Source organism: Herpetosiphon geysericola, from assembly GCF_001306135.1.
Taxonomy (GTDB): Bacteria; Chloroflexota; Chloroflexia; order Chloroflexales; family Herpetosiphonaceae; genus Herpetosiphon; species Herpetosiphon geysericola.
The window spans coordinates 1-230686 of record NZ_LGKP01000015.1; the positions used below are offsets into that span (position 1 = coordinate 1).

The following is a 230686-nucleotide window of genomic DNA, read 5'->3' on the forward strand; positions in this document are numbered from 1 at the left end:
GTGTACAGGAATGTATGAGAGGCACCGTCGAGACGAGGCGGACAACTGGGGTGCTGTGGAGGCCGTGTGAACGGTAGAGCAGACACCCGCAGAAAGCCAAGCGATCATCGGTTGCCGCGCGTCGGCAGGACGCGGTGTGGCCAGAGGATGGTTGCATGGCAGGCAAGACTGGCATTGATGTGCGCTATGCGAATGAAGAAGTCGTCAGCTATGGGTGATTGGAGCGAGGGCGAACAATTTGGTACGTGTCGAGGTGGTTGTGCCCCACGCTGCTCCATCCCGAACCAGGCCGTGAACGCGACACACACCGAGGCTACTGCAGCACCCGCTGTGGGAACGTAGGGGGATGCGTACCATTCCACGCAACACCGTGAGTAATCCTCACGGTGTTGTTGTTTGTTTAGGTATCAAGCAAAATACCCTTCATGAATATTGCATTCGTGAAGGGTATTTATAGTTTCTAGGTTATTGCTTCAATGCTTGTTGCCTACGGGTAGTTGATTGCATTAATTTCATAACTATGGTTGATAGAAAACACTGTAACTTTGATTATTGCTTTGACGTTGCCAGCCATCGCTGGTTAGTGTCGTATCAAGCGGACTATTGTTTTCTACAATGGCACAACTGATACTATATTTGCTAAAAAGGGCTTGATACTCACCTGTCTGTTCCATGGTTACGTTTGCTTGCATAAAATCCTTGGGATACGGGTCAAAACGATTATCAATAAAAACTGGCTTTTGTGGTGCAAACCAAATTAGCTCGCCACCAATATTGTAGCTATTGTACATATTGCCTGGGCATTGCTCTAAAGCAGCAATAATTGGCTCAGAAAGTAATGGCTCGCGTTGATTCCACACAAAAAGAGCTAATATCAGCGCAATGACACTGCTAATACCAACTAAGATTAATTGCATTGGCTCGGCTTTCGTGGCTTTATTCGTTAGCTGCTGCTTCGGTGCGAGCATTTGGGCCAGAAACAGAACCGCTAAACCGTCGAAAAAGATGCTTTGACGCACTGAACGAAATGCCATAAAACCGAATAATAGCGTTGCCAACATTAAAAACCAATCGTAGCTGGTGCTCGGTTTATAGCGTTTTTTATACCAAACCAGCCCAACCACGCCAACTAATACAAAGAATGGATAGCTAGTTAAATTACTCAGGCTTTGGTTGCGCCATTCTTCAATAAAGCTATAGGTGCTGCTATCGAGTGAATTCAGCGTGAAAAGCCATAATTTATAGCCATGAGGATTAATCATGGTTGCGCTTACTGCTGCAATGCCAATCATCAGCCAGTGTACAATTGCTTCACGTTTGATAATTGCTGCAATTCCAACTAAACCAAGTAAGACGATGCCAATCACAAAACCTGCATGTAAATTGGCCCAAATCAGCATATACGGCACAATCCACCAGTGCAATTTTGGCTGGCGAATCAACATAATCAAACTAATAAATAATAAAAATGAAATAATTTGTGGCCGAATACTCCACGCACTAATGTTATCAATAATGCCTAAAGTGATCAGCAATAGGGTTACTTTGCTGCTACTAGGACTTAATCGATAAATAATTAGCCATGTGAGGGTAACAATCAATGCAAATGCAATCACAACTAATCCAAGCCCGCCGATTGCATAGATTAGGTACATCAGCACTTGGGTTAGCCATTCATGATTTGGCCAATAGGCATTGAGATTTGTCCAACTGTAAAGATCGGTGGTAATAATGCTTTTCTGCTGAAAAATATCTTGACCTGTACGCAAGAGCCACCATGTATCACTGCTAAAGTTCATACAGGCACTCATTGCGAAAATCAATATAAAAGCAATCAGGGTGAGATAATCTTGTTGGAGCAACCAATTTCTGAGTGGTTTGAACATTATAATCCTCGCTATCGGTTGGGGCTGAATACGAGGATTATACTGGATTTGCTGGTTAAAACCGAAAACTGCCTACTCAAGCATTGTGATGCGAGTAGGCAGTTTTGCTCGTTTAATTGCTGATCACCGAAAGTACCCGGCGCAGGACATCGTTGATCGAATGTTTGGTGGTATCAAGATAAATATCGGCAGCCGCACGTGCTTCTTGCAAGCGTTGTTGCTGCTGATTGTGTAACCAAGCAGGGAATGTGGGTCGGCCACGTTCATGGACAGCTGGTAAATCGACATCAAGATAAATCACATAATTTGCTTGATGTTTGCGCCAAAGCCCACGAATCCCAGAATGCTCTTGGGCAATCACCCGTGCTTGAATTCCATGGGTTTCCAAGCCTTGGCGTAAGGTTGTTTTACCGGCGGCACATGGCCCCACAATTACCACTGTTTCAGCTTGATCACTCATCGGCGGTTCCTTTCAGCGTATCTGCTGACCGCCAGCTTTGCCTCGATGAAGCCTGTGAATTAGGCTCGTTCTACTGGAAAACAAACGGTCATGCGGCGAACTTTATTTTCCGACTCCATCGGTAAGGCGGCCATCACGATCACGCTCATATCGTCGTTCGGTCGATTTTGATCGAGTTCCACTGCACGTCCTAATACATCATCGGTAACTTCTTGGGCTGTTCGTCCTTGGCGAACGTTAAAATTGCCAAGATAGTTTTCGAGCTCAATACTTTCGTTGTAACGTCGGCCCGCATGCAAAATACCATCGGTAAACACCACAACATACACATACGGACGTAAGCTAATTTTGGTGATCACCGGCTTGGTCATCGAATACAGGCCAATCGGCGTTGACGGCTCGTTGTAGGTCGTCATTCCTTGTTCATCGATTACATAAAATGGACAAGGATTATTTCTTGATACTAACACACTTCGGGCTGAAAGATCTACTGAAAGTATATTAAGTGTTGCTGAGACTTGGCCATGGCGATAAGCATACAGATAATCGTGAACTGCCCGCGCAACAGCACCATCGCGTGCGCCATCTTTGAGCATGGAAATTGCCCTGGTTGTAACCAGGTTACTCAGCGTTTTGGCTCCGCGCCCACTGCCTTGGCCATCGGCCAATACAAACGAAAAGCCGCCATGCGGTCGCTCGATCATCTCAAGGGTGTCGCCGCTTTCTGGGGTGGCATACTTGCCAACTTTTGCAACACCAACTTGCAGTTCCAACATAACAATCCTCAGATTTCTAGTATTGATGGTGCGATTGCCTTTGTTCATCATACCACGAGACAGCGCGCTTTGGGTGCGGTACAATTGGCCTTAGTAGTATAAGGAGGCCGCTGTGGAGCAGCGCGTTTTACGCTTTGAAACCCAAGCTGGTGTACGCATCTACAGCTTGCCTGTAGAGGTTTTTTCGCAGTTTTATGCGAATGTCTATCTGGTGGTCGCCGATAGTACAATCTGTTTGATCGATACTGGCTCAGGCCACGGCAATTCCAACCGCGATCTGCTGACTGGCTTCGCTGCGCTTCAGGATCAATGGGGCGAAAAACTAAGCTTGGCCGAGGTTAATCAGATTATTCTGACCCACGCTCATATCGATCATTTTGGCGGCTTGCCATTTGTGCGCCAATTTACCCAAGCGCAAACCGCTATCCACATTGCTGATCGGCGGGTGATTACCAATTACGATGGGCGGTTGCGCTTCGCATCGAAGGCATTAAGCCGCTTTTTGCGCCACGCTGGGGTTTCTGCCGCGCAACATCAGCATTTGATGGGCATGTATTTGCAAAATAAAGAGGCTTTTCAAACCGCGCCAATCGAGCAAACCTTCGAAGATGGCGATCGGCTGTGCGATTTATTCGATGTGGTGTATACGCCTGGCCATTGCCCAGGCCAAGTTTGTTTGCGTTTGGATGAAGTGTTGTTCAGTGCTGACCATATTTTGGCTCGCACCGCGCCGCATCTTGCCCCCGAAATGATTACCCCAGGCACTGGTTTAGAGCACTATATTTGGGGCTTGCAACAAGTCGCTCGGCTTGATGGCATTGCGTTGACCTTGGGTGGCCACGAGCAGCCAATCGAAAACTTGCCCAAGCGTTTGGAGCAAATTTTTGCCTCGAATCAGCGCAAAATCGAGCGCATTAGCGATTTGCTCAAGGCTCAGCCGCAAACTGTGGCGCAGCTGAGTGCTTCGATGTATCGCGGTTTGCAGGGCTACGACGAGCTATTGGGCATCGAGAAAGTTGGTGCATTTGTCGAATATTTGTATCTGCGCGGCTATGTGCGGCCTGTCAATATCGCTCCCGACGACGATGACCGCGACCCGATTAATGTGGTGTATGAGTTGTTTTAAGTAGCCAAGTTCCCTCAAGCCAACCTCTCTCCCGTGGTGCCGTCGAAGGGTTTTAATTATTTGTTCCCCCTCGCCCGCAGTTAATGGGCGAGGGAGTGAGCAAACGATCTTATTCGCCAGTGAAGAAATTTTGAATATCGTATTGAACGTTGTTGGCCCATTTGCTAATTGGGTTATCGAGCGCAATATCATTCAATGTGCTCATTTGGCCTGTCACTAGCAAAATCCCAACCGCAATCAACAAGATGCCGCTGATGACGCTGGTGGAGTGCAAAATAATTGTGCGCTTGCCGATGTTAAACTCCAAAGCGCGCCCGCGCAGAATCTTCCAACCCTTTGACCCTTGGCCAAGTTTGTTGAAAAAGGTCGCGACGATCATCAAGGGCAGGGCTAGGCCAAGCACATAGATGAAGGTTAATGTTGCCCCAGCGATAATCGAAGCTCCAGTTGAGATCAGCAAGGTCAAAATTGCACCCAAAATTGGGCCGATACACGCTGTCCAGCCGAGCGCAAAGGTCAGGCCATAGAGATAGGCACTGCCAACGGTGGCGCTTGAGCTGCGTTTGATATTCGCTCCGGTGAAGCCAATGCCAAAGATGCTCATTACGCCCATCACGATGATAATAACGCCGCCAATTTGGGCAAATAAATCTTTGTTGGATGAAATGCCGCGGATGGCTTGACTGGTTGCCGTAATCGCCATGCCCAGCACAACCATCGTGGTTGCCAAGCCTGCAAAGAAAGCCAACGACGAGATAATTGTGCGCTGGCGTTTTTGGGCGACGCTCTCCTCGCCAGCACTATTGATGCCGAATGTCCACGCAAAATAGGCTGGTAGCACTGGCAAGGTACATGGCGAGAGAAACGATAAAACGCCCGCCATAAAAGCCGGAACCGCCAAGGTAATCACATTTTGGCCACCTTGAGCGACCCCAATCAGCAAAATTGCTGCTACCACAAACACGGCTAGCCCAATCATAGCCATGGTAAACAGTCGGGAGGGTTGGCGCTGAGTTTGCGCTTGTTGCATATTTTATCCTTCGTGACGAACTAAGGCATCGGTCATTCGACAAACATCGACCATCGCAGCAACATCATGAACGCGCACGATATCGGCTCCTGCCTGAATTGCATAGGCAACGGTGGCGGCTGTGCCCCACAAGCGCTGCTCAACTGGTCGGTTTAATGTTATCCCAATCATGGATTTTCGGCTAGTGCCGACCAATAATGGGTAGCCCAAGCTGGCGATTGTGCGTAGTTGCCGTAATACCTGGAGGTTTTGCTCAGGGCTTTTGCCAAAACCAATGCCTGGGTCGAGCAAAATCAAATCGTTGGCGATGCCAGCTTGCAAGGCAAAATCGATGCTTTGGCGTAATTCAGCACAGACTTCGCCAATAATATCGCCATAGTCGCTGGCGGCGTAATTTGTGCCATGGGCAAATTGTTCAACTGTGCTGACCCGATTGTGCATCAAAATGATTGGCACTTGAGCCTGGGCCACAACCTGTGCCAAAGCTGTATTCCAACTGCCATCAGCCTGCCGCAAGCCCCAAATATCGTTAACAACGTTCGCGCCAGCAGCCAGCGCCGCCGCCACAACCTGGGCTTTGTAGCTATCAATCGAAATTGGCAGCGGGCACACTTGGCGAATCGCCTGAATTGCTGGCACAACCCGCGCAATTTCTTGCTCAATGTTGACTGTGCTGGCTCCAGGCCGCGTCGATTCGCCGCCAATATCCAAAATATCGGCTCCAGCATCAGCAAAATCAAGTGCTTGCTGCTGAATCTGGCTTTGGCCTGCCTCAAGCAACCCATCATTCGAGAACGAATCGGGTGTGACATTGACAATACCCATCACCAAGGTTTTTTTGCCCCAATGCCACTGGGTTGAGCCAAGTTTGAGGCTACCACGGGCTTGATTATGCACAAGCAAAGCGCCAATTTGTTGGGCCAAGGCTTGCAAGGCAGGCAACGGAATCGCTTGTAATTTGGCGCATAAGGCCCGCCACGAACGCTCATTCGCCCACGCCAGCAGCTTGGTTGGGTTGCTGCTTTGGCCTAAATAGACGTGTGGGCTAACCAAGGCATCGCCATCGAGTGCTAATAGCTCTTGTTTCACAATCATCGCCGTATGCGGATCAACCTGATCGCAATGCAGCATAATCAGGTTGGCCTTGGTCAACACCCGTTCGGCGGCGTTGGGGTAAGTTTCAATTTGAGCGATCACATGGAGCAATTCAGCGCGTTGTTGGGGGTAATATTGACGAATGTTATAGGCAAATTCAGGCATAATCCAATCTTTCGTGCTAAGCCATGGCTATTCTAGCCGATATGTCGCAGTTTGCGACTCGGTTCAATAGCTGATTTTAAATGTGTATTGTACTTGGAGATACCAAGATTGCTTTTGATCCACGAAGAGCACGAAGAGCACGAAGAGCACGAAGCATGGAAACCACGAAGGATACGAAGCACCGAAACCACGAAGGACGATTATTTTTTGGCCACGAATTGCACGAATTCCACGAAGGATAATTATTGTTTAGCCACAGATTGCACAGATTGTTTTGATTATTGTTCCAATAGCCCAAAGCCTATAGCCTTTCAACTCGCTTTTGACTTTTGATTTTTGCCTTCTGCCTTTCGATTGTTCTATGTTCTATGCTCTTTTCTGACTTTTGACTTCTGCCTTCTGACTTCATCCCTCATCCTTTCGCCCATCTCCCCCACATGTGTGACGGCTATGCTATAATCTGCGCTTGGATTGAGTTTTTGAAGCTGTCTGCTGAACAGGAGCCGCATTGTGCTACCTCGAACGTTTGGCAACTATACGATTGAGCGCGAATTAGATCGAGGCGGAGTTGCGGCAGTTTTTCTCGGCCAACATCGAGCCTTGCCGCGCCAAGTGGCGATTAAAGTCTTGCTCAATCATACCGAAGAGTTGGTTGAGCGTTTTCAGCGCGAAGCCGAAATTACCAGTAAACTGCGCCATCCGCAGATCATCGAAATTTATGATCATGGCATGCAAGGCCCGTTTGCCTATACGGTGATGGCGGCACTCATGGGCGGCTCGTTAAAGCGCATGCTCGAAACTGCGCCTCAGCAGCATCTAACGCCCGAGCTTGCGCTCAACGTTTTTTACCAAATTGGCGAGGCTTTGGATTTTGCCCATAGCCAAGGGATTGTCCATCGCGATGTTTCGCCTGGCAATATTCTGTTTGATCACGATCTGCAACGGGTTGTGCTGTGCGATTTTGGGATTGCCCGTTGGGAACAGGCCCATAGCAACACGACCAACCGCGTGGTGATGGGCACGCCTGGCTATTTCTCGCCTGAGCATCTGCGCGGCGCACGCGAAGTCAACGCTCAATCCGATATTTTTGGGCTTGGTTTGGTCTTATATGCGATGTTGGCTGGCCGTCTGCCGTGGGCCGAACCGCTTGATTATGCCGACCCTCAGAATGTTCAACCGTATCCACCCATATCGACGTTAGTTGGTCTTTCGCCTGACATCGACCCAATTATTGCCAAATTGCTGGCGGTCGATCCTGCTCAACGCTATCAAACAGTAGCCGAGGCAAGCGCAGCACTACGTCGGATTTTTTCGGAGCATCCTGCCTTGACTACCAGTGAAGGGAGCGTCTCTGTGCAGCGCCACTCGATCTATCTCGCCCCATCCTTCCGCGCGGAAGGTCTCGAACCCAATGCCGTCGAAGAATACCTTGGCCCGCAGCTTAAATCGGAACCTATTAAGCGTGCGCATCGGCGTGCCGCTATTTTGAGCCAGCCAGAGCATTTGGTTAATTTGCTCGAAGCTTGGAGCATGGGCGAGCGCTTCCGGCGGCGCAATCTTGGTCGTCTCGCCACCTTCTATCGCATCCAAAGCCAAAATATCTATTACTACAAGCTCGATGTGCTATATGAACATCGTGGCGAAGCCTTCATCAAACAAGAGGCCGACCGCGAACGCCAGCCGATGAGTGGCGAGATGGAATTGGGCGTGTGGGATGTGAAGCTGCCAGAATTTAGCGATTTTGTAGCTTCCGAAGGCTTGGTCGATCGGATCAAAGGCTCAGAACAGGTCAGCCAATGTGGCCGTTGTTCGACCAAGGGCAATATCTTATGCCAAAAATGTAAAGGCAATGGCCGCGTCACCATCACCAAAACCGTTGAAAAGATGGTTGATGTCACCGATGCCAATGGCAATAAGGTCCAAACCCCAACCCAAGTGGTCGAAAACGAAGTCCAAACCTGTAGCGATTGTAAGGGCAAAGGCTATTTGGTCTGTCCCGATTGCCAAGGCATTGGCATGATCGTTAAGCGCAAGGCCTTCAACTGGCAGCGTATCCCGCTCAATTGGAGCATTCACGACGATTTGCCCGAGGTTGATGAAGGTTTATTGCAGGCCGAAGCCGTCGAAGTTTGCAATTATATGCTGACCAACATTCCCAAAGAATGGGCGCTGATTCCTAAGCTCGATAGCTTGGTCGAAAAAGCTATGGCCGAAGTCAGCAAAGATAAGCGGATTGTGCTGGCGCGCTTGATCGTGCATATGGTGCCAGTTACGAAGTTGCAATTTGCGCTTGGCCAGCAGCTTGATGATGGCGATGTGGTCAAGCTCTATGATACCGATAACGATGCTGATACGCCCAGCGTGCCAGTGATTGTCGAGGAGCCAGGCGAATTGCCACGCGATTTGTTTACCTTGCACTTGCTAGGCTTCAAAAATACGATTAGCGAAGAAGAAGCGCGGGTTTTCCGCGATTGGGCGCGCATTATCAGCTGGCTTGGGGTTGCTGCACTCGCCGCTGCCTTGCTGATTACGCTGATCTTCGTTATTTTTATTTACTAGCTCGAATAGTTGGCACAAAAATAGCGCTGGCGTTACAAGCAACGCCAGCGCTGTTGGTTTTTTAGAAGTAGCGGCTGAGGTTTTCGAAGATTTTATCAATATCGCCAGTGCTGCCCTCGACCAATTCGGTGCGTGAGAAATCGGCAATTTGTTGCAAAATGCTTTTTTCTGCATCAGCGCCGTAGGCAATTGGGAAAATTTGAATGCTTGATTCGCCAAAATTTCCCAACATCTGATCGATTGAGATTTGGCTGGCGGTATCAGCGCCATCGCTCAAGACCACAATCGCGTTGATTCGGTCGGGCTGTTTGAGCGCTTCCAGCTCTTGGCGAGCGAGATCAACCGCATCGTAAAGCGACGTATTGCCATCGGGCACCAGCCCTTGAGTTTGCATTTGCAACTTGGACATATTTTCGCTGCGGGTGGCGAGCGGCACCAACACGCTTGGACTCGACGAGAAGCCAATCATGCCGACGTTATCTTTGCTGGGCAAGCGACTGAGAAAGACTTCTACGCCAAGTTTGGCTTGATCCATCTTATCGTCGTCGCGCATCGAGCCAGAGCTATCGACAACCAACATAATATTGGCTGGCTTACGGTTATTGGCCCAAGCGTTTTTGGCGGCCACAATCACATCTGCTGGTGGCGTTGCCAACGAATTGCGTGGCTGATTGGGGTCTACGCCGAATTGCGGGGTTAATGGCGAGGCCAACGCAACATCAACATTCGCTGGCCGAAAGCCTTGCTGCATCGCAAAATTTTGGCTGTCGGGAGTAAGCAAGAAATTGTAGAAGACGCTAGCCGCAGCTTTTTCATCGGCGTTGGCATCGCTCATCACAATAAATGGGTTATCGTGAATAAACGTACCTTCTTTAGGATAAATTGCCACCAACGGCACATTTGGCGCTTGTTTATTGAAGTCAATCAGGGTAATTTCTTCCATTGGGAAGGCCGAGATATAGGCCATGCCATATTTTTGCATGTTTTGGCTAAACACCAAGGTATTCGAGCCATAGTGCTTGATGCCTTGTGCCAAATCGCGCAAAAATTGTTGGCTTTTTTCTTGGTTAATGTCTTCGACCGTGAGATCGCTAGTTTTGCTGTTGGCTGCATACAACTCGGCCAACACCGTTGAAAGCGCAGTTGTGCTAATGTCGGGGTCGGTGTGGCCCCACGAGAAGCGGCCCCAATCTTGTTGGCCAAATTTGCCCCAGCCCTCTGCATCTTGAATCAAGGCCAGCATATCCGACCAGCCAACCTCTTTGTCGGGGTAGCCCATGGCTTCGGCCATTGGTTTCCACATCGAAATAACCACTGGCGTTAACACCAACGATTGTGGATCTGGCTCAGCAATGTTGGGGTTATTGCTTTCTTTCTTCAAGACTTCGAGCCAGGTTGAGGCTGAAGGTGTCCAGATGGTGGTTTTCAGTTGACCAGCGCGCAGTTGGGTGCGGGCCGTGCCTGAGGAAAGCTCAGTGCCTTGGACGACAATTCGTTTGCCATTTGATTGCACATTTTGGTTGTTGAAGTTGGCGATTCGTTCTTCAAGCCATTTGGTTTTTTCAGGGCTATAGGTGATGCTAATCAGCAGATCATTTGCCCCTACAACTGGGCCACTGGTTTGGCTCGTTCTCGTAGGTACTTGGGCTTCCTCGCCACAGGCGGCAAGGATGAGCATAATGAGGATGAGAAAACTCCGGAAGAAGCGTTGCATAAGCTTAATCTCCTTAAACTGACAAGCTCTATTGTAGCGCTTTGCAAGGCGTTAAGAAAGGTTCGTTGCTGGTACGCGTGTTGGATGGTTGAGGTTACGCGTGGTTGCGCAGCACGGTGCGAATGCCTTGTTGCAAGGTGGGGTAGGTTTGGAGATCATCGAGATTGCCGCCAACGCTGATTAATGCTTGGGCCACATCTGGCTGAACGCCAGTTAAAATGAGGTTTGCACCGAGCAAGCGAATGCCTTGGGCTGCCCGCAACAAGCGGCTGGCAACTTCGCGATCAACGTTTGGCACGCCAGTCATATCGAGCAAGGCAACCCGCGCACGTTGGCTTGATATGCCATCAAGCAGATTATTGGTAATTTGTTGCAAACGCTCGCCATCGAGCGCCCCGACCAGTGGCATAACCATCACTGTATCGCTCAAGGGAATTAATGGTGCGCTCAAGCGCGCTAGCATCGCCGTATGGCCGCGAATCATTTCAGCTTGCAGTTGATTGCGCTCTTGCTCGGTACGGCGACGAATCTGAATATCGCGCAGGAAGGCGATCCAAAGTTGGTGCTCGTCAGTTTGCATGGTGCCGAGCACCATTTCAACAGGTTGAGTTTCGCCATTGGGCAAGCGCACATCAAACTCAGCGGCTCCCGTTTGCTGCTGAAGGCTTGCCAATTCGACCCCCAGCACCTCAGCGATGTTTAATTGATCGACGTTACGGCCTAAAATGCGTTCGGCAGCCCGATTGGCCGAGCGAATAATGCCCTGTTGATCGTAGGTAATAATCGCTTCGGCAGCGTGATCGACAATTGCTTGGCGTTGGCTGCTTGATTCGACCATGGCGCTGGCGATTGAATTGAACGAGGTCGCAACTTGGCCTAATTCATCGCGAGTATCAATTGTTACATTGCTCAGCGTATTCGAGGTGAGCATACTGCCAGCGGCCTGTTGAAAAGCCCGCACCGTATCCATAACCGCGCGGTAGAAGCCAAGAAAGAGATAGATTGCCAACAAAATCAACGAGGCAATGAGGCCAATAAAGAATGCGCGCCTCGTTTGCGCTTGGCTAATCCGCTGATTGAGCAGGGCATTAAGCTGGGTTGAGGTAGCATCCCAAAGCTTAAAACTACTGTTGAGGGTAAACTCGGTTTCTTGGCGAAAGGTTGTGGAATCGATGGTTGGCGTTTCAACCCGAATCACTTGGAGCAGAATTTGAAAACTAAGCTCTTCGGTGGCTTGAATGAAGCTGCGCACCGATTCTTCCATCAGCGGGCGTAAAGCCTCGTTATTGCTAAATACCACACCCAAACTATAGTTAATTTCGGTGTTCGTTTCTTGCAATTGGCTATTGACGACTGTGAGCGTATTGCGCTCTTCTGGGCTGATCGTGCCGCGATCGATTGCATTGCCGCCGGCGCTGGCCACGCTCGCAGTTGCCGCTTGATGGGCTGGCAGGGTTTCGATTAGCGCATTCATGAGGTAATAACTATCGATATTGGGATCGAGAATTAAGCCCGATTGATCGCCGATGCGTTGCATACAGGCGCGCACCGCTTGGAGCACTCGATTGTGGGCGGCATTGCTATCCGCCACACTGCGCAAGGTCAATTGCGCTTGGAGCCGTTCCCATTCATTAAAAAGCACGGTTACTTGGGTTTGGGTATCAAAGCGACCTTTATATTGACTATCGAAGGCTTTAAATGCTTCAAGTTGGTTGCTAATTGTCTCGTTTTTGAGCAAGAGTGGGCTTAATGAGGCTTGGTCGCCACCGAGATAGCGTTCAGCCAATAATTGTTGCTCAACAATTGATTGCATGAGGCCACGCAGCGGTTGCAAATAGGTCGTGCCCTCTAATTCGCTGCGGGTATAATTTATTTCACGTTGTAGATCAGTTAATAGTGCACTCAGCAAAAAGGTTAATGGAATGGCAAAAACCAAACTCAATAACCCGAATTTTTGGGGATACGTTAGGCGTTTCATCAGCCATGTGGCTGGAGTAAAGAATGCACGCATGGTTCGTATACCTAATGGCTGAGGTGTGGTTGGCCCTTATGATAGCACACCTAGGCCCTTTTGTGCAGTAGCTCTTGCGCGCTGCTGCTACCTAAACCTCAGGCTTTGTCGTAGCGCGCTGAGGTTGATCTTGGGGCGGCAGCAAGGCTTGCTCGATAAATTGCAACAACGTTGGCTCGTAGTTGCTAACATCGCTTTCGCCGCGCAGCATCGCCATGGTCACGACCCATTCAATTAAGCCTGCCAAAATTTCGGCCAAGGCCAGCGGTTGATAGCTGTACATGCTGCCTTGCTGCATGCGTTGGGCCAAGGCTTCGGCCAAAATAGCATGCAAACGTAAGCGGGCTGGTTGTTGTTGCTCGACCTCAAGGTTTAAGCCTGCTTCCAGCCCCAACAAGCGAAATAAATCAGTGTGTTGCAATGAATAGCGAATTGCGGTTTGAACGCATTCACGAATCATGGTTTGGGTTGATTCGAGCGCTAAAATGGGCAGAATAACTTCAGTCAAGCCCTCTAAAACTGAATCGGCCAGCGCCATCGCCAAGGTTTGCTTCGAATCAAAATACAGATAGAGCGTTCCCGTGGCCATTTCAGCGCGTGCAGCGATATCGAGCATGCGGGCTTTAGTGTAGCCCTGCTGCATAAATACTTCACGGGCGGCACTGAGAATAGCTTGGCGGCGATGAGGGTCGGCGGTACGTGCCAATGGATAGCTCCTTTGTGGCTTGAACAATGTGGCAAGTGTTGCTTGATTATAGCAAAAATCGCTGTTTGCAGAACCAGCCAATTGGGCAGTTGAACAGGCTTTTTAGCCCATTCTAAAGGCTTAAACATGCCTGAAAAAGAGGCTTGCCATGCATTTTTGCTGTGCTATACTTGGCCGCAAGTGAATGTTTTGGGCGCGACCTCAAATGGAGCTTTGCTGCCCCACTCGCAATCGGCTTTCGCGCTTGAGTTTTACGTTGACCCAAACCCTTTCACCCCGAAAATCGGTCTTACCTTTTGGAAGGAATCCTATGAGTTTCACCGACAAAACCCTCGTCTGTGTCGATTGCGGGAATGACTTCGTTTTTACTGCTGGTGAACAAGAGTTTTACGCCCAAAAAGGCTTTACCAACGAACCACGGCGTTGCACCCAATGTCGGCAAAGCAAAAAACAACAACGTAGCGAGCCAAGTGGTCGCTCAAGCTATGATCGAGATAGTGGTTTTGGTGGTCGTGAACGCAGCCGCGAATATGGCGGGCGCGATAGTTTTGGTGGTGGCCGTTCTGGCTTTGGCGGTGGCAATCGCCGCGATGCTGCTGGCCAAGCTCCCCGTGAGATGTACGATACCGTCTGCGCTGAATGTGGTCGCACGACAACTGTACCATTCAAGCCGACTCAGGGCCGTCCGGTCTATTGCCGCGACTGTTTTCAAAAGCAACGAACCTCTTCGCGTTGGTAAATTGGCTCGGTTAAGCTAAATTTGGTGGGGCAGTCGTTCAGTCGCCAATTGGGGCGGCTGAATTGTTTTTTAGCTGCTTAATCAAGCCATAGCTATTGCTCCTTTGTTATGGCTTATGTCCAAGGTGGCTGAGGCAATATTCTGCTTGGATAGCATTTTGCATAAAGGTTTAGTATGATCGTTGCATACTAGCTGTTTTTTGGAGGTAGACAATGGCGTTATTGGCCGAAAAAGTGGCATTAATTACTGGGGCTGGCCGTGGGATTGGCGCAGCTGCTGCTCGTTTATTCAGCCAGCATGGCGCCCATGTAGTGCTCTGCGATTTGGATGCTGCTCCGGTTGAGCAATTGGCAGCAGCATTAAACGCTGCTGGTGGCAAAGCCTTGGCGTTTGCAGGCGATGTGACCAGCGCCGAATTTGCGCCGCAAGCGATTGCTGCTACGTTGGAGCATTTTGGGGGCCTCGATATTTTGGTCAACAATGCTGGCTACACCTGGGATGGCGTGTTGCACACGATGGATGATGCGCAATGGCAAGCGATGCTCGATGTGCATTTATCAGCACCATTCCGCCTGATTCGGGCGGCAGCTCCCTACTTGCGCGATACAGCCAAAGCTGAAATCAAGGCTAACGGTGCCGCCAAACCACGCAAAATTATCAATGTTTCTTCGGTTTCGGGGGTGTATGGCAATGCTGGTCAAGCCAATTATGCTGCTGCCAAATCTGGTGTGGTTGGCTTAACCAAAACCTTGGCTAAAGAATGGGGTCGCTTTAATGTTCAGACCAATGCAGTGTGCTATGGCTTTATCGAAACCCGTTTGACCGCTGCCAAGGAGCAAGGTGAAACGATTCAGCGCGGCGAACAGGAAATTAAGCTTGGGGTGCCCGAAAATCTGATGGCTGGAATTACCATGTTTCACCCGATGGGGCGGGCTGGTACGCCAGAAGAAGCTGCTGGGCCAATGGTCTTTTTGGCATCGAGTTTAGCCAATTATGTGAATGGCGAAATCTTGGAAGTAACTGGCGGCATGGGGATTTAAGCAAGCTCTTATTTCTCCTCCCTTCCGTCCCTCCGCTGGAGGGAGACGCAGGGGGTTTTCAGCCCCCTGCACCCCCAAATATTTATTTTGAGGAATGTTCCGATTTGTTCTCATCCTCGGCTTCGTGCTCTTCGTGCTCTTCGTGGATCAACCAACTAGCCTGCTGCTTGCTCTTTGCTGTTGCTCGATTCAATGATGCCGCGATCAAGCAATTCTTGCAAGCCTTTGGCAACTGCTTCGACCGTAAAGTCAATGTGCTCAATTGTGTGAGCACTGGTCAGGAAGTTAACATCGCGGCGCAAAATCACGCCATGTTTGGCAATTGCGCCCAACAATGCTTCCATCAAACGGGCATGAGTTGGCATGTCGGGGGCAAACGAGAAGAACGGAATTGCATCGTAGCCACAAACCCGCAACGCCACCCCAAGCGCCTCGGTTTTGGCGTTCACGCCTTCGCGCAAGCGCTGGCCAAGCTTGGCAACATGCGCAAAGTAATTGGTGTTGCGATAGACGTTGATCACTGCGTAACAGACCTCCAAGGAAAGCATTTCGCCGCCAAAGGTGGTTGAAACTTGCAAATCTGATAAGCGTTCGAGATACTTTTTGGGGCCAGCAATCGCTGAAAGTGGCATGCCTGCGGCGATCCCCTTTGAGAGACAGACGAAATCGGCATCAACGCCATAGAATTCTTGCGCGCCACCAAGCGCCAAGCGGAAGCCCGTCACCACTTCGTCGAGCACAAATAATGCGCCAACTGCATGACACGCTGCCTTGACTTCGTTCAAATACTCAGCATCCAAGCAGTGTTTGTAGGGCATTGAGAGCAAAACGGCGGCCAATTGCTCGCCATGCTTGTTGATCGCAGCAATCAAGTTGGGCTTTTCGTGGGGAGCCATCAACGATACTTGCTCGGTATATTGGCTCAGGCCTGCGGGCACGCCTGGCGTGTAATACATAAAATGATCGTGCCAACCGTTGTAGCCAACCGTGATAATTCGTTCGCGCTTGGTAACGTGGCGGGCCAAGCGCACCGCTGCTGAGGTGGCATCAGCGCCGGTTTTGAAGAAACGCGCCATTTCGGCGTTGGGAATGATATCGAGCAAGGCTTGGGTTGCGCGAACCTCAACTTCGGTGGGCAGCGAATGAATCAGCCCTTTATCCAAATTCTTGCGAATCGTTTCGACAACTGCTGGGTGATTGTGGCCTAAGGTGGTTGCGCCCAAACCACAAATATAGTCGATATATTGGTTGCCATCAACGTCGGTGACTAATGCGCCATCGCCATGATCAATAAAGACTGGAAACGAACCATAGGCAAATTGTTCGGGCCGTTTCATTAACGATTGAGTTGTGCCAGGAACAATTGCTTCTGCTTGGGCCAATAATTCCATCGATTTGCTGAGATTGAGGGCTTCGCCGCTGACCTTTGGCAGTTGTGCTGCGCTCATGCTGCTCGATCCTTCCATATATGCCTAGGCTGATGTGTAATTATGTAGAATAAAATCTATTTAGTCGGATTAAATAGATTTTATTTGAGCGCTAGTATACGGAAGGGGCTTTGGTTTGTCAAAAATAGCTTAATCAGCCTTGATATGCTTCTCTATTTTTGATTAGATTAATAAAGTTGCTTGGATTCTCCTCCCTTCCGTCCCTCCGCTGGAGGGAAACGCAGGGGGGGGCAGCCCCCTGCACCCCCAAATATTTGTCTATTGAATTGTTATTATTGTTTCAGTTCTCCATCTTCGCGTACTTCACGGTTACAAGATTATGGCGTGATTAATTCTTGGGTTTGGTCAGCCCACTCAACGCTAATTGGACGATTGGGATAGACAAGTTGCTCTAGTTCAATTCGTAATGGCTGTTGGGGCTTGAGATCAAGCGTGCCTTGCCAAAAGAGTTTGCCTTCGCTCATAATTTTGATTGGCGTGGCGGCGAACGCTTGGCTTGGTTGAATTGCGACCACCAAATGGCCAGTGCTGCTGCGATCCATCCCAACTGCGCCAGCGTGATTGCCAGCACTGAGATCTCCAAGGTCATGTAAGGGCAGCCAATGGGCTTCGAACGATCGGCTTTGGCCTGCTGGTAAGGCTGGATAATCCCAGAACGTGCGTTGGGCGCCATGCCATAGTTCGGCGTAATCGCTGCCATCGGTGGTATACAGGCTACGATCAAACTGATCATCAAAGGCAAAGGTTTTAATCCCAGGCAAATTTGGGTCAAGATCAACCAGCATGAGACCTTGGTTGAGCGCCGGATCATACACTCCAGCCCAGCTGCCGCTCAAGTTGTCGGCAGCAAAAAGGCCAATGTAGCCGTTCCATGTTGCATAGCGGCTAAGATCGCGATTGTTGAACGTGGGCCAGCTAATGGTTTGTTGCGGTGCTGGCAAGGCCGTATCTTGGGTGGCATGGACAATCATCTGCTTGGTTGGCACAACGAAATGGAGGCTTGGTTGCAAATGGTTGATCCCACCAGGTGCAATCATCGCATTCATCCAAAATTGGAATGGCTGTGGGCTGGAGGTTGGGTTGCGATAAACGCCACGCATATTCACGATTTGGCTATCGTTGGTTAGCTCAACTGTGATTTCAATCTGCACTCCGGTGTGGCGTTCGGTGGTTGAAGCAATCACCCGCGCTGCATCGTTGGTTTGCTCCAAACGATAATCCCAAGGCTCAGATTCTAGGTAGCCATGTTCCTCGGTTGGTGCTGCCCATTCGATGCCGCCAGCCGCTAGCCACCAACCGCGTTGGCCCAAATGGCTGGCTTTGATCACCGGATTTTGATAGAGCAGGTTTTGGCCAGTGGCTTTGTTGGTCAATTGATAGACGCGGCCACCAAGTTCTGGCAGCATCGTCAGCGTGACATAACGATTCTCAAGCTTGAGCAAGCGATAATTTTTTGCTTGATAGGCAGTGATTTTGCTGCGATCAATCCGTTTGTAGGGGAAAATCGGATCGTTTGGCTGGCTATCGACGAGTGCGCCTTGATAGCCTTCGGTGTTCAAGGCGATTGTTCCTGCCTCGGAAACGCTGGCTTTGCTTTCGCTCGCCTGAAAATAATGCATTGGCGTGGCATAGCGCCAGCGATAATAATGGCTGCCCACATTGCCCATTTCAACTTGCCAATTGGCCGAATTATTGGGATTGTAGGTCAATACGCGCCGCTCGAAGGCTTGGAAAAGCACCCGCTGATTTTGGCCGCCGATTCTGGTATCGATCCAATAGGCCTCGGTGATCGGATAGCCAAATGTGCCCAACACGTTGGTTACATCGCCCAGCGCTTGCTGAAAATCGACAAATACTTTGGGTACATTGTGGCCAGTTACGGTTTCATAATGGGCAATTGTGGTATTGGGCATTGCTAGATTTGGCTCATCGCTAATTTGCCCATTAGCTGCCAACACGCTGCTAATGCGTTGGCCTTGGCGATTTTCGCTGCGATTATAACCATTAGTCGTGGCGATTGGCCCAAGGCTGGCGTAGGTTGGGCTAGTGCTATCGGGGTCGCCTGCAATTGGCACATTGGCTGCGGTGCGTGGCTCGAAGCGCTGATCGCCGGTTTGCATCTGGCCGCTAATCATCTCGACCACCAACAAACCGTTGGTTGCAAACCACTCGCTATTGCGGTCGGCAGCTGGTTGAGTAATTTCCATGCGAGCTTTATCAAAATATTGGGTTAGGCGATTGTTCTGCGGCGATTGTTGATAGCGCTCAAAACTGCGTGGCCCAATTTGCTGGCCCCAAACCCATGAGCGGCTGGTTTGGCCATCGGCAACCGCTTGATCGGCGCGTTGCCAGCGTTGGCGAAAGGCCGAATCTGCAAAGCCATCAGCAAATGCAGCATAACTTGGCCGTTGCTGAACTAAGCTGAGACTGACAATTAAGAGGCAAAAAACCAAACTTGTACGTCGCATCATCCGTTCCTCCAAAACCAAACATCTGTTGCGAGTATAGCGCTGGAGGCTGGCAAAAACTATAGCATCTCGCTGAAGTTGGCCTGAGAAACCTGAAAATCGCCAAAGCTTGGCCGAATATGCTCTATAGTATTGGCAGTGTGTATGGTCGAAAGGGGTTGCCACAATGAATGATTTGCAAATTGCCGAACAACTGCAAGCAAGCTATGGTCTTTTTGCGCCAATTCGTACCCATTTTCGCGGGCCTGGCGTTGAACGCGGTGGTTGCCCACGCCACGGCATGCATGCAGTCTATGCCAAAAAATATGGCGAGCATCTGGCAACCATTTATCCAGGCATTAGCTCAATTGGGGTTGAATCGTCGTTCGAGTCCAGCCAATTGCCAGCGATTATGGCGGCCTTGGCGGCCTTGCGCGAGGTATTGCTGGCAAATTTGGCCCATCGGATTGTTGAATATGCCCAAGCGAGCAAGCCCTACATTTTGCCCGCCTATTTGCGTAGTATTGAGCTGGCGCTTGAGCATTTTGCCAAACGCTACCCGGAACAGCTGGCGGCGCTTGATGCGATTTTTTGTGTTGCTGGCGGCGAGGGCTTTCGCGATTTAATTGTGTTTCATGGTGGGCATTTGTTGGAGCAAGCCAAGGCCGGCGCACTCTGGACGAATATCGATATGTATTCGTTGGTTGATCTACACGACCGCGAAACGGCTGAAGGCCTGCAAAAATTTGAAGTTTGGTGCCTTGGCGGCGATTTGGCCAAAGCGGTTTTGGCCGAATTTCAAAAAGCCGCTTTGATGCTCGCAACCCAAGGTTGGCAACCACAGCCCCTCACCAAAGAATTAGCCTTATTGCCAGTCGATCTGAATCGCCATTTTGGCCAGATGGTGCGCAATCTGTTGCATACTGCGCTATCTCAATATGTTTTGGGCTAAAAACCAATGGTCGCGCATCATGTGACGCGCGACCATGATTTAGCTTAACCCTGAGGGAATTCGAATTTAATGGCGCATACGTGATTGAATCGTTTGGCTGATAATATGCGCCAAATCTGGGCGCTGAATATCGGCGTGGGTAAAGGTCAGCTTGGCATAACGCTCATTGAGATCGAAATCGGCAAACAACTTGGCAAAGCCATGCAAGCGTTTGTCGATTTCCAAATAGACATCAACTCCATAATCTTGCAGATCAAGCACAACCTCTAATTCTTCGATGTGGAAACTTTGGTGGCCATAGGGCTTAAACTCAAGCTCTTGCACAAATGGATATGGGCCGCGCCAGCGCGAATTGTATTCATTGTGCACGGTGTAGAGTTGGAAGCCAATTTGTTGGATGGCCTGAATAATCGTTGCCTGCGATGGATGCGGCTGAATGTTCAGCTGATCAACATCGCTGGCATCGACCCCACCGCTAATCGATAAGCCAGTGCGAATAAAGACAGGCTGATGGCCCATGGTTAACGGCGTATCGAGCGGCAAATTGATGCTAAATGGAATCCGTTGTTGCGCCCCTGGTTGGAGCACAAAACGCTGGGTCAGCGGATATTGACCAATTGTATGATCTTGGGTCATTTTGCTATCGTCGTATTCGCGGGTATAGCGCGTGACCAAAAACAGATACAGTGCTTCAATATCTTGTTCGACATCGCCGCCGATAATATGCACTTCGCCGGCAATTGTGCCACCAGGCGTAGTTGTATTGTTGTGGAGATGAGTTTCGATACGAGCATTGCCAATACCAACACTGGCGAGCAATTTACGGAACATGCACATCCTCCTAGGTTATCGAATTATTATCGCCTTATACGTAGACATAGTATCAAAAGGTTTCACTTAATCTTGGCAATGTTGTAACACACAATGCACACAGGTTTCAAGCGTGGCGCAACGGCAACGCAGCCCGCGCTGCAACAACTGCTGCACATGGCTGGCCTGTTCGAGCAATTGGCTAAGATCGGCCAATTTTTGCTTGGCTAATTGCCGCCATAAGCCAGCCAATGGCGCTTGCTGTTGTTCATGTTGAAACAACAATTGAATTTCATGCAGGCTAAAGCCAAGGCGCTGGGTGGTGCGAATAAACGCTAAACGCTCGAAAATCTGCTGATCGTAATAGCGCCGCCCATTCTCACGGGCAGCAGGCGGCAATAGATTAATTTCTTCGTAATAGCGAATGGTTGAGGCCTTGATACCAGCCTGTTTGGCGACCATACTGATGCTGAGTTGTTGCATATGCCGACCCCTGAAATTGCTGCTTGACTTCCAGTTAACTTGAACTTGTAGACTCCTAACAAGCTAGGGTAATCATGCAATAGCTGTCAAGTGGAGGAACAGATTCATGCCAACCGTGATCGATCAACCAGTTCATATTACTGATGCCAGCTTTGAAGCCGACGTTTTGCAATCGGCAGCGCCAGTGATTGTCGATTTTTGGGCGCCATGGTGTGTGCATTGCCGCGTAATTGCGCCGATTTTGGCCAAACTGGCCCAACGCTATGCTGGTGAAATTGTGGTGGCCAAAATCAATACCGATGAGGATGTGCAATATGCCAGCCGTTTGGGCGTGCGCGGTTTGCCAACGATGGTGGTATTTCAGCATGGCCAAGAGGTTGACCGTTGGATTGGAGCAATGAGCGAAGCAGCGTTTGAGCAACGAGTGCAACGCTTGCTTGGCCGTTAAAATATAATAGGCAGGCTGCTTCTCACGGCGGCCTGCCTAGTTTATTCTTCCTCAGTACAGGGTCTAAGCTCCCACAAGCGGACTATTGGCGTTCCTCCAACCTACTCCATTGTTCTTCTCTCCCACAAGCGTTAATGATAGACTGATGGTAGCTGATGTAACATTGTTACAGTGGCTACTGTGGGTTTGCAATGGGTGGCAATGTAGCCCTCTACAGCTACAGAGCGCACGGCTGGCGACCATGAGACCTCCTAGGGGTGACCGATTGAGCGCGACGACGCTTGAATTTGGCTGCTTGCCTAGCACATGCTGTTCGTTGAAAACCAATCGTCGGCTATAATGATGCTCAGCAATGCCCTATTCGCACTGGTTCGGTTGGTTATTAAGTTATGGATTGCGTTAGCAGTCGATAGTGCTACGATAACATACAATCAAGCGCTGCAAATGCAGCTTTGCTCTTGAATCTCTCTAGAGTTTTGCTGGAGAACCTTGGAGAAATTACGAATCCGTAACTGATTGTTGCGGTTCGTTCGGGGTTGATGCTGATTGAGAAAGATAGCGATCAAGCTCGGCGGCAGTTGTATACCAATAGCGATCAAGTTTGATGCCACGGATTTTACCTTTATTAAGGTAAACGCGCAAACTGCCTTCGGTTAGCGACTGCGCTGGGTAATATTCACGGGTATAGGCCGCCGCCTGCTGCAAGGAGAGCAGTTGGCTGGCTGGTGGGTCGTAGGTTAGACCAGAGGGCTGTTCCATGCCACATCCTTGGCCAAATAAAATGCTTCGCCAATTACTCCGCGGCGAGATATTATCACAATCGTTGCAGCAATGGGTTGATAATCATGGTGGTCGGCAGGTGGTTATGCAAACGTTGCGCGATGGCATGAGCCACGATGTTGATGCACTTGCCTTCTTTGAACAGCAGGTCAATCGTTATACCACAGAAAGTCAAAAAGCTGCAAATCTTAATATGGCCGATAGCACCTACTATGCCAAACGTGGTCGTTTTTACGAGCAATTACGCCATTTGCTCGATCATCTGCCCAGCTTGCGGCCGACCACGATCATCGGTCTGCCCATTCCGCTGACTCCGCTGGTTGGCCGTCAAGCTGTGCTGCACGAGTTGCTTGAGCTTTGCCGCGATTATCGGCTTGTGACCTTGCATGGCATCGGTGGCATTGGCAAAACTCGGCTGGCAATTGCCTTGGCCAGCTATATCGCCGATGCTGGCTTTGCCCAAGAAGTGGTTTTTGTTGATTTGCGCAATGAATATACGGTGCACGATAGCTGGCATGCCTTGCTCAATCGCTGGCTGGGCGACCCCAAGGCCGATTTCGCTAGTTATATTCAGCAATCCAATCGCCGCACGGTGCTAATTATTGATAATTGCGAACATATTCGCTCAATTGCTGAAATGTTATTGCCGCTGTTGAATTTTGGCAATGTTTCAATTATCACCACCACCCAAATTGCCCTGAGTATCAACGGCGAACGGCGGTTTCCGGTGCCCGCCTTGAGCCTAGAGGAAGGAATTTTGCTGTTTGAGCAACGTGCTCGCGATTTGAATCGTCAGGTTGAGCGGCGCCAAACCGAGCAAATTGTCCAGCGTTTGGCTGGGCATCCATTGGCCATTGAAATTGCTGCCTCGCAATTATTATTAGTCTCGGCCAGCGATATTTTGGCTATGACCAACGTTGAAATGCTCGAAATTGAATCGTTGGCCAATGGCTCAGCGCCACATCGCACCTTGCGCCAAATGGTCGAATATAGCTTTTCGTTATTAAGTGATGATGTTCAGGCTGCTTGTTTGCGCTTGGCGCTGTTTGAACATCATTTTAGCCTAGCCCAAGCCACCAAAGCCTTTAAAGTCAATTGGCGGGTGGCTAGTAGCTTGGTCGATGCTTCGTGCTTAGAAGGCAGCGTCGATAGTCGTGGCGAAACGCGGTTTAGTATGCCGCTAGTCACCCGCTTATATGCGCGCCAAGTTGCGCTCGAACGCGATGTTTATCATCAGTTGATGCTCGAATTCAGCCAATATTGGGCCAGCGAGATCAAGCAGGTATTGCAACAGTGGGAACAAACCATTGAACGGGCCAAAGATCATGGCGAATTGCTCACCCCAATGAATGATCTTTCGCTCTTGCGGGATAGTTATACGACGATTCGGGGCTGTTTGCAGTGGACGTCGATTTATGCCCATGATCAATTATTGGAGCTTATCGCTGGTTTGTGGAAGTTTTGGCTGCACTATGAAAGCCCAGAGGGCAAATTGTGGCTGCGTTCGGCGATGAGTATGGTTAGCGAGCAACAGCGGGCCGAGTTGCAGCCGATTCTGCTGCTATTTAGCTGAAAATTGACGTTGGGATGTCGCTTAGCCAACTTTGCTCCCAAACTGGTTCACCAGCCAGCAAACGGGCAATTTGTTGGGGAAAATAGGCTGGACGAATCGGCTTACCCAAAAAGCCAAAAAAGCCAAGCGCTTTGGCCCGTTCAACAATGCTCATATCGCTAAATCCTGTCAGGGCGATGCAGGGAGCAATTGGCCGCAGCGAGCCAATTAAATCAAAGCCCGATTGATCTGGCAACTGAACATCCAGCAAAATGAGAGCTGGATGCACGGCCTGCACTGCTTGGGCGGTGGCAATGCGCCCATTGGGGAAGAAATGCAGTTGATGGCCTTGTTGATGCAAGGTACTGCGAATAATTAAGAGCGTATCTGGTTGATCTTCGATGACAACAAGTGTAGCGATACAAGCCTCCTTTGATTCAGTGGTTGGTTGAATTGTACCGCGAAAGCTGTGCACTGGGCAATAGGGTTACAGCCCCTCGTCCATTCAATGTGGGCGAGGGGCTGTAGATTTCATGGAAGCTAGAGCATAGAATTTTAGCCGCCGCTTGAACGAGCAACCGACTTCTGCAATTGCTTCGAGCTACGCCAAATCAACAATGGAATCAGCACCAACCAAAGCAGCAGCGAAATCAGCCATGGCTGCAAAATCACGCCGCCACCTAACGCACCTTGGAGATCTAAAGTCCAGGTGGTGGCTTGGCCTTCGCTAATGCTTTGAATCCACATCACGAGGCTGAAAAACGGGCTAAACGATAAGATAACCACGCCCAAGTTACGAATAAAACCATTGTTCATAATCGACTTAAACAGCGCTTCATCGTTCGAAAGGATTCCCACGACCAAAAGTGCTAGCAATGGCAAGCCAACGGCCATAATCAGTGCTAAGCCTAAGGTGGCCAGCATTGCGCCGCGGCTAGTTTTGGCCCACGAGGCACCCCAAATGCCGACCGTGCCATAGCCCAAAACCGTCACAACCTGAATTGTCAAGGCAATCAGCAAATCACGAATTTCAATCCCGCCAATCAGCAAGGCCATTGCCCCAATCGGCAAACTGGCCAAACTGAGCAGAAACAGAAATAAACATGGTGCAATCAGCTTGCCCAAAATAATCTGGTAGCGGCGCACAGGCGTGACCATCAATACATCGATGGTTTGGCGATCGCGTTCGCTGCCCAACGACGAAGCATTGAGCGACGGGGCAAAAAACGTTAGCTGAAATATGGCGACCACTGCCGAAGTCACATACAGCGCTAGCCCAATATCACTGCGGTCGCTAAATCCGCCGTCATTAAAGCCTGCATAAATGAGGACACACAAACCACTTAAAATGAATAAATAGATGCTAAGCATGGTAAAGGCGCGATTGCCGCGCAGATACGAGCGAAATTCCTTTTGCAAAATTGCCTTCATGCCACCACTCCTTGCGTCACATGCAAAAAGACTTCTTCAAGGTCGGATTGGCGTTCGGCAAAGTGATTGACCCGAAAGCCTTGGCCAATCAGGTTGCTCAAAATGCTGCTGCTCTCGTCGCTGGTACCGCTAAAGTTAATGGCCAATTTGCCACCTGCTTGATCATCGGCAAGCTCGTTGATTAAATTGACATCGTTGATTGTTGGGAGTTGTTTGAGCAGCTGTAATGCTGCCATTGCCCGCTCAACAACTTGAATTTCAATGAGCTTGTGGGGCCGTAAGTCGTGCATAATTTCGTTAACTGGGCCACTTGCCAAGAGCGTACCGCGCTCGATAATGCCAATATGGCTACACATTTCGGCTAGCTCCGACAAAATATGTGAGCTTACCATAATTGTTTTGCCCATACGGCTTAATTCGCGTAGCAATTCGCGGAGCTCAATGCGTGCCCGAGGATCAAGCCCGCTGGCCGGTTCATCGAGGATTAACAAACTTGGGTCGTGGGCCATAGTGCGAGCCAAACTCAAGCGTTGTTTCATACCACGGCTCAAATTCATCACATAGCTATCGTGTTTTTCGGTCAAATCGACCAATTGCAAGAGTTCCTGAATCAAGCTCGTGCGGCGCGGCTGTTTGATGCCATACACATGAGCGAAGAAATCAAGATATTCCCAGACCCGCATGCTATCGTAGACCCCAAAATAATCGGGCATAAAGCCAATTAATTTGCGCACTGCATCGGGGTTTTGGCGCACCGAAATGCCATTAACCAAGGCTTCGCCAGCAGTTGGTTGGAGCAAGGTGGTCAAAATGCGCATGGTTGTGGTTTTGCCGGCGCCGTTTGGCCCGATAAAACCATAGACCGCGCCTTTGGGAATACTCAGATTGACCTGATTGAGCGCGACATGCGTGCCAAAACGCTGGGTTAAATTGTGAGTTTCAACGATCAATTCCATCAGCGTTGCTCCAAATCAACATACAAATTGTAGATAGTGCTACTCTTTTGCGGAGCGGCTAGGCCATCGACCATAATTTCGTGCAAAACCTCAGTATCGAGCACTGTGATATGCGGCGCGGTATAGAGCGAATTTTTAGGCAAGCCATTGTAATTGGTGCGCTCATTGCCTGCGCTCCAAATCAATTGTAGGGCCTGGCTAAGTTGATCGTTACTGAGCAATGGGCTACTTTGATTTGCTCGATTGCGCAGACTATTATCGATCGTAACTGATTGGCCTGGGGCCAGCGTTGGGAGCACAATGCTATCTTCGCCAGCGTAGACAACTGCATTCTCAACCGTGCGTTGGCTGCGGTTGGTGATGGTCGCACCTTCCCACGAGTTGGGCTTGGCGACGTTAACTTCAAAATTATAGGGCACAGTAACTGCGCCAATAGCCGCGAGGGTTTGCATATCGCCAATGTTGCTTTGCCAGTTTGGCAGGAGCGTTTGGCCATCGCTGGTTTGCTCGATCGTTCCTGAGCCATCATCACCGAAGGCTTGCGACGATTGGTTGCCAGCAGTCAAGCTCGAATTGATACTGCCGTTCCATGCGCCGCGGCGCCCAGCATTGAACCCATAGTTAACACTGACCCGGCCTTGCTGCGAGCCAAGTTGGCTATCGACAACATTGATTGTTGTGACGCTGATATTGCCAGTGCGCAAATCGCCCCCAGCAACATACATAATCCCCACGAAGCCTAGCACGATTAATGGAATCGTAAACCAAGCCCATTCACGCCGATCCAAACGCCGCAAAACAAAGTAGTTGATTGGCCCAATCAGCAAAATGTAGCCAAACAAAATGCCCATAAAGCCTAAAACAGAAGGCAAGTTTTGGTCGCTACCTCTTATTTGCATCGACCATGGCGAGAGCGCCACGTTCCAATCGCGGTAGAGTTGCGGTTGGAGAATTACTGGCCAAACCCGCCGATCATTCACTTCTGCTGGTAAATCGCTTGGATTGAACGCTGTGAGCAGCACATGGCCCATGCCAAGTTTGCGACTGACCAACAACGGCTCGTTATTCGCGCCAAGGCCTAAAGTTGTTGCCTCGGTATTTGGCGTAAGTTGGTTTACCTTCAGTTCGACTTGGGCAAATTGGGGGACTGTCTGTTTATTGAGGCTGGTCAGAACAGCTGACGTATTGCTGCTGTTGCTGCTGCCAGGTAAAAGTGCGGTTAATGCTTTGGGCAATTCGGCGGTGTTTGGGCCGCCGCTGACGATCAAGGTGCCGCCAGTTGCAACCCAGCGTTCCAATGCGGCTGCTTGCTCGGCGCTTGGCTGCACATCTTGCAAGACAATTGCGCCAAAATTAAACAGCTCGCCATCGTTGCTTGGTAGTTGGGCCGGATCGAGTAGCATAATCGTGGTTAGGCGGCCTGGCACGGCGGCTCCAGCCAAACTTGAGGCAGGCCCGCCAAACACCCCAACCAACACCTCTTGGCTATCGTGAACCCGTACATTGCTACGATTGAGGGCAAGTTGATTACCTCGTTGATCGAGCACTTTAATGGTTACGACGGTTTGATTAAGATTGGCGCGCAGCAACAAGCGCACTTGTTTGCGTGCACCACCAGGCAAATCGATCGTTTGGCGCACATCTGCTTGGCCAAAGCCAGTTTCAACTACCACGTGAGCTTGAATATCGGCCCCAGTATTTTCGATGGTTGTGATAACCGGATACCACCCATTATTGAGCACATGCCCTTGGGCATCGAAGCCAACTTGATCGATACTAATGCTAATCGGGGTGGCATTTTGGGCATAACTTGAGCTTGGCCACAGCAGATAGGCTAGGACCAAGCCAAGCCAAATCCACCCACGCCATCGGGCTGAATGCGCCATGAAAACTCCTTCGCACAACAGATTCTGACTCCCACTGCGTTGATCTTAGTTTCCGGTTTCCAATTGCTCAGGGGGTGGCAATTTGGATTCGATGTGGGTTCGATGATCATCAAACAACACTTGTAGCTCCTCACGTTGGAGCTTGTGATAATGCTGCAACAGCATCAAGGTACTATCAAAATCGCGGTCGCGGGCACGTTGCTCAAATTGATCGCGATAATCGGAAATGACCGCCAGCACGCTATCGGGCGCTGCTACCCCGCGAAAGGTGAAATTCTCGTTTTGGCCAGCGGTAAACAGCTCGACATCGCCGTACTTCAAAATTCGTGCCCATAAATTTTCTTGATTGAGCGAAACATTTTGGATTTTATCCCAGGTTGTTTCACGTTTGGTTTCGCGGCCCAACGGCTTGCGCTCAATATCGATAATATTAATTGGGGTAACAATATATTCATCATTGCGCCAATCGATGACCTCGTAAATCAGCCAGGCAATACAAAACAAGTCGAGCACAGCCAGAATCAGCAACGAACCACCAGAACGAATAAAATCGTTGCCAATTAACAGCGACCACGACAAATTCAAAATCAAAAACAGCAAAATTGGATTGGCAGCTTCGACAAATAAAAACAGCCAATGTTTGCGCCAGATAATCGAATTGCCGCGCACTTCGGGGCTTGGTGGAATAATGCCCAAAAGTGTACGGCCAGTTTGTTCTGGTGGAATAAAATCGCTTAATGGTGGTAGGCTGGGCATGACGCCTTGTTTGAGCACCCTTGCTCTGACAATTTGCTCAACCCGCCCAACTTGTTCTTCTTCTTTAACTGGCTCAACGAATTCGAGAATCGTATCGCGAACCAATGTAGGATTGACGATCCCAAGGAAGGCAATGTTGCGCAAACGGCTGGCAGTTTGGACCTCAATTTCGCCATAATCAAAATAGCGGGAAAATATCGATTCGGTGACGGTTTTGACGTCTTCGATTTCGCGCACATACAACTCGTTGCGTTGGACGCTAATCAAAAAGCGTGAGTTGTAGGAAATAACGCGCTGGTTGGTTACGACGAGGGCATCGTTGCGCCAATCGAAATAGCTATAAATCATGGCGGCAAAGAAGATCGTGCCAGCGCCAAACAGCACAGTATTCAAGCTATCGATGCCAACGATCGAGACCCGCCACAAGAAAATGACGGTACAGATAAACCAAAATGTGAACCAAATTGAAAGGTTGCGCGCCAAAACCAGCCAATGGCGATAGGCGATCAGCTTGACGCGTTCATCAGATTGCAGATTGATATTGAAGCTGATTTGAGGCACGGTGGTTGGCATAACATCCCATCCTATTCATAGCTGAGTTGGCTGACATTCGGGCTGCCATCGGCTTGCGCTCAGAAGGCCGCCCCGTGGGCCATTGTTTGCTCAGCCAAATAATCGCGCTTTGGTGAATGGCAGAGAGGTTTTGGTGAGTGCTGTTTGGACTCAAGCCTAGTGCTATAGTATTTTGTTTATCAGCCAATCGTCAAGCGCCAATTGCTGCGGCTGGGCGCGTGGAACAATGTTTAAACAAAAACGGCGTGGATGCAACTCCACGCCGTTGGTGTACTGCATTAAGCTTGCGCTTCAACGCCCATGAGATTGACGATTGCTTGAAAGACATCTTCCGGCGAGCGGCCATCGGTGCTGATGGTGATTGCATCGGCGGCTAAGAAGGTGTTAGCTGCATCGATTGCATCGCGGCGGGTCAAATCGGCCAAGACTTCGTTATAGCTAATTGCGCGGCCACGGGCATTGAGTTCTTGGGCGCGGCGTTGGGCACGTTCTTCAACCGAGGCATCAAGATAGATTTTTAATTGAGCATCGGGCATAATCACCGCCCCAATATCGCGGCCTGCCATCACGACATGGCCAGCTTTGCCGATTTGGCGTTGGGTATCGCGCAGGGCTTCGCGCACAGCAGGATGGGCGGCAACTTGCGAGACATTGCGTTCGACATTGGCCGCGCGCAATGGCCATGTGATGTCGTTGCCATTGGCCAGCACCGTGTATTGGCGACCATCGGCGATGCTTGGTGCGAGCACGTCAAAATTGGTAGTTTGGGCGAGTTTGGCGAGAGCGGCGGCGTTCGCGAGATCAACAGCTTGTTCAAGGGCCACATAGGTCAAAGCTCGATAGAGCACCCCTGTATCAAAATAGATATAGCCAAAGTGGTCTGCTAACAACTTACCGAGCGTACTTTTCCCCGACGCTGCCGGGCCATCAATTGCAATTGTATGTGGTGTAGTCATAGTCAAAAACACAGATATTCCTTGCTGGATACCTCCAAACAGGCAATATTTGAGCGCATGCTGAAAGGTGAAGGGTACACATCGCAACCACTCTCCTGTTGAGTACCCAGCGTATGCAATACCCCACTTGTGGAAGTGAGGAGACAATAAATCATGAAAAGGCTGGAAAAGCCATGGTTCTATTGTAGCATAATGAGCTAATTTTGCAGGGATTATGGCAACGACCCAGACGATCTGCTATAATCGCACGCCGAACCATGATCATAGTTGGAGGTTGCGATGCGCTCTGGCATCTGGCGAAGTTGTTGTTTATTGCTCTTAGTCGTGTTAACAGGTTGTGGCAGCCTGACAATTTACGATCTTACCGGGAATCCGGCAAATTATAACGGTCAAGATGTGACGGTCGAGGGTGTATACCTGTGGAAGCCGGGCAATCCTGGCCTCTCGGTGTTGGCGAAGGGGGTTTCAACCCGCAATGATGGCACTGATGCCCAGCCAGTCGATACCTTGGTCTGGCTTGAGAATTTTCCTGCTGAGGCCAGCGCCAATTTACACCGCCCAATCGATAGCATTTATGGCGCAGTGCGGGTCAAGGGCAAGTTTGAAACTGGCTCGTTTGGTCCAGATGGCAGCTATACCAGCCGCTTGGTCGTGCAATCTGCTGAAGCGATTGAGCAAGTCGAGCGGGTTGAATATCCAGCGCCGAGCGAAGCGCAGCCCAATCAGGTTTCAATCTATGAGCTTGAGAAAAATCCAGCTGCTTACAACGGCCAAACCGTTACTACTCGCGGCATGTATTATTGGACTCAAGCCAGTTCTGGGTTGTTGGTAACTGGGGTGCGCACCGAAAAGCCGCTTGGGGCTGATATTGCCAGCGGGGTTAATCCGCAGCCAATGGGCACGCCAATTTCGATGGAAGGATTTCCACCGGATCTTTCGAGCCAACTCAATGTCGGGCCAGGCAATGGCTTTGTTTGGGGCTTGGTCGAAGTAACTGGAACCTTTCAAACTGGCGGTCAATTTGGCTTGGAAGGCCGTCATGGCTCGCAATTAATTCTCGACCCAGCATCAGTGAAAGCAATTAAATAAGCATTCATCAGCATAGAAGGCTGCAATGTACTACTTCCTAAAGGCTATGCACGAGGATGATATTCCGCGTGTGCAAGAAATTGAGCGCCAAAGTTTTTCTGCGCCATGGTCGGCCAATACCTATCGCCGCGAATTAAGCTCGCCAGCGACCAGCCGCTATATTGTGGCGCGCTCTAGCCCAACGTTGCCGCCCGATGAGCCAATTATGCCCTATGTGCCGAGGCGATCGTTGCTTCAGACCTTGCTGCCGTCGGTGTTTACCAAGCCGCAGCCTGTTAGCCCCTATCCCTTGGTTGGCTATGCAGGCTTGTGGTTGATGGTCGACGAAGGCCATATCACGACGATTGCGGTAACGCCCTCGCAGCGCGGCCAAGGCCTCGGCGAACTTTTGCTGAATGGCTTGATCGACCAAGGCATGGACATGGGCGCAACCCGCTTGACCTTAGAAGTGCGGATCTCGAATGAATCGGCCCAACGCTTGTATTTGAAATATGGCTTCGAGCCAAGTGGCACGCGGGTACGCTACTACACTGATAACGGCGAAGATGCCCTGATTATGTGGACTGATGTCATTACTGAGCCAAGCTATCAACAACGCTTGGGTGACTTACGCGAACGCTTGGCGCTACGCCTTCAGCGTCAGGCAGGAATGGTCGAATAGTCCTGTTGCACAAATGCTGCATGTTGGCTATGATGCATAAATTCATGGCTGATAATCGGTTGTCCGGTGCGGCGAGGGCGCGCAGTCAGCAATGAGGATGATGGTTGATTGTTCGCTGGTTAACATGGGACGGTGCCGTTTGTGATTAATGGTTGGGGTCGCTTCCACCGTCGAAGCGGCCTACTGAAGGAGCTTGCATGAAGATCGTCGTTGCAGGAACAGGCTTTGTGGGCTTACCCCACGCTGCGGTCTGCTCAGAATATGGTCACGAAGTCTATGCCTATGATATTGATACCAAGCGGATTGCTGCCTACAAAACCGCCAAGCGCGAAGAAATTGAAAAATATGTTAATGAGCCAGGCTTGGCCAGTATTATCGAAGAAAATATCGACCGTTCTCTGCATTTTATTGATGATCTTGAGCCAGTAATCGAAGGGGTCGATGCCTTTTTCTTGTGTTTGCCAACCCCGCCCAATCGCGATGGTTCCTCGAATTTGAGCTACTACTTCGATGCGGTCAACCATTTGGCCAAGCTGTTGGCCAAACGTGAAGATCAACGCCGCGTGGTGATTATCAACAAGAGCACCGTACCAGTTGGCACTGGGCGCCAACTTGAGCAAGTGTTGAAAAGCCATAATGTGCCAAACGTGGGCATTGCCTCCAACCCCGAATTCTTGCCCGAAGGCAACGCAGTTGAAAAATCGCGCCATCCTGATCGGGTGGTGGTTGGGGCCGATACCGAGGAAGATTTCCGGATTTTGCGCCGTATTTACTCGCAGTTTATCAACCATGTGCGGATTGCCTTTATTGAAACCACGCCCGAAACTGCCGAATCGATTAAGTATGTTGCCAACACCTTGTTGCTGACCTACATTTCGTTCTGGAACGGGGTTGGTGGCCGCTTGGCCGAATCGGTGCCAAACGTGCGAATGGAAGACCTCAAGCGTGGCGTGACCGCCGACACTCGGATTAGCAAATGGGGTTCGTTTGTTTCCAACGGTGCTGGTGGCTCGTGCTTTGGCAAAGATATTCAATCATTGATCTATCAACTCAAGAGCCGCAACCAAAGCACTGATTTGCTCGAATCGGTCTATGAAATCAACGAATATCAAAAGACCTATTTGATCGATCGGGCTGCTGCAGAAGCTGGCGTGAAGTTTAACAACAAAGTTGTGGCGTTATTGGGCTTGGCCTTCAAGCAACGTACCAACGACATGCGCGATGCTTCGGCCTTGAAGGTCGTCGAAAGCTTGCTTGGCCGTGGGGTCAAGGAAATTCGCGCCTACGACCCAATGGCCGAAGAAGAAGCCAAACGCTTCTTCAACGCCGAACACAACCACTTGTTCGAACGCATCACCTATCACTCGTCGGCCAAAGCAGCCCTCGAAGGTAGCGATATTCTGTTTATCTCGACCGACTGGGAAGAATTTCGCGGGCTTTCGAGCACAATTGAAAGCACTGTGCCAGCGCCATATTTGATCATCGATGGCCGCCGGATGATTCCTGATTACGATGAATTGGTCGAACGCGGCTACAGCTATTTAGCGGTTGGCTCACCCTACTTGAACAAATAGCGATTATTGTTGCTTCAGCCGCCCTTGATTGGTTAAGATCAAGGGCGGTTGGTTGTTTTAGTGGCCCACGCTGCGTTGCTGATAGTGCTGAGCTAATTGCAAGACCTCGCTCAGCGACCATTGATCGTAGCCATGCACTCCATATTTGCAGGCCACAATGGTGCCATCGGGAGCAATCAGAAAGTCGGCGGGCAGGCCCAGCGGGTTTTGGCCTTTTTCGGGCGTGCCTGCTCCATGCTTGAACAGGCCTTTGAGTGCTGGCAGCCACGATTTCGGGTGCAGCACCGCCCAAATTGAGCTATCGACGCCAAAAGCTGCATACAGTTTTTTGGTTGGGTCGGCAATGAGGGCAAATGGAGCCGTTGCATGGCTGGCAAACATAGCAGTTTTCGAGGAATGAAAGACCGCAACTTCTTGAATTCCAGCTTCAGCGAGCGCCGCGTGGCCCTGAATAAATGCCCGAATATGCAGATTGCACATCGGGCAGCCTGCAAAACGTCGAAATTGCAGATGAGTCAATTGCTGCTGGTGGGGAATGCTAATGGCTTGATCAGCGATGCTCATCAAATGCCGTGGATCGATCGTTTGGCCTGCTTGATAACGTGGCATCAGCTTGCTCCTTACTCCGAAATTCGTTATACTAATTATGTAGTGGATATTACAGAATAGTATAATAGCAATAAATACTCAACGCAAGGGGATGTGATGGCAGAGCAAGAATTTTCAAATACGAGTACCCAACGGCGTGGCCGCCCACGCGAATTTGATCGCACCAATGCCTTGGAGTGTGCAATGCGCCAATTTTGGCAACACGGCTACGAAACACTCTCGATGGCTGATTTGACGAGCTGTTTGGGGATTAACCCGCCGAGTTTATATGCAGCATTTGGCAGCAAGCAGGCCTTTTTCCTTGAGGCGATTGACCATTATTTGGCCACGCGCGGCGCCTATGTCTACGCCATCCCAAGCGATCAACGCTCGCCCAGAGCAATGCTGAGCCACCTGTTGCAACGGGCAGCTGAAGCCTTCAGCGATGCAGCCTATCCAGCTGGCTGTTTTGTGCTAGCGAGTATTTCAGCAACCTACGATTCGTATGAAATTGAGCAAGCAATTGTGCAGCGCTGCCAGCAACGGATGAGCAAAATCGACGAATTAGTGGCTTTGGGCGTGCAAATGGGCGAGCTACCAGCTACGACCAATGCTGAAGAATTAGCCCAATTTTTCGTTTGTGTGTTGCAAGGCATGTCGTTGCAAGCGCGCTTGGGAGCGAGCACCAGCCAACTGCAAGCAATTGTGGCGAATGCGCTGCAAGTATGGCCACAAGCAGCGCGTTTGCGCTAGGCTAGTTTCTGGTACAATGCCTCTCCGGAGGTTCAACTGTGGAACGCACAACGCTTGCAAGTGCTCAAACCACAACGTCATCACCGTTTCCTTGGACGGTGAGCATTGTGATTCCAGCCTTTAATGAAGCCGCAACAATTGGCGGGGTGGTGCGCGAGGTTCGCACACGCTACCCTGAACTTGAAATTATCGTGGTTGATGATCATTCGAACGATGCCACGGTGGAAATTGCCACCGAGGCTGGCGCACGGGTGATCACCCGTCCTTATAACATTGGCAACGGCGCTGGGGTCAAAACTGGGGTTCGCGCCGCAACTGGCGAAATCGTGATTATTATGGATGGCGATGGCCAGCACAACCCTGCCGACATCGAACGCCTGCTGAGCTATATCGGCGCTTACGATATGGTGATTGGCGCTCGTTCGCGGGCAGGCCAAGAAAATTGGCTACGTTGGTTGGGCAATAGCGCCTTGAATGGCTTAGGCTCGTATCTGACTGGCATGGAAATGCAGGATTTAACCTCGGGCTTTCGGGCCTTTCGACGTTCAATTTTGCTTGATTATATTCACCTCTTACCAAACCAATTTTCGTGGCCAACCACTAGTGCCTTAGCCTTTGCCAAAGCTGGCTATCATGTGCGCTTTGAGCCAATCGCCATGCAACGCCGCCAAGGTGGTCGCTCCAAGCAAAAGCTGCTGAAGAATGGCTTTAAATTTACGATCATTATTTTGCGGATTATCAGCCTGTTTAATCCAATTCGGGTGTTTATGCCAGTTAGTGGCTTTTTCTTTGTGCTATGTATTATTTCGTATGTGCTTGGCGCGCTGAACGATAATAACTGGTTGCATTTACCGCCGACGGCGTTGTTTTGCTTGATTGCAACCATGTTTTTCTTTTGTTTTGGCTTGCTGGCCGAAACAATTGCGGCCCTGCGCTTTGAACGGATTCGCCAATGAAAAAAAGAATTATCAATGGGCTTTTGACGGCGTTGGGGCCAGCAATTTTGATTTGGTTTCTGGCAACCAACGATCTGACGAGTATTTGGAATGTGATTCGGACGACCGATCCATTGCTGTTTGGGGCTTCGGTTGTGCTGGTGTTTCCCTTTCTCTATTCCAAGGGTTGGCGCTGGCGCTTGATTTTGCAAGGCTGGAATATCAACATTAGCCCATGGTTTGCCTCGTTGCTGTATACCTTGGGGATTTTTGTTGGCTCGGTCACGCCTGGGCAGGGCGGCGATGCAGTGAAGGCATGGTATTTGCGCCGCGAGGGCCATCCCTTGGGGCCAAGCTTGCTTTCAATTGTGGTTGATCGCTTCTTCGATGTAGCGATTATGGGAATTATTGCTGGCTCAGGCTTGTATTTTTATCGCACCTTTTTGCCAGGCAATGTGCAACTGTTGATTATCGCCTCGCTGTTGGGTGTGGTGGTTGGGGTGGCGATTTTGGCTAGTGCTGGTTTGCGGCGCTGGTTTAGCACCAAAGTCTTGCCCGTGGTCGTGCCTGCCAAATTGCGCCAACTTGCGGTCAAGGCTGGCTTGAAAGATCGCGTGTTGCATATGCCGTTGAGCCGCATCGTGACTTTGGTTTTGTTTTCATTCCTGACCTTGGGCTGGACATTTGTGCGGCTCTATTTGTTGTTTCTGGCAACTGGGGTCAAGATTGATATTGGCCCGTATATGGCCATGATTGCGATTATCTCGTTGGTCAGCGTCATTTCGATAGCTGGGATTGGGATTCGCGATGTAGTGATGATTTTGATTATGACCAATTTGGCCCAGACTGGCCAGATGGTGCCAGTTGCTGGCGGTAGCTTTAGCAGCGAGCAAGCTACTAGCCTAGCGCTTGGCATCTCAACTCTCTTTTTGGTGTTAAATGTGATTAATGTGGTGCTGGGCTTCTTGGTTTCGTTGCGCTACCCGTTGGGCGATGCCTTGCTCAAAACCGATTTAGCAACTGCCGAAGAGTAGGTTTGCAAAGGATGAGGGATGAAGGATGAAGGGGAATTGGCTAGTTACGGGAACCACGAAGGACACGAAGCGCACGAAGGGGAATGGGCTATTGGCTCTTGGGGATTCATTGCAAATGCCAATATGGGTTCCGCTAGCTCAAAGCCTTCAGCCCATAGTTCTCAACCCTTTGCGCCTCTGGGTTAAATATTGAGCCACAGATTGCACAGATTCGTTGGATTGTAGATTTGGAACTACGAAAGAGCACGAATAACCCATAATTGTTTTTAAGCATAAAATCCAATCTTTGTGGCCTTCGCGCTCTTCGCGGTTTCAACAACTCCCACCCCCGGATCCCTAAGATTAAATTTGCCAAATGAATAAGGCGAGGGTTGCCAAGCTTACAGCGATGATTTTGCGCGCGGTTAATTGCTCGCGGAACAATGGCACGGCGATAATCGCGGTAATTGGGGTTTTGAGGTTGATTGCTAGCAGCACAAATGGCAAGGTTGCCGCATCGGACAACGCTTGGGCATGCATCATTGCTATAAAGCCGCCAAAGGTTACCAAGCCAACCACTGCGCCCCAACCCCACTCGTGACGCCGCACTTGGGGCGTAAGGTGTAGCCCAGGAATTACGCCAGCAGCAAAATCAACAAACATCAACAAGCCAATTTGAGCACCGAAATTGCGGGCATAGGTGACGGCGGCAAAGCTCGAAATGACTAACAAACCCAAACAAACGTAGGTCGCTTTGCTCAGGGTTTCGCTGCCCTTAACTTGCGCGCCAATCAACACGGCGATTGCAGTTAAGATACAGGCCAATACATTGCCAATAGTTGGGTTGCCAGCCTGCGAAGGCAAATTGATTGTGACCGAGCCAAATTGCAGCGCATTCCAGGCTGCGGGCAAGAGCAAAATCACCACCCCAGCAATCACTAAATCCAAATTGCTGATTGCAAAAACCAACGAGGCTGGCGAATGTTCGAGCGCTTTGGCGCGGGCAATTGTGGCGAAATAAAAGGTTACGCCTGCCAGAAAGGCCAAAATTGCCGCAGGCCACGACCACGATTCGCCGCTAGCGATAAAATAAATTAGCCCACAGATCGTTGCGATCACGCTTGAGGCATAAACCATTTGGGCCGGACGCGTCCGACTGGCGAGGGCCTTGAACAGCAGCGACAATCCAGAATAGGCCACTACTGCTAAAGCGGTTAATCCAAAAACCATCGTGTTCCACCTTGGTGTGTCACTAAAAAGCTCGATGCTGGTTGGAACAGAGACACCAAAAAAGCGCGGGAAGACCCGCGCCTTAAGACTCATCAGCGAGGCTACTCTGTAATGGTTTCGCCTGCCGCCGTCCAGGGCGGCTCAACGATACATAAAAACTCTAAGCGTTGCTCGCCATCATTGCGCAGCCATTGTGAACAACGGGGCGGAATATAATAGTACGAGCCAGCTTCGACTGCATGGGCTTGACCATCAAGCACCATCGTTCCACGACCAGCGATAATGTAGTATACCTCAGATTGTTCAAGCACATGATCGGCAGTTCGACCACCAGCTTCAACATAGGCATGGGCTAAACTATAGCCAAGCGCGACTGGATGGCGCTCTGGGTGCAGCAGTTCGCGTAGGTGGCAGCCATCGCCAGCAACAAACTCGGTTTGATCGCGGAGCTGGGCCACATAAGGTTGTTCGCTCATTCCATCCCCAAGTAGGCCTTTTGCACGTCTTCGTCTTCGCGCAAGGTGGCCGCATCGCCAGCTTTTACAATGACGCCAGTTTGCAGCACATAAGCGCGATGGGCGATACCCAAGGCCATCAAGGCGTTTTGCTCGACCACCAAAATGGTGGTGCCTTGGTTATTGATATTTTGAATAATTTCAAAAATCAGGTCAACCAACACTGGAGCCAAGCCCATCGATGGCTCATCGAGCAAGAGCAAGCGAGGTCGCGACATAAGTGCTCGGCCAATCGCCAACATTTGCTGTTCGCCGCCAGAGAGCGTGCCGCCACGTTGAGCAACCCGCTCTTTCAAGCGTGGAAATAGCTCAAACACCCGATCCATATCGCTGGCAATTTCGGCCTTATCGTTGCGGGTAAAGGCTCCCATTTCTAAGTTTTCGCGCACTGTCAGGTTGGCGAAAATCCGCCGCCCTTCTGGCGATTGCGAAATGCCCTGCGAAACAATTTTATGCGCCGGAACACTATTCAGGGTCTTGCCTTCAAACAGCACTTGGCCAGTTCGCGGCGGCGTAATGCCAGAAATAGTGCGCAAGGTTGTGCTTTTGCCTGCACCATTCGAGCCAATCAGGGTTACAATTTCGCCTTGATTAATTTCCAGCGAAATCCCCTTGAGCGCATGAATGTTGCCATAATAGGTATGTACATTTTGCAGTTGCAACATCGCGAATGTCCTTATAGTTGAAAGAACATAGAACATAGAACATAGAGCATAGGGTTCAGGGGCCAAGTGGGAGTCAGAGAAATTAGTTATCAAGTTCCTTGCCCAGAACCTTAGCGTTCTTCATATCCTTTGTGGTTCCAAACTCGATCCCCAACCCCTAACAACCGATCCCCAAGCCTACGCTTTATCAAATACCGGAGCGCCGCCGCCTTTGCCCTTGGCCGCGTGGCCAGTGCCAAGATAGGCTTCGACCACCTTGGGATCGGTTTGGACTTCGCGTGGCAAGCCTTCGGAAATTTTAATCCCGCGATCAAGCACGGTTACCCGTTCAGAAATGCCCATGACCACTTTCATATCGTGTTCGATCAGCAGCACAGTCAGATCGCGCTCATCACGTACCCGATAGATCAACTCGGTCAAGGCATCGGTTTCTTTGGGGTTCATGCCAGCGGTTGGCTCATCGAGCAACAACAATTTGGGATCGGTTGCCAATGCCCGCGCCACTTCCAAACGGCGTTGATCGCCATAGGGCAGATTTTTGGCCATTTCATCGGCGCTATTGCGGCCCAAACCAACATATTCGAGTAACGCAAAGGCTTTTTGACGAGCGGCTTTTTCTTCGGCGCGCATGCTGGGTGTGCGAAACAGCGTGCCTAGCAAGCCAGTATGCATGCGGCAATGCTGGCCAACCAACACATTTTCCAACGCCGTCATATGCGCAAACAAGCGAATATTTTGGAAGGTGCGACCAATCCCAAGTTTGGTCACTTCGCTGGGCTTAGTGCCATTGATCCGTTGACCATTGAAAATCATATCGCCATCGCTGGGTGTATACAAACCAGTGATCATATTGAAGAAGGTAGTTTTGCCAGCGCCGTTGGGGCCAATCAGCCCAACAATCGAACCTTTTTCAATTTCAAATGAAACATCGCTCACGGCGGTTAGGCCACCAAATCGCTTGGTAATGCCGCGAGCTTGCAGCAAGGGTGCCATAGCAGGTCTCCTACGCCGCCAACGACGGATCAGCTTCCGCCTCGGCTGCAACACTATTGCTATTGATCGTATCGTCATCGGGATGCAGTTCGGCTTTACGGCGTTCGTTGGGCAAGAGGCCCTCAGGGCGGACGAGCATCATCACCACCAACACAATCCCAAACAGCAACAAGCGTTGTTGAGTTAGATCTTGCAGCGCTGAAACTCCAACCGTACTCGTGTCCTCGGCTCGTGCCTTGGTTTCAGCAATCCGCCGAAACAACTCAGCGCCTTTGGGAATAAACATCTTATCGGCGCCCTGAATCAACAAGCCCCCAACAATCACCCCAGTCATATTGCCCAAGCCGCCAAGAATCACCATACACAACAAGATGATCGAGACGCTAAAGTCGAACGAGCTTGGGAAGATTGCCCCGATGAATGCGCCATAGAACGCGCCACCAAAGCCCGAGAACATTGCACCCATTGAGAAGGCCAGCAATTTGGTTCGTACTACGTTGATGCCCATTGCATCGGCGGCCAATTCATCTTCGCGCATGGCCATCCAAGCGCGGCCTTGGCGTGAATCACGCAGGCGATTGATAAAGAAAATCGCCAAGCCCATGATCACAATGAGCAGGTAATACCATGGAATTTTGTTCGATGGCTCGAAATCGCCAATCAAGGGCAAATGGGGCGGCGAGATTGGGTTAATCCCTTTATTACCACCAGTTAAGTCAACTTGCTCAATCCCAATTGGCATCCCAAAGAAGCGCAAGGTTAAGGTGCCACCAGGCGGGCCGCCACCAAGGCTCCGAAACAGAATTGGCACAATTTCACCGAAGCCAAGCGTCACAATCGCCAAATAGTCGCCGCGTAAGGGCAACGTCGGCGCCCCCAAGGTTAAGCCTGCGATCGCTGCCACCGCCGCTGCCACCCAAATCACCAACCAAAAACTTAGGTTGATCCCAAGGTGCGGCGATGAGAGCATCGCTGTGGTGTAGGCGCCAATCGCGAAGAAGGCTGCATAGCCTAAGTCGAGCAAGCCAGCATAACCCACCACAATATTCAAGCCCAAGGCCAAGAGAATAAAGATATAAATTGGAATCAAGGCATCGAGCAAGAGCAAATTGCCAGCCCGATCGATCAGCGGAATCAAGAGCACTGGTAGGGCGATAACCGCCAATAATGGAATATTCGGGCGCAATGGCAAACTGCGGGCAGCACAAGCAGCGGCCCCCAAGAGTGCGCCGGTCAGGGTCGAAAAGCCAAAGGCAAACAGCAAAATCAGAATATCGCTGCCTAAGCCTAGCGTATCGGCCAAAATCACCGTTTCGGATAAATGCTCAGCAAAATCGCCAGCACTAATCCCAGCAGCGGGCGCAATCACAAAGGCCATAACAAACAGGGCTAAGCCTGTCCAAGCCCCGGCAATTGCCCCTGCCTCCGCCCCTAAGATTGCTGCTTTCTTGGGATTGGCTTGTGGGCTACGTTGAAAGGCCAACAAGCCTGCTCCCAACCCACTGAGCATCCCAGCAATAATCGCCACCCCAGGTTTATGCGTGCCATAAACAATCGTCATGACCGCGCCGAACATCCCAGCAATCAAGCCAGCTTTAATCATATCGGGCAATGGCGCACTGTAGAGCAAACAGAGTGCGGCAATCACCAAACCACCAAGCAGTGCTGCGCCAAGCCCAAGGTTGGGATAATTCCATAAGAAGAATGTCCCGACCGCAAAGCCAACCCCGCCAGTTGTTAAATAGCGCTTTGTATTTGGCATACAATCCTCGTTTCTAGGCTTTTTGGCCACCTTCTTGCCCGAGCAACCCAGTTGGTCGGAAGAGCAAAATCAAGACAAGAATGGCGAAAATCACCGCATTCGACCAGCGTGTCCCAATGTATTGATCGCTCAAAGCGAGGATCAAGCCAATCAGCAAACCACCCAAAGCCGAACCAAGGATATTGCCAATGCCACCAAGCACTGCTGCGGTAAACGAGAGCAAGCCAGCGGTAAAACCCATACTAAATAAAGCAGTCCCGTTGTAGAGACCAACGATCATACCGGCAGCACCGCCCAACGCGCCACCAATAAGGAAGGTTACGGAGATGGTGCGGTCGGCGTTGATGCCCATCAAACGTGCTGCGTCACGGTCTTGTGCGGTTGCCCGAATCGCCTTACCAAGCTTGGTAAAACGTACAAACGAATACAATCCCGCTAGCAACCCAAGGCTTACAACGGCTACCAGCAAATCTTTATAGGTATATTTCAAACTATCGGGAATAAAAAAGACTTGGCCGTTAGGCAACAAGTCGGGAATGTTCTTGGGGGCAACTGATTGAGTACCCATCGCATCGGCAACCCGCCCAATTGCATCTGAGCCAAGCCCATCTGCAATTTTATCCCAGATCAGGCCATCGCCAAGGAAGATCCCAACATTTTGCAGCACAAACGACATCCCAATTGCTGAAATCAAGGGCGCCAAACGCGGAGCATTGCGCAATGGCCGATAGGCAAAGCGCTCAATTCCTGCATTCAAGAAGGCGGTGCAGAGCATCACCAAGCCCAAAATCCCAAGCAGCGAGAAAAAAATCGTAATGCCTGAGCTGGTTTTGGGGTCTAAGCCAAACAAACTAATAAAGATCAACGACAGAAATGCGCCGATCATAAACAAATCGCCGTGGGCGAAGTTGATCAACTCCAAAATCCCATATACCAAGGTATAGCCAAGCGCAATTACCGCAATGTAGGTGCCTTTGGTCAAGCCAATGACGATCTGCTGGGTCAGCTGTCGCGGGCTATCCCACATCTCAAGTAAAATCGTTTGGTAAATGGGTATGGCAAAGAATCCGAGGAAAATAATCAGGCCGACAATCGAAAATGCCCGTCGCTTGGTCAGAAATGGCTCTCGTGGTACAAGCGGAGCCGCCTGCGGCGACGATGGAGTTTGAGATGCTGCCATAGCGCGTTATTCCTATGTACCCAGCAAGGGGCTGGTGACGATAATCCACACAGGGGAAAGGGACGATCGATTGATCGTCCCTTGGAAACGGTATGCAAACTTATTTGAGGACTTGAATAAATTCGAATGCGCCATTCTTGATTTGTTGGCCGCTCATTTGGGTCAATGTCGTGTCGCCACTAGCATCGAAGCCCCATTTGCCCAACACGCCATCGAAATCTTTGGTTGCGAAGACGTTCTTCAAGATGGTTTCGCGGTTGATGCTATCGCATGATTTGTTGATTGCAGCCAAGGCAACGTTGGTTGAATCGTAGCCATAAGCAGCGTAGGCTTCTGGCTCGGCGTTGAATTTGGCTTTGTAGGCGTTGTACCATTCGGCACCCTTGCCTTCAAGCTTCGATGGTGGAACCCCACCGAAGGTTGCGTAGACGCCTTCAGCGTTATCAGCGCCAGCTGCATCAATAAAGGCTTGTTCGTAGATGCCGTCTGGACCCATGAACTTGACTTTATCAGCGGTCATGCCAGCAGCGCGCATATCTTTGACCAATTGGCCTGCGTTGCTTTGGGTAATCCCGCCGAAGTAGATCATATCGGGGTTGGTGGCGGCGATTTTCGACATCAAGGCTTTGTAGTCGCTGGCTTTTGAATCGATGCTATCGCGGCCTGCGATTTTGATGCCGTTTGCTTCTGCGGTAGCAGCGAATACGTCAGCAATCCCTTTGCCATACAACTCGGTATCATCCAAGATGTAAACATTGGTTACGCCCAATTCTTTGGCCCAATTGCCTGCGGCTGCACCTTGCAAGTCGTCTGCTGGCACAACCCGGGTGTAGTTGCGGGTGCCTTTTGGATAGTAGACTGCTGGTTCGCCTTCAGCGCCTTTGCCTTCCTTGGTCAAGCCAGGGTAGGTGTTGGCTGGGCTGATCATCACAATGCCTGCGTTGTTCAAGATTGGAATCGCAATCTTGGCTGCACCTGAGTTGAAAGTCCCAATGTAAACCATCACATCTTTGTTTGAGGCAGCAGCATTGGCGTTTTCTGCTTCTTTGGTTTCGTCCCAAGCACCTTTGGCTGCGGTTGCATCATCAAGATCTTCATACTTGATTTCAACATTACCATTGCACGCGGCATATTTGTCTTCTTCTAAACGCATCTTAATGGCGTTTACGATGGTATCTGTTTGTCCTTTTGAGGAACCGGTGCGAGGTAAGCTGCTAACAATCGTGACGGTGGTTTTGGCTGTTCCGCCAGTTTCAGTACCACATGCGGCCAAAATTACCATGATCATGGTCAAGACGAGCGAGAATGAAAGAAAACGTTTCATAATTCCAGTTGCTCCTTGTTTAAACCCGAGGAAAGCCTAAAACTGGCTAGCCCAAAGCCATACATGGTTTTAGTGATGAGGCATGAACCTCCTTAAAAGCCACATTGAACTCTAAGGTGCAATCATTGAACGACGAGCTACCTGCAATGGTAGCGGGTTGGATTGGGAGAAAGTAGAGGGACTTATAGGGCGGTAGTGTACACAACGACCATGGTTTTGTCAAACAATCGAGGTAGGACAATCAAAGGATGAAGGATGAGGGATGAAGGATGAAATACCAAATCAAAAGGCAAAAGTCAGAAGTCAAAAGAACAGAGAACAGAGCGTAAAGTCAAAAGCCCATAGCCACTAGCCCAAATCCCATAGCCTCATCTTCGTATTCTTCGTGGATCAGCATTTAACGCAGCGGCGCAGAGAATGAGAGAATGTGGGTTATGGGCTTTATGCTATGTGCTAGTGGAGCATAATCCTCATAATCTGTGCAATCTGTGGCCAACGGCAAGGATGAAGGATGAGGGATGAAGGATGAAGGGCTATGCTCTCCACATGGAGCTTGACGTTCTTCGCGATCTTCGCGTCCTTCGCGGTTTCGGCCTTCGTGTTGCTTCGTGATCTTCGTGGATCATACCAAACGGACTCCTAAATCTCCATTTTGCTTGTACAATAAGAACACCTGAGTCGCAGTGGACGAAAGGAGCAAACATGCGACGGATTCTTCTCCTGCTGGGCTTGATCCTAAGCCTAACCATCATTCCCTCCAACTCGCCCGCAACCAGTGCTGCCGAGCCTTCGCGCCCGGTTTTTGCCTACTATTATGGCTGGTGGGGTAGCCAAACGTGGTATCTCGATAAGATTCGCGATCGCCCACTCGAACTTTACGAAAGCGACCGCGATAGCACCATGCTCAACCAGATTCGCCAAGCCAAAAATGCTGGCATCGATGGCTTTATTTGTACGTGGCGCTATACCTGTGCGCGTTTGCTGCAACTCGCTGAGCAAGAAGGCAATTTCAACATCGCCTTCAGCGTTGATCCGGTGGCCGATGGCACGCTTGGCTCAACTCAAGCAATTGTCGATAATATGCGCGAAATGGCTGACCTTGCCAAAAGTAGTGCCTACTGGCATTGGGATGGCAAGCCAGTCTTCATCTTCTGGAACGATACGATTTTGCCCGGTGGCCGTGGCTCATTGAATGATTGGACTGATTTGCGCAATCGCGTTGATCCCAATCGTAATCAATTTTGGCTCGGCGGTGGGGTCAATTTCAATCTCTTGGATGTCTTCGATGCGCTCCACTTTTTCGATATTACCTGGGAACGCAAACAAGGCGATGCCATGAGTTCCTATAGCCGCAATTTGCGCGACTATAACACGCGCCGCAATAGTAACAAACCATTTGTGGCAACTGTTATGCCTGGTTATGATGATTTGCTCTATCGCAACGGCCACTTGCGCGACCGCGAGAACGGCAACTACTACCGCGCTGGCTGGGATACGGCCATGAATTATCAGGCGCGGGCGGTGATTCTGACCAGCTGGAATGAATGGTATGAAGGCAGCCAGCTTGAGCCAAGCCAAAGCTATGGCAACCTCTACCTTGATATTTCGCGCGAAAAAATCAATGCCTTCAAAAATAATGTGCCGACGATTCCTGATGGCTTTGCAGATGCCAACTTTGAGAAAACTTGGCAACGCACCGATAAGCCAGTCCAAGATGCGCGTAGCAACCGCTCATGGGTTTGGGGGCCAGCAATCGCCAAAGGCCAATACGAGCCATACGGTGGCAGTACGCGCTTGGTTCAATACTTCGACAAATCGCGCATGGAAGTTAATAATCCCAATGGCGACCGTAGCCAGCCGTGGTTTGTAACCAACGGCTTGTTGGTAGTCGAAATGATTCGCGGCCAAGTGCAAATTGGCGATAGCTCGTTCGAGCAACGCATTCCCGCCGATGAAGCATTGGGCGGCGACCCACGGGCGATTAACGATGTTGCGCCAGGCTATAGCTCGCTGCGTGATGTTTTGGGTGCTCAGCCTGACAAAACTGGCCAAACCATCGCTACCCAACTCAAACGCGATGCAACCACCAGCGCGATTGATGCGCCAAGCGTGGTAACCAACGCCAAGTTTGTCAGCCAAACCAGTCATAATATTCCCGATGTTTTCTGGAATTTTATGAATCAACGTGGGACGGTCTATGAAAATGGCCGCTTCGTTGAAGGCCAAGTTATCGATTGGGTCTTTGCTTTCGGCTATCCGCTGAGCGATGCCTATTGGATGCGGGCCAAACTTGGTGGCAGCGAAACCTGGATGTTGGTGCAAGCCTTCGAACGCCGGATTTTGACCTATACCCCAACCAACTCTGCTGCCTTTCAAGTAGAGATGGGCAACGTTGGCCAACACTATCGCCGTTGGCGCTACGGCAACTAAGCAATAGCATTAAATTACAACGCGCCCGCTTCACATAACGAAGTGGGCGCGGCTTGATTTAACCAAGTTTATTGAGGGCAGCGCATGTTGACACATTCGGGGCCTTTGAGAATATACTCATCAAAGAAGGCTCGAATTGCAGTTTCATCAACGCTATCCAACAATTGGCGATGGTTCCAAGCAGTCAAGGCAATTTTGGTATCCATATTTTCGCGGCTAACCAAAATAGTGCGATATTGTTCGGCGCTCAAGGCGGTAAACAATTTGACCAATTGCTCGTTTTCGGCAGCACTGGTGACGCTTGGCTTGAACCAAATAATCACCCCGCCATGCTCCATGTTGTGCACAATCCGCTCATCTTCTGGTGGATTGGTTTGGTAAAGCCCCCATTGAGCAGGGCCAGCCCAGTGGCTGCCAGAGGTTGGTGGGTTTTGTTTGTATTCGACTTTCGTGCCATCGGCAACGTGTTGTTGGCCTTCATCGGGTAATTCTTGAACAACCCCAGTCGTTGAGGGCGCTGTCGTTCCTTCAGCAACCGTCACCTTTTCAATTTCATTGCCATTTCCCCGATTCAGGAATATAACACCAACCACCACAAGCACCAAGATTACAGCACCGATGCCGAAAACTAACGGCAACTGCGATTTTTGGCTCACTTGGCGACGACCACGACGAGGTTGAGACATGCGAAGAACTCCTTGAAATAGATTAAACTGATTGGAACAAAGCAACTGCTACTTGAGCAGCAATTTGAGCATTATTATTAAGTAACGCGGTGTTGGTGGCGATGCTTTCGCCTTCGGTTTCGCGCGCCATGGCGCTGAGCAAGAATGGGGTAACTGCTGCGCCCCGAATGCCTGCTGCGTCGGCCTGCGCAATTGCCCGCCCAATGGCTGCTTCAACAAATTGGGGATCAAGCGCTTTTTCGACTGGTGGTGGCACTGCCAAAACCATGCCGCTGCCGCCGCCATAGACCCGATGCGCGGCCCAGGTTGCTGCTGCTTGGGCTGCATCATCAACCTTGCGGCCCAAGTGTAAACCGCTATGAGCGCTATAGAAGGCTGGCAACTCTTCGGTGGTATAGCCAACCACGGGCACGCCATAAGTTTCGAGCACTTCTAAACTTGCTGGCAAATCGAGAATCGATTTTGCGCCTGCGCAAACCACTAAAACTGGGGTTTTGCCCAATTCGCCAAGGTCAGCAGAAACATCCCAGCTTTCGCGCGCACCCCGATGCACGCCGCCAATGCCGCCAGTTGCAAATACCTGAATGCCAGCCAAGCCAGCAATGGCCATGGTTGCGGCGACGGTTGTTGCGCCATCGCGGCCATTCGCCACTGCATAGCCAATATCGCGGCGGCTTAGTTTCAGCACATCCTTTGCGGTTGCGAAATGCTCAATTTGCTCGTTGGTTAGCCCAACATGGACTGCCCCCTGAATTACGGCAATCGTGGCTGGCACAGCTCCTGCCGCACGCACGGTTGCTTCAAGTTGCAAGGCAATTTCGCGATTATGCGGGTAGGGCAGGCCATGGCTAATAACTGTTGATTCCAAGGCCACCACTGGTTGGCCATTGGCAAAAGCTGCTTGCACCTCAGGTGCGAGAATTAAGTTGGTCACAATCTATTCCTTCTGTGGCGGTTAAATAAGTAGTCAGCCTCGATCACCTCAATCGAAACAAAACTATACCATAACTACATCTTCTCCATGCGTGCCAATAGTCCTAAATTAATATTCTAACGCAAGTTACTCAAGAACGAGAAAGCGCAAATCAAAAGGCCAAAAGGAACGAGGCTATGGGCGATAGGCTCTTGGCTAGCGGAACATGGTTCGGGGAATTCGGGCAATTCGTGGCAAAAAAAACTATTCATGGATTAATAGTTTAACGCAGAGGCGCAGAGAAATGATGGCTTTTGGCTAGAGGCTTTGGGCTGGCACGATCATAATCCTAAAAATCTGTGCCAATCTGTGGCTAAAATAAAAGGATGAGGAATGAAAAGTCAAAAGGTAAGTCAACAGCCAAAAGCCCATAGCCCCATCTTCGTGTCCTTCGCGATCTTCGCGGTTTCGGCGCTTCGTGGCCCTTCGTGTCCTTCGTGGCCAAAAATAATCATCATTCGTGTTCTTCGCATCATTCGTGGTTTTGGTTCTTCGTGGTTTCTTAGCAATGATCCCTGATCCATAACAACTGATCCCTCAACAGTATTTCTCCTCCCTTCCGTCCCTCCGCTGGAGGGAAACGCCGGGGGTTTTCATCCCCCAGCACCCCCTAATGTTTCTTCGTGGACTGTTCTGCTGTTTCTTTTCCTCTTTTTCGATTGGTGATCTTCGTGATCTTCGCGGTTTCGGCTCTTCGTGTTGCTTCGTGCCCTTCGTGGATCAAAACCAATTCCCAATTTGTTCTCTGTTCTTTGCCCTTGATACCCTACCACTAGACTATGATTTTATGGCATAATAGGGCTACTCCACGTTTGAGCAACGTCCTCGCATCGATCAGAACGGCATTTCCCCCACGCTTGTGGAAAGGCTACCAACCAGTGCATCTCTACCTGTCCAGCAACATCAGAATAGGGGGTTCCCATGGCCTCAATTGGACGAATTGATCGGAATGTTTCGAGTTTGCCACGCCCAGATGAGTATCCACCATCGAGTATCACCTTTGATTTCATGTCAATGGTTTTTGCTGCATGGTGGTTGGTTGGTTTGTTCGCTGATGGTGCAGCCCATGCTCGGAATGCAGTTGATACCTTCTTTACGCCTTGGCATCTTATTCTCTACTCTGGCTTTTTGGCAGTAGCGTTATGGATTGGCGGGTTGCAGCTCCGCAATATGTACAAAGGCTACAGCATTTGGCGGGCCTTGCCCCGCGGCTACTTGCTGGCCTTGGTTGGCATTATTTTGTTTGCGATTGCCGCGCCGCTCGATTTTATTTGGCACGACGTTTTTGGCTTTGAGCTGCGGCTTGATGCCTTGCTTAGTCCGCCGCACTTGATGCTAATTACGGGCGCAATGCTGTTTGGAACCGCTCCTTTGCGCACAGCGTGGATTCGCTTGCAACAAGGCGAGAAACTGGTTGGTTGGCGCGGTGGACTAGCGCCGATGGTCTTGTCGCTGTTTTTCTTTATGGTTACAACCGCCTTTATGACCCAATATGCCCATCCCTTGGCTTCACCCAGATGGCTTTCGGCACCTTATAGCGTTGAAATTGAGATGTATCGGACTGACCTGTGGGGGATTGCTTCAGCCCATATCAGCACCTTTGTCTTGATTAGTATTTTGTTGCTTTCGCTACGCTTCTGGCCCTTGCCATTTGGCTCAATTACGCTCTTGGTCGGCGGTAGTATGTTTATGCTTTGGGTTATGCGCGCATCAAGAGTCATGGATTATTGGCCGGTTTTGGTCTGGGCAGTGGTCATTGGTTTGGCTGCTGATTGCGCCATGCACTATTGGAAGATCGATCGCCACAACCGTTTGGGTATTCGCTTGCTGTGTAGCTTGTTGCCTGCTGGCTTCTTTTTGGGCTACTACCTGATTATTATGGCTGGTCCTGGCCTGACCTGGATCACCCATATGTGGACAGGGATGGTTTTTGAAGTAGCAATTGTTGGCTTGATGTTGAGTTTCTTGGTGGCTCCACCCTACGAAAAGCTCGATAAAGCACGCTAAAATTCCAGTTTCGCCGCTTGCAATCGCACCTCATGGCCAATGAGGTGCGATTGGTTTTTAAGAAGTGTAGGGAAACTAGGCTGCATAGCACCTTTTGGTGTGCTAAGTATTTACCTTTTGGCTATCGTCGTCGCTTGAATCTATGCTACTATGGGCGTACTTATGACAAGGCGGTCGAGCTATTCTTGCTTAGCACTCCATCCTACTTGCTCTTTATCGCCATAGATCTATTCCACGCAAGGAGGCCAAGCATGGCAACGGTCGGCCCAACCAAAACTACCGCAGCACGGCTGAATCCTGCGCCTGTAGGCTATCCAGCATTCAGCAAGCGGCTCGATGCGTTGTGTATTTTCTTTAGCATTTGGTTGATCATTGGGCTTTTTATTGATGGTTTGGCGCATGCCGAGCAACGAATTGATACATTTTTCTCGCCGTGGCATGCAGTGCTCTATTCAGGCTTTTTAGGTATTACCTGTGTCATTGGCACCGTGCAGCTCCGCAATATGTACCGCCACTATCCCCTGACTAAAGCTTTGCCTCGCGGCTATTTCCCTGCCTTGTTGGGCATTCTGCTGTTTTCGTTTGCTGCCCCGCTTGATTTGCTGTGGCACGAATGGTTTGGCTTTGAATTGCGCCTCGATGCTTTATTTAGCCCACCCCACTTGATGATTATCAGCGGGGCGATGTTGTTTGGTACTGCACCATTACGCACCGCGTGGATTCAAACTCAAGCTGGAGCGCGCTTGCAGGGCTGGCGTGATTTAGGCTCAATGGTGATGTCGCTGTTTTTTCTGATGGCGGCTGTGAGCTTTTTTACCCAATATGCTAGCCCAATTGTCAATGCGCCATTTCTCTCAGAGCCATATATTGAAGCAACCATGTCGAATATCGACCTGCGCGGGATTAGCACAGGCATCATCACGACGCTGGTATTGATTGGGGTTTTGCTGCTCTCGCTACGCTTCTGGCCCTTGCCATTTGGCGCGATGACTCTGTTAATTGGTGGCAGCACCGGCTTGATTTGGTTTGTGCACAATAAAAGTTCGCAAGCCTATTGGCCAGTCGTGATTTGGGCTGCAAGCGTGGGCTTGCTTGCTGATCTCGCCATGCATGGCTTCAAAATCAATCAACAACGCCCATTGCGCGTTCGGCTGCTGTGTAGTTTGCTGCCTGCTGGCTTCTTTCTTGGCTACTATCTGATAATCATGGCGAGTAGCGGCCTCAATTGGATTACCCATATGTGGACTGGTATGGTTTTTGAAGTAGCGATTTTGGGCTTTTGCCTCAGCTTAATTGCCATTCCACCCTATGCAAGGAATAGTGAAGCGAGTACGGATCAGGAGCGTTGATCCACGAAGGACACGAAGGGCACGAAGATATGGATTTGTACCCTATTCAGACATTCAACGAATCTATCCTTGGCGTTCTTCGTGTCCTTCGCGATTCCGTTACCTAATTCCTGGCCCCTAATCCCTGAACCCTCCTGTGCTCTGCGCCGCTGCGTTAAATTTGCCCATTTTTGCCTTTCGAAATTTGACTTCTGAAGTTCTATCCAATTGCCTGACCCCTGACAACTAGCCCCAGATCCCCAACCCCCAGCAACCGATACCCAATCCCGGTATATGTTCTATGCTCTTTGGTTAGCCTTTACGCCCAAATTGGCGTTCGATTTGGCCTTGGGTAATTTGAAGCATAGTTGGGCGGCCATGGGGGCAGGTGCGTGGCATTTCGCAGCGTTCTAGTTGTTGCAGCAGCTGACGCATTTCTTCATGGGTCAGGGTTTTGCCTGCCCGAATTGAGCTATGGCAAGCGATTGTGGTCAACATTTTTTCGCGTCGATCGTCGCTAGTAGCACCACCTTCGTAGCTTAGATGATCGGCTATTTCCATTAATGCAGTTGCAATTTGACCAACATGCAGATTACTTGGCACCGCCCGCAACATCAAGGTGCCTTCGCCAAATTCCTCTGCTTCAAAGCCCCATTGCTCCAAATCGGCCAAATGCGCGCTTAGCAAGCGGGTTACTGCTGGTGGCAATTCAATTGGCTGGGCTAGCATCAGGGTTTGGCGCTCAATCGGCACATCTTGGTGCTCAGCCATCAATCGCTCATAAACCACTCGTTCGTGGGCAGCATGTTGATCGACCAAGTACATGCCATCGCTGCTTTCAGCGACGATGTAGGTTTCGTTTACTTGGCCAACCACCCGTAGCATTGGCAATTTGGCTTCGCCTGGAGCGGGCATGCTTGGAGCATACGTCGGATCGAAGGCTTGTTGTTGGGCTGGCAAAAAGGCGCTTGGCTGGTTTTGGCTGGTTGGAGGCGTGTCAAAGCGCGCTTGGCTGGCGCTTGGCGGCAAGGCTACGGTCGAATCAAAATCATCATCTGGATACGTATTGACCTGCGGGCGCGGCGCGATTGGTGCATCATCAAACAAGGGCGCATCGTTGCTGGCACCACGCCGTTCACCATTTGGCGAGCGCAATTCAACCCGTCGATTGACACTTTCATTAGCCCCAAAGCCAGTCCAAGCGCGAATGGTGCTTTGCGCTGCTAAGGCTTCGCGCACTGCCTTGGTCAACGCGCCATAGACATGCGATTGATTGCGGAACTTGACCTCGCTTTTGGTTGGATGCACATTCACATCAACCGCTTCTGGCTCAAGCTCAATATTCAGGGCCACAATTGGGTGGCGGCCTTTCATCAATAAGGTATGATAGGCCTCCTCGATCATATAAACCAAGTTGCCTTGGGGCTTAATCCAGCGTTGATTGACGAATAAATGCATGTAGGAGCGAGCGGCGCGGAAGGTTGAGGGCTGACTAACAAAGCCATGCACCCGCACTGTTTCATCTTCTGCTTCCGAGGTGCGATCAACGCTAATCATCTCGCGGCCAACGTCAATCCCATACAATTCGATTAAAGCATCGAGCAAGCGGCCATTGCCTGGCGTTTGTAGCGCAAGCTTGCCATCAAGCAACAATGTCCAGCGAATATTGGGGTAGGCCAAGGCATATTGGGTTACGATGGTGCTAATCTGGCTCATTTCGGTGGCATCAGAGCGCATAAATTTGAGCCGCGCTGGGGTGTTATAAAACAAATTGCGAATCGTGAAGGTTGTGCCAACCGAGCAGCCACGGGGAGTTTTAGCCTGAATCTCGCCGCCAGCAATTCGTAATTCTGTGCCAACCTCGTCAGCAGCGGTGCGCGTGAGGCAAGTTACTTGGGCCACCGAGGCGATTGAGGGCAAGGCCTCGCCGCGAAAGCCAAGCGTGCGAATCGAGAATAAATCCTCAATTTCGGTAACTTTGCTGGTTGCATGGCGCAAAAATGCCGTTTCAACCTCGTCACTCGGAATCCCAGAGCCATTATCTTGGATGCGCAACTCGCGTTTGCCGCCCTCGCGTGCTTCGACCCGAATCTCGGTAGCGCCAGCATCAACCGAATTTTCAATTAATTCTTTGACCACCGAAGCAGGGCGTTCCACCACCTCGCCAGCGGCGATTTGGGCAGCTAAAGTTGGGTCTAAAACACGAATTGGCATTGCTCTGGCTCCTCGTAGATGCACATTTTTACCCTGCCATTGTAGCATAATTTGGGCTTTTTAGCATAAATGAGCTAGTTTGGAGTTGGGGATAGGAATGAGGGGTCAGGATTTAGGGATGAGGGATCAGGGGTCAGCGAAACGAAACCACGAAGATCACGAAGGATAATTATTTTTAGCCACAGATTGACACAGATGTTTAGGATTAGGTTGTTGCCAGCCCAAAGCCAATAGCCAATAGCGTTATCCCTCTGCACCTCTGCGTTAGCATTGATTCACGAAGGCACACTAACGCAATTGGGGTTTAGAAGCAATTAAACAATCCACAACATAAACATTTGGGGGTGCAGGGGGCTGAAAACCCCCTGCGTTTCCCGCTGGCGGGACGGAAGGGTGGCAAACATTTACATGCGCTCAGCGACGCGGGCGAGCACAAATTTGAGGTAGCGTCCCTCGTTGAAATGCGCAGGCACCGGATGATCAAGCGCTTGGCCAGCTTCATGAATAATTCGCAGTTGTTGGTCGGTTTGGGCCGCCGCCTCGCCAAGCATCAAGCGAAAATTAGCAGGCGATAATTGGCTGGTGCAGCTGGCCGAAGCCAAAAGCCCTCCAGTTGCCACACACTGAATCGCCAAGGCGTTGAGTTTGACATAAGCACGGGTCGCGGCATGAATGTTCTTCTTTGAACGGGCAAACGATGGTGGATCGAGAATCACCAAATCGTAGGTTTCGCCGCGCTGAATTGTGCGATGCAGAAAATCAAAGCAATCGCGGGCTAAGAACGTATGGTGCTCGCCCATCAAATCGTTGAGCACAAAATTCTGCTCTGCATCGCGGGCCGCTGCTGGCGCAATATCAACGCTGGTGGTTGCGCTGGCACCGCCTCGGGCTGCATATAACGAAAATGCTCCGGTGTAGGAGAAACAATTGAGCACCGTTTTGCCTTTGCTCCATTGCTCGATCGTGTGGCGGTTTTCACGATGATCGAGAAATAAGCCAGTTTTCTGGCCCTCAAACAGATTGGCAATCAACTTGAGGCCATGCTCTTGCACCACCAAGTTGGCTGGCGGTAATTCGCCCCACAACAGCTCAATTTTGCCAGTTTCATCGTCGTTTTCGCTATCGTCGCGGCGGCGGCGCACCACACCACGCAGTTGTGGCACGCTTGCTTGCAAGGCCTTGACCACATCAGCAATCAAAACCTCGACACAATCTGCGTAGGTTGCAATCACCGCGTATTGGTTATAGAGATCGATGGTGATGCCTGGCATGCCATCGCCTTCGCCAAACAGCAAGCGATAGGCGGTGGTGGCAGTTTGGCGCAATGGTTCGCGGGCTTGCCATGCCTGCTGAACCATGGTTTTGATCCAGTTGGCATCTGGTTGCATGCGACTTGAGAAGATGCGCAGCGCAATCGGCGAGCGCGCATCCCACAAACCAAAGCCTTGCCAATTGCCACAATGCAGTCGAACCCATGTGCCGCTCGCTAAGCGAGTACTAGGCGGCACATGGTCGCGATAAACCCATGGATGGCCTGCCTGCAAATGGGCCTTGAGCTGCGTTGGCAAATTGATAGTTGGCATTGAACGGGCGGCCACACACGACTCCTCTTAGACTGCAGATGGCACGTAACCACGCACCATTTGCAATAAATCTTGAACATCAAACGGCTTGGAAATGTAGTTGGTATAGCCAGCACTAAAGGCGCGTTGGCGATCTTCCTCGGCTGCATGGGCTGTGATCGCAATCACTGGAATATGCGCCAAATCAGGCTGCATGCGAATTTCGCGAATCAGCGTCCAGCCATCTTTAACTGGAAGTCCTACATCGAGTAGTACAAGCGCTGGGCGATGTTGGCGCATATATTCAATTAATTGCAGCCCGCCATTCAGGGTGCGCACGCTATAGCCATAGCGGGTCAACATGCGCATAACAAGGTCGGCAAGGGCTGGTGTATCATCAACAACTACTATATGGTGCATAATTTGCAAACCCCCGTAATGTAGATCGATATAAAACCTCGCAAAGGTCACGCTTACTTCATTCAACTGGCAATCGTTGGTCGCAACCGTGGTCACTACCAAGACTGCCGCGTCGTAATGATTCAATGGAGGACTTTAGTCCTAGCTTACGAGGGTGACTTTACTTCTAAGCTTACCAAATTGCGCAATAAATCACAATTCGATTGAGCCAAGCTGCGGTTGGGTGATCGTTGGCAGCACTAAACTAGGTTGATCTCCGTCGCTGGTGTGTTGGCTGCCGCGCTCAAGCGGATTCGTGACAAAGGCAATTGGTAAAACTTCATCCATATGTTCAACTGCAATCACGGTTATTTGGCGGCGCACGTTATTTGGCACTTCTTCAAGATCACGCAGATTCTTTTTGGGAATCAGCATGGTTGTGATGCCCGCCCGAAATGCGCCCAAGATTTTGTCGCGCAAGCCGCCGATTGGTAGCACCCGCCCGCGCAAGGTAATTTCGCCAGTCATGGCCACATCGCGGCGCAATGGCCGATGGGTCAAGGCCGAAATAACCGAACAGGCTAAGGTAATGCCAGCCGATGGCCCATCCTTGGGCACACCGCCTTCTGGGACGTGAATATGAATATCGATTTTTTCGAAGCGCTTGCCATCAATCCCCAAGCGGCGCGAGGATGCCCGCGCATACGAAAGCGCTGCTTGCGCCGATTCCTGCATCACATCGCCAAGCTGGCCGGTTAAGGTTGTTGTGCCTTTGCCATCGACGATAGCCGTTTCGATGGCGACCACATCGCCACCATTGCTCGACCAAACCATGCCCGTTGCGACCCCAATTTCATCGCGGTCGTTGGCACGGCTATAGTCGAACGGTGGCTGACCAAGAAAATCACTAAGCATGGTTGGCGTGATTCGCCGTGGATAGCGCTTTTTCTCGGCCACGCGGCGGGCGATTTTGCGACAGATGCCGCCAATCTCGCGCTCAAGGTTGCGCACGCCTGCTTCCCAGGTATAGGTGCGAATGATTTGGCGCAACGCTTCATCGCTAATGCTGATGGGATGTTGCTTCAAGCCATTCGCTTCAATTTGCTTGGGAATCAAGAATTTGCGCGCAATTTGGACTTTTTCTTCTTCAATATAGCCAGGCAGCTCAACAATCTCCATCCGATCAAGCAATGGCTCGTCGATCGGGTCAAGCATGTTGGCGGTGGTAATAAACATAATCTTCGAAAGATCATACGGCAAATCAAGGTAATGATCGGCAAATGTATTGTTTTGCTCAGGATCAAGCACCTCTAACAAGGCCGCCGCTGGATCGCCACGAAAATCGTTGCCCAGCTTGTCGATCTCATCGAGCATAAAGACAGGATTGATTGTGCCAGCATCTTTCATGGTTTGGATAATGCGGCCTGGCATTGCCCCAATATAGGTGCGGCGATGGCCGCGAATTTCGGCCTCGTCGTGCACGCCGCCAAGCGAAAGCCGCACAAACTCGCGGCCTAAAGCTTCGGCAACTGAACGGCCAAGGCTGGTTTTGCCAACGCCTGGTGGGCCAACAAAGCACAAAATTGGCGATTTGGTGCTATCGCCAGCAAGCATACGCACCGCAATAAATTCTAAAATTCGCTCTTTAACTTTTTTCAAGCCATAGTGGTTGTTATCGAGCACTTGGGCTGCAACCTGAAGGTCGTTAACATCGGCGCTGGTTTTCGACCAAGGCAGATCCAACAGCCAATCCAAATAGGTTCGAATAACGCTATATTCGGGCGCTGCTGGCGGCATCATCTCCAAGCGGCCAAGCTCTTCGAGGGCTTTGGCTTGGGCTTTGGCAGGCAGATCAGCGGCCACAATCCGATCATGCAATTCGTTCAATTCGCGAGTCAGCGGATCTTCTTGGCCTAACTCAGTTTGGATCGCCTTGAGTTGTTCGCGCAGGAAGAAATCGCGTTGCGATTTATCGACTTCTTTTTGGACTTGATTTTGAATGTGATGCTCTAGTTCAAGCACATCAAGCTCTTGCGAAAGCACAACGCTCAAGCGGCGCAAGCGTTCCTCGACCTCAAACAGTTCGAGCAATTGCTGGCGGCGGCCAATATCAAGTGGCAAGGTTGAGGCGATGAGGTCGGCGAGGGCGCTGCCATCCTCAAGATTAAGTGCGGCAACATAGGCATCATCGGGCATGGTGCGGCTGAGTTTAACCACTTTTTCATACGAGGCCAACACGCCACGCATCATGGCTTCGACCGCCAAACTTGATTCTTGGTCGGGTTCGATAATCTGCACTTCGGCGTTGATATAGGGTTCGGTTGCTAGCCAATCGACAATTTGCACCCGCTGTTGGCCTTGAACCAAAACCGAGGTTGTGCCATCGGGCAATTTCAGCACCCGTTCGATATGGGCGATGACCCCGACCTGATACAGTTGGCTGGTATCGTGCTCCTCGATTTCAATTGCACGCTGGGCTACGGCAACAATCCGCCGATCAGCGCTCATTGCTGCTTCAATTGCGGCCATCGATAGATCACGGGCTACAAAGAGCGGGGTGACCATTGTCGGGAAAAGCACGGTATTAATCAGCGGGAGCACAGGTAATTCAACCCTGGCTGCTACCTTCACATCATCCACCAACTGTCCATCATCTGCCATGGGTTATCACCTTTTGTCTCAAGTCCAGATTGAGTTGCTTGCAGAAACATACGGGGCATTATAGCACAGCCTTCTTGCGATGAACGGTTGCTGGCCCGCTGCGCGCCCATCCAGACCAACCTAGCTGGGCTGCGTGAAGAAATTGTTCCATTTGGTAAGCAAAATCGCACTTTAGCGCTTGAGCTTGGCTGATTAAACTTGAAGCACCACAAAGGAGGATGCTATGGCCAAGCAACGGCAACAGGCTCTGAAGGTCTGGGGGAGGCTGCGATGATTAGTGCAACAATGCGAGTTGGAGAATTACTGGGGCGTTATCCAGAGCTAGAAGATTGGCTGATGTTGAATGTGCCAAGGCTGGCTCGGCTTTCGAATCCCCATTTGCGGCGGATGTTAAGCCGCTGGCTGACCTTGAGCCAGCTAGCCCAAATGCTGCACGTAGACGTTGATCAGTTGCTGATGGCGGTTAATCAAGCTTTAAATGTGACCAAACAACCAGTTACGCCCCCAATTGAACCCCCTGCTTGGCTGCAAGAACGCCCAATTTATCAAACAATCTACGTTGATCAGATGAGCAATGAAGTTGATGACCCTGTGCAATTGATTTTGCGCAGCGCCAAAACTGTTCCAGCAGGCACAGTCTTATTGCTGGTTAATGCGTTTGATCTCACTCAGCTTTGCGCCAGCTTAGAGCATCAGGGCTTTGTTAGTTGGCAACGCCCGAATCAAGCCCATTGGGATTGTTATCTGTATCGCAAACTCCCTGGCGAAGAGCAATGGTTTGCTGCCCGCCCTGAGCAGAAGCAATACACAGTGATCGATAATCGTGGCCTTAAAACGCCGTTGCCCTTAGTCAATATCTTGGCAGCCTTGAGCAACTTGGAGCCAGGTCAACAATTGTTGAGTTTGACCGATCTCCAGCCAACCTACTTGTTCCCAATGCTCGACGAACGGGGGTTTATCTATAGCACCAGTCGCGCAATCGATTATGGCTATATCACCACAATTAGTCGGCCTTTGATTTCGGTTAATTGAATAGATCATTATCGCAACTCTACATCCTCAAAAGGGTTTTTAATGAATAATTGAATTGGTCACCATCATTTATGCAATTGGTTGTCACCACCCTTCCGTCCCGCCTCAAGGCGGGCAACGCAGGGGCTTTAATCCCCCTGCGCCCGCTCAAGAGCAATGTGTGGCAGACAGACAGCATTTGATGAACCTGCCATGGTGTGGTTCGCAGCGTCGCAATCTAGGGCTTTACATTTGGCCAAAGCTGGGTTATCATATCGGATATTACCGAAATGAAGGTTGGTTATGACATCGGCGCTACCCCATGAAATTCAGGCTTTTTTGCGGGCTTTGGGCAACGAAACCCGCCAAACGATCTTGTTTTTGTTTGCCAGCCACCAGCAACTGACGGTTGGCGAAATTGCCGAACTGGCCCAGATTGGTCAATCGACCGCTTCAGAACACTTGACCATGCTCAAACGCGCAGGCTTGTTGACGTCAACCCGCCAAGGTAAAGAGGTCATCTATCAAGCTGATAACCAACAAATGGTGGCCTATGCAGAGGAATTATTAACCTACTTAAAAACCTGTACTTACGAATAATATTTTTTTATTCAACATATCGTTATATTCCGAAATGACGATATGTTATTTTAGGGAGCAACTCAATGCAAGCAATTGTGATTTTAGGTGGCTACGGGGTGGTTGGTTCGCAAATTGCCCAAATCTTACGCCAGAGCCATAGCGATTTGCCTTTGATTTTGGCGGGTCGCAATCCCGATCAAGCCCAAGCCTTGCTGGCAGAGTTGGGTGCACACACCAGCGTAGCGGCAGTTGATGTGCTCAAACCGAAGCCGTTGGCCGGCTTGCAACCACGCGCGATCATCAATGCAGTTAACGATCCGCATGATTATGTGTTGCAGGAAGCCGTGGCGCGGGGGATTCCGCTGGTCGATATTACGCGCTGGACATCACGCTTACAACATACCTTGAATGGGCTTGATCGGGCTGCGCTCAAGGCTCCGTTGGTCTTTGCCTCGCATTGGATGGCGGGCTTGGCAAGTGTGGTGGCGGTTGCAGCAACGCAGCAATTAGCCCACACCGAACAGCTTGATTTGCATGTGCTGTTTTCGCTTAAAGATAAAGCTGGGCCAAATTCGATTGAATATATGCAGCATCTTACGACGCCGTTTACGATCACTGAAAAGTATCAGCAGCGTGAGGTTTATCCCTATACAGAGCCACAAACCGTTACCTTTCCCAATGGCTACCGTGCTAAAACCTATCGCTTTGATACGCCCGATCAATGGACGTTGCCGCAAAGCACCAGCGCTGCAAGTGTTTCAGCGCGGATCACCTTTGATGATCGTTTGACGATGGGGTTGTTGTTGAGCTTGGCCCGCTCGGGCGTGTGGAAATTGTTGATGCATCGGCGCTTTGATCGCTTGCGGCATGCGTTGCTCTATAATCCAGGCAAGGGTGCGGCCCATGAATTGGTGTGGCAGATTAGCGGGCGCGATGCTGCTGGCAACCCACAGCAACTGACCAAAACAATTGTTGATCCGCAAGGCCAAACCCATTTGACCGCTGTGGGCGCGGTGATTCAGCTTGAAACGATGTTAGGGTTGGATGGCAGTCCCGCTTTGGATGCAGGCATCTACTTTCCTGAAACTGCGCCAAAGTTGGCCTATGCCTTGCAGCGCATGCAGCAGCTTGGGGTGGAATTGAATTAATTGAAGAAGCAGCGGCTTGCGAAATAGCAAGGCGCTGCTTCTTTGCTTAGATTTATTGTGCCATCGCGAAGGCACCATACAGAATCAGAAAATTAATCATAACGATTGCAGCATGCACGATTAAGCCGTTGCGTAATGTGGGTTGCGAGCCAAGATCAACCGCGTTATTAAATGGCACAAAAAGCCCGTGTTCGGCAGTTTGGGCATGCGTGTGCACGCGCAACCGCAACAGATCACTGGTTCGATATGGCCCTTCGGTGTAGGCATTGCGCAGCATGGGCACATATTTTCGGCCTATGATTAACCCAATTATGCCAACAATGATTAATTCAGGAAAGGGTAGCGGTAATGCTCCGCGCTGAATCAAATAGCAAAATAGCCCAAAATATTGGCCAATGCTTAGCCAACGTAAACTATGCAGCAAAAACCAGCGAATCGTTGTTTTGAAAAATGCATAGCCATAACACAAGCTGATCCAGCCAATTAATCCTATTCCGAGTAGAAAGAGATAGAAGAGCATAAAAACCTCGCACTTAAGCGTAAATGTTGCTTGGCAGTCAACTATTTTCTGTACAACATACTAAATCATAGGGTTATGGATCTAGGAATAAACACCACGCTTGTTGAGCATGTTGATCGACTGAAGCGTGCTGAAATTAAGTGCAGGCAGAATGATGAGGCTTGGTGGTTGGTTGGCATGGAGCGACTCTTAATCTCGACGAGGAGCATAGCAAAGCCAATTTGGCTTGTCAATAGCCCATTAACCCACAGCACCCGCTCGCACGGGGCAGAGAAGGTGCTGTGGAATGTAAGCTATGCGCGAAATTAATCGCGGCGCAGCTTGCGATAGGTGATGCGATGGGGATGATCGGCGGCGCTGCCTAAGCGTTTGCGGCGGTCGGCCTCATATTCGCTGTAGGTGCCTGGATACCAAACCACTTGGCTGTCGCCTTCAAAGGCCAGCATGTGGGTGGCAACCCGATCGAGGAACCAGCGATCGTGGGAAATGATCACTGCACAGCCGCCGAAATTTTCCAAGGCTTCTTCCAAGGCGCGCAAGGTATGCACGTCTAAGTCGTTGGTTGGTTCGTCGAGCAGGATGACGTTGGCGCCCGATTTGAGCATTTTGGCTAAATGGACGCGGTTGCGCTCGCCGCCTGAGAGGCTACCGACCTTCTTTTGTTGGTCTGAACCAGAGAAGTTGAAACGGGCGACATAGGCGCGCGAATTGACCGTGCGTGGCCCTAACTGAATTTGTTCAGCGCCCTCGGAAATTTCTTCCCACACGGTTTTTTCTGGGTCGAGCGTTTCGCGGCTTTGGTCGACATACGCCAACTTGACGGTTGAGCCAACCTCAAACACCCCACTATCTGGCTGTTCTTGGCTGGTGATCATACGGAACAAGGTGGTTTTACCAGCGCCGTTTGGCCCAATAATGCCCACAATCCCGCCCGCAGGTAAATCGAGGGTCAGGTTGTCATAAAGTAACTTGTCGCCAAATGATTTGCTCACATCGTTGGCGCGAATCACAATATCGCCCAACCGTGGCCCTGGTGGAATGAAAATTTCCAATTCGCCTTGGGCTTTTTCAGTATTTTGGCTAAGCAATTGCTCGTAAGCGTTAATCCGCGCTTTGCTCTTGGTTTGGCGGGCTTTGGGCGCCATATTAATCCAATCCAACTCGCGTTGGAGGGTTTTTTGGCGTTGTGATTCGGCTTTTTCTTCGTTGGCAAGGCGATTTTGCTTTTGCTCAAGCCACGATGAATAATTGCCCTTCCATGGAATCCCTTGGCCACGATCCAGTTCCAAAATCCAGCCAGCCACATTATTTAAGAAGTGGCGGTCGTGGGTTACGGCGATAACCGTGCCGGGGTATTCTTGCAAGTGCTTTTCGAGCCAAGCCACCGATTCAGCATCGAGGTGGTTGGTTGGTTCGTCGAGCAGCAAAATGCTCGGTTCTTCGAGCAACAAGCGACAGAGCGCAACCCGACGACGTTCACCCCCAGAAAGCACCTCGACTGGTGTATCTGATGGTGGGCAGCGCAATGCATCCATGGCGAAATCGAGGCGGCTATCCAAATCCCAGGCATTCATTTGATCAAGTTTATCTTGAACTTCGCCTTGGCGTTGGATCAGCGCATCCATTTCGTCGTCGCTCATTGATTCGCCGAATTTGGCGTTAATTTCGTCGTATTCACGTAGCGCATCGACGACTGGTTTAACCGCTTCTTCAACGATTTGGCGCACAGTTTTGCCTGCGGCTAATTGTGGTTCTTGCTCAAGGTAGCCAATGGTATAGCCTGGCGCGAGCACCGTTTCGCCTTGAAACTCTTGGTCAACGCCCGCCAAAATGCGCAATAGGCTTGATTTACCGGAACCGTTTGTCCCAAGCACGCCAATTTTTGCGCCCAAAAAATAGGATAATGAAATATCCTTCAATACTTGCTTATTGGGCGGATGAATTTTGCTCACCCGAACCATCGAGTAGATAACTTTGTTATCCACAAACACCTCACATCTAGACCAGATTTCATTCGGCCTTATTGTACTTGAATTTGGGGGGAGTAGAACATAGAGCAAAGAACATAGAACATTAGGATTTAAGGAGAGGGGTTTGATCCATGAAGTTTTTTGAGCCACAAATTACACGAATTACACGAACTCTCCTATTAAACGTAATGGTTATTGCCAATTACTCCATCCCTTATGTTCTATGCTCTATGTTCTATGCTCTTTACTCGGTTTGGCTCAAGGCGCGGACGTGGGCGGCATGATCGGGGGCGAGCACAATCGATTCGCCGACGAGAATTGCATCAACGCCCCATGCGCGCAGGGTTGGCAGCACGTCAGGGCCATGAATGCCGCTTTCGGCCACCAACACAGGCCGTTGTGGGTCGCCGATGGCTGGCAAGCTGGCGCCAACTCGCTGGGTTGTGGCAATATCGACGCTAAAACTATGCAAGTCGCGGTTGTTGATGCCAATAATTTGAGCTTGCAGCGCTTGGGCACGGGCCATTTCAGCTTCAGTATGCACTTCGACCAAGGCTTCCATACCCAATCCATAGGTCAATGCATACAACTCCTGCAACGTTTGATCATCGAGCATGCCGACGATTAACAAAATTGCATCAGCGCCATAGACCCGTGCTTCGTAAATTTGGTAGGGATCGTAGATGAAATCTTTGCGCAACAACGGCGTAGCATAGCCTAATTTGTCGAGATGTTCATGAATGGTGCGCAAATAGATCAGGCTGCCTTGAAAAAACCGCACATCAGTTAACACCGAAATGGCTGCCGCCCCGTTGCGTGCATAGGTTTCTGCAAGCTCGGTAGGGTTGAAATGCTCCAAAAAGACCCCTTTGGATGGACTGGCCTTTTTGACTTCGGCGATCAAACTAATTCGATCTGGTTGACGCAATGCTTGGCGCAAACTACGTGGGGCTGGCGAGGTTCCCAATTGCTGGTCAAGCTTGGCTTGGGGAACCTTCAATTTTTGGCGTTCGACCTCGGTGCGTTTATGGGCAAAAATCTGATCTAAAATTGTCGCATTCATTGGGAAACCTCGTGGGCTAGAAACAGCAGTGCATGGCGCTAGAGTAGCATATGGTTTAGTGCTATGCCAATTGGCTTTATTGTTGGGAGGCAACAATTCGTGAGTGCGATCTATGGGCGTTTTGATTTTGCCGATGCGACTGGTCAACCCCAAGCGTTGGAGTTTCGCCAACCATTGGCGGTCTATCGGGCGACAACCAGCGCCGAAGTGCTTCCGACGATTCAAGCTGCGCAGGCTGCGGCCCAAACTGGGGCGTATGTGATTGGTTATTTGAGCTACGAGGCGGCAGCGGCGTTTGATCCTGCTTTGGCTTGCCATGCTCCGGCGAGCTTGCCGTTGGTCTGGTTTGCAGCTTTTGCGGCACCGCAGGTTGTGGAGCCAACAACTCAACACTATCAAATCTCGGCGTGGCAACCAAGCATGGGCCTTGAGCAATATCGACAGGCAATTAGCGCAATTCATGCGGCGATTGCGCGCGGTGAAACCTACCAAGTTAACTATACTTTGCGCTTGCGTGCCGATTTCAGCGGCGATCCATTGGCGTTCTACCACGATTTACGGGCTGCCCAAGCGGCCAATTATTGTGCCTACCTCGATCTCGGCGAGTATCAAATTCTTTCTGCTTCGCCTGAACTCTTTTTCGATTGGCGCGAGCAGCGGCTGACCACCAAGCCAATGAAAGGCACTGCGCCACGTGGACGTTGGCTCGAAGAGGATGAACGCTTGGCCCGTCAATTACAGACCTCGGAGAAAAATCGGGCCGAAAATCTGATGATTGTTGATCTGTTGCGCAACGATTTGGGGCGGGTTGCTGCGATTGGCAGCGTTGGCGTACCCCGTTTGTTTGAGCTAGAGCGCTATCGCACGCTGTGGCAACTGACCTCGACGGTTGCCGCCAAAACCAAGCCCAACACCAGTTTGCTCGATATTCTGCAAGCGCTGTTTCCGTGTGGCTCGATTACTGGCGCGCCTAAAGTCAAAACGATGGAATTAATTCGCCAGCTTGAGGCTGAGCCGCGGGCGGTCTATTGTGGCGCGCTTGGCATGCTCCGGCCTGATGGCAGCACAACCTTTAATGTGGCAATTCGCACCGTTTGGATCGATCAGCGCCAGCAGCAGGCAGAATATGGCGTTGGCGGCGGCATAACCTGGGATTCGCAGGCTGATGACGAATATGCAGAGGCTCAGCTTAAAGCCCAATTATTGACCGAGCGCTGGCCCGAATTCGACTTAATCGAAACCTTGCGCTGGGATGGTCAAGCCTACTGGTTGTTGGAGCAGCACTTGCAGCGCTTGCAGGCTTCGGCGGCCTATTTTGGCTTTGCGTATGATCGAACGGCGCTGATTGCTGCGCTCAACCAGCATAGCCAAGCTTGCCCAACGCCTTTACGGGTGCGTTTGAACCTCACCCCTGCGGGTGAGATCGCAATTGCCAGCACGCCAGTAACGCCGACCGCCGATGGCCAAAAGGTGATTCTGGCTCCCACAGCGGTTAACTCGCACCATCGCTTTCTCTACCACAAAACAACTAACCGTAGGGTGTATGAAGAATTCACCCAACTCTCCCCCACCTATTTTGATGTCTTGCTCTGGAATGAGCATGGTCAGTTGACCGAATTTACCAGAGGCAATGTTGTGCTTGAGCTTAATGGCCAGCGTTGGACTCCCCCAGTTAGCGCAGGATTATTAGCTGGCACATATCGCGCCGAATTGTTGCAACAACACGCTATCCACGAGCGTACTTTAGTCCTAGCCGATCTGCAAGCGGCAAGCCGAATTTGGCTGATTAACAGTATCCGAGGTTGGGTCTTAGTTGAGCTGAATACTACAGACGTTACCAATTCTTGCTAATACCGCTAGCGGTACTAGGACTAAAGGTATAGCAAAAAGTGGTATAACGCCCGATGTTATACCACTTTATATTCATATAATTATGATATACGCGCGCATTTGCATAGCTAACTAGCTATTAACTGATTCACCTTTAGCGGTGATCAAAGAGAGGACTAAAGAATGCGCTTTGGGTGATAGACATAGGCTTGTTGGATAGATTAAGGTAGTACTCAGGTAATTAGCTTAATCGCCATGTGTTGCCCTGAGAAAGCACAGATGGTCGTCCGGGTAGAACGTGTAGATGAGGTATGTTATGCCAACCACAACACACCTACAACCGTCAGCGAGAACGGTTCCAGTGCCAATTCCCAAGCTGGAAGCGTCGGTTGCTGAACTGGATTCGCTCGATCCAGTTTGGCAAACCACAACTATCGTAGCTCCGAAACTGATTGTATTGAGTCAAACAGCCCCCAAGACGCGGCTTAATGCACAAGCTATGCAAACTCAACGAAACAATTGGCGTATGGCAAATCAGCAAGCATTCAACGATCAATTGGCATGCGCAGGCAACCCTGTTGCTCGGGCCAATTGGCGAGTGCTGCCTGAAAAGTAGAGATGAATTATTTGCTTGAGAAGCAACCAACACAGAGTTAGGTTTGTCAAGCATTTAGGAGATTGACTCAATGCCAACCCGTACTACATTGCATTACTTAGCGACGCTTATGCCCCGCGATCTTCCTGTGCTCTATTGTCCATTTCCGGCAGCTATTCATCCCGATGCGCTTGCGATTCAAGCCTCAACCCAAGCTTGGGCTGATAGCTTTGGCTTGCTTGACGATTTGGAAACTCGGATCTCATTCAACCAACGTGGCTATGGCACGTTGATGGCCCGCGCCTATCCCAATGCCTTGGCCGAGCGTATGCCAACCATTGCCGATTGGAGCACCAGCCTCTTTCTGCTTGATGATCAACTCGATCGTTTTGGCCGCGATCACGATGCCAGCGCCATGGCGATCCTCTTGCAACGCTTGATGAAAGTGCTCAAAGGTTCGCCAGCCAAACGTCACGATTTGCCCATTGTTCAAGCTATGGGCGATGTGACCAACCGCTTGGTGCAGGGTTCGCCAGAAGCATGGCAACATTTCTTCTTCGATTCGTTGCGCAAATCGTTTGCTGCGGTGCAATGGGAAGCCAACAACCGTGCTCAGGGCTATATTCCAACCCAAAAAACCTATGCTATGCAACGTTTGTATACGAGTGGCACGTATTTGTGCTTAGCCTTGATTGAATTCGGCAATAACGAATTTTTGCATCCTCAAGTGCGGTTGCATCCAATGGTGCGGCGTTTGTGCGAGTATGTCAATCGGGTGGTGTTCTACTCGAATGATATTATTTCGTTGCGCAAAGAATTATTAGCTGGCGATTGGCAGAATTTGGTCTATTTGATTCACGCCCAACATCAATTGCCGATTGGCGAAGCATTAAATTACGTTGCTCGTTTGCATAACGATACGATTAATCAATTTACCCGCGAGCGAATGATGCTTGATAAGCTGGCACCGGAAATTTGCTCGCCAACGCTCTATCGTTTTGTCGATGGCTTGGCAACCTGGATGCGGGCCAATCACGATTGGTCAACCATGACCTCGCGCTATCAAACCTCAACCGAAGGCTTGCATGGCTCGCAATATTGTGCGTAGCACTTGATTGGTTGTTGAAGTAGTGTGTTGGATGAAGGAACTGTGTTGTGAGATATACAGTTCTTTTCTTTTTAAGCTGCTAGAATTGTTGGGCATGTCCAGCGTGCAGTGGCTGTCAATTCTAGCGCTCAGTCGAATGATGAAGCTCGGTTTCCCTCTTGCGATGGATTGCAAGCGGGTTTTTTGTGGTTAAATAGCCATACCGCCGAGCTGAATTTAGAGGGAGCTTCGTATGGTGATGACGTTATCTACAACCCACACGCCCGCCACCGATTTGGGTTTTATTTTACATAAGCATCCTGATCGGGTGCAGCAATTTGAATTGCCATTTGGCACAGCCCATGTTTTTTATCCAGCAGCCAGCCCTGAATATTGTCGCGTGGCCTTGCTGCTTGAGGTTGATCCGGTGGCCTTGGTGCGTGGCAATCCTGGCGGCCAAGGTATGCTCAGCCAATATGTAAACGATCGCCCGTATGTGGCATCGTCGTTGCTGAGCGTTGCGTTGGGCGCGGTGTTTTCGAGCGCAATTGCTGGAGTTTGTAACAAACGGCCAGAATTGGTCGAGCAACGTATGCCGTTAACCGTTGAGCTGCCAGTTGTAGCAGTGCGGGCCAAAGCTGGTTTGGGCTTGGTGCAACGGTTGTTTGAACCATTGGGATATAGCGTAGAAGCAACGCCAATTGAGCTTGATCCCAGCCAAACTGCGAGCCACCATGCGTATCTATCCCTTAAATTAAGTGCCAATCTCACGGTAAAACAATTGCTCACGCACATATATGTGCTCATCCCTGTGTTGGATAATAGCAAGCACTATTGGATTGGCCAAGATGAGGTGAGCAAATTGTTACGCAAAGGTGATGGTTGGTTGGCGCAACACCCTGAATGTGAATTAATTACAATGCGCTATTTGTGCTATCAAAAAAGCCTTGCCAACACTGCGCTTGAGCAGCTGTTGCAAGCGACCGCGCCAGAAACGGTTGAGCAAACTGAAGCTGTTGATGATGAAACAGCAACGCCCGAAGTTCGCCAACCAAGTCTACATACCCAGCGCCACACCGTGATTGTGCAGCGTTTGAAGGCAGCAGGCGCCCAACGGATCTTGGATTTGGGCTGTGGCGAGGGCAAACTCCTGCGTGAGTTGCTCAAAGATGCGCAATTTAGTACGGTGGTTGGCATGGAGTTGAGCACACGCTCGTTGGCGATTTTGCAGCAACGAGCTGAACGCTTGCCTGCGCATCAACGCCAACGCCTCAGCTTATTACACGGCTCGTTGCTCTATCGTGATCAACGATTAAAGGGCTTCGACGCGGCGGCGATTGTCGAAGTGCTGGAGCACCTTGAGCTTGGCCATTTGGCTTCCTTCGAGCAAACAGTGTTTGGCTTTGCGCACCCGAAATTGGTGCTAGTAACAACCCCAAACCGTGAGTACAACCAATTGTTTCCGAGCTTGCCGACTGATCAGTTGCGCCACAGCGACCATCGTTTTGAGTGGACGCGAGCCGAGTTTGCCGCTTGGGCCGAGCGCGTTGCCGCAAGCTACAACTATCGCGTGACAATCGAGCCATTAGGCCCAGAAGATGCTAACCATGGCGCGCCTTCGCAATTGGGGGTGTTTGAAGATGCAAGCTAAACTTCATTTGGCGCTCGGAACCCATGTGGTTTTGTTGCGCTCAATCGAAAACCAAACCAAGCATAGCGTAGCCCAAGTAGTTGCAACGCCTTGCGAGCATAGCGAGCGCTACACGGTGCGTTGTGTCGATGGCACGCTCTTGCAATTAACCCGCCAAGATTTTGGCTTGCGTAAACAATTCAACGACCCACTCGTGGCCTTGGAGCAATCAAATTTGGCCGAACAGCGCGACTGGATTCACTATCGCTGCGTGATTGGCTCGCGAGCCTATGGCCTCGATACGCCCGAATCGGATACAGATTGGCGCGGCTTTTTTGTGCCGCCAGCAGAGGTGCATTGGGGGCTGGCTGGCATTCCTGAGCAATATGAATTGAGCGAAACCCAGGAGCATTATTGGGAAGTGCAAAAATTCTTGAATTTGCTGTTGCGGGCCAATCCAAGTGCCTTGGAATGTTTGTATAGCGATTTGGTTGAGCATGCCTCGCCATTGGCGTTGGAGCTACGGGCAATACGCCATCGCCTGCTGACCAGCCGCATTTATCAAAGCCACAATAGCTATGTGCTGGCCCAATTTCGCCTGCTCGAACGCGATTTGCGCACCAACGGCAGCCTGCGCTGGAAACATGTGATGCATCTAATTCGACTGTTGCTCAGTGGGATTCATGGCTTGCGCCATGGCGAATTACGCTTGCACCATGTTGAATATCGCGAGCAACTTATGGCGATTCGCGCTGGCGAAATGCAATGGGAAGCGATTAACCGCTGGCGGATCGCCCTGCATGCTGAGTTTGAACAAGCCTATGCCACCACCAAATTGCCAATTTTGCCCGATCTCGCGGCGGCAAATGCTTGGCTCTTAGCTGTGCGCCGCGCTCAAGTGGCCTAAGGAGAGATATTGATGGAACTAGGAATACCCGAATTTTGTTTAGTGGTTTTGATTGGCGCTTCTGGGGCTGGTAAATCGACCTTTGCCCAGCGCCATTTCAAGCCAACCGAAATTATTTCTTCCGATACCTGCCGCGCCATGCTCTGCGATGATGAAACTGATCAAGCGGTTTCGGCAGATGCCTTCGATTTGGTGTATACGATTGCTGCCAAACGACTGGCTTTGGGCCGTTTGACCGTTATTGACGCAACCAATGTCCAAGCGGCAGCGCGCCAACCATTGATGGCCTTGGCGCGCCATTATCATGTTTGGCCAGTGGCGATTGTGCTGCAAACGCCTGAAAAGGTTTGTTTGGAGCGCAACGTAGGCCGCGCCAACCGCAACTTTGGCGATTTTGTGGTCAAGCGTCAAGTCGATAATTTACGCCGTTCGCTGCGCACCCTGCGCGATGAAGGGTTTCGGGTTGTGTATACCATTACGCCAGAGCAGGTTGATGCCATTGAAATTGTGCGCCAACGAGCGTGGAGCAACCGCAAAACCGAGCATGGCCCGTTCGATATTATTGGCGATGTCCATGGTTGTTACCCTGAACTAGAGCGTTTGTTGTTGGAATTGGGCTACAGCATTAACCTCACGCCAGGCCATAATTATGGCTTTACGGTCACGCCACCTGCTGGCCGTCGCGCTGTGTTCGTTGGCGATTTAGTTGATCGTGGGCCGGATTCGGTGGGCGTGTTGCGGCTGGTGATGAGCATGGTTGAAACGGGCGCTGCCTTGTGTGTGCCCGGCAATCACGACGATAAATTAGCCCGCGCCTTGGCTGGGCGCAACGTGAAGCAAACCCATGGCTTGGCCGAAACTATGCAAGCCTTGGTCGAAACCGACGAAACTTTTCGCCAAGCAGTGCGCCGGTTTATTGAAGCCATGGTCAGCCACCTGATTTTTGACGATGGTAAATTGGTTGTGGCCCATGCTGGCATGAAGCAAGAATTGCAAGGGCGCATGTCGAAGCAGGTGCGCGAATTTGCCTTGTATGGCGAAACGACCGGAGAAACCGATGAATTTGGCTTGCCCGTGCGCTACCCATGGGCCAAGGAATATCGCGGCGAAGGCTTGGTGGTCTATGGCCACACGCCAATTCCGCAGCCTGAATGGCTCAATAATACGGTGGATATTGATACTGGGTGTGCCTTTGGCGGAGCCTTAACTGCCTTGCGCTACCCTGAGCGCGAGTTTGTGCAGGTGCCAGCATTTGCCCAATATGCAATTCCAAAACGACCCTTGGAATACAACGCAACGCAACTTGCGGCGCAGCAGGAAAATGACCAAGTGCTTAATTTGAGTGATTTTCAAGGCAAGCTCAAATTGAGCACCAGCCTGATGAGCCAAATCACTTTGCGCGAAGAACAAACCGCCGCCGCCTTGGAAGTGATGAGTCGCTTTGCCATCGAGCCGCAATGGCTGATGTATCTGCCGCCAACTATGTCGCCCTCGGAAACCAGTCAACTTGATGGTTTCTTGGAGCATCCCGCCGAAGCGCTCGATTACTATCGGCGGGCGGGAGTTAACGAGGTTGTCTGCGAAGCCAAACATATGGGTTCGCGCGCCATCGTGATTATTTGCCGCGACAGTGCTGTGGCCCAAGCTCGGTTTGGCGTGGTTGGCGAGCAAATCGGGGTTTGTTATACCCGCACTGGGCGGCGTTTCTTTAACGATCCTGAGCTAGAGACCGCCTTTTTGCAACGGGTGCAGCAGGCAATTAGCAAGCTGAATTGGTGGGAAAGCTTTGATTCGGGCTGGTTTGCTTTGGATTGCGAGCTGTTGCCATGGTCGGCCAAAGCCCAAGATTTGATTCGTCATCAATATGCACCAGTTGGCGCTGCTGCGACCGCCAGCATAAGCGCGGCCCAAACAGCCTTGCAACAAACTGTCACTCGTTTGCCCGAATCGGTTGAATTGCAAGCCCTGATTGCCCATACCCAACTGCGCCAACAGGCAGTCCAAGGCTATGTTGATGTCTATCAGCACTATTGCTGGCCAGTACAAAGCCTTGATGATTTGCGGCTTGCTCCCTTTCATCTCTTGGCCTGCGAGCAACGCCCATTCTACGACCGTGATCACGAATGGCATATGCAAACTTTGGCTACGTTGGCTGAAGCCGAGCCGCGTTTGTTTATTGCCACCGAGTATCGCGTGGTCGATTTGCACGATCAAGCCAAGGTTGAGCAAGCAATCGAATGGTGGCAAAGCCTGACCGCAGCTGGTGGCGAAGGCATGGTCGTCAAGCCCAAGCAATGGGTTGTCCAGAATGCGCGCGGCCTTGTGCAGCCTGCAATCAAATGTCGCGGCCCTGAATATCTGCGGATTATCTATGGACCCGAATACGATTTGCCCGAAAATCTCGCCCGTTTGCGCAAACGTGGCCTGAGTGGCAAGCGTTCGCTGGCCTTGCGCGAATTGGCCTTGGGCCTCGAAGCCCTTGATCGTTTTGTTAATCGCGAGCCATTGCGGCGGGTGCATGAATGTGTTTTTGGTGTGCTTGCCCTCGAAAGCGAGCCAGTTGACCCGCGTTTGTAGGGATTGGGGATCGGTTGTTAGGGGTCGGGGATCAGGTTTGATCCACGAAGGGCACGAAAATGGGCTATAGGATTTTGGCGAGCGGAATTATGTGGTTTTCCATCAGTTGTTCCGCTCGCCGGAAGCTTTCAATTTCCGATCCACGAAGCGCACGAAGGATACGAAGAATGGGAACCGCGAAGGACGCGAAGAGCGCGAAGGTTGGGTTTTTGCCACAGATTGGCACAGATTTTTGGGATTATGTTTCGATAGCCTATAGCCATCATTGCTCTGCGCCGCTGCGTTAAAATCAACTTTCTGACTTTTGCCTTCTGCCTTACAATCTATAGCCTATAGTCACATTCCTCTGCGTTAACCCAGTTTTTTCAGCTTTCTGACTTTTCTTGCCATCCCCACTCTTTGAGCAATTGGCGGTCTTTTTTGGAGAGCGTGGCGTGGCGCAGCATATCGGGGCGGCGCTCCAGCGTGCGACGCAGGCGTTGCTCATGGCGCCATTTGGCAATATTCGCGTGATGCCCGCTGAGCAAAATCGGCGGTACTGCGACGCCATTCCAATCGGCTGGTTTGGTATAGTGCGGATACTCCAAAAGCCCATCATCGTGGCTTTCGTGGGCCAGCGATTCAGGGTCGAGCACTTCGGGCACGAGCCGCCCAACTGCATCAACAATCGTCATCGCCGCTAGCTCTCCACCGGTTAACACAAAATCGCCAAGCGACACTTGATCGGTCACATAGCGCTCGATATAGCGTTCGTCGATGCCTTCATAATGGCCACAAACCAACACCAAGCGTGGCAATTTGGCCCATTCGCGAGCCATAGTTTGGTTAAATACCCGTCCACTGGGAGTCATCAACACCACCGGAGCAGGATTTGGATCGGCGGCCAAAACCGCTTCGGTGCAGAGCGCCAACGGGCCTGGCTTCATCACCATGCCTGCGCCGCCGCCGGTTGGCGAATCGTCAACCATCTTGTGTTTGTCGGTGGCGTAATCGCGAATATCGTGCAGCTGAAATTGCAATAATTCTGCTTGGGCTGCTCGTTTTAAAATGCTTTCAGTTAGCGGGCCAGTAAACATGGCCGGAAACAAGGTCAAAATATCAAAGCGCATTGTAAAAATCCTATCGTGCCAATTGCGAGGCTTCATTGAGGAGTGTTGGTTCTCTAACTATGATACTCGATGGCTTGGGGCTGATGCAAAATAGTGGGTAAATTGGCATGAATCTGATCTTCCATGCAGGCAATGGAATTGGTACAATGCCAGCAACACTTTACCATAATGATTATCAATCCTCAATTGGCGATCACTACTGAAAGGGCGTTTATTGGCAGCGTGATCGGGAAATAACCAGCAGTAACATCTCGTCAATAGCTTAAAGTGATATACGTATGCTCAATCAGCAACCTTTTAACCGAGAGATTGAGCAATCCACCCTAAAGACCAAGCGCCTGATTGTCGGTTGCTGATTCGGCGCTATTGAACCTCGCGAACCAACCAGAGACCGTTGCTAGTGTAGCAGAGTGTGGACTACAACGGGAGGTATGAATAATGAGCCGACGTGCTGGAATTTTAATTATTGCAATTATTAGTTTGGCGATGATGCTGGGCTTAACCGCTTATGCGCTGGCGGTGCGGCCAGTAGTTGACCAATTAGCACCAAGCTCGCCAACCCTTTTTACCCAACTTCAATACCCATTTAATGCAAGTCTGATTCCGGTTGGCGAAGTGCTCACGGTGCATTCGCGATCTTGGGGCAGCGAGCCAATCGAGAATGTGGAATTGTGGGCTGATGGCCAGCCGTGGGATCTGCAAGCTGCCAATAATGCGACCCTCTACGAAGGGTTTTTTGCTTGGCAATCGCGCAGTTTAGGCGACCATAGTTTGGTGGCGCGCACCAACGATGCAACCAAAATTCCCTCAACCTCGGCAATTGTGCGCCTGAATGCGGTGTTGCCCTACGAACCAGTTGCGACCTTCCAAGTGCAACAAGCAGCTGGAGAAAGCATCGAAAGCCTTGGCAAAGCCTTCGGCATTGAACCACAAACGCTCTTGAAGCTCAATCCACAACTTGGCGATCTGCCTGTTAATCAGCCCTTGGGCCGTGACCAGTTGATCACGGTTCAGCTTGCTGGCCAGTTTACGCCAATTAGTAATACAACTGGTTTAAGCCCCAACCAAGCCAGTTTGCCAGCAAATTTGGCGAGCCTGCCGCTTGCCACGCCCTATGATCCCAATACAATCTGGTTTGATTTGCAGCGGCGTTTTGGCACTGCTAGCTTGCCCTTAGCGCCTGAGGTCTTGGTTGGCAGCAGCAATTGTACAACCGAACTGGTCTTTACGCCCAAATCCGACGCTGCCGATGGCTTTTTTATCTATCGTGCAGGGCCAGATCAAAGCCAATTTAATCTGGTGGCGACGGTTGCTGCTAATGGTGCTGGCCCTCAGCGTTGGCAAGAGCCAGCAGCGTTTGGCCAAACGCTCTATTATGTGGTGGCTTTTAATCCAGCGGGCGCTGCAACCAGCCCAGTCGTGGCCTTGAATAATGCTGATCCTGCTTGCTCAAGTTTGCAAGTGCCGCATTTTGCGAGCCTTATTCTTATCCCTACAACGGCGGTCAACGAGGTTTATTGCTATAGTTCGTTAGCCAATGGCCCATGGCAACGCGTGCCCGACCAAGGTTTTTTAGCGCCGCTTGCTGGCGGCTACGATTTAGCCAGTGCCTTGCCATTGAGCGCAAGCAGCGCCAGCCAAAGCTGGAATTTGGAATGTTGGGGCTGGAATGGCAGCCAACCGCAGTTATTGGGCGCTACTAGCACAACGTTAAATTTGGGCCAAACCCAAGCCATCGCGCTTGATGCTGATTTATTCAGCGTGCAAGGCCAATTGCAAACAGCAACCACAACGCAGCAACTGCCGACCCTGAGTTCAATTGCCCCGCCAACCAACCTACGTCTAACCACCACGCTTGATGAATGTCTGCAAGCAGCACCCCAAGCTGATGATTTTTGGCGTACTGCGTGCAGCACTAATCTGGCGGCGGGGGCAACGGTATTAATTTGGGACTGGAACGAGCAAGCCTGTTTTCCAACTGCTGAGGGTCAAGATTGTAGCGCCAACGCCAATCTTGAAGGCTTTCAAGTGAGCGATCGTTTGGCTGGAACGCCGCTCGAATTAACCAGGGTTGCTGCTGCTCAACGCTTGCTGTTTTTGGCTCCGCGCACCGCGCCAAGCGCAACCGACGAATGTTTGAGCGTGCGCGCCTATCGTGGGTTGGCAATTTCGCTGGCTAGTGAAGTGGTTTGTTTGCCAGCATTCAAATTGGCCGCTGGGAGCTATCAACTGCTGCCAAGCCAATTTCAATTTGGCGCTGGCCTTGCCCAAGCAACGGTTGGTGGTGATTGCCCTGCGTTGCCGATTAATCAAAGCCAACAAACCACCCAACCCTATCCTTATGCCAGCAGTTTGTTGTTGCTGCAACGCTATAGTGTGGCTGAAACGAGCTGTCGCCGCTACACTGCTAGCTGGTTTGATGGCGCTGTGAGCTTTGTTTTGCCGCGGCTTGATCAAACAGTGACGAGCTTAGAATTAACCTTTAATCGCACCAGTGAGCGTGAACCAAACGAGGCTGAACCGTGCAACGCCAATGCCAGCTTGCAAATTGGCAGCGCAACCCAAACCATTACTTGGCAAAGCTTGCCAGCGAATGGTGAGATTAAACTCATAGTTGATCAGGCTTTGCTTGCGCAACTTGGCCAAGCCAACGCCCCGAAATTGAGTTTTATGCTGCAAGCTGAGCGCCAACTTGCCAACCTCAACCAACGGTGTAGCAGCGAGCTTAGCGATTTTTCACTGAAACTAACGGTGCAACCATGAAACGATTGCTTGGAATAGTGCTGATTGGCATCTTGGCCGCGTGCCAGCAACAAGCGCCTGCGCCAAGTCCAGCCCAAATTGTGCCCCAAGTTTGGATTGACGCGCCCTTAGCGGGAAGCTCGCTGGAGCTTGGCCCAATTCAGGTGCTGGCTCATGGCTATCATCCATTGGGCTTGAGCGTAATCGAATTAAGCGTTAATGGCGCAGTTGTGGGCAGTCAACAGCCAACGATGCGTGGCTCGCAATTTGGCTATGCAAGCTTCAACTGGCAAGCAAGCGAAGCCACTGCCTATCGTTTGGCGGTTCGCACCCAAAGTAGCCAAGGCCAATGGAGCGATGTGGCAATTGCTGAGGTTGCGGTTAGCCAAAATAATACACTGAGTATCGCCGCCTTGCCGAGTGCAACCAGCCTGCCAACCGCCACAATTACGCCCACCGCAACGCCAACCAGTTCGCCAACCTTGACTGCTATCCCGACACGCCCAGTTGCGAGCGCCACAATCCAGCCATCGCCAACGCGGGTGCGTCCTTCAAATACGCCAGTGCGGCCAACCAATCTGCCTGCCATTCCACCAACCGACACGCCGATTCCTCCAACTGACACACCTATCCCGCCAACTGACACGCCAGTGCCGCCCACCGCAACTGACACGCCAGCACCGCCAACGGCAACTGACACACCAGTGCCGATCTTGCCGCCAGTGTTTGGTGAACCATCAGCCTCGACCAATGAATTTACCAATGTTGCTGGTTGCGCGTATCCCGATAGCGTCTCAATTAGCGTCTCGGTCGCGAACTTTCCCGCTGGTGATGTGAGTTTGTACTACCACGCTGGCCCAAGTCGTTGGCAATCGACGGTGATGCAACCTGATGGCCGTGGCAACTGGAACCGCACAATTCGCGGGGCGCGTGAGATGTCGGGCCAACGTTACGGTGGCTTTGAATATTACATTTTGGCCCAGGGCAGCGATGGTCAATCGGCCCAAACCCAAATCTATGGCGGCATCGAGTTTCTGCCATGTAAACCATAGTTAAGGATGAATTATGAATTATGAGGACAAAAGTCGGAAGGCAAAAGTCAAAATAAGAACAGAGAGCAAAGAACTTAAGGATGAAGGATGAAGGATGAAGGATGAAGGATGAAGGATGAAGGATGAAGGATGAAGGATGAAGGATGAAGGATGAAGGATGAAGGATGAAGGATGAAGGATGAAGGATGAAATACCCCTCGCTGATGTTCCGTAAGCGAGAGGTTGGGTTTCAAGTCTAGGTCGTAGTGCTAATGCTCCGAACCACGCTATTCTTGGCTCAGCGCTGCTTGCTTTCCAAATAAATGTCATTTTAGGGGGTGCAGGGGGATGAAAACCTCCCTGCGTCTCCCGCCTTGAGGCAGGAAGGGTGGGTGAATTCCAATTAATGAGAGCTGTTAAATCTATTCATGTGCGCCAGTATATTGGGCTGAATAAGCTTCTGAGGCTGGAATATTCGTAATCACATCAATCAGCACCCCATTGGGATCGGCAGTAATAAAATGGCGTTGGCCCCATTCCTCGCTGCGTAGATCAAGCAGCACTGGCAGGCCTGCTTCCGTGATCAAGCGTGTATACAGCGCATCAACATGCTCGACCTCGAAATTAAGCAGCAACCCAGTTGTTGGGCGTTGGCCAGCTACTGGCACACTGACATGGCTATAGTCGAGCACTGCAAGCTCGTGGTGCTGGGCAGTAGCGTGGCGCAAACTAACATACCAATCCGATTCAAACGTTGCGTTAAAGCCAAAGTGCTGAATATAGAAAGCTGCTGTTTCGGCAATTCGATCAGTCATAATCACTGGGTACATGCTGCTAAGTTGCATACTCACTCCTAATCCACTATACTTTACAGAAAACATACAGATTGTATGTTTATTTTTAAGTACTATACATACATGCTGTATGTTTGTCAATAGCAGGAGCTTGCTAATGCCGACCAAGCAGGAACAACGAGCAGCCACGATGGCAAAACTAATTGCAGTTGCGCGGGCGCAATTTGCCGAACATGGCTATGCCCATGCCGCAACCGAGCAAATTGTGCAGTTGGCTGGCGTAACCAGAGGCGCGCTGTATCACTATTTTGATTCCAAAGAGGGCTTGTTTCGCGCAGTAGTAGCCGAAATTCAACGTGATTTGGCTCAACGAATTATCAGCGCTACCGAGTCAATCAGCGATCCATGGCAGCAGCTGTTGGTTGGCTGTCGCGCATTTTTGAGCGCCAGCCTTGATCGCGATATTCAACGGATTGGCTTACTTGACGGCCCGGCAATTCTTGGCTGGGAAGCCTGGCGCAAGCTTGATGCAGAAAACTCAATGCGCCTACTGGAGTCGTCAATTCAGCAATTGGCTGATAGCGGCATCATTGCGCCTGCTTCGGTAGTTGCTGCTACGCATTTACTTTCGGGGGCAATGAACGAGGCAGTGTTGTGGATTGCCCAGGCAGCAGAACCACAACAGGCCCTCGATGCAACGATCGCTGTGCTTGAACAATTGCTCAGCGGCTTGCGCCAAAATTAATACTTTTTTGACATTTTTATTAAGATCATTTAATATATTTTTTATCCACCCCAAACCATCAAGCGACACCACTCCCTCGTGACAACACCTGTGTCGAATTAGTGGCGTTCAGACACTATCGAGCGAACAAGCTTGTTCGTGTGGTTGGTTCAATCCCTATCTCTAGGAGGGTTCATGAAGCCGTCACGCATCGTTCGGTTGGTTGGTTCACTCGCTTTAACGGTAGGTCTAATGGCTCCGCTCAGTGCTTTAGGCCAAACGCGGCAGCCAGTTCAGCAAACGGAGCCGCTTGATCAGGCACGCGCTTATCATCTTGAAGGCGTTACCACCCGCGAAGATCGCAATGCGATTGCCGCAACTGGTGCTTCAATTGATGCAGTTCATGGCAAGGTGTTGGATATTACGGCGAACGCAGAAGAAGCTGCTGCAATTGAGCGTTTGGGTTTTAAGTTGGTCGAATTGCCTGAATTAACAGATTTCCCAGGGGCCGATTCAGCCTACCACAACTATGCTGAAATGACCGCCAACGTTGCAGCGGTGGTTGCCAGCAAACCGAACATTGTGAGCCGCTTCAGCATTGGTCGCTCGTATGAAAATCGCGATTTGATTGCAGTTAAAATTAGCGATAATGTTGGCACCGACGAGAACGAGCCAGAAGCCTTGTTCATTGGTCAACACCATGCCCGCGAGCACCTGACCGTCGAAATGACCTTGTATCTGTTGCACTTGTTGGTCGATAACTATGGCCTCGACAATCGCATTACCAACATCGTCAATAATCGCGAAATTTACATCGTGTTCAGCTTGAATCCTGATGGTAGCGAATACGATGTGGCAACTGGCAGCTATCGTAGCTGGCGCAAAAATCGCCAACCAAACAGTGGCTCATCATACGTAGGTATCGACCTCAACCGCAACTATAGCTACAAATGGGGCTGCTGTGGCGGCTCTAGTGGCTCAACCTCGAGCGATACCTATCGCGGGGCTAGTGCGTTTTCTGCACCTGAAACTCAAGCTATTCGCAACTTTGTGGCAAGTCGGGTGGTTGGTGGCAAGCAACAAATCAAAACCTCGATTTCATTTCACACCTATAGCGAGTTGGTGTTGTGGCCCTATGGCTACACCTACGATTCATATCCTAGCGATATGGTACGCGATGATTATGATGCGATGGCCGCGCTTGGCCGCACCATGGCTTCGAGCAATGGCTACACGCCGCAACAAGCAAGCGATTTGTACGTAGCCGATGGCACCTATGAAGATTGGGCTTATGGTGTGCATCGGATTTTTGCTTATACCTTTGAAATGTATCCAACCAGCGCCAGCCCAGGCTTCTACCCACCTGATGAAGTGATTACCCGTGAAACCAGCCGCAACCGCGAATCGGTCTTGTATCTGTTGGAACAAACCGATTGTCCGTATCGTGCGATTGGCAAAGAAGCCCAATATTGTGGTGGTGGCACGCCAACCCCAACCCCCGGCCCAACCGCAACACCTGGCCCAACCGCAACCCCAAGCCCAGTTGTTACTGTGTTCAGCGACGATTTTGAAACCAACAAAGGTTGGACGGTTAACCCCAACAGCACCGACACCGCGACAACTGGCGCATGGGAACGTGGCGACCCAGAAGCAACCGATAGCAACGGAGCTAAACAACTTGGCACAACCGTCAATGGCAGCAACGACTTGGTAACTGGGCGCTTGGCTGGTAGCTCAGCAGGAGTCTACGACCTTGATGGTGGTTCCTCGTCAGTCCGTTCGCCAGCCTTTACCTTGCCAAGTTCTGGTAATTTAAGCCTGAGCTTCAGCTACTACTTGGCTCATGGCTCGAACGCCAGCAGCGCCGATTACTTCCGCGTCTCGGTTGTAACCAGCTCTGGCACGGTCAAAGTCTTTGAAAAATTAGCCAGCGCCAGCGATGTTGATGCAGGTTGGACGATTGCCAATGTAAGCTTGAATAGCTATGCTGGTCAATCAGTACGGCTTGTGTTCGAGGCTTCCGATGCAAGTAGCGCGAGCTTGGTAGAAGCCGCCGTGGATAACATTAGCGTTACCCAACGCTAAGCTTTAGCAAATCGGATTTTCAGCATGATCCCGTCTGCGCTCTTTGGGTGCAGACGGGATTGATTTAACTCGTCATAATGTGATAGGGCGTTTGACGCGACTGGGTATCGCGCCTATAATGCGCTGTTGCGATGGGAGTTTCTTTAGGTATCTCTGGGTGGGCTGTATTCCTCGCCACGCCCATCCCTCACCAAACACGGAGGCAGCGTTCGTTGTGCGTAAGCAAGTAATTAGTGCCCTCGTCGTGACGATTGTGGTAGTTGCTTTGGCATCTTGGATTGTTTTCTTTCCCAAGTCGTTTCAAAGCTTGACCGGTCGCGATGTATCAACCCACCTAGGTCTCGACCTACAAGGCGGCTCGCAAATCTTTTTACGTCCCGCCGACCCCAACGAAGCAGATTTGACCGCTAAACTCGAAAATGCCGCTGGCGTAATTGAACGCCGTGTCAATGGGCTTGGCGTGAGCGAATCAGTTGTTCAAGTTGTGAACGGCGATAGCATTGTCGTCGAATTGCCGGGGGTCAAAGATCCTGCGGCAGCTTCGGAAGCACTCAAAGGTGCTGGTAACCTCGAGTTTATTGATCCTCAAGGTCAATATTTGCCTGAAGGTACCGAAGTATGTACCACGGCTACGCCCCGCTATCCAATCACGGTGCAGTTGCCAAGCAGCATAACTGGCACCAGTGGCGTAACCACCACCGATAGCTTGAGCAACACCAATCCGTTGTCGCCAACCAGCAATTTGACGACGACGACCCCAACGACGCCAACTGAGCGACCTTGTGATACGCCATACACGACAATTGCTCGTGGGACGGATCTCGACACCAGCCAAGTTGCTTTGACGACTGATCAAGCTGGCCGTCCAGCGGTGTTCTTCCGTTTCCAAACCAACTCGGACTCGGCCAACCAAATCGCGAGCTTTACCAGCCAAAATGTTGGTCGGCCAATGTCGATTGTGGTCGATAACCGGGTTATTTCTAGCCCTCAAGTCAATGGTTCCTTGCCTGGCGAAGGGATTATTACGATGGGCTCGACGGGCACAACCGTTGCTGAGCAAAATTCGCAAGCCCAAGCGCTGCAAAACCAACTCAAATATGGTGCCTTGCCAGTAACCTTGATCGAAGATAGTAACCGCAGCATTAGCGCAACCCTTGGCAACGATTCAATCGAAGCCAGTAAAGTTGCTGGCGCGGTTGGCTTGATCGCGGTTATGTTGTTTATGCTGATGTACTATCGATTGCCTGGCTTGATCGCCAACATCGCGCTCCTTATCTACACTGTGCTCTCATTTGCGGTCTATAACTTGGTTCCGGTCACCTTGACCTTGCCAGGGATCGCCGGTTTTATTTTGTCGATCAGCTTAGCTGTTGACGCAAACGTGTTGATTTTCGCACGGATCAAAGAAGAACTGCATCGTGGCCGCTCATTGGAACGAGCAGTTGAAGATGGCTTCAACCATGCATGGCCATCAATCCGCGACTCCAACGCCTCAACCTTGATTACAAGCTTTATCTTGTATGTTTTGGGTAACGGGCTGGGTGTAAGTATCATTCAAGGCTTTGCATTAACCTTGGCCTTGGGGATTATCATCAGCTTGTTTACGGCAATCACGGTTTCGCGCATGTTGTTGCGCTTAACCATTGATCTTGGGGTTTCGAATGCACGTTGGTTCGGGGTCAACCCCGAAGAAGATGCTGCCGAAGTTGCAGCCTTGTCGTCAGAGCAAGCTTAATAGTTGATTTTCAGCTATATCATCGATAAAGGATTGGGCTATGTTAGATTTAGTGCGTCGGCGCTATTTATGGTTTGCGATTTCGATCCTAACCATTATTCCAGGCTTGATTAGCATTCTGGTATTTGGCATGAACCTTGGGGTTGACTTCTCTGGCGGCGCGCGCTGGGAAATTCATATTCCAAGCATTAGCCAAACCCGTGATGGCTTGGAAAACGAGATTAATGACGTTTTCACCAATAGCGGCATCGAGGGTGCGCGCACCCAATTGTCACAAGGCACAACCAACAACCAACAATTTGTGATTGCCTTTGTGCGTTCCAAGTTGGTGCAGAGCGATTCAGCTGAACGCAAAGCAGTTGAAACTGGCTTGATCAGCAAGTTCGGCGCTGATACCCGGATCGAAACCTTGCAAACCGTTGGTGAAACGGTGCGTGGCCGTTCGATTCGTAATGCGATTGTGGCGATCTTTATTGCCTCGTTGGCGATTATGGGCTATTTGTGGGCCGCCTTCCGTGGCACACCCAACCCACTTCGCTACGGCGTTTGCGCCATCATCGCGATGTTGCACGACGTCTTGGTCGTTATCGGCATGGCTTCAATTTTGGGTTGGTTAATTGGCCTCGAAGTTGATGCGCTGTTTATGACCGCCGTTTTGACCGTGATTAGCTTCTCGGTTCACGATACAATTGTGGTGTTCGACCGCGTGCGCGAAAACTTGCGCCGCTCAAGCGACGATTACGAACGGGTGGTCAATCGCTCGATTGTTCAAACCTTGACCCGCTCGATCAACACCCAATTTACCTCGTTCTTTACCTTGACAGCCTTGTTGCTGTTTGGTGGCGAAAGCATTCGCTCGTTTGTTTTGATTCTGTTGCTTGGTTTGATCAGCGGTACCTATTCATCGATCTTCAACGCTGCCCAATTGTTGGTGGTATGGGAAAATCGCGAATGGCGCAACTGGTTTGGCCGTGGCAAAGATAAAGCCAAACCAGCCGCTGCCTAATTGATCCTGCCCATCGCAGATCCAAAAATGCCCCGCTCGTTGCTACGAGCGGGGTTTTCTGTTTCTCCTCACAAAAGGATGTTAATCTGCTGACTTCACCAACTGCTCGAAATAGGCAGTAATTCGCCCTCCCACATAGTCGTTGAAGCGCGGGCGCTTGCGGCGATAATAACAATCCCAGTAGCTGACAATCCGCTGCTTGGTTTTGAAATAATATTCAGGGTTCGCCAGCAGAAAATTGCGATACACAGCTTTGTTCAAATATGGCAGTTGATCATCGATCAGCAGCAGAATATTTTCAACATATTCAGCTGCAAGCTGCACCACAAACGGCACAACCCATTCAATATCCGCCGCATTTGATGCAAAAAGCATGCGCAGAGCCGCCTCACGCTGATAGCCGTTGTGATGGCGGGTATATAAACAGGCATTCAGCATGCGTTGAATAAATGGCAATTGGGCTGTGTCAGCGTCGCGCTCAAAAAAATGTTGGATTCGTTGCAGCGGCGATAGCTGCAATCCAGCAAAATCGCGCTCAAAATAAACCCGTTGAGGAAGTTTAACCTGTTCAACACCAACGTTGATCTCTGTCGAAGCATGGGGTTCGATCGCTGCACTGAAATCTTTGCTGTGCAGCAAATGTTCAAGATCGTTGGCAAGGGAGGAAGGAAACGCTTGACGTAATAATTGATCATGGCGTGACATGGGCAATCCTCCAAAATTTCTTCTCTCACCGAAATTAAGCAGGCAACGGGGTTGAGGAAACTCAAGCAATTGGAATAGTCAGCAGGAAGAGTGCGCCTGGGCCATCATCATTCGCAACCCAAATCCGCCCGCCGTGGGTTTCGACCGCCAAACGGCAGTAGGTCAAACCAAGCCCTGTGCCTTTGATGCCAGTTTGCTTAACTTGGGCAAATTTTTCAAAAACTCGTTCGCGGTATTGGGCTGGAATGCCAGGCCCAGCGTCGCGCACGCCCAACAAAATCCATTGGCCATGAGGATGATCGTTGGGCAATTGGCCAGCTTGGGCTTTGTGTACATCAATGGTGATGGTTGATGAAGCTGGGCTGAACTTAATTGCATTATCGAGCAGGTTTTGCACAACCCGCTCCAGCGTTTGCACATCAACCGAGGCTTTGGGGGTATTCTCGGCAATATTCAAGGCCACATGAACTTTGCGTTCGTTGAGTAATGGCTCATAATTTTGCATTACAGAACGAATCACATCATCGACCGCCACCGTGATTGGCGTAATCGGCATTTGGCCTGCTTCCAACTTGCTAATATCCATCAACAAATTGACCATATCCAGCAGGCGTGCGCTGCTGCGGAGCGCAATTTTGACAATCTTATCTTGGCCTTCGCTGAGGTCGCCAACCATCTTTTTGGCCAGCATATCCAGTGAGGTCATGACTGAACTTAGTGGCCCGCGCAAGTCGTGAATCATCATATAGGTCAAGTCGTGGCGCAGGTTTTCGGCTTCAATCTCGGTCGTAATATCACGCAGCACAATAATAATGGGGTGTGGGCTTTGATTGGCGGCACTTTGCACCGGCAGGGTTGTCCATTCTAGCCATTGGCTGCGCAAGCCGCCCAATTCCAATTGGCCGCGACCTTCAGCCAAGCGCCCACGGCTGACCTTGTAAATCGCCAAGGTCAATTCGCTCCACGCTTCCTCAGATTTGTTCCATTGCGCGCACCAATGCGTAAGCAGCAAATCGACTGGCTCGCCCAGCAATTCGGCAACTTCGCTGCTGCCGATCATGGTTTGAGCAGCAGCATTAACTTCGACCACCTTTAGCTCGGAGCTAAGCAAAATAATGCCTTCTTCAGTCGAGGCCAAAATTGAGGCTAAACGGTCGCGGCCATTGCTGACTTCTTCGGCCAACCGCCTGGTTTCGACCGCCACTGCTGCTTGGCCAACAAACAACGAAAGCAAATCTTGGGCTTCGCGGTTGGGCAAAGTTTCGGGATACCACAAGTAAATCACGCCCAAGGTTTGGTGGGTCGCCAACAAGGGCAACATCACCAAGGCTTGGCCGCCCAACTCGCGCAGCACGCTCGGCAATTGCGCGCTATCGCCAAGCAACAAGGGCTTGTCGCGTTCGAGCACTTTATGGGCAAATTGAATAATCGCCTCATCAGGTATGTGCTCAATCCCCAAGCCATCAATTGGTTGCAAGGTTGTAGGATCGTTGGGATCGCTGAGCAACACGCCTGCTCCCAGCGCTCCCGTCCAATCGACCATCCCGCCGACGGTAAATTGCCAAATCGCTTGGGCATCGCTGAAGGTGCTGTTAATCGCCATGCCCAGTGCGCTCAAGGCGGTCAGGCCTTCGACTGTTTGGCGCTGGCGGTCGTAAAGCCGATTGTTTTCGAGCGCAACCGCCAATTGCGTAGCAAAAATCTCCAGCATCTGAATTTGATCGGTGGTTGGTTGCAGCCCATTTTTAGGTGCATAGACCGTCAACAAGCCCAAGAGATCGCCATTGGTGCTGCGTAAGACCGCAAACAAGCTATCGTTGGGATGCCACATACCAGTGCGCAACTCGGGCACTTCGACCGCATTTGGTGGGTCGGGCCACAAACGGGCATCGCCATTGCGCCGATGATCGATGTAGTAGGTCGATTCGCCGCGCCGATATTGGGGTTTGAGTAAGGCCTCGACCCGCGCAGGCTCAATTGTAATGCTTGCTTGGGCGGCAAAAATTTGGCTATCGATACCAGCGCTGGCAACGCGTTTGATAATTGGTTTGTGGCCAGGCGTGGTTTGGACCAAGCTGATCGTTACTTGATTAAACCCAGTTGCGCTTTGGACTGCTTGGGCCAAATCAGGCAGAACTGCGCCGAGATTTGATGCCGCTTTGAGCGCATTGCCAATTTGCACAATCTCTTGGAACTGCTTATTGCGTTGGTCAAGCTCGCTAATGCGGCGGGTCAAAGCTTGATCGGTTTGGGTGTAGAGATTGGCGTTTTCAATCGCGATGACTGCTTGGTCGGCCACGGCTTCGAGCAAGGCGCGGTCGGCGGCGGTAAAAGGCAAGCCACTGCGATGATTGAGAATTTCAATCACGCCCTTGACTCCACCAGCCCCCAACAAAGGCACACACAGCAAATCGCGGGTTTCGTGGCCCACCAACATATCAATGCCCGTATAAAACGCTGGATGATCGCCAGCGCGATTGGCAATTAATGATTCGCCAGTGCGCAGCACCAGGCCTGCGATGCCAACATTCGAAGGAATGCGATTGCCAAGCAATTGCTGGCCAACCGGACTCAAGCTATAGCGAAACACCAGTTCGTTGGTGGCTTCGTCGAGCAACAGCAACGAACCTTCTTCAACATTCAACAGCTCTTGCACCCGACCCATAATCAACGATGGCACGGCCTCAAAATCGAGGGTTGAGGTGATAGTGCGGCCAAGTTCATTCAGCAATTCAAGTTGGCGGGCTTGGCGGGTTGTACGTTCATAGAGTCGAGCTTGCTCAAAATTATCAGCAGCGCGGTGCGCCAACATCTCCAATTTACGCAAGGTGTCGGCGTTGTAGCGCACCTCTGGTTCGCGGGTATAAATCACCAACGTGCCCAAAACCCGCTCGCCAAAACGCAATGGCACGCCAGCCCAAAACAGCGGCGGCGTATCATCATCAATAAACAATGGCGTAACGTGATAGTGGGCACAGGTTTCGAGATAGCGATCGGTGATAATTGGCTCGTTGCGTCGAATAATCACCCCAGTTAAGCCATGCGCCACCGTCCATTGCGAATTTGGGGTAGTGCTGTGGCCATCGGCGTAGAAATGGGCCGCCACTTGAAACAACTGCGAATCGGTATCATACAAGGTCACAAACAGATTTTGTGGCCCAAACATCTGTTGAATGCCGCGATTGACCGCCTCGATCAACGGCCCAAGTTCAAGCGAGCTATTCAAGCGTTGGCTAATCAAGTTAAACTGGGTCAATTCGCGCAGTTCGGCGACCAATTGTTGGTGATGGTGCACATGCTGGCAGCCGCTTGGAACGCCAACGCTAACAGCTGTTGATCGCTTGGTTGGGCTTCGGGCAAGGCCAGCCAACCGCGTAAGGTAACGTGTAAGAGTGGCAGCATCGTCCAGCGCAGCTTATCGGCAGTTGTGATCGTCAGAATAATGCCTTGCTCAAGCTGCTCTTGTTGGCTGCTTGAAAGCATTAAATCCAAGGGAATTTCAGGCTGCGTTTCGGCTAAATCAAGCCAAACCAGATGATAATGTGGATTGTGGCGAAATTGCTTGAGGGCGGCGCTTAACGTCGTGTGCAACCCATTGATGGTGGTGGCAGTAGCCAAACGGGGAAGCCACTCAATCATTAAGCGTGCAGGTGAATCTTCAAATGCCTGTTCTTGGGGTTGCATACACATCACGCCTCACATGTGACTGGCCTATCTTACCAAATCTTAGGCTTTTTGACAAAGCTTGTGAAGCGATTTTCGGTTATGAGAATTGGCAGAATGAACAAAAATATGGAAAGCATGAAGAATTTGTAGGTGAGGATGTGGAAGAAGCAGAATATTCCACCACATAAATATTTTGGAGGGCTGAAAACCCCTGCGTTTCCCGCCGGTGGCGGGACGGAAGGGTGGCGAATCAGATCGCATTAAAAATGGCTAGCTTTGGCTTGGTTGCTGGCATAAGCAGTGCTACAATAACAGTATTGTGCAAGAAGGAGCTACTCAATGTTCGATGCCTTCAAAAAGAAGTTTGATGCCACTCCCGAAGGAATGGAAGAACGCGTGCCACCAGGCCAGTACGTAACCCAAAAATTTCCAGTCTTGCACTACGGCGAGACTCCGGTTTATAAAGAGCTTGAACAAACCTGGGATTTACGGGTTTTTGGCGAGCTTGAGGCCCCAAAAACCTTTTCATATAGCGAATTTCGTGCTTTGCCAACCGTCACCATCGAAAATATCGATATTCACTGCGTGACTCGCTGGAGCAAATTAGCCACCACCTGGACAGGCGTGCGCTTCCGTGACTTTATCCAGCATATTCCTGCGCTCAAGCCAAGCGCCAAGTATGTGCTGGCCCACTCCGAGGGCGGCTATACTGCCAATATGCCCTTGGAAATTATGTACGATGACGATGTGTTGCTGGCCTATTTGTACGAAGGCGAGGAGCTAGCGCCTGACCATGGCTTTCCATTGCGCTTGTTTGTGCCCAAAAAATACTTTTGGAAGAGTGCTAAATGGCTGCGCGGCATCGAATTTATGAGCGCCGATCGCTTAGGCTTTTGGGAACGCTATGGCTACCATAACAACGCCGACCCATGGCAAGAAGAACGGCACGCCGAGTAATTAACTTTAACTAAAAAGAACGCTGGTGCTCCTTTGAATTCAGTAGCGCCAGCGTTCTTTGTTTAATGTTATGGAGTGATGGTTTGGGTTGGATTGACCAATTCGCTGACATCGACCAACGGTGTTGCGCCCTCGCCGCTAAAGACTGGCAATTTACCATCCCAGCGCAAGGCCATTTGATAGCGAATCAAGGCATCGGTGACGCTTTCGGCCAGCAGGCGGTTGGCATCTGCTTGGGCTTCAGCCCGAATCAAAATCGAGTCTGCATCGCCTTTTGCGGTAGCACGTTGGGCTTCGGCGCGGCCTTGGGCCTCAACTTTATCTTGCTCGGCCTTGATTTGGGCTTGTTCAAGCTCGTATTTTTGGCGTTCGGCAGCTTGTTGAGCAGTGATTTTGTTTTCCAAGGCTTGCTTCAAATTATCGGGCAAGTGCACTTCGCGAATCACAAAATCTTCCAAAATCAAGTGCCGACGTTCAAATTCAATAATCAGCTGTTCCTTAACTTTATCAGCCAGTTCAGCCCGTTTGTCGCCACTGATGCTTTCCCAGGTGTACAGACCAGCAATCGTGGTCAAAATCGAACGGCTTTGTTGGCGTACAACTTGAAGTTCAATCACATCAAGATCTTGGCCGCCCCAATCGGTGTAAAGTGCCGCAGCTTCTTCTTTTTTAACCCGATATTGCACTGCAATGTCGAGGTTTAGTTGCTGAGCTTCGCTCGATTGCACTTTGACTGAATCGTCGCCACCGGTGCGACCTTCATCGCTACTTTGCACCATAATATAGGTTTGCAGCGTGAATGGGTATTCTTGAATCGCCGTGGTAAACGGATTAATCAAGGTCCAGCCTGGTTCGATTGTGGTTGTAACATTATTATTGGCTTTGTTGAAAGCAATCCCAACATAGCCTGGTGGAATCGTCTTCCATGATGCCGTTAACAGCACCAAGCCAATCACGGCGACAACGATCGCAATGGCAATCGTGCCAATGCGACGGCCCGATGGGCGCTTGCTAGCGTTGCTCATGGTCATTCCTTTCAATATCATCTTGGCCAGCGGAGCGTAACCCGCGCCACCAATCCATAATCATGGGAGCTAATTCAAGCCCTAAACGGTAGCATAAGACGAGGACAACGATAGCAATAGCGAGCTCGCCTAATGTTCTACTCATAACAGCCTCCTGTGAGGTATTAGCACTCACAGCATCTACTACGTGGCTCATGCGCCAGAGTTGCAATTAAATTAGCCGATTTTGTGCTCAGCAAGCAACACTTTGTAGCGTTGATCGCCTGCTAGTTCGCGCACGTTGCCCAAATCAGCTTCGAGCAATGGCTCATAGCGTAAAAAACGATTGGCCACAATCACCAATTGGCCGTTTGGAGCAAGCACTTGAGCTGCTTGTTTCAAGAGATTTTCGGCCAATTGCGGGCTTTGCACCCGCCCAACGTGAAATGGTGGATTCGACACAATCAAATCAAATTGCTCGCCACTGACTGCCTGCGTGCCATCAGAGGCTAGCACACGTCCGCTAAGTTGGTTAGTTTGCAAATTGCGTTTGGTTGCTTCGATTGCTACCATGGTACTATCGATATAGGTTAAATCAAGCGTTGCTTCGCGTCTTTGCAGAACCATGCCCAAAATGCCTGCACCGCAGCCAAGATCAAGCACCCGCTGATTGGGTTGTACGTGGACTGCATCGAGCACCATGGCGCTCGCAGGATCAAGCTGGCCTTGGGCAAACACGCCTGCTGTTGCTTCAACCGCTAATTCAACATTGCCATGCTTAATCAGATGTTGGCTTGCTTGGCTGGTTTGGGCTTGCCAATGCAATGGGCGAAACGACATGACTACATGATGACCTTTTTTATACAAGGTTTTGACGCTTGGCCCGACAATACTTTCTAAAAGTGTCGTGGCTCCGCTTAAACCAGCTTGCTTGCCGCCGCCAATCGCCACAATCCCGCCAGCATTGGTATGTTGGGCCGCCAAATTAATCAGTTCTGCGCCACGCTGGTTGTCGCTCCACCACAAAATGTTTATCAACACCAGATCAAATGGTTTGCTGGGCTTTAAATCGGTAGTGCTAAAAAATTGGGCTGGTAATTTGGCTTGGGCGAAGCTTTGGCGGGCGGCGGCCAAGGCCACAATCGAATCATCGGCAAAGCTCACATGTGCGCCTGCGCGAGCAAGCGCTAAGCCAATGCGGCCAGTGCCAGCGCCGATCACCAAAGCATGTTGGCCAGGTGTGACGACACTCGCTCCCCATTCGGCCAACAAGGTAGCCCCCCAATCGTCGCGTTCGGTATCAAATGGCACTGGCAACAACCAAGCATTCATAGGCATAGCATCCTTTATAGTGCGCTACAGGTGTAGCACTGCTGATTTTGGTAGAATAGCTGCATCATTTTAATCGTGATTGGCTGGTTGCGCTATAGATAGTTTTGAGGAAGGCTGCAATGACGTTTTCAATTGTTGGCTACGACCCAACCACTGGCGATTTGGGTGTGGCGGTCGCTTCTAAATTTTTGGCAGTTGGCTCGGTGGTAAGTTGGGCGCAGGCCGAGGCTGGCGCGATTGCAACTCAATCGTATGCCAACATGAGTTTTGGCCCGAATGGCTTGGCGTTGTTGGCTCAAGGCCAATCGGCTGAGGCCACGCTTGATCAATTGTTGGCTGCTGATGAAGGCCGTGAGCAACGTCAAGTGGGCGTGGTTGATGCCCAAGGTAACGCCGCAACCTGGACTGGCAACGCTTGCCATGGCTGGGCTGGCGGACGAATTGGCGCAGGTTATGCTGCTCAAGGCAACATCTTAACTGGGGCCGATGTGGTTGATGCCATGGCGACCGCCTTCGAGCAAACCCAAGGCGAATTAGCTGAACGCTTGCTGGCAGCGCTTTTAGCTGGCGATCAAGCTGGCGGCGATCAGCGCGGGCGCCAATCGGCGGCGTTGTATGTGGCCCGCAAGGGTGGCGCATATGGCGGGGTGCTCGATCGCTATATTGATTTGCGGGTTGATGATCATCAAAACCCAGTGCCTGAGCTTGGGCGCTTGCTTGGGTTGCATCGTTTTTACCTTACGCCGCCTAAGACCGACGATTTATTGCTGATTGATGCGGAGCTGGCGCGCGAAATTCAGACCATGTTGCAGCACTTTGGCTATTATCAAGGCGAGCTTTCTGGTGATTATGATGCTGTGACGCACGCAGCGTTACAAGCCTATGGTGGAGTTGAAAACCTTGAAGAACGCTTGGTGAGCGCTACCCATATTGATCGCCAGGTGCTTAATTATTTGCGTGAGCACTTTGTGCGCTAATTGAAGAAACCGCAAGGGCCAAAATTGGTTAAAAAAAGCGCCAAATTGGCCCTAAAAACAGGCTTGCGCTAGTTGACTCAGGCACCGGTGTGTGCGATAATGGCGCGTGCGGTGTCTGGAAGGGCCAGACAGTAGGGACATGCGTTGGGATCGTGAACATTGACGGGATTCATCCTCTGCCTCAAAAGCGTAAACACATTCCCTCACTATTTGGAATCCTCCAATTGGCAGCCCTGTGATGCGGGCTTATTTTTGTGTAACCGCTTGTGGTAACGAAAGACGACTATGCAACCATATATTCGACCAACCTACCCATTTAGTGCGCTTGTTGGTCAGCCTCGCTTGAAACAAGCACTGGTGCTGAATGCAGTGAATCCGCGAATTGGCGGCGTGTTGATTCGTGGCGAAAAAGGCACTGCCAAATCAACGGCTGTTCGGGCGTTGGCACATTTGCTGCCATTAATCACCGTTGTGGCTGATTGCCCTTATAGCTGCCCACCAGATCAGCTTGATCGGATGTGTAGTTCGTGTCGTAGTCGTTTGCAAGCTGGCGAAGAATTGCCATTGGCTCAACGGCCAACCCGCTTGGTCGAATTGCCTGTTAGCGCCTCGGAAGATCGCTTGGTTGGTTCGCTTGACCTTGAACATGCCTTGGTCGAAGGTCAACGGCGCTTTGAGCCAGGCCTATTGGCCCAAGTTAATCGTGGTTTGCTCTATGTCGATGAAGTGAATCTTTTGGATGATCACTTGGTTGATATTTTGCTTGATGCTGCGGCTATGGGCATTAACACGGTCGAACGCGAAGGCATTTCGGTTTCGCACCCAGCGCGCTTCATCTTGGTTGGCACCATGAACCCAGAAGAAGGCGAACTCCGGCCTCAATTGCTGGATCGCTTTGGCTTAGTGGTAGAAATTGGTGGCCTAAAAAATGTCCGCGAACGGGTTGACGTAATTCAACGCCGCATGGAATACGATGCAGATCCTGAGCAATTTGTGCAACGCTGGAGCAGCAACGAGCATAATTTGACTGAAGAAATTGCTGCGGCCAAAAAACTCTTGCCCCAAGTGCAAATTTCTGAGCAAGATATGGCTGCGGTGGCGATGCTCTCGCTCGAATTGGGCGTTGATGGTCATCGTGCAGATTTGGCAATTCTCGAAACTGCGCGAACCCACGCTGCGCTTGAAGGCCGCACAACGATTTCGCTTGAAGATATTCGGGTTGCAGCCCAATTGGCATTACCGCACCGTATGCGGCGCCAACCATTTGCCGAAGTTCGGCTTGATGAGCAACAGCTCAGCGATGTGCTGAACAAGGCAGCCCAAGAGCGCCAACGCGGCAACGAAGAAACTGCGGGGCACGAAGAGCTAAAAAAAGCTTAGCCCCGTCGGAGGAAGCGTCCAGCGATAGCGAAGAAGCGGGCGATGAAGAACCACCGACTGGGGCGCCGAAAGGCTCGCCACCCCAAAGCAGTAGCCAAGCAGAAAAAGGCGATGGCAAAGTTTTTAACATTGCCCAAGAATATCGTCCCAAGCGGTTGGAAAGCCAAGCTGACTCGATGCGCCGCAAGGCTGGTGGCCGTCGCACCCGCACGCGAACTGAGCGCAAGCAAGGTCGCTATATTACCAGTCGCGTGCCACGCGGCCAATTAACCGATGTGGCCTTTGATGCAACGTTGCGGGCGGCAGCTCCATTTCAGCGTCAACGCCGCCAGCCGCATATCAAACGGGCGGTGGTGTTGCAACGCAGCGATTTACGCGAAAAAGTTCGGGTGCGCCGAACGCGTAACGCAGTCTGTTTTGTGGTTGATGCAAGCTGGTCGATGGCAGCAGAAACTCGCATGCAAGCAACCAAAGCTGCCGTGCTTTCATTGCTGCGCGATGCCTATCAACGGCGCGACTTGGTTGGGTTGGTGAGTTTTGCCCGCGATCGGGCGACGGTGCTCTTGCCGCTGACCAACAGCGTGGAAATGGCGCAACAACGCTTGCGCACCATGCCAACCGGGGGCAAAACCCCGCTGAGCCGTGGGATGATGGCAGGCTTTGAACTGCTTGCCCGCGCCAAATTGCGCGATCGCGAAATTTTACCCTTGATGGTGTTGTTGACCGATGGCCATGCCAATGTCTCGATGACTGGCCAGCCACCACAACAAGAAGCCTACCAACTGGCCGAGTTTATCGCCAGCCAACAGATTCCGACGGTGGTGATTGATACTGAATTGCCAAATTTCTATCGCGGCTTGGCCAAAGAATTGGCTGATCGCTTGAATGGCTCGTATTATCAACTGGAAGAACTGAGTGTTGGCCTTGCCGAACTGGTACGCTCACACCAAGAATTATCACAGATAAAAATCTAAATCTGTGTAGCTCGCCGATACATTTTGGTCTTTGCTCTGATGCTTGTGAATGTAGCGTTTCCCCACAAGCATTGAGCTGAAGCACCATGAGTTGGATTTGATGGCACGGTCTAGGAATTGGTATGCCACCCAACATGGCAATACTTAGATCGCGAATGCGGTATTGGGTTGGAAACGCAATGATCTGCTATGGAGGCTGCTCGAATGACGGACGAAGCGCAAAATGTCAGCGCGACTAACGGTGAAGAGGAAAAAGAGGGCGTATTGCAAAAGCTGGCCGATAAGGCTCGCGAAGTAGTCGCCGAAGTGAAGGAAGAACTGGCTGAAGTGAAGGAAGATCTTGGCGAAGCATTGGCTGACGCTCGCGAAAAAGCAAGCGAAGTCTTGGCTGAAGTCAAAGAGCGGGTTGGCTTAGGTGGTGGTGAAGAAACCAGCGAAGAGACGACGCAAGAAGCAACCCAAGAAACCACCGATGAAGCTGGCGCAACCTTTGAACCAAGCGGCGAAGAAGATGGCACTACGCCACGTCGTTTGGCCGATTTGCACGCTGGCATGGAACTTGAAGGCCGCGTCACCAGCACCGCTTTGTATGGCGTGTTTGTTGACATCGGCGTTGGCCGCGATGGTTTGGTCCACATCTCAGAAATGAGCGACCAACGGATCGAATCGCCAACCGATGTTGTGCAAATTGGTGATATGGTCAAAGTTCGGGTCAAGAGTGTTGATCCCGATGCTCGCCGCATCAGCTTGACAATGCGCTCGCCTCGTTCAGAAGGCCGCCGCCGCGCACCCAAGCGCCCAGAAGTCAACAACGACAAATTGGGCGAATTGAAGCCAGGCGATTTGGTTGATGGCACGGTTAATGGCATCGCGCCATTCGGCGTGTTCGTTGACATCGGTGTTGGCAAAGATGGTTTGGTCCACATTTCAGAGCTTTCAGAAAGCCGTGTGGAAAAAGCCGAAGATGCAGTCACCGTTGGCCAAAGCTACACCTTCCGCGTGTTGGAAGTTGACACTGGCGCACAACGCATTAGCTTAAGCTTGCGCCGCGCCAAGGAAGATTTCCAAGAACGGCCAAAAACCCCACGCCGCCGCGAAGTAAACTTGGATGTGATTGCTCCAGGCACCGTGCTTGATGGCAAAGTCAGCGGGATTGCTCCTTTCGGCGCATTCGTTGACCTTGGCGTTGGCCGCGATGGTTTGGTTCACATCTCAGAGCTTTCCGAAGGTCGGGTTGGCAAAGTTGACGATGTGGTTAAAGTTGGCGATCCGGTCAAGGTTCGCGTCTTGGAAGTCGATCCCGATTCAAAACGGATCAGCTTGACCATGCGGGTTGAAGAAGCCCCAACCACCCCAATCTCAACCAGTGGCTCATCACGCTTGGATCGCGACTGGACGAACCCAGCTGCGCGTGAAGACCGCCGTGGTGGTGGCAACGCTGGTGGCAATGCTGGCGGCAACGCTGGTGGTGGCCGCCGCAACGAACGCCGCGATCGCCCAGCCCGCGAACCAGAAATTTATAGCGTTGGGGTTACTGAAGAAGAAGATTTTGGTGGTAATGCAACCCTCGACGATTTGTTGTCGAAGTTTGGTTCAGGCCACGACGATCGTCGCTCAGCACGCCGCCGCTACGAAAAGCCTGAAGAACAAGAAGATGACGGCTTCGAAAACCGTGAATCACGTGCTCGCCGCGATGCAATTCGCCGCACCTTGCGCGATTCACAAGAAGACTAATTCGTTCTGATGCTTAACATCAACAGGGATGGGCTTTTGGCTCGTCCCTGTTGGCATTTAAGCGTATACTTAATGCAACCTATTAAACTGTAGCGATGTTTGATAGCTACTGGATTTTATGCTGTGAGGATTGGATGCCATGCGGACATTTCGCATGATTTGGGCTAGCGCTGCTGGTTGGATGACCGATTATTTTCTGACGATGTTAATCGTGCCGCTCGGGTATGCAGCGCTCAGTATTGATACGCCCAATGATATTCAATTGACCAATCCGCTGCACATTGTTGTGGCGTTGATCTTGCCCGCATTGATGACCATGATTGGTGGTGGGGTTGCAGGCCGCTTGGCACTGGAAAATCCAACCCCTGCTGGGGCCTTAGTTGGTGGTTGGGGCTTGCTGATGTTGTTCGATACGCCATTGGAGCAAAATAACTTTAGCTTAGCGATGCTGATTACCCAATGTGTTGCGACCATCGGCGCGGCGCTTATGGCAAACTATATTGCCAAACGCACCTTGCAAAAAAGCTCGCTAGAATAAGGATTTTTAGCTATGCAAACAATTGTGGCCTATGTGCCAGATTTAATGTTTGGGATTCGCGTGCGCGATGTGCTGCAACAACTTGGCTATCACGCAATTGTGGCCGATAGCTTGGCTGCCGCCCAACAGGCTTTAGCCGCCGATTTAGGCTTATTGATTGTTGATCTGCGCAGCGAGAGCGAAGCGACCAGTGCTTTGGTGCAGGCCGCCAAAGCGCTTGATCCGCAATTGCCAGTGCTGGCCTTTGGCTCACACGTTGATGTTGAGCGCCAAAAAGCCGCCCGAGCTGCTGGTTGTGATCGGGTGGTGGCTAATTCGAAGTTTAGTAGTGATCTACCCAACCTGATTGCTACCCTTGTGCGGCCTCAGAGCGCAAGCTAAGTACTGCTAGCGTGCATTGCCTAAGATGGCGCTATCCGTTATACTGCATCTGTTTTTATGGCTGCGCGTTTGCACCCAACCCGTGTTAACTACGCTCGCTTAGAGGTACCTTTGTGGAGGCGACAATGACAAATGCTGTTCGCAACCCTGCTATTATTTTGGTTGAGGACGAACCTGATATCTTGATCATTTTGCATCGGATTATGCGCGATTTGACCGGCGGTTATGATATCGTCACGGTCAACAGCGCGCAAGATGCGCTAGGGGTGCTGACCGAACGCTCATGCCCTTTGTTGATCACCGACCATAACATGCCTGGCATGACCGGCACCCAACTTACCCAAGTGGTCAAGCAAGATTATGCCGATACGAAGGTGATTATTATTACCGCCTATGCTACGCCAGAAGTTGAGCGCACCGCCCGTACTGCTGGCGTCGATTACTTCTTGACCAAGCCGTTCTCGCTTGATCGTTTGGAGCAAATTATCAAGGAAGTGCTGGGCAAGGTATGAGTGTTGGGCTGTGGCAAACTCCTGAGCCAACAGCCCAGCCTACGCTTGTCAAGACCTTGGTGATTGGTGCGGGCTTAATTGGCTCGTACTTAGCCTTACAAAGCAAGGCCGAGGTTGTGCTCGATGCGCGGCACGTTGCTGGCGGTGCTTCTGGGCGCAACGGCGGCCTTTTGTTGACTGGGATTGCTAATTCGTATCAGGCGGCTTGCGCTGAGTATGGCCGCGATTTGGCCCAAGCTTTGTGGCGTACCACGATTCGCAATCGCGAGTTGATGATTGAATGGGCGACCAAGCTTGGCTCGCCAGTGCGCCGCTGTGGCTCGTTGATTTTTGCCTATAGCGAGCAAGAACATGCAGAGCTTGCCGCTGCTGCAAGCATGATGCACGACGATGGCTTTGCCACCGAGTGGCACGCTGAAGATCCAACCAACCGCGGTTTTTGGGGCGCGTTGCACAATCCCGACGATGGCGCGATTCAGGCAGCGCTGTTGACTGAAGCGTTGTTACGTGAAAGCGGCGCTACGCTGTATGAAGCCAGCGAAGTCTATGCGCTCGAATCAACTGCCGATGGCGTGTTGGTGCGCGCCCGCACTGGCAATTGGCTGGCCCAACAGGTTTTGGTGGCAACCAACGCCTGGACAGGTTTGCTGTTGCCAGAATTTGGCTCGTTGGTGATTCCAGCCCGTGGCCAGTTGTTGGCAACTGCGCCAATCGAGCCAATTTTAGTCCAAGCCTGCTATTGCGATTATGGCTTCACCTATTTTCAGCAAACGCCTGCTGGTAATTTAGTCATTGGCGGGTTTCGCAATCGCGCCATTGCTGAAGAACAAACCTTTGCTGATTGCACCACGCCAATCATTCAAGAGTTGCTAGATGGCTTTTTGCAGCGCCACTTTCCTGAGGCAGCAGATGCGCCGATTGAACGGCGTTGGGCTGGTACGATGGGCTTTGCGCCCGATCATCGGCCTTTGGTTGGGCGTTTGCGTCGCGACGAGCGGATTGGCTTCGCAGTGGGGTTTAGCGGCCATGGGCTTGGCTTGGGCCTCGTTGCTGCCGATGAGCTGCTGGCAGAATTGGCTGGTACGCCTGCGACGTTATTTAGCGCTCGCCGTTTTAGTGAAACTAACCACCTGTTCGTCTGATCAGGCTTAAACATCGGTCGCATGACCGTTGAGTGATTGTGCTTTGGACATTACACTCTGCGTTCGTGCGATTGTTGTTTTAGGAGGATCAGCTTGATGACGACCAAAGCTTTAGCTGGAAAAGTGGCGTTGGTGGCTGGGGCAACTCGTGGTTGTGGCCGTGGCATTGCAGTAAGTTTGGGCGAGGCTGGCGCAACCGTCTATTGTACAGGCCGCACGACGCGCACTCAACGTTCGCCAATCAATCGGGCTGAAACGATCGAGGATACTGCTGAGATGGTGACGGCAGCTGGCGGTCAGGGCATTGCCATCCAAGTTGATCATAGTGATCCGGCCCAAGTGCAAGCACTCATTCAACGGATTGACGCTGAACAAGCAGGTCAACTCGATCTTGTGGTCAACGATATTTGGGGCGGAGAGACGGCGGTGGTCTGGGGCCAAAAGTTCTGGGAAGGCGATATTCACAAAAATCTGAACCTCTTGCACAACTCGATTGATACCCACTTAATTACCTCATTTTATGCAGCGCCACTGCTGGTTGCCCGTGGTCAGGGCTTGATCATCGAAGTTACCGATGGCGATACGCTGAATTATCGTGGCCATAGCATCTACGATTTGATTAAAACGAGTGTGATGCGCATCGCCGTTGGCATGCACGAAGATTTAAAAGATCATGGCGTAACTGCATTAACTGTAACGCCAGGCTTTTTGCGCTCTGAGCAAATGCTCGACCACTTTGGCGTAGCCGAGGAGAATTGGCGCGATGCGATTGCCAAAGAGCCGCATTATAGCGAATCCGAAACACCTTATTATCTTGGGCGTGGGATTGTGGCCTTAGCCAGCGACCCTAACGTTACCCAAAAAGCTGGCAAAACCTGGGCCTCGTGGACATTGATGGAAGAATATGGCTTCTTCGATGTTGATGGCCGTCAGCCCAATTGGGGCGCGTATTACGCCAAAGTGCTAGAACAAGCATAAAGTCAAAAGTCAGAAGGCAAAAATCAAAAAAGAATCATCGTGGAACGTAGCGGCGCAGAGTTTTACAAGGATGAATTATGAGGGATGAGGGATGAAGTTGAGAACATAGAACATAGAGCAAAGAACATAAGGGATGAAATTTAACCACGAAGAACACGAAGAGCACGAAGGAAAATGGCTGAAGGCTCTTGGCTATTGGCTATCGGAATATAATTTGTGTAATTCGTGCAATTCGTGGCTAAAAAATGGTTGTTGGCTGTTGGCTAGTGGCTGTGGGCTATCGGCAATAAGTTGGAAACATTAAAACCTATATCATATAGCCTTGCTTGCTCTGCGCCTCTGCGTTAAAAACTTATTGTCTGAATTGTGGGCAAATATTGTGATAGCTCCCAGCCACTAGCCTATTCTGACATTGATATTTAATTTTATTCTTCTGATTTTTGAGTTTTGCCTTCTGACTTCATTCTTACTCAACTGCTGCGTTTAAGCGGACATAATGAATATGATCTTCCCAAGTGCCATTGATTTTGAGATATTTGCGGGCCAAGCCTTCGTGCTCAAAGCCTAGTTTTTCGACCACCCGAATCGAGCGTTGATTGCGCGGCATAATGTTGGCTTCGATGCGGTGCAAGCGTAAATCAACAAACGCATACTCAATTACTGCCTGCAAGGCTTCGCTGATATAGCCGCGCTTGGCATAGGCTTGATGAACTTCGTAGCCAAGATGGCACGACCAAAACGCGCCACGCACAATATTGCGCAAGGCAACCATGCCAACGATTGATTGTTGATCGATTTCGGTCAGCCAGAGGGCTAAGCCCTGCTCGCGATCACGCCCAATCCGATCGCTGCGTAAGCGTTCGCGCTGACCCTCAAGGGTCAGAAAACTGGCATCCATCGTCGGCGACCAAGGCTGGCGAAATTCTGCATTGGCCTGATAGAACTCCAAAACCCGCTGAGCATCGTATTCTTCGAGCACATGCAGTTGCAGCCGCTCGGTTTGACGTAACAGCATCGCCATTCTCCTAAATCAAAATGCTAGCAAGAATGAGTCTTGAGTAGGCTAAAATCTTGCAGGGACAAAAAAGCACTGGTGGAATTGCTCCACCAGTGCTTGCAACCAAAGCTTTGGTTTAGAGTGGGTTGGTCAAAACGACAATCACGGCGGTAGCCACGACGGTTGCCAAGGAAACTGGCAACAAGCGCTTCCAACCAAAATCCATCAGCTTGTCGTAGCGAATCCGTGGCAAGCTTGCGCGAACCCAAATCGACAAGAACAAGAAGAAGAAGATTTTAGCGGCGATGACCACAAAGCCAACCAATGCGCCCCAATTGCCTGCAATGTCTTCGAGGTATGGGAAGCGCCAGCCACCAAGGAACATGGTTGCTGCAAAGCCGCTCATGGCGATCAGCTTCATATATTCGGCCATGAAGAACAATGCAAATTTCATCGAGCTATATTCGGTTGCATAGCCACCGACCAACTCTTGTTCTGCTTCAACCAAGTCGAAGGGTGCGCGGGTCACTTCAGCAGTGGCCGCAATCAAGAACAAGAAGAAGGCCACAAAGCCGGTTGGTGTAAAGACAAACCACTTGGGAATAAAGCCCAGCCATGTGCCAGCCTGCGCGTTGACCATCTGCACCAAATCAAGCGAGCCAAAGCCATCTGCTGAGCGCGAGGCTGTCAACATCACTGGAACCAGCACCGAAAGCCCAAAGGCTAATTCATAGCTGATCATTTGCGCTGCCGAACGAACCCCGCCAAGCATTGAATACTTGTTATTCGAGGCCCAACCAGCAAGGGTAATCCCATACACGCCGATTGAGGTTACGGCCAAGAAATAGAGCAAGCCAATGTTCAAACTGGCGAATGCCAACGGAATGCGCTCGCCAAAAACGATCAAATCGGGGCCGAGCGGAATCACCGCGAAGATTACAATTGCCGGAATCGTCGCCAAAATGGGAGCAATCGTAAAAACCCATTTATCGGCGGTCGATGGCATAATATCTTCTTTGAACATCAACTTGACAGCATCGGCCAACGGTTGCAAATAGCCATTGGGGCCAGCCTGATTAGGGCCGACCCGATGTTGCAAGCGCGCCAATACCTTGCGTTCCATCAGCGTGAGGTAGGCAAAGCTGGTTAATGCAGCAAATGCTAATACCACAGCGTGGATAATCATCACCCATAGTGAGCGATCTTGCATGGCCTAGGCCTCCCGACGAATGGCTACTGGCGTTGCGCCACCTTCGACGACGCTGACCAAGCCCACATTATTAACCCCAACAGGTACGACGACCACGCCTTCGGGCGCAAGTTTGGTACGGTGAACTGGCAAACTGAGGCTGCCACGACCTGAGCTAACGGTCACGCGCTCGCCATTTTTGACCCCAAGCTTATCTGCATCAACTGGGTTGAGTGCGAGCACAGCCTTGGCTTTGCGGTTGTTCAACAAGTCGGTGTCAGTCAGCAACGCACCATCATCATACAAGAAGGTTGCGCCAACCAAGGTCCATGGACGGTCGGCAACGCTGGCTGGCGTGCTAACGCTGAATGGCTGCAAGGTTTGGATTGAGCTGGTTTCAACCGCTGCTGGCAATTGCACACCCAAGCCACCAGTATTTTGATAGGAAGTGCCATCGAAATAGTAGTTTTCGTTGGCTTGGCGGCCCCATTGACCAGTTGGGCCTTGCAAGCTGGCATAGCTCACGCCTTTGTAACCAGCAACATTGGCTTGAATATCCATCAAAATTTCTGCTGGCGAAGCATACGTCCATTCGCTGCGCACCCGGGCTTTATCTTCTTCGCGGCGGGCTTGCTTGCGGCTCTTATCGCCACCAGCGGTGCTCAGCACTGCTTCAGAAACCAATTGATTGGCCAAGGCTTGCAAAATTTGCCAGTCGGGCCGAGCATTGATCGTTGGACGAATTGCTTGGCGGAAGCGCTGCACGCGGCGTTCGGCGTTGGTGTAGGTTCCTTCGCGCTCGGCAACGCTCAAGACTGGCAAGACCACATCGGCCAATTTGGCGGTTTCGGTCAAGAACAGCTCTTGCACAACCAAGAAACCAAGTTTCTTCAAGCTCTCGGCGGCAACTGGATTATCGCCAACGGGATCAACTCCAGCCACATACAGGGCTTTGAGTTTGCCTTCGCGGGCGGCGCTCAACATTTGCTTGGCATCAAGGCCTACATTGCTCAAGGCTGCGTAATTTGGCCCACGGTCTGGCCGTACACCCAAATCAAGCGCGCCACGAGCATTTGCGCCCTTGAGCAAGCTGATCAAGCCGCTATTGGCAGCGCCAGCTTTGCGGGTCATCACCAAGAGGTTGGCCAAGCCAGCAGGCACGCTTGCGCCAGCAGTCAAGGCATCGCGACCATAGAAGATCACCAAGTTTTCGGCGCTGTTAATGAGCTCGGCAACTGCATTGAGTTTATCGGCGCTAATGCCGCTCGCTTGTTCATCGAGATTGAAGCCTTTGAGCGAGGCAACCAAATCGTTGAAGCCGCGCAAGGTCGCACGTTTGCCATCTGCTGGAGTGCTATCGAGCAATGGCTTGAGCAAGGCTGCCAAAATCGCGCTTTCGCTGCCATATTTGTAGCGCAAAGCGTGCTTTGCAATGCTATCGAGCTTGGTTGGGCGACCATTGAGCGTAATCACGCTGCCGCCACGGGTGTTGATGCCGCGAATCCGCAGCAAGTGCACTGGCGCTTCTTCTTCGGGATCGGCGCCAAACACCAGCACAACCGTGCCTTTGCCAAGGGTTGAAAGATCGGTGCCGCTGCGAATGCCATATTGGGCACCAACGTCATCAAGTGGCAAATCTAAGGCCGAGCCTGAGCGATGATCGATATTCGCCGAGCCAAGCGTTTCGCGGAAGAAGCATTGGAAGGCGTAGAGATCTTCGTTGGCCAACGATGTGCCTGCCAAACCACCGATGGCTTTGCCGCCAGTCGTGCTGCGAATGCCATCAAGTTGTTGGGCAACGATGCTCAAGGCTTCTTCCCAAGTCGCTTCTTGCAGTTTGCCAGCCTTGCGCACCAATGGCGTGGTTAGGCGTTGCTTGCTGGTATTGAAGTGATGGCCGAAGCGTCCACGATCACACAGCCAAATTTCATTGACTGCATCGTTTTCGCGGGGCATTACCCGTTTGATATCGTTCGAGCGGGTATCGAAGGTCATGTTACAGCCGACTGAGCAGTGATTACAGACCGTTGGAATTGGCTGCAATTCCCAAACCCGAGCTTTGAAGCGAAAGTCTGCTGAGGTCAACGCACCCACCGGACAGATGTCGGTGGTGTTGCCCGAAAACTTGCTATCAAATTCTGGGTCGGATTGCGAAATGATGTGCCAAGCACGGCCACGATTGTAGAAGCCGAGCACTGGATCGCCAGCAATTTCATCTTGGAAACGCACACAGCGGGCGCACAAGATACAGCGTTCGCGGTCGAGATAAATCAAATCGCCCAGTGGTACTGGCTTTTCAAAGTGCACTTTATCGTTGTAGTCGAAGCGGGTTTTGCCCGGCCCCCAACCCATGGTCAAGTTTTGCAATGGGCATTCGCCGCCCTTATCGCAAACTGGGCAATCGAGTGGGTGGCTGGTAAGCAAGGCTTCCAACACGCCGCGCTGAGCGTGCTCAACTTCGGAATCTTGGGTAACCACAACCATTCCTTCGCTGACTGGCGTGGTACAGGCGGTTTGCAAGCGTGGCATCATCGCAATGACTGATTTGCCATCAGCGTCAACGACTGGCTGGCGGGTGGCTGGGTCCATCTTGGGCGTGCCCACCTTGACCACACACATCCGGCACATGCCGACGGGAGCCATTTTGGGGTGATAGCAGAACACCGGAATCAGATTTTCGACTTGACGGGCAGCTTCGACGACCAAGGTGCCTTTTGGCACCGAGACCGTCTGCCCATCAATCGTCAACGTAACCATATCAGGCATGAGGCTGCCCTTTCTTGTATAAAGTACGTTTCAAGTATTATTTTTTAGCCACGAATTACACGAATTTCACAGATTGGGTTCTTGGATAATTATTATTTTGTCTATTCATTATTATTCAACATAAACGCTATTTTACAATTCGTTTATATTGAAGCGAATTCGCGCCAAAATTAATCAATAAACCCAAACGAAAACCCGTTAATGTTATGTAGTTCAGTGTTTGAGCTTCATGCTTTGGATGTAAGGTTGATATTGCTTTTATTTCGATAATAATGCATGTATCAATCACAAAATCCGCAATGAAATCCCCGACAATTGCTTCTTTATAGCGAACTATCAGCGGAACTTGTTCCTCAAACACTACTTGACGTAACAAAAGTTCACGAGCTAGGGCTTTTTGATAAACTGATTCTAAAAATCCTGGCCCCAGTGTTCGATGAACTTCCATCGCCGAACCAATAACTTGATATGATAATTCTCCGTGAATAATATTGGCCATTGCTTACTCCAGTATCTGGTCAAGTGCCATGGCTCCATTTGTAAGCTACAATGTTGGCAATAATTATTCGTGTAATTCGTGCAATTCGTGGCTAGCGAAACTGAAACGATCAATAATGCTTAGTGCTGTGCATCGATCGCTGCATCAAGCTCAGGACGGAAGAATTTGATCGCGCTATTGACCGCTGAGACTGATGAATCGCCCAGTGGGCAGAAACACTTGCCAAGCATCTGCTTACCAACATCAGCCAGCAACTCAATATCGCCAACCCGCCCGTGGCCTTCGTCGATCCGCTCCCAAACCTTGACCAAGAAGTGCGTGCCTTCGCGACAGGGCGAACACTTGCCACACGATTCGTGTTTGAAGAATTCGTCGACCTTCAAGGCCGCCCGCACAACCGGAACCGAGGTATCGAGCACGACCATCGCGCCTGAGCCAAGCATCGTTCCCGCAGCGGCCATATCATCCCATGTCATTGGCAAATCGAGGTGTTCCTCGGTTAGCCAGTTGGATGAAGCGCCGCCTGGAATGATGAACTTCAAGGGCAAATTCGGGTCGCGCATCCCGCCAGCCCAATCGAAAATGAACTCGCGAATCGTGATGCCCAAGGGAATTTCATAGTTGCCAGGGTTTTTGACGTGGCCACTAATCGAAACAGCCTTGGTGCCAGGCGATTTTTCGGTGCCGAACGAGCGGAACCAATCAGCGCCTTTTTCGATAATCCGTGGCACGTTGGTCAAGGTTTCGACGTTGTTGACCACAGTTGGCTTGGCATACAAGCCAGCGACTGCTGGGAAGGGTGGCTTCAAGCGTGGCTGGCCAATTTTGCCTTCGAGCGATTCGAGCAATGCGGTTTCTTCGCCACAAATGTAGGCTCCAGCGCCGCGATGGACATAAATTTCCACATCGTAGCCTGAGCCAAACAAATTCTTGCCAATTAAGCCACGTTCGCGAGCTTCAGCAATTTTTTGCTCAAGGAAGCGTGCACCATAGGCAAATTCGCCGCGAATGTAGATATAAGCGACGTTTGCGCCAATTGCAAAGGCACTAATCACAATGCCTTCGAGCAATTGATGCGGATTTTCGTCAATAATTTCATGGTTGTTGAACGTGCCTGGCTCGCTCTCATCGGCATTAACCACCAAATATTTGGGGTTTAATTCCTTGGGAACGAAGCTCCATTTAACCCCGGTGGGGAAGCCAGCGCCGCCACGACCGCGCAAGCCCGATTTTTTCACTTCGTCGATAATGGCGGCTGGAGTCATGCTGGTCAAGGCTTGCTTGGCCATTGCATAGCCACCATTTGCCAGATACACATCGAGATCGCGAATATTTTCAATATCGCGATTGCGCATCACAATATGTTCTTTGATTTCTGTCTTAGGCATAAGCACTCCAAAAGTCAGAAGTCAGAAGTCAAAAGTCAAAAGCTCAAAGTCCGATAAATTAAACTTTTTGCCTTTTGCCCTTTGCCTTTTGACTTGATTTAGCGTTCTGCAAGGCGGCCAGAGATGCTGACGGGCTTGCCAGCTTCGACATCGTTGCGCAGCTTGGTGAGCATGGCTTCGACTTTATCGGGCAAGACGCGGTTGTGAAACTCTAAGTTGGCTTGCAGCACGGGGGCTTGATCGCAAGCAGCAATACATTTCACGCGGCGCAGCGTAAAGACCTTATCCTTGGTCGTTTCGCCAGCTTTGATCCCAAGCCGATTTTCTAAGTCGGCGACCAGCTCTTCTGCGCCACAGAAGCAGCATGGCACGTCATCGCAGACATCGAGCACAATCTTGCCAACGTCTTCGTTATAAAAGAGTGTATAAAAACCTACGACCTCAAAAACATCGGTATAGGGCAAATCGAGAATCTCGGCCACTTCGCGAATCGAATCGCGATTCAAACGACCATAGACATCTTGGGCCAAATATAACAACGGCAACAAGGCCGAGCGTTTGCGATCAACTGGGTAACGGGCCAAAATTCCATCAATTTCAGCCTTGTGTTGTTCGTACAGCACCAGAGGCTCCTTACTTAACGATCCACTTCCCCAAGCACCGGATCGATGCTCGCAATCAATGCCACCAAGTCGGCCATCAATTTGCCTTTGGCGATGTGGGGCAAGGCTTGCAAATTAATAAATGAAGGTGCGCGGAAGTGGACACGCCATGGTTGGGGAGTGCCATCGCTCACCACATAACAGCCAATTTCACCCCGTGGTGATTCGATTGCCATATAGGCGGAACCACGCGGTGGGCGGAAGCCTTCCGTCCACAGCTTAAAGTGGTGAATGAGCGATTCCATGCTGTAGGTAATTTCGCTCTTTGGTGGTGGCGCAACTTTCCGGTTATCGGTGATGTAGGGCTGGCCATGCATTTGTTTCAGCCGCTCGATTGCTTGGCGGGCAATCTTGACGCTTTCGCGCATTTCTTGCACGCGGCAACGATAGCGATCGTAAATATCGCCATTTTGGCCAACTGGCACATCAAATTGATAGGTTTCATAGCCGCTGTAGGGCATGGTTTTGCGCAAGTCCCAATCGACTCCGCTGGCGCGCAGGTTTGCGCCCGACAAGCCGAGGGCAATCGCATCGGCTGCATTGACCACGCCTACGCCGAGGGTACGTTGCTTCCACAGCAAGTTGTTGGTCAACAAATCTTCGTATTCGTCGACCTTAGGCAAAAAGTGGGTTAAGAAATCTTCGACGGTTGGAATGAAGTCGGCGGGAATATCCCACGCCAAGCCACCAACCCGGAAATAGCTGGTCATCATACGTGCGCCAGTGAGCATTTCGAAAATATCGAGAATGTATTCACGTTCGCGCATCGCATAGAAGAAGACGCTCATTGCTGCCAAGTCGAGCGCGTGCGTGCCAAGCCAAACCAAGTGCGAGTTGATGCGGGTAATTTCCAGCAACAAAACTCGCAAGGTTTGAGCGCGTTCTGGCACATCTTGCTTCATCAACTTTTCGATCGCCGCCACATACACCATATTGTTCGACATTGGCGCAAGGTAATCCATGCGGTCGGTCAGCACAATCGATTTGGTGTAGGTTTTGGTTTCAATCGTTTTTTCGATGCCAGTGTGCAAAAAACCCACGTCGGGCGCAAGTTGCACCACGTTTTCGCCATTGAGTTCGACGGCTAGGCGCAACACCCCGTGAGTTGAAGGGTGTTGCGGCCCCATGCTCAAAATCATGGATTGCTCGCCGTTTTCATCAGGCTCGTTATCTAAGGCCACCGCCGCAATCTGCGAGGGGGTTGGAATTTCAATATTGGGGTACGCATGTGCGTGCATCACCATAGCGCATTACTCCTTCGCGAAGGGCTTATTGGCGTAAATCCAATCTTCGTTATGGGTGAAAGCCACTTCCTCATAGCCCAAGGGATGATCTTTGCGCTGTGGATGGCCTAACCAATCTTCGGGCATCAAAATGCGTTCGAGGCCAGGATGCCCAGTGAAGATGATGCCAAACATATCGTAGGTTTCGCGCTCTTGGAAGTTGGCGGTTGGAAATAGCAGAGCCAAAGTTGGGATGGTTGGGTCAGCTTCGGGCACTTCGATATGCAAGGTGACCCGCATTTTATTTTGGAACGAGGTTAAATGGACAACGACCTCGAAGCGTGGCTCACGCCCAAGGTAATCGACCCCGCAAAGTTGATTTAAAAAAGTAAAGCTGAGGTCTGGCTCATCGCGGAGCCAGCCAGCGAGTGCTGGCAACAGCTCACGTTCGACTGTGAAGCACAGATCGCCTGCTTCATCGCCAATGCGAACGGTAGGGAATTGGGCAGAGACGCGCTGCTCCAAGGTTGCTCTATCTATCATAGCTTCCTCAATGAAGAGTGACGTAGCCACGGCGAAACGCTGCTCCATTAAGAAGACAGCGTAATGATTGCCCCAAATACGGCGTAGGGCAAGGCGCTTGATCGCCGGTGATCAAGGCCGCTTGCCCCACGCTCAATTGGCGACATTTAGCCAAGTGGCTTAAGTGCGCCACGTTCTGCTTGTTCGACCCGAATCGGCTTGCCATCGGCGTGATCGGTAATTTTGTCGCGCTTGATCTTTTCGTGCAATTGCAAAATTCCGTCGATCAAGGCTTCTGGGCGGGGTGGGCAGCCAGCAACATAGACATCAACTGGCACAATTTCATCAACCCCTTGCACGATGGCATAGTTGTTGTAGACCCCACCACACGAGGCGCAATCGCCCATGGCCACAACCCACTTGGGCTCTGGCATTTGGTCGTAGAGGCGGCGCAAGACTGGGGCCATTTTGCGGCTCACCCGTCCAGCGACAATCATCAGATCTGCTTGCCGCGGTGAGGCCCGCATCAACTCAAGCCCAAAGCGTGACATGTCGTAATTTGAGGCTTGGCCCGCCATCATTTCGATTGCGCAGCATGCCAAACCAAACAACATTGGCCACATGGCCTTGGTGCGACCCCAGTTGACGACCCCTTCAAGGGTTGTGGTGACAATCCCCAAGTCGCCAGCTTTTTCTTCTAATCCCATCGGAGCGCTCCCTTCCGCCAGATGTAGATAAAGCCAACTAGCAGAATGCCCATAAACGCGCCCATTTCGGCTAGCCCAAATAGGCCCATTTGACGGAAATAGAGTGCATAGGGCATTAAAAAGATAATTTCAATATCGAACAAGATGAACAGCATGGCAACTACATAGAAACGGACTGGCATCCGTTGCATTGCTTCGCCCAGCGGGGTCATCCCCGATTCGTAAGGGATGAGTTTGCGCTTTGTTGCCTTTTTGGGGCCAAGGATGGCTGACAGCACCAAGGCTGCCACTGGAATAACCACCCCTACAACAAAGATAATGAAGATCGGCAAAAATGGCCGTAGCATAAGCTGCTCCTCCGGCACGGACACAATCGGCATAAAGAATTATATCCTTATTGATGATTGTGTCAAAAAGGACAAAGTAGGCTCACCCGCGTTTTGCGGCAATCTGACGCGGCTAAATTGACTTTGCGTTCTAGCCCCTATCATACTCGATTCAGCCAATTTTGAGTAGCGCTATAAAAGGATGAAGGATGAGGGATGAGGGATGAATGCCAGAAGGCAGAAGTCAAAAGTCAAAAGGAAAATTGGGGAAAAGAATAAAGAGGGGATGAAATCAAAAGTCAAAAGGCAGAAAGCAGAAGCCAAAAGGCGAAGGATCAGGGGTCGGGGGCTGGGGATCGGACTTTTAACGCAGCGGCGCAAAGCGATTGAATTATGAGGGATGAAATTTAACGCAGAGGCGCAGAGAGTAAAGTAAGGATGAAGGATGAATTATGAGGGATGAAATTTAACGCATCGGCGCAGAGGAGGTATGGCTTTGAGCTATGGGTTATTGGAACAATAATCAAACTAATCTGTGCAATCTGTGGCTAAAAACATCCTTCGCGATCTTCGCGTTCTTCGTGGTTTCAACCCTTCGTGGATCACATGCTTAACGCAGCGGCGTAGAGAATTAAAAGCTTATTTTCTCTGCGCCTCTGCGTTAATCGCTACTCTACCTTGGTATGCTACACTCAACACTATTAAACCCATAGAAGGGAGAATGTGATGCTAGTACTTTTTCCTGCCGAACCATTTAATCTGCCTCAGGTTGAGCCTGTCTATATTGCGGAAGCGGCGGCTGCCCAACAGCTTGGCCTAGCGTGGGCCGTGATCGATCTTGAAGCGTTAATCAATGGCGCGATCACGCAGGCCTTGCGCCGCGTGCCCGTTGCCGCTAGCCCAACTGTGGCCGTCTATCGCGGTTGGATGCTGAGCCTTAACCAGTATCAGGATTTAGCCCAAGGCTTGGCGGCGCGAAATTATCAATTAATTAACGACCCTGCCAGCTATGCCCATTGTCATCATTTGCCCAATGTGTTGCCATTGCTTGGCGACCAAACTCCAGCTAGTTTGGTATTTCCACAGGAACAAGGCTTGGATGCAGCGAGCATCGCCCAACAAGCAGCAGGCTATTTTGGTCAGCAAGCACTGATCATCAAAGATTACGTGAAATCGCGTAAGCACGAATGGCATGAAGCTTGTTTTATTCCCAATGCCAGCGACCAAGCCCAGAGTGCCACGGTGATTCAAACGTTTATCGAGCGCCAAGGGGCCGATTTGGTTGGCGGTGTGGTGTTGCGGGCTTGGCATGCGCTAGAAATTTGGCAAACCCATCAGCAAAGCGGCCTTGCCTTGGCCTACGAATATCGGAGCTTTTGGCTGGATGGCAGGCTGTTGTCGGCCACGCCCTACTGGGATCATCAGCCAAGCCAGCCAACCCCTGATTGGGCGCGCTATGCCGAGCTTGCTCAGCAAGTCCAAAGCCGTTTTTGGACTTTGGATCTGGCACTAACCCAAACAGGTGATTGGCTGATTATTGAGCTTGGCGATGGTCAGGTTTCAGGCTTACCCGACCATGCCAATGCTCACGAATTTTTGCAGACTTTGGCTCAACGCTTGGCTGCATCGTGACGGGCAAACCAAGCTTCAGCTTCGGCCACGGTGGCGCAGAAATAGCAAAAACCACGTTTGTTCTCTTCGTAGGCCATTTCGGCAAAATATTGGCTATGGGGATAAGTGGTTAAATCCACAATAATTGCTGCATGAATACCATATTGGCGCAGCTTGGTTAAAATTTCGCCAGCCTCACGGCTGCTTAAATCAAAAAAGCCTGGGGTTAAATTTTCAGGATACAATACTAAATTCTCGCAACTTTCGCCCAAGCTATATTCTATAATCAGGCTAATATCACTCAGTTTTTGCAAAACTGGTTGCTGTTGTGGCCCAATCAGGTAGCGTAGGGTTGGCTTTTCGACAAGCAGAAGCTCCATGCACAATTCTCCTTATTCTACAAGTAACATATCAACTGGGCTATTGAACCATACATACGCACAACAGGCCTAGGCCATTGGGTGCATTTGCGCTGGGCTTTAAGATGGATTTGCTGATTGTTAAGCGAAATACTGCAAAATCTCACCAAGTTCTTAGTTAGTTGGCACGAAGTTTGCCCGCTTGCTATGCTACAATGGCTTTTATGAAGCGCGATGAGATTCTTATGCTTAAAAAATTTCCTCAAGTGGCATTAATTGTGCTGCTGTTAGCGAGTTGTAGCCGCGATGTTGTCGGCCAACCAACGCCCACGCCGCTGCCGTCTCCTGGCCAATTGTTGCAACAAGCAGAGCAACATCAACAGGCCGATCAAGTTGATCAGGCCTTAAGCGATTATCAACAGGTGTTGTTGCAATATCCCGATGCGCCCGAAGCGCGGGTTGCCAAGTTTGGCATTGGCTACAGTGCCTTTTTGCGCCACGATTGGCCAGCAGCATGGTCGCAATTAAGCTCGTTCATCAACGAGCAAATTCATGATCAATGGCATTTGCGGGCCTTGTTTTTGCTGGGCCGCGTAGCCGAAATCCAAGGCGATCATACAGTTGCCATCCAAGCCTATCAACAATATGAAGATCTTAAAGGCTTGTTGAGTGGCTATGCAGCCCAGCGCCGCGCCGCCCAACTGCAAGCAACCAACCAAACCGACCAAGCAATTGCGGCCTATGCTGCCAGCGGTCGCTACGATATGGCTGGGCCTGAACGGGTTGCGAGCCTCAACAAAGCGCTCGAATTTTATGATCAAACTGGTCAGCCAGCCCAAGCTCTAGCCCAGCTTGAAGTAATTTTGAGCTTTGCCCGCACACCGAGCTTTCGCGCCACAACCTTGCTTGATGCAGCTCGGAGAGCACAAAACTTGGGCAATATGGAACAAGCCAAAACATGGCTGCGCGAAATTATCAACCAGCACCCAACCATGGGCGAAGCACCAATTGCGCTTGATGAACTGGCAGCCTTGGGCGAATCAACCCCAGTGCTTGCTGCCGCAGGCATTGCCTACAGCCATGGCGAGTATCTTGATGCGGTGAGTTTGTTCGACCAAGTGCTTGCCAATGGCCTGAGTGGCGAGGAAGGCGCTGAAATCGAGCGCAAACGGGCCTTAGCCTTGCGCCAACTTAATGATTTTGCTGGCGCACAAGCAGGCTTCAATAGCATTGCCGAACGCTTTGCTGATTTGCCAATTGGCCGCCAAGCGCGGCTTGATGCGATTCAGACCCAAGGCCAAGCAGGCGATCGTGAAGGCTCGCGTTTGGCTTATTTGGCCTTTGCCGAGAGCTATCCCGACGATCCATTAGCACCAGAAGCCTTGCGCCGCGTGGTCGAAATTACCTCGTGGAGCGGCGATCCTGCTGCGACGGCCAATGCCCAAATTATGCTTGGCCAGCGCTACCCATGGAGCCGCGAGGGCCAACAAGCCTTACATGCTGCTGGGCGTTATGCTTGGGATACTGGCCAAGTTGAGCAGGCGGCAGCTGTTTGGCAATTGCTGGGCGATAGCAACATTGGCCCACCGCGCGCCGAAGGCTATTATTGGCTTGGCCGCTTGGAAATTAGCCGTGGCAATCGCGAAAAAGGCGAGCAATTGTTGCGCTCGGCCCAAGCTGCTGATCCAAATTCGTATTATGCGGCGCGGGTTGCCGATGCGCTTAATATCAACGATGGCGACCAATTGCCGATTGGTGCACCGATTAGCCCCGAGGCCGAGCAAGCAGGCTGGCAATGGATCGCCACGTGGTCAACCGCGCCAACCAGCGATACCTTGGATACAGAGCCATATAGTTTGCGCGCCGAAGAATTAAGTTGGACCGATTTGCATAGCGAAGCCCAAGCAGAGTGGATTGCGGCCCGCGATGCAGCCTTGGATAATCCATTTAGCATCTATCGGGTAGCCTTGGCAGCCATGCGCAGCGATAAGCCGTATGCGGCGGTAACTACGGCTCAGCGTTTGGTGCAACTTGCGCCGATTGAAGCTGGCGAGCCAAGCATGGCAATTCGCCAATTGCTCTATCCAACGCCCTATCCAAGCGCCATGATCACCAAGAGCCAGGAATTTGGGCTTGATCCACGAGTGTTGTATGCCTTGATGCGTCAAGAGAGTATTTTCAACCCGAATGCAACGTCGTGGGTTGGGGCGCGTGGTTTAGCCCAAGTAATGCCAACCACAGGCGAGGGCATTGCCCAGAATTTGGGCATCCAAGGCTTTAGCGTTGATGATTTGTATAATCCAGTGACCTCGATTCGCTTTGGCGCTTATTATATCGATGCCCAAATTGAATATATGAATGGCAGTTTGCCTGGCGCGTTTGCGGCTTATAACGGCGGCCCCGGCAATGCAGAGCGTTGGGCTGATGGCCGGATTGTGGCCGACCCTGACCGTTTTATTGAAATTATCGATTATGCCGAAACGCGCCACTACGTTGAGATCGTGTATGCCAACTATGGAGCCTATCGGCGCTTGTATCAGCAACCGTAAAGAGCATAGATCTAAACAGTTTTGATCCACGAAGGGCACGAAGGACACGAAGAACGTTTTAGCCACAGATTAGCCCAGATTATTCACTTCCTAGAGCCAAAAGCCAACAGCCTATAGCCTTGATTGCTCTGCGCCTCTGCGCTAACGAATTGATCCACGAAGCACACGAAGGGCACGAAATTGGAACCACGAAGACCGCGAAGAGCGCGAAGGTTAAGTTCTGATCCTATGTTCTCTGCTCTTCAGCCTTCATCGTTTTCTGTTCTCTGCTCTTTGCCCCTGTTTTGATTTTCGCCTTCTGCCTTTTGATTTTCTTTTCATCCTTCATCCTTTTCTGTTCTACGCTCTTTCCTTTTTTGATTTTTGCCTTCTGCCTTTTGATTTTACGTTCATCCTTCATCCTTATCTTATGGTATGCTTACAGTATTTGTCAGCCGTACCAGAGGGATGGTCTATGCTCAACGTATCGAATGATCTGCGGGTATTTTTAGAAACCCAAGCCAGCGTTGGCGACGATTGGCTGCCACCAACCAAAATTCGAGCGCTCTACCTGAATGATCCCGCAGCGATTTGGCTTGAGCATCATGGCGCAGCCCATGGCTTTGTGCCCGAAACCCTCAGCTATGCCTTTTTGGATTTTTTGGCCGAAAAAGGCCAGCAATTTGAGCAAGCATGGCTTAAACGCAACGCTCCCGAAGCAGTGCAGGTGTGTGATCAACCCTACGAGGGTCGCGAAGCTCAGCGAGTGCTGCAAACGCTTGATCTGATGCAAGCTGGCGTGCCGGTGATTGCCCAACCAGCCCTGTGGTGGCCTGCTGAGCGAATTTTTGGCACCCCCGATTTGATTGTGCTCAGTTCGTGGTTTCGCGAGCGCTACCCCGAACAAGCGCATTTGGTCGGCGAAACTGAGCATTATTTGGTGCTCGATTTGAAGTTCTCCAGCAATCTCGATAAGCGCGAGAAGGCTGCCGATTTGAGCTGCTACAGCGCCCAAACCCGGATGTATAGCTATATGTTGGGCCAGATTCAGGGCATTATGCCCCAACACGCCTTCTTAATTACCCGCGATCGTTTACATAATCCAATTCCAATTCCAATTGAAGTGCAGCTTGGCCAGCCGCTTGATGCTGATATTCGTCAAAATTGTGAGCGCTATGTTGAAATTGTGCAGTTTGGTGGCCAATATGTGCCGTGGAATGACCCAATTGTGCAGCTGAACCCCAACGTGAGCGATGAACGCTGGAGCAAAGCCCGCGCCCAAATTCGCCAACGTCAACCAGGCGGCGAGATGTTGCGGCTGTGGAATATTGGGCCAACCGCGCAACAAAAATTAGTCAACGCTGGGATTACCACTTTGTTGGGCTTGATGAATGCAGCTAGCCAGAGCATTCCCAAGGGCATTATGAAGTTTCCCGACCCCATGAAGGCGATTATGCAGGCCAATCACACGGGTGTTGCGTTGCGTGCACCAGGCATTGCCCCAGCCGCCAAACAATGGGAATTTTTTGTTGATTTCGAGTTTTTCAGCAATCTCAATGTTGATTTTGAGCAGCAATGGCCCCAGCTCAAAGGAACGCCCATGATCTTTATGATTGGGATTGGTTGGCTGACTGATGGGCAATGGCACTATCGCGAATGTATTGCCGAGCGCGAAGATCATGCTGCTGAACAAGCAATTTTGGCCGAATTTATTGCAATTTTACAGGCCCAAACCAACAATCAACTCGACCAAGCTGTGCTTTACCATTGGCATAATGCAGAGCCAGTTGAATGTCGCCATGCTGCTGTGCGTCATCAATTGCCCAACGATCATATTTTGCTCAATTTGCCATGGTTCGATTTGAAAAATGTGCTGGTTAATAATGCTTGTGCTGTGCCTGGTGCGTGGGATTATTCGCTCAAAAGCATTGCCAAAGCCTTGGCGGTGCTTGATGCTCAATATGACCCAGCATGGCCAACCGATTTGGCTGATGGTGCGCAGGCACAGTTAGTTGGCTGGTATGCTTATCGCCAAGCTGAGGCACGGACTAGCGCCGAAATGCAATTGCTTAGCCGCTATTTAGAGGCCGATTGTCGCGCCACATGGAAAATTTTGGCTTGGCTACGCGCCGACGATGGCGCTCATTGATCGAATTTAGCAATGGGGGCTGCATGGGTTTGTGCAGCCCACCTCGCATTAAACAGCTTGCAACACCAAATGCTTCCATGGAGCCAGCGCTAGCTCGCGAATTTTGCCCTCAGCAACGCTATATAGCTCGCCTGTATTCACATCGCGGTACTGGGTTACGCTTGGCAATTGGCCATGCAGCGGTAAATCGAGCGCCCACGGGGTTTGATTATTGTTCAGCACAATCACAAATTGGCTTTGTTCATCCCAGCGCGCGCAGGCAAAAATATTCATATCGTTGTCGGCGAACAGGGTTGCATAACGGCCAGTGCGTAAGGCTGTGTATTCGTGGCGAAATTTGACCCACTGCTTGGTCCAAGTTTGCAGCTCTGTTTGCCAGGTTTGGGGTTGATCCCACGGGAAACAGCGGCGACAATCGGGATCTTTGCCGCCATGCAAGCCGATTTCATCGCCATAATAAATACATGGCGCACCTGGAAAGATTAATTTGAACAGCACCGCTAATTTCATTCGCTCCAAGGCCCATTTGCCCGCGCCCTCGGCAACGCTCAAAAAGCGCGCAGTATCGTGCGAGCCAAGCAAATTAAATTGTACGTAGGTTACTTGTGGCTGATAACGCACAATTAAATGGTCGATTCCTGCTGCAAAATCGCCAGCACGCATGCTATAGCTGGCAAAGAAATCAGTACATAAATCACGAAAGAGATAATTCATCACTGCATCAAATTGATCGCCTTGGAGCCATGCTGAGCCGTCAGTCCAAATTTCGCCCACAATATAAGCTTCTGGATTGATAGCTTTGACGATTGTGCGAAACTCACGCCAAAAATCGTGATCATCAATTTCGTTGGGCACATCCAAGCGCCAGCCATCAATGCCCAATTCAATCCAATAGCGCGCTACATCGAGCAAATATTTGCGTACCGCAGGATTATCGGTATTGAATTTTGGCAGCTCGCGAAAATCCCACCATGTGCGATAATTGGCAGGATAGCGTGATTCGTAGGGATGAATTGGAAAGCGCGAGACATGAAACCAGTTGGTATACGGTGAATGCACACCATTTTCAATCACGTCGTGGAAGGCGAAAAAACCACGGCCACAATGATTAAACACCGCATCGAGAATAACTTTAATTCCACGCTGATGCGCTTCGTTCAATAAGGTTTTAAATGTTTCGAGCGTGCCAAAATGCGGGTCAATCTTGAAATAATCGAAGGTATTATATTTATGCGAGGTTGTGGCTTGAAAAATTGGGTTAAGATACAAGGCATTAATACCTAAATCAACCAAATAATCGAGCTGATCGATAATTCCTTGCAAATCGCCGCCCATGTAATTATAGAGGGTTGGGCTGGTTCCCCACGGTTGCACATTGGCTGGATCATTGCTGTGATCGCCATTGGCAAAGCGCTCAGGGAAAATCTGATAAAAAACGGCATGCTTGACCCATTCGGGCGTTTGCCAAGCGCTGGTTGTCATAAGTGCTCCTGTTGGTTGTGGCTTCGCAGCGTATGGTACCACAAGCAAGCAGGTCATTCTAAAAATCGGCATGGATACACATCCATGCCGATTAATGACGTTGCATTCGATTAACTTAGTGGTTGCGGCGTTTGACGAAGCGCAATTTGAATGAATTGTCGGGGGCGGGCGTAGGCGCAAAGACCTTTTTGAGCTTGTAATCAATTGGGTCGGCTTCAAACTTGGCGTAGTGCAGCAAGGCAGCAGTGGTCAGCATAATTTGCACTTCGGCCAGGCCAGCGCCCAAGCAGGTGTGCGAACCAGTGCTAAATGGGGCAAACGCGCCGGGAATTCGATGCTCGTTGCGTGGCGCAAGATAGCGATCAATATCGAATTTTTCTGGCTCAGGGTGTAGCTCTGGCAAGAAATGACCAACCGTGGTTGCCACCAGCATGCGCGTGCCTGGATCAACTCGATAGCCGCCAAATTCAAACGGTGCTTTGACCGTGCGCGGCACTGCTGGCGCAATCGGATACATACGGAAGTTTTCGAGCACCACCCGATGCAGGACATCCATTTTGCGCAAATCGGCTGGCTCGGGCACGCCATTAGCAAATAGCGCATCGGCCTCGGCCTCGACTTGTTTGTAGAGTTCGGGCTTGGTGGTCAAAACATACATCAAAAACGACATCGTATTGGCTACTGTGTCCAAACCTGCGATGTATGGTCCCAAGGCAGTCATCACCAAATCGCCTTCGGGCATCAGGGTTGGATCATTGGTTGCGGCAATAATATCGTCGATCAAGCTTGGTGGACGATTAGGATCGCGTTTGCCATTGCGGTGGGCATCGAGGACTTTTTGACTTAATTCAAGGCTACGGTCGCGGGCGCGGCGATATTGCGGCAATAGGCGCAGAAAGCCTGGGCGTTGGCGGGTGATGTGGGTCATCAAGGCAATGCGCACAAACGTCCGCACATCGTCGATATACTCGCCTGGGCCTTGGCCTGCGATCAACATGCCTAATTCATCAGTAATTAAGCGCTGGAGTTGCGGGACGGTCACCTGCGATGTGCCAACCGGCCATTGATCCAAAAAGCCATTGATGACATTCAGCACTGCGGGAAACTGGGTTTCGATGGTTTGGCGACTGTAGCCGCGTTTTTCCAAAGCCCGCAGGCGTGAATGTTGCTCACCATCAACACTAATTAATGATTGCGATGCGCCCATTTCAGCATCGAGCGAGTGCCAGGTATCCCATGAGCTAAGATGCTTTGATGCTTCGCGAGCTAGAAACAAGCAAGCCTCAGGGCCAGCGATCACCGTAAATTTATTATTTAAGGCCTTAATCCGAAAAATTGGGCCAAATTTTTGATATTGCTTGACCATAAAATCGGTTGGATCGCTGAGCATTGCCTGCATGCTGCCGACCAAGAATGAGCCATCGGCAAGAGGAGGCAATGGCGCATCGGTTGGGCCACTCTTCCAGATCATCTGTTGGACAGTCATAACACCTCCGCAAATCCTTAAAAAGGTTCAGCATAGCTCTCATCACTATAACACGAAGTAATTGGCATTGACTAGTATATTGATTCACGAAGACATAGACCCGCGAAGAGTACAAAGTTATTTTTTAGCCACGAATTGCACGAATCGCACGAATAATTATTATTTTTGCTACAGATTCACAGATGTTGAGGAATATGATCGTGCTCTCCCAACGCCAATAGCCTATAGCCATACTTCCTCTGCGCCTCTGCGTTAAAGCCTTACCCTTACTATCTCCAACCACCTAGCCCCTGATTACTTTTGAATTCTGGTTTCATCCCTCATAATTCATAATTCATCCTTATAAGATCAGCGGGTTATATCCGACTTTGGGCGGTAGTGAGCTTGGCGAAAATCAACGATACTAACAAGGTCTTAACCAGCAAATCTGAGCTACCTGGGGTGAATTTATGGGTTTTATTATGGATGGGCTTGATGCAGAGGCCTATGACCGTACCTATAGCGATGGTCAACTCTTGCGTCGCATCATGCACTATTTTACGCCTCAACGCCGCGCCATGGCAATTGCGGCAGGGGCGATTTTTTTGAATGCGGTGCTCGATACAGCATTGCCAATTTTTGTTTCAATCAGCCTTGATCAGCTGCAAGAAAACCGCAACATGAGCACGTTTATCTATTTGGCAATTGGCTTAACGCTGATCGCGACCTTGGCGTGGGTGTTTAATGCCGTGCGCCAGCAACTTTCTAGCCGTGCGGTTGGCGATGTTGTGCTCGCCCTGCGCGAAGATGCCTGCGATGCTGTGCTTGAGCGCGATATGTCGTTCTACGATACCTTTCAATCGGGCAAAGTCGTCAGTCGGGTCAACTCCGATACCCAAGCTTTTTCGCAGGTGATGACGCTGACGCTTGATTTGCTTAGCCGTTTGTTGCTGGTCAGTTTGTTGATTGGCTATCTGTTTACAATCAATGTCACGTTGACCTTCACCATGCTTGGTTTTGCCCCGATTATCTTTTTCTTCGCACTGGCTTTTCGTAAAATTGCCCGCACGACCATCACCCAATCCCGGCGTATGACGGCGACCGTCAGTAGCCACATTCAAGAAACAGTCAGCGGGATTGGGGTGGCCAAAACCTTTCGTCAGGAGCCAGTGATTTTTCGTGAGTTTCACGAAGTCAACGAGAAATCACGCAGTGTCAACCAAAAAACGCGCTTTGTGTTTAGCAGCATCTTCCCGTTGATGAATGGCTTGGCCGGGATTGGTACGGCCTTGCTGGTTTACTGGGGCGCGGTGACAGTTGATGCAGGCAGTTTGTCGGTTGGCGATTGGTTCTTGTTTGTCCAAGGGCTGACCATGTTTTGGTTTCCTTTGACCAGCATTGCATCATTCTGGAGCCAATTTCAATTGGGCTTGGCTGCTGGCGAGCGGGTGTTTGCCTTGATCGATGCTGAATCGAATGTGGTGCAAAATAACAAGCTTAAACTTACACCAGTGCAAGGCCGCATCAACTTCAAAAACGTAAATTTCAGCTATACCCCCGAAGAGCCAGTGCTGCGCAATTTCGCGCTCGAAATTCAGCCAGGCGAGACAATTGCCTTGGTTGGGCATACTGGTTCGGGCAAATCGAGTATTGCCAAGTTGATCGCCCGCTTCTACGAGTTTCAGGGTGGCAGCATCGAAATCGATGGCGTAGATATTCGCGATCTCGACCTTGGCGATTATCGCAGCCAATTGGGGATTGTAACCCAAACCCCGTTTTTGTTTGATGGCAATGTGCGCGAGAATATTCGCTATGGCAAGCCCGATGCCTCTGACGAGGAAGTGCAAACCGTGGCGCGCCTCGTGGGCGGCGGCGATTGGCTTGGCAGTTTGCCCAACGGTTTAGATACTGATGTTGGCGAGCGGGGCGGCAATCTTTCGCTTGGGCAACGTCAATTAGTGGCGTTGGCGCGGGTGCTGTTGCAAGATCCAGCAATTGTAATTCTCGATGAAGCGACTGCCAGCATCGATCCGCTGACCGAAGCGTTGATTCAAGAAGGGCTTGATGTGATTTTGCAGAATCGTTCGGCGATTGTGATTGCCCACCGACTTTCGACTGTGCGCCATGCGGATCGGATTATTGTGCTACGCAAAGGCGAAATTATCGAGACTGGCAGCCACGAGGGCTTGCTCGATCAAAATGGCCACTATGCAGAGCTGTATAACACCTACTTCCGCCACCAAAGCCTTGAGTATATTGAGTCCAGTGTAAAGTATGAGGGATGAAGGATGAAGGTACGAGCATAGAACATAGAACATAGGATTCAGGGGTAGTTTTAACGCAGAGGCGCAGAGGAAGTATGGCTCTTGGCTATGGGAACAGAATCGAATACATCTGGGCTAATCCTAAAAAATAATCATTCGTGCAATTCGTGGCTCAAAACGGAGCCTTCGTGCTCTTCGCGTGCTTCGCGGTTCCATTTTTCGCCCTCTTCGTAGATCAAAAAACGCCGATCGCTGGTGCATGCCAACGATCGGCGTTGCTGGTTAAAACTTTATATTGGGGCTTGAATAGACGCGGGCAAAATTGCGCAAGACACTATTGTGATGGGCAATAATTTGGGCTGCTTTGAGCGCTTCGCCATCGAAGGTGCTGTGCGCATCGGCGGCAAGGCTTACCCGAAAACCTCGCGACCATGCAGCGCGACAAGTGGTGTCGATACATAATTCGGTTTGAAAACCAGCCAACACCAGATGTTTAATCTCGCGTTGGCGTAGCATTTCGGCCAAATCGGTGTGCAAAAAGGCATTGGGGGTTTCTTTTTGCAGCACCAAATCGCCAGCTTGCAATGTGCAAACCTCGTGTAACTGCCAGCCTGGGCTACCTGGCGCATCGGGATCATCGGGGCCGCCATTGTGTTGCACATAGACGATGGCTGCATGATTAGCGCGGGCTGCGTTAATTAATCTTTCGATTGCTGCCAACACGCGTTCACTTGCATAGACGGTTGCCTCTGGTGTGAACAGATTGAGTTGAACATCCAGCAACACTAAGGCGGTTTGGCTCATTACCACTCCTCGCGTACATCAGCGGCACAACGAAAGCCAACCTCAAAATCGGCATCATTGGCAGCGGCTATATTACGATTCGCACCACGTAAGGCATCTGGCGAACAAGACCATGAGCCGCCGCGAGTGACACGCAAGCCTGCACTAGTGGGGAAATCACGGCCATCACCTGGGTCATAAGGATAGCGTTTATAGGCTGTATCCGTCCACTCCCAAATATTGCCAGCCATTTCTGCCGCGCCACATGGGCTATCGCCTTGGGGTGAGTAGGCTCCGATTGGCACGGTGCCGCCAGCGCCGCCATCGCGGGCATTGGCCCGATTCGCGTCCCACTGATCGCCCCACGGATAGACCCGCTTATGGCCGGTTGTTGCATCCCATGTTGCAGCTTTTTCCCATTCTGCTTCGGTTGGCAAGCGCTTGCCAGCCCACTGCGCATAGGCTCGGGCCTCATCATGGGTCACTTCAACCACCGGATGATCTTCGATAATATGTGGTGGCAATGGCCCACCCCAGTAGCGTGGCGGGGTTGTGCCAGTTTCTTGTACAAAGCGCGCATAATCGGCACAGGTTACTGGAAAACGGTCGATCAAAAAGGTTTTGAGATCAAGCCGATGCACCGGAACCTCATCAGGGTCATTGCCTTCGCTGCCCATCGGCATGACGCCAGCCATCACCCGCACCATTTCGCGGTTATCGCCTTCCCACATTATGCCATGCGGCAGGCGTTCGGCCCGCAATTCGCTTGGGACTTGCAATGGGCGACTTGGTTTGCCAGCATTGGTGCTTGAACGAGGCTGCGTACCAATCCGCGGCTGACTAATCACCGCTGATTCTGCTGCTGATTCTGCTATGGCATGCGCTGCTGCCTGCATGCTGCGGGCACTAGCGAATTGGGCGACCACGGCAGGTTGGCTGATACTGACCGCCTGATCTTGCTCAAGCACGCGCTCGAAAACCATATGTAAGGCAGCAGCGCTCGGCGGGCGATGCTCTGGCTCAATCGCCATAGCCCGATCGACGGCGCGAGCCATCAAGACTGGAATATCAGGCCGAGCTTGTTCGACGGTTTGCATCGAAATGCCGCGCAAGCGATTTGGTGCTTCTGGCGGCATTTTGCCAACCAACAGATGATAGAGTGTCGCACCTAGGGCATACAAATCAGAACGGGGATCGGTTCCTTGACCCAAATATTGCTCAATTGGTGAGTAGCCGCCAGAATAAGCTTGGGCTGCGCGATTGGTGGCTGTGCCATCGCGATATTCTTTAGCAATCCCCAAATCGATCACCATCAAATCGCCATTGGGAGTTAAGCGCAAATTGGCTGGCTTAATGTCGCGGTGAATAATTGGTGGGTCTTGGGTGTGCAAATAGGTCAGCACATCACACACAATTTTGCCCCACTCGGCCACCGTGCGCCATGCAAGCATCGTTTCTGCTTCATCCATCAATTTTTCGAGATCTTTGCCGGGCACAAATTCCATCACCAAAAACTGCGCCCCGCTGGGATCAGTAAAATAATCGGTGACTTTGGTCATGCTCGGGTGGCGCAATCGGGCTAGCAATTGGGCCTCGGCCAAAAATTGTACATGCGCCGATTGGTCAAATTCGTTATTTTCTTTGATCGCGCAGGGAACTTTAAGCCGCAGATCAATTGCGCCATAGACTCTACTGAAGCCACCAGCCCCAATAAAAGTCATAATTTTATAGCGCTCTTGAAGAATAGTCCCGCGCCGCAGGGTGCCACTTGCTTCCCGTGGAAGGCTAGCAATCACCGGAGTTGGGGCAAGCGTCCCACAATGCGAGCAAAATCGTGCGCCTGGCGCAAGCAACATTTGGCAATTTGTACACGCTAATGCGTTCATAACACTACTCATCTATGGTTAACAGCTTTGGGTTGGTTTGATTATAGCAGTTTGCTCTAAAGCAAAGAGTGTACCAAGGTCAAGCTCTCTTGCCACCTGAATGGGGGATAAGGCCTACCCTTGGAAATTACTCATCAGCCTAGATATTCAGCTATTAGTACTATTCCCAAGCCAATCAATAATCCACTACAGCCGCGCATAACCCACCGATAGGCCGCACCTTGCAAAAACCGCCGCGAACGAGCCACAATCTCAGACAGCAGAATTTTGCTGCCCAGCAACAAAAGATAAAATACCAGCAAAAAACTGACAGTCGCGAACCACCCGTATTGGCGTTGAATTGTGATTAGCAGTGGCCCGCCGATTGGTAACCAAAACAGCCATGGATGCGGATTAAGCCAATTGGTGATGAGTGCACGGCCTAAACTGCCCCAGGCTGCACCGTTGGCCTCAGTTTGGGGCTTGGCTCGCCATGCATCAATCCCCATCCAGATTAAGAATAGCCCACCAGCAAGCCCAAGCCAACGATTAATACTTGCTGGCAAGGCATTGGCCACAAACAGCGCAATCAATATAATCGGCGCATCGGTGAGCAATGGTGCGCAGGCCACCAAATAGCCTGCGCGGCGGCCATGTTCCAAGGTTTCGCGAATCACTAAGCCTAACATTGGTCCAGGTAATAAGCCAGCAGCTAAACCCAACCCCAAAGCCTGTAGCCAATATTCAATCACCAGTTTGGCCCTCGATTAATGCTGATCGTCGGCCCAGCGTAAGCGTGCCGCCAAGCCAGTTGGCGCATCATCGTGATAATGGCGAATTGTGGCGACAATGGTTGGCGAGCAACCAGCCGCTGCTGCCAAATCGGCTCCCAACGGGCCATGGTGGGCATAGCGATAGATTGAACGACACCACCAACGTGGCTTTTGGGCGGCCCAAGCATAACATTGCGGGGCAAGCTGCTTCCAAACTACTGCAATTCCATACCACAGCAACGATACTGGCTGGCCTTGACGATCTACCTTACCAGTGTCGTGATACAAGGCCAGATGCAGCAATTCTGCATCCTGCTCGCCAGCAGCAACCAAGGTTGCATAGACATCAAGGCAATGGCGTTGATCATAGAGCGGCATCCGTTCAAATAATGGATACTCGTTGCTGGCCAGAATTTGGCGCACCAAGGCGCGTTCAGCAGGCGTTACCGTAGCTCGCAAGGCTGCCCAGAGTTGGCCTAAGCGCGTGCGCGCACTCATGAAAACTCCTAGGCTTCAGCGTGCTCGTGGCTATGGCCAACTGCATGGCAACAACCAGACACAGGTAACACGATCCGTTGAAATAATTGGAAGATCGGCGCAATCATCGCATCCAAAATCCGTGGGTCAAGATTAAGCCGCGTCAGATTGAGCCGACTCAGCATCCATGGCAAGATGATCAAAATCATCAGCACAATATTGGCTGGGCGGCGCAAACGCTCCATCGGCGTGGCCCAACCTTGCGGCAACAAGCCAGCAAAGGTGTTAAAGCCATCGAGCGGTGGCAAGGGCAGCATATTAAAGGCTGCCAAGCCAATATTGGTCATAATCACGTAGTAGAGAAAGTTATACAGTTGGGGAGACATCCACGCGCCGCCATCGATGTACAACGGAATTGCAAAGATTGAGGCCAGCAATAAGTTGCTGGTTGGCCCTGCCAACGACGAAAGCGCAAAGCCTCGTCGCCCCCAGCGAATCCGAAAAACATTGATTGGCACTGGTTTGCCCCACGCCATCGGCGCATAACCCAGCATCACAAATAGCATCATAAATGCGCCCAGCGGGTCGAAGTGCACCACCGGATTAAGCGTAACCCTGCCTTCTTGGGCAGCAGTTGGGTCGCCCAAACGCAATGCCACAAACGCATGCGAAAATTCATGCACCGTTACGCCTAAAACAATCGCCACCAAGCGCATCACAAAATCGTTCATATCCATTTGCATACACGGCTCTCCCCACGAGCAACAGCATTATCAGGCTGTATCCTACCACGAAATAGCCGCGCCTAAATTGCAATGCAACTGCCAAGAATCAGTTGGATTTCGGTTGTTGGAGGTTGAGGGCTGGAACTATGCGAATCCAAAGCAGAAACTGGTACAATTGCTGCCAGCTGTATTTGAATTGAAGGAATGTGCAATGCCAATTCGTGGATGTTTGATTGATCTTGATGGCACGATTTATAGCGCTGGCACGATTATCGAGGGAGCAGTGGCGGCAATCGAGCAATTACGGGCTGCTGGCTATCAATTGCTCTTTCTGACCAACACCGATTCACAATTGCCCGCAACTTTGGCTGCCAAACTGCAAGCCCGCGACATTCCAATCCAAGCTCATGAAATTATGAATCCCTTGCAAGCGATTGCTGAATATTTGAGCCACAGCGAGCCAAATTTATCTATTCTGGCGCCCCAAAGCGTCAAAACCTGGTTTGAGCAACAATACCCGCCCCAGCCAGATCAGCCAGTCAGCCATGTTGTTTTAGCCCATTGTGGTGAAGTTGATGGCTATAATAGGCTTAATCTGGCGTTTCGGCAGCTCTTGGATGGTGCAGAATTCCTGGTGAGCCAGCCAGGCCGCAATTATCTGAGCAGCACGGGCCTGAATCTTGATACTGGCGCGTTTGCTGCGTTGTTGGAATATGCGAGCCAAACCAAGCCGACGATTCTTGGTAAGCCAACCAAAGCCTTTTTTGAACAGGCGCTGCATGCATTGGAATTATCAGCTGAGGAAGTGGTGGTGGTTGGCGACGATTTAACCACCGATATTGTGGGAGCTTCCAACAGTGGGATGGCCAGCGTTTGGCTGCGCACTGGCAAGGGCCAACAGCAACAACTAACCGCTGATCTGCCCCAACCAACCTGGACACTGGCGAGTATTGCCGAGTTACCAGCCCTTTTGGCCGAGGTTAATCGTTGAATTGATGTGGGTTTGAGCTCCTTCACCTCTAGCCCTATCTTTCGCGGATCAGTTTGTAACAATCATCAATGATCACCACCCTTCCGTCCGCCTCAAGGCGGGAAACGCAGGAGGATTAAAGCCCCCTGCACCCCCTCAAGGACAATTGGTGCTGGTCAGTCATCCACCGATGAACCTCAAAATCAGTGGTTCGCAACCGAAACTTACTTTTATAAGCCAGCTCCTTCGCCCACTGAACTTGAGGAAGCGCCTGTTTTCACTGCGAATTATGCAAGAAGCACGCGGGCGAGCGGTTGGAGTGAGGGAATTGGCAGCTTACTCAGCCTCAACGACTGCCACGGTACAGCGCGAGACACAGATCAAACGATCTTGGTCGTCGCTGATGCGAACTTCCCAAACTTGGGTGCGGCGCCCGCGATGCAATGGCGTGGCCACACCAGTGACTACGCCGCTACGCACTGAACGCAGGTGGTTGGCATTGATTTCGACTCCAACAACCAGTTGGTTGTTGTGCATCACATTGGCCCAGCCAGCAACTGAGGCCAGCGATTCGGCCAAAACCACCGATGCGCCGCCATGGAGCAAGCCAAATGGTTGATGCACTTTGCGCTCAACTGGCATCGTCGCCACAACCCGATCCAAACTGACTTCGGTAAAACTGATGCCCAGCGTGTCTGCAAGCGTGCCCCGTTGAAACTCGTTCATGGCGCTTACATCAGGCAAATCGGTCATACACCCTCCTTGGTGCTGATTGCTCGTAAAGCAACATAGAAACTTGAACCTTGGTTCGGCACACTGGTTGCCCAAACCCTGCCACCCATTGCGGTCACGAGGCCTTTGACAATCGCTAAGCCCAAGCCTGTGCCGCCAGTTTCGCGAGCGCGAGCTTTATCGGTGCGATAAAAGCGCTCGAAAATGGTCGCTGCCTCGCTTGGGTCAAAGCCCGCGCCAGTGTCGTGAACGCCCAAAATAACTTCACCAGCACTTTGGCGAGCAGTCACGCGAATTTTACCACCTTGTGGCGTGTAGCGAACCGCATTTTGCAAGAGATTAACTAAAACTTGCTGTAAGCGTGATGGATCAGCGTGGACGTAAGCTAGCTGCTCGGCGCTCTCGTTGGCTAGCTCTAATTGTTTTTCGCGCGCGGCCAATTGCATGCGATTAACCACCCGATTGACTACTTCGTGCGGCTCTAGCTCAACAGGATTGAGGCTCAATTGGCCTGCATCGGCCAAGGAAAGGGTGCGCAAATCTTCAATCAGATGATTAAGCTGTTGCACTTCCTCGCCCAATGAGCTAATCACCGCAGGCGTCGGTTTGCTTACGCCATCTTCGATGCTCTCAAGCTCAATTTGCAGTACGCTCAAGGGTGTGCGCAGTTCGTGGGCGATGTCGGCAACCATTTGGCGGCGCACCTGCTCAGAGCGCTGTAGCTCGTTGCTCATCGAATTAAAGGCTTGGCTTAATTCGGCAATTTCATCGTTGCCCGACTCGTCGACTTGCACCGAGCGCTCGCCTTGGGCCAATTGATGCACGGCAGTGGTTAAGCCGCGCAAGGGAGCAGCCAAGGTGCGCGCCAAGCGAAAGCCAATCGCCAAGGCTAGAAGCGCAGTAATTGCCCCCGCCAGCCAGATATTGCGCCGTACCATGCTCAAAAAATAATCTTCATCTGCGCCAAATTGGCCTTCGTTGGGCCGCACAATCACCGTGCCAATCACCGTGCCATCAGTGGCACTAATTGGCTCGCCGCGCTCAATATCGCGTTGGGTAACGTTGGCTGGCTGTTTGTTGGCTTTTGGGCCGCGGCCACGGCTATCAAACACCACCTCGCCTGCGATATCGACGACAATAACATGGCGCATTTGCGGCAGCATGAAGGGTCTCGGGCCAAGCTTCATACAGCGCTGGCCATTAAAATCCCAGTTGCCAATAATCTCGTAGCAATCGGCTAGAGCAGGGGCGAACTCTTGGGCTGCTTGTTTGGCCTGTTTTGTAGCAAGATCATTAAAATAGCGATTGACGGTGACATTGGCCACCGCCGTGATTAGCAAAATTGCAACGAGCGCAACTGCAATGTGGGTTAATAATAATTTTCGTTGCAGTTTCATGGCTTATTCCGCAAATTTATAGCCAATGCCAAAGACGGTCACAATGTAGCGTGGCACGCTGGGATTTGGCTCGATTTTACGCCGCACATTTTTGATATGCGCATCGACGGTGCGATCATAGGCCTCGCCTTCTTCGCCCTGCACAGCATCAAGCAATTGGCTACGAGTTAAGGGGCGGCCAGCTGAGCGCACTAAGGTCACCAATAAATCAAATTCGGTCGGAGTTAGGCTGGTAATTGGCGTTTGCTCAATCAGCACCGTACGGCGTTGAAGATCAATTTCAATCCCATTTTTGCGCAGGATCATTGGTGGTTCTAGCTCGCCGTTAACCCGGCGGAGCACTGCTTTGATCCGAGCCACAACTTGGCGCGGCGAAAACGGCTTGGTTATATAATCGTCAGCGCCCAATTCCAAGCCAGCCAACGAATCAACTTCTTCTACCCGCGCAGTGAGCATAATAATCGGGACGCTTGATTCGGCGCGCAGGGTGCGACAGACCGTAAATCCATCAACGACTGGGAGCATCAAATCAAGCAAAATCAAATCGGGCTGCTCACGGCGGGCCATATCTAGCCCAATTTGGCCATCGCTAGCGGTGAGCGTGCTATAGCCGACGCCTTCTAAATAATTTTGTAAACCGATGGCAATTTTGCGCTCGTCTTCAACAATTAAAATTTTTGCGCTCATATAAGCCTCCACTGGGTGATGCTGTTATTGTAGTCCGAACCCGTGAAGAACCTGCGAAGAAGGCTTATTTGCGCGTGAAGACTAGCCGTTTGCGCTGCTTGTTGCTCAACACATTATAGATAAAGACCCCAAAATCAAAATGCTCCTCGTCAAGGCTGGCATTATCATTGGGAATCAAGGGTGCAATCCAAGCTGGCGGCGTATAGTTCCAGCGCAAGCGCTCATAGACATGTTCATACACAATCAGCGTATTGGTTTCGCCGCGAATGACATCGGCACTGGTTGCATCGCTAATTTGCAATTCGCGCCGATTCAAGCGCAAAAAAAGCCCGCGCGGCGTGCGATAAAACACCACAGCACTGCCCGGCCCCATGAAAATCAGGCCATCAATCGCGCGGGGATTGGAAATTTTCAACGGGGCTAAGATCGCGTCATCGGGATCAAAAAAATAATGTGAGTGGTAGCGAGCAAACTCTTGCAAAATCATAGGCTATCTCGTCCATAGCAGCTGGCACAATCAGCGCAGGTTAGCCCAAGCCTTACAGCCTGACGCAACCTTTGACGCGCACATAAAACCCAGTATCTGCCCTACTAAATCCTGTCGTAATTGTAAAGCAAATGCTGATTTGCGAACAATCGACACAATTAAGTGGATTAACCTAGCATGCTTTAGCAGCCACCCAATGCTTGGATGGCTGCTAAAGCAACGGATTATAGAGCTTGTGAAGCGTAACGAAACGGCTAGCGGCGGGCCATTGGCAGGTACGAACGGAAGCCCGACGACCAATCGATCGCCATATCGGTGCCGCGCACTAAGCCCAGCGGTTGATATTGGCTAATTTGTGGAAAGACCAAGCCCAAGCGATTGTTGCGCAAGCGCCGCACCACAATCTCGCTCAAAATCGTGCGGTAATCGGTGGTGATTGCTAAGTCTACGTTATGGTCGAGATCTGCATGGGCTAAGCCTGGCCAACGCCCGAAAATTCGCCCGCCATTGACGTTGCCACCCAAAACCATGGCCAAATTGCCGTGGCCATGGTCGGTGCCAGCGCTGCGATTGGCCTTCAAACGGCGGCCAAATTCGCTCATCACCACGATGGTCAACTTGCTGTGATAATCAACCAAATCGTTGTAGAAGGCATGCAGCGAACGGGTCAAAACATCAAGTTGATTGCCCAAAATTGGCACTTGCGATTCGTGGGTATCCCAGCCGCCAAAATCGAGGGTTGCCACTTGCAAACCAACATCAAGTTTGATCATCTGGGCAATTGCTTTGAGCGAATCCGATAGCCCGCCAGCGGGATAGGTTGTAATTGGCACATAGGGGTTGGCTGGGTTGCGGGCCTTGACCGCCGCAATTGAGCTAAGCAAGCGGGTTGCTGGGGCATCGAGCATGCTCCCAGTTTTGGTATAAATTTCGTTCAATGCTGCTTGTTGCTGCGCGCCATACGTGCCATAGCCTTGCATGGCGTAGCGCTGCACGTTCGAGATCGTCACGGCATTGGGGCTGCCAAGCAACGACGCTGGCAACGCCGAACCTGTTGACATCACGGGTACAACCCCATCGGGGCTCGTGGCGGCCATATGGCGGGTTAGCCAACCAGTGCTGGTCGATTTATTGTCGGGCGTGCCGCGTTCCATAAAATCCATGGCATCGAAGTGGCTGCGCGTGCCGTTGGTCAAGCCACTGGCATGAATAAAGGCCAAATCTTGGCTATCAAATAATTCTTTGAAGGCTGCTGCCTTGGGGTGCAGCCAAAACGGCACAGTACCCATTTGGCCTAGCTCCAGGCCAGCGCCAGTGCCCGTGCTTGGAAAAGTGATGGTGTTGCGGGCTGCCTGAAAATTAGCATCATCAAGCGGCGAAACAATGCCCAAGCCATCACAGCCACCGCGCAAAAAGACCACGACCATAATATCGCGTTGAATATCGCCTGGCTCGGCAAACGCCAAACCACCCAAGCGGCCACCAGCCATGGCTGCAATCGCAGTGCTACAGCCAACCACAAATTGACGACGAGTTATTTCCATTGCAGCCTCCTAGCGAGTATAAAATTCAGGGAGCATGCCAATCATGTGCACAAGGCTGCTCAGGCGTAATTTCACATCGTTTGCACTACCAACGGGCACGGCATCGAGATTGCCAGCTTGGCCCATCAGGTTAAGCAATTTGGTTTTGACCAAGGCCGAAGGCTGATAGCCCAACATGCGCATAACCCAGAAATCGACAATCTGGCGCACAGTGGTAACGTTGCTTGGCATTTGGCCCTGCAAATCGAAAGTTGCAGGCGGAAAGTAGCTTTGCTGCAAGTGGAATAAAAGGTTCCATGTGTTCAATAAGGCGTTACTGCTGCTCCAATAGCCACTTTCGTCGGGGTGGCCAGTTGGGGTTGCCCAGTTGAACATGCGATAGCCACAGAGCGTAATCCAGCTAAATAATTCAGCAGTTGGCTTGACTTCTGCGCCAGTAGAGCGCAAATAGGCGGCTACAACCTCGTTTGGGCGGCGAATCTTGCCACCCCAGGTTGCTAGAAATTCTGGGGCCAGCAAAATTGCCCGAATGGTTCGCTTAATTTGGTCGGGAGCATCGTAGTTGGCCGTCCATACGGCGACCGCTTTATCGACCAAGGATTTTGGAGGATTATCGCTGACCAAACGGCGACAGAGTTTGGTGCAAATATTGCGAATGGTGGCAGGATGTTTGGCAACGAGATCTAAAACCTTTTGGCCATCTTCTTGATGAGCTGCATTGGCATCTAAGAAATTGGCCAGCACAATTTTTTGGGCATTATCGTGCCATCCATCAACATAATGAAATACACCTGTATTGGGAATACCGCCAACGCCGTCGGCAACCGTCCAGCCAGTGAAGGCCCGCGCTGCCTCGTACACATCTTGGTCGATATAGCCAATTGGGCGGCCTTGGTTATCGCGTGGCACTTCTTGCCAATTGTTGTAGATGTTATTGAGATAGTTTTGCGAGCCAAAGGTGTGCAATTCAAATAGTTCGCGGGCAAAATTCTCATTGGCTGGGCCGTCGCGGCTGGTCGAATTATCAAGGTAGTAGAGCATGGCTGGGCTGGTTGCAACCGCTTCCAAAAAATCGCGAAAGTTCCCAAAACAATTGGCGCGAATCACGGTTTTATCGTAGTGCGGCCAAAGCGCCGAAATGCGGGTATCGCTATAGGCCCAAACGTTAAAGTGATTGTGCCAAAAATCGGTCATAATTTCGAACAATTGCCATTTGCTGTAGATGGCGCGAATCCAATTGGCAGCCACGACTTCATCAACCGGACGAATCCGTTCGGTATTTGAAGGATGTGCTCGTAGCTCCCATAACTCGGGCTGGGTTTTGTTCAGCGTGACTAAATCGCGCATTTCATCGACTGCTGGAAAGCCCGTGCCTGCTGCATAGACAATTCGCAGCTTGGCATTGGCGATACGAGTGTTGCAATCGGTATCGGCGGCGAAATTTGGGTTGAGTTGCTCATCGACATAGGCGGTGAGGCCCATCGTGCGCACGCGGGCATAATCTCCCGAACGTGCTCCATAGGCCATACGCGAGAGCGCAATGACCTCGAATGGTGGTTTTGCCATGGCTTCAGTTGCTGAGGGTTGTAGCGGTGCTGCATCAACATTCTCATGAACGACTGCGCCTGTGGCCCCTACCGCAGCGCCCAACAATAACTGGCGACGCGAAAGCGACATACAGACTCCTTAAAAGAGCTAAAAAATAAACCTAGGCCAAATGATAGGCGTTAGTCTAACCAGCTTTAAGCAAGCTTATATTAACCAGATATTAATTTATTATGAGGATTTAAGAGATCTCGTAAGTGTGAGAAGCGCGTGCTACAATCACCTTTGTGATGCGGCTGCCATGCGCCCTTTTCGCCAGCACTCTGTCTGGGGCATCGGTTGCGAAATCGTGTGAGAATAAGGAGCCTGCAATGGAAGCAACCTTTTGGATTAACTCGTGGCAACAAGGTGGAAGCGCAACCAGCTTTCATCGGCGCGATATTCACCCCTATCTTGAGCATTTTGCCACACCCGAATTTTTGCAGGGCAAGCGGGTGCTCGTGCCGCTATGTGGCAAAACTAATGATCTGCGCTGGTTTAGCCACCACGCTGCCGAAGTGATTGGGGTTGAACTCGTGACCACGGCAATTGAGCAATTTTTTGCCGAGCAAGAGCTTGATTACGTGCAACCAAACCCAACCACCTATGTTTCGGGCAATATCACCATTCTCAATCGCGATGTTTTGAGCTTGACCACTGCCGATGTTGGTAAGATCGATTTGGTCTATGATCGGGCGGCGCTGGTGGCCTTGCCGCATGAGATGCGCACCCACTACCGCGCCACGATCGATCAGATTTTGCCTGTTGGCGGTCAGCAAATGATTATTACCTTAGAATATGCGCCGACGATGGCAACGCCGCCGTTTAGCATCACCCCAACCGAGATTGAATTTTATTATGGCGAACGCTATTTTATTAGCCATTTTGCAGCGCCAAGCCAACCAGAACATCGCATGGTTGCAAAATTTAACTTGCAATTCCTCAAAGAACATGGCTTTTTGATTACGCGCTTTCAGCAGTAAGAACGAGGGGTTGGGGATTGGGGATTGGGGATTGGTTTTTTAACGCGAAGGCGCAGAGGAACGATGGCTATTGTCTATTGGCTTTGGGCTATCGGAGTTTGGTTTGAAATTCCAAAACGTGTTCCGATAGCCGTTAGCCTGTAGCCAACTCCCCCCTTCATGTTCTTCGTGCTCTTCGTGGATCAAACGCGAGCCAATCCCCACCTATGTTCTATGCTCTATGTTCTATGCTCTCGTTCTGGTCCCAATGCAGCCACTTAAGCGCGATTGGTTGCTGGCCTAGGCCGCGAGCTTGGATACGCTGCGCTTGGTTGGGCAATAGATCAAGCAGATTATCGCTCCAGTGCACTGCATCGCCCGCTTGCAACCAAACCCCTTTGGCTGGCCGTTGGCTGCTGATTTCAAGCCAATCGTCGGCTAAGCGGGTGATGCTAATCTGTGGGTTATAGGCTGGTAGATATTTGAACGGCTCAGGCCATGAGCTTGCTCGCGCCACCACTGCACCATCAATCAGCACTTGCATGCCAACCACCGTCTGATCGGGGTCAGCCAATTCGAAGCTTGTGATTGGGTTGGCTTGATTGGCGGCTAACTCGTGACTATAGTTTTGCTCAAATAGCAATCTGCCTTGCAAATCGTAACCTGTAATGCTGATGCTTGCATTGGCTGATTTGAGCGTGCCATTGACCACCCACGCCTCAATTTGGGCCTTGCTGCGCTGCAAGCCTGCGCTGATCGGCGCTAGCTCACGGCCAATGCTATAGATGGCGGGCTTATTGCGCAAAGCAGAATCGATAATGGCCCAGCTAATCACCGGCCAACAATCGTTGAGTTGCCAAACCAAAGCACCTGCGACTGCATAACGGCCTGGGCCAGCCCAGCGCCGCCGCCAACCGCGATATGCCACAGCCAAGGCTTCTGCTTGCATAAATTGGCTCGCATAAACATACGATTCAAGCGTATTTTCAAAGCGCAAGGTATCGTTGAGATACACCGCCAAGCGACGAGCGCCGCCCTCGGATTTGTTGTGGTGCTCGACGACGCGGCTTTGGGGATAGCGCTGATCTGTGGGCAACACGCTCAACAAGGTTTGCAAAGCTGCACTTGATTCCATTCCAAACTCGCTGACAAAGCGGCCTTCGTACTTGGGATAGTCTTGGTAGGGAGCCATCGCGCTATGCCAAACATCCCAGGTGTGGCGGTCGCCACGAGTTTTATCGTAGACATCGGCTCCGCCGTAAGGGCTGCCGGGCCAATAGAGCGTCGTCGGATCGTAGGTGGCGCACACCTTGGGCAACAAGCGCTCGTAGATTTCGCGTGCTGGAAAGCTAGTTTGGGTAAAATCGCCCTGAAAACTATGATCGTAGGCGTTGAAGGTTTGGGCAATTTGGTAATCTTCGTTGTTGCCACACCACAGCACAATCGAGGGGTGATGACGCAAGCGCTGAACTTGGGCGCTTGCTTCGGCCTCAACGCTGGCCAAAAATTCCGAATGGGCTGGATACATGCCGCAGGCAAACATAAAATCTTGCCAAACTAGCAAGCCTAGCTCATCGCAGAGATCGTAGAAATGATCAACCTCGTAAATACCGCCACCCCAAATCCGAATCATGATCATATGGCTATCAACTGCTGCTTGGAGCAAACGGCGATAGGTTTCGTTGCTTATTCGATTGGTCAGCAGATCGGCTGGAATCCAATTTGCACCGCCACAGAACATGGGCACATTATTGATTTCAAACAGAAATGTTTCGCCTGCCTCGTCGCGCAATGGTTCTTGCACTAAGCGCACGCGGCGCACGCCAAGCTGCAATTCGCGCTGATCAAGCTGCGTTTGCCCAGCGAATACGCTCACCATCAAGCGATAACGATTTTGTGCGCCATAGCCATGTGGCCACCACAGGCTTGGCTGATCGACGCTGATTGTGTGCTGGACGTTGCCAGCGCTGACTGCTTGGTGCTGTTCAGCGATTAGCTCGCCTGCTGGATTCCACAATTGAATTAAAACCGCTGTATCTGTTGCCGCATCCGCAACGGTTGCAGTTACAACAAAATCGGCAGTTGCACAATCGTCGGCCACTGTGATGGGGCAGGCCAAATCACTCAAACGGGTCGCGCCCAGTTCAAGCGTGACTGGCATCCATGGGCCAGCAGTTAATAATGTCGGACCCCAATCCCAGCCATAGTGATATTGGGCTTTACGCAGGTAGACACGGCTGGGGTCGCCATTCCATACGCCAAGCTGGCCCATTACTGCTTGCAACGTATGACCATGTTTCAAGGCCGAGCGAAATTCGATCAGCAATTGATTGTTGCCAGCTTGCAATTGGTTGCTGACAACGGCGCGTTGGGGCACAAACATATTGTCGCTACTGAACAATTCTTGGCCATTGAGCCAAACCGTGGCGATGGTATCCAAGCCTGCGCAGTCCAAGGCTGCTGGTTGGCTGGCTTGTTCAGCGCTTAGCTCAAAATCGCAGCGATAGAGCCAATCGACTTCAGCAACCCACTGAACATCAAACTCGTTCAGGCCATCGAATGGATCGGGAATTTGGTTGGCGGCAAGTAGTGCTTCGTAAATCGTGCCGGGAACTGGCGCGGCAATCCAGCCCTCGCTGCTGGTCGCATCAGCGAGCACGGTGCGTTGAGGGTCACGTTGTTTGGCCTGCCATGCGTGCTGCAATGCGAGCTTTTGCATGAATCCTGTTTCTTTCTTTGCCCCAAATGCTGGTGGCAAGCTAGATTAATTGGGGATCGGGGCATTGGTTGTTGGGGATCGGGGAGTTTTCAAAGAACACGAAGCACATACAGGCTTTCTTGTCTTAGTTTTATCATCCGATCCCCAGCCCCCAGCAACTGATCCCCAGCCCTACACATACGCCCGTAACAATTCGGCGCTTGGTTCGGGATAGAGTTGATACTGGCCCAATTGGGCAGGCACGATGACCGACATGCCATGGCTTAATTCAAGGCTGCCAGCGCTCCAACCAAGGCTACAACTGCCATTGATCACCGTCCAACAATCAAAACTGGTGACTGAGGTGCTCAACGATTGAATGCTGTTGAGTTGCCAATGCTCCAAGCTGAAGAACGGGCAGCGCACCAGCAAGCGTGTATTTGGATTGATCGCGACTGATTCGACCAAGGCTGGCTCGGTTGCTGCAAAATCCAAGACCGCGAAGGCTTGCTCAAGATGCAGTTGGCGTGGCAAACCTGTGCTTGCATCGCGCCGATCATAATCGTAGACCCGATAGGTCAGGTCGGATTTTTGCTGAATCTCGAACAACACCACGCCTGGGTTGATTGCATGAATCGTTTTGGCTGGCACAAAAACCAAATCGCCAGCGTTGACTGGCACTTGGCGCAAAAGCTCTGTCAATGTGCCAGCGGCGAGCGCTGCTTCACAGGCTTGGCGGGTGGTAGCCTCGCGAAAGCCATGGATGACCTCGGCCCCATTTTCTGCTTCGAGAATGTACCAAGCCTCGGTTTTGCCGTGAAATCCCGTTGCGGCCTCGTGGGTGTGGGCGTAGGCATCGTCGGGATGGACTTGCACTGACAGCGGTTGGGCGGCAGCAATGAATTTCAACAACAACGGAAAATCGTGGCCATAGCGTTGGTTGCTGGTTGTGCCAACCAAGGCTGGGCCAAATTGGCTGGTGACCTCGGCTAAGGTCTGACCAGCCAACGAGCCATTAACGATCAGATTTTGATCGTAGACCTGCCAAACTTCGCCGAGCTTGCTTTGCTCTGGGTTGGGCAAATGCAGCCAGCGAGCCAATTGGGGGCCACCCCAAATTGGCTCGACATACCGCGCTTGGGTTAGCAACGGATAGAGCTCGATCACGCTCATGCAGTGCGTTCCTCGTTGCCCCAAAGCTTGGCTAGGAATTTGAGTTTTTCAAGGGTTTGGAAGTTTTCGCCGCCTTCGTGCCGATTGAATTGCCAAACTGTGATGTCTTTTGGCCCAGCATAATGGTTGTAAGCAGCAAAAACGGTCGATGGTGGACAAACATCATCCATCAAGCCAACTGAGAACAAACTTGGGCTGGTGGCGCGGGCCGCAAATTGGATGCCATCGAAATAATCCAAGGTATTGAATACTTGCTCGATTTTAGTGCGATGGCGGGCACAATATTGGGCAATTTCGGCGTAGGGATAGCTATCGACCATTGTGGTAGCGCGGCGATAGTGGCACAAAAATGGCACATCGGGCAAGACGGCGGCCACATCTGGTTGCAAGCCTGCTGCCGCAATCGCGATGCCGCCACCTTGGCTGCCACCAGCCAACGCCACTTTGCTGGCATCGACCAAGGGATGTGATCGAGCGGCTTCGATCGCTCGCACTGCGTCGGTGAACAAGCGGCGGTAAAAATAGGTTTGGGGGCTGAGTACGCCGCGAGTCATAAAGCCAGGAATTTGGGGGTTGCCACCCTCAATTTCGGTGTCGGGCGTGTCGCCAGTGCGCCAGCCAGAGCCTTGGCCGCGATTATCCATCGCAAACACGGCATAGCCAGCGCTTGGCCAAAGCAGCCAATCGATCGCCAAACCACGGCCCCCGCCATAGCCAATATATTCGACAATACATGGCAGTGGCTGGGTGGTATTGCGCGGCAACAAGAACCAGCCTTTGATTGGCTGACCGCCATAGCCGCTGAAGGTCACATCATAGGCTTCGATTAAGGGCAAGCCCATATCGTATGGCTCGAAGGTGGCATTTAAGGGATATTGGCGGGCATCAGCTAAGGTATTTTGCCAAAATTGGTCAAAATCTGCTGGCTCAGTGCGTTCGGGCCGATATTCGCGCAGCTGCTCTAAGGGCATGTCAAATTGCATGTTAGCCTCGCATCTGAACACTCACATTGTGTTCAGCTAAACGTTCGATCATTTCAAAACAAACTCGCGCATGGTGATAGGGGCATTCCCACGGGCCAACTTTTGGAATCGCTCCCAATGGTTGGTTTTGGGCATCTAAAATCTTGAACCAATCGCCATGATCGTGGTCGATAAAATAGCGTTGAATAAAATTCCAACTATCGTAGGCAGCTTGGGCAAACTCTTGGTTGCCGGTTACCTGATAGGCGTTATAGAAGCCAACAACGGCTTCTGCTTGCGGCCACCAATGGCGTTCGAAGTTGATCGAGCCATCGGCTGCGCGTTCGTGAATAATGCTGCCATCGGCGTGACGGCCATTGCGATAAACTGCTTCGGCCATGGCAATTGCTAAGGTTTCTGCTTTGGCAATCAAGCAGGCATCGCCCAAGACATGGGCTGCTTCCATCAACAACCAACTGCCTTCAATGTCGTGGCCATACGAAATGCCATGCTCGCTGTGGTTCCATTGATCATCGAAAAACAGGTGAAAGCGGCCTTGCACGGGATCGATAATGTGCTCGCAGCAGGCTTCGATTAAGCTGGCCAATTGCTGGCGCACATCGGCCACATCCCAGACCCGTAGCAGGTTGGCGTAGGCTTCCATCATATGCAACATGGTGTTCATAGTTTTGCGGGCTTCTGGCTCAAGCTTGCTCAGGCGGCTATCGCCAAGCGGCTGCCAAACCCGATCACAACCCTCGATATAGCCACCATAGGTTTGATCGAAGGCATGATTTTCGAGCAAATGGAAAATTTCCTGGGCCAATGCCAAGGCGCTCTGATCGCCAGTGGCCCGCACATATTCTGCCAAACCGTAGATCGCAAACGACTGGGCATAGGTTTGTTTATGCTCGGCCAAAGGCTGGCCGTTGGCATCAATCGACCAATACAATCCGCCGTAGGTTTTATCCCAAAACGCCTGTTTAAGATAGGCATAGGCATACTCGGCCACTGCCAAATCGCGTGGGTCGCCAAGCATCCGATATGCACATGCAAACGTCCAAAGAATCCGGCCACATAATACTGCTGAGCGAGGAAACTCATTATGGATTGTCAGATCGTTGGTTAAACCGCCATAAAAGCCACCATGCTCATGATCAAGTGTGTGGTTAGCCCAAAAAGGCAAAATATTGCCCAACACTTCGTCGCGAAATTGCGCTTGCCAGATTTCGCGCACGCCCTGATCAAAGCCGCCATCTACGAGATTCGCCATTATTGTATTCCTTCTGGCGCTTCGGGCAGACGAGCAGCGAGGAGCAAATCGAGTAAATCACGGTCAACGGAGTAGCCATCAACAACGTCGTAGCGGGCATGTGGTCGGCCATGATTGATAATTCCAAATGCGCCTTCGAACTCCCATAGACCGAAGCCCCAACCAAATTCTTGATAAACGCTGAGCAGATCGCGGAACCAACGTAAGGCCACATCATTGGGGGTACGGTTGTAGCAGCCAAATTCACCGATATGGATGGCGACGTTCCGCGCTTGTACGTCGCGCCATGGTTGGTAAAACTCGACTAAGCCGGCCCGATCCCAATAATGGTTGTACCAGGTTACCGGGTAGGTTGGTTCTGCTAAACCTTCATGCCCATCCCACCAACTCGCTTGATAGTGGCTCACCGCCATTGGCTGATAGCCGCGCCCGCTGTGGGTTACGCCCAAGTCAGCGAGTTCGGGCATTGCCAAGTGGCCACCACCCAGCCCATCAATCACAATTGCCCGTTGCGGGTCAACTGCACGAATTGCAGCAACTGTCCGCCGCATGATCGCCGCATGGTTGCGTCGCGTCAAGCCATACTGGTCGATATTCGGCGGTTCGTTGAGCAAATCGAAGCTTAATTCGCCAGCAGGAATGCCTTGGTAGCGTTGGGCGAAATATTCCCAGAGCCACACAAAGCCATCCTGAGCTTCAGCATCTTGCCATAAATTATGCCGTTCGAGATCGTTCCCATTGATACAATATCCGGGTGCTCGATGCAAGTTTAGGCTCACATGCAGGCCATAGTCGCGACATGCGGCGATGTAACGGTCAATATACTCGATGATCGTCTCATCGGGATTGGTATACTGCCAATCGCGCGTCCAAAACCAATAATTGGTTGGAATCCGAATAAAATTAAAGCCCTGCTTGGCGATCCAGTTCAAGGCCTTGTGGTCAGGCTCTGCTGGCAACTTGCCCTGAACATAATGATACATCCATTGTAAATTGAAGCCGTAATGTGGCATGAACCCATCCTTGGCAGCTATTTTTGCCAATAAAAAGCCACATAGGCCGCTGAGCGCCCCTATCACCCATGCAAATCGTTGCTCATTTGTGATAGCGGCTACCCACGCCCTACATGGCCAACCATTGCCTAGCAATACGCGTTATTGCTTGACGAGTTTTAAGGCTAAATCGTAGTTGAAGCTTGGCACTGCAATGGTTGCGGCCTCTGCTTCAATGGTAACCGTTGTTGAATCCGACCATGTGCCAGTTTGCGGATCGTACCAGGTTGCTTGGTAGGTTCCTGCTTCAAGCCCGCTTAGCTTGAGGGTCACGTCTGCATAGGTCGGCGGTACATATTCCCAGCTATCGTTGAATTCGCGCTTTTTGAGCGCTTCTTCGTAGGCGTTGGTGAGAGCTTCTGGCTCGTATTGGTTGCTGCGCACCCACACCAGCGCTTGCGATTTGGTTTGCAAGGCCAGCGCTCGGGCCTTCAACGGCGAAACTTGGGCACTAACTGGGCTAAAGCTGGTTAAATCTTGGTCTTTGAAAAACTGAGCGAGCTTGGCGTATTCGCTCCACAAGTTATCGGGATCAACCAAGGTGTCCCACCACCAATACATGCCACTGCCAGCAAAGCCGCTGAATGGCGCAGCCCACAAGCCTTGATGGAATTGCCAAACATCGCGATTGATTACCTCGTCGCGGCCTGTTGCTGCGTAGCCAAGCTCGCTCACCAAGGCTGGTTTTTGTGGTGCAGCAGCGTTCAATTCACGCATGACCAACGGGAAGGCTTGGCCTAAATCGCGGCCTGTATAATCGTGATGTTGGGTGAAATTGATCTCTGGCTGGGTCCACATCGAGGTGGTCGTGTTGCTGGCATAACTCGTTGACACTAAATGTTGATAGGGATCAAACTGAGCCAAATGGCGGGTCATTTCGCTCACCCATGGCTGCATCAAGGCATCGTTGATTGGAGTCCAGTTGGCCTCGTTCCACCATTCCCAAGCAAACAAACTTGGCGAATGTGCCCAACGTGCTGCGATGTAGCGCACCCGATGCTTGAATAATTCACGGGCTTGTAGGTCGGTTGCAAACAACTGTGGCTCGGCAATTGGCCCGCCGTTGGCCGCGTTGTAGGGATTCTTGGCCCATTCCGAATCGGTGCTCGTGCTGAATGCGCCATGATTGATTAAGGTTAACATAATCGTGATGTTGCGTTGTTCAGCCAATTTGAAAATTTGGTCGAGCATCCACGCTTGTTGCATGCGCTTGGAATAATCGCCCAAGCCTGTGTCTTGCCATTCGATGCCAAACGACCACGAGGCCATCCAAATCCGCGCAATGTTGCCACCGTTTTTGCTGAGTTGATCAAACCAATGTTCGTACTCGCGCAAAATGCCTATGCCCTGTTGGGTTGGCCAGCCCAAGTTAAGGCCGATTGGCAAAAAGAACGAGCCATCTTGGCGAGCGAAATAGCGTGGATTGCTGCTATTGATCCGCACAAAGCCCGCCGATTGTTTATTCGACGAAACTTCAATTGTCATAACATCGCTGCTGAGCGCTGGTTTGGTTAGCTCGGCCTTAACTTGCCAAGCGCCTGGCTCGCTAGGCGTAAAGCGCACCCGCCACTCAGGGTTGCCCTTAGGCTGCAAGGTAATTTGATCAAAATCTTGGTACCAAAAGGCTGGCACGCGATAAATTTGGCCAGTTGCTGAGATAAAACTCACCATGAGATCAATTTGATTTGGATCATATGGATTGGCGACTTTGATGCCTGTATCGACGACCAACTCAATGGTGCCAAAGACCGCAGCATTGCCAGTTAGGGTGCGCAAGCTGAGGGTTTGGTCGCCGCCAGAATCGCTAGCCTGACTACACGCAGCAATCAGCAGCAGCAGAACCAGCCAAACCTGCGAGCGCTTGAACATCCGATGCATAATTCCTCCTGGACGACTTCACATCTCAAAGCGGCGCAATTGCCTTATGGTTGCAAATTGCGATTCATGATCTCCGCTGCTTGATCTAAAGCATCTTGGGGATCAGCATTGTTGTAGACGACTTCTTGCAAGAGCTTTTGGATATCGCTGGTGCTTTCTTCCCAGCCGACGCACTTGGGCGGGCCTGCCGATTGCTCCAACAAACCACGGAAGCCTGCCTCGATGGTGGATGGCAATTTGGCTGCGCTCAGCAAGGGTAAGCTTGGCGGCACATAGAAGTTATTGGCGCTTTGGGCATAGGCCGATTGAGCGGCAACCGCTTCTTCACTATACAAAAAGCGAATAAACTCGGCAGCCAGATCTTTGTTTTGCGATGCTTCCATTACGCCGATGACCCGCCCGCCAAGGAACGAGACGCTTTGGCCTTTGGGGCTTTTGGGCAATGGGGCTACTGCCCATTTACCTGCCAAGCCAGGGCGATTGAATTCAAGTGCCGCTACCGTCCATGTGCCAGCGTAACTCACCAAATAATCGCCACTTTCAAGGCCGCCCTCAATATCCAAGCTGGTATCGGTGGGAATCTGATATTTGGTGTACAGATCGCGGAAGTAGGTCAGGGCTTGCAAGCCAGCAGCCGAATTGATCGTTGCTTTGCTGCAATCGTCGCTATACAAACTGCCGCCAGCTGAATATAAAAAGGTAAAGTAGCTGATCCAGCCTGCGTTATCCCAGCCAATTGCAAAGCCTTTTTTATTGATTGTTTTGGATTTTTCAAGCACTTTGGTGAGTTCTGTCCAGTTTTGGGGAGCTTGCTGCATGCCAACCAAATCGCGCAGCAAATCGGTACGATAAAACATCCCCATCAGCGCAACGTCAAGTTGCAAGGCATAGACTTCGCCTGTATCCAAGATCAATGAATCTTGGAGTTGGGGCAGCATCTTCTGCTTAACCTCAGTCACGACTGCTGGATAGGATTTTTGCAAATCGATCATGCCGCCGAGTTTGCCAAACTCGATGCCCCATGACATGCCACCTGCCATCAAATCGGGGCCGCGATCGGCTGCAATTGCCTCAAGAATTTGGGTGTGGGCATCACTCCAAGGCAGGGCTTGCACTTTAATCAAGACCCCAGGATTTTTCTGCACAAAAAGATCTGCTGCTGCTTGAATCGAAAGCGCCTCAACATCGGAGCCAGTTGACCAAATGACCAAGGCTTTATCTGCCGAGTTAGCAAGGGCTGGAACTGCAGTCGGCGGCGTATCGGTGGGTAAACTGGTTGGATTGACTTGGGTTGGTGGGGTTGCTGCTTGACCACATGCAGCCAAGATCAGCAGCACGATCAAGCTGAATCCAAAACTTCGAACCTTGTGGCGTGATTGTGGGTGCTTCCAGTGCATAACGCTGACCTCCCTTGGCCAATACATGCATCGATGCAGGCTGTTTGGGCGTTTACTAGCTGTGCAGCGACAACCCTGCCCAAACATGCTAAGTATATATGGTGTCGCAAGTCCAGCGCTACGCTTGGGCAAGCACAATCTTCCTATTGCAGGGTAGGTAAGCGTGTTGGCATTACCTACCCCTAATGGAACGCCGCCCTAGACCCAATGGCCTAGCCCAACCACGTGCTAGAGTTCTGAATTCGCCTTGAGGAAGCTCAACACTTCGTCAACTTGGGCGAAGGCAATGCCGGTTACGGTATCGGCGCAGCCATAGTAAATCGCAATCCGGCCTGTGGGTGCATCAGTTAAGGCAGCACACGGGAAGGCCACATTTGGCACATCGCCAACGCATTCGTACAAGGTTTGGGGCGCAAGCAGATACGGCGCTGTGCGATAGCGCACTTTCCATGGCTGCTCCAAATCAAGCAAGGCAGCCCCAAAGCTATACACAAAACCATTGCACGAAGTCAATACGCCGTGATAGAACAACAGCCAGCCTTCGTTAGTTTCGATTGGCGTTGGGCCAGCGCCAATTTTGGTGCTTTGCCAACCGCCTTTGGTGCCCATCACAAAGCGATGTTTGCCCCAGTGTTCCATATCGGGGCTTTCGCTATAGTAAATATCGCCAAACGGCGTGTGGCCGTTATCGCTGGGGCGGCTGACCATGGCATATTTGCCATTGATCTTGCGCGGGAAGAGCACGCCATTGCGATTGAACGGCAAGAACGCATTTTCTAATTGATGGAAGGTTTCAAAATCGTAGGTGTAGGCCACACCGATGGTTGGGCCATGATAGCCATTACACCAGGTGACATAATAGCGATCTTCAATCCAACAGACCCGTGGATCATAGCGATATTCAAAGGCGGTTACTTCGGGATCGCCGGAAAATTGCAATGGCTCAGGATCAATTTCCCAATGAATTGCATCTTTACTAAAGCCACGGTGAATATTCATCACGCGGCGTTTATCATCGCAACGAAACACGCCAGCAAAGCCATCGTTAAAGGGCACAACCGCGCTGTTGAAAATACTGTTTGAGGTTGGAATGGCATCACGGGGAATAACCGGATTGCCGCTATAGCGCCAGACAACATCTGAATTACCGACTGGGCGTTCTTCCCATGGAATTGATGGGAGCGCACTTCCAAGCATAGTGGTGGATTGAAGCGTCGCTGCTTCCATAGCTGATACTCCTCCAAGGCAACCTATTTGGGCGGTTGCAAGCGTTGAACTGATTGGCGTTCAATTAGGCGCGGTCGCAGCGAAACTGTTGCTGGAGCCTGTTCCGGATACTCGGCTCGGTTGGCTAACAGTTGCACGGCAATGCGACCCATGCTGACCTTATCGATATGCATTGTGGTCAGGGCTGGGGCAACATGCTGCGCCAGATCAATATTATCGAAACCAATAATCGAGACATCGTGGGGAATTTGGCGCTGCAACGCTCGCGCCGCTTGGGTCGCGCCAATCGCCATCATATCGTTAGCACAAAAAAGGGCGGTAATTTGCGGGTGGCGCTGCAAGAGAATGCTGGTTGTATCGCTCCCTTCATGCAGGGTTAGTAAGCAATCGCCAAAATACTGCTCATGAATGCCATGATCATTGAGGGCTTGAATATAGCCTTTGCGGCGTTCGGCCAAGCTTGGGTAGGCCTCTTTGGTCGTGCCAATGATGCCAATATGCCGATGCCCATTGCTAATCAGATAGCTGACTGCATCATAGGCGCCGCGAAAATTATCGGAAACCACTGAATCGTAGATGTGTTCGTGCGAATAGCCATCAACTAAGACTGTTGGAATCCCTTCGCGTTGTAAGAGTTTGGTGATGGTTGCATCGGCGAATGCGCCGACCACAAGCACGCCGTCAAGGTGATCTTCGGAGAGTAAACGTGGCGTTTCTTGGGGATGATTCTCCATATCAACTGGCACGGTGGCGTACATTAAATTGATATGCATTTTACGGCAAGCAGCCTCGATGCCTGCGACAATCGGCGCATAAAATGGGTTGGTCAGCGGGCTATCATCGCCAAGCGAAGCCTTAACGATCACCCCTGCATTATGCAACGATTGTGAAACCAACTTCTCATGGTTCAAGCGTTTGCGATAGCCAAGATCACGGGCAATATCCAACACGCGGCGACGTGTATCGTCGTTAATCCCAGGCTTGTCGCGTAATACTAATGAAACTGTTGCCAACGAGACACCGCTTTGGCGCGCAATGTCTTCCATCGTGATCCGCTGCGTCATACATGTTCTCCTAGTCACCTTTGAATAGGCTCTCATGATGCCATACAATGCCGCTTTGATTCGCAAGCGACTTTATTGAAAAATTTAGATCGTTTCAGCACATCAATTCAGGTGATGATTTGGCTCAGCGGGAAGTGAGTTTGGGGCATGACCCAACTGTTGCTGGAAAATTCGCTAAATTTTATCTAAAATTTTAGTAGAATTTCACTAAATATAGCGCATCATAATTGAAATGTCAAGCTTAAATTTTAGTAATTATGCCCACATTTGGCGAGCGTTTTTAAGCTGGTTTGAGGGTTGGGTTTTAGATTGGCGGGCCATGCGGGGCTTAAACATTGGGTGCATGACAAGCAGCAAAAGCACGTTACAATATGAGCAAGAGCAAATGCTGCTCGTTGCGTTATCCAAGGGGTTTTCATGGATACAATTACACTCTTTGAAGCGCCCAAAGCTGCGCCAGCGGCTCCCCGCCGCCCTGCTTGGCTTAAGGCTCGCGCTCCGATAGGGGAAAACTACGAGGATGTGCATAGCCTTATGCGCGAACTCGATTTGCATACGGTCTGCGAAGAAGCCCATTGCCCCAATATTGGCGAATGTTGGAATCATCGCACAGCTACCTTTTTATTACTCGGCGATACCTGTACCCGCGGTTGTCGCTATTGCGCGATTGGCAAAGGCAAGCCCAAACCAATCGACGAGCAAGAGCCGCAGCGGATTGCTGCTGCGGTTGCCCACCTCAAACTCAAGCATGTTGTGCTGACCTCAGTCAATCGCGATGATCAAGCTGATGGCGGCGCGCATATTTTTGCTGAATCGATCAATTTGATTCGCCAGCAATTGCCCGATTGCAAGGTCGAAGTGCTGATTCCTGATTTCGATGGTAACTGGGATGCGCTGCGGATTGTGCTTGATGCCAAGCCCGATGTGCTGAACCACAATATCGAAACTGTGCCGCGTTTGTTCCGCAAGTTCCGGCCACGGGCTAATTTCTATCAAAGCCTCGAATTGTTGCGTTTGGCCCGCGAGCTTCAGCCATCTATCGTGACCAAAAGTGGCTTGATGGTTGGCGCTGGCGAGACTGACGAAGAAGTGCTGACGGTGATGGATTCCTTGCGGCGCTCAGATGTTGATGTCATGACAATTGGCCAATATCTCTCGCCATCGGGTGATCACTGGGCGATTGACCGCTATGTGCCACCAGAAACCTTTACCTGGTTCCGCGAGCAAGGCTTGGCCCGTGGTTTCCGCCACGTCGAATCAGGCCCAATGGTGCGCTCGTCGTATCACGCTCACGAACACGTCGCCGATTTGTAGGCGTTGGGGGTTGGGGAATGGTTGTTGGGGATCGGGTTTTGTGCCCGATCCCTTTTTTGTAGCTCTCTGCGTTAACAATATGATCCACGAAGCGCACGAAGGGCACGAAGGATCGGAACCGCGAAGATCGCGAAGGACGCGAAGGCTGTTTTTTTGCTACGAATTGCACGAAGCATTGATTGCTTAGGCCTAACCGAGCCCCGACCCCTAATAACCGATCGCCACAACTATGTTCTATGTTCATTGCTCTATGTTCTTAGCGCTTGCTTGAAGGCGCTCGTTTTTGGCCTGTGACTCATCGGCCATGGTCTGTTTGTACTCAATCAATTTGGCTTGCAAGGCGGCATCGGCGGTTGCCAAAATTTGCATTGCCAACAAACCAGCGTTTTTGGCTTGGCCAATCGCAACCGTAGCAACTGGTACCCCGCCAGGCATTTGCACAATCGACATCAAGGCATCAACACCCTGCAAATGACCAATCGGCACCGGCACGCCAATCACTGGCAATGGGGTATAGGCGGCCAGCATTCCGGGCAAGTGGGCCGCGCCGCCAGCACCAGCGATGATCACTTTGAGGCCGCGTTCATGGGCGGTTTGGCCATATTCGGCCATCAAGGCAGGCGTGCGATGGGCCGAAACCACCCGCATTTCATACTCAATCCCAAATTCTTGGCAAATGGTGGCTGCCGCTTGCATCGTGGCCAAATCTGAATCGCTGCCCATCACAATCCCAACTACGGCGCTCATGATTGTCCTTTCGCTTGAAATAAAAATGCCAAGCCTTGATCGAGGATGCCGCGCCTTTGCAGCACCCAACTCGTGCCTGACAACGTGAATGTATTCAAATTAAGCTGGTTCGGCCAGCACCTGTTCCAATTGATCCACGGCTGCTTGCGCTCGCGCCTCAACTTCGCTGAGATCAGCTCCCACAGCGGTGATATGGCCAATTTTACGGCCTGGCTTGGCGCTGCGTTTATCATACCAATGCACATGGACTTGGGGTTGCAAGGCGGTTTGAATGAGGCTGCTTTCCAAGGCTCTGCTGGTTGGCGCTAGCACGTTGACCATTACCGCGCTTTGTTGGCGCAACTGTGGATCGCCCAACGGCCAGCCCAGCGCCGCCCGAATGGTGTTTTCGAACTGCGAGCAATAGCTGCCTTCAATTGAATAATGGCCCGTGTTGTGCGGGCGAGGCGCAAGCTCGTTGACCAAAATCTGGCCCTTGCTGGTCAGAAACATCTCAACCGCCAAGATGCCTAAGCCGCCGAGCGCGGCTGCGGTTGCTTGGGCTACCTCGCGGGCTTGTTGCTGAATTGCCGCTGAGAAGGGCGCTGGCGCACGTACCACCCGACAAACCCCGCTTGGCTGATAGGTTTCAATTACTGGATAGACACATTGCTCGCCGTTGACCGAGCGAATAATCAAGGTTGCTAGCTCGGCCTCGAAGGGAACCCAAGCCTCGACAAACACCGGATTTTCGGGAAAACCCAAGGCTGCGCATGCGCTGGCAATCTCGTCGGCGCTACGAATTTTGGCAGTGCCTCGGCCATCGTAGCCGTTGCGCCGTGTTTTGAGCATCAATGGAAAGCCATGCTTGGCCCCAAATGCTTCAAGATCGCTCAGCGATTCGATTAAGCCCAAGGCTGGCACGGGCAAGCCTGCTGCTGCCAAGGTCAATTTCTGTTGGGCCTTATCCTCAATCAAGCCAAGGGTTGCTTGATCAGGCACCAGTTGCACCCCTTTGCTCGCGAGATAAGCTAGCTTTTCCGAGCCAATAAACTCGTTTTCGAGCACCACTACATCAACCGCTTGCGCAAATTGATCAAGCAAAGTCCGATCATTCCAATTGCCAACCACTGCTTTGCTGACCAGGGCTGCTGGCTCGTCGTTGCGATTGGCTAAAATAACGGTTTCAATTCCCAAGGGAATCGCCGCTTGCACCAACATGCGAGCTAATTGCCCGCCACCAAGAATGCCTAAACGTTTTGTCATAATGCCTTATTAGCTATAAGTTAATTTGATCCACGAAGGATGAATGGGCTATGGGCTTTTGGCTATAGGGTTAATTTGATTAAGTGAATGCCACCCAGCTTCCGATAGCCAATAGCCTCTATGTTCTCTGCTCTCTGCTCTCTGCTCTCTATTCTTCTCCCCGACCCTTGACCAGCAGCCCCCGATCCCCAGCTTCTAATAAAAATCAGCGAAGCCCTCGCGATCGAGGCGTTCGAGCATGGATTGAATTTTGGCCTGCGATTGGGGATAGGCTGCAAGCGCTTGGCTTAAACGCTGCAAGCCACTGCGAAAGCGTTGGCTGTCGTCGCCGCGCAATTTTGGCAATAATTTTTGCTTAACTTGCAAATCGAGCGCCGTATTGAGTGGCATAATGCCCTCGGCTCCTTCCAAATAGCGCCCAATTTCTTCGACCGCCCGATAGCCAAATGGATGCCCAAGCCCTGCCAAAATTGGCTGTAATTCGAGCAACAATTGCCATGCAGTAGCATCAAACGGACGCCGATAACTACTGCGCCACGCCACCAAATCGACTTCGGTTAGCTCGATCACATTCGCCCGATCAAGCAGTTTATCACTGAGGCTAAAGGTGCTTTCATCAACATTAACCGTGCCAATAATATGCACATTCAAGGGCAAACGTAGCGGGTTGCGCACGCTTTCGCCATCAACGGTTTGCGCCACTTCCTGCGGAATACCCAAATCAATGAGATGTTCGGCGGTTTCGAGCGCACTCAAAATTGGCGCTAAATAATATTCTGGCCGCGCCAAATTCAACTCATCAAGGCATACAAAATAGGGATAGGCCGGATCGGCGGCTGCGCGCAGCAACAAACGCAAGGTTGGGGTTGGCTGAAAGGTTTGAGTCAGCGCATTGAAATAGCCCAATAAATCGCGGGCGTTATGCCAATCGGGCTGCACCGCCACCGCCAAATAATAGGGATTATCGCTGTGCGGCGCGATTTGATGCACTGCATCAGCATACACTCTGGTCAAACGGGTTTTGCCAGTGCCCGAAATGCCTGGCAAAATCACCAATGGCTTAGTTTGCAGCGCAATGTGATACGAGCGCAACACAGCCTCGGGATAGATAAAACCACGTTGCCGAATGTTAGCGCTAATTTCCTCGATGCTTGGGCTGTTGAAGCCTGTGGCGTAACTTGGCCGCGCCTCGCGCACATGGCTCGGTGGCAATTCCCATTCTTCTTCGGCAATTTCCATAATTGCCTCGTTGAGCGGCAGCAAGGCCAAAATATGGTTAATCAATTGTTGATTAAACTGCTGGCTATCATCCAGCGCTTGCTGCCAAGGGTAGCTCCAGCCAGCCCACAAATAATTACTGGTACGATTGGCCAGATAATCATCGAGCCAAAGCTGCTGCTCTGCATGCTCGCCCCGGGTGTAGCGCACATCGGGCAAACTGCTGATTAATGGCTCCCACAGCACCCGCCCGCGATCCCAAACCGCTGCCAGCTCGCGTTTGCGCTTGTTCCACAGTTGAATGCCAACCAAAATCCGTTCTTCGCTGCCGCTGACCCCAAGGTAAATATGGCAGCCACGTGGAGGCCGATCGATCACCACATGATAATCTTCGATTGGATCACGCTGGCGGCCCCGATTGACCGCCCTAACCGATTTGGCGCTGACTTCATACAAGCCCCAAGTGTTGGGAAATTGGCGCGCAGCAACGGTGGCAAGCTGCTCGGTGATGGCAACGAGAATTGGATGCAACTGCTCTTGCACTGCATTCCAACGCTCGTTGACGCCCTCGACTTGCAAGCTTTGCAACGCTGCTGCATTCCATTGGATTGGCTCGTTTTGGCTCACAACTAGGCTTCCTTATCGCGGCGTTTGAGCAACCACGCCGTCAAGGCAAAACATGCCAGCGTATAGGCAATCAAAATAAACCAGGTCAAGAAAATAAAGCCAGCGTTATAGGAATAATTGACCGTCGGAAAGACTTCGCAGTTTTGCGGGAGCGGCGGGCCAACACACTTGCCGGTGTCGTATGGCTCGGTTAAGCCGCCAATCGAGCCATAGGCTTGCATCGCCCAACGACTGCCCACGAAGAACGAAAGCGGAGCCAAGGCTGAAGGCAATGGGAGCAACGCCAGCGCAAACACAATTTGTGGAATCAAGGCAAACGGAATGATGCTCATGGCTTTATCCGATGAGCTAACCGAGGCCGAAATTAACAAGCCAACGCCCAAGCCTGTTAGTGATGTAAGGAAGGTGGTGATTAAAAAGCCGCCCCAAACCCCAAACGGCGCATGGGTCACTCCAATGTCGAAATCGACCTTGAAGTTTAATATCACCATCAAGATCACGCTTTGGATGAGACATAAGCCGGAAAGCACAACGACTTTTGAGGCCAAATAGGGCACAATTTTGAGGTTTGCCAAGCGTTCGCGCCGATAAATCGGGCCTTCTTTGGTAATTTCACGCGCTGAGTTCAAAATGCCAAACCACACCGCAACCGCGCCCAGCAAGAACGGAATCATGCGCGCATCGGCGTAACGTGGGTCGTGCAAGGCATCGGCTTTGGCAACCAACAGCAAAATTAAGCTAATAATTGGTGCTTGCAAGAGCAAAATCGCCAAATTCCGCCGATCAGCGGCGATCAAGCGCAAATAGCGGCGGGTTAAAATGCCAAATTGACGCATTGCCGAAACTGGCGGCGGTTTGGGTCTGCCCGCTGAAGCCGCCGAGGTTGGAATCGACGTGCTTGCTTGATTTGGATAGGCGCCAGGCACTGCTGCTTGGGGAATTGGCGCTTGTGGCGGGGTCATCACTGGCACTTGGGGCGCCCGTTGCAGCCGTTCCCAAATATATTTACGATAGGCTTCTGAGTTGCGGAAGCGAATTTCCCACAGCTCAGAGAGCCGTGGCACTTGGCGTACTTGATTATTGTGTTGGCGCCATGTCTCAAATTCTTGCCTTAGCTCAGTCGTAATTAACGGATGGTTCGGGTCGGCATCGCCCTCAAGCTTGGTGTAAATATCGGCAAAATCGCCTGAGGTAACATTAAAAAATTGCAGCGCTTCGCTGGGCGGCCCAAACCAAACCATGCGCCCATCGGCCATAAACACCACATGATCACATTGGGTGATGTTGGCGGTGGCGTGAGTCACCAAGACAATTGTGCGCCCTGAATCGGCCAATTGGCGCAAGGTGTACATCATCTTCTTTTCGAGGCCCGGGTCAAGCCCCGAAGTTGGTTCATCGAGAAAGAACAGGCTGGGGTCGGCCAACAGCTCGGAGCTAATTGAAACCCGTTTGCGCTGACCACCAGAAAGCTGATTCACCTGCTTGCCACGATGGGCGCTCATCTCAACATCTTTGAGCACCCGATCGATGCGGGTTTCGATTTCGCTGCTGGCAGTGTCAGCGGGCAGCCGCAACTTAGCGGTGTAGCGCAAGGCCACATCGACTGGCAAGCTGCTATGCAAAATATCGTCTTGCGGCACGTAGCCCAAAATGGCGCGATAGGCATCGAAGTTGGCATAATAATCATCGCCATTGACCAAAACCGCACCTTTGTTGGCCCGATTGTAGCCCGACAGTGCGCCCATCAAGGTTGATTTGCCTGCGCCTGAGCCACCAACCAGCGCAATAAACTCGCGTGGCTCGATTACTAGCGACACATTATTAAGGATGACCCGATTGCCGCCGACCAAGCGCACCAACGAATGGGCATCGATCCGCAAGGCTCCGCGTTGATCGAATTGATCAAGCGACATGCCATCGTAGACCAATTTAAATGGCCCGACTTGAATCACATCGCCGCGATTCAAGCGGGTTGCATTGATCCGATTGCCATTAACAAAGGTGCCGTTGGTGCTACCAAGGTCGCGCACCTCGTGGCCACCTTGGATGGCGCGAATTTCGGCGTGGTTGCGCGAGACTTGAGGATTAGGCAAATTGAGCGCTGAGCCTTCGCGGCCAATCGTGACCGCAGGCTTATTGCTTAAATCAAAGCGGCTGACATGGCCAACCTCTGCTGGTGGCGTGGCAACCTGCTGATTGCGATAGGTAAGGGTAACAAAGTTGCCAGTTACTGGGTCGCCAATCCGCACCGAATCGCCATCATTAAAACTATGGCGCGGCACGCGTTGGCTTTGAAACAGCAGCCCGTTGGTGCTGCCAAGGTCAATAATAACGTGGCGTTGGCCTTCTGGCTCGATGCGGGCGTGATGCGATGACACAAAGCGCGACGAGGCAATAATATCGTTATCGGGCTTGCGACCAAAGGTTATTGGCTGGTTGGCTAATGGAATCTGGCGGGGTGCCTGCCCAGTTTCTTGCACCTCTAAAAAGGCCATTGAGGAATGCAAGATGGTGGTAGCCCCACTGCCGAAGGCTGGGCTGGCTTGGTTTGGTGCGGCCTGTTGGGCTTTCCCACAACTTGGGCAAAACTTTGTATTAGGCTGAATGGCAGCACCGCAGTGAATACAGCGTGTCATCATTCCCCCTTAAATGCCAAGCTTCATGCAGCACGATTAACGCTATCTAGTGGCATGGATGAAGGCTGTGCTATAATCGCAGCATGTGAGCAGACTCAAACACGCGCATTATAGCACACTGCTCCAGACCACAACCGTTCCTGCCGAATGGGAGGTTGCTCGAATGAGCCTTGCAACGCCTACTGGCGCTCCATGCCCACGCTGTCATCGTCTGGTTGATGAAACGGCACGTTTCTGTCGTCATTGCGGGTTTCCGTTGCGTTCAGTCGCAACGCCGCTCGCAGCGCCAGAACCAGCCGTGGCCGCCGAGCCGATGGATTATGAAGAAGTTGTTTTACCAGCACCACGCCGAATTCAGCTTGAAGGCGAGAAGATTAGCCTGCGAGCGTTGGAACAGATGGTGCATGCTGGCGTTGAATGGTGGCAGATGCGCCTGCAAACTGGTGAGGCAACCAGAGAAGAAGCCATCACCAGTATTGAAGAGTTGCGCAAAGCCCTTGGGAGCGTTAGTCATCAGTTGGCTCAAGGCCGCGAAACAATTCGCATTACCACCACATTAACGCCAGCCCGCCGCTTTCCGCTTGGCTGCTCGCGCTGCGGCAAGGGCAATCGGGTCAATGCACGCTATTGCATTGCCTGCGGTAATCCGTTGGTGGCCAATGCAGAAAAGGTCCAGCCTATGTCGCAAACACTTCGCTATACTGTTGGCTTGCTTTCCGATGTTGGTACGCGTCGTTCAGTCAACCAAGATTCTGCCTTGGTCGAGCAGTTTCGCTTGCGTGATGGCACGCCGGTGATCTGCTGTTTGGTGGCCGATGGCATGGGCGGTGCCCAAGGTGGCGAACGGGCCAGCGCCTTGGCCAGCCAAACGATTGTCAATCATCTGCGCGATTATAGCCGCAACGTCGATCGCAGTTTTGATGGCTGGCGCGATGTGGTGCGGGCGGCAATTGCTGCGGCCAATAGCACAATCTTTCGCGAAGCAGAAGTTAAATCATCGCTGCGTGGCATGGGCACGACGGTCGTGGTAGCCTTGGTCGTTGGCGAAAAAGCTTGGATTGGCAGCGTTGGTGATTCGCGGGTCTACCTGATTAACCGCAAAGGGGTCAGCGAAAAGACCCAACAAATTGCCCAAATTACTGTCGATCACACGATGGTGGCGCGCTTGGTGGATATTGGCGAGCTAACGCCCGAGGAAGCACGCACCCATCCCCGTCGCCATGTGCTCTACCGCTCGGTTGGAGTCGAAGCCACGGTCGAATCGGACATGACCGAGCAACCGCTTGAGGCTGGCGATTGGCTGTTGCTCTGCTCCGATGGCTTGATTAACGAGCTTTCGGATGAAGAATTGCGTGATGCAGTCTTTGAAGCGTCATCACCGCAAGCATGTTGTGGCAGCTTGATTGCTATTGCCAATAGCCGTGGAGCACGCGATAATGTAACGGTGGTGCTGTTATCTGCCGAAGAGCGTACCAACCAGCAGCATTAGTGGCTTGGGGCTGAAACTAATTAAAGATTGAACGCGTCTTATGCTGTGACGGCCTTACGCCAGCGATCACATTCTGATCGTTTTGTCACGATTCTGGGCGCTTTTGAGCGCAACATCGTGCTATAATCGCGCTGAGTTGCTGATACGAAGGATTTTCTCCATGAGCGATTTGTTATCTGAAGAAAACTCAAAAACAGGTGCCTTGCCCCCTGAGTTGATTTTGGGCTATCGCTATTTGCTCAAACAACGGCTTGGCCAAGGCGGCATGGGGGCTGTGTATTTGGCTTACGATCAGCGCCTTGATATTGATTGCGCGATCAAAGAGATGAGTACGGGCCTGCTCAAAACAGAAGATGAGCGCGAGCGCGCCCGCAAATCGTTTCATGAAGAAGCAAAATTGCTGGCCCGTTTGAATCATCCCAATCTGCCGCGTGTGACCGATCACTTTAGCGATCACGGGCGTGAGTATTTGGTGATGGAGTTTGTGCCAGGCGAAACCTTAGCCAGCATTCTGCGCAATAGTCCGCCGCCATGGCCAGTCGCTGATGTGGTGGCGTTTGCCGAGCCACTGACCGAGGTGCTGCACTATTTGCACAGCCGCACCCCACCAATTATCTTCCGCGATTTGAAGCCTGCCAATATTATGCGTACTCCCGAAGGTCAAGTAAAATTGATCGACTTCGGGATTGCGCGCTTGTTTAAGCCTGGGCAATCGCAAGATACCCAAGCCTTTGGCACAATGGGCTATTCTGCACCTGAGCAATATGGCACTGGCCAAACTGATGCTCGCTCCGATGTTTATGCCTTGGGCGTGTTGCTGCATCAACTGATGACTGGCCACGATCCAATTGCCCAGCCTTTCAATGTGCCGCTAGCGCATACGATCAATCCAGCAGTGCCCGAGGCAATCAGTTCGGTGTTGATGACGGCTATGAGCCATGATCCGCAAACTCGTTTTGCCTCAATGGTTGCCTTGCGTCGCGCGCTATCGAATGCTTCGCAACACAGTGCTGATGTGTATGTGGCGCAACGCCCAAGCACCTCGGCTTTGCCCAATGTTGGCTATGCCCAATCAGCCCAAGCACGGCCAGTGTCGCAGCCGTATGGTCAAACTGGCTCGCAGCCGTATGGCCAAACTGGCTCGCAGCCGTATGGCCAAACTGGCTCACAGCCGTATGGCCAAACTGGCTCACAGCCGTATGGCCAAACTGGCTCACAGCCGTATGGCCAAACTAGCTCGCAACCCTATGGGCCGCCAGTGGCGCAACCCTATGCGCAGCCCTATACGCCGCCAGCACCGCCGATCTATGCCCAACCTTTTACGCCGCCAGCACCGCCGATGCATCCGGCAACTCACCATTTGCAAGCTTCCAGCGTGCCGCAAGCTAAAACCACGGGCGTTGCCCAAACCGCTCAAGTTATGGGCTTTTTAAGCCTCATTATGGTGATTAGTGGCTTTTTCTATGAAGATATGGGTTATGAAACAGCCTTGTTAATGGCTGGCTTTGGTGGCTTTGCTGGTTTTGTCTCATTGATTGTGAGTATTGTTGCGGTGAGTTTAAAAGCCACCCGCGATTCGCGCAAAGGTCGTTCGCAGGCAGTTCGCGGCCTAATATTTGCAACCGTGGCGATGGTCTTAGCGTGTGTGGTGATGGGAATTATAGGTAGTCTCTCAGATAAATATTAAAGTCCTTTTTTGCGTTCTTGTGTGCTCCCTTGTCGAAGGAGGAAGTATGAAGTGTCCAAGCTGTGGACATACGAATGATGGTAGCAACCGTTTTTGTGAATATTGTGGCGCCCGGCTTGATCCCGCGATGAATCAAGAAGCGACCCAAGTTGGGGCAGTTCCCAATTTGCATACTGATCAAAGCTATGATGCCCCAACAATGTTTGTACCAGCCGATCAAGCTCCTCCTGCTCCACCAGCCCAAGCGGAGCCAGCGGCAAGTTCGCTCAACTGTCGTGAATGTGGCTATATTAATCAACCAGGCGATCGCTATTGCGATCAATGTGGGGCTTCGCTTGAGGCGCCAGCGGTTGCTGTCGGTGTCGATGTGGCGCCCGTTGCAACGCCTGTGCCAAGTGCTAGCGAAGCGGTTACGCCACCAGATGGTGTGCCAGCAGTGCAAGTAGCCGAGCCAAGTTTAGCCGAATTAACCAATGTTGCGCCCGATGAGGAGTTGCCAACTGTGCCAATTGAAGACCAACAACCATTTTCAGCGCCAAGCAACGAGTCCGAGCCAGTTGTGGCTGCAACCGAAGAGCCTGTTGCGGCTCCCATCATCGAAGCCGAAGCTGTGGCGGCTAAAGAAGAGCCATTCGATTCGCCAGTTGCTGAGGCTGCGCCTGTGCTGATTGCACCTGAAGAACCACGCTACGAAGACGAGCCAGTGGTTGCTGCCAGCCAAGAACCAGCCGTCGACGCTGCTCCCGCTATTGACGCGGCTCCGACAGTTGATGCTGAGGCCGTAGCCGCCGAACGAACGGCACTTGAAGCAGCAATTATTGAACAAGAAGATAATTTGGCGATGTTCGAGCAGATGTCAGCGCGCTATGCTGGCCGCGCCTTGCCTGCCCACATTGCAGCTGGGATTGAAGAAACCAAGACCAGTTTGGCCGAAGCCCAAGCCGCGCTTGCAGCTTTTGATCAAGCTCAAGCTGCCGCCCAAGCCGCTGCTGAAGCCGCTGCCGAGGCTGCTCAAGCTGCCGCATTGCCCGATCCAGCAGAGGTCGAGCGCTTAGAAACGGCAATTGCTGAACACCAAGATAACTTGGCGATGTTCGAGCAGATGTCAGCGCGCTATGCTGGCCGCGCCTTGCCTGCCCACATTGCAGCTGGCTTGGAAGAAAGCAAGCATGCCTTGGCCGAAGCCGAAGCCGAATTGGCCGCCTTGCTCGGTGGTTCGCCTGCTGCTCCGGCTGCTCCGCCAATTCCAGCGGCTCCAGTGAATACATACGATGCGCCAACGGTTGCAGCGGCTGCTCCCAGCGAACCAGCGCCAGCAGCGGTTGCTCCAGCAGAACCGGTGGCCGTGCCTGCTCCAGCGGTTGAAGCAACGCCAGCATGGGCCGCACCAACTCCAGCAGCGCCAGAACCAGCGCCAGCTTGGTCTGCTCCAGCAGCAGTTGCCCCAGCAACGCCAGTTACGCCGCATTTAGTGGTGGCTGGCAGCCAAGTGGTGCTCAATCTGCCAACCAATAAGCAAGTCTATGTGATTGGCCGCGAAGATCCAATTAGCGGCATCTATCCTGAGGTCGATTTGACCAACCACGGCGGCGAAGGTGGCGGCGTGAGTCGCCAGCACGCACGCTTGCACAACACTGGCGGCAATTGGACGTTGGAAGATTTGAATAGCACCAACTATTCAAAAGTTAACGGCCAAAAATTGGCTCCCCATGCGCCCGCCCCGGTCAACCACGGCGACCAACTGCAATTTGGCAAAGTTGTTGTAACCTTGCATTTGCATTAATTGTGAATCGACGGCCCGCGCTTATCAACACCGATAAGCGCGGGTTTTTTGTATTTGGAGGATGCTGATGTTGAATCCAGCTCAATTTCAGGTGTTAACCTTTGATTGCTATGGCACGTTGATCGATTGGGAAACTGGTTTGTGGGCGGCGCTTGAGCCAATTTTTGCTCGCTATGGAGTTGATATCGAGCAAGAAGCGGCTTTGCAATTGTATGGCGAGCTTGAAAGTGCGCTCGAAGCAGGGCCGTATTTGGCCTATAAAACCGTGGTTGCAACCGTGCTAGCGCAACTTGGTCAGCGTTTGGGCTTCACCCCAACTGCTGAAGAATGTCACGAATTTGGCTTGTCGGTCAAGCAATGGCCAGCCTTCGCCGATTCGCCAGCAGCCCTGCAACGCTTGCAGCAACGCTATAAATTAGCGATCATCTCGAATGTTGATGATGATTTGTTTGCTGCTTCGGAGCAACGCTTGGGCCTGAAATTCGATTGGATTATCACTGCCCAACAAGTGCAATCGTACAAACCTTCGTTGAATAATTTTCAGCGCGCCTTTGAACGTTTGGCCCTGCCGCAAAGCGCAATTTTGCATGTGGCTCAAAGCTTGTTCCACGATATTGTGCCCGCCAATCAGCTTGGTCTCAATACGGTTTGGGTCAATCGTCGCCATTCCAACCCTGGTTTTGGCGCAACCCCTATTGCCGAAGCCCAGCCCGATTTGGTTGTGCCCAGCTTGGCCGCCTTAGCCGATTCCTTAGGTTGTTAAATCAAGTGCCAGCACGCTTGTAAACGTGCTGGCATTGTTTTATTGAGCTTGAGCTGTTGCTGAAAAGAGCCCTAGTTGAGCACTAAGATCGTCGCTGATATAGGCATTAATCCGAGGATAGGCAAATTTTTCTGATTCGCTGAGATAAATTGAACGAAAGCCAAAAAATTGGCTAGTAAAATAGGTTAATGATGGATCGTATTCTTTATATAAATTAGCCTCAACTTGTTGCCAAATTAGCTTGAAATCATCAAATTGATTGAGATAGTTGATTTTTGCTTGATACCATTCCTCAAGCTCGAAACCCTTGGTTGCATGCCTAAAATTATAAATATAACTCTGAGCCATTAATTGCCATTGCACAAGGTCAAGGCTGAATAATTTTTTAAACCCATAACGTGGATCAAACATTAAATTGAGAATATTGCGATCAGCTACGGGAATACTGTTAAAACTATCCATATAGTGTTGAAACAAACCATCCATAACTTGATTGACTTCTAAAATATCCCAAACATGATTAACAATAAATGCTGGAATATTAAGCTTGTGCAGAATATTTTGGTAGCGATCAAGGTGTTGCTGTAGGGCAATGCTAGTCAGAATTTCAGGATCTATTTTATAGCCAGCAGCACTTAAGAGCATATTGCGCTCGCTAATATTACACTCCAAAAGTGCAGCAATACCCCGTACAATTGCCTCGGGAACCGTAATTTTGGCCCGCTTTTCAAGCAGCCGCTTATAAACTGGAAACTCACTCCAAATCGCTTGTTGAGAAAATGGCGAGCTATTCGTTTTAGGGTGTTTGCCATTACGAATCGCATCCTCTAAAGCGCGTTTATGCCGAATGCGGATTGTTTCGGCAACTTCGATAAAGCTATCGTTGGCGGTTGCTGCGTTTACTTGTTCGGTCATAATTTTCCTTTTTCAAGGACTCTTACCCTCGGTTTCATGCTGTTACAGCCTGAAATTAATGTTGCTATTATAGCAAATTTGGGTATTTTTCATGTTGCTATCTATATCATATTTTCATGTTGACTAGCGATAATTTGGCTTTTTCAAGCCGCTAAAATTTTGTTGGTTATGCTGATTTGAGGTTAGAAAATCTGTGCTGAGTTTAAATATATGTTGGGCATAAATCGCCCACATCCATCAGCGTAGAAAAATGGATGCGGACGATTGTTGAATGAGTGTATTTAGGTTGATTGGATTGTGCTATGCAGACTTGGGGCGATTTAGGCATAAAAATCTGGCAGCGTTTTGAGAGCTTGCCATTGCTGATGGTCGTGGCCGAAAATGACTAGCTTAATTTGCTCTTGCTCAACCAGATCAAGCAACTTGATCGTACTAGCTTGAATCGCTGCTGCATCGGGGTTTTCAGGATCAGCTTTATCGCGGATAAAATCGGCGCTGAATGGCACAGCGTCAATTGGCAAGAGCACTGCTCCAGTTTGTGGCAGCCGCACCAACACCGATTGATGACCAGCCACATGGCCGCTGGTTTCAATCAGCTCTAGCCCTGGCAGCAGCTCGGTATCGCCATCAACCAGGCGAATTCGTTCGATTGGTTGCTCCCATTGTCCGCGATTGGCTGCAAAGCGAGGATTGCTTTGGGCATCGAGGTGATGCGCTCGTTGCACGATGTATTGCGCGTTGGGGAAGTGCGCATGTCTGCCAGCATGGTCAATATCATAATGGGTCGAAATAATCGTATCAATGTCAGCTGGCTGGAGGCCAATGCGCGACAACTGCGTAATCACATCTTGTCCATTCGCAAAATCGGCTGCCTCTTCAGGCATAAGCTCGGGCAACCCGGTGTCGATCAGGATATTCTGGCCAGCGCTGGTTTGCACCAGATAGCACACAATTGGAATCTGATATTCGGGCATATCCCCAACTTGCATCAGATATAAACGCTGTGGCGTATGTTGGTTCATTATCACAGTTCCCTTCGCAAAAAGTGGTCAATAGTAGGCATCACGATGAAGATTAGACCAAATGTGCTATCTTTTGTCAATGCTTGAATTAACGCATCTGCGTAATTCTCGGTATAGTATTGAGTAGCGCGGCGTTTGCGCTAGCGATTGCAACTATGTATTCGCTGTGATCGTCTCGATAATAGACCGAACAGTGATAAACTGCTTGGCGATTGTCGTTGCTTAAAACACTGACATTGGCAATTACTGGGTTGCCCTAGGCTGGTTTGACATACTTATTTTTAGATTCAGCAGTTATGACCTGCATGCCGACTGTCGAGCTAGCAAGCATTTGTTGCCCAATGGTGGTTAATCGTCACTCATTGAAATCGTACATAGCAGAAGGATTTGGCGATGGCTGAGCATGTGCCGACAATTTTGGTAATCGAAGATGCTGTTGATTTGGCAGATGTGTTGGTGCGCGAACTCACTAATTTGGGCTATCGGGTTTGGCATGCTGCCGATGGCCGCACAGGCCTCAATTTACACCAGCAACATCAACCAGATTTAGTTATTTTGGATTGGATGTTGCCGCAGCTTGATGGCCTAGAGGTCTTGCGCACGATTCGCCAAACCAAATCGACCCCAGTGCTGATGTTGACGGCCCGTAGCGAAGAAACCGATTTAGTGGTGGGTTTGGAGCTTGGCGCTGATGATTATTTGACCAAGCCATTTGGCATGCGCGAGCTGATTGCGCGTGTGCGGGCATTGTTGCGCCGCGACCAGCGGATTCAACAATTGTTACAGGCCGATGGGCAACCAGCAACCGAAGTCTTGCGCTATGGCGAATTAGTGCTTGACCCACATTTGCATACGGTTGCTTTGCGCCAACAAGAGCTCGATTTGACTCCAACTGAGTTTGCGATTCTCGATTTATTGTTGCGCAACCCAGGCCGCGCATTTAGTCGCAACTACTTGCTCGATACAATTTGGGGCCAAAGCTATGTTGGCGGCGATCGCTCGGTCGATAATGCAATGCTGCGTTTGCGCAAAAAGCTGGCCGATTTTGGTGATGCAATCGAAACGGTTTGGGGCCTTGGTTATCGTTTGCAAGCGGAAGCACCACGATGAAGTATTGGCTGCGTTGGTATGCACATGCAGGGCTGTGGCGGGCTTGGCTCTATATGCTGCTTTTCGACAGCATGTTCTTAGGTAGCTTATTGTTGCTTGTTGAGTGGCTACCGGTTGATGTATATGTCTTGATGAATGGCGGCTTTTTTATTATTGGCATTGGCGCTGTGGTGTTTGGCTTGAGCTTGGCGTTCGCTGAAGGTGGCTTTTGGCGTACATTGTTGCTTGAGCTTGCTGCATGGGTGCTTGCGCTGATCAGTTTGACCTTGCTCGGCAGTTTTGTTTCGTGGTATGAACTTTCACGTCCCATGAGCGCATGGCAGGATGAATTTTATATCGCGTTTCCCGATATGCTGCTCTTTTTTAGCATCCACAATGTGACATTTATTGGAACCCGTTGCTTAATGTGGTTTTGGCGTTGGTGGAATCGCTTGCGCAAACGTTCGTTGCTCTGGACGTTGACCCATGATCAATTAACCATTGTTTTTATATTGATGGTGATCTTTGGGGTTACCGTGGCCGGGCTTTCGATTTATATGCGTGGCAATGAGTTGGCGAACTCCGATAATTCAACCACATTCTTGATTGAAAATGTCGTGCAATATTCGTTGCTGGGTTCGATCTATGGCGCGCTGATGATCGTCGGCCTGTTTATATTTTTGCCCGTGGCGATGATCCTTTCGTATATGTTGATTCGGCGGGTTATTCGGCGCATTGAAGCCTTGGCGATGGCTACCAATGCGTTGCGTGAGGGCGATTATAGCTCGCGGATTGTGGTATATGGCAACGATGAAATTGCTCAGCTCCAGGCTAATTTTAATGCCATGGCCGAACAACTGGATACGACAGTCAATGCCCTCAAAACCGAGCGCGATCGCGTCGCGGGCTTGCTTGATGATCGGCGCGCCTTAGTTGCCAGCGTTTCGCATGAATTGCGCACGCCAGTTGCGACGATGCGCGGCTACCTTGAATCGAATTTGCAAGCAGAACAACTATTAACGCCCCAAGTCCAGCGCGATTTGCTCGTCATGGAGCGCGAAACGCTGCGCTTACAACAATTGATTGAAGATTTGTTTTTGCTTTCGGCCAGCGAAGTCAGCCGTTTGACCCTCAACCTTGAAGCGCATGACCTAGCGCCCTTGATCAATCGCATTGTCCAAACCGTTCAGCCTTTGGCATGGCGCCAATCGCGAGTTGATGTGTTGGCTGAGTGTGCCGCCGCGCTTGATCAAGCATTGATTGATCCTCAACGTTTTGAGCAAATTTTGCGCAACTTGTTGCATAATGCCTTGCGCTACACGCCGCCTGGGGGCTTGGTGGTGGTGCAAGCACTCAATCATGCCAACCAGATTGAAATTTATGTCCGTGATACTGGTGTTGGGATCAACCCCACTGAGCTTGATTCAATTTGGCAGCGCTTTTATCGCGCCAACGATCAGGCCAACGAACAGCATCAAGGCGCTGGCTTAGGCCTAGCCTTGGTCAAAGAATTAAGCGAAGCTATGGGTGGCTCGGTTAGTGTTGAAAGTCAGCTGGGTGTTGGCACCAGCTTTTGCATTCGTTTCCCCAAAGCCGCGAAACCAATGCTTGCAAACGTTTCCTAGGCTCCTATATGCCTATAGTTATGGCCAATAGCGGTGGTGTATATTGACATGCTGCCTAGAACTCTGTAACCTATAGTGAGCATTCCACGTACCAACCCCAGCAAACCCGTTGTATGGAGAACAACCATGACCATTGTCCTTGATCAACGCTCCGATCAATCCCTTGCCGTCTATATTGACGGCGATTTGCAGTTTGATAGCCGTGATGAAGGGGTGTACCACGAGCTTTTGGCCTTGCCTGCGCTCGCATTAGCCCAAGCACGCCGCCCCAAACGCCAACTCCGAGCGTTGATTTGTGGTGGTGGCGATGGTTTTGTTGCCCGCGAATTGCTCAAATCTACAGCCATCAAGCAAATCGATTTGGTCGATTATGACCCAACGATCCTTGATTTGGCCCAAAATGAATGGCCTGAGCTGAATCAGCATGCCATGATCAACCCACGCTTAAAAGTGCATATCTGCGATGCAGTTCAATTCGTTGATCAGGCGGCACAGGCAGCCGATGAATACGATTTAATTATTTGCGATTTTACCGTGCCCCGCGATCAGATTGGTGCGCGCTTGCATAGCATCGATTGGTATCAGCAATTGGCCTATATTTTGCATCCTCAGGGTGTTATCGCAGTCAACGCGGCCTCGCCATCGCAAACGCCAGTTGCCTATTGGATGATTTACAACAGCATTCGAACTGCCAACCTGAATCCTAAGCCGTATCGTTTTTCGTTGCCCTCGTTTACCGAGGCTGGCTATGGCGATGATTGGGGCTTTTTTGTTGGTAGCCGTAAAGCGTTTCGCCCACGCGAGTTTGATCATTTGGCCTTGGCTGAGCCACGCGAGTTTTTGCACGATAGCGAGCAGCTTAAACGGGCTTTTGCCTTCCCTGCTGCATTGGCCGAAAAACGCGCCATCGCCCAACCAACCAAACTTGCCAGCGACGCGCTGTTGCATAGTTTATTCGCGCCAACGTGGGATGCAGCTAGCGGCACCGATTGGACGTCGCTTGATTTTGTGCATGATCCAGCGCCACTGCCCAAGCCGCATACCAGCGCAACCTTGATGCCAAATGCAGTTCAGCAAGCGTTGCAGGCCGATCAAGGGCTTGATGAAAGCCAAGTCTTTGAGCAAGTTGTGCAGGTGATGCCAGCCTTGCGGGCCGAGCAAACTAGGAGCATGGTTGCTGAATTTATCGCCAATCCACTACGCTTTCTGAATTCGCTCGATCTGCGGCGCTTGGTCGAGGCCTTATTGCGGCGTAGCCGCGAGTTGCCACGCAAATTGGTGGCCGAATTGCGCTTGTTGCGCCGTCATCTTCAGCGCACATGGGAAAACCCGCAATTGCTGCTTAGTCGGGGCTTGCGCATCGTTTCGGTGATTGCCTTGGTGATTATTTTGGCCAACTTGCTCCACCCAGATACGACCTACGCCAAAGGTGATACCTCGGCAGGTTCGGGCGCAACCTCCAGCCAATCGATGGTGCGCACAAACTCACCCTACGATGTGGTGCAAGCGCCGCCTTCAACGGTTGAAGGTCGTGGATTTTCGAGCGGCACCTATGGGCGGGGCAGCGTGATTGACGAATATGGCTCGGCCTATCCAACCCGTCGCTATCGCTACTATGGCTCATATTACGGTGGCAGTTCGTATCGCAACTACAACCGCAACCAACGCCCAAGCGAAGATCCCAACGAAGGCGATGCGCTCTATCGGCTGACTCCAGAGACCGATATTTTGGCCAATGGTGAAGTCGTGATTAGCTTGACTGATCAAGCATATTTGTTGCTAGCTGATCAAGTAATGACCGTCGTCGATGCAGAAGATGGCTTGCCAATTGTGTTTTTGCAACGCGACGAAGCCTTGGTTTGGCGCACCCATCGCGAGCTTGATCGCCAGCGGCGCGGGCTTGATGGCAGTGTCAAAGCCAAACAAGATTGGATCGATTGGGTCAGTTGGGCTGGCTTTGTGCCATGGCGCAACGATGATCAAGCAGAGCTGAACAATATTGTGCAAACCCGTGGCACGCTTGATCAAGCGATTAAAAGCTTGGGTTCGATTCCTGCTAATCAGCCAGCGATTCGGGTTGCCCCAACTGCTGGTGGCTTTCAATTATTCTCCAGTGTTTGGATGAATGCTGAAGGCACGTTGGCAATCTTAGAGCAGCCCGATGGCAGCAAGGCCTATCTTAACAAAACTGGCTGGTTCAGCGATAGCGGCTTAACCCAACCGCTGAGCGAGCCGTATCCAGAAGAGTTTCGCACCAAAGTTTTGATTCCGTTTTTGACCAAGCAAACAACTGAGTATGCAGCGATCAAGCAGCGGATTGAAGCCGATTTAACCAGCGTTAAAAGTGATTTGAGCCTGCTCAACTCGGATAAAACCGAGTATACCTCGATTCAAAGCAGTTATGGGCCAAGCGATATTGTCGAGTACGGCACGACCGAAATTCGGGTTGACGAAGCGTTACGCCGAACCAACGATGATATTGCGCGAACTGAGCAGTTGATTCAGGTCTTGAACGATCAACTCAGCGCATTGCCAAAACAAGACAATGCAGCCAAGAAGTTTTTGCAGAGCTTGAAATAATGCAGGTTGCGATTCTGCCCCAACTAACGATTGCCAGCAAGCTCGGCCAGCAGTGGGAGGCTTTAGTGCAAGCCAACCCTGCTGGCGGCGTGATGCAAAGCCTTGCCTGGAGCCAATTTAAGCAGCAGCGCGGTTTGCAGGTTGTGCATTTTGGCTTATTTGAGGCTGAGCAATTAATTGGTGGTATGCTCTGCACGATTCCTGCCCAAAGCGGGGTTGGTAGCAACTTAATCGCTGCTGATGGGCCAATTTTGCCCTGGCACGATCAAGCATTGGCGCGCCAAGGTTTACGCTTATTGCGCGAAGCTGCGGAAACGCATGCCGCTGAGTATGGGGCAATTGGTTTGCGGATCGAGCCACGGCTTGAGCGTCCAGCGCCCAATTTGTTGCGCGATTGGCGGCGTGCTCCGGTCGATATTTTGGCCCGCGAAACGCTGTATTTGGATTTGCAGCCCGATGAACAAAGCTTGCTGGCGGCGATGAAGCCCAAAGGCCGCTACAACATTCGCTTGGCGGCACGACGTGGCGTAACAGTCCGCATCTCGCATGATGTGGCTGATATTCCTTTGTTTTATCGCTTGATGGATGAGGCTGGCGAGCGCGACGATTTCTATGTTGAGCCGATTGATCATTTTAACGATCTCTTGGCGACGCTTGCTCCGCTGGGCCATGCCCATTTGATCTTTGCCGAATATGCTGGCCAAACCTTAGCAACCATGTTGTTGGTTACCTATGGTCAACGGGCAGTCTATCAATATGGCGGGATTAGCAACCAACGGCGTGAGCAGATGGCAGGCTACGCCTTACAATGGGCTGCAATTCAGCATGCCAAGGCTTTGGGCTGCAGCTGTTACGATTTTTATGGCTATGAACCAACAGGCGATCCCCATCATCCGTTTGCTGGCTTTTCGCGCTTCAAACGGGCCTTTGGTGGGCAAGCAATCGCTTTGATTGGCGCATATGATTATTATTTCACCGAACAATTAGCCGATGTCATTATTCGCGCAGTGCGCGAATTGGCATAGTTAATTGGTGTGAGGATGCCTTTTAGTGCTTCCGAGGAGGCTTAATGACTCAACCGCCACGTTTTGGCCGGATTCCGCCAGACACCGCCCAATTGGTTGCGGGCCTAGCCCAAACCGTTGCTGGGCAAGTTGTCACTGCATTGCCCAACCATGCTGGCCATGGCACGCGGGCCGCAGCAACCGAAATTATTTTGGGGATTGTGTTGCGCGACTGGCGCGAAAATGAAAACGTCTCTGGGTTATTGCCCGATGACGTGGCCGATTTACGTTCGTTTGTGCAGCTGGCGGCAACCCTTGCTGGCAACGATCTTGAAAATCAGGGCGCACCGGTGTTTCGGGCGGTCTTGACTGGATTGATGGAAGATTGGCTCGCCAATTGGAATGCCCCAGGCGATCCAGGCCCACCAGGTAAATACTAAGCACTTATGCGGGATAAAGCCCTCTTGATAGTTAAGGAGCATGCATGTCCTCTGAAACCATTTTGCCATTGTTGGGCCGGATTGCCGCCTCAATTGGTTGGACACTCGTCAGTGTTTTGATTTTTTATGGTGGCGCGCGCCTTTACGATTTGCTTGATCCAATTGATTATCGGGAAGAGATTAAACGGGGCAATGTTGCGGCTGCAATTCAAATGGCTGCGGTAACAATCGCCTTGGCTGCAATCGTTATTATGGCAGTGGCAACCTAACATGGATACACAAACCCAACCATTTTGGCAACGCTTCGGCATCTATACGCTTAGTCTTGGCTTGGGTGGGGCTATTGCCAGTTTTCTTTCGTTGTTGCTAGGCAATCTCATTTTTGGCCGTTCTAGTCGCGTGCTTACTGGTGGTATGCCAGTATTTCTTGTGATTATGATGGTTATTGTTGGGATTGCAGCTTATTTTATCATCAAGCGCTGGATGAGTGGCTTTGCTAGCTTTCTAGCAATTGGTGGCTGGTTTTTGGCGCACTTCATCGTTAATGTCATCGCAGTTGCCTTTTTCGATGCAGATATGTCGATTGTTTCCTATATCGTCACCTGGTTGATTATGGGAGCGCTTGGCGCACTGATGTTCAGTAATTCTAGCTTTGCCAAATCAATTGGCTTAGCTGGCGCAGGCACAGCAATCGGGGCTGGCATCTATGCTGCATCACGCAAAAACGAGGTGCTCAAGGCCTCTGGCTATGGGCGAATTCCGCCATCAACCGTGATTTTGCTGAACCAACATGTGCGCTTTACCAACGATGCGATCAATCAACTGCCACCGAATACCCCAGCCAATTTTCGCAAGATTGCCGTCGAAATCGTGCTTGATCGCGTGATTCGCGATTGGTGGTCGAACGAAAATACCGATGGATTAACCCCAACCGATGTCAATGATTTAGGCGCGTTTGTCCAACTGGCTTGGTTTGCAGCGCGTGGTCAAAGCCATATTCTGCAAGCAGAAGCGGTTTTTCGGGCCTGTCTGAGTGCATTGATGGATGATTGGTTTAATGCCTGGAATGCTGACGGAGTTGAAGGCGCACCGGGCTGGCAATACAATTCATGAGCAATTTCATCCAAGATCCAACCTATCCCGCTGCTGGGCGTCACCTACTTGCAAATTTAGGTGGCTGCTCAGCAGCAATCCTCAATGATTGCGCTTTGCTGCAAACTATTGTGATGCAAGCAGCAGCTGCGACCAACGCCACGGTGCTCGAAATTGTGGCCCATCAATTCACGCCCCACGGTGTTACCATTGTGGCTGTGTTAGGCGAAAGCCATGCCTCGTTGCACACCTATCCTGAGCACGGAGCGGCCTTTTGGGATTGTTTTACCTGTGGTGATCAATGCCAACCTGAAGCTTCACTAGCGGTGCTCGTTGCTGCACTGCATGCGACAAATGTCCATTCTCAGCTTATAGACCGTACTATCAGCGAAGTCACCCAAACAGCCCCCTAGACACTGGCTTAACGCTATGTCAAGATCATACTATCCCTTATTGCCCAGCGATCTTGATTTTAGCGAGGAGCCGTCATGCGTACTCAATATCCTATCAATGAAGCCCAACGGCTTGCTGCCCTGCAAAGTTATGGTTTGCTGGCGCGCCCGTATATCCACGAGTTTGATGAATTAGTGCGTTTGGCTGCATTGTTTTGTGCTACGCCAATTGCAATTATTTCGTTGATCGACCATAAATATCAGTATGTTAAGGCGGCGTTTGGCAGCCAGCTCAAAACCATTCCACGTAAATATTCGTGTTGTGCCCAAACGATTCTTGAGCGCGATCTCGTTGTTTATGATCAGGCAAGTTTGGCCCGAAAATTCGGCCATCATCCGTTGGTGCAGCAAGGCTTTCAGTTCTATGCTGGCATGCCGATTATTACCCAGCAAGGCTTTGCACTTGGTTGTATTGCTGTGATTGATCATCAAGAGCGCCAGCTGAGCGCCCAACAACGTGAGAGTTTGCAATTAATTGCGCGCCAGCTTAGCCATCAATTTGAGTTGTTTCGCCAAGTCCAACAGCTGACAACCTTGCCCCACGATGTCTTTCAATCGAGCCTCACCAACGATCCACAGGTGCCGAGCAAAACACCCTTGCTTGCCAAAATGAGCCAACAATTGCACAAGCCAATTCAGGCGATTATGACTGATAGTCAATTATTGGCTGAGCAGTTGCTTGAGGCTGGGGTTGGCGAATTAGAGCCAACTGCCCAGCACATTCAAGAAACCAGTACCCAGCTTTTAGCTTTAATCGACGATATGATCGATTTGGCTAAGATTGAGCATGGCCAACTTGCTGTGCATACCGAAGAAGTATGTTTGGGGCCGCTGATTGATCAATTGAATGTGATTGTCGGGCCGCTGATGGTGCGCAACCACAATTCGTTTCATGTGCAAATTGCCACCCGCCACTGTGTTTTTTGGAGCGATAATCGGCTGGTACGCCAAATTCTCGTCAATGTGGTTGGCAATGCTGCCAAATTTACCCACGATGGCTCGGTACGGATCGAAGTAACGGAAGAAATACGCAACGAACAGCCATTTTTAGTCTTTCATGTACTCGATACCGGCATTGGCATGACTCTCGAACAGCAAGCATTATTGTTTCAGGAGCCGTTACCCGCCAGCAAAAGTTTTAGTAATCACCCAAGCACTGGCTTGAGCTTAGCAATTAGCAAGCGTTTGGCGTTGCTGCTTGGCGGCGATATTACCTTCAGCAGTAATCCTGGCATTGGCAGTCATTTTACCGTCTACCTGCCATTGAAAGTCAGCGCCGAGCTTCATCAAGCCTAAGCCAAATGTTCTGTAGCAAGTGCTTTGCTGTTGCCAAATCGGTCGTATCCTTCCCTACTGCCGCCAGCGGGAAGGATAGCGATTGTTTGCTGACCTCAATATCAGGATTCTGGTACTTCAGGATCTAACCCCAATTTTACTCTCGTGTTCTCGCCTTTCGGGCTGCCTGCTTTCTGAAGGCTGACCTCTACGTCATCGTTTTTGAATGCTGCCTAATCTCAGTTATTCGGCCAATGATTTATGCTATACTCGCAAGCGCTGCATCGATTTTGTCCCTCTGTTGCAGAGAAAATCTAGCCCTGGTTAATTGCAAAGAACAGTGTTGTTCATGGATGTTGCTATCAACATCCCCTAGAAAGGAGTGATTTCGATGCGAGATAGTCAGTCTGTGTTTGCTGCTGCCAAAAGTGCCACCATGCAGGTGGTGCAGGCCGAGCCGTTGAATGCTGGAGCGCCCTTGGATGAGCTAGTCAATGCCTATATTCAGCCAAATAGCCAATTTTTTGTGCGCACTCATGGCACGGTTCCAACACTTGATCCTGAAACAACGAGCATTACAATCCACGGCTTAATTGCCGAGCCATGGAGCATTAGCGTTGGCGAAATTAAACAGCAATTGCCCTATGTTGAGCAAGTTGCAACCTTGCAGTGCGCTGGTAATCGCCGCCAAGAAATGCACGCCTACAAAGCGATTTATGGTGAATTGCCGTGGGGTGCGAATGGCCTCAGTACGGCGAGGTGGGGTGGCGCACCCTTGCGGGCTTTGCTTGAGCACTGCGCTATTCAGCCTGCGGCCAAGCATTTGCTGGGTTTGAGCTACGATCAGGTGGAGCGCCACGGCCAAACCTTTGGCTATGGCGGCTCGATTCCACTCAACGAGCCGATGATCGAGCATGCGTTATTGGCCTATACGATGAATGGCGAAGCCTTGCCTGCGCTGCATGGCGGCCCGTTACGTTTGCTTATTCCTGGGATTGTAGGCGCACGCAGCATCAAATGGTTGCGTTCGCTTGAATTCAGTGCTGAGCCATCGCACAACTATTTTCAGCGCCGGGCCTATCGTTTGGCTCAAAGCAGCGAGCCTGAAGCATGGCACAAAGCTCCGATGTTGCACGAATTGCCAGTCAATGCGGTGGTTTGCCAACCAGCGCCAGACCAAACCTTGGCTACTGGTGTCATCACCCTTGCGGGGTATGCAATTACTGGCGGTCAAGCGCTGATTGAGCGGGTGGAAATTTCGCTTGATCAAGGCCAGCATTGGCAAACCGCCAATTTGATTGACGAGCCAAAACTTGGCTGCTGGAGTCGCTGGCAAGCTGATTTAGAACTGGTTGCTGGCGAGTATGAATGCTGGGTGCGCGCTACCGATACGCTTGGCCAGCAACAGCCTGATCAGCCAGCATGGAATGTCAAAGGCTATCATCACAATGCCATCCAACGCCTCCACCTAACAGTTCGCTAAGCCAACGATCATCGCTTGCACGAATGCCAGCGATGATCGCTAAAATTGCTGCTCTAAATGCGGTTAAATCAACCGAATTCCTATCAGCGCGTGGTACTATAGTTGCAGAAGCAAATCGAGCGTCATCACGGCTGTGTAGAAGACGCGACACGTAGGGCAACGAGGAAATCTTTCATGCACGAAACAACACTCGTGTCACGCTCGGCGCAAGGATTGCGCTGCGAGGTATGTCAATGGCGCTGTCTACTCGCTGATGGTGAATGGGGTCGTTGTGGGGTGCGCCAACGCCAAGATCAGGCAATTATTGCCCATAACCATGGTTTAGTTTCAGCAGCAACAATCGGCCCAGTTGAAGATTATGGCTTTCGCCATTTTTTTCCTGGCGCGAGCGTGTTTGCGATTGGTGGTTGGGGCACGTCGTTTCCTGCCCACCACGATGCTGCCTATCACGCGCATATTCCCGACGATCCCGCCAAACAACGCTCGATTGATCCTGAGCGCGTGGTGGGCTTTTCGCAAGAACGCATGACCAGAGGCGTGGTTTGGGCCTATAACGAGCCAACCATGAACTTTGAGCATGTGTTGGAAACTGCCCGCTTGGCGCGTTCGACCAGCCGTATGACCGGCATGGTGACCAATGGTTTTTGGTCGAAACCAGCGATCGATCAGCTTGCACCCTATATCGATGGCCTGATGTTGACGGTCTATGGCTTGAGCGATGCCAGTTACAAAGCATTAACTGGGGTTGAGCAATGGCAAGGAATTTTTGCTGGGGCTGAGCATGCAGTCAAACGCTGGGGTTGTCATCTTGAAATAACCACGCCCATTGTCACGGGTGTGAATGATAGCACGGTGGAAATCGAAGGCATTGCGCGCTGGATTAAGCGCAAATTCAATGGCCTGATTCCTTGGCGCATTATTCCGAGCCGCGATGCAGATACCAACGCCGCAACCTCGGTGCGTAAAGTGGCCCAAGGCTTGGGCTTGCCGTTTGTTTATGGCGCGCAACCAACCGAAACCACGCGCTGCCCCAAATGCGAATGGGCAGTGATTGAGCGTTTCGATGGTCAGCCGCGAGTCGTTGGAGTTAATGAAAGCCATTGCGAAAATTGTGGCAGCGAAGTCTATATTCGCTCATCGCTCTTCAAACGCAATAAATTAAATGACTAAACGAGCTTAGGAGCTTGCCGATGCCCAAACAAGCAGCAGTCAGCGCCCACGATCCGTTAATTCTTTTGGCTCGCCAAGCAGTGACTTGCTTTATTCGTCAAGCAGAAATTGTGGCTATGCCTGATCCGTTGCCCGTTGAACAGCGCGAGCCACACGGGCTATATGTGAGCTTGATCAAGGCTGGCCAACTGCGGGGTTGCATTGGCCATGTTCGCCCCAAACAATCGTCGCTGGCCAAAGAAGTGATTTATACCGCGATTGCTGCCGCTATGCACGACCCACGATTTAGCCCAGTCAGGATCGATGAGCTTGATCAGTTGAACTATATCGTTGATGTGGTTGAGAATCTAGCGTTGCTTAAAAACATTGATGCTCATGACCCAAACGTTGCTGGTTTGCGCGTCGTGCGCGGGCGCAATCAGGGTGTGGTGCTGCCCAACATCAGCGGCATTACGACCTTTGAGCAACAACGCCAACTTGCCTATCAACGTGCTCAGCTTGCATTAGATACGCCTGCAACCCTTGAACGCTTTCAGGTTAGGCGCATTATTGAGTTATCAGGTAACTATCAGCTAACTGTCAGCTAAGCAACGACCACTCTAATTTGCAGATTTGTCAAAGCAGCATATAATCTAGCAGCCATCATCGTACTAGGCCGCAGCTAAAACACGTAGTGATCAACCTGCTCGGCAAAGGTCATGGGTCGGCCATGCTTAAACAGCTATTGTGCTGGGCTGCAACAAGCAGGATACTTGCAACTGCGGCTAGCGAAAAATCGATTTCTAAAACCGTGATTGATGGCATATCACTTGCATTGCACAACGCTGTGTGAAACAAAGCATAAACTCACTTGGTATTTGAACTTTCTTATTTGAGGAGCGCCTTGGTATGTTGACTGTCGTGTTCTGGGCATTTATGTTGCTCTGCTGTGCTATAGCTCCAGTGATCATCGGCTTGCGCAACTTTAGCGAACCAAGCGATGTGCAATTCGACGTAAATCAGGCCTCAAACCAATAATGTATGTACATTGACCAAATACTCACAGCGGCGTATACTACTGCTATAACCCAATATCGCTGAATGAAGGACGCGGAAGAGTATCCCACTGGGATCGCCGACGAAGCAAATTACGGGTAGCCAACCCGTTGATGAATCTTTCAGGCTCCAACACCGTGTCTCGACAGCGCTCTGGAGAGCAAGCATTTACTTGCACCGATGGAGTAACTTGCAGCGCAAGGAATCTCTCAGGTCAATGGACAGAGATCAGGCATTTTCTATGTCGCGATCTCTTTTTTTATTTAAGCGATGTGCTCATGTGGCGTTATATCGTTTCTGCCGCCGCCGATGGCGCAACCAATATGGCAATTGATCATGCGTTGGCGCTGCATGCCAATCAATCGGCCTACCCTACCCTGCGCATCTACCGTTGGCAGCCTGCCTGCCTCTCAATCGGCGCATTTCAGCCCTATAGCGATGTTAATGTAGCGGCCTGCGAGCAAGCCCAGATCGAGATTGTGCGCCGACCTACCGGCGGGCGCGCAATTTTACACGATGCTGAATTAACCTACTCTGTCACAGCCCCCAACAGCAACCCCTTGCTTGGGGGTCGTGTTTTAAGCACCTATCGTACAATCAGCCATGGCTTATTGGTTGGTTTGCGTCAATTGGTCAGTAGCGTCGATTGGGCTAGCGGCGCCAGTGATGCGCCAAAATCCGCCGCTTGTTTCGATACCCCAAGCGATTTTGAGCTGACGGTGGCTGGACGTAAATTGGTTGGCAGCGCCCAAACTCGCACTCGTGGCGCAATCTTGCAACATGGCACGGTGCTGCTCCACGCCGATCACCAGCAATTAAGCAAGGTTTTACACCTGCCAGCTGAACTTGATGCGGCGGCGTTGGCCGAGCGCTTGATTGCGCTCGACGAAGCAGCTCAACGGCCCATCAGCTTTGACGAGGCACAGCAAGCGATTGTTGCAGGCTTCGCTAGTGCTTTCAATATTACATTGCAACCAGACCAACTGACCGACCAAGAGCAGGCTAGTGCTGAGCGTTTGCGCGCCGAACGCTATAGCAACCCTGCATGGTTACAACGACGCTAAGTGATTTATGAGGTTTTTTGATGAAACAAACACCACTCAACGCTCGCCATCGCGCCCTTGGAGCCAGAATGGTCGAGTTCGGCGGCTGGGATATGCCCGTGCAATACGCCGGAATTATTGCTGAACATAAGGCGACCCGCGAAGGCGCTGGGCTGTTTGACATTAGCCATATGGCACGCTTTTGGGTCACTGGCCCCGATAGCGAACGCTTTATTCAGTTGATCGATACCTTTGATATTAGCAAAACTGCCATTGGCCAATCCGATTATGGGATTATGTGCTACGAAGATGGTGGGATTGTCGACGATATTTTTACCTACCACCTTGGCCCCGATGAATGGATGGTGGTGGCCAACGCTGGCAACGCCGAAAAAGATTGGGCTTGGCTCAATCAACATACTGCTGGCTACGATGTGGTGCTGACTGATCGCTCGCAAGAATTGGCGATGATCGCGCTGCAAGGGCCAAAAGCCGAAAGCTTGTTGGCTGGTTTGACCGACGCTGATGTGGTCAATTTAGCTTTCCACGGCATCACCAAGGCTACGGTTGATGGGGCTACTGGCTATATTTCGCGCACTGGCTACACTGGTGAAGATGGTTTCGAGTTGTTCTTGCCTGCTAGCGAGATCGAACGGATCTGGGATCGGTTGCTGGAAGCTGGCGCTACGCCAATTGGCTTAGGCGCACGCGATAGCCTACGTTTTGAGCCAGGTTTGGCGCTGTATGGCCATGAAATCGATCGCGATATTAATCCATATGAAGCCAAATTGGGCTGGGTGGTGAAGCTGGATAAAGGCCCGTTTATCGGCTCGGAAGCCTTGCAGGATATTAAGGCTCATGGCGCTGCTCGCACCTTGATTGGCCTAGAAATGACCGGACGCGGGATTGCCCGCCAAGGCTACCCAGTTGTGGCGCTTGATGGCAGCGAATTGGGCGTGGTGACGACAGGCATGCCCAGCCCAAGCTTGGGCAAAAATCTGGCCTATGCCTTGGTCAAAGCTGGCAGCGTTAAAGTTGGCGCTGAAGTCGATGTGCTGATTCGCGATAAGCCAGTGCGCGCCAGCGTCGTCAAAATGCCATTCTACAAAGCACGCTACAAAAAATAGCTTGCTCTTGCATAAATAGCCGCTTTGGTTGATAGTAGCGCCCAACAATCTATACTGATTGTGCTGTTTTGGCGTTATTGAAGGAGGACCACCACATGTCCAATGTACCAAGTGACTTGCTGTATACCAAAGAACACGAATGGGTGCGGATCGATGGCAACACAGCAACCGTTGGCATCAGCCATTTTGCCCAAAGCCAGCTTGGTGATGTGGTATTTGTGGAATTGCCCGATGTTGGCAAGACGTTTGAAACTGGCGAATCGTTTGGCACGGTTGAGTCAGTCAAGGCGGTTTCGGAAATTTACGCGCCACTTAGTGGTAGCGTTGTCGAGATCAACAATGAAGTCATCGATGCGCCAGAATTGGTCAACGAAGATCCATACGGTGATGGCTGGTTGGCTAAATTTGAATTTAGCAGCGAGCCAAGCGGCCTGCTGAGCGCCGCTGATTACGAACAATTTATCAAAGAAGAAGCGGATAAGTAGAAGTCAGAAGTCAAAGTTCAAAAGTCAAAATAGCCGAAGCTCAACCTCTGCTATTTGACCAAAGTATTTAACGCTGAGAAATCAAAAGGCGATTGGAATAACCTCAAGGCATTCTGCCTTTTGCCTTTTGCCTTTTGATTTCACCATAAGGTGAAACATGAGTCACTACATTTCGATTACCGAAAGCGAACGCGCAGAGATGTTGAAGGCGATTGGCGTTGCCGATGTCGCTGATCTCTTTGTCGACGTTCCCGCTGATCTTCGGTTTCCAACGCTCGATCTGCCCGCCGCGCTTGCCGAAGGTGAAATGGCCCGCGAATTACGCCGCTTGAGCAGCAAAAACAGCGATGTGCTGAACTATAGCTGTTTCTTGGGCGCAGGAGCCTACAACCACTTTATCCCAGCCGCAGTCGATTCGTTGTTGCGTCGCTCGGAGTTCTACACCGCCTACACGCCTTACCAGCCCGAAATTTCTCAAGGTACCTTGCAAGCGATTTTTGAATATCAATCGCTGATGTGTGGCTTGTTGCAAATGGATGCTGCCAACGCTTCGCACTACGATGGAGCAACGGCCATGGCTGAAGGCGCAATTATGGCGATCAATGCAACTCGCAATCGGCGCAAAATTGTGGTGGCTCCATCGGTGCATCCGCAATATCGCAGCGTGTTACGCAGCTATACCCAAGGTTTGGGCGTAACCATCACTGGCGACGAAAATCCTGCTGCGAGCGTGGCCGAGGCTGCGTCCTTAGTTGATAACGAAACCGCAGTATTTATTGTGCAATCGCCTGATTTCTTGGGCGTGCTGCACGATTTGAAGCCAGTTGCCGAGCAAATTCACGCCGCTGGCGCACTCTTGTTGATGGTTACTAACCCAATTGCGTTGGGCTTGTTCCAAACCCCAGGCATGGTTGGCGCTGATATTGCGGTGATGGAAGGCCAGCCGTTGGGTATTCCGCTCAGCTTTGGCGGGCCATATGTTGGCGTATTCAGCTGCACCGAAAAGCTTTTGCGGCGCATGGCTGGCCGCTTGGTTGGCGTAACCACCGACCTTAACGGCCAATTGGGCTATGTGCTGACCCTACAAACCCGCGAGCAACATATTCGGCGCGAAAAAGCAACCTCGAATATTTGTACCAATCAAGGCTTGATGGCGCTAGCCGCCACAATTTACACCTCGCTGATGGGCAAAACAGGCTTGCGCAAAGTTGCTGAGCTGTGCTACCAACGCGCTCACTACGCCGCCAAAGCAATTGGCCAGCTTGATGGCTACGAAGTGCTTGAGCAAGGGCCATTCTTCCACGAATTTGTGGTGCGCTGCCCTCGGCCTGTGGCGGAAATTACCCAAGCCTTACACGCCCAAGGCATTATCGGCGGCTACGATCTGAGCAAGGATTATCCACACTTGGATAATGCGATGCTGATCTGTGTCACCGAGCAAAATACGAAAAACGATATCGATCAGCTCGTCGCAGTGTTGGGAGGCTAAGCCAATGCATACCTACGAACCACCAATTTTTGAATTGAGCAGCCCAGGTAAAATTGGCGCAGCCCTGCCCGATGCTGGCGTGCCCGAAACCGAGTTGCCAGCCCATTTGCTGCGCGACGACGATTTAGCAGGCTTGCCAGAGATTAGCGAAACCGAGGTGGTACGCCACTTCACCCGCATCTCGCAGCGCAATTTTTGCATCGACACGGGCATGTATCCGCTTGGCTCGTGTACGATGAAATATAATCCCAAAATTCACGAAGATGCTGCCCGCATGCCAGGCTTTGCCTTTATTCACCCCTTGCAAGCAGAAGAAACCGTGCAAGGTGCTTTGCAATTGACGTATGAATTGCAAGCGATTTTGGCCGAAATTTCGGGCTTTGATCAAGTTTGTTTGCAGCCAGCAGCTGGTGCGCAAGGCGAATTTGCGGGCATTTTGGTCTTCCGTGCTTATCACCTTGACCGTGGCGACGATCAGCGTGACGAAGTGTTGTGCCCCAACTCGGCGCACGGCACTAATCCAGCGACCGCTGCGATGGTTGGTTTCAAAGTGGTCGAAATTGCTACCGATAGTCGGGGCAATGTTGATTTGGCTGATCTGCGGGCCAAAGTTGGCCCACGCACCGCTGGCTTGATGTTGACCAACCCGAACACCTTGGGCTTGTTTGATGAAAACGTGCATGAAGTTGCCAAAATTGTACATGAAGCTGGCGGCTTGATGTATGGTGATGGCGCGAATTTCAACGCGATTTTGGGCATCGTCAAGCCAGGTGATGTTGGCTTCGACTTTATGCACTACAACTTGCATAAAACCTTCACCACGCCTCACGGCGGTGGTGGCCCTGGCTGTGGGGCGGTTGGCTGTAAAGAGTTTTTGGCCGATTATCTGCCAGGCCCAATCGTGGCGCTCAAAGATGGCCAATACACCCGCCACACGCCAGCCAAGAGCATTGGCCGCCTGAAAGCCTTCAAGGGCAACTTCGGCATGTTCGTGCGGGCTTACACCTACATTCGCATGCTCGGCGCTGCTGGCTTGCGCTCGGTCAGCGAGCACGCCGTGTTGAACGCCAACTATCTGCGGGTCAACTTGGATAAAATTTATCCTGTGGCCTACGATCGCACCTGTATGCACGAAGTAGTGTTGCAAGGCAAAATCAAAGGTGCGCCAAGCGTGCATACCTTGGATATTGCCAAGCGCTTGATAGACTTTGGTTTTCACCCACCAACAGTCTATTTCCCAATCAGCGTGGCCGAATCGATTATGATCGAGCCAACTGAAACCGAATCGAAGCGCAACTTGGATGCCTTTATTGATGCCATGAAGCAAATTGCGCTTGAGGCGGTCGAAAGCCCTGAGTTATTGCACGCAGCGCCAACGACCGCACCAGTCCGTCGGCTCGATGAAGCAACCGCTGCTCGCCGCCCAATTCTGAAATACGATCAAGCGGCAATCGCAGCCTTATTGAATAAATAGTTCCCTTTTGTTGATCCACGAAGGACACGAAGAAACACGAAAAGCTTTTTGATTGCCCTACTTCGTGCCCTTCGTGTCCTTCGTGGATCTTATTGGTTGGCTTTGCGCTCCAAGCGGGGCGCGGCTATAATGGCGCATGAATCGGTGACTGGCGACACACAAACGTGGGCAACCACGGGGGAGCCGATTTGCGCAGATGCCGCTCGCCTGGGCAAAGGGTTTTTCGCCCTATGTACACCGCGAATGGAGCTTTGGTTCATGCGAGCTATTGTTAGTGTTTCAGATAAGTCGGGGTTGGCGGATTTTGCTCAGGGCTTGAGCGATTTGGGCATCGAATTATTTTCAACTGGCGGCACGAAATCGGCCTTGGTAAGTGCTGGCGTGCCAGTGCGCAGCGTCAGCGATTTGACTGGCTTTCCAGAAATTTTGGAAGGTCGGGTTAAAACCTTGCATCCCGGCGTGCACGCCGGGATTTTGGCGCGCCGCGATAAACCTTCCCACGTTGCCCAATTAAGTGAACACCACATCGGCTTGATCGATTTGGTGGTGGTCAACCTCTATCCGTTTGCCCAAACCATTGCCAAGCCAGATGTGAGCTTGGAAGAAGCGATTGAGCAGATTGACATTGGTGGCCCAACCATGGTGCGCGCTTCGGCCAAAAATCATGCTCATGTGCTGATCGTGATCGATCCTGCCGATTATCCACGGGTGTTAGAGGCCTTGCGCAACCAGCAAATTACCCCCGAACTGCGGCGCCAATTGGCTGCTAAAGCGTTTGCCCACACGGCTGCCTACGATAGCGCGATCGCCGCGTACCTGACCGACGAAACTTTCCCGCAACAATTGCCCTTAGCCTGGGAATTGGCTCAATCATTGCGCTATGGCGAGAATCCGCATCAAGCAGCGGCCTTTTATCGTGCTCCGAATGCTGCCGCCAACACCTTGGCCCAAGCGCTGCAACATCAAGGCAAAGAGCTTTCGTACAACAATTTGCTCGATGCAGATGCAACTTTGCAAGTTCTGCAAAATTTCGATCAGCCAACCGTGGCGATCATCAAGCATACGAATCCTTGTGGTCTTGCTTCGGCAGAGGATTTGGTGGCGGCGCACAAAGCGGCACGGGCTGGTGATCCACTTTCGGCCTTTGGCGGCATTGTCGGGGTCAATCGTCCGGTTGATCAGGCCTTGGCCAATGTGCTGAAAAAATATTTTTACGAAGTGATTATTGCCCCAGCCTTTAGCCCTGAAGCCTTGACGATTTTGGCTGAAAAGCCCAATTTGCGCTTGTTGAGCGTCGATACCAGCCGCTCGGCCAACAACGATTGGGAATATCGGAGCATTGGCGGCGGTATTTTGGCTCAGCATGTCGATCGGGTTGGCAATGATAATTTAGAAGCATGGCAGGTTGTCACTGAAACCGTGCCCAGCGACGACCAACTGGCAGCCTTGCAATTTGCTTGGAAAGCGTGTGCCAGCGTCAAATCGAATGCAATTGTGCTGGTGCAAGGCGAAGAATTGGTTGGCATGGGCGCAGGCCAGCCATCGCGGGTCGATTCGGTGTTGACCGCAATTCGCAAGGCTGGTGAGCGGGCCAAGGGCAGTGTGCTGGCTTCCGATGCCTTCTTTCCCAAAGCCGATGGCATTCAGGCGGCGATTGAGGCGGGCGTGAGCGCGATTGTGCAGCCTGGCGGCTCGCAAGGTGATGCTGAAGTAATTGCTGCTGCCAACGCCGCAGGCATTACGATGATTTTCACTGCTACGCGCCACTTCAAACACTAAAATCAACGACAGGCCAGCGCTGGTCGGTTTGCGGCCTCGCTGGCCTCTTTTTATCTGAAAGAAAGTGATGTTATGGTCGAACTAACCTACGATAGCCAAGGCCTGATTCCGGCTGTGGTGCAGCATGCCCGTAGCGGCGAGGTCTTGATGGTTGGCTATATGAACGCCGAAGCGCTGGCTAAAACCCAAACCAGCGGCTTGGTGACTTTTTGGAGCCGTTCGCGTCAAGAATTATGGACCAAGGGCGAAACCAGCGGCAATGTATTAAAATTTATCGCGGCCCGCACCGATTGCGATAACGATGCCTTATTGATTTTGGCCGAGCCAAGCGGCCCAACCTGTCACACTGGCGAACGCTCGTGCTTTCATACCACACTTGATGGCACCAAACGCGAAGGTAGCGCTGTGCCGTTAGCCTTCGTCAGCCAATTGTTTGAATTTTTGCGTGAACGCGAGCAAACCCGCCCGATTGGCTCATACACCACCTACTTGCTGGAAAAAGGCGTTGATAAAATTGGCAAGAAAATCGGTGAGGAATCAGCTGAGGTGATTATTGCGGCCAAAAATGGCAATCCAGATGAGCTGCGCAACGAAGCAAGCGATTTGATCTATCACTTGTTTGTGCTCTTGCTCAATCAAGGTGTGTCGCCAGAAGATGTGTGGTTTACCTTGCGCGAACGCCATGGCCGCCAACGCGAGGAAAAACAATAGCTATGCCAAGTTTTCAACGTCCAGCAGATGTGGCTTCGATCGATGTTCTTGGGGTGCGGGTTGACGACGTAACCATGGATGAAACGATCGATTTGATTGCGGCAATGTTGGCTGCTGGCGGCGTGCATCAAATTGCGACGGTTAACCCTGAGTTTGTGATGGCGGCCCAAAATAATGTGGCCTTTCGCGCTACCTTAGCAGCAACCAGCCTGTCGGTTCCCGATGGCACTGGCTTGCTGCATGCGGCGCGCTGGCAAGGCAAACAGCTGCGGGCCAAAGTAACTGGCATTGATTTGACCGAGCGCTTGGCTGCCGAAAGCGCCACGCGTGGCTGGAAAATCTTTTTGCTGGGCGCTGCCGATGGCGTTGCCGCCAAAGCAGCAGCGGTGCTTCAAGCGCGCTATCCTCATTGCCAAATTGTTGGCACCTGGGCTGGCTCGCCGCGCGAACCAGATCAAGCAGCGATTGCTGCTGAAATTCGGCGCACTCAGCCAGAGATTGTGTTGGTGGCCTATGGTGCGCCAGCCCAAGATTTGTGGATTCGGCGCTATGGCGCTGAATTAGGGATTAAATTGGGAATCGGCGTTGGTGGCACGTTTGATGATCTGGCGGGATTGCGTCCGCGTGCGCCGCAATGGATGCGTAAATTTGGGCTAGAATGGTTATGGCGATTAATTCGGCATCCACAGCGGTGGCGGCGCATTTTCACTGCGGTGGTGCTTTTTGGTTGGGCGGCTTGGCGCGAAGCTCAACGCATCAAACGAGGCTAAATCTATGCAAACAACCGTAGAAGAAGAGTTATTTTGTGTTAATCACCCCAAAGAGGCGACGCTCTTACGCTGCTCGAAATGTTTGAACCCAATTTGTGGCCGTTGCGCAGTGCGCACGCCCGTTGGTTGGCGTTGCCCCGATTGTACTGGCGCAGTCGCTGGCCGTACTGGCTATTATGTGCCAACCTTGCTGAGCCAAGTTACCAGCCAGCAATATTTCAAAGCGATTGCGGCTATGCTAGGCGTGGCGATTCTTGGTGGGATTGCTTGGGGCCAATTTCGCTTGGTTGGTGGCTGGGGTGATTGGAGTTTTTGGTTTGTGTTTGCAATTAGCCTCGTGAGCGGCGAAGTGGTTGGCCGAATCTCCAACGAGCGGCGCAATCCGCAACTGATGTGGATTGCAGGCGCAGGCGTGGTGTTGGCGGCAATCGTCGCGCTGCTTTGGACGTTGGGCGTGAGCAACGACATTAATCCAAGCCAATGGAGCCTCTATCTTGGCGAATCAATTTCGCGGCGGTACCTTGGCCTAACCTTGTCGAATGGCTTTTTTGTGGTGTTGGGAGCGCTCTTTGCTGCTCAACGAGTCCGCGAGTAACATGCATCAATTATCATTAATAAACTACCCTGAAGTGCTGGCAGTGGCTCGGTTGGAAGTTGACCAGCCATGGCCTGAATGGGCGATGCAAAGCCCGTTTGTAAGCATAAGCCGCACCAGCGACGAGCTTTCGATCGTTTGTGAACGCCAGTTTGTGCCAGCAACAGTGCAGGCCGAGCGCAATTGGCGTGGCTTGCGGGTGGCAGGCAGCTTAGATTTTAGCCAAGTCGGGATTTTGGCCAGTTTAGCAGCGCCGCTAGCTCAAGCCCAGATCAGCATTTTTGTCCTATCAACCTACGATACCGATTATCTTTTGCTTCGCGAGCACGAATTTGGCGAAGCTGTGGCAGTCTTGACGGCGGCTGGACATACGATTAGCTGAACCGTGGAGCTGAAGGATTTGAGCTATGCCGACGACTGAGGCGTTGGTACGGGCACGCGCTGAGTTGGAATGTATTCAAGAGTTTGGCCAAGTTATTCATCGCACCCGCGATCGCTTTGTGATTTACGAAGCGTTTTATCATTTGCTTGAGCAGGTTGTGCCGATTGATCATGGCACGATCAGCTTTTTTGATCAGCAACAAGCCTTGCGCCATGTATATGTGATTGCCCATCGACGCGGCAGTTTTGCTGATGAGCCAGTTACGCTCAAGCAGCATACACCGAGCGCTTGGATTTTGCGCCACAAAAAGCCGCTGCTCTTTGACGATATTTATAACGCGAGCCATAGCGAGATTAATCTTGAGCATGCGCTGGGAGCCGATTTTCATCATGCTAGTTGTAGCTGGCTGGGCTTGCCAATTATGCTTGGCAGCCAAGTTTTGGGCTTGGTCACGATTCAACATCACGAATTGGCGGCCTATGGCGAGCGTGAATTGCAGCTGTTGCAAACCCTCAGTTTAATGCTCGCCACCACAATTAATCAAATTCAGCGCATCGAAGAATTGGAAGTTTTGCGCTTGGCCCTGAGCGCCCCGACGATTCCGGTTGATCAACACTTATGGATCGTACCCGTGATTGGGCGGGTTGATCAGCAGCGCCTACGCATTCTGCAAACGATTCTTTTGGGCCATGTCGAGCGCCAGCGCATCCGCTATATTGTGCTCGATTTAACTGGCATGCGCTCATTCGACCCCCAAGCAACGGGCTTGTTCAACAAATTGATTGGTGCGTTGCGCTTATTGGGTGCAACCTGCATCATTAGCGGGGTGCAAGCTGAAAATAGCGCAGTGCTTAGCCCAATTCTTAGCCAGCATAACGTGGTGATTGTGCGTGATGTGCAGCAAAGCTTGCGTTATCTCAAGCGCCAAATTTGAGCGAGGTGTGTATGAGTGTGTATGAAGGCAGCCGCCATCATCAGCCGGTTGCCCAAACAGTTGTGGCGATTCACGAATTGATTCGGGCAATTTTGCTGCCGCGCGATTTGGCTGATGTGTGTCGCACCATTTTTCAGCAATTGCATAACGTGTTGCAATTTGATGCAGGTTTTATTGAGCACTATCAGCCCAAAACCGATATCATGCAAACAATTTATTCGATTGACGGGGAAATTGAGAAAACTGAGCCGTATACGTGGGATTATCGGCGCTCCAAAGTTGTGGCTTGGATTATTGCCAATCGACAATTGATCCGTTTTGATGATTTACATGAAGATTTGAGCAAACGATTTAGCATCGAAAATACTCGTAGCTTTGGCCAAACAGAAAAACGCTCACGCGCTTGGATGAGCGTGCCATTGCTGATTGGCGATGATTTTATTGGGGTTTTGAATATTCAAAGTTACCAAGCAGCTTTGTATGGCGAGTTTGAAGAAGCCTTGTTGACCACGGTCGCTAGTTCAGTGGCCTTGGCGCTCGATAACGCCCAAGTGTTGGCTGAGCTAGAGCTTGAAGTGAGTGAGCTTGATATTCCCCGCATCCCGCTTTCCGATGATGTGTTGATTGTGCCATTAATTGGCGTGCTCGATCGCTTGCGTTGGGAAAACCTCACCCAGACGATTCTTGAAACCTTGCGCGAGCGGGGTTGTGAGCATGTGTTGCTTGATGGCAGCGGCCTGCTGACCTTCGATCCCGATGCGATTCAAGCAATTAGTACGATTGTCAAAGCGATTGAACTGATCGGGGCCAAAAGCATGCTGATTGGCTTGCGCCCAAGCTTGATCGAAGGCTTGATTCGGGCTGGGATTCATCTCAAAAATATTCGCACCGCCCGTGATTTGCCCATGGGTTTGGCCATGTTGGGTATTGGCTAACTTTTTAAGCGAACATAAATATAGCTGAAGCCCAGCCCAAGCACCAAGGTTCCCAGTCCAGTCCAGGTTGCGCCTGCAATTAGCGGCCAGTGCCAAGCCTTGAGCATAATGTTGCGCAATTGCCACCACTGAAAAAAGCCAATCCCTGCTGATGTGCCAGCAAATATCCCAATGATACTTAAGATATAGCTTGTTGGCGTGAAGTCGAGGTTCTGCAACGCTGCGATCGCGCCAATCAACAGCATTGCGAGAACCATCGCAACAATGCCACTCAAGGCACTGCCAAGCATCCAGCGGCTGGCTGGCACTTGGTTATCCAAAGCTGCTCGTTGGATGAGGCTTGCGATACAGATGGTGAAAAAGAGCGGGAAACTCAGCAAGATAAAGATTGCCCCTCCTTCAGTGATGTTAAAGCGCGGATTATTGGCTAATTCCTGCAATCCATGGCGCAGCACCGTAGCCATTATCGACATAATGCAACATCCCAAGGGCATAATTCCGCAACTCAGGCCAAAGGCCAGTGCATTGTAACCAACCCAGCGCTGCCAACGCTGCGGCGCATCGAAGTAGTTATTGGTTGCATTTGGCACAATATAGCGTGGTTGCGAGCTATAGCTTGGTTGCGCTGGCTGTTGATTATAGGCTTGATAGCCAGCATTTGAGTTCGGCGATGGCTGGGTTTCAGCTTGGTATGGTGGTTCTTCAGGCATCTGCTGCTCCTGCAATTAGTCTCGCTTATCAACTCACCCTAGAGCTTAATTACCTGTGCTGATGAGAGACGATCAATCGATCGTTTGAATTGCCAAGGATATTTCGAGGGTTTGGGCTTCGGTTGGATAGCCAGGAATTATCTCATCAAACACAAAGATCATCTCGATAACTGCATCGATCTGTTGCTTATCGGGTGTGAGGTTTTTGAAGCTAATGGAGCTAATATTGACGGAATTATGACCATAACAAAGATAGATCGATGCGTCGATATACCCATCATCAGGATTGAATGGAAAATTGAATGTTCGATCTGGCAGCTCATCAAGTGTTGGTGGCAGGGCGATTCCATCAGCTCGAATTGAAGTTTTAACACACTCACCTTCAAGAATAAATGGTTTAATTTTGATTTTTATATCGCTGCTTACCTCGGAAAAATACAACATTCCCGCTTGATATTCAAAGCGGGCAACTGTAAATTCGTCGGTAAAGTCGGGAGTTCCTGCGTCGACGCAGGGACTTGGAGCTTTGACCTGCTCGATGCCATTGGCAAAATCATTAAAAAGCTCTTCCAACCAAGGAGTATCTGGGACTGCACCAGCCTCGTAGAGCATTCTCAGAATTACCAAATCTTTCGCTGGTTGGGCAGCTTGCACAAACGAAGTGCGCCCGTTGCTGCAAAGGCCGTTAACGTCAAATCCTGCGTCAATTGCTGAACGAATTGTCGCATAATCTTGGAACAAAATTGCATGATAGAATGCATCTGCGGAAATGATCATTGAATTCTCCAATTTAGCAGTAACTCCATGGGCTTGGCCGTGGTAGGCATTGGTTAAAAATACTCACCACATATGCGATCAGTCCAAGCACCAATAGGGTAAGGCTAATCCAGGTTGCGCCCGATATCACTGGCCAGTGCCAAGCGTTGCTAGCGATGCTCCTAAGTTGCGACCATTGAAAAAGCCCAATTCCTGTTGATATGACGAAACATAGAGTAAAAATGCTCAAAATATGCAGCTGGAGGGTTGGCATGAATTTGAGTTGATCGCCGATTAACTCAATGAGGATGAGCGTCGAATAAAATCCAGCGATCCCGCTAAGCACACTGCCAATAACCCATGGCTTAGCGCGAACTTGAAAATCTAAGGCTGAACGCTGAAGTAAACTAACAACGCTGATATTCATCATAAGTGGTACACCAAACTGAATTAGCATGCTTAGAAATGCGTTAGCGCTAAAATCAAGCATCGCTAATGAGTGTTCCACATCAATCGGTACTATATCCAAAACCCATACTATAAACACATTTCCAGCGGGAATCAGGCCACAACTCAATAGAAAGCCAGCCATGTTGTAGCCAACCCAGCGCTGCCAACGCTGCGGCGCATTGATCATGCTCACAATGCTTGCTGGTACGCTATAGTCATGGGCTGATTTATGAATTGGATCTGCCTGAGGTTGCTGCTGCACTGAAGCTTGTGTGGCGCTTGATCGCGAGTGCTTGGTCGCTGTGAGCGATGGTTGTCGTTGTTCAGGCATCTGCTGCTCCTTGGGCTAGCCTGCGAATAATGCTCTCAGGATGAAAATTAAGATACACAGAATCGGCACGATGATACAGCTGGCCATGATTGCTAGCAAGACATAAACAAACGCGCAGCCCCAGCGTTTCGCTTGCTGACCCCGGGTATCAACGATTGCTGGTACAAAATAACCGAGTTGCGGATCATTGTTGGGTTTGAGTCGCTGATTATATGGATATGGATGGCGACCATACTCATAGGGTTGGCTGATGGTGATGATTGGTTCTTGGCTATCGATGTTAATAATTGGTTGCGCTGGCTCAATTGGGGTTTGTTCTTCGCTCATACGGTTGCTCCTAGGGTTAGCGGAAGATCAATCCATGGATTCCAAATCCAATTGTCATCGTGCCCAAACCTGTCCACATGCCAATTGTGATCAGCGGCCACTGCCATGCATGATCAATGGTTTTGCGCAGTTCAAGCCATTGCACCCAGCCAATAATGCTGGAGGTAAGCGCAAAGCTCTGAAATACGAATAAGGTATAGTCGTCAAGTGCTGAGAATTTAATGGGCTGCTTAGTGGAGAGCCAAGCAAGCAAGCCGATCGTGCCAACGATGGCGCTGTTGTTAACCCAGCTCGCACGTTGAACATCATCACCAACCACAGCCCACAGCAACAGACTTGCAGCATAGATGGTGATAAATGCAGGAATACCTACTACAAAGATGAGTTTAAAACCATCGGATAGTGGTGCTTGGGTAGGTGATGAAGACTGATCGAACGCCGCTAGGATAAGGACGCAGCCAACTACTAAGATGGGAAAGATCAAGCAGCTCAGCCCGAATACTAAACAATGCATGCCAATCCACCCTCCCACGCTAGGCGATCGATCAGGATCTGCAAGTGGGGCTGATGGCACGTGATATGTCGGTTTCGTTGGGTTAAGTGGCGGTTGCGGCTCTTCACTCATCAGCTTACCTCCTTACCAATCACTCAAGGGTGCTAATCCTTGCCCAAGCCCAAAGCCAATCACGAGCGTGCCTAAAGTTGTCCATGCTAGCGTCGTCACAACGATCCAGTGCCATGCTTGATCGATGGTTTTGCGCAGTTCAAGCCATTGCACCACGCTAATGAGGCATGAAGTAAACCCAAAAGTCAGCAAGCTAAACAATTCACTATTTATTGGCAGCAGAAGCATTACAAGCGTGCTAGTGAGCAAGGCGCTTGTGCCAACGGTTGCGCTTTTGAGGCTCCAGCTTTGCCACTTGATTTCCCGTGTGACAACCCATTGCAGCATACTTGCCAGATAGATCGTTGTGAAGATTGGCAGACCAACGCTAGCTAGTAGCACGAATCCAGTGGCTAGCTGATGTTGGCTGTTGGCGAGAGAAATATGTAATCCATCCAATCCAAACATCATAGCGATTGCAAACAGTGGCAAGAGCAGACAACTTACAACAAAGGCAAAACAGTTGATGCCAATCCAGCGCTTCTTACGGCTTGCTTGATTCCTCTCAGGCAAGCGCGTGGCTGGAACCTGATAGCCTTGGGGCGAATCCGCGCGCGCTGCTTGGTCATCTGAATTGGTCATCGTGTCTTGCTCCATCATAGGAGCACCACCAATGCAAGGAGCAGGCTGCCAAGTAGGATGCTCATGCTGCTCCAGGTTAAACTGCTGATCCAAACCCAATCGAGCGGATATTCGACAACAGCTTGAATTTCAAGCCCTTGAATTAATGCTGTGCCAAACGAGGTTATGCTAAAAACGATCAATAAGGAAATAATCAGCGTGAAACCGTAATGCTGGTTGAGGCTTTGGAGGCTAAACTGAGCCAAAAAGATACTTGTTGGTAGCAGCAGCCCAGCTGTCAAGGCCGATTTGACGACCCATGGCCGACGTGGGATCGCAGCGCCAAAGGCTGTATGTTGAATCATGGCGACGGGAATGGCGGTTAATGTTGCCATGATTCCCAAACCGAGTATAAAAAATAAGTGATTGTCGCTGGCTAGCTGGTCAAATATCAAGCGGTGCATGTTTTGGATAAAAATAGCCATGATCCCAATAATTGGAAAGAGTATGATTGCGCCAATGCAAGCCACGCCATTAACTGCAACCCAGCATTTCCAACGATTTGGCTGATTGAGGTTGGTTAGCGGCGCAGTTGGCACCCGATAACCTTGGGTCGAATCGACATTTGCTCGCTGCTGAGGATTAAGCGGTGGTTCGAGCATAAAAGCCTCCCTTCTCATCATTTAGGGCTACTCATTGATCTGATGCGCTGGGTTTCCTCTCTCTATAGCTGAGGAAACCCAAGCTTGATCGTCGCTAGACTCAATTCGGCGCAGCTCTCTCCTGGCGGTGGTTTAGATTTCTCCTGCAAGTGCCATAGCAAAAAAGCCAAACACCCCGCCAACCAGCAACCCACCAAGGATAGTCCAAGTTAGCCCAGTCGTGATCAGCCATTGCATTGGCCGATTGGCAACCTCTTGCACTTCAAGATACTGCACGAAGGCAGTTCCAAACGCGGTCATGGCAAAAATAAAAGTTACCATGAGCAGATAAATCAAAAAATTGCCTTCGCTAATTGGCAACAGCTGAAGTAGCTCCACACTGAGAAACGTGCTTAGTGGGAGTAAAATGCCAACCGCGAGTGCTGTTTTGCCAACCCATGGCCACAACGAAACTTTGCTATGCAAGGCTCCACGTTGAATTAAGGCCACAACTGCGGCAGTAATCGCGCCAGATAAACCGTATATAAAGAAGCCAATCACATTTATATTGTCGATATTTTCTAAATTCTGAAAATTTGAAGTTGCGTCGATTGCTTCGGCAGCAACGATAAGCGCCAGGATAAAAAAGATGCTGCTGAAGATTGTTGCTGCAACAAAAAAACCGAGCACATTCATGCCCACCCAGCGTGTCCCTCGGTCTGGTGCATTGATATCAGCCATAATCGGTGGCGGCCCCATATACCCAGGGTTGCCATAGACGACTGGCTGTTGCTGATAGCCATAGGGCGCTTGCGGTTGACCATAGCCTGGTTGTTGATAACCATAGGGCGCTTGCGGTTGACCATAGCCTGGTTGTTGGCCATAGGGTGCTTGCGGTTGGCCATAACCTGGTTGTTGCTGACCATAGCCATAGGGTGCTGGATTCGCTGGCAACTCTTGGCTTGAGCCATCAAATGCCCGCGTTACTTGAGGCTGAAGGGCTTGGGTTGGAATTGGTTGGTCTAGGTTGGCTGGATGTATCGGTGTGGTTGGGGGAATGCGATCAGACATAAACACAGCTCCTGATAGATCAATCAGCGCGTTGCGCAGGCTTGAATTTGGAATAAAAGCCTAGGAATTGTAGCACTAATGCAATTTAGCGCGCCAATGAGATTATAGAGATTAAGCCAACAAGGCTGATGGCAATGCCTGTCCACGTTGACACCGTGATTTTTACCCAATCAGTAGGTCGATGGGCAATTTTTTTAACTTCGGCAAGTTGAGCTAATGCCGTTGCAAACGCAATAATGGCAAAACTAGCGATGAAATGCAGCATACTAATTAAACCAGCATTTTTATTAATTAAAAAAAGTGGTTCAAGCATAAATACAAAGATCGCTACACTTGCCCAGCTCAATAGGGTTGTAATCAAACCAGTTTTTAACATCCATGGCCATAACGAAACAAGTTTGTTTAATCCATTGCGTTGCTTAATAGAGCCAGCTATTGCACTCAAGCCAATAAGTAGCCCTGGTACCCCAATTGAAAGCGTTGGGTTCAGCCTTGGTTTATCGATCCAGTCAAGGTTGAAGGGCTCATACACGGCGACCATGAGTATGCAAATCACGAATCCATAGAACACTGCAAAAGCGAACATGAAGGCCAGTACGTTATAGCCAAACCAGCGCCAACGTTTGGGCCGATTGACGTTTTGGCTTGCAACCTGATAGCTTGGGGTTTGATTATCAAGCTGTTGGGGGTTATGTGTAGCATTTAATTGGCTGCTTAGTGGCTGATCTGTCATCGTTCTCTCCTCTGCATATGCCAACGAGCGCCCTCAGGACGCTCGTTGGTTTGTTCGCTTAACGTGGATTATGCCTATGGATAGCGAGGTGGTGCAATTGTCACGCCTGCTGGTGGCTTGACTCCTGGTCCGTACAAGTAGAAATCTTCCCATGGGTAGTAGCGAGTAAAGAAACGCTCGCGATTGGTTGACCCATTGGCATTGGTGATGACGCGATACATCGTCACATCCATGCCTGCCCGCCCATGGACGAGTTGCTCAACTGCCCCACGGCGCATGGTTTTGTCGTATTGCCAAACAGGTTTGCCTGGTTGTTGCTCGTTGGAATAGGTTGGGCCTTCCATGCTGGCGCGACGGCCATCGCCATAGCCCCACAAGGTGAAGGTTACCCGCCCTGCGCTAGTGTCGGTATCCGTCCACATGAAAATATCGGTGCCTAAATCGTTCTTCCAGCGGAAATCAACCTCTGGCACGAACACGGTGGCATCGAAGCCCAAAATATTTTCATAGTAGTAGACGATGTAGCTATGGCCGTAGCGCTCGACAATTGGCAAGCCGCTGTTGAAGACCGCCCGATACATCGTGGTTGAAACTTGACATAAACCTCCGCCAACCACTTTTTCGAGCTTCCCATTGACAATGGCATAGCCATCGGTAAAGCCAGCTTCTTCGGAAACATCGCCAACATTTTGGTTGAACGAAAAGACTTGGCCAGCTTTGACCGTAATGCCTTTGAAGCGATCAGCCGAGCGTTTGATGTTATTAATCCGTTCGGCGTTCGAGCCGCGATAGTAGGTGGTTGCCCCGCCAAGCTTTTGCACTTCGCGGGCTGGCTTGAGCAAATTTTGATCAATGCCCATGCGGTTGATGTATTGTTTGCCCAACAAGCCTTGCTGAACTTCCCACTTGGTGCCAGCGTGCTCTGGGTGCCATTCCATGCGGGCGCGTTCAAAATATTGCACCGTATAGGTTTGGCCATCTTCGGCGTTAACTTCGGAAAACTCTTCGCTAATTGGGTAGCCAAAGGTATACAAGCCACCATGGTTGGTCCAATAATCGCGGAAGCCGCCGCCTAATGAGTGCCCCGACTCAGGATAGAATGTTGCACCTTCGTAGCTTGGGCCAGTGCGCCAAACAAATGGCTCTTCAGTCTCACGGCCTTCGGCGGCAACAGCACCTAAGCGGGTGGCCAAAATATAATAATCGGTATCCTTATTTTCAGGGTGAATCTCCAAGCGTGCGCGCTCGAAATATTGCACCTGAAACCCATTCTCCCAAATCACTTCGGTTAATGGCAAGCCAAACACTTCAAGATCGCCTTGGCGTTCGTAGAAGCGTTTTACCTCAAACGAGATGTTGTGGCCAGTTGCCGGAAAATAGCGATATGGCTCCCATGCAGTCGTTTGTTGAGCCTGCACGGCAGCGCTAACTGGAGCTGTTGGTACTGCTGGGGCAAGCCCAAAGAGTGCCAATCCCAAGACCAGTGACGGTACAATCCGCCAACGTTGACCTGGCATAGTCTATTCTCCCAATTGCTTAGTAATTCAGTATTAGGCCATTGTACGCGTCAGTTAAGCTTGCGTCAATGGTGAGAATTGCTGATTGATGGCTGGTTGCCCCAATCGTAATTATATTTGCTCAGCTTCAACACTTGCCATGGTTCAACCCGTTGGACGCCTGGCAAGGGCGCAATATGGTCGGCCAAAAGGTCTAATAACTCATCGGTGGAGCGCAACCACGCTTCTAAAACAACATCATAACTACCCAAGGTTAGGCCCACAAAATGCACATTTGGCAAATTGCACAAGGCTTGCTCAATTTGGCGTTGATAGGCGCGATCGATTTGCATGCCGATGATTGCCACCACTTGATAGCCTAAAGCATAGGGCGAAGCAACTGCCACAATCTTAATCAAACCGTCTTCGACCAAGCGCTCGATGCGGCGGCGCACGGTTGGCTCGCTGCTGCCAACTTTGCTGGCAATCGCCCGATTGGGGAGGCGGGCATCGGTTTGCAAGACTTCTAAAATGGCATGATCAAGCTCGTCCATTGTCATAACGTATTCCTCCAATGTGGACTGACGAAACACACTCTTCGGGGTTTGGCACAATGACGTTTTTCGTCAGCATTTTGTTCCCAAATTTGTTAGGATCATTCCATACCACTGAAGTAATGATTAATTTAGGCTATGCGACGCTGCATGAGCTTCATTACCATGTTTAGGAGTTTTACAATGGCTTGGTTTTATTTAGGCGTGGCAGGTTTGTTGGAAATTGGTTGGGCGGTTGGCTTGAAATATAGCGAAGGGCTAACCAAACTCGGCTCAAGCATTGCAACTGGTGTGATGTTGATTGGTAGTATGGCCCTGTTGGCCTTGGCCTTGCGCGATTTGCCCTTAGGCACAGCTTATGCAATTTGGACGGGAATTGGCACTGCTGGCACGGCTATTTTGGGCATTTGGCTGTTTGATGAATCGGCCCAGCCTTTGCGCTTGGCTTGTTTGGTGATGATCGTTGCAGGCATTATCGGGCTTAAATTGTTGGGTGGCAAGCCTGCCTAATTGCAATTAAGCGTTATCGATGTTCCTCAACAACAAGATTTCAATCGATCTTCAATATGCTGGATTGCCACCAATTGTCCTTTAGGGGGTGCAGGGGGATGAAAACCCCCTGCGTTTCCCTCCAGGGGAGGGCCGAAAGGGTGGCGATCCATAGACTTACCAAAACCATCTATAACATATCGGCACTTAGCCATGCAAATGCACGGTTAAACACGTCCCTTCGCCAACCACGCTATCGACATCGAGCATGCCGCCAAGCTCTGCGGCGCGCTCCGACATACTGGTTAGGCCCAAATGCCGCCCGCTGCGCTCCAATAAATCTGGGTCAAACCCGCAACCATTATCTTTTACCATCAAGGTCGTCGATTTGCTGGCAAAGCTGAAGCTGACCCGCACGTTGGTTGCTTGGGCATGGCGTAACGCATTTGAAATCGCTTCTTGAGCAATCCGATATAAACCTGCAGCATGGGCTGGGCTGAGCACCGAATCCTCGCCTTCGCATTCCAAATTAATGGCAACGTCTTGGGCATTCAAGCTGGCAATATGTTCATGCAGCGATTTAATAATGCCATGTTCTTGCAACGGCGTTGGCCGCAATTGCAGCAGCAACTCGCGCATTTCACCAAGCGATTGATGCGCTGCTGCTTTCAAGCGATCGATTTGGGTGGCAGCGCGTACTGGGTTGCGCTCCACTTGGGCGCGAGCTGCCTCCGCCGTCAAGGTCATACTAAACAGGGTTTGGGTGACAGAATCGTGCAATTCACGGGCCAAACGTGAACGCTCTTCTGCTTGGGCCGCTCGCCGAGCTTGATCATACAAGCGAGCTTGCTCAATCGCGATTGCTGCCGAGGTTGCCAAGCCTTCGGCCAAAACCAATTGTTGCGGCCCAAACGGCGCATCACGATCAGGTGTTGCCACCAAGACAACCCCTAAAACTTGATCCTTGATGCTCAATGGCAAGGCCAACAAGGTTTGGTAGGGAATCGTGGGCGAAACCGCATGAATCACGCGCGCGCAGCCTTGCTTGATCACTTTGGCCAAGGTTGGCTCGTTGCTCAGAGAGGTTGGGTTGGCCCAGCGCATGCGCAGATAATTGTGGTCGCCCATTGCGCCAGCTTGGGGAGTCAAGCGCTCGCCCTGTTCATCAAGCAACAGAACCAAGACATCTTCTGCATGCAAGGCTTCGCCAATCGCGGCGGCGGCGCGCAGCAAAACTTCGGGCAAGTGCAAGGTCGAGCCAACCGTGCGGGTCATTTCCAAAAGCAAGGCCATTTCAGTGGCCCGTCGTTCTGCTGCCGCAAATAGATGCGAATTGTGCAAGGCCAAGGCTGCTTGATTGGCAAAATTGGCAACTAAGTGGCCATCATCGGCGGTATAGGCATTTTCGCGATGGCTATCGATCGTCAAAATTCCAACCGTGCGTTCGCCAACGCGCAACGCAACCCCGATCCATGAACGAATTGGCCCAGGCTGCATCACAAATGATGGATCTTTGCGCACATCGCCCAAAACCACTGGCCCAGGCGAACCAACTACCCGCCGCGCTAGTTCATTTTCGGGCACCGAAATCCGCAAATCATAGACTTCGTTGTTCATTCCACGGGCGGCAATTACTTGCAACTCATCATCTTCGAGTTGCTGCACCGAAGCGCTATCGAAGGTAACCACGCGTTCAAGTTGGCGCAGGATACAAGCCAATACTTCATCGCGATCAAGGGTTGCATTCAAGGCAACTGAAACTTCGTTCAAGGCGGTTAATTGAGCCACATACGAACGAGTATCATCAAGCAGGGTTTGCAATTGATTGGTCGATTGATCGCGCTCAGCGGTGCGTTCATCGATGCGGCGTTGCAAGCGTTGATGCGATTGTTGCAAATCTTCGTAGGCCCGTTCGAGCGTGGCATAATCAGTTTGGATGCTGTTATATTCGCTATCGAGGGCGCTATGAGCTTGAGCCAACACCGTGCGTTCGCGTTCGGTGCGTTGAATGCTCGTCCACGCTTGGCCAAGCAACAGGCCCAACGATCCAAGCGTAATCAATAATGCCAGCCAGTGCGGTGCAATCCAGAGCCAGCCAACCCCAATAAAGACGCCAAGCGTTGCCAAGCTAAAGCTCATGGCTGGGCTTAACCGGGGTTGTGGGGTTGGTCGTGCTTGATTGGTTGGGGCATCAAGAACACGCATAACTGGCTCCTTACTATGGTTAATCATGGCGTTGAATCGCCAAAAATGCTTGTTCAACTTGGCGGCGGGCATCCGCGAGCGAACCGCTATTATCAATTACAACATCAGCAACGGCGATTTTATCGGCCTGACTATTTTGAGCATTAATCCGGAGCAAGGCTTCGGCTTCGCTCATTCCACGGTGTTCGATCAAGCGCGCCAATTGGATTGCTGGGTCGGCGCTGACCACCCAAACTGCATCACACATGGCCGGATAGCCACTTTCGATCAATTTAATTGCGTCGATCACGACGACTTTAGTGCGCAATTGCTGCTGCGTTTCCAGCCAAGCAAGAATATGTTGGCGCACTGCTGGATGCACTAAGGCTTCCAACCGCCGCAATTGGGCTTGATCAGCAAAAACGATTTGGCCAAGGGCTTGGCGATTAATTGGCTGGCCTAAAGTTTGATTGTGTACAATCTCCAGCCCAAAGGCTTCAACAATTGGCAGATAGGCGCTACCATCAGGCGCTTGTACCTGATGCACCACTGCATCTGCATCGCAAACTGCTGCGCCCAATTCTTGCAGCATTGCCACAACCGTGCTCTTGCCACATGCAATATTGCCAGTTAAGCCAATTCGATACATACAAGCCCTTATCAAAGGATGAATTATGAATTATGAAGGATGAGGCTAAGTTTTAACCACGAAGGACACGAAGAGCACAAAGACTGCTATTAACACTGTTTAGTGCCAAAACCTGAACTTTAGCGTTCTTCGCGCTCTTAGCGGTTACGTTCATCCCTCATAATTCATAATTCATAATTTCGTTACGCTCCGACTTCTTCGGCCAATTGCTCCCAGCGGGCATAAAAATCGCTGAGTTGGTTTTCGAGTGCTGCATATTGGCTGCCAAGTTCGCCAATTTTGCGGGTATCTTGTTTGGTTGAGGCCTGCATAATTTCGGCATCAAGCGCAGCTTTGCGTTGCTCCAAGCTGGCAATTTCGCGCTCAAGGTTTTGGAGTTGGCGTTTGGCGCTCGCTGGTACTGGCGTGGGATTGGCTTTATTAGCCTTGGTTTGGCGCTCGGCGGCTCGTTTGGCCTCGATGGCGGCTGCTTCAGCGGCGCGGCGTTCGTTTTCACGTTGGGCGGCTAAGGCCGAATAATTGCCCGGGAAGCGGGTAATGCTGCCATCATCATTAACCAACCACAAGGTATCAGCCACCGCATCGATAAAATAGCGGTCGTGCGAGACAAAGAGTAATGTACCATTAAAATCATTAAGTACACCCTCAAGCGCTTCGCGGGCCTGAATATCCAAGTGGTTGGTTGGTTCGTCGAGCATCAAAAAGTTGCCGCCGTTGAGCATCAACTGCGATAACGCGACGCGCGAACGCTCGCCCCCAGAAAGATCGCGAATTTGCTTAAACACATCATCGCTGGTAAACAAGAAGTTGCCGAGCATCGTGCGGGCGCGGGTTTCACCCATTTGCGGGTTATGGCGCAACACTTCATCTAAAATCGTATTATTGAAATCAAGCCCTTCGTGGCCTTGAGCATAGTAGCCAAGTTGCACATTGGCCCCAACCTCAAAGCTGCCAGCCAGCGGCTTAAGTTGATCAACCACGGTTTTGAGCAAGGTCGATTTGCCGCTGCCATTTGGCCCAAGCAAGGCCACCCGTTCGCCACGCATCACATACAATTCATCAAATTGCAGCAAAGTCGTGTTTTGGCCGTTCTCGGTGTAGCCAACGCCAAGTTGCTCTAAGGCCAGTACCACATCGCCAGAACGAAGATTGGTCTGCAAAGCAAATTTGAGTTCTTTGCGGCGTTGCGGGCCTTCAATTGCCTTCACATGGCCGTGAATGCTATTCCAGCCTTCTTTGAAGCGATTCAAGCGGCGTTCACGGCCTTTGGCTTCGCGAGCGCGCACCCCAGCCTTGAAGCGCCGAATAAACTCTTCGGTTTTGGCGATCATCTGCTGTTGGGCTTCAAACTCTTTGGCTAAACGTTCCATACGTTCAGCTTTAATTGTTTGATATTTTGAATATGAGGCGGCGTAATCTTGCAAGCGGCCCCATTCCATTTCCCATGTGCGGTTTGAAACGCGGTCGAGGAAGTAGCGGTCGTGGGAAATAACGATTAATGTGCCATCCCATTCGCGCAAAAAGCCTTCGAGCCATTCCAAGGCCGCCATATCAAGGTGGTTGGTTGGTTCGTCGAGCAAGAGAATATCGGGATCGCCGAGCAGCGCCACGGCGAGCGCAGCGCGGGTGCGTTGACCACCACTAAACTGGGCGATTGGCTGCGTCCACTGGGCATCAGTAAAGCCAAGCCCTTGAATGGTGCGGGTAATGCGATGTTCTTTTTCGTAGCCGCCAGCATGCTCATAGCGATGTTGCAACTCGCCATAGCGCTCCATTGCCTGTTCCCACTGCGGATCATCGGGATTGGCAATGGTTACTTCGAGTTGGCGCATTTCATCTTCGATGGCGCTGAGCGCGGCAAAAGCTGCATGCGCTTCGCGCTCCAAGGTCGAATCGGGGGCAAAAGTTGCTTCTTGGGCTTGATAGGTGACGCGTAAACCGCGTGAGCGATGTAGCGCACCTTCGCTGGCGCTATCGATGCCAGCAATAATTTTCATCAACGTCGATTTACCAGCTCCGTTAACCCCAACTAAGGCAATTTTATCGCCACGGGCCACTTGGAACGAAATAGCTTCAAATATTTGATCGGCTCCAAACCATTTGCCGAGATCATTTGCAATTAAGACAGACATTAGCGGGTGCTCCTCAAGGTTTTATTCATCATACCATTGCTTTAAGTTTTGGCTATCGGTCTTGAGGAGCACGCCTACTTGCTGCGTTCGGTCGAGCAGGAGCCGCTAAAATGCCAAAGCGGCACGATCGGCGTTGATCGTGCCGCTTATTCCTCAAGCTACAAGCAGCATTGGTTTATTCGGCGAGGCGGTAGCCAACACCCCATTCGGTCAGCAGAATTTTCGGCTGACGGGGGTTGTCTTCTAATTTGCGCCGTAAATGCCAGATATACACTTTTAGCGAATCGTGATCTGATTCTTTGCCACTGCCCCAAATCGAGCCAAGCAATTTTTCGTGGGGCACAACTTGACCAACACTATCAGCCAGCAAAATCAACAACTGATATTCAGTTGGCGTGAGATCAATCACTTTATCTTTGACTTTCAACTCGCGGCGTTGGCGATCGAGCACCATCAAGCCTTCGCCAGCGGTGATAATTGGCCGTTGCGGTGGAATCCGCCGCAACAAGGCACGCACGCGGGCCAGCAATTGGCTTGGGCTATACGGCTTAGTCATATAATCATCGGCACCGCTATCCAAGCCTGAAACGATTTGTTGGTCTTGAATGTTGGCAGTGAGCATCAGAATTGGCACATTGCTGAACTCACGAATCCGCCGACAGGTTTCATAGCCGTCCATGGCTGGTAACATCACATCCAAAATGATTAAATCGGGTGTGAGCGAGCGGACATACTCGATGGCAGTTGGCCCGTCGTAGGCAATTTGAACCCGATATTTTTCCATGGTGAGTTGCAACGAGAGCAACTGGGCTACATCGGGTTCATCATCTACAACTAAAATTAATGGTTGTTCCATACGTGAGAGATCCTCTCCAAAAAAACACTAACCCGATTTTTTAGGGCAATAATTCTGATAATACATGATCCATCTCAGTCTCGGTAATCGCATTAATCCGAGTATACCGAATAATCCCTTCAGAATCAATAAAAAAAGTCACTGGAATATTAAAAATTCCAAATGCTTGTTGAGCAACGCGCTCATTATCGAGCGCAATCGGGTAGGTTACGGCGTAGCGCTGAATAAAGCGCCGAATTTCCTGATCCTTATCTTGGTCGGTCAGGTTGATGCCCACGACGGCGATTTTATCACCATAACGCTCGGCTGTGCGCACTAAGGCTGGCATTTCTTCCTTGCATGGCTCGCACCACGAGGCCCAAAAATTAATAATTAAGGGCTTGCCGCGATATTCTGCTGGGTTAAAGCTGTCTCCATCAACCGTTTTCAGCACCATGGCAGGCACTGGGCGGTCAATCCCAACCACAGTTTGCGGTTTATTACTATTGCCACTCGTTAAGATTGCCACCGTCGCAATAACGATAATTGCGACAATAATTCCTGCACCAAGCCAAAGCCATTCTTTGCGCGAAAGGCCTTGCTTAACGGGTGCTTCTGGTTCGCTGGTCATAATTGCTCCTAGGGTTTGGCTCCATCAAGCAGGCTCTGGGCTAGCTGGGCCTGGATGCTGTTGGGGCTAAGTTCAATCACTTTGCGCCATAAACGCTTGGCATCGTCCATGCGTGGCTCTGGCAGCAGGGCATACACGCGCCCGACATTCAGCAACACCAGCAAGGTCTGATCATCTTGGGCCAAAGCGGTTTCAGCCTCGGCAAGCGCTTGTTCGCTATAAAATGGATTACCAAAACCAATGCCATAGCGCGCCAACGCCACCGCCCGATCCGAACGGATCAACGGCTGGAAGTTATCCAAGGCCAAGGCTTGCGAATAGGCATCGCTGGCTTGAATCCAACGGCTGAGGTTTTGCACGTAGGCTTGGCCATTCGGTGCATGCTCATAAATCATTTGAATAAAATCATAATGGGCATGGCCAAGCATAATCCAGCCATTCGGATCACGCGGGTTTTGGTTGATCACGTTTTGGGCCTGTGATGTGCTTGCATCAAGTGCCAAGAGTTGGTCGCGCACATTAGGATCGCTAATTTCGCTCAAAATTGCCGAAGCAAACAGCGGCATTTCTTGCGGAGTTGTCTCTGCTGGCGGACGCGTATTGATCCAAATCAAGCCGCCAGTACCAACCAGCACCAGCGCGGTTGTGACAACCAAGACCAGCCAGCCATTCAGCCAGCGCCAACGCACTGCGCGCTCAACATCAATTGGTTTAATTGGTGAATCGCCGCGCCGCGGTGGCAGCGGACGATAATCTAATTCATCGGGTTGTTCCGACATGCTTTTAAACTCACTCGCTGCGGATGCAAGCAGCGCCTGCATCCGCAGCGTTTACTACAATTAAGCTGCTTGGGTTGCGGCCTCAGGCACGCTGGCTTGGGCGCGTTTTTTGGTGGCATGTTCGATAAAGCGGCGCGTAGCTGCCAACGAGCCACCAAGCGTCATCACAACAGTGCCAACCCAAACCAAGCCAACTGCCGGTTTGGTGCTAACAAAAATATCAGCTCGTTCTGGCAAGATTGGCAAATCCAAGCCAACGATTTGCAATTGTACTTGGCGATTTTCCAAGCTTAGCGCCGAAATCAACACTTGATTGCCATCGGCCAAGGTATATGGCTCTGGTTGGTTGCCAACCTCAGCAATTGCCCGTAAGCCTGGCTCGATCGTCGTGGCGTTGCCAGCTTCATCGTAGAAGGTCAAACGGGCTTTGATCGTAATTTCATCGGTGTTGGTTTCAGCGCCAGTATGGCCTTCGGGCAAGCTATAATCGAAGTTTTGAAACACAAAACTATAGGGGCCAACGCTGCCTTTTTGGCCTTGGGCCAAGGTGAGCAAATTGGGGTTGCTCTCGGCCAAATATTTACCTGGCGAGATATACAAATCGCCCCACCATTCGCGAATAATCGCTGGATTGCTGATCCATTGGCCGTCGCGGGGGTTGAGATACAGCTGCGGCGCTGCATCTTGGACTGCACCATTCTCGCGTTGCACCGCCAAATCGATCACGCCTTTTTCGGCTCCTTGGTTGTTGGTGCGGGTGGCGTAACCTTCGAAGGTAATTTTGTGCCCAAACGCGGTTTGGGTGGTGTTCAAGGGAATCGTCATGTTGATGTCGGGCGAGCTGTAGGCCGATGAGCCGACAAAGCCAATCACCAGCAGGGCTGCGCCAATATGCGCCGCATAGCCGCCGATGCGCATCCAGCCGCCGCGCACTGTGCGCACGATCATCAACAGATTTACACCTAAGCCTAAACTGCCCAGCCCAAGATAGGCCAATGACAACGGTTTACGCACGCCGAGCAGCAAACCAACCACCGTTGCAACCACGGCCAGAATTGCTGGCATGCGTAGGGCATAGATAAACTTGCGCATGTTGCCGCCGCGCCAGCCAAGCAACGGAGCCAAGGTCATTAAGCCAATCACAACCAAGCCAAACGGCGGCGTGACGGTGCGGAAGAAGCTTGGTTGCAAGCTAAAACGGCCATCTTGGCTGGCAGCAATATCAAACGCTTTGGCAAAGGTCGTGCGCAGGCCATCGCGCAAGACTGGGGTTTGCGAAAACAGCGGCATTGAGGTGCCAATGCCCACAATCAGCGTGATAATGACCAAACAAAACATGCCAAGCACAAACAAACTATCGCGTGAAAAGAGATTTTCTGAAAGCTTGTTGATTGGAATGTCGCGCCAGCGCTTGATGAAAATGGCGAGCGAAGCTACTAAGCCAAGAATCAACACCACCGCCATGGTCGTGCCAAGGCCATCCTCGGTAAATGAGTGCACCGAGAAATCGCCCAAAATTCCCGAACGGGTCAGGAACGAGGCATACATCACCAAGCCATAGGTTGCAATCGCAAGGCTGATGTTGGCGCGGCGCAAGCCACCATGGGCGCGTTGCACCAACATACCGTGCAGCAAGGCGGTTACGGTGAGCCATGGCAAGAGCGATGAGTTTTCGACTGGGTCCCAAGCCCAATAACCACCCCAACCAAGAGTTTCGTAGGCCCAATAACCGCCAAGGGTTAATGCTGTGGTCAGCACAACCCACGCCGTAATTGTCCATGGCAATGCTGCTTTGACCCAAGCATCGTAATCGCGCCGCCATAGCCCAGCGATGGCATAAGCAAACGGAATTGCCAACAAGCCATAGCCCAAGAACAAAATTGGCGGGTGAATCACCATCCATGGGTTGTGTAGCAACTCGTTCAAGCCGCGCCCATCTTCTGCATAGATGATTTGTTTGGCAACATCGAAGCGCAAGGCAAATGGATTATTGATCAGCATAAAGCTGATAATCGCCACCTGCACCGCCATCAAGGGCATTAGCACAAACGGCTCGAACTCGCGCGAACGCCGCAGCAGCAACGGCGCTGCCAATAAGCCAACTAAGGCCCAAATCATAAATGAGCCTTGTTGCCCAGCCCACAGCGCCGAAAGTTTATAGCGTAGCTCTAAATCGTTCGATGAGTAGTTATAGACATAATCAAACTCATAACGCCCAAAATAGAACAATGCCAAAAGTAATAGTGCTGCCACAACGATCGCAACGGCGGCGATCCGCACGCCCCAACGCCCCCAGTTCAAGGCAGTGCGCTGGCCTGCGATCAGCAATATATAGGATGTGGTTGCGGTAAACGTTGCAACTAAGGCCACGACCAGCAACAATGTGCCAAACATAAATAAATTCATCGACAATCCTCAGGGTTTGGTTTGCTGGCTTGCACCAAGCAGGCACAAGCCATCCGACCTACTTGGCAGCTTGGGTATCTTCTTGATACTTCGATGGGCATTTGACCAACAAATCGTCGGCGACAAAAATGTCTTCGCTCTCATCGAATGCGCCAATCGCGACCACACTAATCGCTTGATCAAAGTTGCCTGGCTTGGGCTGGCGATACAGCACTTCAATTGGCTGGCCCATTTCATCACGCATGGTAAAGCGGAATGCGCCCGCTTCGACGGTGCCTTGATTTTGGGGATAGCCCATCACTTGGACATTGCGTCCGCTGGCTTTGGCTTCGCTTACATTGACATAGGGCGTAAGCGAATCACCCATTGAGGTAAAGCCCAACCAGCCAGCCAAGACCAGGAGCGCGATTCCGACCATATGCAGCGGTTTAAGCCGAAAACGAGGAGTTGTTGCTTCAGACATTGCTGGTTTCCTTTCGTTCGGGGTTGACCCGTTCTGGCCGAATTGGCGTGTTGGTTGCTTCGGTGCTAGGGTTGGTTTGACGTTCTTGCAAGGCTTGGCGCAGGGCTTTGGCTTGGCGGTCAATTTTTAGCAAATAGGCAAAAATGCCCAGCCAAACCACCAAGGTCACTGCCGCCGCCACATACATGGCGAGGCCTGGGTCGGTTAATCCATTCATATCGTTATTCCTTGTTGTACTAATTGTTCATTGATGTCGAGCACATCGGCCCGCAACCACCAGAGCCAGAAAAACAGCAGCGTAAAGCCAAAGAGGCTGGCAAAGAAGGTTAACAAGGTGCGTTGCTCAGTCAACAGGCCAATATTGCCAGTGTTGGCAATTGCAATTTCGACCGTTTGATTACCTGGTTCGCCCACTAAGCGCTTGATTTGCACGTCGCGCAAGGTTTCGGGCAAGCGCTCAATCGTTTCGGGCTTATTGCTGGCCCGATTAAAAGACGGTTTTAAGGTGTAATTTGTGCCATTCGATACAATGCTGACCGTGGCAACCGTCAGATCAGCTTGTTGCTCGATGCCCAATAATTCAACTTTGAAATCCTCGACGGTGCCGATAATTCGCCCATTTTCGGTCAATTCAATGCCTTGGCAATTGGGCGTATTCAAAATTGCACAATTAGGGTGCAGCGTATCATCGGTGACCCGTGGAATCACAAAGATCAAAAACGGAACCGCTACAAAAGCTAGCAGGGCATAGATCGAACCAAGGTAGCGTTGGCGTTGGCGATCTTCAATCGAGGTTCGCAAGGCAAAATAGGCCGCATAAATCAGCATTAATGCGGCAATTGCGGTTTCGCGTGGGTCCCAATTCCAGTAGGTTCCCCACACAACTTTGGCAAAAATCGCTCCCGTAACGGTTGCTAAAACACTGAAAATCAAGCCCAATTCTGCCGCAGCCAAGGCCAAGGCATCGTCGCGGGCGCGGCCATGGCGCAAGTAGCGCCAGCTATAAATTGCCGAAAACAAAAAGGCGACGCTGGTCAGCCAGCCCGTTGGCACGTGCATAATCACAATTCGTCCAACGTTGCCCAAGCCCTCGTGAGCAGGTACCCACAAAAACATGGCCACGGCGACCAGTCCCAGCCAAATTCCAGTAAACCACTTAAAGGTTGTCGCAAGCATGCTTAATTGTTCCCACCATGAGAGCGTTTATGCTTCCCAAACTCGTTCAAAAAGCCAAAGTGCAGCCACATGTTCAGCAATGGTGTAGGCCGCAAGCAATTGTAAGCCGCTCCCAGCAGCGGCCCATGTGCCGCCGCTGAGCGCTAATTCGGTTGTTTCAACCGCAATAATTAAGAGTGGTAGCACCAACGGAAAGGCCAGAATCGTAAACAACGAGCCTTTACCATCGGCTTTGGCTACCAAGGTTGCCAAAATAGTTGTTGCCCCAGCGAGGGCTAAGCCGCCCAAACTGAGCGTGACCAGAAACAAGCCAACGTTGGCAATCGTGACATTCAACAAACCAATAAAGAGCAACGTGACCAGGGTTTCGAGCAAGGCCAAAATCAATAAATTGACCCCTAATTTGCCCAAATAAACCGCCAACGCTGGCACATTCAAGCGCAATAAGGTCGCCGTGTGCGCTTCTTCTTCACGCACAAACGTCCGTGATAAACCATTCATCGCCGCAAAAAAGATTGCAATCCATAAAAGCACTGCTAAGGTTGCTGCCGAACGCGGGTCGCGGCTTAGGCCCAACGGCCCTAAGCGAAAGCTGACCATCACCGCAGTTGTAACTGCAAACAACGCCATTGCATTGAGCGCATAACGGGTGCGCAGCTCGATTTGTAAATCTTTATAGGCAACGGCCCATGCAGCCTGCCAAAATACTGGTTTAGCCACGGGCGGCGGCTCCTACAGTCAAAACAAGATCAGCCCAAGCTGCATCGCGTTCGTCGTTGGTTGCCAACACGGTTAGGCCATGTTGGCGTTGTTGTTCAACGAGTTGGGCAACTAATTGGCGACCATGCTCATCGAACATGGCGGTTGGTTCATCGAGCAGCAAGATTGGTGGTTTGGCTAAAAGGGCAATTGCATATTTCAAGCGCAGCGCCATTCCCGATGAAAAATGGGCCACCCGCTCATGCTCACGCCCAGCCAAACCAACTTGAGCCAATAGCTCGCGCCAATAGGCCTGGTCGGCGGCCAAACCACGAGCCTTGGCTAAAAATTGCAAATGTTCGAGCGCGCTTAATTCGCGATACAAGGCCACATCTGGCCCAACAAAGCCAATCCATGGCCGCATTGTGTTTGGGTTATAGGTTTGGCCTTGCCATTGATAGGCAATTGTGCCAGCAGTTGGGCGTTCGAGGCCACATAACAAGCGTAAAAAGGTCGATTTGCCAGCGCCATTTGGGCCACGCACCGCCAAAACTTCGCCCCGATGCAATTCGCCCGCCAACTGGTCGTAGACCGGGCGGGTGCTGTAGGTTTTGGCAAGGGCTTGCCAGCTCAGTTGTAGCGCCGCATCTGTTCGATTCATCACAGAGTCTATTGTATCATAGCCAATTGGCGCTTTGATGCTCTCCAGCTCAGCATTTCAGGTTGGGTTCTTTAAGGTAATTTTGATATATAGCTGGTTAGATAGCTTGATTTTTGGGCCATTTGTCCTATAGCGGGAGTAGACATGGTTGATGAATACTTAGAAGCCTAGGCCCATTAATCTAATTTAGAGGAGGACCCCTATGAATAACAGGCGGCTGGCCCTGTTAGTGAGCTTGTGTGCGGTGTTGCTTGGCTTTGCTGTGGCTAAGCGTCCTGACGTAACAAGCGCCAAGGTCTTATTAACTCAAACCCCATCAGGTAGTACTATAGTACCGTCAATGACGGTTACTCCTACGGCGACAGCTACTCCTAGCTGTTTTCCACGGGGTGAGAATAGCCAAGCGCGGGTTCCCAATTTGACCCCGACGCTGCCACCAAGTGGTACGCCAACGATTACCGCAACCGCAGATCCCTGTTTTGTCCAACCTGAACTGATTTTGAGTGGCCCAAGCCAAGTGGTTGTTGGGCAAGTCTTTACACTATCAATCCAGTATATCAATCTTGGCATGCCCTACGCCAGCATTGGATTCAACAATTCCTCGTTGGCCCAGTTTGATCCAGCTTTAACCATGCCCTGTAAGTATAACGAGCACCCAACAGGCTGTAGCGCTATCACCATTCGCGCTACCAATGTTGGAACGTTGATTATCAATGCGACAGCAACAGGCGAATCGTATAATCATGGTTGGTATTGGGGCTGGGGTTCGGCTCGCGCGCCGCTCGTGGTCACAATTAGCGATCCGAATGCTACGCCAACCGTTACGCCAAGTAATCCATGTGTTACGCCAACCGTTACGCCAACGCCAAATCTGGGGCAACGCCAAGCACCGCAGTTGACCCAAACGCCAAGCAATCCATGCCTTACGCCAACGTTTACGCCAACGCCAACCGGCACACGCACGGCAACGCCAACGTTTCCAAGTTATCCGTGCTATACGCCAACAACGTTGCCAATGCAACAAGCGCCCCAGGTGACGCAAGCGCCGTGTACTCCAACCCCAACCATGGCTATTACGCCATGTCCCACCAACTTGGTACTTAATGCTAGCCCATGTGTTGGAACCCCAACGAACACGCCAGCGAGCGGTAGTCCCACCGTTACGCCGATTGTTAAAGAACTGATTTTGAGTGCTCCCAACTTGGTTAATGTTGGCGATGCGTTCAGCTTGACCATCCAGTATGTCAATATTGGCGTGCCCTATACCGGCATTACGCTTAGCCCAACCGGAACAGTACAATTTGACCCGCCATTGACGATGCCATGTAAATTTAATGAACATCCAACTCACTGCCGCAAAATTGGTTTACGCGCCATCGCTCCTGGCACAATCGAGATTGATGCTGGGGCAACGGGCGAAGTGCCAATTGCTGGCGGCGGTTGGGCATGGGGCAGCGCTCAAGCTCGCAATCCGATCACAGTACGAGTGCTGGTGCTCGACCATAAAACCTTTATCCCGATCGTCAAAACCCAATAGCACGCTAATTGAAAGCTGCGCAACCGATCGTCGTCATGGCGATCGGTTGGCATTTAAGCAGCAATTCTCGGCTACAATGGCAGCAGTTCTTTGCTTTTGGAGGTTGCAATGGAGATCAAATGGACACCATGGCGCGGGCAGTTTGTCAAAGGCGAAACGCCCAAGGATGCAGGCTGCGTCTTGTGCGTTAAGCACGAAGAATCAAACGATGCTGCAAATCATGTGCTCTATCGGGGCCAATTTAGCTATGTGCTGATGAATTTGTATCCCTATAATCCAGGCCATTTGATGATTGTGCCCTATACTCATACCAACGATTTTGCCAATCTACCAGCAGCAACTGCTGCCGAAATTATGCATTTGACCCAACGCTCAGCCACAATTTTGAGCACAGTCATGAATCCACATGGCTACAATTTGGGCATGAATTTGGGCAAGCCAGCAGGCGCAGGCATCGACGAGCATTTGCATATGCATATTGTGCCACGCTGGAACGGCGATACCAACTTTATGCCATTAATCGGTGGCGTGAAGCTGATTCCCGAAGCGATGGATGATACCTATGCCGCCTTAGTTGGCCATTTTCAAGCGTTATAATTATTTGCTCAAATCGATCAAGACATCACGAATGCGCTCGGTGATTGAGCGGGCGGCAGGTGAGGGCGTAGCGCTTTGGTTAACTGAGCGCTGCTGCTCAAGATAATTGTGAGTTGCTTGTTGGCGCTCTGCAACCATCACGCCTAAGCGTTCGGCCAACGATGGATTTTTGGCATACAACGGCGCTAAATCGTGGCGTTCAATCACAATTGTGCGCGTATCTTCTTCGGCAATCACGCTGGCCGAACGCGGTTCATCCATTAACATGCCGCGTTCGCCAAACACATCGCCAGCCCCTAAATGCGAAACGACAAGCGGCGGCTGATCGTCGTGGGCAACTTCGACGCGCACTTTGCCTCTGGTAATCGCATACAGAATATGTTCATGGCGGCCTTGATGGGCCAGAATTTCGCCCCGCTCAAATAAGCGAATTTCGACGTTCTCCGATAAAAAGCGCAATTCTTGCTCGTGCAAGCCATCAAGCAGCTTGATGCGGCGCAGACGCTCGAAAATTTGTTCAGGCGTGTAATCAAGCCGCCGTTGGCGACTAGCCTGTTCTGGGCGGGTCAGCACCATCTCATTCGAGGCAAAGTGAATGCCTTGGCGCTGAAATACATACCAAATTCTGCTCAGCGCATCGCCTTGCAACTGGGGAAAATCATCGTAGTTGCTGATCCAACATTTAACTTCGTAAGTTGTCGAAAAGGCAGTGTAGTTGCGCACAAACACAAACGGCTCTGGTTGGGCAACAACGCCACGGCTCGAAAGCACTGCTTCTTTCAACAGTTCGCGCACCATCATCGGCGGGTGGACACAATCGACAGTAACTGCAACCCGCATGGCCACTGGCAAGCCCGTTGCGCTCATATTAATAATTTGTTGCTGGGCAATAATTGTGTTAGGGATGACGACTACTTGGCCATCACGCGGCTTGACCCGAATCGCCCGCCAGCTCATTTCTAAAACGCGGCCATAGCCAGTCTGGGCATCGATAAAAATCCAATCGCCAGGCATAAAAGGCCGTTCCATTTGCAGTGCGATGCCCGCTATCACATTTTTGAGCAAATCTTGCAGTGCCAGCCCAACCACGGCAGTAAAAACGGTTGAACTAAGTAGCACGGTGCCAATTTGCACTTGGAAGAAATGCCCAATACAAATGAGCAGCGTCATGAGCAGCACAAAGCCACGCGCAATGTCGCGCATCAAGCGTGGGATGGCATTGGGCCGACCATTGGCAGCCAAACGCCGCACGAGCAGCTGGTCGCCAATATGCAAAACTACAGCAATAATTGAAACGGTGACAATTGTTTGGAGGATTTTGGTGAGCAGCGGCCAGTGTTCAAGCTGTTGATCCGACCATAAGCCAACGAGGGCAGCAGCGCTGAGCGCCAAAAATTGACCAAGCACGTTCAAGCCGCTAATTAGCCCAAACCGCCGCCCAAGCCGAATTAAGAGCCGCAACCCTGCATAGCTGCCAACTCCCCAGAACATTGGCTGAATAATATGCTCAAACAGACTTAACATAACAATAGCTTATGGTTTTGGTTCTGCCATGTCAAGCACCCAATACGGGCGATCTTCAGCATAGGCAAGGCCAATGCCAACATGGCGATAGGCACAATTGGTAATATTAGCGCGATGTGGGCCATCAACTGGCTCATCCATCCATTGGGCTACAACTTCTTCCGGCGTTGCAAACCAAGCAGAAATATTTTCGCCGCGCCGAATAAATTGGTAGCCTGCTTGCTCAAGCCGCTCGCTATAGCTGCGGCCATCGCTGCTGACGTGATCGATTTTTTGATGTTGGGCCATGTCGTCGGCGTGGGCTTGAGCGATAGTTTGTAAGCGTGGCTCAAACACCAAAGCGACACAATTGGTTTTTTGGCGTTCACGATTGACTGCCAGCAAAACATCGAGTTTAAGGTCGCCAGAACTGGTAAGGCTTGCGGTCACTTGGATGGTTGCTGATGCAATTGGGCTGGCTTGGCTGGTGGCACTCGCCGCGACGCTTGGGGTTGTGGTTGCTGAGCTGGTTGTGGTTGCGGTTGAAGCGGGCGTGATGCTGGCGAGGCTTGGTAACGCACTCGAAATGGCAGTTGGGTTGGTAGCGCTCTCAAAGCGAATCACCGTTCCATTGAGGCGTGGTGCAACCCACCACACCCCAATGATCACGCCGAGCACGAGGCCAAACAGCAATAAGCCAAGCCCGCGCAGACTATTTGCCATAGGCTGCAATTTGGCTTAGCACATCGGTAATTAATGCGCTAAACATGGGCTTGGCGGTTTCGCCTGCTTCCAACACTTCCTCGTGGTTGGCTGGTGGCGCGTCGGGGTGAGCAATGTTGGTGATCAACGAAATGCCCAAAACCCGCATCCCACGATAACGAGCGACAATTGCTTCCGGCGCGGTCGACATGCCAACTGCATCGACGCCAATTCCACGCAGATAGTTCATTTCAGCGCCAGTTTCAAACGATGGCCCTGCGAGCATTGCATAGACGCCTTCGCGTAAGGTTGCGCCAGCCCGTTCGGCGGCAGCTTTGGCCATTGCGCCTAATTCTAGATCATAGGCATTGAGCATGGCCGGGAAGCGTGGGCCAAGCGTATCGTCGTTGTGGCCGCGCAACGGGTGAAAACCAGCCATGCCCGGCAAAAAGATATGATCGGCGATGCGCATTAAATCGCCAACCTGCCAATTGGCATTTAAGCCGCCAGCAGCATTGGTCACAATCAGTGTATCTGCTCCCAAGGCCCGCATGACGTGCACTGGCAAGGTCACTTCATCCATGCCATAGCCTTCGTAGAAGTGAAAGCGCCCGCGCATGGCCAGCACTGAAACCCCGCCAAGTTCACCTAACACTAGTTCGCCGCGATGGCCGGGCACTGCCGAAGGCGCAAAGCCTGGAATATCGCTGTAGGAGACGACAACTGGGTTTTGAATATGATCAACCAGTTGGCTCAAGCCTGAGCCAAGGATAATTCCCACTTGGGGCACACGATCGGTATAACGACGAATGGCAGCGACTGCGCCATCGATTGCTTGCGTGCGATTGGTGGTCATGAATTGAAATCCTTTGCAACAATAGCCACATTGCTATGGCCGCGGACATTATATCCGACTGAGAATTTCGCGTTTTTTGGCTTCAAAATCAGCATCAGTAATTAAGTTTTTCTGACGCAAATCGTTTAAGCGCAGCAACAATTCTTCAATATCATTATCATTCGGGCGTTGATAGGGTGGCACAAAATTTTTATAGGCATTGACCGATTGCATATACATGGCTGGTTCGCGATCATGTTCTTCTTTTGCATTCAACATGGCGCGTTTAAATTCAAGTGGAGCGCGAATAAAGGTAAAAAGATTATCGCTATTTTCGTTGGCCGTTTGTACCTCAATATCACCATAATTAAACATCCGACCCATAAATGTTTGACGCATTTGAACGTCGTTAATTTTATCGAGCGATGAATCGAGGCTGGCTTTATTAACGATGCCCCGGAGATGAATCACTCGCCGATCAGTTAATAAAAACTTTTCATTGCGCCAACGTAGAAAATCAATAACAGCACTTGCCAAAATGAGCAAAATGATTGCAATTAAAATCATTTGCACATAAGGTTGAATCGATTGCCATTTGGCGCTCTCAAGCCTAGTAATAAAAAAAATCGCGGCAATCATAATTGCCATCACAACGACTTCAAAGCCAATGCGTCCCAAGAAAACGAACGGATGCTGATGGGCTTCATATTTAATATCTTCGTTTTCAGCTAAGAGTTGCTCAACATAGCTCATTGGTTGTGCTCCTTTAGGGGGAATCGCGGCTAGTGTAGTGGTAAGCTATAGGCTTGTCAACCACGCACTAAATTGAGAAATTGGGTTGATTTTAGCTCACGCTCTAAAACTTGGCTCAATGAGGCTTTTAATACCGCCCGAGCTTCATGCACAGTTTCTGGTGCTGGCGCAAGGCTGGCGACGGTCTCTAAAGGCATCCGTGCCAAGTAGCGTAACAATTTGAAGGTATTAAGCTTAATCGGCAATGTTCGTGGCTCGCTGTTGGAACATTGTTGACATAAAACACCTCCAGTGGTTGGGCTATAGCGATCGGCTTCTGGGCTAAGCTCGCGCTCACAGTTTGCACAGTGAAACAGGTGTGGTCGGTAGCCTGAAAGAATTAGTGTGTGTAATTCATAATACCGCAAAATGACATCACGGCGCACAACTTCATCCAAGACATCGAGCGCAGCCAAGGTTTCGCAGGTAAGCCGAAAAAGCGCTGGATTATCGCTTTCGTCAGCGGTCATTTGGTCGAGCAATTCGGCCACATAATAGCCTTGGCTGATGCGCGAAAGGTCTTCGCGCAGGCTGCGAAATGGTTGCACAACTCGACTTTCGGTCACAACATCGAACGAGCGGCCTTTGGCCAATTGCAAGTGGGTATGGATAAACAGCTCCAAATGGCCTGCTAGTTTGCTGGTCATTTTGCGCACGCCGCGCGCGGTGACGCTGAGCTTGCCATATTGCGGTGTGTAGATCGTCAAAATTCGATCGGCCTCGCCAACATCGGAGCGGCGAATAATCAGCGCCTCGGTGGTATATAAGCGGTCGCGCATGCTTGCTCCTTCTAGCTTCGGTTAATGATCTGTAGCCATTGTTTAACATTTGTTTTGAGTTGTTGGCGTTCGCTGCTGGGCAAGGTGTGTAACACCCGTTCGATCAAGGCTTCGCTGACCAAACTTGGGGCTAAACGCTGCACTGTCATAATGGCTGTGAGTAGCTGCTTAAGATCATGGTCACTAATCCGTTGATCAAGCTCGATGACTTGATTGAGTGCATAGCCAGCCTCGTGCAATGTGAGCGTTATCGCCGCAGCATCGGCCAATTCAAACTCCCACAGTTGCTGATTAAGCTCTGCATAGGGCGGTAAATGTGGCAGCTTGGCAATCTCGCTGAGCAAACTTGGTTCGCTGGTTTCAAGCAACAAGGCTGGACGGGCCAATAATTGGCGGCGGTCGCTTTGCCATTGCTGAAACAGCGTTTGCAAATCGTGGGGCACTGGCCGATCGCACCAGCGCTGCAAAAATGCTTGCATCTGGCTGGCCTGAATGCCACGTTGCAAGGCTTGGCTATACGAATGGGCGGTTAAACGAACAACCATTGTGCCATGAGTATCAGTTGATTGCCACTCAGTAATCCGTTGAATTTGAAAGCGTGGCAATGGCTCGACTGTTGGCGGAATCCGAATTAAGCCATCGCTGGCAAGCTGAAGTTGGCCAGCAAATTGGCTTGGCTCATGCCCAGCCTGCAGCAAATGACTCGCCCATTGGGTTAGCCGAACGGCCTGCGGATGTTTCATTTGATCGAGATCAAGCAAGCCCAGCCAGAACAATGGCCCTTGGCAAGCAGCTTTAATCCATGCACCTTCAACCTCGTTCCAATGCTGCCAAGCATTCAATGGCTCGCCATACTGGTCTTGAATGCTTGGTTGCTCAAAATCGCTGCGCAAAAGCTCTGGATAATTTGCCTGCATGTGGGCCAGCAAATCGTCAAAACCTAACCATTGATCGCTGGGCGCAGTTTGGAAACATTGCCAAAGTTGGTGGCGAGCGCTTTGCAGATCGAAGCGGGCTTGAAGATGCAGTTCGGTTAAGCTGAATTCATCAAAATCGCTCGCAAGCCAGCCATTAAAGAGCTGTTCAAGCCGTTGCTTGGGGCTGGCTTCAAGCCAATGCAACGGATTGCCGGCCAGTTGCAATTGTTGATTATGGACGTTCAATAAGCCAGCTTCAATTGCACAGGTGCGAATCCAGGCTAATTGGCCAAATTGGCGCTCACTTGTTGGCGTAGAAACTGCTATGCGTTCACAGATTGCCCGTAAGCCTTCTCGTTCAAGTTGTAATTGGCGCGTCAGTTTAAGCGCTTGCTGATAGCAGACGGCCAAAACCGTGGTCAGCAAACTTTCAGTTTGGCCGAGATCGGCCTCAATCCAGGTGCTTGGGCTTGGATGTTCGTGCCATGTTGGCAAACTTGGGGCCGAAACTGCTGGTAACGCTTGCAACCAATCGCTAAAAATCACGTAATACTCGCCGTCTACAGCTTTGAGCGGCTGAATCAAGCCCAAAACATACAAGCGCTCAAGCACTGAAGCTTGACCATGGATGGCCAAGAGATAGGCCCGAGGAGTGACAATATCACGATGTGAGCGAATTTTGCCAAACTCGCGTTCAAGCGTTTTGGCCGCGAGCTTGCCACCAGCAGCAACCACTCGATCCAAGGCCGAACGTTCAGCGCTGGATAAGCGCGCCACCAAGGCTTGAATCGCTGCTGGTTGACCAAGTTCGGCAGCATCGGCAACCTGCCACAAATGCGCCAATACATGGCGTTCGCTGGTGGGAAGGCTGGCAAGCCAATCGATTGAAGCATGTGTTCGTGTCATAGAGAAATTATACCCTTTACATTGCAGCATGATTGCATACAATTTGGAAGAATCCGTTTTCGCTAATTGAAGGAGCGCACCTGTATGGAATGGTTATCTGACCCGCAGACTTGGATTTCCCTATTAACTTTGACGTTGCTTGAAATCGTTCTAGGGATCGACAATATTGTCTTTATTTCGATCTTATCGGGCAAATTGCCAAAAGAACAACAAGCCAAAGCCCGCCAAGTTGGTTTGGCGTTGGCCTTATTTACACGGATTGGGCTTTTGTTCTCGCTTTCATGGGTTATGGGTCTGACCAACACGCTCTTTACCGTGTTTGGCCAAGCAATCTCAGGCCGCGACTTAATTCTCGTTTCTGGGGGTTTGTTCCTCTTAGGCAAGGCAACCTTTGAAATTCACGAGCGTTTGGAAGGTACCGAGCATCACGAACAAAATGTTAAAGCTAAATCGTTTAACTCGGTAATTGCTCAAATCTTGGTTTTGGATATTGTCTTCTCGCTCGACTCGGTAATTACCGCCGTTGGGATGGTTGATCATATTCAGATTATGATTGCAGCAGTGATTATTGCCGTTGGCGTGATGTTGCTCTCAGCAGGTAAAATTAGCGATTTCGTCAACAACCACCCCACCGTCAAAATGTTGGCACTTAGCTTCTTGCTCCTGATTGGGATGTCGTTGGTGGCCGAAGGCTTCGACCAACACATTCCAAAAGGCTATATCTACTTCGCCATGGGCTTCTCGGTCTTGGTTGAAATGCTTAACTTGCGGGTCAAGAAAGTTACTCAAAAACCAGTCGAATTGCGCCAACCTTCGTATTTGCAAGAAGCAGTCGAAGAAAGCACCAAATAACCCAACCTTAAAAAGTTTATTCAACAACAGCGTATTGGCACATGTCGATACGCTGTTGGCGTTAAGCGCTCGTTTGCAATCGCCCTTGAGTAGTATGAGGTGATCCACCATGAAACTGCGTTGGATTCATTACATGTTGCTGTTCGTACCGTTGGCAGTGGTCGCAGAATTCTTGCTGCACAACGATATGCTGACCTTTATCTTTTCGGCATTGGCGCTCGTTCCGCTGGCGGGATTTTTGGGCGAAGCAACTGAAGAATTGTCGATTCACACTGGGCCAAAAATTGGTGGCTTGCTCAATGCAACGCTTGGTAACGCCGCTGAATTGATCATCACAATCGTTGCGTTGAAAGCAGGTAAAATTGAGCTTGTTAAGGCTTCGCTGACTGGCTCGATTATTGGCAACTTGTTACTGATTATCGGGTTTAGCTTTTTGCTTGGTGGCTTGAAAAACGGCAAGCAGAAGTTTGATCGTAGCCTGACTGGCATGTCGGCCTCGTTGATGACCTTGGCGGTGATTGGTCTGATTATTCCAACCCTGTTTGAATTGCTCAAAGAAATTGCCGACCCCAACTTGGCGCTTGATGTGTTCAAAACCCAAGTTGATGATCCGCAGTTGCGGGCAATTTCGATTGGCGTGGCAGCTGTATTGATCATTGTCTACATTCTGAGCATGATTTACATTCTGCGCGATGGCGATTCGGGCGCGGTTTCGCATACTGGCTTTGAAGAAACCGACGAAATCGAAAGCCACCAAGCCACCATGAGCGTCAAAACCGCAATTGGCATTTTGGTAGTTTGTACTTTGGCAATCGTCTTTATGAGCGAAGCCTTGGTTGGCGTGGTCGAGCCAGTCGCTCGTTCGTTGGGCGTGCGCGAGTTGTTCTTGGGGATTATTTTTATTCCAATTGTTGGCAACGTGGCCGAGCACTTGGTCGGCGTGCAAGCAGCGCTCAAAAATAAAATGGATCTTTCAATGACGATCTCATTGGGATCAAGCACCCAAATTGCGCTCTTTGTTGCGCCGTTGTTGGTGTTTATTAGTATGCTGTTTGATCATCAAATGACGCTGTTTTTTAGCTTATTTGAAGTGATGGTGCTTGGCCTAAGTGTGATTATTGCCACCTTCGTTTCGATGGATGGCGAGAGCAATTGGCTTGAAGGCGCGATGCTGTTGGCAGTGTATATCATTGTGGGCATTGGCTTTTTCTTTGTGGGCTAAAACCAAAACCCGCCTGTTGTAGCTCAACAGGCGGGTTGTTTTTTAATGATGGCGAGCGCCATTGCGCTTTTTGATGTAGTCGATGCCATCGCGTAATGCTAGCGGCGGATGGCCAATTAATTGCTCGGTTGCCGATTGCGGCGCACTATTATCGAGGCTGAGCATGGTTAATTGGGCTGGGGTAACTGGTGGTTTGGGCAAGATTTTATCCATCATAAATACTGCTGGCTTCATCAAGGGCACTGGCACATAAATTTTGCTGCGTTTTTTGCCCAATTTTTGCATAATCAGATCAAGCATTTGCTCGTAGGTTAGGGCATCTGGCCCGCCCAACTGATAGATTTGGCCAATTGTGCTGCGATCATCAAGCGCTTTGATAAAGGCATCGATCACATCATCGCGCCAAACTGGTTGGAATTTGGTTTTGCCATCGCCGACGACTGGCACAAATGGCGCTGGGGCAATCATCAACGGGCGACGCACCAAATCGGCCAAGGTATTGATAAACTCATCGCCCTCGCCAAAAATCACCGACGGCTGAAACACCGTCCACTCTAAGCCGCTGGCCTCAACATATTTTTGGGCGCGAAATTTGGTATCCATATAGGGCAAATTGGGGTCGTTGACCACGCCAAGTGCACTCATATGCAAAAAACGCTTGACTCCCGCTGCTTTGGCTGCATCGACGACATTGACCGTTGCCTGATAATTCATGCGTTCGAAGCTAATGCCGCCAGAGCGTTCGCGAATAATTGCCACCAAATGAATAACCGTGCTAACCCCTTTCATCGCTGCCACCAACGATTCAGGATCAGTCACATCGCCTTTGACGATTGAAATATTGCCAGCGACCAACTTTTGGGCTTTTTCCGGAGTTCGAACGAGCACCCGCACTGGCTCAGGGCGTTGGCGTAATTTTTCAATCAAGCGTGAGCCAACGTAGCCAGTGCCACCAGTTACTAAAATCATACATGCCCCCATTGATCAAGCGGAAACTCGCGGTTGAGCTTGCGCAAGCGCCAGAGAATTTTGGGTAAATAGGCTAATTTTGCCCCAAACGAAAGGCTTGCCCGCTGATTAAATACATCATAATCATTGCGCACAATCTGATCAAGAATCCCACGATACACTGTTGCTGCTGTGGCCACCGCAAAACGTGAATCTGGGTGGAGCAAGCCAATGCCTTGCCAACTTTCATCATAGAGTTGGTGGGCGCGCTGCATTTCGAATTGCAATAATTGCTGCATTTGTGGGCTACGCACGCCGTTCAAAATATCAGCTTCGCGCACGCCAAAGCGTTCTAAATCTTCTTGGGGCAAGTAAATGCGGTTGCGGCGGGCATCCTCGCCAATATCGCGCAAAATATTGGTCAATTGCAAGGCTACGCCCAATTTGATCGCATAGGGCACTGCTCCAGCTGCATAGCCAATGACTTGCATGCTCAGCAAGCCCACGACCGAAGCTACGCGATAGCAATAGAGCCACAAATCGCTAAACGTAGCATAGCGATTAATCGACAAGTCCATCTCAACGCCGGCCAATAATTCGGCCTCAAGTTTGCTCGAAATTCTGAATTCGTTGCGCACATTGTGCCATGCCAACGGCACGGGGTCGTCGTGGCGAGGCGTCGAACGCAAGGTGTTGAGCCAATGTTGCAAGCGCTCTGGGGCAGTTTCGGGATGCATGTCCACTAAGTCGTCGCTCGTTCGACAGAAAGCATACAAAACCCGAATTGCATCACGCTTACGGACTGGCAACAATTGGGTACTAAAATAGAAACTCTTTGAATGCACGTTGGTTAGTTCGGTACAATGGGCATAGGCATTATTAAGCCATTGGTTGCTGAGTTGATGTGAAACGCTCTCGGCAACGGTTGGAATAAATTGGGCTGGTAAGGTCAATCCAGCGCACATCTGAGGATCGAGCGAAGGCCAAGACATAGCACATCCTTCCTGCTACAGACTCACCATGGTTTGCTTTTAGGTGCTACGCAAACATATTGGCTTTGGATGAGTCGGCGCAAGAATTAGGCCAATAGTTCTTCGATTGTATCGCATGCTTGGTCGGCGTTGTATCCTAAAAAGCTGCCTGGCAAGCTTTTTTGCTGTTCTTTACCGCTGAGTGCAGCTCCACCATAGCCAATAATCAGTGGTTTTGTCAACTTGTTCAGTTCCTGCAAAATATGCACTGCTTGGCCATAGTTTTCTCTGGTAGTCGCGCTCAAGGCCACTAATTTTGGTTTCAAGCGTTGCACGGTATGCAGCAATTCTGAGGTTGGTAGGTTGCTGCCAAGATAAATCACGCGCCAGCCACGGCGCATCAAAAACAGCGCCACCATCATCACGCCAAGCTCATGCTGCTCGCCAGGCACAGTTGCTACGATAATCAAGCCCCGATTGAAGCGGGTGCGAGCTTGATGAATCAGGTTGCTTAATTTCAATGACATAAAGGCTGTGGCCGCGTGTTCCTGTGAGATTGAAATTGTGCCTGCATGCCAACCATCGCCAATTGCCACCATCGTCCGTTCAATTACCTCAATACAAACAGTTTCAACTGGATACAGGCTGAAAGCTTGGTTCAAAATTGCCTCGGCTTTGAGCATATCGAAGCTCAGTAAGGCTTGAACGCAGGTGTTGCTCAGTTCTTGCAAGCCTGCTGGATCATAGGTTGTCGACTGTTCGATTGCACTGCCAGTTTGCAGCAAGGCAACTGCTTGGCTAATGGTTAAGCCTGATTCTGTTTGTTGGCGCAGCCAATCGATAATCGCTATATCGCGTTCGGAATAGGCGCGTTGGCGGCCTCCAGTGCGCTCAGGAAACGGCATTCCATAGCGCCGTTCCCACGCTCGTAGCGTATCTGCGGCAACCCCAGTGCGCTGGACCACAGCTTTGGTGTTATACAACGGCTCTTGGCTAAATTGGCTAAAACGGTTGCTTATTTTGCTCATGCACTCCACCAACGTCTTTACGAGATAACCCGACCAATTGCCAAGGCATTGATTGGAGCAAGTTGCTGCCTCAAGCATGCCCATGTTCGGCCTCGGTCGCTCGAAACCCAAACTTCGCCAGCATTGGTGGCTGCATACAGGCTATCAATTTGATAGGCCACATTCATTAAACAACTCCATTGGCCAACTTGACCAAGCTGTAAGCTTTGCCAAGCAGTGCCATCGTTGCGCTCTAATTGGTTGGAATCGCTGGCAATCCGAATGCTTGCTGGTGGTTGGCCCGCTAATTCAAGCTGCTGGCTTGGTGATGGTGGTGCAGGTGTTGGCTCAAGCATGTGCCACGCTTGGCCGCCGTCGTTGGTTTGCCAGGCCTGCTCGCTGCTCCAAACCGTGGCTTGCATTGGGGCATCTGCTTGGCACACAACTGCCTGAATCGCCTGATCGGCCAATTCAATCCCAACCGAAATCCAGCGATCAATACGGCCTGGATTGCTGAGTAAGACCACGCCATGATCCGTGCCAATATAGAGTAATTGTGCTTGTGCCATGAGTTCGATCCTGCGCTAGAAAGTTGGATTATGGGCAAAAGTCGTAGCAGTTAAGCAATAATACGGCCACGGGTCGCGACAATTTGCACCGCGCCATCGCGTTGCTCAAACGAAATATGCAAGCCAGCAGCCCGTAAACTAGCAACAAATTGATCGCCAGCCAAAAATTGAATCCCGCCACTGAGCAAAAAGGTTTGCAACAAACGGCCTGAACGTGAAGCTGCCTGTTGGGCTTGCATCCAAAAGCTGCGGCCAGCGGCTAGTAAACAGCGCCGCACCTCGGAAATCGCTCGATCAGGGCGCACAAACTCGTTGAGCGAGCCACCACAGGCAACCCCAGCCAAAGATTGGTCGGCAAAGGGCAAATCTTCGGCCAAACCACGAATATAGCTAATTTTGAGGCGTTTGGCGTGGCTGCGGCGTTGAGCTTCGCGCAACATTGGCAATGAATGATCAAGCGCCACGCAATGGCTATCGGCAGGGAGGTTGGCGGCAATCGCGCGCGCATAGAGGCCATTCGAGCAGGCTAAGTCGAGATAGATGCCGCCACGTTGGGGTGCTAACTGGGCGATTAATAAGGCTACTTCTTCATCCAAGGGGAAACTACGCCCGCTGAGTTTGCTCAAGGCTTGCCAACGCCAAAGCCGTTCGTAGCCCCACGCAGCCAACGGCAAGCGATTAACCACTTGCGCGCCATTCCAAGCAGCAGAGCGCGGCAACAGATCAACAATCCCATCACGAATTGGCCATTGCTGACCAACAGCGCTCACCAAGCTTCCTGACCAAACCATGCCATCGCGCCAACGGGCATCGTGCAGGCTTAGGCTAGTTTGTGAAACCGGACAGCGCAGCCATGGCAGTACATCTGGATGCATAACCTACCTCACCTAAAACGCCAATGCGTGGCGGATTGAGCTTAGTCATTGTGCAGCACCCAACTAAGATCATCCGAAGCAACATGGCCATGTTCGATCAATTCGACAAAGAGATCGACCAATTCGGCCTGCCATTGGGTGTTGCGGCCTGAGCGTAAAACTTGGACAGCTTGGCTGCGGCTCATTCCTTTGCGATAGGGGCGGTCAGTCGTCATGGCATCGAAGCTATCAACGACGGCGATAATCCGCGCGCCTAGGGGAATTGTATCACCGGCAATGCCGTGGGGATAGCCTTTGCCATCCCAGCGTTCGTGGTGATGCAGCACCATTGGCCCGACCGAAACTGAAAAGCGCATTGGAGCAACAATATTGGCCCCAATTTGCGGATGTTTCTTCATCTCTTCATATTCTTCGTCGGTCAGCTTGCCCTCTTTTTGGAGCACAGTTTCGCGGATGATAATTTTGCCGATATCGTGCAACAAACCACCATAGCGAATCAAGCGGGCTTCTTTGGCATCGCAACCATAGGCGGTTGCCAAGGCATGGCTATACGAGGCCAAACGCCGCAAATGGCCTTCGGTGTAGGGGTCGCGCGATTCGACAGTGGTGGCCAAGGTGAAAATCACGCGCTCGGTGCTTTCGAGTTCTTCGGTTAGGCGGCGCACCCGCAACAGCGAACGAATCCGCGCCAACAAGACTGTGCGCTCAAACGGCTTGTTGATAAAATCGTCAGCACCCATCTCCAAGCCCAAAATCCGCGATTCATCGTCGTTGAGGCCAGTGAGCATGGCGACTGGCAACAATTGCGTTTCTTCGCGGTCGCGCAAACGACGGCAAACCTCAAAGCCATTCATCACAGGCATCGTCACATCGAGCAACACCAAATCTGGCATACAGATTTGAATATCGTCGAGGGCCTCAACCCCATTGCGGGCAACGCGCACGGTATAGCGCTCACGTTCAAGCACCCGTCGCAAGGTATCAATGCTACGAGCTTCATCATCAACAACTAAAATGATCTCCGACATGCTGATACCCTCAAGGTTGATTGCTAAGTGGATCGGAAGCTGAAACGAAACGCAATTGCGGCGGCTGATCAAGCTGATCGTCAACAAGTGCTTGCATCGTCACGATCACATGCTGCAGATCTAAAAAATCGACCCAAGCGACACTGGCTTGCAGTTTAGGCGCGGCTTTCTGCCAATTTAGCCCAAGCCCTTTCTGATTGCCACGCGACCAATGCACTAGCGCCGCAGCTGTTTGGATGAGGCCTTGAAGCAAGCTCCGTTCAACGCCGCTGCGTTGCAGCCATTGCACTTCCCACGCTTCGTGGGCATGCCAATAGTGCCCAGCGTTAAACAGCTCGTAGCCTTGGATAAACTCGCTCGTTTGTTGCACAGGCACTTGCATGATGCTGCAATTTTAGTAGCGCTTGACGCTAGGATCAACCGCCAGCGACCAGCGATCAATCCCGCCAGTCATGTTCGTTAGTTGCGTGAAGCCTGCTTGGGTTGCTAAGGCATGACAAACTTGGGCTGAGCGTCCGCCGTGATGGCAAAACACCACAATTTCGCGATCTTGGGGCAATTCGCCGACCCACTCGTTAATGTGGCTCATGGCTTTGTGTTCGCTCTTGGCAATGCTGGCAATTTCCCATTCGTTTGGTTCGCGCACATCAAGCAAATACAAATCTTCGCCAGCGGCAATCCGGGCAGCAATCTCTTCGGCACTTTGGTTGTTGTACATATTAAGCTCCTTGGCTAGGGGCATTCCATCGTGGATGCCACAGGTGAATCCAAGCTGACCAATCGGCGACTGGCGGCTGAATCAATTGGCTAAAATAGCGACAATCCACTAGCGCTAATTCGGGCATTGTTGGCAGTTCGGCAGGGTGCCCACGCTCCCAAGCCTCGCGACGTTGGGGAAAGTAGGCCACCGTTAGTTTGCGCGATTGACGTGAGAGTGATGAGGCAAAGGCTAAATTGGCATAGCGATTTGGGTAAACGATCACCCAATCAGCTTGGGCTGGCGCAATATGATACGAGGTTGGCATGCCTTGGCCATTATGTTCGCCAAAAGCTTGGGTTGGTTGCCATGTCACGGACAACGGGGCTTGATCCTGACATTGGGTGATCATGCGCACTGCTGCGGCAACAATTTGCTGATTGGTGCTTTGGAAACAATAAGCAGTGAGCCAATGCTCGCCATAGGCTGGATTAAGCACGATCGACTTCCCTCGTATAATGGAGCATTAGGCGTTGGCTAAGCTTCGCCAACCAGCCAGCGCAGCCAAACCCCAGGCTATTCAACACAACATCATCAATATCGACAACCCGATAGCCCAGCCAATATTGGCCAAGCTCCACCAGGCAGCTTAACCCAAGCCCAATTAAGCAACATTGCCAGAGCCGGAGGGCTGGTCGCCAGTAGGCCAAAAGCCACGCTGTGGGAGCAAACGCCGCCAGATTGCCAACGACATTAATTAAGGCCGCGCGCCCGCCTTGCTGGATGGCGGCACTAATCGTTGCTCCGACCTGCGATTGAATAATGGGTTGGCTATTTCCACCAGTCCAATTATGCCATGCTAGGCCAAATACGGCCAATGTATACAGGCTACCAAGCCAGAGATAGAAGCTTGATCGTTTCATGAAACATAACAAACGGGGACGAGAGACTCGTCCCCGCTCACTGGATCGTAGAACAGCTTAAGCGTTGGGCGTAGGCTTAGTGACAGCCGCAGCCGCCGCCAGCCCCGCTGCCACAGCCACCACCGCTGGCAGCAGCTTCGCCATCTTTTGGTTTGAACGAGCTACCACAGCCACAGCTTGAGGTTGCGTTGGGGTTATCAATTTTGAAACCGCCACCCATCAAACTATCGATATAGTCAATCGATGCGCCGCCAATGTATTGAGCGCTCATTGGGTCGACCAAGACGCGCAAGCCACTTGCGTAGAATTCAGTATCGCCTTCGTTGATTTGATCATCGAAGCTCATACCATATTGCAAGCCTGAACAGCCGCCGCCAGCCACAAAAACCCGCAGCGCATATTCATCGGACAATTCTTTTTCTTGTTTGATCGACAACAACCGATTTGCTGCTGATGCCGTCACCGTGACCAATGCTGGATCGATTTCAATGGCAGTCATTGGTTTTACTGCTACATCGCTCATTTGAGAGCCTCCTGTGCCGGAAAATCAGGTAGACAACATGCCTTCAAATGGCATTTGCTTCCCTGTAGCATACTTGAAAAAAGCTTGAAACGCAAGCAAGGCTTGGCTTGTTTCAAGGGTAAAAAGCACATCTGTCAAGGGCCATTCGGCCAACAATTGATGTGAGCTTGTGCTGGAATTCAGCAGGGTTAATGAAGCTGTGGAATGTGCTGATACCCTCAATAGTATAGCACGGTCTGCGGGGCATATTCAGCATGGTTTTCAATGAATAAGGTTAATCTTGGCCCAGATTTGGTTCGAAGCTAGCGCCCCATTCTGCTTTGCGCGCTGCTTTCCATTGGGCATCACGTTTATTAATCGTGGTGCTATGCAAGCCTTGGGGCGTGCACAATTGCAATTGAATACGCTGTGGTTGCTGAAAAGGATGGCGTATGATCCGCGCTGGTGCTAGCTGAGTTGGCTGGCGGCTAACCGCGATATAGCTCCATTTTTCATCTTCGTAGCCAAGCTCTGCGCCTTTGAGGCTGCGATGAAAGCGCGTTCGCTCGATCCGCGTGGCAAAATGGCACCAATCATTGGCTTGCATTGGGCAGGTTGCTTCATGTGGGCAGGGTGCAATTAAATGGGCTTGTTGCCCAAGCAAAAACTCACGCGCCGCCAAAATCAATTCAAAGCCGCGCGGTGTGCCTGGCTCCACGATTAATAAGCTGCCGCTGGTGGCTTGCCAGGCTTGAGCAAATAATTGCTGGCGTTGGCTTGTGTTTAATTCACCCAACACATAGCCAATCGTTACCAAATCATAACTGCCCACGTTGCTCGAATTGGGCAAATTGGCTTGTTGCCAACGAGCCTGTTGCAATGAGCTTGGGCCTGCTTGCATCAAGCGTTGACCTAATTGCAGCATTGTGCTTTCGCGTTCGAGTAAATGATGCTGCTGAAGCGTCGGCCAAACGAGGCTGGCAGCCCAGGTTGCAGCGCCAGTTCCGGCCCCAAGATCAAGCTGAGTTTGCGGTTTGAAATTTGGTTGGCGTTGGGCAATTTCGCTACACGCAGCCTTAAGCGCGCCAAGGGTTGCGGGCATGCGCGTGGC

General features: G+C 51.1%; 206 protein-coding genes and 2 riboswitches (1 of these 208 cut by a window edge). Of the genes, 82 read left to right on the forward strand and 124 right to left on the reverse strand.

The features are described 5' to 3' along the window. Positions 1-518 precede the first annotated feature (518 nt). From SE18_RS08705 to SE18_RS08715, 3 genes are all read right to left on the reverse strand, one after another. Positions 519-1799 carry a hypothetical protein gene (locus SE18_RS08705; RefSeq protein WP_152976589.1) on the reverse strand — a complete coding sequence of 427 codons (1281 nt, stop codon included), beginning with the start codon at positions 1797-1799 and terminating at the stop codon, positions 519-521. A 199-nt stretch (positions 1800-1998) separates the two neighbouring features. Then, positions 1999-2346, reverse strand: coding sequence for a hypothetical protein (locus tag SE18_RS08710; RefSeq protein ID WP_054534059.1), 348 nt, complete (start codon positions 2344-2346; stop codon positions 1999-2001). Between the two features lie 59 nt (positions 2347-2405). Continuing rightward, a complete protein-coding gene (locus tag SE18_RS08715) occupies positions 2406-3122 on the reverse strand; it encodes a PP2C family protein-serine/threonine phosphatase (RefSeq protein WP_054534060.1) in 717 nt (238 codons plus the stop codon). Positions 3123-3234: 112 nt separating this feature from the next. On the opposite strand from SE18_RS08715, the gene SE18_RS08720 reads away from it, so the two are divergent. After that, positions 3235-4248 carry an MBL fold metallo-hydrolase gene (locus SE18_RS08720; protein ID WP_054534061.1) on the forward strand — a complete coding sequence of 338 codons (1014 nt, stop codon included), beginning with the start codon at positions 3235-3237 and terminating at the stop codon, positions 4246-4248. 109 nt (positions 4249-4357) lie between these two features. Here SE18_RS08720 and SE18_RS08725 read toward each other — a convergent pair whose 3' ends face one another. Further along, positions 4358-5278, reverse strand: coding sequence for a cytochrome c biogenesis CcdA family protein (locus SE18_RS08725; RefSeq protein ID WP_054534062.1), 921 nt, complete (start codon positions 5276-5278; stop codon positions 4358-4360). Positions 5279-5281: 3 nt separating this feature from the next. Then, a complete protein-coding gene (gene folP, locus SE18_RS08730) occupies positions 5282-6538 on the reverse strand; it encodes a dihydropteroate synthase (RefSeq protein ID WP_083469791.1) in 1257 nt (418 codons plus the stop codon). A gap of 510 nt (positions 6539-7048) precedes the next feature. Between folP and SE18_RS08735 the strand changes: the two genes are divergently transcribed. Continuing rightward, a complete protein-coding gene (locus SE18_RS08735; RefSeq protein ID WP_054534063.1) occupies positions 7049-9097 on the forward strand; it encodes a protein kinase domain-containing protein in 2049 nt (682 codons plus the stop codon). Positions 9098-9158: 61 nt separating this feature from the next. Here SE18_RS08735 and SE18_RS08740 read toward each other — a convergent pair whose 3' ends face one another. The 3 genes from SE18_RS08740 to SE18_RS08750 all read right to left on the reverse strand — a co-directional run bounded on the left by SE18_RS08740 (position 9159) and on the right by SE18_RS08750 (position 13528). Further along, the gene (locus SE18_RS08740; protein WP_054534064.1) at positions 9159-10811 is read right to left on the reverse strand and encodes a VWA domain-containing protein; all 1653 of its coding nucleotides are present in this window, start codon (positions 10809-10811) and stop codon (positions 9159-9161) included. A 94-nt stretch (positions 10812-10905) separates the two neighbouring features. Beyond that, complete coding sequence (locus SE18_RS08745; RefSeq protein WP_054534065.1) at positions 10906-12822, reverse strand: PAS domain S-box protein; 1917 nt, start codon at positions 12820-12822, stop codon at positions 10906-10908. Between the two features lie 91 nt (positions 12823-12913). Further along, complete coding sequence (locus SE18_RS08750; protein ID WP_054534066.1) at positions 12914-13528, reverse strand: TetR/AcrR family transcriptional regulator; 615 nt, start codon at positions 13526-13528, stop codon at positions 12914-12916. A 310-nt stretch (positions 13529-13838) separates the two neighbouring features. Between SE18_RS08750 and SE18_RS08755 the strand changes: the two genes are divergently transcribed. Then, positions 13839-14267, forward strand: coding sequence for a zinc-ribbon domain containing protein (locus tag SE18_RS08755; protein ID WP_054534067.1), 429 nt, complete (start codon positions 13839-13841; stop codon positions 14265-14267). A gap of 212 nt (positions 14268-14479) precedes the next feature. Then, positions 14480-15307 (forward strand): SDR family NAD(P)-dependent oxidoreductase, encoded by an 828-nt coding sequence (locus tag SE18_RS08760; protein WP_054534068.1) that lies wholly within the window; start codon positions 14480-14482, stop codon positions 15305-15307. A gap of 155 nt (positions 15308-15462) precedes the next feature. On the opposite strand, the gene SE18_RS08765 is transcribed toward SE18_RS08760, so the two are convergent. Further along, positions 15463-16755 (reverse strand): aminotransferase class III-fold pyridoxal phosphate-dependent enzyme, encoded by a 1293-nt coding sequence (locus SE18_RS08765; protein WP_054534069.1) that lies wholly within the window; start codon positions 16753-16755, stop codon positions 15463-15465. A gap of 317 nt (positions 16756-17072) precedes the next feature. Further along, positions 17073-19226 (reverse strand): DUF5107 domain-containing protein, encoded by a 2154-nt coding sequence (locus tag SE18_RS08770; RefSeq protein WP_054534070.1) that lies wholly within the window; start codon positions 19224-19226, stop codon positions 17073-17075. 163 nt (positions 19227-19389) lie between these two features. On the opposite strand from SE18_RS08770, the gene SE18_RS08775 reads away from it, so the two are divergent. Continuing rightward, entirely contained in the window at positions 19390-20154 is a 765-nt protein-coding gene (locus tag SE18_RS08775) for a hypothetical protein (protein WP_054534071.1), read from the forward strand. A gap of 66 nt (positions 20155-20220) precedes the next feature. Here the strand turns inward: SE18_RS08775 and SE18_RS08780 are convergent, their stop codons facing one another. Beyond that, positions 20221-20985: a sporulation protein gene (locus tag SE18_RS08780; RefSeq protein WP_160319489.1), complete on the reverse strand. Its 765-nt coding sequence runs from the start codon at positions 20983-20985 to the stop codon at positions 20221-20223. A 66-nt stretch (positions 20986-21051) separates the two neighbouring features. Beyond that, on the reverse strand, positions 21052-21447 hold the full coding sequence (locus SE18_RS08785; RefSeq protein WP_054534073.1) for a MerR family transcriptional regulator: 396 nt from the start codon (positions 21445-21447) through the stop codon (positions 21052-21054). Between the two features lie 106 nt (positions 21448-21553). Between SE18_RS08785 and trxA the strand changes: the two genes are divergently transcribed. Then, positions 21554-21895, forward strand: coding sequence for a thioredoxin (trxA, locus tag SE18_RS08790; RefSeq protein WP_054534074.1), 342 nt, complete (start codon positions 21554-21556; stop codon positions 21893-21895). A 498-nt stretch (positions 21896-22393) separates the two neighbouring features. On the opposite strand, the gene SE18_RS08795 is transcribed toward trxA, so the two are convergent. Further along, positions 22394-22654 carry a helix-turn-helix domain-containing protein gene (locus SE18_RS08795; protein ID WP_054534075.1) on the reverse strand — a complete coding sequence of 87 codons (261 nt, stop codon included), beginning with the start codon at positions 22652-22654 and terminating at the stop codon, positions 22394-22396. Between SE18_RS08795 and SE18_RS08800 the strand changes: the two genes are divergently transcribed. Then, positions 22653-24248: an ATP-binding protein gene (locus SE18_RS08800; protein WP_054534076.1), complete on the forward strand. Its 1596-nt coding sequence runs from the start codon at positions 22653-22655 to the stop codon at positions 24246-24248. The genes SE18_RS08795 and SE18_RS08800 overlap by 2 nt on opposite strands. Here SE18_RS08800 and SE18_RS08805 read toward each other — a convergent pair. From SE18_RS08805 to cmk, 6 genes are all read right to left on the reverse strand, one after another. Continuing rightward, positions 24241-24702 (reverse strand): response regulator, encoded by a 462-nt coding sequence (locus SE18_RS08805; protein ID WP_054534077.1) that lies wholly within the window; start codon positions 24700-24702, stop codon positions 24241-24243. The two genes, SE18_RS08800 and SE18_RS08805, sit on opposite strands and share 8 nt — an antisense overlap. An 80-nt stretch (positions 24703-24782) precedes the next feature. After that, on the reverse strand, positions 24783-25658 hold the full coding sequence (locus tag SE18_RS08810; RefSeq protein ID WP_054534078.1) for an ABC transporter permease: 876 nt from the start codon (positions 25656-25658) through the stop codon (positions 24783-24785). Continuing rightward, positions 25655-26614: an ABC transporter ATP-binding protein gene (locus SE18_RS08815; protein WP_054534079.1), complete on the reverse strand. Its 960-nt coding sequence runs from the start codon at positions 26612-26614 to the stop codon at positions 25655-25657. Before SE18_RS08815 ends, SE18_RS08810 begins: the two co-directional genes overlap by 4 nt. Next, complete coding sequence (locus tag SE18_RS08820) at positions 26614-28500, reverse strand: hypothetical protein (protein WP_054534080.1); 1887 nt, start codon at positions 28498-28500, stop codon at positions 26614-26616. Before SE18_RS08820 ends, SE18_RS08815 begins: the two co-directional genes overlap by 1 nt. A 45-nt stretch (positions 28501-28545) precedes the next feature. Further along, entirely contained in the window at positions 28546-29829 is a 1284-nt protein-coding gene (locus SE18_RS08825; protein WP_054534081.1) for a PH domain-containing protein, read from the reverse strand. 278 nt (positions 29830-30107) lie between these two features. Further along, entirely contained in the window at positions 30108-30797 is a 690-nt protein-coding gene (gene cmk / locus SE18_RS08830; RefSeq protein ID WP_083469793.1) for a (d)CMP kinase, read from the reverse strand. A 267-nt stretch (positions 30798-31064) separates the two neighbouring features. Between cmk and SE18_RS08835 the strand changes: the two genes are divergently transcribed. The 3 genes from SE18_RS08835 to SE18_RS08845 all read left to right on the forward strand — a co-directional run bounded on the left by SE18_RS08835 (position 31065) and on the right by SE18_RS08845 (position 34109). After that, on the forward strand, positions 31065-31874 hold the full coding sequence (locus tag SE18_RS08835) for a hypothetical protein (protein WP_054534082.1): 810 nt from the start codon (positions 31065-31067) through the stop codon (positions 31872-31874). A 25-nt stretch (positions 31875-31899) separates the two neighbouring features. Further along, entirely contained in the window at positions 31900-32535 is a 636-nt protein-coding gene (gene rimI / locus SE18_RS08840) for a ribosomal protein S18-alanine N-acetyltransferase (RefSeq protein WP_054534083.1), read from the forward strand. A gap of 197 nt (positions 32536-32732) precedes the next feature. Next, positions 32733-34109, forward strand: coding sequence for a UDP-glucose dehydrogenase family protein (locus SE18_RS08845; RefSeq protein ID WP_054534084.1), 1377 nt, complete (start codon positions 32733-32735; stop codon positions 34107-34109). A 57-nt stretch (positions 34110-34166) separates the two neighbouring features. Here SE18_RS08845 and SE18_RS08850 read toward each other — a convergent pair whose 3' ends face one another. Beyond that, complete coding sequence (locus tag SE18_RS08850) at positions 34167-34718, reverse strand: peroxiredoxin-like family protein (protein WP_054534085.1); 552 nt, start codon at positions 34716-34718, stop codon at positions 34167-34169. 96 nt (positions 34719-34814) lie between these two features. Here SE18_RS08850 and SE18_RS08855 point away from each other — a divergent pair, with 96 nt between their 5' ends. The 3 genes from SE18_RS08855 to SE18_RS08865 are packed head-to-tail and all read left to right on the forward strand — an operon-like array spanning position 34815 to position 37419. After that, positions 34815-35450: a TetR/AcrR family transcriptional regulator gene (locus SE18_RS08855; protein ID WP_054534086.1), complete on the forward strand. Its 636-nt coding sequence runs from the start codon at positions 34815-34817 to the stop codon at positions 35448-35450. 38 nt (positions 35451-35488) lie between these two features. Further along, positions 35489-36406: a glycosyltransferase family 2 protein gene (locus SE18_RS08860; RefSeq protein WP_054534087.1), complete on the forward strand. Its 918-nt coding sequence runs from the start codon at positions 35489-35491 to the stop codon at positions 36404-36406. After that, the gene (locus SE18_RS08865) at positions 36403-37419 is read left to right on the forward strand and encodes a lysylphosphatidylglycerol synthase transmembrane domain-containing protein (RefSeq protein ID WP_054534088.1); all 1017 of its coding nucleotides are present in this window, start codon (positions 36403-36405) and stop codon (positions 37417-37419) included. The genes SE18_RS08860 and SE18_RS08865 overlap by 4 nt, the downstream gene beginning before the upstream one ends. Before the next feature lie 342 nt (positions 37420-37761). Here SE18_RS08865 and SE18_RS08870 read toward each other — a convergent pair whose 3' ends face one another. The 7 genes from SE18_RS08870 to SE18_RS08900 all read right to left on the reverse strand — a co-directional run bounded on the left by SE18_RS08870 (position 37762) and on the right by SE18_RS08900 (position 45067). Further along, the gene (locus tag SE18_RS08870) at positions 37762-38628 is read right to left on the reverse strand and encodes a hypothetical protein (protein ID WP_054534089.1); all 867 of its coding nucleotides are present in this window, start codon (positions 38626-38628) and stop codon (positions 37762-37764) included. 101 nt (positions 38629-38729) lie between these two features. Further along, the gene (locus tag SE18_RS08875; protein WP_054534090.1) at positions 38730-39104 is read right to left on the reverse strand and encodes a cupin domain-containing protein; all 375 of its coding nucleotides are present in this window, start codon (positions 39102-39104) and stop codon (positions 38730-38732) included. Then, positions 39101-39808, reverse strand: a complete 708-nt coding sequence (locus tag SE18_RS08880) for an ABC transporter ATP-binding protein (RefSeq protein ID WP_054534091.1) — start codon at positions 39806-39808, stop codon at positions 39101-39103. The genes SE18_RS08875 and SE18_RS08880 overlap by 4 nt, the downstream gene beginning before the upstream one ends. A gap of 177 nt (positions 39809-39985) precedes the next feature. Then, the gene (locus SE18_RS08885; RefSeq protein ID WP_054534092.1) at positions 39986-40801 is read right to left on the reverse strand and encodes an ABC transporter ATP-binding protein; all 816 of its coding nucleotides are present in this window, start codon (positions 40799-40801) and stop codon (positions 39986-39988) included. A 10-nt stretch (positions 40802-40811) separates the two neighbouring features. Next, on the reverse strand, positions 40812-42563 hold the full coding sequence (locus SE18_RS08890) for a branched-chain amino acid ABC transporter permease (protein WP_054534093.1): 1752 nt from the start codon (positions 42561-42563) through the stop codon (positions 40812-40814). Between the two features lie 13 nt (positions 42564-42576). After that, a complete protein-coding gene (locus SE18_RS08895) occupies positions 42577-43743 on the reverse strand; it encodes a branched-chain amino acid ABC transporter permease (RefSeq protein ID WP_236706838.1) in 1167 nt (388 codons plus the stop codon). Positions 43744-43843: 100 nt separating this feature from the next. Next, on the reverse strand, positions 43844-45067 hold the full coding sequence (locus SE18_RS08900) for a branched-chain amino acid ABC transporter substrate-binding protein (RefSeq protein WP_054534094.1): 1224 nt from the start codon (positions 45065-45067) through the stop codon (positions 43844-43846). Positions 45068-45769: 702 nt separating this feature from the next. On the opposite strand from SE18_RS08900, the gene SE18_RS08905 reads away from it, so the two are divergent. After that, positions 45770-47497, forward strand: a complete 1728-nt coding sequence (locus tag SE18_RS08905; RefSeq protein ID WP_054534095.1) for a glycoside hydrolase family 99-like domain-containing protein — start codon at positions 45770-45772, stop codon at positions 47495-47497. 68 nt (positions 47498-47565) lie between these two features. Here the strand turns inward: SE18_RS08905 and SE18_RS08910 are convergent, their stop codons facing one another. Further along, the gene (locus SE18_RS08910; protein WP_054534096.1) at positions 47566-48183 is read right to left on the reverse strand and encodes a DUF3105 domain-containing protein; all 618 of its coding nucleotides are present in this window, start codon (positions 48181-48183) and stop codon (positions 47566-47568) included. 22 nt (positions 48184-48205) lie between these two features. Further along, on the reverse strand, positions 48206-49117 hold the full coding sequence (locus tag SE18_RS08915; protein WP_054534097.1) for a pseudouridine-5'-phosphate glycosidase: 912 nt from the start codon (positions 49115-49117) through the stop codon (positions 48206-48208). 960 nt (positions 49118-50077) lie between these two features. Between SE18_RS08915 and SE18_RS08920 the strand changes: the two genes are divergently transcribed. Together SE18_RS08920 and SE18_RS08925 are read left to right on the forward strand one after the other, a co-directional pair. Then, positions 50078-51163 (forward strand): hypothetical protein, encoded by a 1086-nt coding sequence (locus tag SE18_RS08920; protein WP_054534098.1) that lies wholly within the window; start codon positions 50078-50080, stop codon positions 51161-51163. Between the two features lie 251 nt (positions 51164-51414). Next, the gene (locus SE18_RS08925) at positions 51415-52512 is read left to right on the forward strand and encodes a hypothetical protein (protein ID WP_054534099.1); all 1098 of its coding nucleotides are present in this window, start codon (positions 51415-51417) and stop codon (positions 52510-52512) included. Positions 52513-52803: 291 nt separating this feature from the next. Here the strand turns inward: SE18_RS08925 and mutL are convergent, their stop codons facing one another. The 4 genes from mutL to lon form a co-directional block, all read right to left on the reverse strand. Continuing rightward, on the reverse strand, positions 52804-54705 hold the full coding sequence (gene mutL, locus SE18_RS08930; protein ID WP_054534100.1) for a DNA mismatch repair endonuclease MutL: 1902 nt from the start codon (positions 54703-54705) through the stop codon (positions 52804-52806). 404 nt (positions 54706-55109) lie between these two features. Continuing rightward, entirely contained in the window at positions 55110-56303 is a 1194-nt protein-coding gene (locus SE18_RS08935; protein WP_152976590.1) for a class I SAM-dependent rRNA methyltransferase, read from the reverse strand. 12 nt (positions 56304-56315) lie between these two features. After that, the gene (locus SE18_RS08940) at positions 56316-56813 is read right to left on the reverse strand and encodes a response regulator (protein ID WP_152976591.1); all 498 of its coding nucleotides are present in this window, start codon (positions 56811-56813) and stop codon (positions 56316-56318) included. Positions 56814-56879: 66 nt separating this feature from the next. Then, on the reverse strand, positions 56880-59327 hold the full coding sequence (lon, locus tag SE18_RS08945; RefSeq protein ID WP_054534102.1) for an endopeptidase La: 2448 nt from the start codon (positions 59325-59327) through the stop codon (positions 56880-56882). A 270-nt stretch (positions 59328-59597) separates the two neighbouring features. Here lon and SE18_RS08950 point away from each other — a divergent pair, with 270 nt between their 5' ends. The 3 genes from SE18_RS08950 (at position 59598) to SE18_RS08960 (ending at position 62068) form a co-directional block, all read left to right on the forward strand. Next, positions 59598-60359, forward strand: a complete 762-nt coding sequence (locus SE18_RS08950; protein WP_054534103.1) for a DUF2249 domain-containing protein — start codon at positions 59598-59600, stop codon at positions 60357-60359. A gap of 282 nt (positions 60360-60641) precedes the next feature. Then, positions 60642-60938, forward strand: a complete 297-nt coding sequence (locus SE18_RS08955) for an ArsR/SmtB family transcription factor (protein ID WP_054534104.1) — start codon at positions 60642-60644, stop codon at positions 60936-60938. A 65-nt stretch (positions 60939-61003) separates the two neighbouring features. After that, positions 61004-62068 (forward strand): saccharopine dehydrogenase family protein, encoded by a 1065-nt coding sequence (locus SE18_RS08960; protein WP_054534105.1) that lies wholly within the window; start codon positions 61004-61006, stop codon positions 62066-62068. A gap of 52 nt (positions 62069-62120) precedes the next feature. Here SE18_RS08960 and SE18_RS08965 read toward each other — a convergent pair whose 3' ends face one another. The 3 genes from SE18_RS08965 to trpC form a co-directional block, all read right to left on the reverse strand. After that, complete coding sequence (locus SE18_RS08965) at positions 62121-62588, reverse strand: hypothetical protein (RefSeq protein WP_054534106.1); 468 nt, start codon at positions 62586-62588, stop codon at positions 62121-62123. A gap of 305 nt (positions 62589-62893) precedes the next feature. After that, on the reverse strand, positions 62894-64573 hold the full coding sequence (ettA, locus tag SE18_RS08975; protein ID WP_083469794.1) for an energy-dependent translational throttle protein EttA: 1680 nt from the start codon (positions 64571-64573) through the stop codon (positions 62894-62896). A 229-nt stretch (positions 64574-64802) separates the two neighbouring features. Further along, entirely contained in the window at positions 64803-65621 is an 819-nt protein-coding gene (gene trpC / locus SE18_RS08980; RefSeq protein WP_054534108.1) for an indole-3-glycerol phosphate synthase TrpC, read from the reverse strand. A gap of 99 nt (positions 65622-65720) precedes the next feature. On the opposite strand from trpC, the gene pabB reads away from it, so the two are divergent. The 6 genes from pabB (at position 65721) to SE18_RS09010 (ending at position 74247) form a co-directional block, all read left to right on the forward strand. Continuing rightward, on the forward strand, positions 65721-67472 hold the full coding sequence (gene pabB, locus SE18_RS08985; RefSeq protein WP_201783482.1) for an aminodeoxychorismate synthase component I: 1752 nt from the start codon (positions 65721-65723) through the stop codon (positions 67470-67472). A 295-nt stretch (positions 67473-67767) separates the two neighbouring features. After that, positions 67768-68067 carry a hypothetical protein gene (locus SE18_RS08990; RefSeq protein WP_054534110.1) on the forward strand — a complete coding sequence of 100 codons (300 nt, stop codon included), beginning with the start codon at positions 67768-67770 and terminating at the stop codon, positions 68065-68067. Positions 68068-68137: 70 nt separating this feature from the next. Next, positions 68138-69154 carry a terpene synthase family protein gene (locus tag SE18_RS08995; RefSeq protein WP_054534111.1) on the forward strand — a complete coding sequence of 339 codons (1017 nt, stop codon included), beginning with the start codon at positions 68138-68140 and terminating at the stop codon, positions 69152-69154. 232 nt (positions 69155-69386) lie between these two features. Beyond that, a complete protein-coding gene (locus SE18_RS09000) occupies positions 69387-70784 on the forward strand; it encodes a 3' terminal RNA ribose 2'-O-methyltransferase Hen1 (RefSeq protein WP_054534112.1) in 1398 nt (465 codons plus the stop codon). Continuing rightward, positions 70774-71670 carry a nucleotidyltransferase domain-containing protein gene (locus SE18_RS09005; RefSeq protein ID WP_054534113.1) on the forward strand — a complete coding sequence of 299 codons (897 nt, stop codon included), beginning with the start codon at positions 70774-70776 and terminating at the stop codon, positions 71668-71670. Before SE18_RS09000 ends, SE18_RS09005 begins: the two co-directional genes overlap by 11 nt. Before the next feature lie 12 nt (positions 71671-71682). Beyond that, positions 71683-74247, forward strand: a complete 2565-nt coding sequence (locus SE18_RS09010) for a polynucleotide kinase-phosphatase (protein WP_054534114.1) — start codon at positions 71683-71685, stop codon at positions 74245-74247. 365 nt (positions 74248-74612) lie between these two features. Here SE18_RS09010 and trmD read toward each other — a convergent pair whose 3' ends face one another. Beyond that, positions 74613-75356 carry a tRNA (guanosine(37)-N1)-methyltransferase TrmD gene (trmD, locus tag SE18_RS09015; protein WP_054534115.1) on the reverse strand — a complete coding sequence of 248 codons (744 nt, stop codon included), beginning with the start codon at positions 75354-75356 and terminating at the stop codon, positions 74613-74615. Between the two features lie 438 nt (positions 75357-75794). On the opposite strand from trmD, the gene SE18_RS09020 reads away from it, so the two are divergent. Continuing rightward, on the forward strand, positions 75795-78119 hold the full coding sequence (locus SE18_RS09020; RefSeq protein WP_054534116.1) for a hypothetical protein: 2325 nt from the start codon (positions 75795-75797) through the stop codon (positions 78117-78119). Further along, on the forward strand, positions 78116-79150 hold the full coding sequence (locus SE18_RS09025; protein WP_054534117.1) for a hypothetical protein: 1035 nt from the start codon (positions 78116-78118) through the stop codon (positions 79148-79150). Before SE18_RS09020 ends, SE18_RS09025 begins: the two co-directional genes overlap by 4 nt. 401 nt (positions 79151-79551) lie before the next feature. Here the strand turns inward: SE18_RS09025 and SE18_RS09030 are convergent, their stop codons facing one another. After that, a complete protein-coding gene (locus SE18_RS09030) occupies positions 79552-79974 on the reverse strand; it encodes a VOC family protein (RefSeq protein WP_083469795.1) in 423 nt (140 codons plus the stop codon). Between the two features lie 139 nt (positions 79975-80113). On the opposite strand from SE18_RS09030, the gene SE18_RS09035 reads away from it, so the two are divergent. The 4 genes from SE18_RS09035 to secF all read left to right on the forward strand — a co-directional run bounded on the left by SE18_RS09035 (position 80114) and on the right by secF (position 85473). Beyond that, entirely contained in the window at positions 80114-80668 is a 555-nt protein-coding gene (locus SE18_RS09035) for a TetR/AcrR family transcriptional regulator (protein ID WP_201783483.1), read from the forward strand. Between the two features lie 174 nt (positions 80669-80842). Then, the gene (locus tag SE18_RS09040) at positions 80843-82732 is read left to right on the forward strand and encodes a M14 family zinc carboxypeptidase (protein WP_054534120.1); all 1890 of its coding nucleotides are present in this window, start codon (positions 80843-80845) and stop codon (positions 82730-82732) included. Between the two features lie 214 nt (positions 82733-82946). Then, the gene (secD, locus tag SE18_RS09045; RefSeq protein ID WP_054534121.1) at positions 82947-84467 is read left to right on the forward strand and encodes a protein translocase subunit SecD; all 1521 of its coding nucleotides are present in this window, start codon (positions 82947-82949) and stop codon (positions 84465-84467) included. A 40-nt stretch (positions 84468-84507) separates the two neighbouring features. Further along, on the forward strand, positions 84508-85473 hold the full coding sequence (secF, locus tag SE18_RS09050) for a protein translocase subunit SecF (protein ID WP_054534122.1): 966 nt from the start codon (positions 84508-84510) through the stop codon (positions 85471-85473). Positions 85474-85554: 81 nt separating this feature from the next. Here the strand turns inward: secF and SE18_RS09055 are convergent, their stop codons facing one another. The 3 genes from SE18_RS09055 to SE18_RS09065 form a co-directional block, all read right to left on the reverse strand. Next, positions 85555-86178 carry a hypothetical protein gene (locus SE18_RS09055; protein WP_054534123.1) on the reverse strand — a complete coding sequence of 208 codons (624 nt, stop codon included), beginning with the start codon at positions 86176-86178 and terminating at the stop codon, positions 85555-85557. A gap of 61 nt (positions 86179-86239) precedes the next feature. Then, positions 86240-89473: a GAF domain-containing protein gene (locus tag SE18_RS09060; protein ID WP_054534124.1), complete on the reverse strand. Its 3234-nt coding sequence runs from the start codon at positions 89471-89473 to the stop codon at positions 86240-86242. After that, positions 89431-89862 (reverse strand): hypothetical protein, encoded by a 432-nt coding sequence (locus SE18_RS09065; protein WP_054534125.1) that lies wholly within the window; start codon positions 89860-89862, stop codon positions 89431-89433. Before SE18_RS09065 ends, SE18_RS09060 begins: the two co-directional genes overlap by 43 nt. Before the next feature lie 321 nt (positions 89863-90183). Here SE18_RS09065 and SE18_RS09070 point away from each other — a divergent pair, with 321 nt between their 5' ends. After that, positions 90184-90801, forward strand: a complete 618-nt coding sequence (locus SE18_RS09070; protein ID WP_054534126.1) for a sulfite oxidase-like oxidoreductase — start codon at positions 90184-90186, stop codon at positions 90799-90801. Positions 90802-90869: 68 nt separating this feature from the next. Here the strand turns inward: SE18_RS09070 and SE18_RS09075 are convergent, their stop codons facing one another. After that, positions 90870-91826, reverse strand: coding sequence for a prohibitin family protein (locus SE18_RS09075; RefSeq protein ID WP_054534127.1), 957 nt, complete (start codon positions 91824-91826; stop codon positions 90870-90872). 216 nt (positions 91827-92042) lie between these two features. After that, the gene (locus SE18_RS09080) at positions 92043-93137 is read right to left on the reverse strand and encodes a methyltransferase (protein WP_054534128.1); all 1095 of its coding nucleotides are present in this window, start codon (positions 93135-93137) and stop codon (positions 92043-92045) included. Between the two features lie 119 nt (positions 93138-93256). Between SE18_RS09080 and SE18_RS09085 the strand changes: the two genes are divergently transcribed. The 9 genes from SE18_RS09085 to SE18_RS09125 all read left to right on the forward strand — a co-directional run bounded on the left by SE18_RS09085 (position 93257) and on the right by SE18_RS09125 (position 101753). Continuing rightward, entirely contained in the window at positions 93257-94114 is an 858-nt protein-coding gene (locus tag SE18_RS09085; RefSeq protein ID WP_054534129.1) for a DUF1028 domain-containing protein, read from the forward strand. A gap of 285 nt (positions 94115-94399) precedes the next feature. Further along, positions 94400-95494, forward strand: coding sequence for an ATP-binding protein (locus SE18_RS09090; RefSeq protein WP_054534130.1), 1095 nt, complete (start codon positions 94400-94402; stop codon positions 95492-95494). Positions 95495-95670: 176 nt separating this feature from the next. Then, a complete protein-coding gene (locus SE18_RS09095) occupies positions 95671-96468 on the forward strand; it encodes a vWA domain-containing protein (RefSeq protein ID WP_054534131.1) in 798 nt (265 codons plus the stop codon). A gap of 204 nt (positions 96469-96672) precedes the next feature. Then, positions 96673-98202: a S1 RNA-binding domain-containing protein gene (locus tag SE18_RS09100; RefSeq protein ID WP_054534132.1), complete on the forward strand. Its 1530-nt coding sequence runs from the start codon at positions 96673-96675 to the stop codon at positions 98200-98202. A gap of 139 nt (positions 98203-98341) precedes the next feature. Next, positions 98342-98740, forward strand: a complete 399-nt coding sequence (locus SE18_RS09105) for a hypothetical protein (protein ID WP_054534133.1) — start codon at positions 98342-98344, stop codon at positions 98738-98740. Between the two features lie 12 nt (positions 98741-98752). Next, positions 98753-99121 (forward strand): response regulator, encoded by a 369-nt coding sequence (locus SE18_RS09110; RefSeq protein WP_054534134.1) that lies wholly within the window; start codon positions 98753-98755, stop codon positions 99119-99121. Between the two features lie 125 nt (positions 99122-99246). Then, positions 99247-99633: a response regulator gene (locus tag SE18_RS09115; RefSeq protein WP_054534135.1), complete on the forward strand. Its 387-nt coding sequence runs from the start codon at positions 99247-99249 to the stop codon at positions 99631-99633. Beyond that, a complete protein-coding gene (locus tag SE18_RS09120) occupies positions 99630-100775 on the forward strand; it encodes an NAD(P)/FAD-dependent oxidoreductase (protein WP_054534136.1) in 1146 nt (381 codons plus the stop codon). The genes SE18_RS09115 and SE18_RS09120 overlap by 4 nt, the downstream gene beginning before the upstream one ends. Positions 100776-100871: 96 nt before the next feature. Then, positions 100872-101753, forward strand: a complete 882-nt coding sequence (locus SE18_RS09125) for an SDR family oxidoreductase (protein WP_054534137.1) — start codon at positions 100872-100874, stop codon at positions 101751-101753. A gap of 466 nt (positions 101754-102219) precedes the next feature. On the opposite strand, the gene SE18_RS09130 is transcribed toward SE18_RS09125, so the two are convergent. The 10 genes from SE18_RS09130 to SE18_RS09175 all read right to left on the reverse strand — a co-directional run bounded on the left by SE18_RS09130 (position 102220) and on the right by SE18_RS09175 (position 112053). Beyond that, the gene (locus SE18_RS09130) at positions 102220-102768 is read right to left on the reverse strand and encodes a GNAT family N-acetyltransferase (RefSeq protein ID WP_054534138.1); all 549 of its coding nucleotides are present in this window, start codon (positions 102766-102768) and stop codon (positions 102220-102222) included. Between the two features lie 118 nt (positions 102769-102886). Further along, a complete protein-coding gene (gene nuoH, locus SE18_RS09135; RefSeq protein ID WP_054534139.1) occupies positions 102887-103960 on the reverse strand; it encodes an NADH-quinone oxidoreductase subunit NuoH in 1074 nt (357 codons plus the stop codon). A gap of 3 nt (positions 103961-103963) precedes the next feature. Further along, on the reverse strand, positions 103964-106705 hold the full coding sequence (gene nuoG / locus SE18_RS09140; RefSeq protein WP_054534140.1) for an NADH-quinone oxidoreductase subunit NuoG: 2742 nt from the start codon (positions 106703-106705) through the stop codon (positions 103964-103966). A 127-nt stretch (positions 106706-106832) separates the two neighbouring features. Further along, positions 106833-107204: a GxxExxY protein gene (locus SE18_RS09145; protein WP_054534141.1), complete on the reverse strand. Its 372-nt coding sequence runs from the start codon at positions 107202-107204 to the stop codon at positions 106833-106835. A gap of 119 nt (positions 107205-107323) precedes the next feature. Further along, the gene (nuoF, locus tag SE18_RS09150) at positions 107324-108592 is read right to left on the reverse strand and encodes an NADH-quinone oxidoreductase subunit NuoF (protein ID WP_054534142.1); all 1269 of its coding nucleotides are present in this window, start codon (positions 108590-108592) and stop codon (positions 107324-107326) included. Between the two features lie 98 nt (positions 108593-108690). Then, positions 108691-109215 (reverse strand): complex I 24 kDa subunit family protein, encoded by a 525-nt coding sequence (locus SE18_RS09155; RefSeq protein ID WP_152976594.1) that lies wholly within the window; start codon positions 109213-109215, stop codon positions 108691-108693. A gap of 14 nt (positions 109216-109229) precedes the next feature. Beyond that, on the reverse strand, positions 109230-110498 hold the full coding sequence (gene nuoD / locus SE18_RS09160) for an NADH dehydrogenase (quinone) subunit D (RefSeq protein ID WP_054534144.1): 1269 nt from the start codon (positions 110496-110498) through the stop codon (positions 109230-109232). A gap of 6 nt (positions 110499-110504) precedes the next feature. Next, on the reverse strand, positions 110505-111020 hold the full coding sequence (locus SE18_RS09165; protein ID WP_054534145.1) for an NADH-quinone oxidoreductase subunit C: 516 nt from the start codon (positions 111018-111020) through the stop codon (positions 110505-110507). Between the two features lie 146 nt (positions 111021-111166). Continuing rightward, positions 111167-111706: an NADH-quinone oxidoreductase subunit B gene (locus SE18_RS09170; protein ID WP_054534146.1), complete on the reverse strand. Its 540-nt coding sequence runs from the start codon at positions 111704-111706 to the stop codon at positions 111167-111169. Further along, on the reverse strand, positions 111697-112053 hold the full coding sequence (locus tag SE18_RS09175; RefSeq protein WP_054534147.1) for an NADH-quinone oxidoreductase subunit A: 357 nt from the start codon (positions 112051-112053) through the stop codon (positions 111697-111699). Before SE18_RS09175 ends, SE18_RS09170 begins: the two co-directional genes overlap by 10 nt. Positions 112054-112758: 705 nt before the next feature. Here SE18_RS09175 and SE18_RS09180 point away from each other — a divergent pair. Beyond that, positions 112759-113664: an ATP-grasp domain-containing protein gene (locus SE18_RS09180; RefSeq protein ID WP_054534148.1), complete on the forward strand. Its 906-nt coding sequence runs from the start codon at positions 112759-112761 to the stop codon at positions 113662-113664. Here the strand turns inward: SE18_RS09180 and SE18_RS09185 are convergent. After that, the gene (locus SE18_RS09185) at positions 113643-114023 is read right to left on the reverse strand and encodes a DUF4180 domain-containing protein (RefSeq protein WP_054534149.1); all 381 of its coding nucleotides are present in this window, start codon (positions 114021-114023) and stop codon (positions 113643-113645) included. The genes SE18_RS09180 and SE18_RS09185 overlap by 22 nt on opposite strands. Before the next feature lie 224 nt (positions 114024-114247). Between SE18_RS09185 and SE18_RS09190 the strand changes: the two genes are divergently transcribed. Then, positions 114248-116551 (forward strand): transglycosylase SLT domain-containing protein, encoded by a 2304-nt coding sequence (locus tag SE18_RS09190; RefSeq protein WP_054534150.1) that lies wholly within the window; start codon positions 114248-114250, stop codon positions 116549-116551. A 226-nt stretch (positions 116552-116777) separates the two neighbouring features. On the opposite strand, the gene SE18_RS27460 is transcribed toward SE18_RS09190, so the two are convergent. Further along, positions 116778-116951 carry a hypothetical protein gene (locus SE18_RS27460; protein ID WP_160319490.1) on the reverse strand — a complete coding sequence of 58 codons (174 nt, stop codon included), beginning with the start codon at positions 116949-116951 and terminating at the stop codon, positions 116778-116780. A 54-nt stretch (positions 116952-117005) separates the two neighbouring features. Here SE18_RS27460 and SE18_RS09195 point away from each other — a divergent pair, with 54 nt between their 5' ends. Next, the gene (locus SE18_RS09195) at positions 117006-118679 is read left to right on the forward strand and encodes a ribonuclease H-like domain-containing protein (RefSeq protein WP_054534151.1); all 1674 of its coding nucleotides are present in this window, start codon (positions 117006-117008) and stop codon (positions 118677-118679) included. A gap of 48 nt (positions 118680-118727) precedes the next feature. Here the strand turns inward: SE18_RS09195 and SE18_RS09200 are convergent, their stop codons facing one another. Together SE18_RS09200 and SE18_RS09205 are read right to left on the reverse strand one after the other, a co-directional pair. Then, positions 118728-120161: a glycoside hydrolase family 13 protein gene (locus SE18_RS09200; protein WP_054534152.1), complete on the reverse strand. Its 1434-nt coding sequence runs from the start codon at positions 120159-120161 to the stop codon at positions 118728-118730. Positions 120162-120276: 115 nt separating this feature from the next. Continuing rightward, the gene (locus tag SE18_RS09205; protein ID WP_054534153.1) at positions 120277-121647 is read right to left on the reverse strand and encodes a cytochrome P450; all 1371 of its coding nucleotides are present in this window, start codon (positions 121645-121647) and stop codon (positions 120277-120279) included. Between the two features lie 449 nt (positions 121648-122096). On the opposite strand from SE18_RS09205, the gene SE18_RS09210 reads away from it, so the two are divergent. Next, positions 122097-123911 (forward strand): ABC transporter ATP-binding protein, encoded by a 1815-nt coding sequence (locus SE18_RS09210; protein WP_054534154.1) that lies wholly within the window; start codon positions 122097-122099, stop codon positions 123909-123911. A 261-nt stretch (positions 123912-124172) separates the two neighbouring features. Here the strand turns inward: SE18_RS09210 and SE18_RS09215 are convergent, their stop codons facing one another. From SE18_RS09215 to SE18_RS09235, 5 genes are all read right to left on the reverse strand, one after another. Beyond that, positions 124173-124694, reverse strand: coding sequence for a cysteine hydrolase family protein (locus SE18_RS09215; RefSeq protein WP_054534155.1), 522 nt, complete (start codon positions 124692-124694; stop codon positions 124173-124175). Further along, positions 124694-126559 (reverse strand): SUMF1/EgtB/PvdO family nonheme iron enzyme, encoded by a 1866-nt coding sequence (locus SE18_RS09220; protein ID WP_054534156.1) that lies wholly within the window; start codon positions 126557-126559, stop codon positions 124694-124696. The genes SE18_RS09215 and SE18_RS09220 overlap by 1 nt, the downstream gene beginning before the upstream one ends. A 134-nt stretch (positions 126560-126693) precedes the next feature. After that, positions 126694-127290, reverse strand: a complete 597-nt coding sequence (locus SE18_RS09225; RefSeq protein ID WP_054534157.1) for a LysE family translocator — start codon at positions 127288-127290, stop codon at positions 126694-126696. A 15-nt stretch (positions 127291-127305) separates the two neighbouring features. Further along, on the reverse strand, positions 127306-127809 hold the full coding sequence (locus SE18_RS09230) for a hypothetical protein (RefSeq protein ID WP_054534158.1): 504 nt from the start codon (positions 127807-127809) through the stop codon (positions 127306-127308). An 8-nt stretch (positions 127810-127817) separates the two neighbouring features. Beyond that, positions 127818-128531 (reverse strand): site-2 protease family protein, encoded by a 714-nt coding sequence (locus tag SE18_RS09235; protein WP_054534159.1) that lies wholly within the window; start codon positions 128529-128531, stop codon positions 127818-127820. Positions 128532-128724: 193 nt separating this feature from the next. Here SE18_RS09235 and SE18_RS09240 point away from each other — a divergent pair, with 193 nt between their 5' ends. Then, the gene (locus SE18_RS09240; protein WP_152976595.1) at positions 128725-129504 is read left to right on the forward strand and encodes an HAD-IIA family hydrolase; all 780 of its coding nucleotides are present in this window, start codon (positions 128725-128727) and stop codon (positions 129502-129504) included. A 315-nt stretch (positions 129505-129819) separates the two neighbouring features. Here the strand turns inward: SE18_RS09240 and SE18_RS09245 are convergent, their stop codons facing one another. The 6 genes from SE18_RS09245 to SE18_RS09270 all read right to left on the reverse strand — a co-directional run bounded on the left by SE18_RS09245 (position 129820) and on the right by SE18_RS09270 (position 136007). Continuing rightward, a complete protein-coding gene (locus SE18_RS09245; RefSeq protein ID WP_083469802.1) occupies positions 129820-130236 on the reverse strand; it encodes a hotdog fold thioesterase in 417 nt (138 codons plus the stop codon). Continuing rightward, complete coding sequence (locus SE18_RS09250) at positions 130233-131612, reverse strand: ATP-binding protein (RefSeq protein ID WP_054534161.1); 1380 nt, start codon at positions 131610-131612, stop codon at positions 130233-130235. Before SE18_RS09250 ends, SE18_RS09245 begins: the two co-directional genes overlap by 4 nt. 3 nt (positions 131613-131615) lie before the next feature. Further along, on the reverse strand, positions 131616-132299 hold the full coding sequence (locus SE18_RS09255) for a response regulator transcription factor (RefSeq protein ID WP_054534162.1): 684 nt from the start codon (positions 132297-132299) through the stop codon (positions 131616-131618). Between the two features lie 64 nt (positions 132300-132363). Further along, positions 132364-132786 (reverse strand): hypothetical protein, encoded by a 423-nt coding sequence (locus SE18_RS09260; RefSeq protein WP_054534163.1) that lies wholly within the window; start codon positions 132784-132786, stop codon positions 132364-132366. Between the two features lie 254 nt (positions 132787-133040). Next, a complete protein-coding gene (locus tag SE18_RS09265) occupies positions 133041-134330 on the reverse strand; it encodes a DUF1501 domain-containing protein (RefSeq protein WP_054534164.1) in 1290 nt (429 codons plus the stop codon). A gap of 9 nt (positions 134331-134339) precedes the next feature. After that, positions 134340-136007, reverse strand: a complete 1668-nt coding sequence (locus tag SE18_RS09270) for a DUF1800 domain-containing protein (RefSeq protein WP_054534165.1) — start codon at positions 136005-136007, stop codon at positions 134340-134342. A gap of 239 nt (positions 136008-136246) precedes the next feature. On the opposite strand from SE18_RS09270, the gene SE18_RS09275 reads away from it, so the two are divergent. After that, the gene (locus SE18_RS09275) at positions 136247-136897 is read left to right on the forward strand and encodes a class I SAM-dependent methyltransferase (protein ID WP_054534166.1); all 651 of its coding nucleotides are present in this window, start codon (positions 136247-136249) and stop codon (positions 136895-136897) included. A 211-nt stretch (positions 136898-137108) separates the two neighbouring features. Here SE18_RS09275 and SE18_RS09280 read toward each other — a convergent pair whose 3' ends face one another. From SE18_RS09280 to SE18_RS09320, 9 genes are all read right to left on the reverse strand, one after another. After that, on the reverse strand, positions 137109-139595 hold the full coding sequence (locus SE18_RS09280) for a beta-mannosidase (RefSeq protein WP_054534167.1): 2487 nt from the start codon (positions 139593-139595) through the stop codon (positions 137109-137111). A gap of 171 nt (positions 139596-139766) precedes the next feature. Next, the gene (locus SE18_RS09285; RefSeq protein ID WP_054534168.1) at positions 139767-140747 is read right to left on the reverse strand and encodes a type I phosphomannose isomerase catalytic subunit; all 981 of its coding nucleotides are present in this window, start codon (positions 140745-140747) and stop codon (positions 139767-139769) included. Beyond that, positions 140744-141730 (reverse strand): acetylxylan esterase, encoded by a 987-nt coding sequence (locus tag SE18_RS09290; protein ID WP_054534169.1) that lies wholly within the window; start codon positions 141728-141730, stop codon positions 140744-140746. Before SE18_RS09290 ends, SE18_RS09285 begins: the two co-directional genes overlap by 4 nt. Before the next feature lies 1 nt (position 141731). After that, a complete protein-coding gene (locus tag SE18_RS09295; protein WP_054534170.1) occupies positions 141732-142982 on the reverse strand; it encodes an AGE family epimerase/isomerase in 1251 nt (416 codons plus the stop codon). Next, a complete protein-coding gene (locus SE18_RS09300) occupies positions 142982-143995 on the reverse strand; it encodes a glycoside hydrolase family 5 protein (protein WP_054534171.1) in 1014 nt (337 codons plus the stop codon). The genes SE18_RS09295 and SE18_RS09300 overlap by 1 nt, the downstream gene beginning before the upstream one ends. 141 nt (positions 143996-144136) lie before the next feature. Then, positions 144137-145912 (reverse strand): DUF5060 domain-containing protein, encoded by a 1776-nt coding sequence (locus tag SE18_RS09305; protein WP_054534172.1) that lies wholly within the window; start codon positions 145910-145912, stop codon positions 144137-144139. 44 nt (positions 145913-145956) lie between these two features. Continuing rightward, entirely contained in the window at positions 145957-147309 is a 1353-nt protein-coding gene (locus tag SE18_RS09310) for a sugar ABC transporter substrate-binding protein (protein WP_054534173.1), read from the reverse strand. Positions 147310-147537: 228 nt separating this feature from the next. After that, a complete protein-coding gene (locus SE18_RS09315; RefSeq protein WP_054534174.1) occupies positions 147538-148536 on the reverse strand; it encodes a glycoside hydrolase family 130 protein in 999 nt (332 codons plus the stop codon). Positions 148537-148559: 23 nt separating this feature from the next. Next, positions 148560-149600, reverse strand: coding sequence for a LacI family DNA-binding transcriptional regulator (locus SE18_RS09320; protein ID WP_054534175.1), 1041 nt, complete (start codon positions 149598-149600; stop codon positions 148560-148562). A 417-nt stretch (positions 149601-150017) separates the two neighbouring features. Between SE18_RS09320 and lipA the strand changes: the two genes are divergently transcribed. After that, positions 150018-150914: a lipoyl synthase gene (lipA, locus tag SE18_RS09325; RefSeq protein WP_054534176.1), complete on the forward strand. Its 897-nt coding sequence runs from the start codon at positions 150018-150020 to the stop codon at positions 150912-150914. Between the two features lie 240 nt (positions 150915-151154). On the opposite strand, the gene purE is transcribed toward lipA, so the two are convergent. From purE to SE18_RS09345, 4 genes are all read right to left on the reverse strand, one after another. After that, positions 151155-151661: a 5-(carboxyamino)imidazole ribonucleotide mutase gene (gene purE / locus SE18_RS09330; protein ID WP_054534177.1), complete on the reverse strand. Its 507-nt coding sequence runs from the start codon at positions 151659-151661 to the stop codon at positions 151155-151157. A gap of 99 nt (positions 151662-151760) precedes the next feature. Then, positions 151761-152906 (reverse strand): 5-(carboxyamino)imidazole ribonucleotide synthase, encoded by a 1146-nt coding sequence (locus tag SE18_RS09335; RefSeq protein WP_054534178.1) that lies wholly within the window; start codon positions 152904-152906, stop codon positions 151761-151763. Positions 152907-153101: 195 nt separating this feature from the next. Further along, entirely contained in the window at positions 153102-154751 is a 1650-nt protein-coding gene (locus SE18_RS09340) for an McrB family protein (protein WP_054534179.1), read from the reverse strand. Between the two features lie 2 nt (positions 154752-154753). After that, entirely contained in the window at positions 154754-157387 is a 2634-nt protein-coding gene (locus SE18_RS09345) for an FHA domain-containing protein (RefSeq protein WP_054534180.1), read from the reverse strand. A 163-nt stretch (positions 157388-157550) separates the two neighbouring features. Between SE18_RS09345 and SE18_RS09350 the strand changes: the two genes are divergently transcribed. The 4 genes from SE18_RS09350 (at position 157551) to SE18_RS09365 (ending at position 163109) form a co-directional block, all read left to right on the forward strand. Then, positions 157551-158876, forward strand: a complete 1326-nt coding sequence (locus tag SE18_RS09350; protein ID WP_054534181.1) for a Stp1/IreP family PP2C-type Ser/Thr phosphatase — start codon at positions 157551-157553, stop codon at positions 158874-158876. A gap of 160 nt (positions 158877-159036) precedes the next feature. After that, entirely contained in the window at positions 159037-160563 is a 1527-nt protein-coding gene (locus SE18_RS27805) for a serine/threonine protein kinase (RefSeq protein ID WP_054534182.1), read from the forward strand. Positions 160564-160609: 46 nt separating this feature from the next. Next, positions 160610-162346, forward strand: a complete 1737-nt coding sequence (locus tag SE18_RS09360; protein ID WP_054534183.1) for an FHA domain-containing protein — start codon at positions 160610-160612, stop codon at positions 162344-162346. 67 nt (positions 162347-162413) lie between these two features. After that, the gene (locus SE18_RS09365; RefSeq protein WP_054534184.1) at positions 162414-163109 is read left to right on the forward strand and encodes a haloacid dehalogenase type II; all 696 of its coding nucleotides are present in this window, start codon (positions 162414-162416) and stop codon (positions 163107-163109) included. 39 nt (positions 163110-163148) lie between these two features. Here the strand turns inward: SE18_RS09365 and SE18_RS09370 are convergent, their stop codons facing one another. Together SE18_RS09370 and SE18_RS09375 are read right to left on the reverse strand one after the other, a co-directional pair. After that, positions 163149-164024, reverse strand: coding sequence for an MmyB family transcriptional regulator (locus SE18_RS09370; RefSeq protein ID WP_054534185.1), 876 nt, complete (start codon positions 164022-164024; stop codon positions 163149-163151). A gap of 320 nt (positions 164025-164344) precedes the next feature. Continuing rightward, on the reverse strand, positions 164345-165046 hold the full coding sequence (locus SE18_RS09375) for an N-acyl homoserine lactonase family protein (protein WP_054534186.1): 702 nt from the start codon (positions 165044-165046) through the stop codon (positions 164345-164347). Positions 165047-165439: 393 nt separating this feature from the next. On the opposite strand from SE18_RS09375, the gene SE18_RS09380 reads away from it, so the two are divergent. The 25 genes from SE18_RS09380 to SE18_RS09495 all read left to right on the forward strand — a co-directional run bounded on the left by SE18_RS09380 (position 165440) and on the right by SE18_RS09495 (position 190015). Further along, positions 165440-166156 carry a response regulator transcription factor gene (locus tag SE18_RS09380; protein WP_054534187.1) on the forward strand — a complete coding sequence of 239 codons (717 nt, stop codon included), beginning with the start codon at positions 165440-165442 and terminating at the stop codon, positions 166154-166156. Next, complete coding sequence (locus SE18_RS09385) at positions 166153-167760, forward strand: sensor histidine kinase (RefSeq protein ID WP_054534188.1); 1608 nt, start codon at positions 166153-166155, stop codon at positions 167758-167760. Before SE18_RS09380 ends, SE18_RS09385 begins: the two co-directional genes overlap by 4 nt. 126 nt (positions 167761-167886) lie before the next feature. Next, complete coding sequence (locus tag SE18_RS09390) at positions 167887-170340, forward strand: spermine/spermidine synthase domain-containing protein (RefSeq protein WP_054534189.1); 2454 nt, start codon at positions 167887-167889, stop codon at positions 170338-170340. Further along, positions 170340-171365, forward strand: a complete 1026-nt coding sequence (locus SE18_RS09395) for a lipid II:glycine glycyltransferase FemX (RefSeq protein ID WP_054534190.1) — start codon at positions 170340-170342, stop codon at positions 171363-171365. Before SE18_RS09390 ends, SE18_RS09395 begins: the two co-directional genes overlap by 1 nt. 44 nt (positions 171366-171409) lie before the next feature. After that, positions 171410-171784 carry a hypothetical protein gene (locus SE18_RS09400; RefSeq protein WP_054534191.1) on the forward strand — a complete coding sequence of 125 codons (375 nt, stop codon included), beginning with the start codon at positions 171410-171412 and terminating at the stop codon, positions 171782-171784. A gap of 44 nt (positions 171785-171828) precedes the next feature. Further along, the gene (locus SE18_RS09405) at positions 171829-172053 is read left to right on the forward strand and encodes a DUF350 domain-containing protein (protein ID WP_201783484.1); all 225 of its coding nucleotides are present in this window, start codon (positions 171829-171831) and stop codon (positions 172051-172053) included. Between the two features lies 1 nt (position 172054). Further along, positions 172055-172897, forward strand: a complete 843-nt coding sequence (locus tag SE18_RS09410; protein WP_054534192.1) for a hypothetical protein — start codon at positions 172055-172057, stop codon at positions 172895-172897. Continuing rightward, positions 172894-173289: an adenosylmethionine decarboxylase gene (gene speD / locus SE18_RS09415; RefSeq protein ID WP_054534193.1), complete on the forward strand. Its 396-nt coding sequence runs from the start codon at positions 172894-172896 to the stop codon at positions 173287-173289. The genes SE18_RS09410 and speD overlap by 4 nt, the downstream gene beginning before the upstream one ends. Before the next feature lie 75 nt (positions 173290-173364). Further along, entirely contained in the window at positions 173365-174624 is a 1260-nt protein-coding gene (locus SE18_RS09420) for a GAF domain-containing sensor histidine kinase (protein ID WP_054534194.1), read from the forward strand. A gap of 370 nt (positions 174625-174994) precedes the next feature. Then, positions 174995-176086, forward strand: a complete 1092-nt coding sequence (locus SE18_RS09425) for a molybdopterin-dependent oxidoreductase (RefSeq protein WP_054534195.1) — start codon at positions 174995-174997, stop codon at positions 176084-176086. A gap of 174 nt (positions 176087-176260) precedes the next feature. Further along, on the forward strand, positions 176261-177256 hold the full coding sequence (locus tag SE18_RS09430; protein ID WP_054534196.1) for a radical SAM protein: 996 nt from the start codon (positions 176261-176263) through the stop codon (positions 177254-177256). A 20-nt stretch (positions 177257-177276) separates the two neighbouring features. Further along, a complete protein-coding gene (locus SE18_RS09435; RefSeq protein ID WP_054534197.1) occupies positions 177277-177843 on the forward strand; it encodes an AMMECR1 domain-containing protein in 567 nt (188 codons plus the stop codon). Positions 177844-178144: 301 nt separating this feature from the next. Further along, complete coding sequence (locus tag SE18_RS28130; RefSeq protein WP_269083552.1) at positions 178145-178273, forward strand: hypothetical protein; 129 nt, start codon at positions 178145-178147, stop codon at positions 178271-178273. Positions 178274-178434: 161 nt separating this feature from the next. Next, positions 178435-178526, forward strand: a riboswitch (glycine riboswitch). Between the two features lie 43 nt (positions 178527-178569). Next, the gene (locus SE18_RS09440; RefSeq protein WP_054534198.1) at positions 178570-179355 is read left to right on the forward strand and encodes a lipoate--protein ligase family protein; all 786 of its coding nucleotides are present in this window, start codon (positions 178570-178572) and stop codon (positions 179353-179355) included. A 20-nt stretch (positions 179356-179375) separates the two neighbouring features. Then, a complete protein-coding gene (gcvT, locus tag SE18_RS09445) occupies positions 179376-180461 on the forward strand; it encodes a glycine cleavage system aminomethyltransferase GcvT (protein WP_152976597.1) in 1086 nt (361 codons plus the stop codon). 95 nt (positions 180462-180556) lie between these two features. Next, the gene (gene gcvH, locus SE18_RS09450; protein ID WP_054534200.1) at positions 180557-180946 is read left to right on the forward strand and encodes a glycine cleavage system protein GcvH; all 390 of its coding nucleotides are present in this window, start codon (positions 180557-180559) and stop codon (positions 180944-180946) included. A 157-nt stretch (positions 180947-181103) separates the two neighbouring features. After that, complete coding sequence (gcvPA, locus tag SE18_RS09455; protein ID WP_054534201.1) at positions 181104-182435, forward strand: aminomethyl-transferring glycine dehydrogenase subunit GcvPA; 1332 nt, start codon at positions 181104-181106, stop codon at positions 182433-182435. Positions 182436-182439: 4 nt separating this feature from the next. Beyond that, positions 182440-183909 (forward strand): aminomethyl-transferring glycine dehydrogenase subunit GcvPB, encoded by a 1470-nt coding sequence (gcvPB, locus tag SE18_RS09460; RefSeq protein WP_054534202.1) that lies wholly within the window; start codon positions 182440-182442, stop codon positions 183907-183909. 134 nt (positions 183910-184043) lie between these two features. Then, a riboswitch (ZMP/ZTP riboswitch) is annotated at positions 184044-184129 on the forward strand. A 38-nt stretch (positions 184130-184167) separates the two neighbouring features. After that, on the forward strand, positions 184168-185688 hold the full coding sequence (gene purH, locus SE18_RS09465) for a bifunctional phosphoribosylaminoimidazolecarboxamide formyltransferase/IMP cyclohydrolase (protein WP_054534203.1): 1521 nt from the start codon (positions 184168-184170) through the stop codon (positions 185686-185688). A gap of 72 nt (positions 185689-185760) precedes the next feature. After that, a complete protein-coding gene (gene hisIE / locus SE18_RS09470; RefSeq protein ID WP_054534204.1) occupies positions 185761-186399 on the forward strand; it encodes a bifunctional phosphoribosyl-AMP cyclohydrolase/phosphoribosyl-ATP diphosphatase HisIE in 639 nt (212 codons plus the stop codon). Positions 186400-186401: 2 nt separating this feature from the next. Continuing rightward, positions 186402-187169 carry a WecB/TagA/CpsF family glycosyltransferase gene (locus SE18_RS09475; protein ID WP_054534205.1) on the forward strand — a complete coding sequence of 256 codons (768 nt, stop codon included), beginning with the start codon at positions 186402-186404 and terminating at the stop codon, positions 187167-187169. Between the two features lie 4 nt (positions 187170-187173). Next, positions 187174-187764 (forward strand): B-box zinc finger protein, encoded by a 591-nt coding sequence (locus SE18_RS09480; protein WP_054534206.1) that lies wholly within the window; start codon positions 187174-187176, stop codon positions 187762-187764. A gap of 1 nt (position 187765) precedes the next feature. Continuing rightward, on the forward strand, positions 187766-188146 hold the full coding sequence (locus SE18_RS09485; protein ID WP_054534207.1) for an ACT domain-containing protein: 381 nt from the start codon (positions 187766-187768) through the stop codon (positions 188144-188146). 25 nt (positions 188147-188171) lie between these two features. Continuing rightward, positions 188172-189080 carry a GAF domain-containing protein gene (locus SE18_RS09490; protein WP_054534208.1) on the forward strand — a complete coding sequence of 303 codons (909 nt, stop codon included), beginning with the start codon at positions 188172-188174 and terminating at the stop codon, positions 189078-189080. 11 nt (positions 189081-189091) lie between these two features. Then, positions 189092-190015 (forward strand): GAF domain-containing protein, encoded by a 924-nt coding sequence (locus SE18_RS09495; protein WP_054534209.1) that lies wholly within the window; start codon positions 189092-189094, stop codon positions 190013-190015. Here SE18_RS09495 and SE18_RS09500 read toward each other — a convergent pair. From SE18_RS09500 to SE18_RS09550, 11 genes are all read right to left on the reverse strand, one after another. After that, positions 190012-190725 (reverse strand): hypothetical protein, encoded by a 714-nt coding sequence (locus SE18_RS09500; RefSeq protein WP_054534210.1) that lies wholly within the window; start codon positions 190723-190725, stop codon positions 190012-190014. The genes SE18_RS09495 and SE18_RS09500 overlap by 4 nt on opposite strands. 72 nt (positions 190726-190797) lie before the next feature. Then, entirely contained in the window at positions 190798-191502 is a 705-nt protein-coding gene (locus SE18_RS09505; protein ID WP_054534211.1) for a hypothetical protein, read from the reverse strand. Positions 191503-191515: 13 nt separating this feature from the next. Beyond that, the gene (locus SE18_RS09510) at positions 191516-192262 is read right to left on the reverse strand and encodes a hypothetical protein (protein WP_054534212.1); all 747 of its coding nucleotides are present in this window, start codon (positions 192260-192262) and stop codon (positions 191516-191518) included. Positions 192263-192277: 15 nt separating this feature from the next. Further along, positions 192278-192589 (reverse strand): hypothetical protein, encoded by a 312-nt coding sequence (locus tag SE18_RS09515; protein ID WP_054534213.1) that lies wholly within the window; start codon positions 192587-192589, stop codon positions 192278-192280. A 16-nt stretch (positions 192590-192605) separates the two neighbouring features. Then, entirely contained in the window at positions 192606-193214 is a 609-nt protein-coding gene (locus SE18_RS09520) for a hypothetical protein (RefSeq protein ID WP_054534214.1), read from the reverse strand. Positions 193215-193226: 12 nt separating this feature from the next. Further along, positions 193227-193835, reverse strand: coding sequence for a hypothetical protein (locus SE18_RS09525; RefSeq protein ID WP_054534215.1), 609 nt, complete (start codon positions 193833-193835; stop codon positions 193227-193229). Between the two features lie 14 nt (positions 193836-193849). Beyond that, complete coding sequence (locus SE18_RS09530; protein WP_054534216.1) at positions 193850-194476, reverse strand: hypothetical protein; 627 nt, start codon at positions 194474-194476, stop codon at positions 193850-193852. A gap of 132 nt (positions 194477-194608) precedes the next feature. Continuing rightward, positions 194609-195526: a hypothetical protein gene (locus SE18_RS09535; RefSeq protein ID WP_054534217.1), complete on the reverse strand. Its 918-nt coding sequence runs from the start codon at positions 195524-195526 to the stop codon at positions 194609-194611. Positions 195527-195611: 85 nt separating this feature from the next. Continuing rightward, entirely contained in the window at positions 195612-196259 is a 648-nt protein-coding gene (locus SE18_RS09540; protein ID WP_054534218.1) for a hypothetical protein, read from the reverse strand. 74 nt (positions 196260-196333) lie between these two features. Beyond that, positions 196334-197776, reverse strand: coding sequence for a VanW family protein (locus SE18_RS09545; protein ID WP_054534219.1), 1443 nt, complete (start codon positions 197774-197776; stop codon positions 196334-196336). 65 nt (positions 197777-197841) lie between these two features. Continuing rightward, on the reverse strand, positions 197842-198315 hold the full coding sequence (locus SE18_RS09550; RefSeq protein WP_054534220.1) for an Lrp/AsnC family transcriptional regulator: 474 nt from the start codon (positions 198313-198315) through the stop codon (positions 197842-197844). Positions 198316-198492: 177 nt separating this feature from the next. Between SE18_RS09550 and SE18_RS09555 the strand changes: the two genes are divergently transcribed. Then, positions 198493-198819 (forward strand): DMT family transporter, encoded by a 327-nt coding sequence (locus SE18_RS09555; protein ID WP_054534221.1) that lies wholly within the window; start codon positions 198493-198495, stop codon positions 198817-198819. 186 nt (positions 198820-199005) lie between these two features. Here the strand turns inward: SE18_RS09555 and SE18_RS09560 are convergent, their stop codons facing one another. The 12 genes from SE18_RS09560 to SE18_RS09615 form a co-directional block, all read right to left on the reverse strand. Beyond that, positions 199006-201003: a sensor histidine kinase gene (locus SE18_RS09560; protein ID WP_054534222.1), complete on the reverse strand. Its 1998-nt coding sequence runs from the start codon at positions 201001-201003 to the stop codon at positions 199006-199008. Between the two features lie 19 nt (positions 201004-201022). Continuing rightward, complete coding sequence (gene coaE, locus SE18_RS09565; protein WP_083469806.1) at positions 201023-201631, reverse strand: dephospho-CoA kinase; 609 nt, start codon at positions 201629-201631, stop codon at positions 201023-201025. 182 nt (positions 201632-201813) lie between these two features. Further along, on the reverse strand, positions 201814-203763 hold the full coding sequence (gene abc-f / locus SE18_RS09570) for a ribosomal protection-like ABC-F family protein (protein ID WP_054534224.1): 1950 nt from the start codon (positions 203761-203763) through the stop codon (positions 201814-201816). A 175-nt stretch (positions 203764-203938) separates the two neighbouring features. Then, positions 203939-204619 carry a response regulator transcription factor gene (locus tag SE18_RS09575; RefSeq protein ID WP_054534225.1) on the reverse strand — a complete coding sequence of 227 codons (681 nt, stop codon included), beginning with the start codon at positions 204617-204619 and terminating at the stop codon, positions 203939-203941. 40 nt (positions 204620-204659) lie between these two features. Next, entirely contained in the window at positions 204660-205229 is a 570-nt protein-coding gene (locus SE18_RS09580; protein WP_054534226.1) for a TlpA family protein disulfide reductase, read from the reverse strand. Between the two features lie 8 nt (positions 205230-205237). Then, on the reverse strand, positions 205238-206008 hold the full coding sequence (locus tag SE18_RS09585) for a tetratricopeptide repeat protein (RefSeq protein ID WP_054534227.1): 771 nt from the start codon (positions 206006-206008) through the stop codon (positions 205238-205240). Between the two features lie 60 nt (positions 206009-206068). Then, on the reverse strand, positions 206069-208414 hold the full coding sequence (locus SE18_RS09590) for a heme lyase CcmF/NrfE family subunit (RefSeq protein WP_054534228.1): 2346 nt from the start codon (positions 208412-208414) through the stop codon (positions 206069-206071). A 58-nt stretch (positions 208415-208472) separates the two neighbouring features. Beyond that, the gene (locus SE18_RS09595) at positions 208473-208877 is read right to left on the reverse strand and encodes a cytochrome c maturation protein CcmE domain-containing protein (RefSeq protein ID WP_054534229.1); all 405 of its coding nucleotides are present in this window, start codon (positions 208875-208877) and stop codon (positions 208473-208475) included. Beyond that, a complete protein-coding gene (locus tag SE18_RS09600) occupies positions 208870-209094 on the reverse strand; it encodes a CcmD family protein (protein ID WP_054534230.1) in 225 nt (74 codons plus the stop codon). Before SE18_RS09600 ends, SE18_RS09595 begins: the two co-directional genes overlap by 8 nt. Then, positions 209091-210053, reverse strand: a complete 963-nt coding sequence (locus SE18_RS09605; RefSeq protein WP_054534231.1) for a cytochrome c biogenesis protein — start codon at positions 210051-210053, stop codon at positions 209091-209093. Before SE18_RS09605 ends, SE18_RS09600 begins: the two co-directional genes overlap by 4 nt. Positions 210054-210080: 27 nt before the next feature. After that, on the reverse strand, positions 210081-210773 hold the full coding sequence (locus SE18_RS09610) for a heme exporter protein CcmB (protein WP_054534232.1): 693 nt from the start codon (positions 210771-210773) through the stop codon (positions 210081-210083). Beyond that, positions 210766-211413 carry an ABC transporter ATP-binding protein gene (locus SE18_RS09615; RefSeq protein ID WP_054534233.1) on the reverse strand — a complete coding sequence of 216 codons (648 nt, stop codon included), beginning with the start codon at positions 211411-211413 and terminating at the stop codon, positions 210766-210768. Before SE18_RS09615 ends, SE18_RS09610 begins: the two co-directional genes overlap by 8 nt. A 202-nt stretch (positions 211414-211615) precedes the next feature. On the opposite strand from SE18_RS09615, the gene SE18_RS09620 reads away from it, so the two are divergent. Both SE18_RS09620 and SE18_RS09625 read left to right on the forward strand, forming a co-directional pair. Beyond that, positions 211616-212950 (forward strand): hypothetical protein, encoded by a 1335-nt coding sequence (locus tag SE18_RS09620; protein WP_054534234.1) that lies wholly within the window; start codon positions 211616-211618, stop codon positions 212948-212950. Positions 212951-213058: 108 nt separating this feature from the next. Further along, complete coding sequence (locus SE18_RS09625; protein ID WP_054534235.1) at positions 213059-213547, forward strand: HIT family protein; 489 nt, start codon at positions 213059-213061, stop codon at positions 213545-213547. Here SE18_RS09625 and SE18_RS09630 read toward each other — a convergent pair whose 3' ends face one another. Genes SE18_RS09630 through SE18_RS09655 form a run of 6 tightly spaced genes read right to left on the reverse strand, consistent with a single transcriptional unit; the run spans position 213548 to position 219981 of the window. Next, a complete protein-coding gene (locus tag SE18_RS09630) occupies positions 213548-215071 on the reverse strand; it encodes a mechanosensitive ion channel family protein (RefSeq protein WP_054534236.1) in 1524 nt (507 codons plus the stop codon). It abuts the gene before it with no gap. 9 nt (positions 215072-215080) lie between these two features. Then, positions 215081-215773 carry a CAP domain-containing protein gene (locus SE18_RS09635; RefSeq protein WP_054534237.1) on the reverse strand — a complete coding sequence of 231 codons (693 nt, stop codon included), beginning with the start codon at positions 215771-215773 and terminating at the stop codon, positions 215081-215083. Further along, positions 215763-216608, reverse strand: coding sequence for a purine-nucleoside phosphorylase (locus SE18_RS09640; protein ID WP_054534238.1), 846 nt, complete (start codon positions 216606-216608; stop codon positions 215763-215765). The genes SE18_RS09635 and SE18_RS09640 overlap by 11 nt, the downstream gene beginning before the upstream one ends. A gap of 48 nt (positions 216609-216656) precedes the next feature. Further along, the gene (locus SE18_RS09645) at positions 216657-217340 is read right to left on the reverse strand and encodes a PH domain-containing protein (RefSeq protein ID WP_054534239.1); all 684 of its coding nucleotides are present in this window, start codon (positions 217338-217340) and stop codon (positions 216657-216659) included. A gap of 56 nt (positions 217341-217396) precedes the next feature. Next, positions 217397-218158 carry a DNA repair protein RecO gene (gene recO / locus SE18_RS09650; RefSeq protein WP_054534240.1) on the reverse strand — a complete coding sequence of 254 codons (762 nt, stop codon included), beginning with the start codon at positions 218156-218158 and terminating at the stop codon, positions 217397-217399. Positions 218159-218169: 11 nt separating this feature from the next. Then, complete coding sequence (locus SE18_RS09655) at positions 218170-219981, reverse strand: helicase-associated domain-containing protein (protein ID WP_054534241.1); 1812 nt, start codon at positions 219979-219981, stop codon at positions 218170-218172. An 84-nt stretch (positions 219982-220065) separates the two neighbouring features. Between SE18_RS09655 and SE18_RS09660 the strand changes: the two genes are divergently transcribed. Both SE18_RS09660 and cax read left to right on the forward strand, forming a co-directional pair. After that, positions 220066-220833: a TerC family protein gene (locus SE18_RS09660; RefSeq protein WP_054534242.1), complete on the forward strand. Its 768-nt coding sequence runs from the start codon at positions 220066-220068 to the stop codon at positions 220831-220833. A 109-nt stretch (positions 220834-220942) separates the two neighbouring features. Beyond that, positions 220943-222055: a calcium/proton exchanger gene (gene cax / locus SE18_RS09665; RefSeq protein ID WP_054534243.1), complete on the forward strand. Its 1113-nt coding sequence runs from the start codon at positions 220943-220945 to the stop codon at positions 222053-222055. A gap of 42 nt (positions 222056-222097) precedes the next feature. Here cax and SE18_RS09670 read toward each other — a convergent pair whose 3' ends face one another. The 12 genes from SE18_RS09670 to SE18_RS09725 all read right to left on the reverse strand — a co-directional run. Continuing rightward, a complete protein-coding gene (locus tag SE18_RS09670) occupies positions 222098-223024 on the reverse strand; it encodes an SDR family oxidoreductase (RefSeq protein ID WP_054534244.1) in 927 nt (308 codons plus the stop codon). Next, on the reverse strand, positions 223021-223995 hold the full coding sequence (locus SE18_RS09675; RefSeq protein ID WP_054534245.1) for a phytoene/squalene synthase family protein: 975 nt from the start codon (positions 223993-223995) through the stop codon (positions 223021-223023). The genes SE18_RS09670 and SE18_RS09675 overlap by 4 nt, the downstream gene beginning before the upstream one ends. An 86-nt stretch (positions 223996-224081) precedes the next feature. Further along, a complete protein-coding gene (locus tag SE18_RS09680) occupies positions 224082-225002 on the reverse strand; it encodes a MerR family transcriptional regulator (RefSeq protein ID WP_054534246.1) in 921 nt (306 codons plus the stop codon). 17 nt (positions 225003-225019) lie between these two features. Further along, positions 225020-225550 carry a beta propeller repeat protein gene (locus SE18_RS09685; RefSeq protein ID WP_054534247.1) on the reverse strand — a complete coding sequence of 177 codons (531 nt, stop codon included), beginning with the start codon at positions 225548-225550 and terminating at the stop codon, positions 225020-225022. Between the two features lie 50 nt (positions 225551-225600). After that, positions 225601-226425: a class I SAM-dependent methyltransferase gene (locus SE18_RS09690; RefSeq protein ID WP_083469809.1), complete on the reverse strand. Its 825-nt coding sequence runs from the start codon at positions 226423-226425 to the stop codon at positions 225601-225603. Between the two features lie 41 nt (positions 226426-226466). After that, positions 226467-227453 carry an HD-GYP domain-containing protein gene (locus SE18_RS09695; protein ID WP_054534248.1) on the reverse strand — a complete coding sequence of 329 codons (987 nt, stop codon included), beginning with the start codon at positions 227451-227453 and terminating at the stop codon, positions 226467-226469. Between the two features lie 10 nt (positions 227454-227463). Further along, entirely contained in the window at positions 227464-227835 is a 372-nt protein-coding gene (locus tag SE18_RS09700) for a DUF309 domain-containing protein (protein WP_054534249.1), read from the reverse strand. A gap of 12 nt (positions 227836-227847) precedes the next feature. Then, the gene (locus tag SE18_RS09705; RefSeq protein WP_054534250.1) at positions 227848-228171 is read right to left on the reverse strand and encodes a rhodanese-like domain-containing protein; all 324 of its coding nucleotides are present in this window, start codon (positions 228169-228171) and stop codon (positions 227848-227850) included. Between the two features lies 1 nt (position 228172). Then, the gene (locus SE18_RS09710; RefSeq protein ID WP_054534251.1) at positions 228173-228649 is read right to left on the reverse strand and encodes a hypothetical protein; all 477 of its coding nucleotides are present in this window, start codon (positions 228647-228649) and stop codon (positions 228173-228175) included. Continuing rightward, a complete protein-coding gene (locus tag SE18_RS09715) occupies positions 228642-229073 on the reverse strand; it encodes a VanZ family protein (protein WP_054534252.1) in 432 nt (143 codons plus the stop codon). Before SE18_RS09715 ends, SE18_RS09710 begins: the two co-directional genes overlap by 8 nt. 76 nt (positions 229074-229149) lie before the next feature. Further along, entirely contained in the window at positions 229150-229596 is a 447-nt protein-coding gene (gene erpA, locus SE18_RS09720) for an iron-sulfur cluster insertion protein ErpA (protein ID WP_054534253.1), read from the reverse strand. Between the two features lie 274 nt (positions 229597-229870). Beyond that, positions 229871-230686 carry the 3' portion of a small ribosomal subunit Rsm22 family protein gene (locus tag SE18_RS09725; RefSeq protein WP_054534254.1) on the reverse strand. 165 nt of this gene lie beyond the right edge of the window, so 816 of the gene's 981 nt are visible here — the last part of the coding sequence; the start codon falls outside the window, past its right edge; it ends in the stop codon at positions 229871-229873.

Coding starts and splice junctions, on each gene's coding strand:
- SE18_RS09430 (WP_054534196.1), top strand. CDS start 176,261: ATGCACGAAACAACACTCGTGTCACGCTCGGCGCAAGGATTGCGCTGC.
- SE18_RS09485 (WP_054534207.1), top strand. CDS start 187,766: ATGCATCAATTATCATTAATAAACTACCCTGAAGTGCTGGCAGTGGCT.
- SE18_RS08755 (WP_054534067.1), top strand. CDS start 13,839: ATGAGTTTCACCGACAAAACCCTCGTCTGTGTCGATTGCGGGAATGAC.
- SE18_RS27460 (WP_160319490.1), bottom strand. CDS start 116,951: ATGAAGGATGAACGTAAAATCAAAAGGCAGAAGGCAAAAATCAAAAAA.
- SE18_RS08715 (WP_054534060.1), bottom strand. CDS start 3,122: ATGTTGGAACTGCAAGTTGGTGTTGCAAAAGTTGGCAAGTATGCCACC.
- SE18_RS09515 (WP_054534213.1), bottom strand. CDS start 192,589: ATGAGCGAAGAACAAACCCCAATTGAGCCAGCGCAACCAATTATTAAC.
- SE18_RS09575 (WP_054534225.1), bottom strand. CDS start 204,619: ATGGAACAACCATTAATTTTAGTTGTAGATGATGAACCCGATGTAGCC.
- SE18_RS09265 (WP_054534164.1), bottom strand. CDS start 134,330: ATGGAAATAACTCGTCGTCAATTTGTGGTTGGCTGTAGCACTGCGATT.
- SE18_RS08925 (WP_054534099.1), top strand. CDS start 51,415: ATGGCAACGGTCGGCCCAACCAAAACTACCGCAGCACGGCTGAATCCT.
- SE18_RS09085 (WP_054534129.1), top strand. CDS start 93,257: ATGACGTTTTCAATTGTTGGCTACGACCCAACCACTGGCGATTTGGGT.
- SE18_RS09095 (WP_054534131.1), top strand. CDS start 95,671: ATGCGCCGCAAGGCTGGTGGCCGTCGCACCCGCACGCGAACTGAGCGC.
- SE18_RS09230 (WP_054534158.1), bottom strand. CDS start 127,809: ATGAGTGCGCGCACGCGCTTAGGCCAACTCTGGGCAGCCTTGCGAGCT.
- SE18_RS08965 (WP_054534106.1), bottom strand. CDS start 62,588: ATGCTCTTCTATCTCTTTCTACTCGGAATAGGATTAATTGGCTGGATC.
- folP (WP_083469791.1), bottom strand. CDS start 6,538: ATGCCTGAATTTGCCTATAACATTCGTCAATATTACCCCCAACAACGC.
- SE18_RS08895 (WP_236706838.1), bottom strand. CDS start 43,743: ATGGCAGCATCTCAAACTCCATCGTCGCCGCAGGCGGCTCCGCTTGTA.
- SE18_RS09315 (WP_054534174.1), bottom strand. CDS start 148,536: ATGGAAGCAGCGACGCTTCAATCCACCACTATGCTTGGAAGTGCGCTC.
- SE18_RS09145 (WP_054534141.1), bottom strand. CDS start 107,204: ATGGCCAATATTATTCACGGAGAATTATCATATCAAGTTATTGGTTCG.
- SE18_RS09680 (WP_054534246.1), bottom strand. CDS start 225,002: ATGAGCAAAATAAGCAACCGTTTTAGCCAATTTAGCCAAGAGCCGTTG.
- rimI (WP_054534083.1), top strand. CDS start 31,900: ATGTACTACTTCCTAAAGGCTATGCACGAGGATGATATTCCGCGTGTG.
- SE18_RS09010 (WP_054534114.1), top strand. CDS start 71,683: ATGGAACTAGGAATACCCGAATTTTGTTTAGTGGTTTTGATTGGCGCT.
- SE18_RS09040 (WP_054534120.1), top strand. CDS start 80,843: ATGAAGCCGTCACGCATCGTTCGGTTGGTTGGTTCACTCGCTTTAACG.
- hisIE (WP_054534204.1), top strand. CDS start 185,761: ATGGTCGAACTAACCTACGATAGCCAAGGCCTGATTCCGGCTGTGGTG.
- SE18_RS09435 (WP_054534197.1), top strand. CDS start 177,277: ATGCCCAAACAAGCAGCAGTCAGCGCCCACGATCCGTTAATTCTTTTG.
- SE18_RS08765 (WP_054534069.1), bottom strand. CDS start 16,755: ATGAGCGCAGCACAACTGCCAAAGGTCAGCGGCGAAGCCCTCAATCTC.
- purE (WP_054534177.1), bottom strand. CDS start 151,661: ATGAGCGCCGTAGTTGGGATTGTGATGGGCAGCGATTCAGATTTGGCC.
- SE18_RS09375 (WP_054534186.1), bottom strand. CDS start 165,046: ATGAACCAACATACGCCACAGCGTTTATATCTGATGCAAGTTGGGGAT.
- trxA (WP_054534074.1), top strand. CDS start 21,554: ATGCCAACCGTGATCGATCAACCAGTTCATATTACTGATGCCAGCTTT.
- SE18_RS27805 (WP_054534182.1), top strand. CDS start 159,037: ATGAGCGATTTGTTATCTGAAGAAAACTCAAAAACAGGTGCCTTGCCC.
- SE18_RS08825 (WP_054534081.1), bottom strand. CDS start 29,829: ATGCCAACCACCGTGCCTCAAATCAGCTTCAATATCAATCTGCAATCT.
- SE18_RS09300 (WP_054534171.1), bottom strand. CDS start 143,995: ATGCCACATTACGGCTTCAATTTACAATGGATGTATCATTATGTTCAG.
- SE18_RS09705 (WP_054534250.1), bottom strand. CDS start 228,171: ATGTACAACAACCAAAGTGCCGAAGAGATTGCTGCCCGGATTGCCGCT.
- nuoD (WP_054534144.1), bottom strand. CDS start 110,498: ATGGTGATGCACGCACATGCGTACCCCAATATTGAAATTCCAACCCCC.
- SE18_RS09670 (WP_054534244.1), bottom strand. CDS start 223,024: ATGATTTTAGTAACTGGTGGCACTGGCTACGTTGGCTCACGCTTGATT.
- SE18_RS09275 (WP_054534166.1), top strand. CDS start 136,247: ATGGAAGCAACCTTTTGGATTAACTCGTGGCAACAAGGTGGAAGCGCA.
- SE18_RS09480 (WP_054534206.1), top strand. CDS start 187,174: ATGCAAACAACCGTAGAAGAAGAGTTATTTTGTGTTAATCACCCCAAA.
- SE18_RS09030 (WP_083469795.1), bottom strand. CDS start 79,974: ATGCAACTTAGCAGCATGTACCCAGTGATTATGACTGATCGAATTGCC.
- SE18_RS09495 (WP_054534209.1), top strand. CDS start 189,092: ATGAGTGTGTATGAAGGCAGCCGCCATCATCAGCCGGTTGCCCAAACA.
- SE18_RS08740 (WP_054534064.1), bottom strand. CDS start 10,811: ATGCAACGCTTCTTCCGGAGTTTTCTCATCCTCATTATGCTCATCCTT.
- SE18_RS09405 (WP_201783484.1), top strand. CDS start 171,829: ATGTCCTCTGAAACCATTTTGCCATTGTTGGGCCGGATTGCCGCCTCA.
- SE18_RS09440 (WP_054534198.1), top strand. CDS start 178,570: ATGTGGCGTTATATCGTTTCTGCCGCCGCCGATGGCGCAACCAATATG.
- SE18_RS08960 (WP_054534105.1), top strand. CDS start 61,004: ATGCAAGCAATTGTGATTTTAGGTGGCTACGGGGTGGTTGGTTCGCAA.
- SE18_RS09590 (WP_054534228.1), bottom strand. CDS start 208,414: ATGAATTTATTTATGTTTGGCACATTGTTGCTGGTCGTGGCCTTAGTT.
- SE18_RS09715 (WP_054534252.1), bottom strand. CDS start 229,073: ATGAAACGATCAAGCTTCTATCTCTGGCTTGGTAGCCTGTATACATTG.
- SE18_RS09250 (WP_054534161.1), bottom strand. CDS start 131,612: ATGAAACTGCAACGAAAATTATTATTAACCCACATTGCAGTTGCGCTC.
- SE18_RS08955 (WP_054534104.1), top strand. CDS start 60,642: ATGACATCGGCGCTACCCCATGAAATTCAGGCTTTTTTGCGGGCTTTG.
- gcvPB (WP_054534202.1), top strand. CDS start 182,440: ATGCATACCTACGAACCACCAATTTTTGAATTGAGCAGCCCAGGTAAA.
- SE18_RS09695 (WP_054534248.1), bottom strand. CDS start 227,453: ATGTCGGAGATCATTTTAGTTGTTGATGATGAAGCTCGTAGCATTGAT.
- cax (WP_054534243.1), top strand. CDS start 220,943: ATGAAACTGCGTTGGATTCATTACATGTTGCTGTTCGTACCGTTGGCA.
- secF (WP_054534122.1), top strand. CDS start 84,508: ATGTTAGATTTAGTGCGTCGGCGCTATTTATGGTTTGCGATTTCGATC.
- SE18_RS09130 (WP_054534138.1), bottom strand. CDS start 102,768: ATGCTGTTACGTCAAACCGAGCGGCTGCAACTGCATGTGCTCGAAGAA.
- SE18_RS09490 (WP_054534208.1), top strand. CDS start 188,172: ATGCCGACGACTGAGGCGTTGGTACGGGCACGCGCTGAGTTGGAATGT.
- SE18_RS09520 (WP_054534214.1), bottom strand. CDS start 193,214: ATGAGTGAAGAGCCGCAACCGCCACTTAACCCAACGAAACCGACATAT.
- SE18_RS08875 (WP_054534090.1), bottom strand. CDS start 39,104: ATGAGCGAACAACCTTATGTGGCCCAGCTCCGCGATCAAACCGAGTTT.
- SE18_RS09270 (WP_054534165.1), bottom strand. CDS start 136,007: ATGTCGCTTTCGCGTCGCCAGTTATTGTTGGGCGCTGCGGTAGGGGCC.
- SE18_RS08870 (WP_054534089.1), bottom strand. CDS start 38,628: ATGGTTTTTGGATTAACCGCTTTAGCAGTAGTGGCCTATTCTGGATTG.
- SE18_RS09175 (WP_054534147.1), bottom strand. CDS start 112,053: ATGCTACGGCCATTTTTGCCGATCTTCATTATCTTTGTTGTAGGGGTG.
- SE18_RS08780 (WP_160319489.1), bottom strand. CDS start 20,985: ATGTTCCGTAAATTGCTCGCCAGTGTTGGTATTGGCAATGCTCGTATC.
- SE18_RS09510 (WP_054534212.1), bottom strand. CDS start 192,262: ATGCCTGAACAACGACAACCATCGCTCACAGCGACCAAGCACTCGCGA.
- SE18_RS09320 (WP_054534175.1), bottom strand. CDS start 149,600: ATGACGCAGCGGATCACGATGGAAGACATTGCGCGCCAAAGCGGTGTC.
- SE18_RS09550 (WP_054534220.1), bottom strand. CDS start 198,315: ATGACAATGGACGAGCTTGATCATGCCATTTTAGAAGTCTTGCAAACC.
- nuoF (WP_054534142.1), bottom strand. CDS start 108,592: ATGCCTAAGACAGAAATCAAAGAACATATTGTGATGCGCAATCGCGAT.
- SE18_RS09025 (WP_054534117.1), top strand. CDS start 78,116: ATGAAACGATTGCTTGGAATAGTGCTGATTGGCATCTTGGCCGCGTGC.
- SE18_RS09560 (WP_054534222.1), bottom strand. CDS start 201,003: ATGCGTGTTCTTGATGCCCCAACCAATCAAGCACGACCAACCCCACAA.
- SE18_RS09635 (WP_054534237.1), bottom strand. CDS start 215,773: ATGGCAAATAGTCTGCGCGGGCTTGGCTTATTGCTGTTTGGCCTCGTG.
- SE18_RS08800 (WP_054534076.1), top strand. CDS start 22,653: ATGCCACATCCTTGGCCAAATAAAATGCTTCGCCAATTACTCCGCGGC.
- SE18_RS08725 (WP_054534062.1), bottom strand. CDS start 5,278: ATGCAACAAGCGCAAACTCAGCGCCAACCCTCCCGACTGTTTACCATG.
- gcvT (WP_152976597.1), top strand. CDS start 179,376: ATGAAACAAACACCACTCAACGCTCGCCATCGCGCCCTTGGAGCCAGA.
- gcvH (WP_054534200.1), top strand. CDS start 180,557: ATGTCCAATGTACCAAGTGACTTGCTGTATACCAAAGAACACGAATGG.
- SE18_RS09700 (WP_054534249.1), bottom strand. CDS start 227,835: ATGCAAGTGCCTGTGCAACAAACGAGCGAGTTTATCCAAGGCTACGAG.
- SE18_RS09235 (WP_054534159.1), bottom strand. CDS start 128,531: ATGCAAATGGATATGAACGATTTTGTGATGCGCTTGGTGGCGATTGTT.
- SE18_RS09075 (WP_054534127.1), bottom strand. CDS start 91,826: ATGAGCAACGCTAGCAAGCGCCCATCGGGCCGTCGCATTGGCACGATT.
- gcvPA (WP_054534201.1), top strand. CDS start 181,104: ATGAGTCACTACATTTCGATTACCGAAAGCGAACGCGCAGAGATGTTG.
- SE18_RS08995 (WP_054534111.1), top strand. CDS start 68,138: ATGCCAACCCGTACTACATTGCATTACTTAGCGACGCTTATGCCCCGC.
- nuoG (WP_054534140.1), bottom strand. CDS start 106,705: ATGCCTGATATGGTTACGTTGACGATTGATGGGCAGACGGTCTCGGTG.
- SE18_RS09555 (WP_054534221.1), top strand. CDS start 198,493: ATGGCTTGGTTTTATTTAGGCGTGGCAGGTTTGTTGGAAATTGGTTGG.
- SE18_RS08785 (WP_054534073.1), bottom strand. CDS start 21,447: ATGCAACAACTCAGCATCAGTATGGTCGCCAAACAGGCTGGTATCAAG.
- SE18_RS09505 (WP_054534211.1), bottom strand. CDS start 191,502: ATGATCATTTCCGCAGATGCATTCTATCATGCAATTTTGTTCCAAGAT.
- SE18_RS09120 (WP_054534136.1), top strand. CDS start 99,630: ATGAGTGTTGGGCTGTGGCAAACTCCTGAGCCAACAGCCCAGCCTACG.
- SE18_RS09390 (WP_054534189.1), top strand. CDS start 167,887: ATGACCATTGTCCTTGATCAACGCTCCGATCAATCCCTTGCCGTCTAT.
- SE18_RS09170 (WP_054534146.1), bottom strand. CDS start 111,706: ATGGGATTAGAAGAAAAAGCTGGCGACTTGGGGATTGTCACCACAACC.
- SE18_RS09215 (WP_054534155.1), bottom strand. CDS start 124,694: ATGAGCCAAACCGCCTTAGTGTTGCTGGATGTTCAACTCAATCTGTTC.
- SE18_RS09395 (WP_054534190.1), top strand. CDS start 170,340: ATGCAGGTTGCGATTCTGCCCCAACTAACGATTGCCAGCAAGCTCGGC.
- SE18_RS08775 (WP_054534071.1), top strand. CDS start 19,390: ATGAATGATTTGCAAATTGCCGAACAACTGCAAGCAAGCTATGGTCTT.
- SE18_RS08900 (WP_054534094.1), bottom strand. CDS start 45,067: ATGAAACGTTTTCTTTCATTCTCGCTCGTCTTGACCATGATCATGGTA.
- SE18_RS09540 (WP_054534218.1), bottom strand. CDS start 196,259: ATGACAGATCAGCCACTAAGCAGCCAATTAAATGCTACACATAACCCC.
- SE18_RS09195 (WP_054534151.1), top strand. CDS start 117,006: ATGCTCAACGTATCGAATGATCTGCGGGTATTTTTAGAAACCCAAGCC.
- SE18_RS09165 (WP_054534145.1), bottom strand. CDS start 111,020: ATGATAGATAGAGCAACCTTGGAGCAGCGCGTCTCTGCCCAATTCCCT.
- SE18_RS09605 (WP_054534231.1), bottom strand. CDS start 210,053: ATGCTTGCGACAACCTTTAAGTGGTTTACTGGAATTTGGCTGGGACTG.
- SE18_RS09115 (WP_054534135.1), top strand. CDS start 99,247: ATGACAAATGCTGTTCGCAACCCTGCTATTATTTTGGTTGAGGACGAA.
- SE18_RS08850 (WP_054534085.1), bottom strand. CDS start 34,718: ATGCCACGTTATCAAGCAGGCCAAACGATCGATCCACGGCATTTGATG.
- SE18_RS08710 (WP_054534059.1), bottom strand. CDS start 2,346: ATGAGTGATCAAGCTGAAACAGTGGTAATTGTGGGGCCATGTGCCGCC.
- SE18_RS09600 (WP_054534230.1), bottom strand. CDS start 209,094: ATGAATGGATTAACCGACCCAGGCCTCGCCATGTATGTGGCGGCGGCA.
- SE18_RS09640 (WP_054534238.1), bottom strand. CDS start 216,608: ATGACCACCAATCGCACGCAAGCAATCGATGGCGCAGTCGCTGCCATT.
- SE18_RS09220 (WP_054534156.1), bottom strand. CDS start 126,559: ATGAACGCATTAGCGTGTACAAATTGCCAAATGTTGCTTGCGCCAGGC.
- SE18_RS08760 (WP_054534068.1), top strand. CDS start 14,480: ATGGCGTTATTGGCCGAAAAAGTGGCATTAATTACTGGGGCTGGCCGT.
- SE18_RS09205 (WP_054534153.1), bottom strand. CDS start 121,647: ATGACTGTCCAACAGATGATCTGGAAGAGTGGCCCAACCGATGCGCCA.
- SE18_RS09585 (WP_054534227.1), bottom strand. CDS start 206,008: ATGTCGGAACAACCCGATGAATTAGATTATCGTCCGCTGCCACCGCGG.
- SE18_RS08905 (WP_054534095.1), top strand. CDS start 45,770: ATGCGACGGATTCTTCTCCTGCTGGGCTTGATCCTAAGCCTAACCATC.
- SE18_RS08910 (WP_054534096.1), bottom strand. CDS start 48,183: ATGTCTCAACCTCGTCGTGGTCGTCGCCAAGTGAGCCAAAAATCGCAG.
- SE18_RS09090 (WP_054534130.1), top strand. CDS start 94,400: ATGCAACCATATATTCGACCAACCTACCCATTTAGTGCGCTTGTTGGT.
- SE18_RS09110 (WP_054534134.1), top strand. CDS start 98,753: ATGCAAACAATTGTGGCCTATGTGCCAGATTTAATGTTTGGGATTCGC.
- SE18_RS09295 (WP_054534170.1), bottom strand. CDS start 142,982: ATGGCGAATCTCGTAGATGGCGGCTTTGATCAGGGCGTGCGCGAAATC.
- SE18_RS09685 (WP_054534247.1), bottom strand. CDS start 225,550: ATGGCACAAGCACAATTACTCTATATTGGCACGGATCATGGCGTGGTC.
- SE18_RS08885 (WP_054534092.1), bottom strand. CDS start 40,801: ATGGCACCCTTGCTGCAAGCTCGCGGCATTACCAAGCGATTTGGTGGC.
- SE18_RS09400 (WP_054534191.1), top strand. CDS start 171,410: ATGACTCAACCGCCACGTTTTGGCCGGATTCCGCCAGACACCGCCCAA.
- speD (WP_054534193.1), top strand. CDS start 172,894: ATGAGCAATTTCATCCAAGATCCAACCTATCCCGCTGCTGGGCGTCAC.
- SE18_RS09350 (WP_054534181.1), top strand. CDS start 157,551: ATGAGCCTTGCAACGCCTACTGGCGCTCCATGCCCACGCTGTCATCGT.
- SE18_RS08810 (WP_054534078.1), bottom strand. CDS start 25,658: ATGAAGGCAATTTTGCAAAAGGAATTTCGCTCGTATCTGCGCGGCAAT.
- SE18_RS09630 (WP_054534236.1), bottom strand. CDS start 215,071: ATGTTAAGTCTGTTTGAGCATATTATTCAGCCAATGTTCTGGGGAGTT.
- SE18_RS08845 (WP_054534084.1), top strand. CDS start 32,733: ATGAAGATCGTCGTTGCAGGAACAGGCTTTGTGGGCTTACCCCACGCT.
- SE18_RS08990 (WP_054534110.1), top strand. CDS start 67,768: ATGCCAACCACAACACACCTACAACCGTCAGCGAGAACGGTTCCAGTG.
- mutL (WP_054534100.1), bottom strand. CDS start 54,705: ATGCCAATTCGTGTTTTAGACCCAACTTTAGCTGCCCAAATCGCCGCT.
- SE18_RS09475 (WP_054534205.1), top strand. CDS start 186,402: ATGCCAAGTTTTCAACGTCCAGCAGATGTGGCTTCGATCGATGTTCTT.
- SE18_RS09285 (WP_054534168.1), bottom strand. CDS start 140,747: ATGAGCGTGATCGAGCTCTATCCGTTGCTAACCCAAGCGCGGTATGTC.
- SE18_RS09580 (WP_054534226.1), bottom strand. CDS start 205,229: ATGACCAGCGAACCAGAAGCACCCGTTAAGCAAGGCCTTTCGCGCAAA.
- SE18_RS09410 (WP_054534192.1), top strand. CDS start 172,055: ATGGATACACAAACCCAACCATTTTGGCAACGCTTCGGCATCTATACG.
- SE18_RS09000 (WP_054534112.1), top strand. CDS start 69,387: ATGGTGATGACGTTATCTACAACCCACACGCCCGCCACCGATTTGGGT.
- trpC (WP_054534108.1), bottom strand. CDS start 65,621: ATGAATGCGACAATTTTAGATCAGATTTTTGCCCATAAACGCACCGAG.
- SE18_RS09055 (WP_054534123.1), bottom strand. CDS start 86,178: ATGTCACGCCATGATCAATTATTACGTCAAGCGTTTCCTTCCTCCCTT.
- SE18_RS08880 (WP_054534091.1), bottom strand. CDS start 39,808: ATGTTGCAACTGCAAAATGTACATACCTATTATGGCAACATTCATGCG.
- SE18_RS09125 (WP_054534137.1), top strand. CDS start 100,872: ATGACGACCAAAGCTTTAGCTGGAAAAGTGGCGTTGGTGGCTGGGGCA.
- SE18_RS09690 (WP_083469809.1), bottom strand. CDS start 226,425: ATGCATCCAGATGTACTGCCATGGCTGCGCTGTCCGGTTTCACAAACT.
- SE18_RS09525 (WP_054534215.1), bottom strand. CDS start 193,835: ATGACCAATTCAGATGACCAAGCAGCGCGCGCGGATTCGCCCCAAGGC.
- SE18_RS09675 (WP_054534245.1), bottom strand. CDS start 223,995: ATGTCTTGGCCTTCGCTCGATCCTCAGATGTGCGCTGGATTGACCTTA.
- SE18_RS09280 (WP_054534167.1), bottom strand. CDS start 139,595: ATGCAAAAGCTCGCATTGCAGCACGCATGGCAGGCCAAACAACGTGAC.
- SE18_RS09240 (WP_152976595.1), top strand. CDS start 128,725: ATGCCAATTCGTGGATGTTTGATTGATCTTGATGGCACGATTTATAGC.
- SE18_RS09420 (WP_054534194.1), top strand. CDS start 173,365: ATGCGTACTCAATATCCTATCAATGAAGCCCAACGGCTTGCTGCCCTG.
- SE18_RS08705 (WP_152976589.1), bottom strand. CDS start 1,799: ATGAACTTTAGCAGTGATACATGGTGGCTCTTGCGTACAGGTCAAGAT.
- recO (WP_054534240.1), bottom strand. CDS start 218,158: ATGCGCGACCGCTTATATACCACCGAGGCGCTGATTATTCGCCGCTCC.
- abc-f (WP_054534224.1), bottom strand. CDS start 203,763: ATGTCTGTCTTAATTGCAAATGATCTCGGCAAATGGTTTGGAGCCGAT.
- coaE (WP_083469806.1), bottom strand. CDS start 201,631: ATGTATCGAATTGGCTTAACTGGCAATATTGCATGTGGCAAGAGCACG.
- SE18_RS09660 (WP_054534242.1), top strand. CDS start 220,066: ATGGAATGGTTATCTGACCCGCAGACTTGGATTTCCCTATTAACTTTG.
- SE18_RS09310 (WP_054534173.1), bottom strand. CDS start 147,309: ATGCACTGGAAGCACCCACAATCACGCCACAAGGTTCGAAGTTTTGGA.
- SE18_RS08890 (WP_054534093.1), bottom strand. CDS start 42,563: ATGCCAAATACAAAGCGCTATTTAACAACTGGCGGGGTTGGCTTTGCG.
- SE18_RS09105 (WP_054534133.1), top strand. CDS start 98,342: ATGCGGACATTTCGCATGATTTGGGCTAGCGCTGCTGGTTGGATGACC.
- SE18_RS08950 (WP_054534103.1), top strand. CDS start 59,598: ATGATTAGTGCAACAATGCGAGTTGGAGAATTACTGGGGCGTTATCCA.
- SE18_RS09535 (WP_054534217.1), bottom strand. CDS start 195,526: ATGTCTGATCGCATTCCCCCAACCACACCGATACATCCAGCCAACCTA.
- SE18_RS09625 (WP_054534235.1), top strand. CDS start 213,059: ATGGAGATCAAATGGACACCATGGCGCGGGCAGTTTGTCAAAGGCGAA.
- SE18_RS08920 (WP_054534098.1), top strand. CDS start 50,078: ATGGCCTCAATTGGACGAATTGATCGGAATGTTTCGAGTTTGCCACGC.
- SE18_RS09655 (WP_054534241.1), bottom strand. CDS start 219,981: ATGACACGAACACATGCTTCAATCGATTGGCTTGCCAGCCTTCCCACC.
- SE18_RS09335 (WP_054534178.1), bottom strand. CDS start 152,906: ATGACAAAACGTTTAGGCATTCTTGGTGGCGGGCAATTAGCTCGCATG.
- SE18_RS08770 (WP_054534070.1), bottom strand. CDS start 19,226: ATGATGCGACGTACAAGTTTGGTTTTTTGCCTCTTAATTGTCAGTCTC.
- SE18_RS09385 (WP_054534188.1), top strand. CDS start 166,153: ATGAAGTATTGGCTGCGTTGGTATGCACATGCAGGGCTGTGGCGGGCT.
- SE18_RS09305 (WP_054534172.1), bottom strand. CDS start 145,912: ATGCATCGGATGTTCAAGCGCTCGCAGGTTTGGCTGGTTCTGCTGCTG.
- SE18_RS08815 (WP_054534079.1), bottom strand. CDS start 26,614: ATGGAATTGATCGTTGAAACTCACAATTTAACCCAGCGTTTTGGCACG.
- SE18_RS09545 (WP_054534219.1), bottom strand. CDS start 197,776: ATGCCAGGTCAACGTTGGCGGATTGTACCGTCACTGGTCTTGGGATTG.
- SE18_RS09065 (WP_054534125.1), bottom strand. CDS start 89,862: ATGCAACCCCAAGAACAGGCATTTGAAGATTCACCTGCACGCTTAATG.
- SE18_RS09210 (WP_054534154.1), top strand. CDS start 122,097: ATGGGTTTTATTATGGATGGGCTTGATGCAGAGGCCTATGACCGTACC.
- SE18_RS08855 (WP_054534086.1), top strand. CDS start 34,815: ATGGCAGAGCAAGAATTTTCAAATACGAGTACCCAACGGCGTGGCCGC.
- SE18_RS09200 (WP_054534152.1), bottom strand. CDS start 120,161: ATGACAACCAGCGCTTGGCAAACGCCCGAATGGGTCAAGCATGCCGTT.
- SE18_RS09500 (WP_054534210.1), bottom strand. CDS start 190,725: ATGCCTGAAGAACCACCATACCAAGCTGAAACCCAGCCATCGCCGAAC.
- SE18_RS09595 (WP_054534229.1), bottom strand. CDS start 208,877: ATGTCTGAAGCAACAACTCCTCGTTTTCGGCTTAAACCGCTGCATATG.
- SE18_RS09365 (WP_054534184.1), top strand. CDS start 162,414: ATGTTGAATCCAGCTCAATTTCAGGTGTTAACCTTTGATTGCTATGGC.
- SE18_RS09620 (WP_054534234.1), top strand. CDS start 211,616: ATGAATAACAGGCGGCTGGCCCTGTTAGTGAGCTTGTGTGCGGTGTTG.
- SE18_RS09185 (WP_054534149.1), bottom strand. CDS start 114,023: ATGGAGCTTCTGCTTGTCGAAAAGCCAACCCTACGCTACCTGATTGGG.
- nuoH (WP_054534139.1), bottom strand. CDS start 103,960: ATGCAAGATCGCTCACTATGGGTGATGATTATCCACGCTGTGGTATTA.
- SE18_RS09530 (WP_054534216.1), bottom strand. CDS start 194,476: ATGCTCGAACCACCGCTTAATCCTCAGCAGCGAGCAAATGTCGATTCG.
- lipA (WP_054534176.1), top strand. CDS start 150,018: ATGGATACAATTACACTCTTTGAAGCGCCCAAAGCTGCGCCAGCGGCT.
- SE18_RS09255 (WP_054534162.1), bottom strand. CDS start 132,299: ATGAGCGCAAAAATTTTAATTGTTGAAGACGAGCGCAAAATTGCCATC.
- SE18_RS09080 (WP_054534128.1), bottom strand. CDS start 93,137: ATGAATGCTTGGTTGTTGCCAGTGCCATTTGATACCGAACGCGACGAT.
- SE18_RS09615 (WP_054534233.1), bottom strand. CDS start 211,413: ATGAATCGAACAGATGCGGCGCTACAACTGAGCTGGCAAGCCCTTGCC.
- SE18_RS09005 (WP_054534113.1), top strand. CDS start 70,774: ATGCAAGCTAAACTTCATTTGGCGCTCGGAACCCATGTGGTTTTGTTG.
- SE18_RS08865 (WP_054534088.1), top strand. CDS start 36,403: ATGAAAAAAAGAATTATCAATGGGCTTTTGACGGCGTTGGGGCCAGCA.
- SE18_RS09180 (WP_054534148.1), top strand. CDS start 112,759: ATGCTAGTACTTTTTCCTGCCGAACCATTTAATCTGCCTCAGGTTGAG.
- SE18_RS09380 (WP_054534187.1), top strand. CDS start 165,440: ATGGCTGAGCATGTGCCGACAATTTTGGTAATCGAAGATGCTGTTGAT.
- SE18_RS09190 (WP_054534150.1), top strand. CDS start 114,248: ATGCTTAAAAAATTTCCTCAAGTGGCATTAATTGTGCTGCTGTTAGCG.
- SE18_RS09345 (WP_054534180.1), bottom strand. CDS start 157,387: ATGACACGCTGTATTCACTGCGGTGCTGCCATTCAGCCTAATACAAAG.
- SE18_RS08795 (WP_054534075.1), bottom strand. CDS start 22,654: ATGGAACAGCCCTCTGGTCTAACCTACGACCCACCAGCCAGCCAACTG.
- SE18_RS09425 (WP_054534195.1), top strand. CDS start 174,995: ATGCGAGATAGTCAGTCTGTGTTTGCTGCTGCCAAAAGTGCCACCATG.
- SE18_RS09100 (WP_054534132.1), top strand. CDS start 96,673: ATGACGGACGAAGCGCAAAATGTCAGCGCGACTAACGGTGAAGAGGAA.
- SE18_RS09290 (WP_054534169.1), bottom strand. CDS start 141,730: ATGCAATTTGACATGCCCTTAGAGCAGCTGCGCGAATATCGGCCCGAA.
- erpA (WP_054534253.1), bottom strand. CDS start 229,596: ATGAGCGATGTAGCAGTAAAACCAATGACTGCCATTGAAATCGATCCA.
- SE18_RS09035 (WP_201783483.1), top strand. CDS start 80,114: ATGGCAAAACTAATTGCAGTTGCGCGGGCGCAATTTGCCGAACATGGC.
- SE18_RS08745 (WP_054534065.1), bottom strand. CDS start 12,822: ATGCGTGCATTCTTTACTCCAGCCACATGGCTGATGAAACGCCTAACG.
- SE18_RS09245 (WP_083469802.1), bottom strand. CDS start 130,236: ATGACCGATTTGCCTGATGTAAGCGCCATGAACGAGTTTCAACGGGGC.
- trmD (WP_054534115.1), bottom strand. CDS start 75,356: ATGCGCTTTGATATTTTGACCTTGTTTCCGGCCATGTTTACTGGCCCG.
- SE18_RS09645 (WP_054534239.1), bottom strand. CDS start 217,340: ATGAGCTATGTTGAGCAACTCTTAGCTGAAAACGAAGATATTAAATAT.
- lon (WP_054534102.1), bottom strand. CDS start 59,327: ATGGCAGATGATGGACAGTTGGTGGATGATGTGAAGGTAGCAGCCAGG.
- SE18_RS09260 (WP_054534163.1), bottom strand. CDS start 132,786: ATGATTTTGCAAGAGTTTGCTCGCTACCACTCACATTATTTTTTTGAT.
- purH (WP_054534203.1), top strand. CDS start 184,168: ATGCGAGCTATTGTTAGTGTTTCAGATAAGTCGGGGTTGGCGGATTTT.
- SE18_RS09370 (WP_054534185.1), bottom strand. CDS start 164,024: ATGACCGAACAAGTAAACGCAGCAACCGCCAACGATAGCTTTATCGAA.
- SE18_RS09020 (WP_054534116.1), top strand. CDS start 75,795: ATGAGCCGACGTGCTGGAATTTTAATTATTGCAATTATTAGTTTGGCG.
- SE18_RS09070 (WP_054534126.1), top strand. CDS start 90,184: ATGTTCGATGCCTTCAAAAAGAAGTTTGATGCCACTCCCGAAGGAATG.
- SE18_RS09360 (WP_054534183.1), top strand. CDS start 160,610: ATGAAGTGTCCAAGCTGTGGACATACGAATGATGGTAGCAACCGTTTT.
- SE18_RS08820 (WP_054534080.1), bottom strand. CDS start 28,500: ATGGCGCATTCAGCCCGATGGCGTGGGTGGATTTGGCTTGGCTTGGTC.
- SE18_RS28130 (WP_269083552.1), top strand. CDS start 178,145: ATGTTGACTGTCGTGTTCTGGGCATTTATGTTGCTCTGCTGTGCTATA.
- SE18_RS08835 (WP_054534082.1), top strand. CDS start 31,065: ATGCGCTCTGGCATCTGGCGAAGTTGTTGTTTATTGCTCTTAGTCGTG.